This window comes from Xanthomonas sp. WCS2018Noco2-27, from assembly GCF_031843525.1.
Classification (GTDB): Bacteria; Pseudomonadota; Gammaproteobacteria; order Xanthomonadales; family Xanthomonadaceae; genus Xanthomonas.
Genome location: NZ_JAVTIK010000003.1, coordinates 57672 through 288357, shown reverse-complemented (window position 1 = coordinate 288357; position 230686 = coordinate 57672). Strand labels below are relative to the sequence as shown.

General features: G+C 62.0%; 217 protein-coding genes, 6 tRNA genes, 3 other RNA genes and 7 pseudogenes (1 of these 233 running past the window's edge). 89 read left to right on the top strand and 144 right to left on the bottom strand.

All coding sequences use genetic code 11. The annotated features are described in order from the left end of the window. The 7 genes from RQH86_RS08915 to RQH86_RS08885 all read right to left on the bottom strand — a co-directional run. Positions 1–93, bottom strand: partial view of a Xaa-Pro peptidase family protein gene (locus RQH86_RS08915; RefSeq protein WP_311240443.1) — the start only. Its footprint begins 1107 nt before the window's first position; the window shows 93 of its 1200 coding nt (coding positions 1–93); its start codon is at positions 91–93; its stop codon lies beyond the left edge, outside the window. After that, complete coding sequence (locus tag RQH86_RS08910) at positions 90–1685, bottom strand: aldehyde dehydrogenase family protein (protein ID WP_311240442.1); 1596 nt, start codon at positions 1683–1685, stop codon at positions 90–92. Before RQH86_RS08910 ends, RQH86_RS08915 begins: the two co-directional genes overlap by 4 nt. A gap of 191 nt (positions 1686–1876) precedes the next feature. Beyond that, a complete protein-coding gene (locus tag RQH86_RS08905) occupies positions 1877–2785 on the bottom strand; it encodes a dihydrodipicolinate synthase family protein (protein ID WP_311240441.1) in 909 nt (302 codons plus the stop codon). Next, positions 2782–4095, bottom strand: coding sequence for an FAD/NAD(P)-binding oxidoreductase (locus tag RQH86_RS08900; protein ID WP_311240440.1), 1314 nt, complete (start codon positions 4093–4095; stop codon positions 2782–2784). Before RQH86_RS08900 ends, RQH86_RS08905 begins: the two co-directional genes overlap by 4 nt. Next, entirely contained in the window at positions 4088–4333 is a 246-nt protein-coding gene (locus RQH86_RS08895) for a 2Fe-2S iron-sulfur cluster-binding protein (RefSeq protein WP_311240439.1), read from the bottom strand. Before RQH86_RS08895 ends, RQH86_RS08900 begins: the two co-directional genes overlap by 8 nt. Further along, a complete protein-coding gene (locus tag RQH86_RS08890) occupies positions 4330–5559 on the bottom strand; it encodes an FAD-dependent oxidoreductase (RefSeq protein ID WP_311240438.1) in 1230 nt (409 codons plus the stop codon). Before RQH86_RS08890 ends, RQH86_RS08895 begins: the two co-directional genes overlap by 4 nt. Next, positions 5559–6497: a proline racemase family protein gene (locus RQH86_RS08885; protein ID WP_311240437.1), complete on the bottom strand. Its 939-nt coding sequence runs from the start codon at positions 6495–6497 to the stop codon at positions 5559–5561. Before RQH86_RS08885 ends, RQH86_RS08890 begins: the two co-directional genes overlap by 1 nt. 160 nt (positions 6498–6657) lie before the next feature. Between RQH86_RS08885 and RQH86_RS08880 the strand changes: the two genes are divergently transcribed. The 10 genes and pseudogenes from RQH86_RS08880 to RQH86_RS08835 all read left to right on the top strand — a co-directional run bounded on the left by RQH86_RS08880 (position 6658) and on the right by RQH86_RS08835 (position 12956). Next, positions 6658–7374 carry an AraC family transcriptional regulator gene (locus tag RQH86_RS08880; RefSeq protein ID WP_082473564.1) on the top strand — a complete coding sequence of 239 codons (717 nt, stop codon included), beginning with the start codon at positions 6658–6660 and terminating at the stop codon, positions 7372–7374. Positions 7375–7559: 185 nt separating this feature from the next. Then, positions 7560–9209 carry a signal recognition particle-docking protein FtsY gene (ftsY, locus tag RQH86_RS08875; protein WP_311240436.1) on the top strand — a complete coding sequence of 550 codons (1650 nt, stop codon included), beginning with the start codon at positions 7560–7562 and terminating at the stop codon, positions 9207–9209. 64 nt (positions 9210–9273) lie between these two features. Then, positions 9274–9474, top strand: coding sequence for a hypothetical protein (locus RQH86_RS08870; RefSeq protein ID WP_311240435.1), 201 nt, complete (start codon positions 9274–9276; stop codon positions 9472–9474). Between the two features lie 84 nt (positions 9475–9558). Further along, positions 9559–10632: an A/G-specific adenine glycosylase gene (gene mutY / locus RQH86_RS08865; RefSeq protein WP_311240434.1), complete on the top strand. Its 1074-nt coding sequence runs from the start codon at positions 9559–9561 to the stop codon at positions 10630–10632. A gap of 21 nt (positions 10633–10653) precedes the next feature. Next, positions 10654–10932, top strand: coding sequence for an oxidative damage protection protein (locus tag RQH86_RS08860; protein ID WP_055851591.1), 279 nt, complete (start codon positions 10654–10656; stop codon positions 10930–10932). Between the two features lie 120 nt (positions 10933–11052). Continuing rightward, positions 11053–11328: pseudogene (locus tag RQH86_RS08855) on the top strand (DUF3658 domain-containing protein). Positions 11329–11440: 112 nt separating this feature from the next. Continuing rightward, a non-coding RNA gene (locus tag RQH86_RS08850) (sX9 sRNA) lies at positions 11441–11516 on the top strand. A 210-nt stretch (positions 11517–11726) separates the two neighbouring features. After that, positions 11727–12083 (top strand): metalloregulator ArsR/SmtB family transcription factor, encoded by a 357-nt coding sequence (locus RQH86_RS08845; protein WP_311240433.1) that lies wholly within the window; start codon positions 11727–11729, stop codon positions 12081–12083. 1 nt (position 12084) lies between these two features. Next, the gene (locus RQH86_RS08840) at positions 12085–12525 is read left to right on the top strand and encodes a YeeE/YedE family protein (protein WP_311240432.1); all 441 of its coding nucleotides are present in this window, start codon (positions 12085–12087) and stop codon (positions 12523–12525) included. Next, positions 12522–12956 (top strand): DUF6691 family protein, encoded by a 435-nt coding sequence (locus RQH86_RS08835; protein WP_311240431.1) that lies wholly within the window; start codon positions 12522–12524, stop codon positions 12954–12956. Before RQH86_RS08840 ends, RQH86_RS08835 begins: the two co-directional genes overlap by 4 nt. 232 nt (positions 12957–13188) lie before the next feature. Here RQH86_RS08835 and RQH86_RS08830 read toward each other — a convergent pair whose 3' ends face one another. Beyond that, positions 13189–14811 (bottom strand): hybrid sensor histidine kinase/response regulator, encoded by a 1623-nt coding sequence (locus RQH86_RS08830; protein ID WP_311240430.1) that lies wholly within the window; start codon positions 14809–14811, stop codon positions 13189–13191. A 325-nt stretch (positions 14812–15136) separates the two neighbouring features. On the opposite strand from RQH86_RS08830, the gene RQH86_RS08825 reads away from it, so the two are divergent. Then, complete coding sequence (locus RQH86_RS08825) at positions 15137–15811, top strand: methyltransferase domain-containing protein (RefSeq protein ID WP_311240429.1); 675 nt, start codon at positions 15137–15139, stop codon at positions 15809–15811. A gap of 13 nt (positions 15812–15824) precedes the next feature. Here RQH86_RS08825 and RQH86_RS08820 read toward each other — a convergent pair whose 3' ends face one another. After that, positions 15825–16388: a hypothetical protein gene (locus RQH86_RS08820; protein WP_311240444.1), complete on the bottom strand. Its 564-nt coding sequence runs from the start codon at positions 16386–16388 to the stop codon at positions 15825–15827. Between the two features lie 367 nt (positions 16389–16755). Here RQH86_RS08820 and RQH86_RS08815 point away from each other — a divergent pair, with 367 nt between their 5' ends. After that, positions 16756–18264 carry a S41 family peptidase gene (locus RQH86_RS08815; protein ID WP_311240428.1) on the top strand — a complete coding sequence of 503 codons (1509 nt, stop codon included), beginning with the start codon at positions 16756–16758 and terminating at the stop codon, positions 18262–18264. Between the two features lie 604 nt (positions 18265–18868). Here the strand turns inward: RQH86_RS08815 and RQH86_RS08810 are convergent. Next, positions 18869–19168 (bottom strand): hypothetical protein, encoded by a 300-nt coding sequence (locus RQH86_RS08810; protein ID WP_311240427.1) that lies wholly within the window; start codon positions 19166–19168, stop codon positions 18869–18871. Positions 19169–19441: 273 nt separating this feature from the next. Then, a tRNA-Phe gene (locus RQH86_RS08805) sits at positions 19442–19517 on the bottom strand. 180 nt (positions 19518–19697) lie between these two features. Here RQH86_RS08805 and RQH86_RS08800 point away from each other — a divergent pair. The 5 genes from RQH86_RS08800 (at position 19698) to dxs (ending at position 26474) form a co-directional block, all read left to right on the top strand. Continuing rightward, entirely contained in the window at positions 19698–20234 is a 537-nt protein-coding gene (locus tag RQH86_RS08800) for a lipocalin family protein (RefSeq protein ID WP_115528325.1), read from the top strand. A gap of 154 nt (positions 20235–20388) precedes the next feature. Continuing rightward, positions 20389–20862: an LEA type 2 family protein gene (locus tag RQH86_RS08795; protein WP_055851566.1), complete on the top strand. Its 474-nt coding sequence runs from the start codon at positions 20389–20391 to the stop codon at positions 20860–20862. A gap of 37 nt (positions 20863–20899) precedes the next feature. Beyond that, the gene (locus tag RQH86_RS08790; RefSeq protein ID WP_311240426.1) at positions 20900–22693 is read left to right on the top strand and encodes an acyl-CoA dehydrogenase C-terminal domain-containing protein; all 1794 of its coding nucleotides are present in this window, start codon (positions 20900–20902) and stop codon (positions 22691–22693) included. Positions 22694–23395: 702 nt separating this feature from the next. Next, on the top strand, positions 23396–24052 hold the full coding sequence (locus RQH86_RS08785) for an HNH endonuclease (protein ID WP_115513283.1): 657 nt from the start codon (positions 23396–23398) through the stop codon (positions 24050–24052). A 505-nt stretch (positions 24053–24557) separates the two neighbouring features. Continuing rightward, complete coding sequence (gene dxs / locus RQH86_RS08780; RefSeq protein WP_055851556.1) at positions 24558–26474, top strand: 1-deoxy-D-xylulose-5-phosphate synthase; 1917 nt, start codon at positions 24558–24560, stop codon at positions 26472–26474. Between the two features lie 396 nt (positions 26475–26870). Here dxs and RQH86_RS08775 read toward each other — a convergent pair whose 3' ends face one another. From RQH86_RS08775 to thrS, 29 genes are all read right to left on the bottom strand, one after another. Continuing rightward, the gene (locus RQH86_RS08775; RefSeq protein ID WP_311240508.1) at positions 26871–28157 is read right to left on the bottom strand and encodes a glycosyltransferase; all 1287 of its coding nucleotides are present in this window, start codon (positions 28155–28157) and stop codon (positions 26871–26873) included. Then, entirely contained in the window at positions 28147–28815 is a 669-nt protein-coding gene (locus tag RQH86_RS08770) for a hypothetical protein (RefSeq protein WP_311240509.1), read from the bottom strand. The genes RQH86_RS08775 and RQH86_RS08770 overlap by 11 nt, the downstream gene beginning before the upstream one ends. Further along, on the bottom strand, positions 28736–29890 hold the full coding sequence (locus RQH86_RS08765) for a glycosyltransferase (protein ID WP_311240510.1): 1155 nt from the start codon (positions 29888–29890) through the stop codon (positions 28736–28738). Before RQH86_RS08765 ends, RQH86_RS08770 begins: the two co-directional genes overlap by 80 nt. After that, positions 29881–30840: an NAD(P)-dependent oxidoreductase gene (locus tag RQH86_RS08760; RefSeq protein WP_311240511.1), complete on the bottom strand. Its 960-nt coding sequence runs from the start codon at positions 30838–30840 to the stop codon at positions 29881–29883. Before RQH86_RS08760 ends, RQH86_RS08765 begins: the two co-directional genes overlap by 10 nt. Then, on the bottom strand, positions 30837–31685 hold the full coding sequence (locus RQH86_RS08755; RefSeq protein ID WP_311240512.1) for an MBL fold metallo-hydrolase: 849 nt from the start codon (positions 31683–31685) through the stop codon (positions 30837–30839). Before RQH86_RS08755 ends, RQH86_RS08760 begins: the two co-directional genes overlap by 4 nt. After that, on the bottom strand, positions 31685–32716 hold the full coding sequence (locus tag RQH86_RS08750; protein WP_311240513.1) for a 3-oxoacyl-[acyl-carrier-protein] synthase III C-terminal domain-containing protein: 1032 nt from the start codon (positions 32714–32716) through the stop codon (positions 31685–31687). The genes RQH86_RS08755 and RQH86_RS08750 overlap by 1 nt, the downstream gene beginning before the upstream one ends. Positions 32717–32928: 212 nt before the next feature. Further along, complete coding sequence (locus tag RQH86_RS08745) at positions 32929–33942, bottom strand: TraB/GumN family protein (RefSeq protein WP_311240518.1); 1014 nt, start codon at positions 33940–33942, stop codon at positions 32929–32931. 105 nt (positions 33943–34047) lie between these two features. Continuing rightward, positions 34048–34509, bottom strand: coding sequence for a cupin domain-containing protein (locus RQH86_RS08740; RefSeq protein ID WP_115528102.1), 462 nt, complete (start codon positions 34507–34509; stop codon positions 34048–34050). A 35-nt stretch (positions 34510–34544) separates the two neighbouring features. Then, positions 34545–35339 (bottom strand): WecB/TagA/CpsF family glycosyltransferase, encoded by a 795-nt coding sequence (locus RQH86_RS08735; RefSeq protein WP_311240514.1) that lies wholly within the window; start codon positions 35337–35339, stop codon positions 34545–34547. A 4-nt stretch (positions 35340–35343) separates the two neighbouring features. Further along, positions 35344–36138 (bottom strand): polysaccharide pyruvyl transferase family protein, encoded by a 795-nt coding sequence (locus RQH86_RS08730; protein ID WP_055851527.1) that lies wholly within the window; start codon positions 36136–36138, stop codon positions 35344–35346. A 41-nt stretch (positions 36139–36179) separates the two neighbouring features. Further along, positions 36180–37385, bottom strand: coding sequence for a glycosyltransferase (locus RQH86_RS08725; protein WP_055851524.1), 1206 nt, complete (start codon positions 37383–37385; stop codon positions 36180–36182). Between the two features lie 64 nt (positions 37386–37449). Further along, entirely contained in the window at positions 37450–38955 is a 1506-nt protein-coding gene (locus RQH86_RS08720; protein WP_311240515.1) for a lipopolysaccharide biosynthesis protein, read from the bottom strand. Then, a complete protein-coding gene (locus tag RQH86_RS08715) occupies positions 38952–40001 on the bottom strand; it encodes a glycosyltransferase (protein WP_115528105.1) in 1050 nt (349 codons plus the stop codon). Before RQH86_RS08715 ends, RQH86_RS08720 begins: the two co-directional genes overlap by 4 nt. Beyond that, on the bottom strand, positions 39998–41140 hold the full coding sequence (locus RQH86_RS08710; protein ID WP_115528106.1) for a glycosyltransferase family 4 protein: 1143 nt from the start codon (positions 41138–41140) through the stop codon (positions 39998–40000). Before RQH86_RS08710 ends, RQH86_RS08715 begins: the two co-directional genes overlap by 4 nt. Before the next feature lie 67 nt (positions 41141–41207). Beyond that, positions 41208–42245: an acyltransferase family protein gene (locus RQH86_RS08705; RefSeq protein ID WP_311240519.1), complete on the bottom strand. Its 1038-nt coding sequence runs from the start codon at positions 42243–42245 to the stop codon at positions 41208–41210. A 64-nt stretch (positions 42246–42309) separates the two neighbouring features. Then, on the bottom strand, positions 42310–43395 hold the full coding sequence (locus tag RQH86_RS08700) for an acyltransferase family protein (RefSeq protein WP_311240516.1): 1086 nt from the start codon (positions 43393–43395) through the stop codon (positions 42310–42312). Beyond that, positions 43392–44681: a polysaccharide biosynthesis protein GumE gene (locus RQH86_RS08695; RefSeq protein WP_311260574.1), complete on the bottom strand. Its 1290-nt coding sequence runs from the start codon at positions 44679–44681 to the stop codon at positions 43392–43394. Before RQH86_RS08695 ends, RQH86_RS08700 begins: the two co-directional genes overlap by 4 nt. A gap of 94 nt (positions 44682–44775) precedes the next feature. Next, complete coding sequence (locus RQH86_RS08690) at positions 44776–46230, bottom strand: undecaprenyl-phosphate glucose phosphotransferase (protein ID WP_055851505.1); 1455 nt, start codon at positions 46228–46230, stop codon at positions 44776–44778. Positions 46231–46474: 244 nt separating this feature from the next. Continuing rightward, a complete protein-coding gene (locus tag RQH86_RS08685) occupies positions 46475–47914 on the bottom strand; it encodes a GumC family protein (RefSeq protein ID WP_311240296.1) in 1440 nt (479 codons plus the stop codon). Further along, positions 47896–48594 (bottom strand): polysaccharide biosynthesis/export family protein, encoded by a 699-nt coding sequence (locus RQH86_RS08680; RefSeq protein ID WP_055851503.1) that lies wholly within the window; start codon positions 48592–48594, stop codon positions 47896–47898. The genes RQH86_RS08685 and RQH86_RS08680 overlap by 19 nt, the downstream gene beginning before the upstream one ends. 472 nt (positions 48595–49066) lie before the next feature. Beyond that, positions 49067–49143: transfer RNA gene (locus RQH86_RS08675), tRNA-Pro, on the bottom strand. 61 nt (positions 49144–49204) lie between these two features. Continuing rightward, the gene (locus RQH86_RS08670) at positions 49205–49561 is read right to left on the bottom strand and encodes a MerR family transcriptional regulator (protein WP_005995911.1); all 357 of its coding nucleotides are present in this window, start codon (positions 49559–49561) and stop codon (positions 49205–49207) included. After that, the gene (locus RQH86_RS08665) at positions 49542–49841 is read right to left on the bottom strand and encodes an integration host factor subunit alpha (protein WP_002811076.1); all 300 of its coding nucleotides are present in this window, start codon (positions 49839–49841) and stop codon (positions 49542–49544) included. Before RQH86_RS08665 ends, RQH86_RS08670 begins: the two co-directional genes overlap by 20 nt. A gap of 21 nt (positions 49842–49862) precedes the next feature. Continuing rightward, a complete protein-coding gene (gene pheT / locus RQH86_RS08660; RefSeq protein ID WP_311240297.1) occupies positions 49863–52241 on the bottom strand; it encodes a phenylalanine--tRNA ligase subunit beta in 2379 nt (792 codons plus the stop codon). Positions 52242–52370: 129 nt separating this feature from the next. Continuing rightward, positions 52371–53366, bottom strand: coding sequence for a phenylalanine--tRNA ligase subunit alpha (pheS, locus tag RQH86_RS08655; protein ID WP_055851500.1), 996 nt, complete (start codon positions 53364–53366; stop codon positions 52371–52373). A 289-nt stretch (positions 53367–53655) separates the two neighbouring features. Next, complete coding sequence (rplT, locus tag RQH86_RS08650; protein WP_006449140.1) at positions 53656–54015, bottom strand: 50S ribosomal protein L20; 360 nt, start codon at positions 54013–54015, stop codon at positions 53656–53658. 10 nt (positions 54016–54025) lie between these two features. Continuing rightward, complete coding sequence (rpmI, locus tag RQH86_RS08645) at positions 54026–54223, bottom strand: 50S ribosomal protein L35 (RefSeq protein WP_006449141.1); 198 nt, start codon at positions 54221–54223, stop codon at positions 54026–54028. Between the two features lie 249 nt (positions 54224–54472). Continuing rightward, the gene (infC, locus tag RQH86_RS08640; protein ID WP_074052463.1) at positions 54473–55000 is read right to left on the bottom strand and encodes a translation initiation factor IF-3; all 528 of its coding nucleotides are present in this window, start codon (positions 54998–55000) and stop codon (positions 54473–54475) included. Between the two features lie 63 nt (positions 55001–55063). Beyond that, complete coding sequence (gene thrS, locus RQH86_RS08635) at positions 55064–56968, bottom strand: threonine--tRNA ligase (protein WP_055851497.1); 1905 nt, start codon at positions 56966–56968, stop codon at positions 55064–55066. Positions 56969–57294: 326 nt separating this feature from the next. Between thrS and RQH86_RS08630 the strand changes: the two genes are divergently transcribed. Beyond that, positions 57295–58419 carry a LacI family DNA-binding transcriptional regulator gene (locus tag RQH86_RS08630; protein ID WP_311240298.1) on the top strand — a complete coding sequence of 375 codons (1125 nt, stop codon included), beginning with the start codon at positions 57295–57297 and terminating at the stop codon, positions 58417–58419. A 178-nt stretch (positions 58420–58597) separates the two neighbouring features. Here RQH86_RS08630 and RQH86_RS08625 read toward each other — a convergent pair whose 3' ends face one another. Genes RQH86_RS08625 through RQH86_RS08615 form a run of 3 tightly spaced genes read right to left on the bottom strand, consistent with a single transcriptional unit; the run spans position 58598 to position 63932 of the window. Next, positions 58598–60271 carry an alpha-amylase family glycosyl hydrolase gene (locus RQH86_RS08625; protein ID WP_311240299.1) on the bottom strand — a complete coding sequence of 558 codons (1674 nt, stop codon included), beginning with the start codon at positions 60269–60271 and terminating at the stop codon, positions 58598–58600. Next, positions 60271–61749 carry an MFS transporter gene (locus RQH86_RS08620; protein ID WP_115562390.1) on the bottom strand — a complete coding sequence of 493 codons (1479 nt, stop codon included), beginning with the start codon at positions 61747–61749 and terminating at the stop codon, positions 60271–60273. The genes RQH86_RS08625 and RQH86_RS08620 overlap by 1 nt, the downstream gene beginning before the upstream one ends. Then, the gene (locus tag RQH86_RS08615; RefSeq protein ID WP_311240300.1) at positions 61746–63932 is read right to left on the bottom strand and encodes a Six-hairpin glycosidase-like protein; all 2187 of its coding nucleotides are present in this window, start codon (positions 63930–63932) and stop codon (positions 61746–61748) included. Before RQH86_RS08615 ends, RQH86_RS08620 begins: the two co-directional genes overlap by 4 nt. Before the next feature lie 241 nt (positions 63933–64173). Here RQH86_RS08615 and RQH86_RS08610 point away from each other — a divergent pair, with 241 nt between their 5' ends. Both RQH86_RS08610 and RQH86_RS08605 read left to right on the top strand, forming a co-directional pair. Continuing rightward, positions 64174–66255, top strand: coding sequence for a glycoside hydrolase family 97 protein (locus RQH86_RS08610; RefSeq protein WP_311240301.1), 2082 nt, complete (start codon positions 64174–64176; stop codon positions 66253–66255). Positions 66256–66566: 311 nt separating this feature from the next. After that, the gene (locus RQH86_RS08605; protein WP_161963909.1) at positions 66567–69341 is read left to right on the top strand and encodes a TonB-dependent receptor; all 2775 of its coding nucleotides are present in this window, start codon (positions 66567–66569) and stop codon (positions 69339–69341) included. Between the two features lie 795 nt (positions 69342–70136). On the opposite strand, the gene RQH86_RS08600 is transcribed toward RQH86_RS08605, so the two are convergent. The 25 genes and pseudogenes from RQH86_RS08600 to uvrB all read right to left on the bottom strand — a co-directional run bounded on the left by RQH86_RS08600 (position 70137) and on the right by uvrB (position 95875). Further along, positions 70137–71753 carry an alpha-amylase family glycosyl hydrolase gene (locus tag RQH86_RS08600; RefSeq protein ID WP_311240302.1) on the bottom strand — a complete coding sequence of 539 codons (1617 nt, stop codon included), beginning with the start codon at positions 71751–71753 and terminating at the stop codon, positions 70137–70139. A gap of 191 nt (positions 71754–71944) precedes the next feature. Next, positions 71945–72342, bottom strand: a pseudogene (locus RQH86_RS08595) (type VI secretion protein); the annotation flags it as partial. Between the two features lie 35 nt (positions 72343–72377). Continuing rightward, the gene (locus RQH86_RS08590) at positions 72378–73673 is read right to left on the bottom strand and encodes a peptidoglycan-binding protein (protein ID WP_311240303.1); all 1296 of its coding nucleotides are present in this window, start codon (positions 73671–73673) and stop codon (positions 72378–72380) included. Between the two features lie 117 nt (positions 73674–73790). Beyond that, positions 73791–74564: a hypothetical protein gene (locus RQH86_RS08585; RefSeq protein WP_311240304.1), complete on the bottom strand. Its 774-nt coding sequence runs from the start codon at positions 74562–74564 to the stop codon at positions 73791–73793. A 215-nt stretch (positions 74565–74779) separates the two neighbouring features. Beyond that, on the bottom strand, positions 74780–75487 hold the full coding sequence (locus RQH86_RS08580; RefSeq protein WP_311260571.1) for a type IV secretion system protein: 708 nt from the start codon (positions 75485–75487) through the stop codon (positions 74780–74782). Positions 75488–75718: 231 nt separating this feature from the next. Beyond that, positions 75719–76216, bottom strand: coding sequence for a DUF4189 domain-containing protein (locus RQH86_RS08575; RefSeq protein ID WP_161556503.1), 498 nt, complete (start codon positions 76214–76216; stop codon positions 75719–75721). A 1-nt stretch (position 76217) separates the two neighbouring features. Continuing rightward, positions 76218–76727 (bottom strand): type IV secretion system protein, encoded by a 510-nt coding sequence (locus RQH86_RS08570; RefSeq protein ID WP_311260573.1) that lies wholly within the window; start codon positions 76725–76727, stop codon positions 76218–76220. A gap of 737 nt (positions 76728–77464) precedes the next feature. After that, positions 77465–78325: a type IV secretion system protein gene (locus RQH86_RS08565; RefSeq protein ID WP_311260726.1), complete on the bottom strand. Its 861-nt coding sequence runs from the start codon at positions 78323–78325 to the stop codon at positions 77465–77467. 231 nt (positions 78326–78556) lie between these two features. Continuing rightward, positions 78557–79054, bottom strand: coding sequence for a DUF4189 domain-containing protein (locus RQH86_RS08560; protein ID WP_161556503.1), 498 nt, complete (start codon positions 79052–79054; stop codon positions 78557–78559). Between the two features lies 1 nt (position 79055). Then, positions 79056–79565, bottom strand: coding sequence for a type IV secretion system protein (locus RQH86_RS08555; RefSeq protein ID WP_311260573.1), 510 nt, complete (start codon positions 79563–79565; stop codon positions 79056–79058). Positions 79566–80302: 737 nt separating this feature from the next. After that, on the bottom strand, positions 80303–81466 hold the full coding sequence (locus RQH86_RS08550) for a type IV secretion system protein (protein ID WP_311260572.1): 1164 nt from the start codon (positions 81464–81466) through the stop codon (positions 80303–80305). A 70-nt stretch (positions 81467–81536) separates the two neighbouring features. Further along, the gene (locus tag RQH86_RS08545) at positions 81537–82388 is read right to left on the bottom strand and encodes a hypothetical protein (RefSeq protein ID WP_153066257.1); all 852 of its coding nucleotides are present in this window, start codon (positions 82386–82388) and stop codon (positions 81537–81539) included. A gap of 29 nt (positions 82389–82417) precedes the next feature. Next, on the bottom strand, positions 82418–84856 hold the full coding sequence (locus RQH86_RS08540) for a VirB4 family type IV secretion/conjugal transfer ATPase (RefSeq protein WP_115528334.1): 2439 nt from the start codon (positions 84854–84856) through the stop codon (positions 82418–82420). 80 nt (positions 84857–84936) lie between these two features. Then, the gene (locus tag RQH86_RS08535; RefSeq protein ID WP_311238407.1) at positions 84937–85245 is read right to left on the bottom strand and encodes a VirB3 family type IV secretion system protein; all 309 of its coding nucleotides are present in this window, start codon (positions 85243–85245) and stop codon (positions 84937–84939) included. Next, on the bottom strand, positions 85238–85630 hold the full coding sequence (locus tag RQH86_RS08530; RefSeq protein WP_311238406.1) for a TrbC/VirB2 family protein: 393 nt from the start codon (positions 85628–85630) through the stop codon (positions 85238–85240). Before RQH86_RS08530 ends, RQH86_RS08535 begins: the two co-directional genes overlap by 8 nt. Before the next feature lie 70 nt (positions 85631–85700). Next, a complete protein-coding gene (locus tag RQH86_RS08525) occupies positions 85701–86627 on the bottom strand; it encodes a transglycosylase SLT domain-containing protein (RefSeq protein WP_311238404.1) in 927 nt (308 codons plus the stop codon). Positions 86628–86668: 41 nt separating this feature from the next. Continuing rightward, the gene (gene virB11, locus RQH86_RS08520) at positions 86669–87700 is read right to left on the bottom strand and encodes a P-type DNA transfer ATPase VirB11 (RefSeq protein ID WP_115005812.1); all 1032 of its coding nucleotides are present in this window, start codon (positions 87698–87700) and stop codon (positions 86669–86671) included. 12 nt (positions 87701–87712) lie between these two features. Continuing rightward, positions 87713–88984, bottom strand: coding sequence for a TrbI/VirB10 family protein (locus tag RQH86_RS08515; RefSeq protein WP_311238403.1), 1272 nt, complete (start codon positions 88982–88984; stop codon positions 87713–87715). After that, positions 88981–89754: a TrbG/VirB9 family P-type conjugative transfer protein gene (locus RQH86_RS08510; RefSeq protein WP_115528339.1), complete on the bottom strand. Its 774-nt coding sequence runs from the start codon at positions 89752–89754 to the stop codon at positions 88981–88983. The genes RQH86_RS08515 and RQH86_RS08510 overlap by 4 nt, the downstream gene beginning before the upstream one ends. Continuing rightward, complete coding sequence (locus RQH86_RS08505; protein WP_115528340.1) at positions 89751–90674, bottom strand: type IV secretion system protein; 924 nt, start codon at positions 90672–90674, stop codon at positions 89751–89753. The genes RQH86_RS08510 and RQH86_RS08505 overlap by 4 nt, the downstream gene beginning before the upstream one ends. Positions 90675–90739: 65 nt before the next feature. Next, positions 90740–91168, bottom strand: a complete 429-nt coding sequence (locus tag RQH86_RS08500; protein ID WP_238155968.1) for a hypothetical protein — start codon at positions 91166–91168, stop codon at positions 90740–90742. A gap of 561 nt (positions 91169–91729) precedes the next feature. Further along, positions 91730–92632, bottom strand: a pseudogene (locus RQH86_RS08495) (type IV secretory system conjugative DNA transfer family protein); the annotation flags it as partial. A gap of 198 nt (positions 92633–92830) precedes the next feature. Then, positions 92831–93073, bottom strand: a complete 243-nt coding sequence (locus RQH86_RS08490; protein ID WP_115529095.1) for a hypothetical protein — start codon at positions 93071–93073, stop codon at positions 92831–92833. A gap of 609 nt (positions 93074–93682) precedes the next feature. Then, positions 93683–93757: transfer RNA gene (locus RQH86_RS08485), tRNA-Val, on the bottom strand. A gap of 96 nt (positions 93758–93853) precedes the next feature. Next, complete coding sequence (gene uvrB / locus RQH86_RS08480) at positions 93854–95875, bottom strand: excinuclease ABC subunit UvrB (protein ID WP_115528341.1); 2022 nt, start codon at positions 95873–95875, stop codon at positions 93854–93856. Between the two features lie 140 nt (positions 95876–96015). Here uvrB and RQH86_RS08475 point away from each other — a divergent pair, with 140 nt between their 5' ends. After that, the gene (locus RQH86_RS08475; protein ID WP_115529096.1) at positions 96016–96558 is read left to right on the top strand and encodes a GspH/FimT family pseudopilin; all 543 of its coding nucleotides are present in this window, start codon (positions 96016–96018) and stop codon (positions 96556–96558) included. A gap of 228 nt (positions 96559–96786) precedes the next feature. Here RQH86_RS08475 and RQH86_RS08470 read toward each other — a convergent pair whose 3' ends face one another. Further along, a complete protein-coding gene (locus RQH86_RS08470) occupies positions 96787–97107 on the bottom strand; it encodes a hypothetical protein (RefSeq protein ID WP_311238402.1) in 321 nt (106 codons plus the stop codon). Beyond that, positions 97104–97277 (bottom strand): hypothetical protein, encoded by a 174-nt coding sequence (locus RQH86_RS08465; protein ID WP_311238401.1) that lies wholly within the window; start codon positions 97275–97277, stop codon positions 97104–97106. Before RQH86_RS08465 ends, RQH86_RS08470 begins: the two co-directional genes overlap by 4 nt. A 720-nt stretch (positions 97278–97997) precedes the next feature. On the opposite strand from RQH86_RS08465, the gene RQH86_RS08460 reads away from it, so the two are divergent. Genes RQH86_RS08460 through RQH86_RS08445 form a run of 4 tightly spaced genes read left to right on the top strand, consistent with a single transcriptional unit; the run spans position 97998 to position 100853 of the window. Then, the gene (locus tag RQH86_RS08460) at positions 97998–98336 is read left to right on the top strand and encodes a metalloregulator ArsR/SmtB family transcription factor (RefSeq protein ID WP_311238400.1); all 339 of its coding nucleotides are present in this window, start codon (positions 97998–98000) and stop codon (positions 98334–98336) included. Positions 98337–98394: 58 nt separating this feature from the next. Continuing rightward, the gene (gene arsC, locus RQH86_RS08455; RefSeq protein WP_343237794.1) at positions 98395–98808 is read left to right on the top strand and encodes an arsenate reductase (glutaredoxin); all 414 of its coding nucleotides are present in this window, start codon (positions 98395–98397) and stop codon (positions 98806–98808) included. After that, entirely contained in the window at positions 98805–99530 is a 726-nt protein-coding gene (gene arsH / locus RQH86_RS08450; RefSeq protein ID WP_311238398.1) for an arsenical resistance protein ArsH, read from the top strand. Before arsC ends, arsH begins: the two co-directional genes overlap by 4 nt. Positions 99531–99548: 18 nt before the next feature. Next, positions 99549–100853 (top strand): arsenic transporter, encoded by a 1305-nt coding sequence (locus tag RQH86_RS08445; RefSeq protein WP_055821148.1) that lies wholly within the window; start codon positions 99549–99551, stop codon positions 100851–100853. Positions 100854–100940: 87 nt separating this feature from the next. On the opposite strand, the gene RQH86_RS08440 is transcribed toward RQH86_RS08445, so the two are convergent. From RQH86_RS08440 to RQH86_RS08425, 4 genes are read right to left on the bottom strand one after another with little or no spacing between them, the layout of a single operon-like run. Then, positions 100941–101651: a site-specific DNA-methyltransferase gene (locus RQH86_RS08440; protein ID WP_055821145.1), complete on the bottom strand. Its 711-nt coding sequence runs from the start codon at positions 101649–101651 to the stop codon at positions 100941–100943. Beyond that, entirely contained in the window at positions 101569–101814 is a 246-nt protein-coding gene (locus RQH86_RS08435; protein ID WP_081020787.1) for a Com family DNA-binding transcriptional regulator, read from the bottom strand. Before RQH86_RS08435 ends, RQH86_RS08440 begins: the two co-directional genes overlap by 83 nt. Before the next feature lie 25 nt (positions 101815–101839). Continuing rightward, a complete protein-coding gene (locus RQH86_RS08430; protein ID WP_311238397.1) occupies positions 101840–102862 on the bottom strand; it encodes a phage portal protein in 1023 nt (340 codons plus the stop codon). Beyond that, entirely contained in the window at positions 102862–104625 is a 1764-nt protein-coding gene (locus RQH86_RS08425; RefSeq protein ID WP_311238415.1) for a terminase ATPase subunit family protein, read from the bottom strand. The genes RQH86_RS08430 and RQH86_RS08425 overlap by 1 nt, the downstream gene beginning before the upstream one ends. A gap of 142 nt (positions 104626–104767) precedes the next feature. Here RQH86_RS08425 and RQH86_RS08420 point away from each other — a divergent pair, with 142 nt between their 5' ends. The 26 genes from RQH86_RS08420 to RQH86_RS08295 all read left to right on the top strand — a co-directional run bounded on the left by RQH86_RS08420 (position 104768) and on the right by RQH86_RS08295 (position 123606). Then, complete coding sequence (locus RQH86_RS08420) at positions 104768–105610, top strand: GPO family capsid scaffolding protein (protein ID WP_311238396.1); 843 nt, start codon at positions 104768–104770, stop codon at positions 105608–105610. 51 nt (positions 105611–105661) lie between these two features. After that, a complete protein-coding gene (locus RQH86_RS08415) occupies positions 105662–106678 on the top strand; it encodes a phage major capsid protein, P2 family (protein WP_029996353.1) in 1017 nt (338 codons plus the stop codon). Between the two features lie 3 nt (positions 106679–106681). Then, the gene (gene gpM / locus RQH86_RS08410) at positions 106682–107401 is read left to right on the top strand and encodes a phage terminase small subunit (RefSeq protein WP_311238395.1); all 720 of its coding nucleotides are present in this window, start codon (positions 106682–106684) and stop codon (positions 107399–107401) included. A 98-nt stretch (positions 107402–107499) separates the two neighbouring features. After that, entirely contained in the window at positions 107500–107967 is a 468-nt protein-coding gene (locus tag RQH86_RS08405) for a head completion/stabilization protein (protein WP_311238394.1), read from the top strand. Beyond that, positions 107967–108176, top strand: a complete 210-nt coding sequence (locus RQH86_RS08400; protein WP_005917735.1) for a tail protein X — start codon at positions 107967–107969, stop codon at positions 108174–108176. The genes RQH86_RS08405 and RQH86_RS08400 overlap by 1 nt, the downstream gene beginning before the upstream one ends. Before the next feature lie 4 nt (positions 108177–108180). After that, positions 108181–108537: a phage holin family protein gene (locus tag RQH86_RS08395; protein WP_005929454.1), complete on the top strand. Its 357-nt coding sequence runs from the start codon at positions 108181–108183 to the stop codon at positions 108535–108537. Next, positions 108530–108805: a phage holin family protein gene (locus RQH86_RS08390; RefSeq protein WP_057672105.1), complete on the top strand. Its 276-nt coding sequence runs from the start codon at positions 108530–108532 to the stop codon at positions 108803–108805. Before RQH86_RS08395 ends, RQH86_RS08390 begins: the two co-directional genes overlap by 8 nt. Further along, positions 108805–109443, top strand: a complete 639-nt coding sequence (locus RQH86_RS08385; protein WP_311238393.1) for a glycoside hydrolase family 19 protein — start codon at positions 108805–108807, stop codon at positions 109441–109443. Before RQH86_RS08390 ends, RQH86_RS08385 begins: the two co-directional genes overlap by 1 nt. Continuing rightward, complete coding sequence (locus RQH86_RS08380; protein WP_311238392.1) at positions 109443–109931, top strand: hypothetical protein; 489 nt, start codon at positions 109443–109445, stop codon at positions 109929–109931. Before RQH86_RS08385 ends, RQH86_RS08380 begins: the two co-directional genes overlap by 1 nt. After that, positions 109928–110347 (top strand): phage tail protein, encoded by a 420-nt coding sequence (locus RQH86_RS08375; protein WP_311238391.1) that lies wholly within the window; start codon positions 109928–109930, stop codon positions 110345–110347. The genes RQH86_RS08380 and RQH86_RS08375 overlap by 4 nt, the downstream gene beginning before the upstream one ends. Beyond that, positions 110335–110784, top strand: coding sequence for a phage virion morphogenesis protein (locus RQH86_RS08370; protein WP_311238390.1), 450 nt, complete (start codon positions 110335–110337; stop codon positions 110782–110784). Before RQH86_RS08375 ends, RQH86_RS08370 begins: the two co-directional genes overlap by 13 nt. A gap of 17 nt (positions 110785–110801) precedes the next feature. Continuing rightward, on the top strand, positions 110802–111908 hold the full coding sequence (locus tag RQH86_RS08365) for a hypothetical protein (RefSeq protein ID WP_311238389.1): 1107 nt from the start codon (positions 110802–110804) through the stop codon (positions 111906–111908). A gap of 84 nt (positions 111909–111992) precedes the next feature. Then, entirely contained in the window at positions 111993–112883 is an 891-nt protein-coding gene (locus RQH86_RS08360) for a baseplate J/gp47 family protein (protein WP_311238388.1), read from the top strand. Continuing rightward, entirely contained in the window at positions 112876–113421 is a 546-nt protein-coding gene (locus tag RQH86_RS08355) for a phage tail protein I (RefSeq protein WP_311238387.1), read from the top strand. Before RQH86_RS08360 ends, RQH86_RS08355 begins: the two co-directional genes overlap by 8 nt. 9 nt (positions 113422–113430) lie before the next feature. After that, positions 113431–114936: a phage tail protein gene (locus tag RQH86_RS08350; RefSeq protein WP_311238386.1), complete on the top strand. Its 1506-nt coding sequence runs from the start codon at positions 113431–113433 to the stop codon at positions 114934–114936. Between the two features lie 9 nt (positions 114937–114945). Continuing rightward, complete coding sequence (locus tag RQH86_RS08345) at positions 114946–115524, top strand: phage tail protein (protein WP_311238385.1); 579 nt, start codon at positions 114946–114948, stop codon at positions 115522–115524. A 60-nt stretch (positions 115525–115584) separates the two neighbouring features. Continuing rightward, positions 115585–116148, top strand: a complete 564-nt coding sequence (locus tag RQH86_RS08340; RefSeq protein WP_311238384.1) for a phage baseplate assembly protein V — start codon at positions 115585–115587, stop codon at positions 116146–116148. Beyond that, the gene (locus RQH86_RS08335; RefSeq protein ID WP_311238383.1) at positions 116145–116504 is read left to right on the top strand and encodes a GPW/gp25 family protein; all 360 of its coding nucleotides are present in this window, start codon (positions 116145–116147) and stop codon (positions 116502–116504) included. The genes RQH86_RS08340 and RQH86_RS08335 overlap by 4 nt, the downstream gene beginning before the upstream one ends. An 11-nt stretch (positions 116505–116515) precedes the next feature. After that, positions 116516–117682, top strand: a complete 1167-nt coding sequence (locus RQH86_RS08330; protein ID WP_311238382.1) for a phage tail sheath protein — start codon at positions 116516–116518, stop codon at positions 117680–117682. Between the two features lie 30 nt (positions 117683–117712). After that, a complete protein-coding gene (locus tag RQH86_RS08325; protein ID WP_311238381.1) occupies positions 117713–118222 on the top strand; it encodes a phage major tail tube protein in 510 nt (169 codons plus the stop codon). Between the two features lie 45 nt (positions 118223–118267). Further along, entirely contained in the window at positions 118268–118570 is a 303-nt protein-coding gene (locus RQH86_RS08320) for a phage tail assembly protein (protein ID WP_011038109.1), read from the top strand. An 8-nt stretch (positions 118571–118578) separates the two neighbouring features. Beyond that, positions 118579–118692 (top strand): GpE family phage tail protein, encoded by a 114-nt coding sequence (locus RQH86_RS08315; protein ID WP_005922203.1) that lies wholly within the window; start codon positions 118579–118581, stop codon positions 118690–118692. Positions 118693–118721: 29 nt separating this feature from the next. Continuing rightward, on the top strand, positions 118722–121592 hold the full coding sequence (locus tag RQH86_RS08310) for a phage tail tape measure protein (RefSeq protein WP_311238380.1): 2871 nt from the start codon (positions 118722–118724) through the stop codon (positions 121590–121592). 12 nt (positions 121593–121604) lie between these two features. Further along, positions 121605–122006 (top strand): phage tail protein, encoded by a 402-nt coding sequence (locus RQH86_RS08305; RefSeq protein WP_311238379.1) that lies wholly within the window; start codon positions 121605–121607, stop codon positions 122004–122006. After that, the gene (locus RQH86_RS08300; RefSeq protein ID WP_311238378.1) at positions 122003–122989 is read left to right on the top strand and encodes a phage late control D family protein; all 987 of its coding nucleotides are present in this window, start codon (positions 122003–122005) and stop codon (positions 122987–122989) included. Before RQH86_RS08305 ends, RQH86_RS08300 begins: the two co-directional genes overlap by 4 nt. A 41-nt stretch (positions 122990–123030) precedes the next feature. After that, positions 123031–123606 (top strand): hypothetical protein, encoded by a 576-nt coding sequence (locus RQH86_RS08295; protein ID WP_311238377.1) that lies wholly within the window; start codon positions 123031–123033, stop codon positions 123604–123606. A gap of 303 nt (positions 123607–123909) precedes the next feature. Here RQH86_RS08295 and RQH86_RS08290 read toward each other — a convergent pair whose 3' ends face one another. After that, positions 123910–124347, bottom strand: a complete 438-nt coding sequence (locus RQH86_RS08290; protein WP_311238376.1) for a helix-turn-helix domain-containing protein — start codon at positions 124345–124347, stop codon at positions 123910–123912. 70 nt (positions 124348–124417) lie between these two features. Between RQH86_RS08290 and RQH86_RS08285 the strand changes: the two genes are divergently transcribed. The 16 genes and pseudogenes from RQH86_RS08285 (at position 124418) to RQH86_RS08210 (ending at position 132397) form a co-directional block, all read left to right on the top strand. Beyond that, the gene (locus tag RQH86_RS08285) at positions 124418–124675 is read left to right on the top strand and encodes a DNA-binding protein (protein ID WP_057672068.1); all 258 of its coding nucleotides are present in this window, start codon (positions 124418–124420) and stop codon (positions 124673–124675) included. 2 nt (positions 124676–124677) lie between these two features. Beyond that, a pseudogene (locus RQH86_RS08280) lies at positions 124678–124821 on the top strand (ogr/Delta-like zinc finger family protein); the annotation flags it as partial. Between the two features lie 36 nt (positions 124822–124857). Beyond that, positions 124858–124998, top strand: a complete 141-nt coding sequence (locus tag RQH86_RS08275; RefSeq protein ID WP_311238414.1) for a hypothetical protein — start codon at positions 124858–124860, stop codon at positions 124996–124998. A gap of 10 nt (positions 124999–125008) precedes the next feature. Continuing rightward, on the top strand, positions 125009–125287 hold the full coding sequence (locus RQH86_RS08270) for a hypothetical protein (protein ID WP_311238375.1): 279 nt from the start codon (positions 125009–125011) through the stop codon (positions 125285–125287). Continuing rightward, complete coding sequence (locus RQH86_RS08265; protein ID WP_311238374.1) at positions 125284–125496, top strand: hypothetical protein; 213 nt, start codon at positions 125284–125286, stop codon at positions 125494–125496. Before RQH86_RS08270 ends, RQH86_RS08265 begins: the two co-directional genes overlap by 4 nt. 9 nt (positions 125497–125505) lie before the next feature. Continuing rightward, positions 125506–128202: a toprim domain-containing protein gene (locus RQH86_RS08260; protein ID WP_311238373.1), complete on the top strand. Its 2697-nt coding sequence runs from the start codon at positions 125506–125508 to the stop codon at positions 128200–128202. Positions 128203–128525: 323 nt separating this feature from the next. Next, entirely contained in the window at positions 128526–128744 is a 219-nt protein-coding gene (locus RQH86_RS08255) for a hypothetical protein (RefSeq protein ID WP_311238372.1), read from the top strand. Continuing rightward, positions 128741–129028, top strand: coding sequence for a hypothetical protein (locus tag RQH86_RS08250; RefSeq protein ID WP_184351969.1), 288 nt, complete (start codon positions 128741–128743; stop codon positions 129026–129028). Before RQH86_RS08255 ends, RQH86_RS08250 begins: the two co-directional genes overlap by 4 nt. Beyond that, complete coding sequence (locus tag RQH86_RS08245) at positions 129028–129300, top strand: hypothetical protein (RefSeq protein ID WP_057672057.1); 273 nt, start codon at positions 129028–129030, stop codon at positions 129298–129300. The genes RQH86_RS08250 and RQH86_RS08245 overlap by 1 nt, the downstream gene beginning before the upstream one ends. Before the next feature lie 79 nt (positions 129301–129379). Beyond that, entirely contained in the window at positions 129380–129805 is a 426-nt protein-coding gene (locus RQH86_RS08240) for a hypothetical protein (RefSeq protein ID WP_311238371.1), read from the top strand. Beyond that, positions 129798–129980, top strand: coding sequence for a hypothetical protein (locus RQH86_RS08235; protein ID WP_168960011.1), 183 nt, complete (start codon positions 129798–129800; stop codon positions 129978–129980). Before RQH86_RS08240 ends, RQH86_RS08235 begins: the two co-directional genes overlap by 8 nt. After that, the gene (locus RQH86_RS08230; RefSeq protein ID WP_192012371.1) at positions 129973–130245 is read left to right on the top strand and encodes a hypothetical protein; all 273 of its coding nucleotides are present in this window, start codon (positions 129973–129975) and stop codon (positions 130243–130245) included. Before RQH86_RS08235 ends, RQH86_RS08230 begins: the two co-directional genes overlap by 8 nt. Then, positions 130242–130466, top strand: coding sequence for a hypothetical protein (locus RQH86_RS08225; protein ID WP_180315900.1), 225 nt, complete (start codon positions 130242–130244; stop codon positions 130464–130466). Before RQH86_RS08230 ends, RQH86_RS08225 begins: the two co-directional genes overlap by 4 nt. 265 nt (positions 130467–130731) lie before the next feature. Further along, positions 130732–130941, top strand: coding sequence for a hypothetical protein (locus RQH86_RS08220; protein ID WP_057672049.1), 210 nt, complete (start codon positions 130732–130734; stop codon positions 130939–130941). After that, entirely contained in the window at positions 130938–131156 is a 219-nt protein-coding gene (locus RQH86_RS08215; protein WP_180315899.1) for a hypothetical protein, read from the top strand. The genes RQH86_RS08220 and RQH86_RS08215 overlap by 4 nt, the downstream gene beginning before the upstream one ends. Next, positions 131156–132397, top strand: coding sequence for an integrase (locus RQH86_RS08210; protein ID WP_311238370.1), 1242 nt, complete (start codon positions 131156–131158; stop codon positions 132395–132397). The genes RQH86_RS08215 and RQH86_RS08210 overlap by 1 nt, the downstream gene beginning before the upstream one ends. A 77-nt stretch (positions 132398–132474) precedes the next feature. Here the strand turns inward: RQH86_RS08210 and RQH86_RS08205 are convergent. From RQH86_RS08205 to grxD, 16 genes and pseudogenes are all read right to left on the bottom strand, one after another. Then, positions 132475–132551: transfer RNA gene (locus tag RQH86_RS08205), tRNA-Asn, on the bottom strand. 70 nt (positions 132552–132621) lie between these two features. Then, entirely contained in the window at positions 132622–133062 is a 441-nt protein-coding gene (locus tag RQH86_RS08200; protein ID WP_115528382.1) for a type IV pilin protein, read from the bottom strand. Further along, on the bottom strand, positions 133059–136841 hold the full coding sequence (locus tag RQH86_RS08195; protein WP_311238369.1) for a PilC/PilY family type IV pilus protein: 3783 nt from the start codon (positions 136839–136841) through the stop codon (positions 133059–133061). Before RQH86_RS08195 ends, RQH86_RS08200 begins: the two co-directional genes overlap by 4 nt. Positions 136842–136850: 9 nt before the next feature. After that, complete coding sequence (locus RQH86_RS08190) at positions 136851–137378, bottom strand: PilX N-terminal domain-containing pilus assembly protein (RefSeq protein ID WP_311238368.1); 528 nt, start codon at positions 137376–137378, stop codon at positions 136851–136853. Continuing rightward, positions 137368–138507 (bottom strand): PilW family protein, encoded by a 1140-nt coding sequence (locus RQH86_RS08185; RefSeq protein WP_311238367.1) that lies wholly within the window; start codon positions 138505–138507, stop codon positions 137368–137370. The genes RQH86_RS08190 and RQH86_RS08185 overlap by 11 nt, the downstream gene beginning before the upstream one ends. Then, on the bottom strand, positions 138504–138977 hold the full coding sequence (pilV, locus tag RQH86_RS08180; RefSeq protein ID WP_311238366.1) for a type IV pilus modification protein PilV: 474 nt from the start codon (positions 138975–138977) through the stop codon (positions 138504–138506). Before pilV ends, RQH86_RS08185 begins: the two co-directional genes overlap by 4 nt. Beyond that, positions 138974–139543 carry a GspH/FimT family pseudopilin gene (locus RQH86_RS08175; RefSeq protein ID WP_115528387.1) on the bottom strand — a complete coding sequence of 190 codons (570 nt, stop codon included), beginning with the start codon at positions 139541–139543 and terminating at the stop codon, positions 138974–138976. The genes pilV and RQH86_RS08175 overlap by 4 nt, the downstream gene beginning before the upstream one ends. An 88-nt stretch (positions 139544–139631) precedes the next feature. Continuing rightward, on the bottom strand, positions 139632–141017 hold the full coding sequence (ppnN, locus tag RQH86_RS08170; RefSeq protein ID WP_311238365.1) for a nucleotide 5'-monophosphate nucleosidase PpnN: 1386 nt from the start codon (positions 141015–141017) through the stop codon (positions 139632–139634). A 103-nt stretch (positions 141018–141120) separates the two neighbouring features. Next, on the bottom strand, positions 141121–144378 hold the full coding sequence (locus RQH86_RS08165) for a carboxypeptidase regulatory-like domain-containing protein (RefSeq protein WP_115528388.1): 3258 nt from the start codon (positions 144376–144378) through the stop codon (positions 141121–141123). 390 nt (positions 144379–144768) lie between these two features. After that, a pseudogene (locus RQH86_RS08160) lies at positions 144769–146135 on the bottom strand (IS5 family transposase). A gap of 114 nt (positions 146136–146249) precedes the next feature. After that, positions 146250–147040: pseudogene (locus RQH86_RS08155) on the bottom strand (transposase); the annotation flags it as partial. 268 nt (positions 147041–147308) lie between these two features. Then, positions 147309–148226 (bottom strand): hypothetical protein, encoded by a 918-nt coding sequence (locus RQH86_RS08150; RefSeq protein ID WP_311238364.1) that lies wholly within the window; start codon positions 148224–148226, stop codon positions 147309–147311. A gap of 664 nt (positions 148227–148890) precedes the next feature. After that, a complete protein-coding gene (locus RQH86_RS08145) occupies positions 148891–149610 on the bottom strand; it encodes a Fic family protein (protein ID WP_115528390.1) in 720 nt (239 codons plus the stop codon). 293 nt (positions 149611–149903) lie between these two features. Beyond that, positions 149904–150503, bottom strand: a complete 600-nt coding sequence (locus RQH86_RS08140) for a YhgN family NAAT transporter (RefSeq protein WP_005996031.1) — start codon at positions 150501–150503, stop codon at positions 149904–149906. Beyond that, entirely contained in the window at positions 150500–151243 is a 744-nt protein-coding gene (locus RQH86_RS08135) for an SDR family NAD(P)-dependent oxidoreductase (protein WP_311238363.1), read from the bottom strand. The genes RQH86_RS08140 and RQH86_RS08135 overlap by 4 nt, the downstream gene beginning before the upstream one ends. Beyond that, positions 151240–151560, bottom strand: a complete 321-nt coding sequence (gene grxD, locus RQH86_RS08130; RefSeq protein WP_055850119.1) for a Grx4 family monothiol glutaredoxin — start codon at positions 151558–151560, stop codon at positions 151240–151242. The genes RQH86_RS08135 and grxD overlap by 4 nt, the downstream gene beginning before the upstream one ends. 121 nt (positions 151561–151681) lie before the next feature. Here grxD and RQH86_RS08125 point away from each other — a divergent pair, with 121 nt between their 5' ends. Continuing rightward, the gene (locus RQH86_RS08125) at positions 151682–152260 is read left to right on the top strand and encodes a Fe-Mn family superoxide dismutase (protein ID WP_115554113.1); all 579 of its coding nucleotides are present in this window, start codon (positions 151682–151684) and stop codon (positions 152258–152260) included. Between the two features lie 132 nt (positions 152261–152392). Here the strand turns inward: RQH86_RS08125 and RQH86_RS08120 are convergent, their stop codons facing one another. Beyond that, the gene (locus RQH86_RS08120; protein WP_311238362.1) at positions 152393–153544 is read right to left on the bottom strand and encodes a 5-(carboxyamino)imidazole ribonucleotide synthase; all 1152 of its coding nucleotides are present in this window, start codon (positions 153542–153544) and stop codon (positions 152393–152395) included. Next, entirely contained in the window at positions 153541–154044 is a 504-nt protein-coding gene (gene purE, locus RQH86_RS08115; protein ID WP_115528394.1) for a 5-(carboxyamino)imidazole ribonucleotide mutase, read from the bottom strand. Before purE ends, RQH86_RS08120 begins: the two co-directional genes overlap by 4 nt. A 58-nt stretch (positions 154045–154102) precedes the next feature. On the opposite strand from purE, the gene RQH86_RS08110 reads away from it, so the two are divergent. The 3 genes from RQH86_RS08110 (at position 154103) to RQH86_RS08100 (ending at position 156366) form a co-directional block, all read left to right on the top strand. Continuing rightward, positions 154103–154372, top strand: coding sequence for a Trm112 family protein (locus RQH86_RS08110; protein WP_055850108.1), 270 nt, complete (start codon positions 154103–154105; stop codon positions 154370–154372). Continuing rightward, on the top strand, positions 154369–155250 hold the full coding sequence (nadC, locus tag RQH86_RS08105) for a carboxylating nicotinate-nucleotide diphosphorylase (RefSeq protein ID WP_311238361.1): 882 nt from the start codon (positions 154369–154371) through the stop codon (positions 155248–155250). Before RQH86_RS08110 ends, nadC begins: the two co-directional genes overlap by 4 nt. Before the next feature lie 63 nt (positions 155251–155313). Beyond that, positions 155314–156366 (top strand): DUF2272 domain-containing protein, encoded by a 1053-nt coding sequence (locus RQH86_RS08100; protein ID WP_311238360.1) that lies wholly within the window; start codon positions 155314–155316, stop codon positions 156364–156366. Positions 156367–157052: 686 nt separating this feature from the next. On the opposite strand, the gene pnp is transcribed toward RQH86_RS08100, so the two are convergent. The 25 genes from pnp to tpiA form a co-directional block, all read right to left on the bottom strand. Further along, complete coding sequence (gene pnp, locus RQH86_RS08095; protein ID WP_055850102.1) at positions 157053–159167, bottom strand: polyribonucleotide nucleotidyltransferase; 2115 nt, start codon at positions 159165–159167, stop codon at positions 157053–157055. 168 nt (positions 159168–159335) lie between these two features. Next, on the bottom strand, positions 159336–159596 hold the full coding sequence (gene rpsO / locus RQH86_RS08090; RefSeq protein ID WP_055850100.1) for a 30S ribosomal protein S15: 261 nt from the start codon (positions 159594–159596) through the stop codon (positions 159336–159338). A 156-nt stretch (positions 159597–159752) separates the two neighbouring features. Beyond that, positions 159753–160679, bottom strand: coding sequence for a tRNA pseudouridine(55) synthase TruB (truB, locus tag RQH86_RS08085; protein ID WP_311238359.1), 927 nt, complete (start codon positions 160677–160679; stop codon positions 159753–159755). Between the two features lie 81 nt (positions 160680–160760). Beyond that, positions 160761–161153 (bottom strand): 30S ribosome-binding factor RbfA, encoded by a 393-nt coding sequence (rbfA, locus tag RQH86_RS08080; RefSeq protein WP_311238358.1) that lies wholly within the window; start codon positions 161151–161153, stop codon positions 160761–160763. Between the two features lie 141 nt (positions 161154–161294). Next, positions 161295–164006: a translation initiation factor IF-2 gene (infB, locus tag RQH86_RS08075; RefSeq protein WP_311238357.1), complete on the bottom strand. Its 2712-nt coding sequence runs from the start codon at positions 164004–164006 to the stop codon at positions 161295–161297. Between the two features lie 95 nt (positions 164007–164101). Beyond that, positions 164102–165613, bottom strand: coding sequence for a transcription termination factor NusA (gene nusA, locus RQH86_RS08070; protein ID WP_055850094.1), 1512 nt, complete (start codon positions 165611–165613; stop codon positions 164102–164104). Positions 165614–165617: 4 nt separating this feature from the next. After that, positions 165618–166208 (bottom strand): ribosome maturation factor RimP, encoded by a 591-nt coding sequence (rimP, locus tag RQH86_RS08065; protein ID WP_055850092.1) that lies wholly within the window; start codon positions 166206–166208, stop codon positions 165618–165620. Positions 166209–166419: 211 nt separating this feature from the next. Further along, positions 166420–166496: transfer RNA gene (locus tag RQH86_RS08060), tRNA-Met, on the bottom strand. 205 nt (positions 166497–166701) lie between these two features. Next, complete coding sequence (gene nuoN, locus RQH86_RS08055) at positions 166702–168162, bottom strand: NADH-quinone oxidoreductase subunit NuoN (RefSeq protein WP_055850423.1); 1461 nt, start codon at positions 168160–168162, stop codon at positions 166702–166704. A 36-nt stretch (positions 168163–168198) separates the two neighbouring features. Next, on the bottom strand, positions 168199–169701 hold the full coding sequence (locus RQH86_RS08050) for an NADH-quinone oxidoreductase subunit M (protein WP_055850090.1): 1503 nt from the start codon (positions 169699–169701) through the stop codon (positions 168199–168201). A 20-nt stretch (positions 169702–169721) separates the two neighbouring features. Beyond that, positions 169722–171896 carry an NADH-quinone oxidoreductase subunit L gene (gene nuoL / locus RQH86_RS08045; RefSeq protein ID WP_311238356.1) on the bottom strand — a complete coding sequence of 725 codons (2175 nt, stop codon included), beginning with the start codon at positions 171894–171896 and terminating at the stop codon, positions 169722–169724. Positions 171897–171903: 7 nt separating this feature from the next. Then, the gene (gene nuoK, locus RQH86_RS08040) at positions 171904–172209 is read right to left on the bottom strand and encodes an NADH-quinone oxidoreductase subunit NuoK (RefSeq protein ID WP_006450557.1); all 306 of its coding nucleotides are present in this window, start codon (positions 172207–172209) and stop codon (positions 171904–171906) included. After that, the gene (locus RQH86_RS08035) at positions 172206–172868 is read right to left on the bottom strand and encodes an NADH-quinone oxidoreductase subunit J (RefSeq protein ID WP_193552493.1); all 663 of its coding nucleotides are present in this window, start codon (positions 172866–172868) and stop codon (positions 172206–172208) included. Before RQH86_RS08035 ends, nuoK begins: the two co-directional genes overlap by 4 nt. A gap of 4 nt (positions 172869–172872) precedes the next feature. Then, the gene (nuoI, locus tag RQH86_RS08030) at positions 172873–173361 is read right to left on the bottom strand and encodes an NADH-quinone oxidoreductase subunit NuoI (protein WP_055850086.1); all 489 of its coding nucleotides are present in this window, start codon (positions 173359–173361) and stop codon (positions 172873–172875) included. A gap of 3 nt (positions 173362–173364) precedes the next feature. Beyond that, on the bottom strand, positions 173365–174456 hold the full coding sequence (gene nuoH, locus RQH86_RS08025; protein WP_055850084.1) for an NADH-quinone oxidoreductase subunit NuoH: 1092 nt from the start codon (positions 174454–174456) through the stop codon (positions 173365–173367). After that, a complete protein-coding gene (gene nuoG / locus RQH86_RS08020) occupies positions 174453–176687 on the bottom strand; it encodes an NADH-quinone oxidoreductase subunit NuoG (RefSeq protein WP_311238355.1) in 2235 nt (744 codons plus the stop codon). Before nuoG ends, nuoH begins: the two co-directional genes overlap by 4 nt. Beyond that, complete coding sequence (nuoF, locus tag RQH86_RS08015) at positions 176684–178018, bottom strand: NADH-quinone oxidoreductase subunit NuoF (RefSeq protein WP_055850080.1); 1335 nt, start codon at positions 178016–178018, stop codon at positions 176684–176686. The genes nuoG and nuoF overlap by 4 nt, the downstream gene beginning before the upstream one ends. Before the next feature lie 3 nt (positions 178019–178021). Continuing rightward, positions 178022–178549, bottom strand: a complete 528-nt coding sequence (nuoE, locus tag RQH86_RS08010; protein ID WP_005991372.1) for an NADH-quinone oxidoreductase subunit NuoE — start codon at positions 178547–178549, stop codon at positions 178022–178024. Beyond that, entirely contained in the window at positions 178546–179853 is a 1308-nt protein-coding gene (locus tag RQH86_RS08005) for an NADH-quinone oxidoreductase subunit D (protein ID WP_115513331.1), read from the bottom strand. The genes nuoE and RQH86_RS08005 overlap by 4 nt, the downstream gene beginning before the upstream one ends. Then, positions 179850–180602, bottom strand: a complete 753-nt coding sequence (locus tag RQH86_RS08000; protein ID WP_115528405.1) for an NADH-quinone oxidoreductase subunit C — start codon at positions 180600–180602, stop codon at positions 179850–179852. Before RQH86_RS08000 ends, RQH86_RS08005 begins: the two co-directional genes overlap by 4 nt. A 36-nt stretch (positions 180603–180638) precedes the next feature. Then, entirely contained in the window at positions 180639–181193 is a 555-nt protein-coding gene (locus tag RQH86_RS07995) for an NADH-quinone oxidoreductase subunit B (protein WP_039420570.1), read from the bottom strand. Beyond that, on the bottom strand, positions 181184–181540 hold the full coding sequence (locus tag RQH86_RS07990; protein WP_005991364.1) for an NADH-quinone oxidoreductase subunit A: 357 nt from the start codon (positions 181538–181540) through the stop codon (positions 181184–181186). The genes RQH86_RS07995 and RQH86_RS07990 overlap by 10 nt, the downstream gene beginning before the upstream one ends. Before the next feature lie 105 nt (positions 181541–181645). Further along, positions 181646–181730 (bottom strand) — tRNA-Leu (locus RQH86_RS07985). 49 nt (positions 181731–181779) lie between these two features. Further along, positions 181780–182253: a preprotein translocase subunit SecG gene (gene secG, locus RQH86_RS07980; RefSeq protein ID WP_055850073.1), complete on the bottom strand. Its 474-nt coding sequence runs from the start codon at positions 182251–182253 to the stop codon at positions 181780–181782. Between the two features lie 33 nt (positions 182254–182286). After that, positions 182287–183042: a triose-phosphate isomerase gene (gene tpiA / locus RQH86_RS07975; RefSeq protein WP_055850072.1), complete on the bottom strand. Its 756-nt coding sequence runs from the start codon at positions 183040–183042 to the stop codon at positions 182287–182289. A gap of 112 nt (positions 183043–183154) precedes the next feature. Between tpiA and RQH86_RS07970 the strand changes: the two genes are divergently transcribed. Then, on the top strand, positions 183155–183955 hold the full coding sequence (locus RQH86_RS07970) for an SDR family NAD(P)-dependent oxidoreductase (protein WP_311238354.1): 801 nt from the start codon (positions 183155–183157) through the stop codon (positions 183953–183955). Positions 183956–184038: 83 nt separating this feature from the next. Further along, positions 184039–185433, top strand: coding sequence for a hypothetical protein (locus tag RQH86_RS07965; protein WP_311238353.1), 1395 nt, complete (start codon positions 184039–184041; stop codon positions 185431–185433). 56 nt (positions 185434–185489) lie between these two features. Here RQH86_RS07965 and RQH86_RS07960 read toward each other — a convergent pair whose 3' ends face one another. From RQH86_RS07960 to trpB, 10 genes are all read right to left on the bottom strand, one after another. Further along, positions 185490–185915 (bottom strand): group 1 truncated hemoglobin, encoded by a 426-nt coding sequence (locus RQH86_RS07960; RefSeq protein ID WP_115513335.1) that lies wholly within the window; start codon positions 185913–185915, stop codon positions 185490–185492. Next, a complete protein-coding gene (locus tag RQH86_RS07955) occupies positions 185915–186733 on the bottom strand; it encodes a DUF3034 family protein (protein ID WP_311238413.1) in 819 nt (272 codons plus the stop codon). Before RQH86_RS07955 ends, RQH86_RS07960 begins: the two co-directional genes overlap by 1 nt. Before the next feature lie 50 nt (positions 186734–186783). Next, positions 186784–189150 (bottom strand): EAL domain-containing protein, encoded by a 2367-nt coding sequence (locus RQH86_RS07950; protein WP_311238352.1) that lies wholly within the window; start codon positions 189148–189150, stop codon positions 186784–186786. Beyond that, positions 189147–189830 (bottom strand): methylamine utilization protein, encoded by a 684-nt coding sequence (locus RQH86_RS07945; RefSeq protein WP_311238412.1) that lies wholly within the window; start codon positions 189828–189830, stop codon positions 189147–189149. The genes RQH86_RS07950 and RQH86_RS07945 overlap by 4 nt, the downstream gene beginning before the upstream one ends. A 257-nt stretch (positions 189831–190087) precedes the next feature. Then, positions 190088–191026 carry a 2-oxoglutarate and iron-dependent oxygenase domain-containing protein gene (locus RQH86_RS07940; RefSeq protein ID WP_055850060.1) on the bottom strand — a complete coding sequence of 313 codons (939 nt, stop codon included), beginning with the start codon at positions 191024–191026 and terminating at the stop codon, positions 190088–190090. A 123-nt stretch (positions 191027–191149) separates the two neighbouring features. After that, positions 191150–192499 carry a phosphoglucosamine mutase gene (glmM, locus tag RQH86_RS07935; RefSeq protein ID WP_311238351.1) on the bottom strand — a complete coding sequence of 450 codons (1350 nt, stop codon included), beginning with the start codon at positions 192497–192499 and terminating at the stop codon, positions 191150–191152. 76 nt (positions 192500–192575) lie between these two features. Beyond that, positions 192576–193460, bottom strand: coding sequence for an acetyl-CoA carboxylase, carboxyltransferase subunit beta (accD, locus tag RQH86_RS07930; RefSeq protein WP_104615893.1), 885 nt, complete (start codon positions 193458–193460; stop codon positions 192576–192578). A gap of 293 nt (positions 193461–193753) precedes the next feature. After that, a complete protein-coding gene (gene trpA, locus RQH86_RS07925; protein WP_115554129.1) occupies positions 193754–194575 on the bottom strand; it encodes a tryptophan synthase subunit alpha in 822 nt (273 codons plus the stop codon). Continuing rightward, on the bottom strand, positions 194572–195090 hold the full coding sequence (locus RQH86_RS07920) for a hypothetical protein (RefSeq protein WP_311238350.1): 519 nt from the start codon (positions 195088–195090) through the stop codon (positions 194572–194574). The genes trpA and RQH86_RS07920 overlap by 4 nt, the downstream gene beginning before the upstream one ends. Beyond that, positions 195087–196304, bottom strand: coding sequence for a tryptophan synthase subunit beta (trpB, locus tag RQH86_RS07915; protein WP_055850419.1), 1218 nt, complete (start codon positions 196302–196304; stop codon positions 195087–195089). Before trpB ends, RQH86_RS07920 begins: the two co-directional genes overlap by 4 nt. A gap of 107 nt (positions 196305–196411) precedes the next feature. Between trpB and RQH86_RS07910 the strand changes: the two genes are divergently transcribed. Continuing rightward, the gene (locus RQH86_RS07910) at positions 196412–197338 is read left to right on the top strand and encodes a LysR family transcriptional regulator (RefSeq protein ID WP_311238349.1); all 927 of its coding nucleotides are present in this window, start codon (positions 196412–196414) and stop codon (positions 197336–197338) included. Between the two features lie 401 nt (positions 197339–197739). On the opposite strand, the gene RQH86_RS07905 is transcribed toward RQH86_RS07910, so the two are convergent. The 9 genes from RQH86_RS07905 to prmB form a co-directional block, all read right to left on the bottom strand. Then, positions 197740–198408, bottom strand: a complete 669-nt coding sequence (locus tag RQH86_RS07905) for a phosphoribosylanthranilate isomerase (RefSeq protein WP_055850047.1) — start codon at positions 198406–198408, stop codon at positions 197740–197742. Further along, a complete protein-coding gene (gene truA, locus RQH86_RS07900; protein ID WP_055850044.1) occupies positions 198405–199178 on the bottom strand; it encodes a tRNA pseudouridine(38-40) synthase TruA in 774 nt (257 codons plus the stop codon). Before truA ends, RQH86_RS07905 begins: the two co-directional genes overlap by 4 nt. Before the next feature lie 191 nt (positions 199179–199369). Next, positions 199370–199741 (bottom strand): VOC family protein, encoded by a 372-nt coding sequence (locus RQH86_RS07895; protein WP_193552494.1) that lies wholly within the window; start codon positions 199739–199741, stop codon positions 199370–199372. Positions 199742–199749: 8 nt separating this feature from the next. Then, positions 199750–201720 carry a FimV/HubP family polar landmark protein gene (locus RQH86_RS07890; RefSeq protein ID WP_311238348.1) on the bottom strand — a complete coding sequence of 657 codons (1971 nt, stop codon included), beginning with the start codon at positions 201718–201720 and terminating at the stop codon, positions 199750–199752. 737 nt (positions 201721–202457) lie between these two features. After that, positions 202458–203483: an aspartate-semialdehyde dehydrogenase gene (locus tag RQH86_RS07885; protein WP_115513345.1), complete on the bottom strand. Its 1026-nt coding sequence runs from the start codon at positions 203481–203483 to the stop codon at positions 202458–202460. 84 nt (positions 203484–203567) lie between these two features. Further along, positions 203568–204626, bottom strand: a complete 1059-nt coding sequence (locus tag RQH86_RS07880; RefSeq protein WP_311238347.1) for a D-glycerate dehydrogenase — start codon at positions 204624–204626, stop codon at positions 203568–203570. Further along, positions 204619–205722, bottom strand: coding sequence for a chorismate synthase (gene aroC, locus RQH86_RS07875; protein ID WP_311238346.1), 1104 nt, complete (start codon positions 205720–205722; stop codon positions 204619–204621). The genes RQH86_RS07880 and aroC overlap by 8 nt, the downstream gene beginning before the upstream one ends. Further along, entirely contained in the window at positions 205712–206200 is a 489-nt protein-coding gene (locus RQH86_RS07870; RefSeq protein WP_311238345.1) for a hypothetical protein, read from the bottom strand. The genes aroC and RQH86_RS07870 overlap by 11 nt, the downstream gene beginning before the upstream one ends. After that, complete coding sequence (gene prmB, locus RQH86_RS07865) at positions 206190–207116, bottom strand: 50S ribosomal protein L3 N(5)-glutamine methyltransferase (protein WP_115513348.1); 927 nt, start codon at positions 207114–207116, stop codon at positions 206190–206192. The genes RQH86_RS07870 and prmB overlap by 11 nt, the downstream gene beginning before the upstream one ends. An 80-nt stretch (positions 207117–207196) precedes the next feature. On the opposite strand from prmB, the gene RQH86_RS07860 reads away from it, so the two are divergent. The 4 genes from RQH86_RS07860 to RQH86_RS07845 all read left to right on the top strand — a co-directional run bounded on the left by RQH86_RS07860 (position 207197) and on the right by RQH86_RS07845 (position 210139). Then, positions 207197–207847: an SCO family protein gene (locus tag RQH86_RS07860; RefSeq protein WP_115513349.1), complete on the top strand. Its 651-nt coding sequence runs from the start codon at positions 207197–207199 to the stop codon at positions 207845–207847. After that, positions 207844–208692 carry an archaetidylserine decarboxylase gene (gene asd / locus RQH86_RS07855; protein ID WP_311238344.1) on the top strand — a complete coding sequence of 283 codons (849 nt, stop codon included), beginning with the start codon at positions 207844–207846 and terminating at the stop codon, positions 208690–208692. The genes RQH86_RS07860 and asd overlap by 4 nt, the downstream gene beginning before the upstream one ends. A 325-nt stretch (positions 208693–209017) precedes the next feature. Beyond that, positions 209018–210001 (top strand): hypothetical protein, encoded by a 984-nt coding sequence (locus tag RQH86_RS07850; protein WP_311238343.1) that lies wholly within the window; start codon positions 209018–209020, stop codon positions 209999–210001. A gap of 61 nt (positions 210002–210062) precedes the next feature. Further along, positions 210063–210139, top strand: a non-coding RNA gene (locus RQH86_RS07845) — sX9 sRNA. 39 nt (positions 210140–210178) lie between these two features. Here RQH86_RS07845 and RQH86_RS07840 read toward each other — a convergent pair. After that, complete coding sequence (locus RQH86_RS07840) at positions 210179–211759, bottom strand: transglycosylase SLT domain-containing protein (protein ID WP_115513352.1); 1581 nt, start codon at positions 211757–211759, stop codon at positions 210179–210181. A 283-nt stretch (positions 211760–212042) separates the two neighbouring features. On the opposite strand from RQH86_RS07840, the gene RQH86_RS07835 reads away from it, so the two are divergent. Further along, entirely contained in the window at positions 212043–213548 is a 1506-nt protein-coding gene (locus RQH86_RS07835) for a helicase HerA-like domain-containing protein (protein ID WP_311238342.1), read from the top strand. Between the two features lie 23 nt (positions 213549–213571). Beyond that, positions 213572–214093 carry a hypothetical protein gene (locus tag RQH86_RS07830; protein ID WP_311238341.1) on the top strand — a complete coding sequence of 174 codons (522 nt, stop codon included), beginning with the start codon at positions 213572–213574 and terminating at the stop codon, positions 214091–214093. A 200-nt stretch (positions 214094–214293) separates the two neighbouring features. Here RQH86_RS07830 and nudK read toward each other — a convergent pair whose 3' ends face one another. Continuing rightward, positions 214294–214893 carry a GDP-mannose pyrophosphatase NudK gene (nudK, locus tag RQH86_RS07825; protein WP_115529103.1) on the bottom strand — a complete coding sequence of 200 codons (600 nt, stop codon included), beginning with the start codon at positions 214891–214893 and terminating at the stop codon, positions 214294–214296. 432 nt (positions 214894–215325) lie between these two features. Here nudK and RQH86_RS07820 point away from each other — a divergent pair, with 432 nt between their 5' ends. Further along, positions 215326–216600: a hypothetical protein gene (locus tag RQH86_RS07820; protein ID WP_311238340.1), complete on the top strand. Its 1275-nt coding sequence runs from the start codon at positions 215326–215328 to the stop codon at positions 216598–216600. A gap of 60 nt (positions 216601–216660) precedes the next feature. Continuing rightward, positions 216661–216731, top strand: a non-coding RNA gene (locus tag RQH86_RS07815) — sX9 sRNA. A gap of 256 nt (positions 216732–216987) precedes the next feature. Here the strand turns inward: RQH86_RS07815 and RQH86_RS07810 are convergent. Next, on the bottom strand, positions 216988–218454 hold the full coding sequence (locus RQH86_RS07810; protein WP_311238339.1) for a rhomboid family intramembrane serine protease: 1467 nt from the start codon (positions 218452–218454) through the stop codon (positions 216988–216990). A gap of 112 nt (positions 218455–218566) precedes the next feature. Between RQH86_RS07810 and greB the strand changes: the two genes are divergently transcribed. Continuing rightward, entirely contained in the window at positions 218567–219073 is a 507-nt protein-coding gene (gene greB / locus RQH86_RS07805; RefSeq protein ID WP_055850016.1) for a transcription elongation factor GreB, read from the top strand. A gap of 282 nt (positions 219074–219355) precedes the next feature. Here the strand turns inward: greB and rimO are convergent, their stop codons facing one another. After that, positions 219356–220729, bottom strand: a complete 1374-nt coding sequence (rimO, locus tag RQH86_RS07800; protein WP_055850014.1) for a 30S ribosomal protein S12 methylthiotransferase RimO — start codon at positions 220727–220729, stop codon at positions 219356–219358. A 183-nt stretch (positions 220730–220912) separates the two neighbouring features. Here rimO and RQH86_RS07795 point away from each other — a divergent pair, with 183 nt between their 5' ends. From RQH86_RS07795 to RQH86_RS07780, 4 genes are all read left to right on the top strand, one after another. Further along, a complete protein-coding gene (locus RQH86_RS07795; RefSeq protein WP_055850012.1) occupies positions 220913–221575 on the top strand; it encodes a dienelactone hydrolase family protein in 663 nt (220 codons plus the stop codon). Continuing rightward, positions 221572–222009 (top strand): HIT family protein, encoded by a 438-nt coding sequence (locus tag RQH86_RS07790; protein ID WP_311238338.1) that lies wholly within the window; start codon positions 221572–221574, stop codon positions 222007–222009. The genes RQH86_RS07795 and RQH86_RS07790 overlap by 4 nt, the downstream gene beginning before the upstream one ends. A gap of 28 nt (positions 222010–222037) precedes the next feature. Beyond that, the gene (locus RQH86_RS07785) at positions 222038–222205 is read left to right on the top strand and encodes a DUF5668 domain-containing protein (protein WP_005994260.1); all 168 of its coding nucleotides are present in this window, start codon (positions 222038–222040) and stop codon (positions 222203–222205) included. Between the two features lie 395 nt (positions 222206–222600). Continuing rightward, complete coding sequence (locus RQH86_RS07780; protein WP_311238337.1) at positions 222601–222786, top strand: DUF5668 domain-containing protein; 186 nt, start codon at positions 222601–222603, stop codon at positions 222784–222786. A 161-nt stretch (positions 222787–222947) separates the two neighbouring features. Here the strand turns inward: RQH86_RS07780 and dcd are convergent, their stop codons facing one another. Together dcd and apbC are read right to left on the bottom strand one after the other, a co-directional pair. After that, the gene (dcd, locus tag RQH86_RS07775) at positions 222948–223517 is read right to left on the bottom strand and encodes a dCTP deaminase (protein WP_055850006.1); all 570 of its coding nucleotides are present in this window, start codon (positions 223515–223517) and stop codon (positions 222948–222950) included. 96 nt (positions 223518–223613) lie between these two features. Further along, the gene (gene apbC / locus RQH86_RS07770) at positions 223614–224465 is read right to left on the bottom strand and encodes an iron-sulfur cluster carrier protein ApbC (RefSeq protein WP_055850004.1); all 852 of its coding nucleotides are present in this window, start codon (positions 224463–224465) and stop codon (positions 223614–223616) included. 384 nt (positions 224466–224849) lie between these two features. On the opposite strand from apbC, the pseudogene RQH86_RS07765 reads away from it, so the two are divergent. Together RQH86_RS07765 and RQH86_RS07760 are read left to right on the top strand one after the other, a co-directional pair. Further along, positions 224850–225206, top strand: a pseudogene (locus tag RQH86_RS07765) (TonB-dependent receptor); the annotation flags it as partial. Positions 225207–225579: 373 nt separating this feature from the next. Then, the gene (locus tag RQH86_RS07760) at positions 225580–228663 is read left to right on the top strand and encodes a TonB-dependent receptor (RefSeq protein ID WP_311238336.1); all 3084 of its coding nucleotides are present in this window, start codon (positions 225580–225582) and stop codon (positions 228661–228663) included. Between the two features lie 103 nt (positions 228664–228766). Here RQH86_RS07760 and RQH86_RS07755 read toward each other — a convergent pair whose 3' ends face one another. Beyond that, positions 228767–230362 carry an NAD(P)/FAD-dependent oxidoreductase gene (locus tag RQH86_RS07755; RefSeq protein ID WP_311238335.1) on the bottom strand — a complete coding sequence of 532 codons (1596 nt, stop codon included), beginning with the start codon at positions 230360–230362 and terminating at the stop codon, positions 228767–228769. Positions 230363–230686 lie beyond the last annotated feature (324 nt).

Sequence of the window (230686 nt, the reverse complement as noted above, 5' to 3'; positions counted from 1 at the left end):
CTCGTCTGCGGCGATCGGCGCGGCGCGCTGCGCCCAGGGCGCCAGTTGTGCGCGCGCCTGTTCCAGCGACAGACCGCCGATCTGCGTGCTCATGTGCCCGCTCCCAGATCGGCGGTGCTCCACTGCCCATCGACCAGACGCGCGACACCGCCCGGATTGTGCTGGCGCAGTTCCGGCGGCAGCAAGGCATCAGGCACGGCGTCGTAACTGTGCAAAGCGGCAAAGCGGCGAATCGCGCCTGGCATGCCCACCGCGGTGAAGCCCGGATGTCCGGTACTCGGGAACGGGCCGCCGTGGTTTTGCGCGGCGCTGACCGCCACGCCGGTCGGCATCTTGCTGTTGATCAACCGGCCCACCCGCGCACGCAGCACCGGTGCGATGGCCTGCCATGCCGCATCGTCGCTGCCATCGACAGCGCGATACAACGTGCCGGTCAGGTTGCCTTCGAATGCGGCGGCCAGTTGCGTCATCTGCGCACTGTCCTGCGCACGCACCAGCAGACTCACCGGGCCGAATGCCTCGGTCTGCAGCGCATGCGGGTTGGCGAGAAATGCCGATGCCTCCACGCTCAGCAAGGTCGGCGCATAACGGTAGCCGTCCTCACCGGTGTGGCCGCCCGCCAGCACCGCGGCGCCGGCAGCGCGCAAGCTCGCCACCCCACGTTGCACGCCATCGACCCCTGCAGCCGAGAACAGCACCATCGGCATGGCCGCGTCGAAATGCGCCTTGGTGGCCGCAACGAATGCATCGCCCGCCGCGCCGTGCGGCACCACCACCACACCGGGATTGGTGCAGAACTGGCCACTGCCCAAGGTGCACGAGGCAAAAAATTCCTGCGCCAGCGCATCGCCGCGCTCGGCCAGCGCGCCCGGCAACAGAAACACCGGGTTGACGCTGGACAGCTCGGCATAGAACGGCACGCCGGCCGCATCGGCCGCGGCCTTCAACGCCAGCCCGCCCGCGCGGCTACCGGTAAACCCGATCGCGCCCAGGCGCGTATCGCCGGCCAACCGCACGCCGACGGTGTTGTCGAAGTGATACAGCAACTGCACCGCCGCCGCCGGCAAACCAGCGCCCACCAGTGCCTGATGCGCGAGTTGCGCCATGCGCTGGCTGGTGGCCGGATGCAGCGGGTGCGCCTTGGCGATTACCGGGTTGCGCGCAGCAATGGCGGAGGCGAAATCGCTGCCGGCAATCGCGTTGAACGCGAACGGGAAATTGTTGGGGCCAAACACCAGCACCGGCTTGCCCAGGGGCGCCAGATGCGAGCGCAGATCGGCGGCGCTATCGATGATGGGGTTGGTCCAGCTGTAGCTGCGCACCGCGTTTGCGGCCTGGCGCAACTGGCCGCTGGTGCGCGGCAGCTCATTGCCACGCAAACGCGTGGGCGCCGGCAATGCGGTTTCTGCATGCGCGAGTGCGACCAGGGTGTCGGCGTCAGCATCCAGCGCATCGGCGTATGCGTCCAGAAATGCGGCAATCCGCTCGGCCGGCGCGGCAGCCAGCTCGGCGGCGACCGCGTGCGCGGCGCTCAGCGCGGTTTCGATATCGTCTGCACTGCTGACCGGAAACAGTGGCCCGATCGCCTCGCCCGTGGCGGGGTTGGCGGCGCGGAAACTGCCCGTCGCCGCGTGACTGGGCTGCCATTGGCCGGCCAGCAGAATGGGTTGGATCGTCTCGTTCATTGCGGCACCTTCAATTGCATGGAATCGACCTGTGCGCAGCGTGCAGCAGCGGCCGACCAAGGGGCCGATGCGGATGCCGTATCAAACGCGACATCCGCATCGATCAGCACACGTCGCTGCGCACACGGCGACGTGATTGCGCAACACGCTGACAGATCGGCGTGTTGCGCAGCGTCACGGTGCCCGCGTCATCAGGACAGCTTAGGTGCGGTGGCAATCGCATGATCGATCACCTTCAGCGCCGCATCGCGCTCGGCGCCTGCCACGGCCAGCCGTGGCGCACGCACATGCTCGCTCCCCAGGCCGACCTTTGCCTGCACCAGTTTGATCAGCTGCACGAAGGTGGGCACGGTATCCAGGCGCAGCAGCGGCAAGAACCAGTTGTACAACTCCTTGGCAGCCGGATAACCGCCATCGCGCGCCAGCTCGAACAGGCGCACCGATTCCTTCGGATAGGCATTGACCAGGCCGGCGATCCAGCCCTTGGCGCCCATGCTCAAGCCTTCGACGATGGCATCGTCCATGCCCACCAGCAGCGCCAGGCGATCGCCCAGCAATTCCTGCAGCGCGGCGAAGCGACGCACGTCGCCGGAAGATTCCTTCACTGCCTGCAGGTTGGGGAATTCGGCGGCCAGTTCGGCGATCTGCGCCGGGCCGAAATCGGTCTTGTAGGCCACCGGATTGTTGTACAGGATCACCGGCAGATCGGTCGCGCCAATCACCGCACGCACATGCGCGCCCATCTCGCGCCAGTCAGTGGAATAGACATACGGCGGCAGCACCATCAGGCCGCCACATCCGATCTCCTTGGCCGCCTTGGCCAGCGCCACCGCTTCGCCGGTCGCCAGGCTGGCGATGCCCGGCACCACCGGCACGCGGCCGTTCAAGGCAGTGACCAGGGTGCGCAGAACCGCCAGTTTGTCGTCCACGCTCAAGGTGGCCGCTTCGCCCAACGAGCCCAGCGGCACAATCGCGGTGCAGCCGGCATCCACCAGCTGATTGGCGTGCTTGCCGAGGAAGTCGTGATCGATCTCACCGGAGGCGGTGAACGGGGTGGTGATGGCCGGCAACACGCCGTGCCAGAACGCAGCAATGCTCATGGATGATTCCCTTGCGAGTCGGAAGTGAACGAGTCGGCCAGCGCCGCGAGGCGGACCGGGAACAACGGCGGCCGGCGGCCGGCGTCGGTGGAAAGATCGGGCGGGCAACGGCCCAGTTCGGCCAGTGCGCTGCCGCAGATGCGGCCCTGGCAGGCGCCCATACCGCAGCGCGAGGCCAGCTTGGCGTCGCGTGCATCGTCGAAGTTGTCCAGCGCGCCCAGTGGCACGTCTTCGCAGCGGCAGACCAGCGTGTCTGGTTGCGCCAGCGTGCGGATGCGTGGATGTAGTGCGAATTGCTGTTGCAACAGCTGCGCAAACGCGCGTGCGGCCCGCCGACGCGGCTGCAGCTGCAGTGCGTGATCGGGTGCGCCGGCAGCCATATGCCCGGCCATCGCACCTTCGACCAACGCACAATCGCGTCCGCCGATGCCGCAGGCTTCGCCGGCCGCGAAGATCTGCACGACGCTGGTGCGCAGCAAGGCATCGACCTGGATCTGTCGATGCGCGCCACAGGGTTCCAGCTGGCAACCCAGCAACTGCGCCAGCTCGGTATTGGGTACCAGGCCGTAGCCCACGGCGAGTTGGTCGCAAGCCACGCGGGTGCGACCACGCGGGCCATCGAGCTCCACTTCGCGCAGCTGCGTATCGCCATACGCGGCCACGACGACGCTGCCGGCGCGATAGGCGACGCGATGCAATTGCAGCCGCAGCGCCACCGCCTGTGCGGCCTTGCCCGGCCAGCGCCATAACTGCGCGGCGAAGGTGCGCAACGCTGCAGCACTGGTCTGTTCGTGGATGCCGAGCACCTGCGCGCCATGGCGCTGCAAGGTGGCCGCACTGGCCAGTAGCAACGGCCCGCTGCCGGCCACCAGTACGCGCTTGCCGCGCACCGGCCAGCCTTGTTTGGCCAGCGCCTGCGCCGCGCCTGCGCCGGTGACGCCGGGCAAGGTCCAGCCCGGAAACGGCAACAGCAATTCGCGCGCGCCAGTGGCCAGTACCAGCGCGGCGTAATGCAGTTGCAGCGTGCCGTCCGGACCATCGGCCAACAACCAGCCCGGCTGGGCCAGCAAGATCTGCGTGCGCGTCAGCAGGCTGATTGCGGCATTGCCCTGCACCTGCCGCAACAGCGCGCGCGCATCGGCCGGCGCACCGTGGTGCACGTCGCTGCGCCACACCTGCCCGCCCGCACGCGGCTGCATGTCCACTACGCCCACCCGTGCGCCATGGCCAGCGGCTGCCTGCGCGGCAGCCAGTCCGGCCGGGCCGGCACCGATCACCAGCACATCGAAATGCAGCACGCGCTCAGCCATCGGTGCGCACCTGCATGCCTTCTTGCGCAGCCACCAGGCATGCGCGTTGCTGCGCAATGCCGTCGATGCGCACGCGGCATTCGAAACACACGCCCATGCCGCATAACGGTGCCCGCGGCTGGCCACTGCTGGACTGGCGAAATTGCAGCGTGGCCTGCGCCACCGCTGCCGCCACGCTGGCGCCGGCCGGCACGTCCACCGGTTGCGCATCCACATACAGGCGAACCGTGGCGCTCATGCTGCGGCGCCCTGCACTGCGCGCGCCGGTGCGTACGGCGCCGGGTCGATGGCCGGCGTGCGCCCGAGCAGGCTGTCCACGATCACCCGTGCACTCCCCAGCGCCGTGGTGACCCCCAGCCCTTCATGCCCCGCTGCCACCCACACATCGGCTCGGCCGGGCACCGCCCCAAGATACGGGCGCCCGTCCGGGGTGGCCGGACGCAAGCCGGTCCATACCCGGATCGCCTGCAGCTCGCGCAACACCGGCAGATACGCAAATGCCCGCTGCAACATCCGTTGCAGCACCGGCATCGACAGCGCGCGGTCGTTTTCGCCGAACTGCCGCGACGAGCCGATCAGAATCTGCCCGGTCGGCCGCGGCTGCACATTGAAGGCCACGCTGATGTCGTCGGCGCCATGCGCCGAATCGGCATAACCCAACTCCAGCAGTTGATGCCGAATCAAACCAGGGTGTCGGTCGGTGATGACCAGATGGCCCTTGCGCGGACGCAGCGCCAGCTCGGGCAGCAACTGCGGCAGGGCGACGCCACTGGCGACCAGTACCGGCCCGGACAGCAGCTGGCCATCGTCCAGACGCACGCCCTGCGTTTGCAATTGCGTTACCTGACGGCCGGCAAACAACTGCGCACCGGCCTTGCAGGCCAGGCTCACCAGGTGCCGCGCCACCCGCGGCGGATACACCACCGCTTCATTGGGCACCCGCATGCCGCCGGCCAGCCCAGGCACCAGCTGCGGTTCCAGGGCATACAGCTGTTGCGCATCGATGGCTTCTGCGTGCAGATCGGCCGCTGCCAGCCGCGCGATCTTGGCCGGCACCGCCGCCAGTTCGCGCGCATCGCGGGCCACCCACAGCGTGCCGCAGCGACTGAACTCGGCCTCGCTCAATTGCGCGAAGCGTTCCCACAAGCGCAGCGAATACGCCGATAACGCCAGCTCGGCCGGGTCGTCGTCCATCGCCACCAGGTGCCCCATCGCCGCTGCGGTCGAACCACCGCCGATCGGCCCTGGCTCGATGATCGCCACCCGCAAGCCCTCGGCTGCCGCAGCTTCCGCACAGGCGGCACCAACGATGCCGGCACCGATCACGATCAGGTCGTAGCTACGCCGCGTGGAGGCGGCAGATGGGCTGACATCCCCATTGGCTTCGCCATGCAGCAACGCTGCAGCCGAACCGCTCGACGGCGCAGCCAACGCAGCATCCGGCGCGAGCGGCGACACCTGCATCAGGCCACGATGCCCCAGGCGAACGGATCGGCCGGATCGATGATCAACTGCGACCGCGCGGTGATGAACGCCTGCCCGCTGATGCGCGGCGCAATGCCGCGCCCGCTCAGGCGATAACTGCCCTCGAACGCGCTGCCCAGAATGCCTTGCTGCACCCAGCGCTCGCCTTCGCCCAGCTTGCCGTCTGCGGCCAGGCAGGCCAGCTTGGCGCTGGTGCCGGTGCCGCACGGCGAGCGGTCATAGGCCAGCCCGGGGCACAGCACGAAGTTGCGCGCCACGCCGCTGCCATCGGGGGCGGCGCCATTGACTTCGATATGGTCGATGTCACCACCCGCCTCACCAGTAATCTCGGCCGCTTCCAGCGCCAGCCGGATCGCTTCGGTGTAGGCGGTGAGCTCGCGCTGATGCGCCAGATCGAGCGCGTACGGCGCCTGCTCGGTGATGAAAAACCAGTTGCCGCCCCAGGCCACATCGCCACGCACCCGGCCATGGCCCGGCACGTCCACTTCCACACCGGCGGCGGCGCGATAACTCTCGACGTTGTCCACCGACACCGTGCCGTCTTCGGAAAGTTCCACTCCCACGGTGCCGACCGGGGTTTCGATGCGGTGCTGGCCGGGCGCAATACGCCCCAGCTCGGCCAGCGTGCGTACCACCCCGATGGTGCCGTGGCCGCACATACCCAGATAGCCGACGTTATTGAAGAAGATCACCCCAGTGCAGGCGGCAGGGTCGCGCGCCGGCAACAGCAGCGCGCCCACCATGGTGTCCGAACCGCGCGGCTCGCAGGCGATCGCACTGCGCCAGTGGTCGAAGTCCTGGCGGAAGCGCTCGCGGCACTGCGCCAGGTCGCCATCGCCCAGATCGGGGAAGCCGGCCAGGACCACGCGGGTGGGTTCGCCGGCGGTATGGGAGTCGATGACGTCGATGGTGTGCATGGCTCATGCTCCCATTGCCGGCCCTTCGACGACTAGCGTTCAATGCGAAGTGAAAATGCGGAAATCTGCACAATCGCCAACCTGATTAACAGCCATGCGTTTACGCTAGGATCAAGCATGGGTTGCACCACCGTGCAGCCGTCAAATCGTGACCGCTATCATGACCCTGATGGACCTCAACCTTCCCGCGCTGGAAATGCAGACGCTGTTCGATGCACTGCCGGACGTGGTGTTCTTCATCAAGGACAGCGAGGGCCGCTACACCCATTGCAACCTCACCCTGGTGCGCCGGCTCGGGCGCAAGCTGCGCAGCGAGATCATCGGCCGTTCGCCGTTGGAAGTGTTTCCGTTGCCGCTGGGCGGCAGTTACATGATGCAGGACCGTCGCGTGCTGCTGGGCGAGCTGATCGACAACCAGCTCGAAGTGCATCTGTATCCCAACCGCTTGCCCGGCTGGTGCCTGACCTTCAAACGCCCGCTGTGCGAGGCAAACGAAGTGATTGGTGTAGTGGGAATTTCGCGCGATCTGGGTCAGCCCGATAGCCGGCATTCGGCCTACGAGCGCCTGAGCCAGGTGATGGAGCACATGCAGGCCAACTTCGGCGACAACCTGCGCGTGCAGGCGCTGGCCGATCTGGCCGGGCTCTCGGTGGCGCAGCTGGAGCGGCACTTCCGTCGCGTGTTCCAGGTCACCCCGCAGCAGCTGCTGACCAAGCTGCGCATCGAATCGGCCATGCGCCTGCTGTACGGCGACGACAGCATCGCCAGCATCGGCCAACGCTGCGGATTTGCCGACCAGAGCGCATTCGCCCGCCAGTTCAAGGCCACCGTCGGCATGACCCCGCGCGATTACCGCGCGCTCAAGGGCCAGTTGTAAAAGCGCCGGTTGCAGGCTGTAATCGGGTGCTGACACACAGCTGGCACAAATGCAGAATTCGGCAGGATTGAGCGCCCCGCCGCAGCGCATTTTGGTCCCCTTGAAACAGGGCGGCGCTGAAGGGCGCGTCAAGGTGAGTCGGGACCCGGATGATAGAATTCCGGGTTTCCCCTACTGCGTTGCCAATGGCCAGCTTTTTCCGCCGCAACAAGCCCACCACGCCCGACAGCTCGCGGACCTCGCGCTATAGCCTGGAAGAACTGGCAGCCGCATTCCCCACCGCGCCATCGGCCGCGACGCCCGCATCGCCGGTCGAGGCCATGCCGCCTGCGCAGTCCGGCACAGTGCTCGCCGCCGCGGCGCCTGTCGCGCCTGCACCGATCGCCGAAACCACCGCGCCAGCGACACCGGCTGAGGCGCTTGCACGCGATATCGTCGCCCGCACCGGCCAGGCGCAGAGCATTGCCGCTGTGCCGAGCGCGCCCGCCGCGCCCACACCTCCTGTGCCGTCTGCCCTGCAGGCGTTGCCGGACCCGGCACCGGCCACCGCGCCCGCCGCGCCGACCCCGGTGGTAGTGGTGCCTGTCGTTGTGCAGCCGCAGTCTGCACCAACGCCGCCTGTCGCTGCCCCGGCGCAACCTGCGACGCTGTCGCCGAGTTCCACACCCTCGGTCTCAGCACCGGTTGTTGCGGCTCCTGTTGTTGCGACACCCGCTGCCGCCCCGCCGGTCGCGGCGCCGCCCGTGGCCGTGCTGCCTGCCGCAATACCCAGCGCATCCACGCCGCCTGCCGCAGCTCCTGCTGCAAGCGCCACACCGCTGGTGACCGCACCGGTCATCGTCAGCAGCCCGGCGCCAGCGACGCAGGACGCCGACAGCATCGTCGGCCAGCACGACGCACTGCCTGCCGCACCGGCCGGCAAGCCGGGTTGGCGCGAGCGGCTGCGCAACAGCACCTTCGCACGCAGCTTCGGCGGCCTGTTTTCGCGCAACCCCAAGCTCGATGACGATCTGCTCGACGAGATCGAAACCGCGCTGATCACCGCCGATGTCGGCATCGGCGCCACCACCGCCTTGATCGAAGGCCTGCGCAAGCGCATGAAGTCGCGCGAATTCGCCGATGCACAGGCCATGTTCAAGGCCCTGCGCGCCGACCTCATCGCGTTGCTGCAGCCGGTTTCCAAACCGCTGGTGATCGACCGTTCGGTCAAACCGTTCGTGGTGCTCACCGTCGGCGTCAATGGCGTTGGCAAGACCACCACCATCGGCAAGCTCGCCAAGCGCTTCAAGGACGAAGGCAACAGCCTGATGCTGGCCGCCGGCGACACCTTTCGCGCTGCCGCCGTGGCGCAGTTGCAGGCCTGGGGCGATCGCAATGGCGTGGCGGTGATCGCGCAGGGGCAAAACGCCGATGCCGCCTCGGTGGCATTCGACGCCCTGCAGGCCGCCAAGGCACGCGGCACCGATGTCTTGATCGCCGACACCGCCGGACGCCTGCACACCCAGACCGGCCTGATGAACGAGCTCGGCAAGATCCGCCGCGTACTCGGCAAGATCGACGCCGCTGCGCCGCACGAAGTACTGATGGTGATCGACGGCACTACCGGCCAGAACGCCATCTCACAGCTGCGTCAGTTCCATGCGGCAGTTGGCGTCACCGGCCTGGTCGTGACCAAGCTCGATGGCACCGCCAAGGGCGGCGTGGTGTTCGCGCTGGCGCGCGAGTTCAATATTCCGATCCGTTTTGCCGGCATCGGCGAACGCCCGGAAGATCTGCGGGTGTTCGACCCGGTCGCCTTCGTCGACGCACTGTTGCCGGAAGCGCTGGGCAGCTGAGTTGGAAGACCCCTGCCCGCATCTGCGAGCACTGTGCGCACAGGCACTGCAGGCAGGTTGCACTGTGCAGCAGGTGTCGCACGGCTGGTCGCGCGCCAAACAGGTGCTGGAGTTCGCCCAGACCTTGCCTGCGACGTTACGCGCACAAGCCCGCGTCGATGCACCGGTGGTTGCTTACCATGCACCAGCAGAACCGCACTGGCCTGGCGATGAAGGCTTCTTCTGCGAGCAATGCCTGGTCGGACTTGCGTTTCCGCTGCAGTGATCGGGCCCCACCACAGCGTACGGTCGTCCCGGTGTCCGTGCTGACACCATTGCCGTTCATCGCCTCCCTTTGCCAGCAGACCTCATGCCCGCAGATCTCGCCGCTTCATCCGCTGACGCTTTCGTCGCCCCGTTGTTGCACTGGTTCGACGGCCACGGGCGCCACGATCTGCCCTGGCAACATCCACGCGCGCCGTATCGCGTGTGGCTGTCGGAAATCATGTTGCAGCAGACCCAGGTTGCGGTGGTCATTCCGTACTTCCAGAAGTTTGTTGCACGTTTTCCGACCCTTGCCGATCTGGCAGCAGCCGACAACGACACGGTCATGGCGCACTGGGCCGGGCTGGGCTACTACGCACGGGCGCGCAATCTGCATGCCGCCGCCAAACAGTGCGTCGCCTTGCACGCTGGCGAGTTGCCGCGCGACTTCGATGCATTGCTCGCGCTGCCCGGCATCGGCCGCAGCACCGCCGGTGCGATCCTGAGCCAGGCATGGAACGACCGCTTTCCCATCATGGATGGCAACGTCAAACGCGTCATGACGCGCTTCCATGGCATTGCCGGCTACCCCGGCCTGCCGGCGGTCGAAAAGCAGCTATGGCAGCTGGCGACAACGCATGTTGCGCAGGTCCCCGACGGCCGCCTGGCCGACTACACGCAGGCGCAGATGGACTTCGGCGCCACGCTGTGCACGCGTGCCAAGCCGGCCTGTGTGTTGTGCCCGTTGCAGGATGCCTGCGTTGCCCGCCGCGAGGGTCTGGTGGAGGCGCTGCCCACGCCCAAACCGGGCAAGGTGCTGCCCGAGCGCGAAGCGACCGCCCTGCTGCTGGAAAACGCACACGGCGAGATCCTGCTGCAGCGCCGCCCGCCCACCGGCATCTGGGCCTCGCTGTGGACGCTGCCGCAGGCCGAGACCGACAGCGGCATGCGCGCCTGGTTCGCCACGCATCTGGATGGCGACTACGAACGCGCCAACGAGATGGCGCCAATCGTGCACACCTTCAGCCATTACCGCCTGCATCTGCAGCCGTTGCGCTTGCGCAAGGTCGCACTGCGCGCGGCGGTGCGCGACAATGACGATCTGCGTTGGGTCGCCCGCGCCGATCTCGGCTCGCTGGGCTTGCCGGCGCCGATCCGCAAGTTGCTCGACACGCTTTAAGCACGCCTCAAAGGAATTCGCATGTCCCGCACCGTGTTCTGCCAGTACCAGCAATGCGACACCGACGGCCTGGATTTTGTGCCGTATCCCGGCGAACTCGGCCAGCGCATCTTCGCGCAGATCGGCAAGACCGCGTGGCAGGCGTGGCTGGCGCACCAGACCATGCTGATCAACGAAAACCGGCTCTCGCCGCGCGACCCAAAGCATCGCGCCTTTCTCGAAACCGAGCTGCAGAAGTTCCTGTTCGAGCGCAATGCCGACAAGCCCGAAGGGTATGTGGCGCCGCTTGGCGAGGAGTAGTTGGTTCCGAGATTGGGAATTTGGGATTGGAGATCGGCAGTGATGTCGGCAGTCGATCGCCGGAATGCGTGATCACGCATCCTGCGGCGATGCTCCGGACGTCTACAGCGGTGATTCGCGATGACACGCACTGGCCCATCCGGCGTTGAGCTGCACGCAATCGATGCCTTTGTCACCGACGCTATCGACGCGCAGTGGCAAAAGGTCGCGATGATCATTGCCAGAGCGCTCACTGACGCGCAGTTGAAATTGGCCGACGTCGAGGACGCGGCCGACCACGTTGCGTAGCGCATTGCCCACCTTGTCCGCAGCGGTCGGCTTGAGGCTGCGGGCGATGTCACCGACTGGCGACAGAGCGAGGTGCGCCTTGCTGCGCATTCGCCGTACGCACGCTGAGGCGTCCGCGTTAGGCAATGCGTTGTGCAGCGCGCTGCTTCAGGTATCCAAGAGTAGCTAGCAGCACGCCTGCGCTCACCGCCAAGCGGGCACACCCAGTGCGCGATGCGGCATGTCCCACGCGTCCACCGCAGCTCCTGCGCGTCGTCCACACCGACCTGACGACTGCCCGCGATGTTTTGCGAGCCGCTCAAAATCCCAAGACGAGGTGCCGCAAAGGTCGCTCGCCCCTGGCGCCGCGCGCGTGCCAACCGGCGGTGTAGGCGCGGCCTGCGTGCATTGCCGGCCGCTGCTGGTCCGGCACCTAGGGGTTTCGGGACTCTGGAACACGGCCTGCGACGCCGTTAGACCTTCACACTCTATTGCCAGACATTCTATTTTTACGTAGATTGTCAGACATGCCGACCCACGCCACGCCCGCACTGCCACGCTTCCGCGCCGATCCAGACAGCATGCAGCGCCTACGTGCGTCGGCTGGGCGCGCCTGCACCTTGCTCAAGGCCATGGCCAACGAAGATCGCCTGTTGTTGCTCTGCCAACTGGCCCAGGGCGAACGCAATGTCGGCGAGCTGCACGCGGCCACTGCCATCGTGCAGCCCACGCTTTCGCAGCAATTGGGCGTGTTGCGCGACGAAGGCCTGGTCAGTACCCGTCGCGAGGGCAAATACATCTACTACCACCTCGCCAGCACCGACGTGCTGGCGGTGATGCAGGCCCTGTATGCCAGCGTCTGCGGCGCCGCGGAGCCAAACTGACATGGCCGTGGACTGGAGCAACTTCACCCCGCTCAGTGCGTTGGCCGGCGGCGGCTTGATCGGCCTTGCTGCTGCGTGGTTGATGCTATTCGAAGGACGCATCGCCGGGGTCAGCGGCATCGTCGGCGGCCTGCTGCAACGCCAGAACCGCAGCGAACGCAGCTGGCGCGGCGCCTTCGTGGTCGGGTTGCTGAGTGCCGTGCCGCTGTGGGCCATCGTGCGGCCACTGCCTTCCATGCAGCCGCAGGCGGCATGGTGGCTGTTGCTCGGCGCAGGTTTGTTGGTGGGGTTCGGTGCGCGTCTTGGCGGCGGCTGTACCAGCGGGCACGGGGTGTGCGGCATCGCCCGTGGCGCCCGCCGCTCACTGGTCGCCACCGCAGTGTTCATGGGCATGGCAATCGCCACGCATGCCTTGCTCGCCACGTTGCGGGGCGTTTGGTGAATCGGGTTGTCAGCAGCGCGATCGCCGGGCTGATCTTCGGGATCGGTCTGCTGCTCTCAGGCATGGCCAATCCGGACAAGGTGCTGGGCTTTCTCGATGTCGCCGGTCGTTGGGACCCATCGCTTGCGCTGGTGATGCTCGGCGCCATCGGTGTCGCGGCACCTGCGTTCTGGTGGGCGCGTCGGCGTGGTCGAACACTGCGCGGGGCATCGCTGCAGTTGCCCGCCCAGCGGCAGATCGACACTTCACTGCTGTGGGGCAGCGCGCTGTTTGGCATCGGCTGGGGACTGGTCGGGCTCTGCCCGGCGCCCGCACTGCTCGGCGCGGCTGCATTACAGCCGTCCAGCCTGGTGTTCGTGCTGGCGATGCTGATCGGCATGCGCCTGCACCTGCTCTATCAACGGCACGCCAAGCCTGATCTGCAACGCTGATCGCACCGCTCGCCGCTGTGGCTGTATCGCCTGCCATTCGCGGTGCAAAGCACTGCCCGCGCTTGCATGCATTCGCGCCCGCGATCCAAGGCACGCTTATTGACGTCTGCGCAGTTTTCACGGTGACGCTGCTGGAGCATCGCGGCCTTCAAGCAGCAGCCAATCGGCAATCCCAACCGCGCATCGGTGACGCTACCGCGGAACGGCAGCGCCACTTGATACGACAACGCGCTCAGCCCACGCCAGTCGGCCCATCCAGCAACATGCGGATGCGTTTGAGCAATTCCTTCTGGGTGTACGGCTTGTTGACCACGTCGAATTCTGCGCCGCCGACATCGGTGCGCTGAATGCTGGCATCGGCATAGCCGGTGGTGAGCAGCACCTTGATCTTGGGCAACATGCGGCGCGCTTCGCGTGCGAGCACAACACCGTTCATGCCACCGGGCATGATCAGATCGGTAAACAGCGCATCCACATCCGGGTGCTGTTCCAGCAACTCGATCGCCTCGCGCCCGCTCGAGGCGGACAGAATGCGATAGCCGGCATTTTCCAGGAACATTTTGGCCACCACCGCCACGTCCTGCTTGTCTTCCACCACCAGGATGGTCTCGTTGCCGCCTTTGTCGATGGCACGGCTCTTGACTGACTGCAGGTCGTTCTCGAACTCGCTGGATGCCGGGAAATACAGCCGCACCGTGGTGCCTTCGCCGACTTCGCTGTAGATGCGCACCGTGCCGCCGGACTGTTTGACGAAGCCGTACACCGTCGACAACCCCAGCCCCGTGCCCTGCCCCTCTTCCTTGGTGGTGAAAAATGGCTCCATGACGCGACTGGCCACGTCAGGCGGCATGCCCGCACCGGTGTCGCTGACAGCGATGCTCACATAGCGGCCCGGCGCCAACTGGTGATACATGGCAAGATCGTGGCTGGTGACCTCCACGTTCTGGGTCTGCACGGTCACTTCTTTGCGCTCGGACTGCGCCATCGCATCCCGCGCATTGATCAGCACGTTCAACAAAGCCACTTCGGCCTGCGTGGTGTCGATCTGGCAATTCCACAGCCCGTCTTCGAGCGACTGCCGCAGGGTGATGCCGCCACCCAGCGCGCGCTCGGCCATGTTGTTCATGCCCGACACCAGCCCATTGAGATTGACCACCCGGCCGCGCAGTTTCTGCTTGCGCGAAAACGCCAGCAATTGCTGGGTCAACATGGCTGCCTTGGTCGCTGCAGTCGCGGCATGTTCGGCACTGAAGGCGATGCGCTCGGCGTTGGCGCCCGCTTTGGATGCCATCATCTGGATCACTTCCAGATGCCCGGACATCACCTGCAGCAGGTTGTTGAAATCGTGCGCGATGCCGCCGGTCAACTGCCCCAGCGCTTCCATCTTCTGCGCCTGGCGCAAGGCGTCCTCGGCGTCGCGGCGACGGCTCACGTCCAGCTGCGAGCCGAAGAAATACACCAGGTTGCCCTTGTCGTCGAACACCGGCGAGACGAACAATGCGTTCCAGAACGACGAACCATCCTTGCGGTAATTCAGCACCTCGGTGGCGAGTTCGCGGCGGTGCTGGATGGATTCGCGCACGTCCTGCACGCTGGCCGGATCGGTCTCCGGGCCCTGCAGAAAACGGCAGTTATTGCCGATGATCTCCTCGGCCGAATACCCGGTCATTTCCAGGAACGCCCGGTTGGCGAACACGATCGGATTGTCAGGCAAATGCGGGTCGGTGACCGTCATCGGCATCCGCGTGGTTTCCACGGCGGCAAAAAAGATATCCGAGCGATGCTTCTCTACAGGCAGGCTGCCAGATTCGCTGATATGAGGCGCCCGTAGCTCTCCGTGACGGGTATCGTTCAAGTGATGGTCTCCGCGGGGCCATTCCCGAGGGCATAGTTTAGTTGGGAGCAGTGAGCTAATCCCTCACATCGATGAGCCTTTCCGGTACGGCTGCGCTCGTCGATGCAACCAAATGCAGTGGCCCTGCGTAGGCGGGCATCACGGGCAACGCAGCCGCTGAACGCAGCACGCCGGTGTCGGCCAAGACGGGCACGCGCCCACGCTGTTTTGCCGTAGCATGCCCTTGCAGTTTGCAGCTCTTGCGCCGTCGTCCCGCCGTGTCGGTTGCGTCGCGCGCGCCTACTCCCACGCCGGCGCGCACGCCTGGCGATCATGCGACGTCACCATGCCGGGCTATCAGACCCAGATTCACGAGTTGACCTTCGGGCAGCAGACTTACGTCATCCGCGCATTGGCGGACAAACAACAATTTGCAGATCCCGACGACGCTGCCGCCGACGCCGGCATTTCTTCGGCGCAGTGGAGCCTGTTCGGCCAGGTGTGGCCGGCAGGACAGTTGCTGGCCGAAGCGATGGCCACGCGCCCGGTGGAAGGCAAGCGCATTCTGGAACTCGGCTGCGGCCTGGGCCTGGCGAGTCTGGTGTTGCGCAAACGCGGCGCCGATGTGGTGGCCAGCGATCATCACCCACTGGCAGAAGTGTTTCTGGCGTACAACGCAGCGCTCAACGCGCTGGAATCGGTGCCGTATCGCCGGCTAGATTGGGACGCGGGCGCAGCGAACATGGGCCAGTTCGACATGATCATCGCCAGCGACGTGCTCTACGAAACCCGCCACGCCACCATGCTGGCCAAGTTGATCCCGGGGCTGGCCAAGCCGTCCTGCGAGATCGTGATCAGCGACCCAGGCCGCGGCAATGCCAACGCGCTCTCGCGCATGCTGGCAGATATCGGGTTCTCGCTGATCGCCGGCGAACGCCAGGCGTCGGCGCAGGTAGCCAAGGCGCCGCGGCTGTTCGTCTATCGCCGCAACATGGACAACTGGTGGCCGTCAGACGCGTGAGGGCACCGCACCGTCACGGCGCAGGCGTGTAGTCGGACAACAGCACCGGCTTGCGCGGATCGGCTTTGATCTCCTTGTGCTCGCTCAGGCGCAGCGCATCGGCGTCGGGCGTGTCGTCGGTATTCAATTCCCAGGCTTCGATCACGCGCTTGTGGAACAGAAATGCACGGCGTGTGCGTTCGTAGCGGAAGGTGATGTAGTCGGTCCAATGCTGCCCGCACGACACGCCGTTCTGCACGGTAAAAAATCTGCCTGTCGCCACCAACCCATCTTCCGCATCCAGGAAGGGATCGCACTGCCCGCCCTCGTCGGCCTTGAAGATCACCCGCGTGTTGCGCCCCGCCTCCACGAAGCCGCTAGCGGTCGCCACCAGCACCAGCAACGTGCGCGGCGGCGCTGCGCGATCGCCAGAGCGCGTTGCATCTTCGGTCGCGGCGCGTAAGGCAACCACGTAGTCCTGTTGCCCATCGCCAGTCAGATCCGCACTGGCCACAGCAATGACCGACTGCCCGGCAGGCACGAATTTGGCAGCACCTGCGGGCAGCGTGGCGGCGCCAGCTGGCAGCGCTATTGCCATTGCCATTGCCGCCGTCCACCACCAGCATCGCGTTGTCATGGCCGCTCCCTGATCTGGTCTGCATCGAGCGCGCAAGCATAGCCGGCAATCCTTGCAGCCGCGCGATGGCATGCGGTGCGAGCACACGCTCGATGTCGATGCCGACCTCGATACCGCGCAGGACCAGACAGTCACGCGTACCTACCACGCCACCGACGGCCACAATTCCCGTACGACAGCGCTCAGCCGCATTCTTGCAAGACGTTGCTGCCTGGATGCCTCCGACATCGCGCGCCAGAGGTCACGGTGCCGGATAGCACCCCTCCACCACGCATCAGCGCCTTATCATCGACGCAGGCGAAGCCGGGCTGCAGGCGCGCAAACGGGTTTGACCTCCCCCGGCAGCAGCCGTGCACCGCACTTCAGGAACTCCATGAAACGACTCATCGCCTGTCTCGCACTCTCGACATGCTTGCTTTGCAACGCAGCGTCGGCCGAAGAACTCGATGCGTATCTGCGTGCCCACTACCCGTCGTTGAAGTACGTCGAGCGCTACCGCGCCACGCATCCCGAAGATGTGCAGGGCAGCGCTGACGCATGGGCGGCGAGTGCCAGACTTGCGCCAGAAACGACAGCCAGCGATGTTTCGCGACGGCTTGTCGGCCTCGCGGATCAGCACGTCGCGCTCACCGGGGCGAAGGCCGGCAAGACAGAGACCTTGGGCGTTCTGTTCAGAACCTCAAGCAATGGTCAGATGATCGTATGGCGCATCCTCGATGCGCGCATCACCGGCCTTGCGCAAGGCGACAAGGTGCTGCAAATCGACGGAACACCCACGTCGGCGTGGCTGAAAAACGCAGCAGGGCTGACGTTCGGCGGCAACACGCGCGCGCGACAAGCGGAAGCTGCGCTGTCGCTCGCACTCGGCACGCCGGCGGCGCATCAGGTGGCCGGTGCCGGCAAGGCAGTTACCCTGCGCGTGCAGAGGTCCGCGCAGGCGCCGCGCCAGGTCGCACTGCCCTATCAGCCCATGACCCAGGAGCTGGCGCGCACGCTGGCATCCGCAGTCGACGCGCCTGATCTGCCCGAGGTTGTGCAGGTCGGAAGCACCCGGGTGGGAAGCATTCGCCTGGGTGCGTTTGCGCCGCAGTACAACGCTACGTTCACTGCGGCGGCGGAAGCCAGGGAGGCTGCAACTGCAGAGACAAACGACCCGGACGCGCCCATGTTGGCGGGCTTTTGTGCAGTGACCCGGGAGTTGATCGGTCGCTACGATGCCATTGCAGCGCGCTCGGATGTCATGCTCATCGACTTGCGCGGCAACATGGGTGGATTCGCACGCGAAGTGCGCGGATTCGCCTGGGCACTCACCGGACGCAAGCCAGTGAAGACCTACGAGATGAGCGCGTCGGGAACGCCGGGAATCGTGCGCCTGGAAGCGCTGCAGGACGATGCCAGCTGCGGCAGCGTCGCGTCGCACCAGCCGCTTCTTGTGCTGGTGGATGCAGGCACCCGATCGGCCGGCGAATTGCTGGCCACCTACCTGTGGGCCAGCGGCGCCACGATCATGGGCGAGCGCACCATCGGTGCCGGCGGCGGCCGGGATTCGCAAAGCGAGGGTGTTGCGTTGGGCGATTCCGGATATCGCGCGCTTGTCAGCGAAAATTTATACATCTTCGATCCGACGGAAACCCTGCGCGCTGGCGAGATGGACGAAGCCACGCTCGTCGATCGCGTGGCGGCAGACGGTTTTCACCCAAGCCGAACACATCCCTTCGCAACCCAGTCCATCGGTGTGGTGCCAGATGTGCCGCTTGCGATCGATGCGGCGGACTTGAGCGATGGCGGCCATGGTCTATTACGGCGCGGCCTGGTGGCCGCCGGAGTCACCAAGTGATTTCCTGCCTCTTCCATACACGCCGGTAAGCACATAACCGCTGATGGCGATGATGCGGCGTTGAATCGATCGCGGGAGGCAGCCAGTGAACTGGCTGCAGCAACGCAAACCTTGATGCTCCACCGGCGGCTACGATGCCCAACGACTGCCAACGCTTCGCTGTCTGCGTTCTTGACGACGTCCTGGCGACACTGGGATCGCGTACAAGCACGCGGGTGTGTTGCACAGGAGACAGGCATAAGCGCACGCACCCATCAATCAGCGGCCACATAACTTGAAGCCGAATGCATGCCGTCGCCATTACAAAGAACGTCAGCGCGCGGCGCTTCAGTATCTCGAACAGACGGCGTGGTCACTTCCGAGACGGTTGCACTAAAGCAACACGCCGCGCACCTGACCCAGTTTCATGTGCTGCGGCAGTGGTATTACCCGGGCAGCACCGCCTCACTGGAGGCCGCACGAACCTGTAAGGCGGCGCCCGTCGAATTCGACCGCGATAGCTACCTGATTCTGCGCAAAGGGCTGAAAACGCATCTTCGTTGCGTTGCGTGGCGCTGCTCTAGCTGGCAGCCACGCGACGAGGCGCTACAGGTATTGGGCAGGATCAACCCGTGCCGGTTGACGGCGCGTTGGTGACCTCCATGTCGCAAGCGCGGTACTCCTTCGGATCGAGAAAATCCGCCAGACAGGACCCCACCCGCAACGCCTGCTCGCGCGCATCGCCGCGATAGTCGCCCTCGCCCGCCGCTTCGATGGTGGCGATCGGTGCCGCACGGTCGCGGTGATAGACGAATGCGGTCGACCGCCACAGCGTCTCGCCGGGCGCCTGACTTTCCATCGTCTCCACGCGGAATTCACCGCAATACCCATGGATCAAGGTGCGTCGAAGTGTCTTGTGCGTCATGCGCGAAGTATCGCCACACCGAGTTGAAGGTGACGTGGAAAAAATTCGCCGACAGCCGGCAAGAGACCAACGCAACACCGCTGCACTAGGCGCAGAAAGACGTCAACAACCCATGCCGATATTCGCTCGCAAAGCGCCGGAGCAGTTGGCGACCGACACAGCAAGACGGAAGACCGTTGGCACGTGGTGCACTCAGGATCACATCGAAGGGAAGGCGTTTGGGTCGCCAGCAGCGCGAAGGAACAACCCACTTGCGCTGCGAGACTGAAGAAATGGTGGCCGAGGACGGAATCGAACCGCCGACACGGGGATTTTCAATCCCCTGCTCTACCAACTGAGCTACTCGGCCACTAACCCAACACTGCTGCCAGCGTTGCGAGGACGCGCATCATAGCGAGCAGCCGCAGTTTGGGCAAGCGTTGTGACGAACTTTGTTGCAGCGCTGCGTGGGACGCCACGTTTCTTGCGCCGGTTCACGCCGCGCGGCGGGGGCGATGGCCTAGCCTGCGCGCGTCAACCGGAGATCGTCATGCGCCTGCCCCGCCTGCTGTTGTCGTTGCTCGTCCTGCTGCCACTGACTGCGGTTGCGCAACAACCGGTGCGTGCAGTGGCGCAGCTGGATATCTCGCGCTATGCCGGGCAATGGCATGAAATCGCGCACCTGCCGGTGTCGTTCCAGAAGAAGTGCCGCAGCGACATCACCGCCAGCTACACCTTGCGCGACGACGGCCTGATCGGCGTGCGCAATGGTTGCCGTACCGCTGATGGCAGCCTGACCCAGGCCGACGGCGTAGCCAAGCCGGTCGACGGCCACGCCGGACAATTGCAGGTGCGCTTTGCGCCCGAATGGTTGAGCTGGTTGCCGCTGGTATGGGCAGACTATTGGGTGATCGCGCTCGACCCGGACTATCAATGGGCGGTGGTCGGCGAGCCGGATCGCAAATACCTGTGGATCCTGTCGCGCTCGCCACAGATGCCGCGCGCGCAGTTCGAGCAGCTCAAGGTGCAGGCCACGCAGATGGGCTACGACCTGTCGCCACTGATCGTTGCCGCGCCATTGCTGTGAGCTGGCTTGCTATGAGCTGGCTTGCTATGAGCTGGCTTGCTGTGAGCTGGCGCGCCGGCTGACCAGCAGCGCAGCGTCCACGCCGGCCGCAAGGCAGCGTCCGTACTGCGTAGTATTCTTGGCGCCGCCTTACACCCGCCAAGGACCCACTTACATGCGCGCCTATCGCCTTCTGATCGTGTCGCTGGCCTGCGGCCTGCTGCTGAGCGCCTGCGGTGGCGCGGTCCGCCGCGTGTCCGAGCCGGCGGCCAGCATCCAGCAGCTGACCGTGCGTGCCGACGGCTCCTGGTCGGTGGATCTGCGCCTGCAGAACTACAGCAGCATCCCGATGCAGTTTGAGCGCGTGGCGCTGGAAATTTCCGCCAGCGACCAAGTCGCAGGCAAGCTCGACCAAACCGTGGGGATCTCGATCGGCCCGGAGACCGCCGACGTGGTGACCGTCACCCTGCAGCCAACGTCATTGGGCCGCATCACCGTGGCCGATGTGCTCGCCGGCGGCCGCTCGCTGCCGTACTCGCTCAAGGGCACGGTGTGGGCAACCCCGCAGGACAAGAAACAACGCGAGTTCGCGGTCGAATCGCGCAACACGCTCAGCCCGGCCCCCGGCCTCAACGGCGTGCTGCGCTGACGCGCACGCCTCCCGCATCCGCTTCGAAGGATCCCGCATGAGCAGCTACAACGCCCCACTGACCGATTTCCGCTTCGCCCTGCACGACGTGCTTGGTGCGGAAGCCTTGTTCGCCCGGCTCGGCTATGGCGACGCCAGCGCCGACATCATCGACGCGGTGCTCGAAGAAGCCGGCCGCTTTACTACCCAGGTGCTGGCGCCGCTCAACAGCGTCGGCGATGAAATCGGCTGCGCGTTCGACAAGAGCACCCATGCGGTCACCACCCCGCCCGGCTTTCGCGCGGCCTACGACCAGTTCGTGGCAGGCGGCTGGAACGGCCTGACTGCCGAGCCGGAGTTCGGTGGCCAGGGCATGCCGCACACCCTGGGCGTGCCGCTGAGCGAAATGATCAACTCGGCCAACCTGGCCTGGGGCAACTTCCCGCTGCTCTCGCACGGCGCTACCGAGGCGCTGCGCCAGCATGGCGAAGCCTGGCAGCAGGAGGTGTTCCTCAAGCCGCTGATCGACGGCCGCTGGACCGGCACAATGTGCCTGACCGAGCCGCATTGCGGCACCGACCTGGGCCTGCTCAAGACCCGCGCCGAGCCCAATGCTGACGGCAGCTACGCCATCACCGGCACCAAGATCTTCATCACCGCCGGCGAGCACGATCTCACCGACAACATCGTGCACCTGGTGCTGGCCAAACTGCCCGACGCCCCGCCCGGTGCCAAGGGCATCTCGCTGTTCGTCACCCCCAAGTTCAAGGTGGACCGCGACGGCACCGTGGGCGAGCGTAATGCGCTGCATTGCGGCTCGATCGAACACAAGATGGGCATCAAAGGGTCGGTGACCTGCGTGATGAACTTCGAAGGCGCGCAGGGCTATCTCGTCGGCCAGCCGCACAAGGGCCTGCAGGCCATGTTTACGATGATGAACACTGCGCGCCTGAGCGTGGGCCTGCAAGGCATCGGCCTGTCCGAGCGCGCCTATCAGAACGCCCTGCGCTACACCCGCGAGCGCCTGCAGTCGCGCGCGCTCAGTGGCGCCAAATTCCCCGACAAGTCGGCCGACCCGATCATCGTGCACCCGGACGTGCGCCGCATGCTGCTGACCATCAAGTCGCTGACCGAAGGCAGCCGCCTGCTGGCGCTGCATGCGGCCAGCCTGGTCGATGTGTCGCACCGTGGCGGCAGCGACCAGGAACGCGCCGATGCCGAGACCCTGGTGAGCTTCCTCACCCCGATCTCCAAGGCCTGCCAGACCGAATGGTCGATCGAAAATACGTACCACGCGCTGCAGTGCTTCGGCGGCCACGGCTACATCCGCGAATACGGCATGGAGCAGCTGGCCCGCGACGCGCGCATCACCACCATCTACGAAGGCACCACCGGCATCCAGGCGCTGGATTTGATCGGCCGCAAGACCGCCGCCAGCCAGGCCGCCGGGCTCAAGTTGTTCCTGGCCGATGTGGAAACCTTCGCCAATGCGCAGGAAGGCAATGCCGCACTGGCCGAGTTCATCAAGCCCTTGCGCGACAAGTGCAGCGAGTGGGCCATGCTGACCCGCGATGTACTGGACCGCGCCGCACGTGATCCGGACGAACTGGGCGCCGCCAGCTACGACTATCTGTTTTATTCCGGCTACGTGGTGCTGGCGTATTGGTGGGCACGCAGCGTTGCGGCGGCCGATGCGTCCGCACACAGCGACGCTTTCAAGCGTGCCAAGCGTGAGACTGCGCGGTTCTACTTCGCCCGCATCCTGCCGCGCACATTGACCCACGCCGCCACCATTCGCAGCGGTGCCGCCCCGCTGATGACGCTGGAAGCGGAGCTGTTCGGCGAAGCCTGAGCAGCCACGCCGCATCGCGGGCTGCCGCTGTCGTAGGAGCGGACCTGGCCGCGATGAGGCGGGACCGACCGACAAGACGTCGCGCCCAGGTGCGCTCCTACGGGTAACCATCGCGGGATTCTGCCGCTGTCGTAGGAGCGGACCTGGCCGCGACGAGGCGATACCGATCGACAAGACGTCGCGCCCGGGTGCGCTCCTACGGGTAAACAGCGCGGGATTCTGCCGCTGTCGTAGGAGCGGACCTGGCCGCGATGAGGCGGTACCGATCGACAAGACGTCGCGCCCGGGTGCGCTCCTACGGGTAACCATCGCGGGATTCTGCCGCTGTCGTAGGAGCGGACCTGGCCGCGACGAGGCGGTACCGATCAGCAAGGCGTCGCGCCCAGGTGCGCTCCTACGGGTAAACAGCGCGGGATTCCGCTGCTGTCGTAGGAGCGGACCTGGCCGCGATGAGGCGGTACCGATCGACAAGACGTCGCGCCCGGGTGCGCTCCTACGGGTAAACAGCGCGGGATTCCGCTGCTGTCGTAGGAGCAGACCTGGCCGCGACGAGGTAGTACCGATTGATTTCAGGTCGGCTCCGCCGCGAGAGAGCGTTGCAGACACGCCGGCACACCGTGAGTCATTCGTTGCAAGACACGCGCCAAGGCCGTTCGCTGCGATACACAAACTGTCAACGATCGGGTATAAGCTGTTTTCCCGATGGAGACAGACACGCACGTTCGTGATGTGATCGTCCCCGGAGGCATCCTTGCCCCGGTCGCGGGCAGCGCTGTCGCTGCGATCCAGCAACTTCCCACCTTGCGCCTGCTCTCCCTCGACGCACACGGCCGCGTGCTGGACTGGATCAACTGGCAAGATGCGGCCTGCCTGTATGCCCGCGGTGCGGTGTCCTGGACGCTGGGCGAGCCGTGCATGCAGATCCATGGCGGCATTTCGCGGCTGACCGGCGAGCGCAGCACGCTGGAGCTGCACCCGATCATCGCTGCGCGCGGCCACGCCCGCTCGCGTGCGCTGGACCCCACCCCGACCTTGAGCAACACCGCGCTGTTCGCACGCGATTCGCAGCTGTGCATGTACTGCGGCCAGCACTTCAGCCGCCCGCATCTGACCCGCGATCACGTCATGCCGGTCTCCAAGGGCGGGCGCGACAGCTGGGAGAACGTGGTCACCGCCTGCTTCCAGTGCAACTCGCGCAAGGCCAACCGCACGCCACAGCAGGCGCACATGCCGCTGCTGGCGGTGCCGTATCGGCCGAGTTGGATCGAGCATCTGATCCTGTCCAACCGCAACATCCTGTCCGATCAGATGGCCTTCCTGCGCGCGCAATTGCCCAAGCGTTCGAAGCTGTCGCTGTAAGGCTGCTGGGTGCGAGCACCCGCGACGACGCGCTGAACGACGCCCGCAATGCCAGCCGCGGCAGCTGATGGCAGCGTGATCGGGAAATCGGCTTGCGTGCCGGTAACGACGGTGGTCATCCATCAAAGACTCGCCTGACCCGGCTTGCTTTTCAGTCCACGCTGCGTTGCCTTCGCGGATTACGGCACACGGCTGGAGCCGCAGCTCCGACCGACAGCGCGCGCCCGCAACTGCCCACCCAAACAGCGCGCGACACACCAATAGCGGCACCCACAAAGGCCGCGATGCGCCGCCTGCTTAGTGATTAATGCGAGGTGCGAGGTGCGATAAATGCCACCACACCCCGCCTCCCGGGTGCGGCAGATTGCCGCAGGCGCCAGCAAGGGCCGCACACCCCAGCAGCGACGGCGCGCCGGACCATCACCACCCGCTGACAGCTGAACCGGTTTGCTTGCCGGGCCTTCGCATGGGGAGGACAATATGGCTTCAGAACATTGACACGACGATGATCGATTCAACCCGCTATCCGCGCCTGTCGCGCATCCAGACCCCCGACGATCTGCGTAGCTTCGACGAGACCGAGCTCACGGCGATCGCGGAAGAACTGCGTTCCTACCTCATCGAGTCGGTGGGCAAGAGCGGCGGGCACTTCGCGGCCGGCCTGGGCGTGATCGAACTCACCGTCGCCCTGCACTACCTGTATCAGACCCCGGTCGATCAGCTGGTGTGGGACGTGGGGCATCAGACCTACCCGCACAAGATCCTCACCGGCCGTCGCGACCAGATTCATACGGTTAAGCAGAAGGACGGCGTGGCGCCGTTTCCCAAGCGCGAAGAAAGCATCTACGACACCTTCGGTGTGGGCCATTCGTCCACCTCGATCTCTGCCGCGCTCGGCATGGCGATCGCGGCGCAGCGCAATGGCGACGACCGCAAAGTCGTGGCGGTGATCGGCGATGGCGCGATGACCGCTGGCATGGTCTACGAGGCGCTCAACCACGCCGGTGGCATGAACCCGGAACCGAACCTGCTGGTGATCCTCAACGACAACCGCATGTCGATCTCCGAAGCGGTGGGCGGGCTGACCAAGATGCTGGGCCGCGCCAGCGGCAGCCGCACGCTCAACGCCATCCGCGAAGGCGGCAAGAAGATCCTCGGCGACAAGAAGAACAACCCGACTGCGCGCTTCGTGCGGCGCTGGGAAGAGCACTGGAAAGGCATGTTCGTGCCGTCCACGCTGTTCGAAGAAATGGGCTTCCATTACACCGGCCCGATCGATGGCCACGACCTGCCCAGCCTGGTCGGCGCGCTGAAGACCCTGAAGACGCTCAAGGGCCCGCAGTTGCTGCATGTCATCACCACCAAGGGCAAGGGCTACGAGCTGGCCGAAGGCGACCAGATCGGCTACCACGCGGTCGGCCCGTTCGATCCAAGCAAGGGTCTGGTGGCCAAGACCGGTGCCAAGAAGCCGACCTATACAGATGTCTTCAGCGACTGGGTCTGCGACATGGCCGCCGCCGAGCCGAAGCTGCTGGTGATCACCCCGGCGATGCGCGAAGGCTCGGGCCTGGTGCGTTTCAGCAAGGAATATCCGCAGCGCTACTTCGATGTCGCGATCGCCGAGCAGCACGCGGTGACGCTGGCCGCCGGCATGGCGACTCAGGGCGCCAAGCCCGTGGTGGCGATCTACTCCACCTTCCTGCAGCGCGGTTACGACCAATTGGTGCACGACGTGGCGGTCCAGCAGCTGGATGTGCTGTTCGCGATCGATCGCGGCGGCGTGGTCGGCCCCGATGGCGCCACGCATGCCGGAAACCTGGATCTGAGTTTCCTGCGCTGCGTGCCGTACATGGTGGTGATGGCACCGGCCGACGAAGCCGAGTGCCGCCAGATGCTGAGTACCGGCGTGCGTTACGAAGGCCCGGCGGCGGTGCGCTACCCGCGCGGCACCGGCCCCGGCGTGGCGCTGGACGCATCGCTGGCTACGTTGCCGATCGGCAAGGCGCAGTTGCGACACAGCGGCACGCGCATCGCGCTGCTGGGCTTCGGCGTGACCGTGGAAGCAGCAGAAGCAGTCGGCCGCGAACTGGGGCTGACCGTGGTCAACATGCGCTTCGTCAAACCGCTCGACAAGGCGATGCTGCTGGAGCTGGCCAAGACCCACGACGGCTTCGTCACCATCGAAGACAACGTCGTCGCCGGTGGCGCCGGCTCGGGCGTGGCCGAACTGCTCAATGCCGAAGCCATCACCATGCCCATGCTGCACCTGGGCCTGCCGGACAGCTTCCAGCACCACGCCAGCCGCGAAGACCTGCTGGCCGAAGCCTGCATCGACCAGGCCGGCATCCGCGCCGCGGTGCTCAAGCGTTGGCCGCAGCTGATGGCCAGCAGCACACCACCGCGAAACGCCGCGGCGGGTTAAGCACTGCGCTGCGCTATCCACACGACTGGGTTCGCCGGTCGTGTGGATACTTTGATAGTTGCGATTTCAGGTGACCCGTTTGTGCGCGACCTGCTCGCTGATTTTGGCCGAACGACGATTGCTCGCATCAGTGTGTTAGCCACGCCAAGGCGCGCGATGCGTTCTGTGTGTGCTGTGTCCAGCGTGCGATGGATGATCTCGATGCGACGCCTGCGCGACGACGGATATATCGCCCCGGTTCGCTATGCAGGCGCAAGGCCGCTTGCAGACCCTGCGCGACTCGATCACCGGCATCCGCAGCGACAGCGCTGAGGCTTACGCATTAAAGGAAGCATCGCTTTCATCAGCAGCTGCACCACTGCGCAGTGCACCTGCAAGATCAACGCACGCGATGCATCACACCTGGGCTGCAGTGCCGTCGATGCCGTCGTCGCTCGGCACAGTTCCCGTCTGCGCGAAGGTCTCCACCAGCCGCACGATGCGCGCTTGCGCCGCGATCTGCTGCAACTCCGTCTGCAAACGCAGCACGCCCGCGAGCGGACCGGCAGCCGCCAGCGCCGCGCCCAGCACCTGCGGCAATGCACTCAGCTCGCGCAGCCACGTTGCGGCACCTGCCACCTGCAGACGCGCAGCGTGATCGAACTGGTCGTAGTCCAGCGGATACACGATCGACGGCAATCCCGCGGCCAGGCAGGCATACAAAATGCCGGCACCACCGTGGTGCACGACCAGATCGTAGCGATGCAGATGCTGCGCGTAATCCACATACGGCAGGCGCCGATAACTGCCCTGCGCATGCTGGTGCGGCGCGGTTGTATCGCCATCGCTGAAGTGAAAGATCACCTCGGGAAACTGCGGCGCCAGCGCGCGCAGCACGCCATCCATGCGCTGCTTGACCCATTGCAGATGCGTGCCCAACGTGATCAGCACATGGCGATGACCAGGGACGAATTCGGGAGCCGCCACGGTCGATGGCGGCGTGCACAACTGCGGCCCGACAAAGCGCAGCGCCGCCGGCCAGCGCTGCGCGAATTCGAACGACGGCAGCCCCAACGCCAGAATGCACTGCGGCGAATACACCGCCTCACTGCGATCGCTGCGGTAGAGCGCCAGCAAGCCGCAGGCACGCATCTGGTGCCGATAGCAGGCATGCAAGCTGCGCTTGAATCCGCGCGTAAGCCGCCGCGCCAACCCATGCCAGACACGCTGACGCATGCTGGTTGCAGGCAGCAACCCACCAAAATAGGCGGGCGGGCCATCATGGGTTTCGATCACGCAGGGCGACGGCATGCTGGTCCACCACGCAATCCCCATGGCCTGCGCTGTCAGCCCGGCGCTGGGCAGGGTGAAATCGACGATCACCAGATCCGGCCGTCGCTCGCTCCAGCGCTGCTGCAATGCAGTGCCCACACCTGCCATCAGGCCGAGCGCATCGTGCAGCTGTCGGCGTAGACGCAACGGGTGATGTCCCACGGCGTGTGGCGGGTTGGCGATCTGCATCAAGACGCGATCGGCCTGCGCGTCCAGCACGCTTGCCGCGTACACCCCGCAGGCAGCGATACGCGCCTGCGCCGCCGGCGTGCTGATGACGTGGACGTCGTGCCGGGCCGCGAGCTGACGCGCAATGGCCAGAATCGGATGCAGATGGCCGCTATAAGGCGGCGCGATCAGATCAATCCGCATCTGCGCCGCTTTGCACATGCTGCTCGACCTCGGCAACAAAGGCCTGGCAGCTGGCAAGCACCGCTGCATCGCGCAAATAATCCATATGACCGCAGGCCGGCGTCAGCTCAACCGCACCATCGAACAGCGCGCGCGAGATCCGATCGCCCTGCCCTTGCACTACGCGCACGTGACCGAATGCAGCAGGCGTCCGACAGACCGGGCCGTACGCAAACACGGCCAGCCGCGCACGTAGCGCGTGCGGCAACTGCAGTGCGGTCAGCAACTGCAGCCCGCAACTGCCGGCCAGCAGCACCGTCATCGGCATCTGCTGCAGCAGTGCACTGACCCTCGCGCGATCAGCCTCTGCAACGCGACCGGCACGCGCCTGCAGATAGTGGCGCGCGTTGGACAGACTCGCACGCCATAGCGGCGTGCGCCGGTGTGGAGCACTGTCCGGCCAGTACGGGTAATTGCACGCGATCAGTCGTCGGCGCGCGCCTTGCAGCGCGTGCAGAAATTCGTGTTGTTCTGCACTCAAGGCGCAACGTGCCGGGTCGCTTTGCCCGGTCAGGAAGGCGATCTGCAGCAGCGCGGCGTCACTCCGCACGAAAGCACCCGTTCGACAACACACGGTATCGGCGGGTGCGCCAGCGAATGGTACGCACCAATGCGGCATGCAGCAGATGCAGCGGTTGCAGACACTCGGCGCAGAGCGATAACAGCGGGCGATGGCGCATCGCACCGGTCGTACGCCATTGCACAGCGCAGAGCAGCACTGCGCGCAGCAATAACGTGACGACCACGCCTACCCCCACCGGCCACGAAGGCCACACGCAGGCGCCGATCAACATGGCAACCAGCAACAACGGCGGCAAGCCCTGCAAGATGCCGATGGCGCTACGCGTGCGCGCACGTTGTTGCCGAAGCAGGATCAAGGCGAACAACATCCAGCGATGCATCTGCCGCGCGTAGCTGTGCAGATCCGGCATCGCGGTGCGCATCGCCACCGGCGCAGTGGATTGCCACAGCCGCCCACCGCGTGCGCGGACCAGCGTGGCAACCGCCAAATCGTCGGTCAGTTGCTCCAGCAACGTGGCAAAACCGCCCCAGGCACGCAGTTGCGCCGTGCGCGCGGCGTAGCACATGCCGTTGATGGTCAACGGCGCCGCGAATGGCAGCCAGCCCAGATAGGTAAGCACGGCATTGTTGTTGACGAACTGCGACAGCAGGCGGCCTGCCAAGGTGTCGTTGTCGCAGTAATACGGCAACGCAGTCACCACGTCGGCGTCGCTCAGATCCTGCAATAGCTGCACCAGCGCGGCTTCGCTCAGCTGCGCATCGTCGTCCAGGATCAGGCAGATCGGCGCATGCACCTGGGCAAGGGCGTACTCGAGCTTCCACGCCTTGGGATTGATGCTGGCCGGCGCCGCAGGCACCAGCATCCGGGTAATGCGCACCTGCGGATACTGCATGATCAGCGCATCTGCGACCGTGTTTCCCGCCGCATCGTCCGCGTCCAGCAACCAATAGAACTGCGCATGCGGCAGCGCCTGCAGATTGGCCGCCAGCACACTCTGCAAATGCGCGTCACCGCCCAGAATCGGCTGCAGGATCGCCACCTCTGCCTGGGTACCGGCAAGACCGCGTGCTGGCCGTGCGCGCGCGTCACGCATGACCCACAGCGCCGCGCCCGCCTTCACCACCAGCAGGCTCAGATACAGCGCGGCCAATGCGAGCACGGCTACACCCACTGCGCCGCCTGCCAGCGCACGAAGGCCTCGATACCCTCCTCCACGCCCACGCTGGGCGCCCCCAGATCGGCAAGCATGCGTTGCGGATTGAAGGTCTTGGAGTAGGCAAACGCACCGACGCCGAACCGCGTGATCGGCGGCTCGCCGCGCAACCGCAGCACGCGATAAAGACCTTCCACCACGCTGGCCATACGCAGCGCGGTGCCGATGCGCACTTCGCGTTGCGGCAACGGCAGTTGCAGGCGCGCCAGCACATCCAGCACCGTTTGCTGCAGATCCACCGGCTGCGCGTTGGTGAGGTTGTAGGCGCGCTGCAGCTGCGGTGCCGTGGCCGCGCGGTAGAGGTAGTCGCAGAGCGTGTCGATATAGATCAGATCGCCGATCACCGGCTGGGTCTGGCCGACAAAGCGCGGCAACGCGCCCTTGCGCGCAGCGGCAATCACGCGTGGGAACAGCACCGTGTCGCCCGGTCCGAATACCGCGCGCGGGCGCAACACCGATGCCTGCCCCGGATAGCGCTCCAGCAAGGTTTCGCCGAGGTATTTGGTGTGGGCGTACGTGTTGACGAAGTGCGGGCCGATGGGGCTGTCTTCATCCAGATCGTATTGATGCGCCTCGCGGTAAAACACCGAGCTGGAGGACACGTACAGCAAGCGTGGGCAGCCGTTGCGCATGCAGAAATCGATGACATTGGCGGTGGCCTGCACGTTGTGCAGTTGGAACTGCGCGCGACTCCCCCACGGGGATGCCAGTGCCGCCGCGTGGATCACCACGTCCGGCTGCCAGTCCAGCGAAAACGGTTGGCTCAGATCGATGCGGTGATAGTTGGGTAATTCGCTGGCACGACGCCCGATGCCGTGAATCTCCACATCGGGTTGTCCCTGGAAACGGCGCATGAAGGAGCCGCCGACAAAACCGGATGCGCCGGTCACGAGAATGCGCAGGCTCATCGCCACTCCGGTTGGTAACGGTCAAGACTGGGTTGGCAGTGCGAGGGCAGGATCGCCAACTCAGGATGCGCCTGCGACAACCCATGCAACTGCTGCACGGTGCGCTGGAAAGCGCTCCAGTCGTGCATCAGCAAACGCGTGGGCCACGCCGGCCACTGCAATGTTGCCCAGGTGGCCGACGACCACACCGCATCTGCGCAGAGCAATACCTCGCGATCATGCTGGTCGCGTAGCCACAGGCCCATTTGCCCGGGTACGTGGCCGGGCAGCGGCACGGCAAGCACGCTGCCGTCTTCGAACAGATCGTATGCCGTGCCCAGGCCCTTCCAGGCGCCGCTCAGCTCGCGCTGCGGCGCCTGCTCGGCAAACTGCAAGCGTTGATCGAAATCCTCCGGCAGTAGCTGCGGCAGCAAGGCACGACGCAATCCCCCCAGGCGCGAGCAACTGCGCAGCTGCTGGTAGTCCGCACGCAGACAGAGGAAGCGTGCGTTCGGCAGATCGCGCAAACCGCCTACGTGGTCGGCATGAAAATGCGAAATCAGGCACCAGGCAATATCGTCCAACTGCACGTCGCGCCGTGCCAGCTGCGCGCGCAGGGTTTCGTGCGTGGGCAAGGTCACCGGGGTGGTCCAGCGATACAGACGCTCCGGCCAGGGATCGGTGGCCTGGAAAAAATGCGTGGCGTAGCCGGTGTCGTAGAGCATCGCCCCGCGCTGCGGATGCCGGATCAACACACTCAACGCGGGAAATTCCACCGCATGCCAATGGCCGTCCGCACGCACCATGCGCTCGCAATGCCGGCAGTGGCCGACGCGCAACAGCTCGAGAGAAACGCGCACGCGCATCAGTAGCGCAACACCATGCCGCCGATCGCCAGACCGGCGCCGGTGCCGAGTAGCGCGAACACGTCGCCACGCTGCAATTGCCCATCGACGCAGGCGTGATGCAAGGCATGCGGAAGCGAAGCGGCCACCTGGTTGCCGGTGGCGTGCAGGATGCGCACGACCTGATCGCTGCGTAGCCCCAGCGCGCGCACCACGTGATCCAGGCCACCACCGGAGGCCTGATGCGGCACCAGGTAACGCAGTTGCGCCGCGGTGATGCCGGCATCGTGCAACAACTGTTCCCAGAATGCCGGCAGATGCCGCGCCGCAAAGCGGTAGGCGCTGCGCCCATCCATCCAGAATGCGCGCGACGCATCGGGCGCGCTGTCTTGGTCATGCGGTGCGCGGGTACCGCCCCCGCGAATGCGGCATACATCTGCGCCGCTGCCGTAACTGGACAGGCGACTGGACAGCAAGGCAGAGCTATCGTCAGCGCTGCTACGCCCGACCACCACGGCCGCAGCGCCATCGCCGAACAGACCGGCGGTGGCCGGTACTGCCTCGTCCAGACCGGCCGATGCCACTTCGCTGGAGACGATCAGCACGCGTTGGTAGCGGCCCAGCGCCAGCGCATTGGCGGCCATGTCCAGCGCAACCACAAAGCTCAGGCAGGTTGCATTGACATCGAAGGCAGGGATGCCGGAATCGCCCAGCCCCAATGCGCGCTGGATCAACACCGCCTGGCAGGGGATGGGCTGCTCCATCACGCTGCAGGCAGAGATCAGGCAATCGATCTGGCTGCTGTCGATGCCCGCGTTGGCCAATGCCTGCTGCGCGGCGGCGGCCCCCATCGACGATGCGGTCTCGCCCTCGCCGACGTAATGGCGCGTGGCGACACCCAGGCGCGCAAAGGTGGTGCCGGCCGGCAACTGCCAGCGCGCGTCCAGCGCGTGCGAAGTGACTTCCCTGGCCGGGAGGTGGCGCCCGGTACCGAGGATGCGCAGCGGCAGTGCGTTCAACGCGGAGCTCTCAGTGAACAAGGCGCGCAGCATACCGTGGCTGGCGGGGCTGGCCTAACCCAAGGTGACAGCGATGAAGCGGCGATGCGCACGAACGAACGATGACCGAAACAGCGGTCGCTCGACTGCCGCCCGGCGGCGGCTGATGAGCCGGTGCACTGCTACCAGCGCCGCACGTCGCAATCACTGATTGCCCCCTCGCCCGCCGGCAGCTCTACGACGAGCTCATGCGCGATGGCGGTCGCTCAAGGCGCCTCTACCTCGTACCCCAGCGCCTGCAATCGCGCCAGATAGCCGTCCGGCGTGGTCATGCGGCTGATCGGCAGTACCGCGAAGGTGCTGCGATTGCGTTGCAGCGCGGTGGTGGCGATGCCGAGCCAATGTTCGCGCATGCGCCGCTCCAGATCGTCGATGCCGCGTTTTCTGGCGGCGCCGGAGCTGGCCATCGCGCTCATGCAGGCCGCTTGCGGATCTTCGCGCGGCAATTGACGCAAGGCCTCGATATCGCCCACCGACCAGGCGTTGGCACGCTCGACCATGGTCGGCAGATCGCGCTCCACCGTCACCAGGATGCTGCGAAAGCAGGCGGTGTCGTCCATGCCGCCGGCACGGAACTCCTTGAGCGCCTGACGCGGGTCCTTGATCTTGTAGTCCAGCGCGGTTGGCGTGGGCTTGATGCCTGCGCGCTTGGCGGCGCGTTCCACCACCGACCAGATCACCGGCGAACGGGCCAGGCCGGAGCGCTTGATCGCCGCCTGATACAACTCGCCGGCCGCCAGCATCGGGCGTTTGCGCTCCACGCCACGATCGCTGCCGATGTAGCGCGCCTTGGCCACAGTCCAGCGCGCATAGAGATCGGCAGGCAACACATCGCGCAGTTCGCGGTCGTCTTCGTTCTTCATCGCCTTCATCGCCGATGGCAGCAAGGTCAGCTTGCCGAAGAAGCCCATGTCTGCATCGACCTGCACGGTTGGCGCCATCAGTACCTGCTGGGACTGGCCGATGATGGTTTCCACCTCGGCCGACTGCCATTGCAGCCGTTTCGGCAATGGCGACAAGGTGCCGAGGATCCACAACACGTGATCGCCCTTGCTGACCTTCCACAAGCCCGGGCCGGGCTGCACGCCGCGCACCACCATCGCCTCCAGGTCGACCACCGGCGGTGGCGCGGCCGCTGTTTGAGCCGCGGTCTCGCTGGCCGTCGCCAGCATCGATGCCAGCATCAAGCCGGCGCCCCATAACGTTGCCCTGTATCGCATCACATGTCGCCCCTGTTTGAGGCGGACAGTACGCCAAGCCCGCACGCGCCGCGTTAGGGAAGCGTTCGGCCGCACGCGGCGCCGCGATCGATCAGCCGCGATCGATCAGCGGGGAGCGCGTGTTGCCAGGTGGGTAGCCAATGGCGAGGTGGCGTCGAGCAGCGCAAATCCCTCCCACACGAATCCCGGCGACACCGTGCAACCCACCAGGGTGAAGTCGCCCAGCGAACGTGCCGCCTGCCACTGCCCTGCGGGAACCACCTGCATCGGTTCGCCACGGTCGGCGGCGTCCAGAATCAAGCGCTGCAGCTGCCCGCTGGCCTCGTCGTAAATCAGCAATTCCAGCGCATCGCCTTGTTGCCAATGCCAGCTTTCCTCGGCATCGACGCGGTGCCAGGCACTGCATTCGCCGGCAGCGAGCAAAAAACGGATCGCGGTCAGCGCAGGGCGGAGCCGGCCGTTGTCGCTGACCTGACGCTCGGAGGCATACACGCGGCGAAAGTGCCCGCCTTCCGGATGCGGCGACAGGTCGAGCGAGCGGATCAGGGCGGCGGCAGTCGGATGCATGCGTGCATGCTAAGCCCAGACGCCGCCGCCATGCATCAGGGCAGGTGCTTGCCCGCGCGCAGACAGGTACGGAAGAACACCAGCAGGTCCCAGCTATAGCGCTTGAGCAGACGGCGCGGCTCGTGGAGCAACCGGTACATCCATTCCAGATGCAGACGCTGCACCCAATCGGGCGCACGCTTGGCGGTGCCGGACAGAAAGTCGAGCAGCGCACCGACGCCGAACACCAGCGGCACATGCAGCGCCTGGCTGTGATCGAGAATCCAGCGCTCCTGCAGCGGATTTCCGAACGCGACCAGCAGCACATCGGCACCGGAACGGTTGATGCGCTCGGCCAGACCTTCGCCCGCCGCGGCAAATTCGCCGTAGCCATCGCACATGCCGACCACCTGCTGGCCCAACCTATCGGTCAAGGTCGCCGCCGCAGTCTTGCCCACGCCAGGGCGTCCACCCAACAGGAAAAACTTGAGCGGTTGCGCAGCCTCGCGACACAGATACGGAATCAGATCGGTGCCATTGAGGTTGCCGGCAAAGCGGCGGCCATGAATCAGCCGCGCCGCCAGATCCATCCCGATGCCGTCGTTGACGATCCGCACGCTGGGCTCACGCATGCGCATCCGTAGCGCCTGGCACTGCACCACAAAATTGGTGTTGGCGAAGAACACACGGCGTGGCTGTCGCGCGGCCACTGCATGAAACAGATCCAGCGCGAATGCCTCCTGCGTGGTGGACAACACCGGAAACCCGCCCAGTGGAATCACCACGCCCGGCGGCGTGGCGACGGCGGCAACGGTCGTTGTGTCACTGTCCACACGCTGGCCCTGCATCATCGAATCACCAAAGGTCGTAGGGGAATGCAGCCAGCAAACCGGCCTGCAGTTTTTCCAGATCGAACGCGCCGTTGCCGCCCAGTTTCAGACACTCTTCGACGTTGTTGCCCGAGTGCCACTGCGTGCGTCCGGTGCCGTAGTAGTAATCGTCATACTTGAAGCGGTCTTCGCCATTGCCCCAGTCCAGATACACCGCCGGAATGCCATAGGCTTCAGCAAGAATCAGGCCGTGCAGCGAACTGCTGACCACCAGCTCGGCACCCAGCAGCTGGCTCATGAACGTTGCCGGCTTGACGTTGGGAAACACCAGGTGGTCTGCGTACGCGCTGTACTTTTCGACCGGCTCGTTGAAATGCGGAACGATCGCAAACGGACGCTTTTCCACCGCGCCCAATGCCTCGGCCGGGAAGAACATCGGGGTCAGCAAACCCGGGTCGCCATAGACTTCCGGCACCGCGATGCCACGGTCCAGTAGAAATTGACGGGTCTTGGGCCCGCGCACTGCACGCACGTCGAGCGTGCTGAAGGTATTGCGCTCGGCCGGAATCTTGCCGTTGATGCCGCTGCCCCAGACGGTGTCGCCGTCTTTGGCAAAATGCAGCACTGAGCCGATCGCGATGAGCTTCTTGCTGAGATCGCGCTTCTCGATCAGGGTCTTGTCTTGCAAGGAGAGCGCGCAGGACACAATCACCTTGGACAGGTGATCCCCCATGTTGACGCCAGCGTTTTTCGGCTGCCACCAGAACAATGCGCGACGTTCTGCGTGTTCTATCCACTTCTGCAGCAAAGCGTTGGCCATAAAGAAGGGTCTCCTGTCTCAAACGGGTGAGGTGCGCTGCATCAATGCGAGAGCGCGGCCTCCGAGGAAGCACGCGCGGCGGCGCCGGTGTGCTGCGGATACAAACGGGTTTCCGGATACGCGGCTGGATCCAGCACACGGTCGGTGGTGTCGGACCAGTTCAAACATTGGCGGTAACGTACATGCGGCGCGTCCAGCGCCTGCCCGATTGCAGCGACGATCGAATCGGCATTGCCGGGCGTGTAGCCAAAGCGCGACTGCTGGTACGGCCCGACCACCGCATTCGGACACACCGCGGGCAAGCCGAAAAAGTCGTACTGCAACAGCTTCATCGAGCTATCGGCCAGGTACACCGGCACCTGCTCCGACGCATACGGCGCGATGCCGAACCGCGCGTGCTTGATGTAGCCGATCGTCTCGACGTGCTTCATTTCACCATAAACGACGACGTTATCGCCATAGCCCGGGTGGCGGCCCATGCCCGACCCGATCACATGAAACGTGACCTGCGGAAACGCCTTGCTGGCAACGACGAAGAATTCCGGGTCGAACAACATCGACCCTACCGCCACCGCGTGGATTCCTTCGCCGTACGGCGATGGGTCGCCCAGCTGATCCAGGTTGTGATCCACACCATGCCCGACGTGATAGACGTTATCGCGGCTTGCAACTTCTTCGGCCATGGCCGGCGACACCAGCGCGATGACGTCCAGGGTGGGCGCAACCCGGTCGAACTCGCGTTCGATATAGGAGGCGACGTTGATGGTGCTCAATCCATCGGAGGCGCGATACACCAGCTTGGCGGTCGGATTGATGCGCTTGGCGAGCTCGATAAAGGCCACGGCAATGCCGCTTTCGAACACGATGACATCTGCCTCGCGCATCCAGTCCAGCAACTGCTTCGGCGGATGTGCGGCATACCAGCGGAACATCGCATCTTCCACAGACTGCAGCCACGCCCTGCGCGTATTGAACGGATGCACCGTGGTGCGCCAGAGATAGCACTCCACACCCTTGTGCGACACCACGGTATTGGCGGTGTCATCCAGCGGCAGCCGCATATCGCCCTTCATCCGCGACAGCCGGCTGTAACGCAGCGAGAAAAATCGCGTCGTCCCACGCAGCGCGAGCTGATCGGTGATGAAGTGGATGTTGGCGCGGCGTGGCGTACGGTAATCGTGTGCGGACAAGACCAGATAGCAAGGCCGGCGAATACCGGAAGCAGCGGCGGCGGGTGTGTCGCTCATGGGCCGTGTCCTATGAATGAGTGGGAGAAAGCATGCCCGAATGCAGGCGAAGACGGTGTCGATCTCATCGACGTGCCTTGGCCTGACTCAGCAACTTGCGGATGTTGACGATGGAGATCACGTCGCGACGGAACGACGGCCAGATACCCAGCATCAGCAGGCACACTGCAGCCATCGCCGCTGCGCCTGCGGCCAATTGCTGCCATAGCGGGCCGCCAACGGTGATCGAGACGTAATACGCGCAGCCGCCGGCAACGCCATACGCCACCATCGCGCGTACCGCGTTGGTGAACAGCACGCCCACCGGCGTATCGGAAACCTTGCCGACCCAGATCAGCGACATCGGCCAGGTCACCAGCAGCCCGAACGAGTAGCCGACCGCGACCCCCATCGCGCCCCAACGCGAACCGACGAAGATGCAGGCGATCAACACGATGCGGCTGACCAGCGAGAACAGCAACTGCTCGCGCATCAAACCGCGCGCCAGGAACACCCAATATGTAGCGTAGGACGCGGTCTGGAAAATACCGCCCAGTGCGAGCACCTGGAACAACGGCACTGCCTCGCGCCATTGTTCGCCAAGCACCAGCACGATCAACGGCATCGCCACCGCACAGGCGAACGAGAACAGCGCCACGATCAGGTGCACCATCACCGTCTGCCCACGCAGCAGGAATGCACTGAAACGCTCGCGGTCGTCCTGCAACTGCGACAGCACCGGCAACGCCACGCTGGTCGCCGGTGCGTTGATCTGGTTCAACGGCATCATCAACAGCTGAAACGCGCGGTTGTACAGACCCAACGCATCGGGCCCGGTGCGCCAGCCGATGATCACCTGCCCCACATTGCGGCTGGCATAGCCCAGCAACTGCGCGGCCATCAGGTTCCAGCCGAAATTCATGAAATCGCGCATCGGCGCGTCGCGTCGATAGCCACCGGGCAGCCAACGTGCGCAGCTGCCCGCGATCACCAGGTTGACCACCGCCTGCACCACCTGCTGTACCACCAATGCCCAGTAGCCCCAGCCCAGCAGCGCAGCGGCAACGGCCGCGCCCAACCCCAGCACTTGCGAGCCCACATCGCTCAGCGCCACCTGCCCGAAGCGCAACCCACGGCTCAGATGCGCGCGGTATTGCGTGGTCATGCCGTTGATCAGGAACGTCACCGCAAGCGCTTGCGAGATCGTGACCAGCGCCGGCTCTTTGTAGAAATTGGCGATCACATGCGCCGAGGCGAACACCACCACCGACAGCACCAGGCCGATACCGCTATTGATCCAGAACAGGTTGTCGCGTTGTTCGCGGCTGACGTGTTTGGCCTGCACGGCGGCCGCCGACAAGCCGAAATCGCGCAGGATCTCGGCTGCACCGACAATCGCGGTGACCATCGCCATCAACCCATAGTCGTAGGGTGTCAGCAACCGCGCCAGCAGGATGATGCCGCCGAACTGCACGACCATCTTGGCCGACTGGCCCAGCATGGTCACCGCCGCGCCGCCGGCAGCACGCGAGCCCAGGCTGCGTTGCGGCGGCGGTGTGGGAGAAGACGTCGTGGGGGTTTCTGCGGTCACAGCGCGGCGTCTCCATCCTTGCCCAGCGCTTCGAGGTAGGTGCGGTAATGCAGCTGCCCGATGCGCGGCCAATCGCGTTGCGACAGATCCGGTGCCGGCCCGCGCGGTGCGGCGCGCACCGTATCCAACATGCCGGTCAACAGCGCCGCATCGAACTCGCCTTCGTACAGAAACACCCAGCCCGGCCCCACTTCTTCGGCAATCGCCGCATTGGATTCGCTCCACGGCGCCAGCACCGGGCGCGCCAACGACAATGCGAGCAGCAACGTGCCCGAGTTATGCATCTGTCGGTACGGCAACACCACCAGCTCGGCCTCGCTGACCTCGCGTGCCAGCACCGGCTCTTCGACATAGGCGAGTAATGCGCTGATGCGCGGATCCTGCGCACTGGCTTCTTCCACCAGTGTGCGCATCTGCGGCGTGGCCGGGTTACCGACGATGCGTAGATTCACGCGTGGGTCGCTGACCTCGCGCACGACCTCCAGCAGCGTTTCCACGCCCTTGTACGGACGAATCAGACCGAAGTGCAGCAACCGCCCTGGCACCGTGGTGCCTTGCGGCATCGTCGCAAACCAGTCGCGGTAGTGGCCATGCAGGATGGTGTCGGTAAACGGCGGGCGCACCGGCGTGGTGGCATTGATGCGGATCCAGCGGCGCGTCAGACGATCGGTCCAGCGCAACAGGCTACGTTCGCGCCAACCACGATCTTCGTGCGGAGCCAGGTTGTGCAAGGTGCGCACCACCGGCGTACCGGTGACCTGCAACTTCAGCAGCAACAACGCCGCGCAAAGCTGCTTGGCCAGCGTACCCACGGCACTGGGATGGCGCAGCAGGTATTCGGGCCAATGCAGATGCAGCACGTCGTAGTGCGACAGCAAGGCATCGCGCATCGAAAAGAAGCGCGGCTGCACTGCATCGGGCAACGCGTCGTAGAGCTGGGTCAGATACGGGTTGGTGCTGGCATTGGGTTTTTCGGTGGAGAACAGCACCGTGACCTGCGGCTTGGCCGCCGCACGTGTCATTGATGCAGATGCAAGCGCGCTCATCGCGGCGTCTCCTGCGGGCGCGGCGTGCCCAGCGCAGTGTGGTACTCGTCGATGTAGCGCCCCACCACATGCTTCCAGTCGTAGCGGCTCACATAGGCCATCGATGCCGCACGACGCGTTGCGAAGTCGCCATCGGCCGTGAGTGCGAGCGCCTGCACCTGATCGGCCGCCGCTTCGATCCTGTCGCGGTTGACGATCACGCCCTGCCCCGACTCGCTGGCCAGCCGCACGAACGGCGGAATATCGCTGAGGATGGGAATCAGGCCCGCGCTCATCGCCTCGACCGCGGCAATGCCAAACCCTTCGTGGCGCGACAGGCAGACGAAGAACTGCGCCTGCTGCATCAAGGCGCGCAGCTGTTCCTGCGACGGCGACATGCTCAGCTGCACCTTATCCTGCAACCCGCGCTCGGCAATCGCCTTGCGCAAGTCGGCTTCATTCAGATCGTATTCGCGGCCGGCGATGATCAGCTGCCAGTGCGGATCGCGCGCAAGCATCGCCTTCAGCAGCTCCAGCGTTTCGATCAGCCCCTTGTTGACCGACCAGCGCCCGAAATACAGCATCGTCCGACCCGGAGTGGCCGCACCCTGCCCCGCATATTTCTCCACGTCCACGCCGTTTTCGATCACCCGCAAGCGTGCCGGCGACACCACCTTGGCAAATAGATCGCCATCGTTTTCGCTGGTTGCGATCACCCGCGAATACGCCAACGCCGAGGTGCGCGTGAGTGTCTGGAACCACAGCTGCTTCATCCGCGACGCATACGCGGTATGGAAGAACCCACCGTGTGTGGACACCACCATCGGCTTGCCGTGCAGCAGTTTGGTCACTGCCAGATAGTCGTAGAAAAAATCGATTCCGTGCAGATGCACCACATCGGCGGACCCAATCGCACCAAGTACCGATGGCGCCAACGGATAGCGCGACGAACCACGATAGCCAATCCGGCGGATCGGCAAACCTTGATAGGTTTCCTGTGGCGCAAGCTGCGCACCTGGGTCGGTGAACACGCGATCCAGTGTCACTACTTCCACCGTGTCGGCGCTGTTGGCCTGATGCTGGCGGGCAACATTGAGAACGACTTCTTCCATGCCCCCGATCGAGGGGTGGAATTGGCGGACGACATGCACCACTTTCATTACGCCAATCTCCTGTGCCAGTGACGCGCACGCATGTGCCGCGACAGCTGATGATTCTTGAAATTCGTCATTGACTCTTCAACCCCAACATCCATGGCGCAGCACGCACCAGCACCGCGCGCATCGGCACCGCGCAGGCGATCGCGAATGCGCTGAGCACCATCGCCCACGCCGGCGTACCAATGAGCCCGCGATCGATGACCCCGGTGCGCGCAACCACACTGGTGACCACCAGGAACACCAGCGTATGCGTGCACAGAATCAACAAGGTGTTAGTGCCGATCCACTGCACCCACTGCCAGTGCCGGACGAAATACGCGACGCATAGCGTCATCGCAGTCCCCAACAGACTCACCAGCAGGAACAGTGCAGCCGATTGCCCGAACAGCAGGTTGTTCACGTCCACCTGCCCGTTCGCTCCGGCCAGCAGCCACCATGCCGTTGCGACGACCGGCAGCGCCAACGCCCACACCCATGCCGGAAGCGCGCGCAGCGCATCGGCAAAACGCGACAGCCAGCCACCCACCGCGATGAAGAACAAGGCGATCGGCAACACGTCCAACGCGAGTGGCAAGCGCAGCTGCAACGAAGGAAACCATCCCGCCCATGCCAGTGCGATCGGCAAGCTGAGCGCCGCTACCACCGTCGTGCTCAAACGTGCACGCAATGCAATGTAGGTCAGCGTTGTGACAAACAACGCCGGCAAGAACCACAACGCCGGCAGCACGTAGAGGCGCGTGCCGTTGGCCCAGAACACGCCAAGGAAAGGGTCCCACCACGCCCGTGCGCCCGGCTGCTGGAACGCATGATTGAGCACGGCCGTCAGCAGCCACAGGCTATATGCCACCAGGAAGAACGCCAGGTACGGGACCAACAACGTCCGCGCCAGCTTTTTCACCGTCGACACATTCAACCCGCGACGTCCGAAGCGCTCGCCGACCCAGCCGGAAAGCACAAAAAACAACGGCACATGGAAGCTGTAGGCGAACAGTTTGTAGGCAGGCGGCATGCCGCTCGCGTGCCCCAGCACCACCAGCACGATGGCCAGCGCCTTTGCCGCATCGATCTGCCAATCGCGGGCCAGCGCCGGCGCGCGACCGGGCATTGGCACGGTTTTGTCGTGTCCGGCTTGCGGGGGATACGGAGCAGTCGTCATGCCGCGGCGCCGGTCATGCCGCCACCGTGCGCGCACCCAAGGCCCAGGGAGCAAAACGCATCAACAACCAGCGCATGGGTACGCACGCGACCAGCGCGAACACCGTCACGAAGACCGCCCAACCCAGGCCCGGCCGCCCTGCACCGAATCCGCCCGCCACCGCGGCAACACCGGACAGCACGAAGAACACCAGCATATGCGTGCACAGGATCAGCAAGGTATTGCGGCCGATCCACTGTACCCAGCTCCAGCTCTGCACCAGCCGCGCCGCACAGATCACCATCAACGATCCCAGCACCGCACTGAGCAGGAATACGGCATGGTCGCGGCCGAAGCCGAGCATGTTGACGTCGATACGCCCGTTACGTTGCGCCAGCCACGCCACCGCAAGCGCCAATGCAACGGTCACCAGCGCACTGACCGGCAGCGAAGTCGGTAGACGCGGCGACACGTAAATCAACAGCGCGCCCAGCGCGTAGAAGCACAACGACACCGGTAGCACATCGAGCCCGAAAAAAAGCCGCACTCCCTGCGCCGGGAACCAGTTCATCCAGAACCACGCCAGCACCAATCCCGCCGCCGCAATCGCCAGCGGCGGCAGCAAGCGGCGCAGCAATACGTAGCTCACCACAGTGACCAGCATCACCGGCAAAAACCACAGCGGCGGCTGCACATACAGATCCGGACCGATCCCGGTAAACAGCGACACGATCGGCTCCCACCACGGGTGACTTCCCCAGCGCGCGGCCTTCTCACCGATATTGCGGGTCAGCAGCCAGTACGCGTAGCCCAACAGATAGAACGTGACATACGGCAGTAGCAGACTGCGCGCCTGCTTGGTGATCGTCTGCGCCATGCTGGTGGTACGCGACGCATAGCCAGCGGCCAACCAGCCAGACACCAAAAAGAACAGCGGCACGTGGAAGCTGTAGGCAAACAAGGTCATGTCATGCGGCACGCCCTTGGCATGGCAGAACACCACCAGCAAGATCGCGATGGCCTTGGCCGCATCGATCCGCGGATCGCGGGCCTTCCCGCCGGCTGCGATCCGCACGCCGGAATCAGACGCGACCGACGACGACGCTGCGGCCGAACTCATCGCCCCGCTCCCGCAGGCAATGGCAACTGCGCGCCATCAACCGTTGGATCATCCTTGATCGAAGCAGCGGAGACCGCCGACGCAGACCAGGTCGGACGCATATGCCACAGGCAGCCGCACACGAACCACCACAGCGCCGAGGTCTTGATCGAAAAGTAGCCGTTGGACACCAGCAGACTCAGCGCAAAAGCGAAGATGGCCAGGTTCTTGAACAGCTGGCCTTCCTTGCTCGGCATCAGCAGCAGGAACGAATACGACAACAGGAACGCCAGCACCCCGACGATCGACTGCGACGCGATGAAGTACGAAATGCCGCTGTCGAAGTAACGGTAGGCCTGCGCAAAATCCAGCCCCAGCCAGGACTCGAACGACAGGTTGTTCATCGAGTAAACGGTGAAAAATATCCGGCCCATGGTGGTGTCCTGGTAGGCCGTGATCCCGGTGATCCACACCAGCAGCCACGCACTCATGATCACCAGCAAGAACACCAGAAACGCCAATCGCTGATCCAGGCGTTTCAATAGCGGCGTCAGCAACACCATCAGCACGCAGGTGCCCGCCGCCAATCGTCCATCCGAGGCGACGATCATGAAACCGATCAACCCCACCGACAAGACCAGCGCCGCCGGCCGCATCCAACGCCAGAACACCAGCACGATGGCGGTAAAGAAGCAGATGTAGTTGCCCATCGTCACCGGCTCGATGAACATCGAGGAGGCGCGCGGGAGATTGGAACCTGGCAGGAAGTTGCGTTCGCCCGGCCGCGTGGCGCTGACGAACAAATTGCTGTCTTCGTTCCAGAACCCTTCGGCGCTCATGCCACGCGCGTTGACGAAGAAGCTCTTCGGATTGACCAGGTCGCCGTAGGCCCTCGGCATTGCCAGCTCAAACGCGGCAACCAGCGAGACGATGATGGTCATGCGGATGAACAACTTGGGCACCGAGCCGGTATAGGCAGAGCCCAGCACCACAAACGCGAACACCACCAGGGCATCGCGAAAGAATTTCGGATCGATCTGCCAGTTCACCAGGAACCGCACGAACATCAGCAGCACGATCAATCCAAGCCCGCTGATGATCAGCGCAATGCGTTTACGGCTCAGCGAGCCCAGGCCCAGCAGGAAGCAGGCCGCGTAGATCATGAACTCGACAGCGTAGGTGATCACCGGACGCACGGTGAACACGTTCGCGTTGATCAGCGCCAGCACCAGGTTGTAGCCCACGCCGACCAGCAGCGTCAGTTCGATCAGCAGGTTATGCCAGCGAACGCGGGTTTCCTCGCTCATTCGGATCAGCATGCACACGCCTGCTTGAGAGGGGCGGCTGCACTGCAGCCGCCCGCGACGCCTGACGCGCCAGGTCGCACGCTCCCCGCCATCATCAGTACGCGGTCTTCTGTCCGAACACGCGCACTGCAGTCAGCACGATGATGCGGATATCCAGCCACAGCGACCAACGACGGATGTAGTCCAGGTCGTACTGGATACGCTTCTTCATCGTCCGCAGCTCCGGGGTTTCGCCACGGAAGCCATTGACCTGCGCCCAACCGGTGATGCCCGGCTTGACGTAATGACGCTGCATGTAATGGTTGATCAGCTTTTCGTAGTGCGTGTTGTGCTGCGCGGCGTGCGGGCGCGGGCCCACGATCGACATGCTGCCACCCAGCACATTGAAGATCTGCGGCAACTCATCCAGGCTGCTGCGCCGCAGGAACGCACCGAAACGGGTGATGCGGGTGTCGTTCTTGGTCGCCTGCTGGATGGTGGTGCCATGATCGTCATGCACGCGCATCGAGCGGAACTTGAACATGTAGAACTCGCGACCGCCCAGACCGTGACGACGCTGGCGGAAGAACACCGGACCCGGCGAGCTCATCTTGACGCCGACGGCAATCGCAGCCATCAGCGGCCACAGGCCCATCAGCGCGATCACGGCCAGGATCTTGTCCTGCAGCGCCTTGGCAACCACGAAGTAATTATCGCGATCGACACCGCCCTGACGCAGGTTGATCACCGGCGTGTTGCCGATCTGCTCACCGGACTGGTTCAACAGACCGAAGTCGAACAAATCCGGCACCAGCTTCACGTTGATCGGATAACGGTCCAGACGCTGCAGCAGCTGCTTGATATGGTCGCGCTCGCCCAGCGGCAGCGAAATCCACACCTGCTCGACCTGATTTTCCTTCAGGTAATCGATCAGTGCATCCGGTTCGCCCAGGCACGGCAGCGACTGGCGCTGCTCGGTCACGGCGATGTCGTACGGCGTACGGAAGTAACCGACCAGGTTCATCCCGACCCACGGATTGCGGCTCAGGTAATGATTGATCTTCATCACCGGATGGCGCAGACCGACGACCACCACGCGCTGGACGTCAACGCCCTGCGCACGCAGGTGGTTCAGGAAGCCGCGCAACAAGGTGCGTGCCGCCACCAGCGACGCCAGGCCGCCAACGAACCACAGACCGATCCAGCCGCGCGAGACCTGCTCTCCAACCTGCACGATCAGCGCATGCACCGCAAACAGCGCAAACACGCCGCCGAAGGCACCGCCCAGCACCATCAGCTCGCTCAACAATCCGCGGCCGCGCCAGCTGCGATACAGCGGAAACAGCGCAAAGCAGATTACCGAATACAACAGCGTGGTGGCGATTGCGACCCGATACGGCGCTGCCGGGACCCAGGAGCCGAACACGATGCGGTATGCGATCAGGCCCGACACGACCACCATGGTCAGGTCGAACACACGCAGCACCAGATCGGCTGCCGCCGAGTACTTGGACAACAATCGCGGCGAGGATGTGGTGTACGTCGCGCTACTCAAGTCTGCCAAAAGCATGGGGATGTCCTCCAAACTCGATACGGCGCATGCGGGGGAACATACGAATCGCACGCGAGCTTTCAATCATCTCCGTCGAGCGATCACCGCGGTAATACCTACCGACCCCAGATCACTCGACAGCCCTTTGTTTCAACAGAGACAAACTTTCAAAACGAGGGAGCCCGAAACATACGGGATCCGACTTTTTCTACGCTGAATCGGTTGTCACTTTAATTAACCACTGTTTTGCAACATCACGATGTCAGTTCAATCGTGTTTCCGGCCCGGTGCCCCGCAGGAAGTAACGCACAAGCGCCACAGCCAACCCAAGGAATACGCCAAAGATGAAGCCTAACGCGAGGTTCAATTTGAGTTTCGGCGAAGTCTTCGACGTAGGCACATCTGCAGTGTCGACGATGGTCACGTTGTTGGCGCCGACATTGCTCGCCACACCGATTTCCTTGTAGCGCTGCAGGAGCGCATCGTAGAGCTGACGGTTGGTATCGACGTCGCGCTTGAGCATGTTGTAGCGGATGCTGCGGCTCTGCAGGTCGAGTTCGTTGGTGCGCAGACCGGCAATGCGTTCGTTGAGCAATTGCTCCTGATGCACGGACGCGTCGTAGGTCGCCTTGAGCGACTGGCGAACGTTGACGACCTCACCATTGATCTGACGGCGCGACTCTTCGATCTGCGCTTTCAGGCGCTGCATTTCCGGGTAATCCGGCTTGAAGGTCGACAGCTTCTGCTGATACTCGCTGGTCAAACGCACCTGCTCCCCGCGCAAGGTCTGGATCAGCGGGCTGCTCAACACCTGCGGCAACGACATCGCATCGCCGGTGGCGGCCTGACGCCAGGCGGCCTCGGCCTTGATGCGCGCATCCTGCGCCGACGCCAGCAACGCATTGAGGTCGGTCAGGTTCTGCGCCGGCAACGACGGCTTGTCGTCGCCTACGGAGACGATCTGCTCATCGGTCGAGTACGCAACCAGCGTTTTTTCCGAGTCTTCCACCTTGTCGCGCAACTGCTCCAGGCGCTCGGCAAGAAACTTGGTCGCAAACGAAGACGCCTTCATGCGGCGCTCCTGCGTGCTCACGATGAACACCTTCGGATAGGTGTTGGCAATCTTCGCCGCAAGCACCGGGTCCGGCGAATCGTAATTGACGTAGACCAGGCGCGAATTGAGGATCGGCTCGACCACCAGGCCTGCCAGCAAGGTGTCGGTGAGGCTGCGCTCGATGATCGCCTGACGCGAGTCCACCGACTTGCCCGCTTCCGGATTCTTGGCGGCTGCCTTTTCCAGTGCATCTTCGACTTGCTGCTTGAACGCCGGCTCCTGATCGAGCTTGGCTTCGCGAATCACCGCACGTGCCAGCGAACGGCTCTGCAGCAGCTGGTACTGGGTCTGGTAGAAGTCGCGATCCTGCGGAGACTCGACCGGCATCAGGTTGTCGACGTTCACCACGTTGAGCGAATCGCGCTCGATCTGCAGCGTACTGGTGGCGCGATACTTTTCCGGCATCAGGAAGGTGATCACCAGCGCCAGCAGCACGGCGGCGATCGTGATCAGGATGATCAGCCAGCGCTGCGACACCAGAGCACGCCAGTAGTCGAGCAAGCTGACGTCGGCCAGTTCGAGATGCCCATGACGCTGCGACGGCGAGGAAGGATTGTCGGAATTCATACTCATCGGTAAGCGCGCCACACCATCACTAAGGGGGTCAGTTCCAGCATGGTGCGCAACCAGACGCGCGCATCCGAGCGATACACCACGACGATGTCGCCACCGTAGATTTCAGGGTCCGGATTGGCGCCCTTCTCGATCTCGGTCAGGTCGAAACGCGCGATCATTTTCTGCCCGTTGACCATGCGGAACACGATGACATTGCCGCGGCTTGCCACAGTGCTGACGCCCTTGGCCTGCGCCACGGCCTGTTGCAGCGTCAGATTGGCACCGATCACCGGGTAGATGCCGGGCTCGGTGACGGCGCCGGTCACGGTCACGCGACGGCCATTGGATTCCTGCACGAACACCGACACCTGCGGATTCTGCAGGTAGCCGCCGCGGTAACGATCGGCGACCAGCTTCTCCAGCTCGCCGACACCCATGCCGGCGGCGTTGACGTCGCCGATCAGCGGCAGCGAGATGTGGCCGTTCTGATCGATGCGGACCTGCCGTTCCAGATCGTCGACCTGAAATACCTTGACCAGCAACAGGTCGCCTGGGGAGAGTCGATACTCGGGCTGCACCGCGGACATCGCCAGCGGATCGGGAAGCGGCAATGACGACGCCATGTTCTTCCCGGTGCTGCAAGCACCCAGGGCCATCGAGCAGATCAACGCCAGGCTGAGGCCTTGGCAGAATCGTCCGATCAGTTTCTTCATGCGTATGGCTGGCTGCCTCGGTTGGGTGGGACAGGAGCTCGCGCAGCATTCAACCGGCCAACGCGCCAGCACGAACGTACGACAGAGAAATTCATCCCAGAAACATCGGGATCACGAAAAGGTACAGCGTGTTGCACTGCACTATGGCACAGAACGATCGCATCGCAAGGCATGACACGCCATTTTTTTGACGGCGTTGGCCTATTGATTCAAGTTCGTCGTGGTCGCGTTAAAAAACCGTGATCCACGTTCTAATCTCAAGCTAATGATTTGGAACGTTTCCGGACACTTAGCATCGTTCCGTGACCCAAGTCCATAGCGAACTGGACCGAAATAAACGGGCGCTCGTGTCCGGTTCATGCTGCACTGCGATATGCCGATCTACATAGTGAGCGACCGCTGCAGGGACACAAAAATGCAATGTTGCGACGCAACAAAAAAGCCCATGTCGGAAGGACATGGGCTCGATGTTTGGTCGGGGTAGCCGGATTTGAACCGACGACCACTAGTCCCCCAGACTAGTGCGCTACCAGGCTGCGCTATACCCCGAAGATGCTGCATCCCGTCGCGAGGACGGCCTGCGATTATAGCGGCTTTGCGACACGTTTTCCTAGCGGCGAAGCAGCTGCAGGACTTCTTCCAGTTCCATGCGCACCTGCTTGATGATCTGGTTGCTCAGCGCCGACTCGCTTTTAGCGCCATCGCCTTCCAGCCGCAGACGCGCGCCGCCGATGGTGTAGCCCTGCTCGTAGAGCAGGCCGCGGATCTGCCGGACCATCAGCACATCGTGGCGCTGGTAGTAACGGCGGTTGCCGCGTCGCTTGACCGGCTCCAGGCTCGGAAATTCCGTTTCCCAGTACCGCAACACATGCGGCTTGACGTCGCACAGCTCGCTGACCTCACCAATGGTGAAATAGCGCTTGGCCGGAATCGGCGGTAGTTCGCGATTACTGCCCGGATCCAGCATAAGCCTCCACCCGTTCCTTGAGCTTTTGGCCAGGGCGGAAGGTCACCACCGTCCGGGCCGAGATCGGAATTTCCTCACCGGTCTTTGGATTGCGACCGGGCCGTTGATTCTTGCGCCGCAAATCGAAGTTGCCGAAACCCGACAGCTTCACCTGACGACCCTGCTCCAGCGCATCGCGTAGCACGTCGAAAAACGCGTCGACAAATTCCTTCGCCTCGCGCTTGTTCAGACCAACCTCGTCGAACAGACGTTCGGCCATCTCCGCTTTCGTCAATGCCATGCCAATCCCCTGGTTACCGCCTCAACTCCGGATCCGGGCGCGGTGCTCGCGCTCGATCACGGCCACCACATCGGTAACGACCGCATCCACGTCCCGGTCGGTGAGAGTGCGCGAGTTATCCTGCAAAATCAAGCCCATAGCCAGACTCTTGAAACCTGGCTCGACCCCCTGCCCGACGTACCGGTCGAACAGCTGCACCTCGCGCAGCAACGGGCCGACCGCGGTCTGCACGCTGGCCGACAACGCCGCCCAACTCACCTCGTCCGGCACCAGGAAGGCCAGATCGCGGCGCACCGACGGGAACCGCGACAGCTCCCCGGCGCGCGGCAAGGCGCGCTGCACCAGCGGCGCCAGCTGCAGTTCGAACGCGATCACATCGACGTCGATTTCCAACGCCTTGGTCAGGCGCGGATGCACCTGGCCGATCCAGCCGATGCACACGCCATCGCGATAGATATCGGCCGACCGACCCGGATGCCCGAACGGCTGGGCGGAGGGCTGAAACTCCAGCACCGCGCCGCTGGCCGCTGCCAGCGCGATCAGGTCGCCCTTCACATCATGAAAATCCACCTTGCGTGCGGGCTCGCCCCATTGCAACGCAAGCGCATCGCCACACACCGCGGCGGCGACATGCTGGGATTCCTGCGGGGCAGCGCCCGCCTGTGCGGAAGCCGCAAACACCTTGCCCAGCTCGAACAGCCGCACCCGCCCGGCCTGACGGGCAGCATTGCGGCCCAGTGTCGCGACCAGGCCCGGCAGCAAGCGCGGACGCATGATGGCCAGCTCGGCACTGAGCGGATTGGCCAGCGGCACCAGGCCGTCAGTCAACTGCCAACGCTGCAGCAACGCCGCATCGACGAACGCGTAATTGATGGTCTCCTGCAGCTCGCGCGCCACCAGCTGGCGGCGCACCGTCAGCTCGTCGAGCTGGGTTTCACTGGGCATCGCGATCCGGCTGGCACCGCCCGGCAGCGTGGTCGGCACGCGATCGTAGCCGTGGATGCGCGCCAGCTCTTCGATCAGGTCTTCTTCGATGGCGATATCGAACCGACGGCTCGGCGCAACCACCTGCCAGCCTTCGGAAACCGCATCGAGCTGCATGCCGAGCGCACTCAGAATGCGCACGACATCCGCGTCGTCGATGTGGATGCCGAGCACGCGCGCGATGCGTGCGCGACGCAGCAGAATGCGCGCGGGCTGCGGCAGATGCTCCGGCAGTTGCGCATGCACCACCGGGCCCGGCGTACCGCCTGCCAGTTCCAGCACCAGGCGTGTGGCTACTTCGATCGCCTGCGGCGGCAACGCCGGATCCACGCCGCGCTCGAAGCGATGGCCCGCATCGGTATGCAGGCCGAACTTGCGGCCACGGCCCATGATCGCGGCCGGATCGAAATACGCCGACTCCAGGAATACGTTGCGCGTTTTGTCGGTGACGCGCGTGTCCAGCCCGCCCATCAACCCTGCCAGCGCCACCGGGCGGCCGGCATCGGTGATGGTCAGGAAACTGTCGTCCAGCGTGACCTCACGCCCATCCAGCAGCGCCAGCTGCTCGCCACTGCGCGAACGACGCACCCCGATCGGCCCCTGCAAGGTATCCAGATCGAAGGCATGCATCGGCTGACCGAGCTCCAGCATCACGTACTGGGTGATATCCACCAGCAGCGAAACCGGACGCACGCCGCTGCGACGCAGACGCTCGGCCAGCCACACCGGCGTCTTCGCCAACGGGTCGATGCCTTCGATCACACGCCCGCAATAGCGCGGCGCCTCCTTGCCGGCATTCAATTCCACCGCAAGCGTCCGCGTGGACACCGGCGGCACCGCAACGGCGTCGAAGGCCACCACTTCGCTGGCGCATGCTGCAGCCACGTCGAACGCGATGCCACGCACGCTGAAACAGTCGGCGCGATTGGGGGTGAGCTTGATTTCGATGCTGGCATCCGGCAAGCCCAGATACTCCGCAAGGGCTTGACCCACCGGCGCATCGTCCGGCAACTCGAACAGGCCGGACGCATCGCTATCCAGGCCCAGCTCTTTGGCCGAGCACAACATGCCGTTGGACGGTACGCCACGCAGCTTCGCAGCCTTGATGGTCAGCTCGCCGATCTGCGCGCCGACCAGCGCCAACGGCGCCACCAGGCCGGCACGCGCATTGGGCGCACCACACACGATCTGCAGCAACTCGCCCTGCCCCGCATCGACACTGCACACCTGCAGGCGATCGGCTTCCGGATGACGCATGGCCTCGACGATGCGCGCCACCACCACCTGACCAAGCGCCTCACCCAACGGCGTGACGTCTTCGACTTCCAGACCGATCGCCGTCAGCGTGGCGGCCAGTTCCTCGCGCGAGGCCTGGATCGGAACGTGGCTACGCAGCCAATTTTCAGAGAATTTCATGGAGAGCCGGGAATGGAGAATAGGGAATCGGGAATCGCAACAGCGGGAGGTCTTCGGAGATTTGGAAGGTGGGCTAGGAGCGCGCTTGGCTGCTCCGATTCTCCACTCCCGATTCCCGATTCCCGGCCGTCAAGCAAACTGCCTGAGAAAGCGCACGTCGTTTTCGAAAAACGCGCGCAGGTCGTTGACGCCGTAGCGCAGCATCGCAAAACGCTCCACGCCCAGACCGAACGCAAAGCCGGTGTAGCGCTCCGGGTCGATGCCGACGCTGCGCAACACATTCGGGTGCACCATGCCGCAACCCAGCACTTCCAACCAACGGGTGCTGCCGTCGGGCTGCTGCCAGGCGATGTCTACCTCGGCACCCGGCTCCACGAACGGGAAATAGCTGGGGCGAAACCGCATTTCGAAATCGCGCTCGAAGAACGCGCGCACGAACTCGGACAAGGTGCCCTTGAGATCGGCGAAATTCGAATGCTCGTCCACCAGCAGGCCTTCGACCTGATGGAACATCGGCGAGTGGGTCTGATCCGAATCGGAGCGATACACCTTGCCGGCCGCAATCATGCGCAGCGGTGGTTTGTGCGCATCCATGTAGCGCACCTGCACACCGGAGGTATGCGTGCGCAGCAGACGACCGTCGCCGAAATAGAACGTGTCGTGCATCGCGCGCGCCGGATGATGCGGCGGGAAGTTCAGTGCTTCGAAATTGTGCCAGTCGTCCTCGATTTCCGGACCATCGGACAACTCGTACCCCAGCCGCGCAAAAATCTCGACAATGCGCTCGAGCGTGCGCGTCACCGGATGCAGGCCGCCGCGCTCGCCACGCCGGCCCGGCAGAGTGACATCGATGCGCTCGCCGGCAAGACGTGCATCCAGCGCAGCGGTTTCCAGGGTCGTTTTGCGCTCCGACAACGCTGCGCTCAGCGTATCTCGGGTTTGGTTGATCGCCTCGCCCGCAGCCTTGCGCTGCTCGGCCGGCAGCGTGCCGAGCTGCTTGAGCTGGGCGGTGATACTGCCACTCTTGCCCAGCAAGGCGACCCGCAAGGCTTCCAGTTGGTCCGGTGTCTGCGCGGCGGCGACATCGGCCAGCGCGCGCTCGGTCAGGGATTGAATCTCACTCATTGCACTCGCGCCTCAACTACTCAGCCGAACGGTGTTTCCGGATGCACCGGAATGCATGACCACTCACTTGCTACCAGCCCCTTGCATCAATCGAAGCCGGCAGCCCAAAACGCAAAAGGGGAAGGACTCGCGCCCTTCCCCCTGCATATCTGCGTTCCCTCGCCGGCATCTGCACACGCATGTGCCGATGTCGCGATGACCTACCCCTTTAGAAGTCCGCACATGGATGTGCGGGCTCTTGCGAGGGACTCGCACCTACTCTGTGCGGGCTCTTGCGAGGGACTCGCACTTATGCCGCCAGCGCGCCCTTTGCCTTCTCGGCCAGCGCGGCAAAGCCGGCGGCGTCATGCACGGCGATATCAGCCAGCACCTTGCGGTCCAGGGTGATGCCAGCCTTGAGCATGCCATTCATGAAACGGCTGTAGCTCAGACCATTGATGCGGGCAGCCGCATTGATGCGGGTGATCCAAAGCGCACGGAACACGCGCTTCTTCTGCTTACGGCCAATGTAGGCGTACTGCTGTGCCTTGATGACCGCCTGCTTTGCAACGCGGAAAACCTTACGACGGGCGTTGTAGTAGCCCTTCGCCAGATTCAGAATTTTCTTGTGGCGGCGGCGCGCCTGCACACCACGCTTTACTCGTGCCATGGTTCAGTCCTCAGAGATAGGGAAGCATACGATCGAGACGGCCTGCGTCCTCGGGACGGACGTGGTTCGTCTGCCGCAAGTTGCGCTTCCGCTTGGTCGCTTTCTTCGTGAGGATGTGGCTACGGTTTGCGTGGCCGCACTTGTACTTGCCGGAGGCGGTCTTGCGGAAACGCTTGGCCGCCGCCCGGTTGGTCTTGATCTTGGGCATTGCAATGTCCTTGATGGTGTTTTGTCACTGACACGGGCGGCAGTCTTGCGACCACGCTTTCCATCCTTGCCCTTGCCTGCTTGTAAGTCCTTGATCGAACACGATCGGGACAGGTCCTGTGCCGCTTGCGCGGCTCCCGGCAAAACCGGGCCGCGCAGTCTACCCGTTGCCGGGAATTCTTGCAAATCGACGGATTCGCCGCCTTGACGAACCCCGTCGGGGCCCGTCGGGGCCCGTCGCGGCGCGGAATCAAATCTTCTTCTTAGGCGCGATCATCATGACCATCTGACGCCCTTCCAGGCGCGGACGGGACTCGATGACGATGTCTTCGCCCAAGTCGGCCTCGATGCGTGCCGCCATCTCGCGACCCAGTTCCTGGTGGCTCATTTCGCGGCCACGGAAACGGATGTTGACCTTGACCTTGTCACCCTCTTCCAGGAAGCGACGCATGTTGCGCAGCTTGATCTGGTAGTCGCCCTCGTCCGTGACCGGACGGAACTTGAGTTCCTTGATCTCGACCTGCTTGGTCTTCTTCTTGGCCTCGTTGGCCTTTTTCTGCTGCTCGAACTTGAACTTGCCGAAATCCATGATCTTGCAGACCGGCGGATCGGCCTGCGGCTGGATTTCGACCAGATCCAGGCCTTCTTCCTCGGCCTTGGCGAGCGCTTCGTCGCGCGACAACACGCCGACCATCTCACCGTCACTGCCGATCACGCGGACGCGCGGCACACGGATTTCTTGGTTCTTGCGGTTCTGTTTGTTGTCAGGGGTACTGATATTGCAATCTCCCAGGGGAATCGAACCGGCGCATCCGGATCATCCAGACCGGCCGGGGTTGGCTCACGCTGCCTGCTCTGCCTGCAGGCGTTCGATGAAGGCAGAGACCGTCATGGTCCCGAGGTCCTCCCCCGAACGCGTCCGCACGGCAACTGCGCCATTTTCCTTCTCGCGGTCACCGACGACGAGCAGGTACGGCACGCGTTGCAGCGTATGCTCGCGAATCTTATAACCGATCTTCTCATTACGCAAATCGGCGTTGACACGGAAGCCTTGATTTGCAAGGGTTTTCCGAACCGAGTCCACATATTCGGCCTGAGCGTCGGTGATATTGGCGACAACGACCTGGACCGGGGCGAGCCAGGACGGGAACGCGCCGGCGTGATGCTCGATCAAAATGCCGATAAAACGCTCCATCGAACCGACGATGGCCCGGTGCAGCATCACCGGATGCTTTTTCTGGCTGTGCTCGTCCACGTACTCGGCGCCGAGGCGGCCCGGCATCATGAAATCGACCTGCATCGTGCCCAGCTGCCAGGTGCGGCCGATGGCGTCCTTGAGGTGGTATTCGATCTTGGGGCCGTAGAAGGCGCCCTCGCCCGGCAGTTCCTGCCACTCCACTCCGCACACGCCCAGCGCGCTGCGTAGCGCGGCTTCGGCCTTGTCCCAGGTGATGTCGTCGCCCAGGCGCTTTTCCGGGCGCAATGCGATTTTGATCTCGATGTCGTCGAAGCCGAACGCGGTGTAGACCGCCAGTGCCTGCTGATGGAAGGCGGTGACTTCGGCTTCGATCTGCGATTCCAGGCAGAACACGTGGCCGTCGTCCTGGGTGAACCCGCGCACGCGCAGGATGCCGTGCAGCGCGCCGGAGGGCTCGTTGCGGTGGCAGGCGCCGAATTCGCCGTAACGGATCGGCAGGTCGCGGTAGCTGTGCAGGCCCTGGTTGAACACCTGCACGTGGCCGGGACAGTTCATCGGCTTGACCGCGTAGGTGCGCTTCTCCGACTCGGTGAAGAACATCGCGTCCTGGTAGTTGTCCCAGTGGCCGGACTTCTGCCACAGCGATACGTCCAGGATCTGCGGGCAGCGCACTTCGCCGTAGCCGCTGTCGCGGTAGACCTTGCGCATGTATTGCTCGACCACCTGCCACAGCGACCAGCCCTTGGGGTGCCAGAACACCAGGCCGGGGGCTTCTTCCTGCAGATGGAACAAGTCCTGCGCCTTGCCGATGCGGCGATGGTCGCGCTTATCGGCTTCTTCCATGCGCAGGATGTAGGCGTCGAGCTGCTTCTTGTCGGCCCAGGCGGTGCCGTAGATGCGCTGCAACTGCTCGTTCTTGGCATCGCCGCGCCAGTAGGCGCCGGAAATGCGGGTGAGCTTGAAGGCCTTGAGGAAGCGCGTATTGGGCACATGCGGGCCGCGGCACATGTCCACGTATTCCTGGTGGTAGTACAGACCCATCGCGGTGATGTCGTCGGACATGTCCTCGATCAGGCGCAGCTTGTACTCCTCGCCGCGCTGGGCGAACACCTCGATCACTTCCGCGCGCGGGGTGACCTTCTTGATCACCTCGTAATCCTGCGCGATCAGTTCCTGCATGCGCTGCTCGATCGCCGCCATGTCGTCTGGCGTGAACGGGCGCTCGCTGTAGATGTCGTAATAGAAGCCTTCGGCGATGACCGGGCCGATCACCATCTTGACGTCCGGGTACAGCTGCTTGACCGCATGCCCCACCAGATGCGCGCACGAGTGGCGGATGATCTCCACGCCTTCGGCATCCTTGGCGGTGATGATGCGCAGGCTGGCGTCATGGTCGATGACGTCGCTGGCATCGACCAGCTGGCCGTCCACCTGGCCGGCGATGGTGGCCTTGGCCAGCCCGGCGCCGATCGACTGGGCGACCTGCATCACCGAGACGGGGGATTCGAATTCGCGGCGGCTGCCGTCGGGGAGCGTGATGTTGATCATGGGCAAGAATGAGGTCTGGGCTGGCTGCAGCGGTGAGCTGCCATGAGAGATCTGCCCACTGCTGGACAGGCTCGGAAAGAACGTACGAGAGACGCTGCGCGGGACAACGGCACGCGGGCGCTGACTGCGCTGGGGCCGGTCCGGATCAAAGGTGGGCGGTGATAGTGCTCATGTCGCACGCTGGGCCGGCGCGGAGCGCGGGCCACCTTCTCGCAAGGGGTCTTGGGCGTGAATGGTAAACCAATCAGGCGGCCACTGGGCAGTGCGGCACGCCGCTGCCGGGCGCGTGGCATGATGCCGGCCACTTGTCCTGTCCGTTGCCGACCATGACCATCAAGGGTAAAGCCACCTCGCTGGATATCGCCTACCTGGCCGGTGTGTCGCAGCCGACCGTCTCGCGCGCGTTGCGCGGCAGCCCGATGGTCAACGAGGAAACGCGCAAGCGGATTCTGCGTATCGCGCACGAGCTGAACTACAAGGTCGACAAGAACGCCTCCTCGCTACGGCTGCGCAACGCCGGCACGCTGGCGCTGCTGTTCTTCGAAGACCCCACCGCCGACGATTCGCTGATCAACCCGTTCTTCCACTCGATGCTGGGCTCGATCACGCGCGCCTGCGCGCTGCAGGGTTATGACCTGCTGGTGTCGTTCCAGCAGCTGTCCAAGGACTGGCAGGCCGATTACGAAGACAGCAACAAGGCCGACGGCATTATTTTGCTGGGCTATGGCGATTATCAGGAATCGCGCCAGCGGCTGCAGTTGCTGGTGGAGCAAGGCACGCACTTCGTGCGCTGGGGCGCGGCATTGCCGGGCCAGCCGGGCATTTCCATCGGCAGCGACAATTATCAGGGCGGGCTGGACATCACCGAGCACCTGTTGGCGCAGGGGTGCCGACGCATTGCGTTTCTTGGCCACGCGTCCAATCACTACCCCGAATTCGAAGAGCGCTACCGGGGCCACGTCGCGGCGCTGGCGCAGCAGGATCTGGTCGCCGATGCCGCGCTGCAGTTCGATGCGATCACCACCGAATCGTCGGGCCATGCGGCATGCCTGGCGCTGCTGGAGAGCGGCAAGGCGTTCGATGCGGTGTGTGCGGCCAGCGACCTGATTGCGATCGGTGCGATGCGCGCGTTGCGCGAACGCGGTTTACGCGTGCCGCAGGACGTGGCGATCAGCGGCTTCGACGATATCGCGCTGGCCGCATCGGTTGCGCCGGCCCTGTCCACCGTGCAACAGGACACCAAGCAGGCCGGCGCGTTGTTGGTGGAAAGCCTGGTCGCGCTGATCCGTGGCGAAGCGGCGCAGAGCCGCACGATCCCGGTGCGGCTGGCAGTACGCGATTCCTCGCGTAGCAGCGGGTTACAGCCACCGCTGGGCTGGTCGCCGGCCGCGGCGGCGGAAACCGGCGATGGCGGGCGTGGGCGAGCCGCTGATGTGCCTGGGACGCGTTGAGGAATCGGGATTCGGGATTCGGGATTCGGGAATCGGGAATCGGGAATCGGGAATCGGGAATCGCTAGAGCATGCACGACGGGCTGCAATAGTGGCTGCAGACCATTGATGCCTCGTAGGAGCGCACCTGGGCGCGACGAGGCGTTACCGATCAGGTCCCATCGCGCCCGCGCGCGCTCCTATCTGTTGCGGGCGTCGCGGACGGCTTGATCGGCCATCTGGGCATCGAGTTGCTTGCGTAATGCAGGGTCGGTGATCGGCGCATCCGAGAGCAAGACACGCACACCGTGCGCTGGCACCTGCGTCGCCAACTGACCTTGCACCTCTAGCGTTTCACCACTCATCGCATCACGCCACGTGCCCGGCTGCAGAAAGCGCGTCACTTCGATGTTTGCGGCCGCATCGCCCTTGTTGAGCAACACCAGGGCGGTCTGGCTGATTCCTGCATGCTGATAGACGCGAAAGAATGCCGCCTGGTTGCCGCGCAACATTACGTCGACCTGCACGCCGCGCTGCAGCGCGGGCGTCTCACGGCGCACGCGGGCGATCTGTTTCAGCGGGCCGAAGATCGGGCTTTGCGGTGCTGCTTTAATGCGCTCGACGCCGAAGTAATTGCGATTGCCCGCATGCTCCGCCCGCCCACGCATGAAGCCGATTTCCGAGCCGTAATAAATCACCGGGATGCCGCGCGCGGTGAACAGCCAGTTGTGCGCATCGATAAAGCCGGTGTCGCTGGCATCCAGACGCGCCATGTCGTGGTTGTCGTAAAAGCTCATCAGCTCGTACGGGTTCGCATACGGCCCCTGACCCAGAAACAACGGTTTGGCGAGCTGTTCGAAACCCTCTTGCGTGTGGCCGAAGACTGCCGACAGCTGCTGCTTCAACGGGAAATCCAGCACGCTCACACCGGCGTTGCGTGCCCAGGTGTGGCCGGCAATCTTGTCGGCGTTGTAATCGAACGCCTCGCCAAACATGAAAAATCCCGGCTGTTTTTCGCGGATGCGCGCAACGAAGGCATGCCAGAAGCGGTCCGGCATCCAGCCGATGGTGTCGATACGGAATGCATCGGCACCCTGCTCCATCCATTGCAGATACGCATCGGCCAGGTAATCGAGCACCGCCGGGTTGTTCTCGTTGAGGTCGGACAATTCCGCCAGACCGCCACCGGTGTTGTAGAAGGCGTGCAATGGGTTGTGCTGCGGATCCAGCTGCGCCGGCGGCAGATTCTGGTGATCGGCAACCAAGCGACCACTGGCATCGTAGAGCTTGCCGAAACCGGGCTGCGCCACCGGCATGGTGTAGGCCGGCGAGCCGTGATTACCCACGATATCCAGCACCACCTTCAGCTTGTTGGCGTGCATGGCGCGGGTGAAGCCGGCAAAGTCCAGTCCCGGACTGGGGAGATGCTCGTCCAGCCTGTAGAAGTTGACGCCCCAGTAACCGTGATAACCGGTCTTGCCGTGGTCGCTGAGCGTGCTACCGCAGGTGATCGGCTTGCCGCCGGTAAATGCCTGGTCCGGGTTGTCGACGATCGGCGTGATCCACACCGCACCGAAACCCAGGTCGCGAATGTAGTCGGCCTGTTCGACGATGCCTTTGAAATCGCCGCCGAGGTAGCCGATGTTGTCGTCGCTGCCATCGGCGCACGGGGTGGGCACATCGAAGGTGCGCTGCGCACCGCCCTGCTCGCGCTGATCGTTGCCGGTATCGCCGTTGACGAAGCGATCGGTGACCACGAAATACACCGCATCGGCGGCCAACGGCTCCAGGGTGCCGTAATACTCCCTGGAAGCAGGCGCGGCGAGCGCCACGCCCGCATACATCGTCAATGCCAGATAGATCGCACTACGCATCACTGCCCTCCCGAGGCGACGGGGACCCGCACCACGCATACGCCTGCAATCAACAGGCTGAGCCCGCCAATGGCCAATGCATAGATTGGCTGGCCGCCCAACCAGACGCGGAGCACAAAGCCCAGCGCGCTGGCAGCGACCAACTGCGGAATCACGATAAAGAAATTGAAGATGCCCATGTACACGCCCATCTTGGCGGCGGGCACGCTGTCGGACAGCAAGGCGTATGGCAGCGACAGAATCGATGCCCAGGCAAAACCGACGCCCAGCATGGACAGCAGCAACCATTGCGGGTCACGAATCACCAACATCGACAGCAAGCCCGCAGCGCCCAGCCACAGGTTGCACAGGTGGCTCCAGCGCAAGCCAATCGCACGCACCAGCAAAGGAATGATCAACGCTGCCAGCGCTGCAAATCCGTTGTAGGCGCCAAACAGCACACCCACCCAGTTCGCACCATCGTTGTAGGCTGCCGAGACCGTATCGGTCGCGCCGAAGTGCACCTGCGTCACCGCTGCGGTGGTGTAGATCCACATCGCAAACAGCGCAAACCACGAGAAAAACTGCACCCAGGCCAAACGTCGCATGGTCATCGGCATGCTGCGCAAGTCCTGCACAATGACGACCAGCATGCTGGTGCCCGGCAGTACACGCGTCAACGCGAGCAACGCGCCATAGGCGATGCACAGGCCGGCCAGCACATACAGCATGCGATCGCCGTGCTGCCAGGCGATGGCCGCAGCTAGCAACACGCCAGCAACGCACCATGCTGCACTTGATGCCTGCGACGGCAGCGCACCGCTGCCCATTTGCGTTGCAGCGGGCGGGTGCGCATCGTCGAAGCTCGCCAGCTGCGCGGGACTGTATTCGCGGGTGCGTAGCACGGTCCATGCGATCGACAGGAACAACACCGCCGCACCCAGGTAGAACGCGTAGCGCACGCTGTCGGGCAGTTGCCCTGGCGGTGCGGTATTGGCTACGCCCCAGCGCGTGAGCAGCCACGGCAGAAAGCTCGCCACGATCGCACCAACACCGATGAAGAAGCTTTGCATTGCATAGCCGGTGGGCCGCTGCGCGGGTGGCAGCTGGTCGCCCACCAGTGCGCGGAATGGCTCCATCGAAATATTGATCGATGCATCCAGCACCCACAGCGTGCCGGCAGCAATCCACAGCACTGGCGCGTTCGGCATCACCAACAGCGCCAGCGTGGTAAACACCGCGCCCACCATGAAATACGGGCGCCGACGGCCCCAGGGCGTCCAGGTGCGATCGGACAGATACCCGATGATGGGCTGCACGATCAGCCCGGTGAGCGGTGCAGCGATCCACAATCCCGGTACATCGTCGACCTGCGCGCCCAGGGTCTGGAAGATGCGGCTGGCATTGGCGTTCTGCAGCGCGAACCCGAACTGGATGCCGAGAAAGCCGAAGCACATGTTCCAGATCTGCCAGAAGCTCAGGCGGGGTTTGGCGGTCATTGCGCTGTCTCCATGATGGCTGCCGGCCCCACGATCAACGCGCTGATCTGCGCCGTGTTGACCACTCCATCGCGACCACCACGGCCGCCGTTGTACTGCGCAAAGTGCTTCAACGCGCTCATATTGAAACCATCGTCCAGCCGAAACGCACAGGCCTGCCCCGCTACCACATCGAAAGTCGCCTGCGTGGAGACCTGCTCGCCCACGCTATGCGGCATCACGATGACATGCGATTGCGCAGCTTTTCCTGGGCATTCCAGCACCAGCTGCTTCACTGCGGCAGTGACGCCGGTATTGATCGGCCCATTGTCGTTGCGATAGCGCAGCGACACGCGATGCTGGCCGCTATGCGACGGCTCCCATGCCCAGGCGTGGCTGCCGCGCAGTTCCTGCGCCGGACCAAGCGTCAACGAAGGACTGTGCAGCGATTCAAGATCTGCCACACGCCGGGTCAGGCTGAGCACATGCAACACACCGTCATCGGCAAGATCCCAATGTTCACTGGCGTCCAACGCACGGCCATCCATGTACAGCGTCGCGCCAGCGGGAATGGCGATGCGGTGACCGCTGCCCCGCCGTTGCGCAACCGGCATCGCTGGCGTTTGCGGTGCAAACACCTGCACCGGCTGCGGCGGCGCAGCCAGATCGGCCGTGCGACCGACCAACTGCACCTGCGTGGTCTGGCCCTGCTGGGTGACACGGCCGGCCACCAGTAAGTCGCCCTCTTCGTTTGTCGGACGCAACAACACGTACCGACGTGTGCCCTGCTCCAGCAGGATCCGCTCGCGGTCGCCGAACAGCAGCGGCAGCAGGCTGCGCGGCAATTTCGGGGCAACGCTGCCATCGGCAGACACACCGAACACGCCGTCCAGCACCGCAGAAAGATAGCCGGCTACCGACCACAGCTGACGCGGCGAATTCACCACCGGGCCACTGCGCACGCCATCTTCCACATGCACGGCCAGGCTCTGCATCTCGTAGTTTTCCATGTTGGAGCCGGCCAGCGCGCTACCGCGCATCAGCGATTGCAGCTCCAATGCAATGCGCGGCGCATCGTCCAGCGCACGCGCCGCGCGCAAGGCATAGGCACTGACGAATGGCCAGATGGCGCGATTGTGATAAATCGGCTGCGCCGCTTCCTGCGGCCACACCACCGGGCTGCCTCCGGCAACCATCGGATAATTGCGCAGCGCGGTGCGTGCGCGCTCTGCGGGGAACACATCGGCCAGCACGCCCAACGACACGCCCAGCAGATCGACCTTGGCATAGCGCACCGGATGCGCCGCCGTGCCGAGATAACTCACATACTGGCTGCTGCCTGCATCCCAGAAGCGTGCATCGATGGTCTGACGCAATGCATCGGCCCACTGTGCGTAGTCGGCAGCGCGTGCGTCGCCATGCTGGCGTGCCAGCTGCTCGGCCAGACGCAACGCCTGGTAATGCAACACGTTGGTCGATAGTGCGAACGACTCGGCGATGAAGGCAACGTTCTCTCGCGTCCAGTCCGGATAGGTTTGCTCGCGCCAATCCAGAAACGAGGTTTCGCCACGGTAGAGGCCGATCTGCGCATCGAATACCGCATCGCGGTCCTGCGCGATCGTCCCCTGCAGCGCCTGCCAGACCTCCTCAGCAAACTGTGTGTCGTCCAGCAATCCACGTGCGGCCAAAAACCACACCACGCGGTCGCTACTGATCGGCCAGCTGCCACCGGAGCCGGTGTCCTGCGCCACGAACACGCCAGGGGTCTTCCCGTCGCGTGCGGCCGACAGCTTGAAGCGCAATGCATTGCGTGTGCGCTGCGGTTCCAGCCGCGCCAACGCCAGATCGGCGGCGAAACTGACATCGCGCGTCCACACATATGGCCAGCGTTCGCCGGTCTCGAAGCAGTTGCACGGCACCGGCTTACCGGCGTTGAAGGCCGGATCGCGGATCGCATCGACCCGGTCGTCGGCCATCTCCTGCTGCGCCAACGCAAACAAGGCGTCGAACATCGGGCTGGCGGTGTGCGTGCGCATCGGCTGCGCGGCAATGCGGCGCTCGCCCTGCGGCCAGCGCAACACAAAGCTCCCATCGTCCAGCGCATGCGCGTACGCGCGGCGCCCCTGAAATTCCAACTCGTCGGCCAATACCGGCGAGCTTGCCGCAACGCCGAGCGTTGCAGCCATGCAGATCATCTTCAGCATCGAAGCGGCAAGACGGCTTGTGCCGTCGGCCTTCCTCCCTCGTTGCACGCGTTGTGGTGCGCGGCACAGGCGTGCCACGGTCGCGGACCCTCCCAGGTGCCGTACGCCATGGTAGACGCGCACCCTGCCCTGACGCATCACTGCATACGTATTCATGGCGGCAACGAGCGCACAGCACGGCGCTTGCACGGTGTGCCGCTGCATAGTCGCCGCTTCTGCAACGGTCGCCTTGGGAGGGGATATGCCGCTGTCTTTACGTCGAGCACGCTCGACATTCGGCGCCGCCTGGATCGCGCGGCTGCTGGTTCTGACCTGCCTCGGCAGTCTTGCCGCGATGGCGCACGCCGAGGTCACCACCATCGACGTGGCGTCGCCCGGCAAGGTCTTGCAAGTGAGTCTGGACCTGGATGGCGGCACGCCGTACTACCGTGTGCAGCGGCTGGGACAGCCGGTCATACAGCGCTCACGGCTGGGCTTTACCTTGCGCGACGGCCGCCTGGACCGTGGGCTGGTGGTGCGTTCGCAGTCACGCCAGAGCCATGACGACACCTGGGAGCAACCCTGGGGCGAAACACGCCTGGTGCGCAATCATTACAACGAACTACGCGTCAGCCTGGCCGAACGCGACGGTGCGCAACGCAGCTTCGAGGTGATCTTTCGCGTTTACGACGACGGCGTGGGATTTCGCTACCACTTCCCGCAGCAAGCCGGATTGCGTGAAGCGATCATCGACGAGGAAGTCACTGAGTTCGCCATCGCACAACCGGCTGAAGCATGGTGGATTCCCGCAGGCGAGCCGATCCACTACGAGTATCTGTATCGGCGCACGCCGTTGAATCAGGTCGCACTGGCGCATACGCCACTGACGCTGCGCACCGACAGCGGGCTGCACATTGCGCTGCACGAAGCGGCGTTGGTGGACTACGCCGGCATGTGGCTACGCCGCACCGACGACCAGCGCCTGCGCGCGCAGTTGTCGCCGGCCGCCGAAGGCTGGAAGGTGCGCCGCAGCCTGCCGTTCGATACGCCGTGGCGCACGCTGCAGATCGCCGATCAGGCCACCGGCCTGGTGGAATCCAACCTGATCCTCAACCTCAACGAACCCAATGCGCTGGGCGCGGTGGACTGGGTCAAACCTTCCAAATATGTCGGTGTGTGGTGGTCAATGCATCTCAACCAACAGACCTGGGCCACCGGACCCAAACATGCGGCCACCACCGCCACGACCAAGCGCTATATCGACTTTGCCGCCGCACATGGATTTCGCGGCGTGCTGGTCGAAGGCTGGAATCCGGGCTGGGACGGCGAATGGTTCGGCAACGGCGGTAGCTTCGATTTCACAAAATCCACGCCGGATTTCGACCTGCCCGCACTGAGCACGTACGCCGCAGCCAAAGGCGTGCATTTGATCGGCCATCATGAAACGGGATGCGCAGTGGACCATTACGAAGACCAGATCGCCGAGGCGATGGACCTGTACGCACGCTTCGGCGTGGACTCGGTAAAGACCGGCTATGTCTGCGACGACGGTCAGGTGGAGCGACGCAACCCTGCGGGCGGTGCACCGTTGCGCGAGTGGCACGATGGCCAATGGATGGCGCGCCATCATCTGCGTGTGGTGCGCGAGGCGGCCGAGCGGCACATCGCGGTCAATGCACATGAGCCGATCAAGGACACCGGCCTGCGCCGCACCTATCCCAACTGGATCTCGCGCGAAGGCGCGCGCGGAATGGAATACAACGCCTGGGGCCAGCCGCCCAATCCGCCGGAACACGAGGTCAACCTGGTGTTTACGCGCCTACTTGCCGGGCCGATGGATTACACACCGGGCATCGTCAGCCTGAAGGGCCGCAACGGCCAGGCCATTCCCAGCACGCTGGCGCGGCAGCTCGCACTGTATGTGACGCTGTATAGCCCGATCCAGATGGCCGCCGATCTGCCTGAGCATTATCTGCAGCATCGCGACGCGTTCCGCTTCATCGAAGACGTGGCGGTGGACTGGGACCAGACCCGCGCATTGAATGGCGAAGTGGGCGACTACGTGACCATCGCGCGCAAGGATCGGCATAGCCGCGAATGGTTCCTGGGCAGCATCACCGACGAACACGGCCGCCTGCTGCAGGTGCCGCTGGGTTTTCTCGAACCCGGCGTGCGCTACACCGCCCAGATTTACCGCGATGGCGACGGCGCCGATTACCTGAGCAACCCGTTCGCCTTTGTGCGCGAAGAGCGCCAGGTCGGCAGCAGCGACACCCTCGAACTGCGCCTGGCCCCTGGTGGCGGACAGGCGATCCGCTTCGTCCCGATGGATGACAAGCGTTGAGTGATGCATCGCAGCACGCTGCGGTGCCGCCGACGCCAGTGAGTGCATCTCACCACCGCGCCCCATCGCCACAGGTCGTGCATCGCGCCCATGCGTGATCGGCAGCAGCGGCTTCGTGCGCTGGATGCCTTGCGTGGAATCGATTTCATTGCGGTTGTGCGGGTTGAATACGTATGCAGCACCCGTTTGCATGCGGGTGCGGTGTCTACCATACGTTGCAGTCGTGACGTCCGTCCGGGCGTGCGACGCATGACATCCAGGCGTCTGCCGGATCAAAAAATCAAAGAACAACATGTACCTGGGAGGGGAAAATGTTGAAGCACAAGCGCTCTGCGCTGAGTATCGCCCTGGCCGTTGCCATGGCACCGACGCTGGCTGCTGCGCAGTCGGCAACGCCTGCACAAGCCACCACCACCGAACAAACCGCATCCAATCAACAGAACGGCGCAGTCACCGAGTTGGACAAGGTGCAGGTCACCGGCCTGCGGCGCGCGATCGAAGGTGCCATCTCGGTCAAGCGCGACTCCACCTCGATCGTGGAAGCCATTTCGGCCGAAGACATCGGCCGCCTGCCCGACGTCAGCATCGCCGAATCGCTCGCGCGCCTGCCTGGCCTGGCCGCGCAGCGGGTGGCAGGTCGCGCGCAGGTCATCAGCGTACGCGGCCTGTCGCCGGACTTCTCCACCACCCTGCTCAATGGCCGCGAAGTGGTCAGCACCGGCGATAACCGCAGCGTGGAATTCGACCAGTATCCGTCCGAGCTGGTCAGCGGCGTCACCGTCTACAAGACCCCTGACGCTGGTTTGGTGGGCCAGGGCCTGTCGGGCACCGTCGACATGCAGACCGCGCGCCCGCTGAGCTACAACGAGCGGGTGATCGCCATCGGTGGCCGCTATCAGCGCAACTCGCTGGGCAAGGCTGCCAACGTCGACCCTTACGGCAACCGCTTCAACGTCAGCTACATCGATCAGTTCGCCGATCGCACCATCGGCCTGACCATCGGCTACGCCCACACCGACATGCCGATCCAGGAAAACCAGGTGGGCCTGTACGAGCCGTGGCAGCAGGTCAACGCACAGCGTCAACGCCCTGGCGTGGCCGACGGCGTGTATTTCTCCGACGGCATCAAGGCACTGCGCCGCACCGGCAACCAAAAGCGCGATGGCGTCATGGCCACGCTGCAATATCGCCCGTCCAACGCCTGGACCAGCACGCTCGACGCCTTCCACACCAAGGCCGAGCAGATCGACACGGCCAACCAGTTCGAGCTCAACCTCAGCAACTACAACGGCGGCTACACGCCGGGCCTAAACATCACCGACGTGCGCGTCAACGACAACAACAGCTTCATCGGCGGCACCGCCAGCGGCGTCTACCCGCTGGTGCGCGGCATGTACAACAAGCGCGAAGACAAGATCGAAGCGTTCGGCTGGAACAACGAAATCACCGCCGGCGCGGTCAAGATCATCGCCGACCTGAACTACTCCAAGGCCACTCGCGACGAATTGAACCTGGAGAACAATCTCCAGCGTGCCCCCATGCCACAGTTGGACACCGTTGGCGTGTCGGTCGTCGGCAACGGCTTCTCGCAACTGGCGCCGGGCATGAATTATTCCGATCCGGGTGAGCTGTTCCTCACCAACACCATCTACGGCTCCGGTTACGGCAAGGTGCCGCGTGTGGAAGACGTGCTCAAGGGCGCACGCCTGCAGGCCAGCTTCCCGATGCCCGAAGCGCTGAGCTGGTTCTCGGATCTGGATGTCGGCGTCAACTACGCCAACCGCGAAAAGCAGAAGACCCAGCCCGAAGGCAACATCACGCTAGGCGCGCAGGGCGAGGCCACGGTAGCAGCGGATCTCCAATACGCACCGGTCAATCTCGGCTTTGCCGGTCTCGGCTCCCTGCCCGCGTGGAATGTGCCGGCCGCGGTCTCGCGCTACATGCTGTTCAACCCCAGCGACGATGCCTCGTTCCTGGTGTCCAAGGCCTGGACGGTCGAAGAGAAGATCACCACCGCCTGGCTGCGCGCCAACATCGATACCGAATGGGGCGAGGTCGGTGTGCGCGGCAATATCGGCGTGCAGTTGCAGAGCGCCGATCAATCCTCGCAGGCAAATTACTGGGATGCCTCGCAGCCGCCTGGCAGCGAAGTGCGGCCCATCGACGATGGCAAGAAGTATCGCGACTGGCTGCCCAGCTTGAACCTGGCTTTCCAGTTCCCGTACGAGCAGACGCTGCGCTTTGCGATGGCCAAGCAGGTCGCGCGCCCACGCGTGGACCAACTGCGTGCCTCGCTGGAGTTTGGCGTGGATACCTCGACCGGCCGGCCCGGCGCCAGCGGCGGCAACCCGATGCTCGACCCATGGCGCGCGAACGCTATCGACCTCTCGTACGAAAAATATTTCGCCGAGCGCGCCTATGTCGCGGCTGCCTTCTTCTACAAGGACCTGAAGAGCTACATCTACACCCAGAGCCGCGACAACTACGATTTCTCCGCACTGGTCGCCGGCTACGTGCCGCCACCGGGCTCGGCACCGGTGCTCACCACAGGCACCTTCAGTGCACCGTTCAACGGCAAGGGCGGCACGCTACGCGGCGTCGAACTCACTGCCTCGCTGCCGCTGGATCTGCTGTTCGCCCCGCTGGAAGGCTTCGGCATCCAGGCCAGCGCCACCTTCAACGACAGCGACGTCAAGATCCGCGACCCGGAAAGCGCCTCCAGCGTCGGTGATGGTGAAATCAGCCTGCCCGGCTTGTCCGAGCGCGTCTACAACCTCACCGCGTATTACGAGCACAAGGGCTTCGAAGCACGCGTCAGCCAGCGTCGCCGCTCGGATTTCATCGGCGAGATCGGCAACTTCAACGGCAACCGCACCCTGCGCTACGTCGTCGGCGAAAACATCACCGACGCGCAGATCAGCTACAACTTCGCCGAAGGCAGCACCCTCGATGGCCTCACCCTGCTACTGCAAGCCAGCAACCTCAGCAACTCGCCGTACCGCACCTACGCAGAAACCAAGGACCGCCCGCTCGAATACATCGAATGGGGCCGCACCTTTGTGCTGGGCGTGAACTACAAGTTCTGAGTGGCTGGTATCACCACGTTCTGGAGACAAGACGCCTGAGTCGCTTCCGAAACGTCGGGGCGCGTCATACCCCTAGTTCGCCTTCCACAGCGGAAGGCGAACGACACGCTCGATACCACAGCGACCAAGCGTTGCAGGAAGATAGGCCCCTCTCCCATCGGGAGAGGGGTTGGGGTGAGGCTAAGGCTCCTTCCCTTCCCTAAAGCCCAGGCATCAATGCTACAAAATCGATACTACTTTCGACGAAGTAAGCTCCGATCAAAGCAAGAAACGTATAGCGCCAAACGACATTTCCATTGCGCCCCTGCATAAAAAAGACCCGCCGACATCAAGCCGGCGGGTCTTCTTTTGATATCTTCACCACGAAGTCCAACCTAACGAGATCGCGCAAGACAACTTGCAGCACATCCTTTCCTGCTACAGGCCACAAGCCACAGGTCCTAAGTTACGCGGTATAAGACCGACTTTCGAGCTGCACGCCGCGCATATGCGCTTAGCGACGCACTCGCAAAGGCAGCAGGCTGCTTAAAAAAGCCTTGCAGCGAGTCGCCGCTAGCTACAACACCGCATGCTAGCCAAGCCAGCTAACAGATCGTAAGACGCATCAAAATTCATCCGTTCCTGATGACACCCTGCCACTCACTAGTGAGAAGGCATGCAACGCCAGGGCTTATCAACGATCCAGTACGCGAGACGATCAGCCTGCTAAAAAGAACGGAGCGACATCGCAAAAAATGCCGCACCGTTCTTCAAAGCCATCTCAAGCTCACGAATGGAAGTTGCAGCTAGTCGTACTCAGCCACGACCTATCGCAGCAACAACCGCATGCCCGGCCAACCTGATCTGACCGCCCTCGATCGCCCCACGCTCAACACCAGGCACATCGATCTGCTCCCACTCGCCGGCAGGCGATGCCAGGTCGGCAGGTTCGCCAGACAGATTGAATGCCAACAGCACGACCTGACCAGCATGCTCGCGCCGGAACATCAGCACAGGCTCGGCCGTGTCGTAGAAAGCGATGGATCCCTCGCGCAACGCCGGTATTTCCTTACGCCAGGCAAGAAACGCACGTACTGCGCTTAACACAGAATGCGCATTGTCCTGCTGCACACTCACCGCAGCGGCACGATGTGGTTCCGCCAGCGGCAACCACGGCTTGCCGCTGGTGAATCCAGCAGATGGCGCGTCGGTCCATGGCATCGGCGTACGGCAGCCATCGCGGCCCTTGAAGGTCGGCCAGAACGTAATGCCATACGGGTCCTGCAGGTCCTCGAATGCCACGTCCGCTTCGCCCAGGCCTAGCTCCTCGCCCTGATACAGGCAGATCGACCCACGCAGCGAACACAGCAGCGCCACCACCATCCGCGCAAACGCCGGTGATGCATGCTCGCCGCCCCAACGCGTTACCGCACGCACCACATCGTGGTTGGAAATCGCCCAGCACGGCCACCCCTCCAACATGGTGGCCTCGAGCCGGCTCACCGTCTCGCGGATATACGCGGCGCTATAGTCCTGCACCAAGAGCTCGAAGCTGTAGCCCATATGCAAGCGGCCCTGGGCGGTGTACTCGGCGGTGGTCGCCAGCGAATCCTCAGACGATATCTCGCCCAGGCTCACCGCGTTCGGGTAGCGATCCAGCAGCGCACGCAAGCGCTCAAGGAACCCAAGGTTCTCCGGCTGCGTATTGTTGAAGTAGTGGTACTGATACGCGTACGGATTGTCCGCACTGAAGCCGCGCCCTACTCGCTTGTCCGCTGGCTTGGCCGGGTTGTCGCGCAGCTGCACATCATGGAAACAGAAGTTGATCGCATCCAGCCGGAAGCCATCCACGCCCCGATCCAGCCAGAAACGCACGTTGTCCAAGGTCGCCTGCTGCACCTCCGCACTGTGGAAATTCAGGTCAGGCTGGTCCACCAGGAAGTTGTGCAGGTAGTACTGCTCGCGCCGCGGCTCCCACTGCCACGCCACGCCACCGAACAATGACAACCAGTTATTCGGCGGAGTCCCATCCTCGCGCGGGTCGGCCCACACGTACCAATCGGCCTTCGGATTGGTCCTGTCCTGACGGCTCTCCTGGAACCACGCATGCGCGATCGACGTATGGCTCAGCACCTGGTCGATCATCACTTTCAAGCCAAGCCCATGCGCCTTGTCGAGCAAGCGATCAAAATCGTCCAGCGTCCCGAACAAGGGATCCACCGCGCGATAGTCTGCGATGTCGTAACCAAAATCGGCCATCGGCGACTTGAAGAACGGCGAGATCCAGATCGCATCCACCCCCAACCCGGCGATGTAGTCCAGCTTGGCGATTATGCCGGGCAAATCACCGACCCCATCGCCATTGGAATCGAGAAAACTGCGCGGATAGATCTGATAGATGACGGCCCCGCGCCACCATGGTGTCTGCGACATGTACGCCCCTCCCGGGCCAATGCGGGCGCCAGAAAAGACGCCCAATCAAGAGCACAAGCGTAGCGGCGCAACAGACGCAGAGCGTATCCGTGCATACGTATTCAATAGACAAGTCCACCTCAACCAAAGCTGGTACAGCGAATCAACGGAGTTCACGCATGCCGCCACGATGCTCGCCTCACCGCCACGTGCTTGATTTGGTCAAGACCGGACATCGCCACCTGCAGCATCATCAGGCTCTTGTCGTTCGCCTCGTCGGGGCTATCGGAGTCGCCGATCACCGTCCTGGTGATCGAATGGCTGCCCCCCGTCATGCAAGGTCCAATAGAGCTACGACGCCCCTTGGCCATGCTCGTGGCCAGGCCGATGACCAATGCTACGCGCAACAGTCCCATCGCCGCCTCGCGCGCGACTGCCCGGATGCAAGACGGTAGCCCTGAATCAAGATCCACAGCATCAGCACCGTCAGCGCCCCTCCTCCTACCCACGCAGTCGTCCGCTGCAACAAATTCCAATGAAAAATCGCGATCTCGTCGTGCTGGTCGTTGGAAGTAGAGCCAAGGCGGACATTCCTGACCGCCTTGGCGATTTATCAAATCGCTGAAGCGCAACGACCACTAATACCTATATGGACATCGAACGGGCGGCAGTCTCCTGGGACTGCACCTGCGTCGCCTGGGGCTGGTTCTCTTCAGCTACCTGTCGGGTGCTGTGCTCCAATGGTTGCGCCTCCGCTTGCGTGCGATCTACGAAAACACGGCGCATCGCCGGATCGGTCATCTCGCCCTGCACTGCAAAGAAACCGTCACCGCTCTTAGTAGGCAACACATGATCGATACGTTGGAGACCGCTGACCTTGGACTCGAACACGATCTGGCCAGCTGCCTGCTCAAGCTCTTTGCGGTTGGCGAAACCGCCACGCTCGCCCAGTGCTTCCAACTTGCTGACCGCACCGCTGTACATCGCGTTATCTGGATGACGAGGGTCTGACAGCAGGGGGCCAGATGCTGCCTGTGCCGGCGCAGCAGGAGCGGACGGCTGCTCGGCTTGCTTGGCCGTTTGCTGCGACAGCGCCTGACCCAAAGCCGCCTGCGTCTGGTTGCCCACCACACCATCTACCTGCAAACCACGCTCGCGTTGGAATTGCTCGACGGCGTATTTGGTGTTGCCACCGAAGTCGCCGTCTGCCTGCAGCGGCTTGCCATCGCGACCGGTTGCGCCAAGCTGGGCAAGCTGGCCTTGCAGATGCTTCACTTGCTCGCCGCGCTCGCCTTTTTCGAGTTTGCCGTCGTGCGATTTTGCGGTGTGATGGGAGGCTGAAGTGGGCGCTGCGCTGGCTTTGAGATCGACACCATCGCGCTTGACGCTCTCAATCAAATCAGGAACACGACGCTCCCAACTTTCCGCGTGCTTTTGGCAGTCTTTGGCTGCTTCAATACTCCAAGGTTTGCTAGGCGTAACACCATTTACTACACGCCGGGCGTTATAGACGTCGTGGCTATCGGCATCAATGTACCGATCAAGAGGCTTACCGGTAAACAAGCCATCGCGCATACCAACAACCAATACCTTTGCGGCAATTTCCGGGTCCTTCGCCATATCTGGATTACGGACCATTTCGCCATTTAGGCCCAGCAACTTGTCAAACTTCGCATAATTATAGTCGTGCGTGAGATGGACGTAGCCACGACCGTAAAATTCTTCGCCGCCGCTGTATCCAAGCTTGCGCGCTTGGCTACGCCCAAAATCTTCTTCAGGTGCCTGAAAATTACGCGTCTCATGCTGGGCCGTCGCCAACATGTACGATATTTGCTTTGGATCGGTCACACCGTTCTCAAGAGCAGTTTTGACGATCAACCTAACAGAAGATTCCCGATCCACACCAAAGCCCTCGGTGCTCCGACCACGTCCATCACTCATAGTATTCTCCGTACGTGCATGTCATACGTGCATGTCATTAGAATTTGTTGTTGCATCATAGGCATTGCAGACCCGAAGATGCGTTGCATGTACTAGCTACAAATTACCACACACTTCCTAGTTGGACACCTCGTTCATTTCACCATCTTGAAGCCGCTCGATCTTTTTCTTCGGATTGGCGGGATCACTCGTGTCTTCGGTTAATCGCTCTATGAGCACCGCTTCGTTATTATTAAGCTCATAGGTATCGAAGACGTGGATACAACATCCATCACCAGAAGTAGAAGTCAGCACATTTCCTTTCACGGAGAATAGGCCGTTGGCCATTACCGTAATATCGGATAGCGACTGATTGAAGACAAGGCGTCTATGCACAGAATCGAAAAGATAGACGCTGTAAGAGGGGCCACCATAACTACCCTCTTTTCCAGACCACACCACAACATCTTCGTGTCCATCGCCATTGATATCGGCCAGAATGATTGAGTGACGGTTTTTCTTGTAAGTGTCATCTAGCGGACCATGATAGAACGTGGAATTGCTATCCAAGTACAACGCCTCAGGCTCCAGAGAAATTGACTTGACTCCTGGAAACGCCACCTCTACAACCGGCGAGCGATTACATAGCATGATCCCAGGACTATCTTCGGTGCAGCCCTGCGCGTTAATTGAAATAGCAATATCACTGATTTTTACGTTTATCTCGCCTTGGCTGTTGAGTTTAGCATTGACGGCAGATGGCATCTTCAAATCCTTTTGCATCGCGGCTACAGGTTTCTTTTCAACTAGATTCTCAGCGGGTGCTTCTACTGAGTCAGTGCCCCCAGAAGGAGCATGACCAGGGCTACACGCCACGAGCGAAATGACGCATATGAAAAAAATCGAACTCACCAAGATCTCTAATGATGCACGTGGCCAGGCCATAAAAATCCCAATAATTAATTAAGCACTGCTTGAACACAAGATATGAGCAACCGAAGTATCCAACCTTGCATGAACCATCACTACTCTTTTCGCATTTTTTCACCAAACTTACAGTACACCTTTCTTTGGTAGAGACTTGAAAATATTCTGAATATTGTGGTACCGCAAAAGCAACTCATTGTCTACAATAAAAAAGATAGACCCGAAAATCCACTGGTCCCTTCAAAGCATCCGCCAGCAAATGTAGCGGCGCCAATCTGCGAGTACGCCATGAAGCTGCCCAGCGTGCCCTGGAAGAAGAAAGCAGCCATCGGCGGAGTCGTCAGGATCAGGAGCGTCAACAATACGCCCATCCCGCCCGTTTGCATGGCCTGGCTTGTAATGCCGTTCGTGAAATCCATGTCGAGCACCATGCCAAGCCCCTTAACCGCCCAGAGCGATCCGGCCACCTTGACAACCATCTTCATGCAGATCGACACCATGGCAGCCAGCACGCCCATCGAGAACATCGTGCCGATCCCGTAGAGCAGCCACTTCTGGAACAGCTGCTTGGTCTGTTCGAAGAGCAGGCACAGGATGAACAGCGGACCAAAGCCGACGAACATCGCAATAGCCACCTGGTACAGCAACAACATGGCAGCAGCCTTCAGCGCCGGACCACCGGTGCCGATACCTGTCATCCACATCGCGGTGGCTTTTTCCCCTTGCAGTCCCTTGTCATCCACCACCTGTAGGGAATCGATCGTGGTCAGCGCAACTTGCATCCAGGCCAGGCTTTGGTCGATCTGCTCCTCCGCCGTTTCATCCTCGTTGCCGGTGATCAGGCCCCTGATTTCCTGAGGAACGTCCACCGCCAGAAACTGATGCAGCTCCTGGCCAAACATATCCATCGAAGATGGCCACCGTTCCACATCAGCGCACTGCGCGAGTAACCAGCATTTGCCATCGAGTCATGGCTTTTGCTCAAAACGTCAAGCAAACGCTAAGAGACTATCAGCAAAGGCAGTGAGCTAGACCAAGGCTTACACAGCCGGCTTCAGCAACTCACATTACTGCCAACACTAGATCTTAGAACCAACCCTAAAAAACGGCGAACCCAATACAAACACCCTTCATTGCCACTAACGATAACTCCGGAACTCGGACTGACTGCATTCCGAATAAGTTATTTTACAATCCGAGCTACCACATTTTTCTAAAGCACCTTTCTCTGCCAGCCTTGTGGTGCTCTCTGTATAAGTTATTGAAAGATTAACTTGATAAGAAGATGCCTGGGCAACACAGGCATTTTTGTAAACTAAAGTAACCTTACATCCCTCACCACCCGCCTTCTTGCAAAATTTTAAAGCAGTCGAGCGAGCCGAATTTTTGGAACTTTCCTTTGCCGAAACACCCAAAATCGAGCTATCTGCACTTCGCGCCAAGGCACCCCATTTAGTTTTCCACTCCCCGCTCGCTTGTGGCGAAGCGCCTTCTGCTGTATTCATCGGAGCACATCCGGAGACACCCTGCCCCCCTATTGGATAGTAACCAGCGGGGCAGGAGCCTTCAGCGGAAGCTGAAAATGCACAGAAAAAACCAAGAAAAATCATTGAGCGAAAAGTATTCTTGATGATCATGTTATTCCTCACCGCTTCTTCGCGAAGAGCGTGCATTTGGCTGTTGCTCTGAGTAGCTGTTGGCTCCAGAAACACGAGCATCTGGTCTACTTCTAGACTCGCCGTCGCCAGAGCTACCACTCGGCTGAGCAGGCACATCCGATCCCGGCGCCTGCCCCTGCGGCCCAGGCGATCCGCCGGCCGAGGCCGCACCGCCAATCTGCGAGTACGCCATGAAGATGCCCAGCGTGCCCTGGAAGAAGAAAGCAGCCATCGGCGGAGTCGTCAGGATCAGGAGCGTCAACAATACGCCCATCCCGCCCGTTTGCATGGCCTGGCTTGTGATGCCGTTCGTGAAGTCCATCTCCAGCACCATGCCCAGCCCCTTGACCGCCCAGAGCGATCCGGCCACCTTGACAACCATCTTCATGCAGATCGACACCATGGCAGCCAGCACGTCCATCGAGAACATCGTGCCGATCCCGTAGAGCAGCCACTTCTGGAACAGCTGCTTGGTCTGATCGAAAAGAATGCGAGGGTAAACAACATCCTAAAACCAAGAGAATCACAACTGCAGCTCACTAGAGCGCCTGAAGCCCGTCCTCTTGCAACCTTTCGACATTTCTGGAAAGCGTCTTCTTTGGATTCCGTCTTGAAGAAAAGCGATCACTCCATTGCCTTCGACATAGACCAGTTACAATACGACGCCTACCACAATCAAACCCAGAGAGACCATTCAAAAACTCTTAAACACTGGCTCTGAGCAAACAGAATAGACTAATTTACAAGAGTTACCCGATTTCTTTTTACAGGAACTATCAGAGTTACGCTGAGCGGCCTCCAAATTAGGCCCACTCTCAATCGCGTAGACACCCCCTCCAATCACTTGCGACATGCCAATACAAGCATTTCTAAACGTATATTTAATTGCGCACGCCTGTGAACTGCCGGTACAGGCATCTATAGCAGACTTTGAGGCGTCACGCTTGCTCAACTTGCCCGACGAGGTTCCCATGGTACCGTCTGGTGACATAGCGAACGCCCCCCAGGTTTTTATCCACTTACCGGTCGCCCTCGGTGCCGCATCTGAGCCTGAACCACCTTGTGGTATAGGAGCGCAACCTGCAGCGCCTTGACCTCCAATTGGATAATATCCCGGAGGGCAATTACCCTCGGCCGGTGATTCAAAAGATAAAAAAATCAAAAAAAATAGTAGTGCAATTCTAGTCATGATTACATCCTAAGGCACGAGTCGTTCAAGTTAAATTTTCAGCCACGAGAGCGACTGGTACCATTTGACGTTGGTGCTTGGGCCATCATGCCAGAAGAAGCGTTGGACCCTGAGTGCGCACCTGAATTAGGTGAAGCAACTCGCACTTCTGGTGCCGAAGAAGAAGCCGAAGATCCATTATCTTTAGTAGGACTAGGCGGAGTGTACGACCCCGGCGCCTGCCCCTGCGGCCCAGGCGATCCGCCGCCGCCAGTTGCACCGCCAATCTGCGAGTACGCCATGAAGCTGCCCAGCGTGCCCTGGAAGAAGAAAGCAGCCATCGGCGGAGTCGTCAGGATCAGGAGCGTCAACAATACGCCCATCCCGCCCGTTTGCATGGCCTGGCTTGTAATGCCGTTCGTGAAATCCATGTCGAGCACCATGCCAAGCCCCTTAACCGCCCAGAGCGATCCGGCCACCTTGACAACCATCTTCATGCAGATCGACACCATGGCAGCCAGCACGCCCATCGAGAACATCGTGCCGATCCCGTAGAGCAGCCACTTCTGGAACAGCTGCTTGGTCTGTTCGAAGAGCAGGCACAGGATGAACAGCGGACCAAAGCCGACGAACATCGCAATAGCCACCTGGTACAGCAACAACATGGCAGCAGCCTTCAGCGCCGGACCACCGGTGCCGATACCTGTCATCCACATCGCGGTGGCTTTTTCCCCTTGCAGTCCCTTGTCATCCACCACCTGTAGGGAATCGATCGTGGTCAGCGCAACTTGCATCCAGGCCAGGCTTTGGTCGATCTGCTCCTCCGCCGTTTCATCCTCGTTGCCGGTGATCAGGCCCCTGATTTCCTGAGGAACGTCCACCGCCAGAAACTGATGCAGCTCCTGGCCAAACATATCCATCGAAGATGGCCACCGTTCCACATCAGCGCACTGCGCGAGTAACCAGCATTTGCCATCGAGTCATGGCTTTTGCTCAAAACGTCAAGCAAACGCTAAGAGACTATCAGCAAAGGCAGTGAGCTAGACCAAGGCTTACACAGCCGGCTTCAGCAACTCACATTACTGCCAACACTAGATCTTAGAACCAACCCTAAAAAACGGCGAACCCAATACAAACACCCTTCATTGCCACTAACGATAACTCCGGAACTCGGACTGACTGCATTCCGAATAAGTTATTTTACAATCCGAGCTACCACATTTTTCTAAAGCACCTTTCTCTGCCAGCCTTGTGGTGCTCTCTGTATAAGTTATTGAAAGATTAACTTGATAAGAAGATGCCTGGGCAACACAGGCATTTTTGTAAACTAAAGTAACCTTACATCCCTCACCACCCGCCTTCTTGCAAAATTTTAAAGCAGTCGAGCGAGCCGAATTTTTGGAACTTTCCTTTGCCGAAACACCCAAAATCGAGCTATCTGCACTTCGCGCCAAGGCACCCCATTTAGTTTTCCACTCCCCGCTCGCTTGTGGCGAAGCGCCTTCTGCTGTATTCATCGGAGCACATCCGGAGACACCCTGCCCCCCTATTGGATAGTAACCAGCGGGGCAGGAGCCTTCAGCGGAAGCTGAAAATGCACAGAAAAAACCAAGAAAAATCATTGAGCGAAAAGTATTCTTGATGATCATGTTATTCCTCACCGCTTCTTCGCGAAGAGCGTGCATTTGGCTGTTGCTCTGAGTAGCTGTTGGCTCCAGAAACACGAGCATCTGGTCTACTTCTAGACTCGCCGTCGCCAGAGCTACCACTCGGCTGAGCAGGCACATCCGATCCCGGCGCCTGCCCCTGCGGCCCAGGCGATCCGCCGGCCGAGGCCGCACCGCCAATCTGCGAGTACGCCATGAAGATGCCCAGCGTGCCCTGGAAGAAGAAAGCAGCCATCGGCGGAGTCGTCAGGATCAGGAGCGTCAACAATACGCCCATCCCGCCCGTTTGCATGGCCTGGCTTGTGATGCCGTTCGTGAAGTCCATCTCCAGCACCATGCCCAGCCCCTTGACCGCCCAGAGCGATCCGGCCACCTTGACAACCATCTTCATGCAGATCGACACCATGGCAGCCAGCACGTCCATCGAGAACATCGTGCCGATCCCGTAGAGCAGCCACTTCTGGAACAGCTGCTTGGTCTGATCGAAAAGAATGCGAGGGTAAACAACATCCTAAAACCAAGAGAATCACAACTGCAGCTCACTAGAGCGCCTGAAGCCCGTCCTCTTGCAACCTTTCGACATTTCTGGAAAGCGTCTTCTTTGGATTCCGTCTTGAAGAAAAGCGATCACTCCATTGCCTTCGACATAGACCAGTTACAATACGACGCCTACCACAATCAAACCCAGAGAGACCATTCAAAAACTCTTAAACACTGGCTCTGAGCAAACAGAATAGACTAATTTACAAGAGTTACCCGATTTCTTTTTACAGGAACTATCAGAGTTACGCTGAGCGGCCTCCAAATTAGGCCCACTCTCAATCGCGTAGACACCCCCTCCAATCACTTGCGACATGCCAATACAAGCATTTCTAAACGTATATTTAATTGCGCACGCCTGTGAACTGCCGGTACAGGCATCTATAGCAGACTTTGAGGCGTCACGCTTGCTCAACTTGCCCGACGAGGTTCCCATGGTACCGTCTGGTGACATAGCGAACGCCCCCCAGGTTTTTATCCACTTACCGGTCGCCCTCGGTGCCGCATCTGAGCCTGAACCACCTTGTGGTATAGGAGCGCAACCTGCAGCGCCTTGACCTCCAATTGGATAATATCCCGGAGGGCAATTACCCTCGGCCGGTGATTCAAAAGATAAAAAAATCAAAAAAAATAGTAGTGCAATTCTAGTCATGATTACATCCTAAGGCACGAGTCGTTCAAGTTAAATTTTCAGCCACGAGAGCGACTGGTACCATTTGACGTTGGTGCTTGGGCCATCATGCCAGAAGAAGCGTTGGACCCTGAGTGCGCACCTGAATTAGGTGAAGCAACTCGCACTTCTGGTGCCGAAGAAGAAGCCGAAGATCCATTATCTTTAGTAGGACTAGGCGGAGTGTACGACCCCGGCGCCTGCCCCTGCGGCCCAGGCGATCCGCCGCCGCCAGTTGCACCGCCAATCTGCGAGTACGCCATGAAGCTGCCCAGCGTGCCCTGGAAGAAGAAAGCAGCCATCGGCGGAGTCGTCAGGATCAGGAGCGTCAACAATACGCCCATCCCGCCCGTTTGCATGGCCTGGCTTGTGATGCCATTCGTGAAATCCATATCCAGCACCATGCCCAGCCCCTTGACCGCCCAGAGCGATCCGGCCACCTTGACAACCATCTTCATGCAGATCGACACCATGGCAGCCAGCACGCCCATCGAGAACATCGTGCCGATCCCGTAGAGCAGCCACTTCTGGAACAGCTGCTTGGTCTGTTCGAAGAGCAGGCACAGGATGAACAGCGGACCAAAGCCGACGAACATCGCAATAGCCACCTGGTACAGCAACAACATGGCGGCAGCCGTCAGCGCCGGACCACCGGTGCCGATACCTGTCATCCACATCGCGGTGGCTTTTTCCTCTTGCAGTCCCTTGTCATCCACCACCTGTAGGGAATCGATCGTGGTCAGCGCAACTTGCATCCAGGCCAGGCTTTGGTCGATCTGCTCCTCCGCCGTTTCATCCTCGTTGCCGGTGATCAGGCCCGTGATTTCCTGAGGAACGTCCACCGCCAGAAACTGATGCAGATCCTGGCCAAACATCCCCATTGAGGAGGCGACCATGACCACGAGCGCGCCGCGCGCCATACCAGTGACCAAAGCCATCATAGAGTCCCGGCTCTTGCCCGTGATGATGAGGTAGCCCTGCAACAGGATCCATAACGTCATCAATGTCAAAGCGATTCCGCCGACCCAGACCATCAGGCGACGCATCGTCTCAAGGCCGAAATTATAAATTTCGATCCGGAGATACTCGATGATGGCCTGGAAGAAGAAAAAATCTCCTATCGAGCCACTGTCGGCCACACGCATCGTGGGCAGCCAACCGGAAACTGTACTAGCGATGTCCATAACCATGAGACACGTTCCTTAATTCCAACGATGCCGAAGCGAAAGCTTCGGCCAAATTCCCGATAGACTTTTACTTGGTTTGCTCGTTTTTCAACGCAGCACGTAACGCCAGATTCTTCACAACGGTCCCCAGCAGCACCTCTTTTCCCTTGAGTGCCTGCTTCGCTAACGATTTCTGCTTGTCCTCCATCAGAACGATGTAGGTCTCATACGCTTGATTTCGAGAGGTCCACGTTGACATCTGGATATCCATCGAATTCGACAACACCTTGAGCTTATACATCGCTTGCGCCATCTGCCCAGGCGTTCTGTTGCCGATATTACCCCTGGCAATGATGTCCAACTCACGCTGAAACGCGGGCATTGTCGTCTCCAGAAAGTCGATAGAATCGTTGTATCGCTTATTCTTCAACATCTGGATAAACGCGCAAGTCTTCTTCTGCTGTTTGTCGATCCCCTCCGTGTTGAGGGTTTCCTGGACCTTACTGAGTACGATCTCCTTCAACCCAGACACGCTGAAAATGCTTGGGGCCTCGCCCCCACAGCGCTCACGCACCATGAAATCTTCGTCTACCTTTACCAACTTGACCCCGCCAGGAAGCAAGGACTGATACGTACTCAGGTCAATGAGTGCCATCGCCGCATCATACTGCTGCTTCCAACGCTGCGCCGTATCGATAAAATTTTGAATTTCTTTCGCATAATGTGCATTATCTTTTGCGAACTGTGCGTAAGACTGTATTTCTTGGAGGAAGTTTTCTACGAAATTCGTTGGATCGAAGAAAACTAGAGCCTGACTATTGAGAGAGATCGTGCAGCCGACAGCCAGGACCAATGCACGCAGCTTGCCTTTCAGCTTTATCGATTTGCGACCAGACCCACTTTGAACAGTCATCTTCTCTCTCCAGCTTCCCTTATTCATTGAGCACAGCTCCTTAGACACAACTGACACTAGGCCGCGGCAACTTGCCGCTTACTACGAGACCCTTTGCGCTTTTCATAGAAATTTTCCAACCAATCTTCAGGCGACAACTCACTGATATGAATACCCCGCTTCGAAGCGGCATCCTGAATTACGCGATGCATGACCTCAATATTATCAGTCGACGCAGAGATTACCGACAGCGCATCATCCATACCGCGCAGATTAAGCTGACATACGCTCGATGCATGCCCCTGCTTTACCAAGAAGCAGCGCGACCGCTCGTCCAACGCAGTGACAACCTGGAATTCTGCATCGGTCAGTTTCAGACCTTCGATGTAGTCTTCCCTGCTTGCATTCGGATTGGGTAGCAGGATCAGCGTGGCGGTCTGCTCGATCAGGGCCGCAGCGATGTCGCTCTTCAATGCATCTTCGGGGCTTTGCGTGGCAAAGATACCCATACCGTTTTGTTTACGAATGGTCTTCTGCTTGTTCTTGGCAAATTCCTTCAGGCCACCTTCGCCGTCCAGGATCTTCCAGAACTCATCCATTACATAAATGAGCGGCCGCCCATCGATTAGGGACTCAAGCTTATGCAGCAGATAATTGATGACCGGTACGCGAACTTCCGGGTTATCGATCACGTCGGTGTAATCGAAGCCGATAATGTTCGCGCGACTCAGGTCGACCGTATCAACCGGATTGTCGAACACCCAACCGAGCGAATTGCCCGACGTCCAGCGCCGCATACGCGCATACAAGCCGTCATCCCCCATGTTGGGGAGGCTCTTTTGAAAATTGCTCATGCTACGCAGGTGCATTGGCGTATCGAGCATGTTCTCGACCGCCCGGTAGATATCCTCTTCCTCGCGCGAGGTGTACTCACGCTTGCCAGCCAGCACCTTGATCAGGTCTGCCAGAAACTGGACGTTCTCTTCCGAGCGCTCGCACTGGAACGGGTTGAACCCGGTAGGCTGACCGTTCTCGAGTGCAAGATAATTTCCACCGCAGGCGCGCACGAAGATTTCAGCACCACGATCCTTGTCGAAGAAGAAGATCGTCGGCGACGGCTCGTATTTCTGCACCTGACTCAACAGGAAGTTGATCAGCGCCGTCTTACCAGTACCCGACTTGCCGATCACCATCGTATTGGCGATCGCCTTTTCCCCCAGCGAGTTCTCCGAAGGATGGGTCGCGTGGAAATTGAAATAATACGGCTGGCCGTTGGTGGTCTGCAGCGTCGTGACGCAGTCTCCCCACGGATTATTATGCTGTTTGCCGGTCGCAAAGTTATGCAGCGGCGACAAGCCAAGGAAGTTCAGCGAACTGATGTTGGCTAGTCGCGTCCTGTAGCGCCAGTTACCAGGCAGCTGGGAATAGAAGGACGACGCAATTGCGATGTCTTCCTTGGCAGAAACAAAACTTGCATTGGATAGCTCGGCGCGGGTCGACGCGATATTCTGCGACAGGCGTTCCTGGCTATCCGCATAGATGGCTACCAGAAAGTGATATTCGCCAAGCACAAAGTTGCCTGACGACAGTTGATCCATTGCCTGATCCAGCTCCACGATCTGACTGACGGCCTTGTCACCGGAGGAAATCATCATGCCCTTGGTACGATCCAGTACTTTCAAGGCATCCTGCCGCCCCATTGGGCTGAAGGAATGGGTGATCACATACTCAAAGTCGAGATATTTCAGGCCATTGAGGATGCCGGGGAAGGTGGCCTCAGCGTACTCCTTGATATTGAGGATGGCCCCGAAGTGGTTGCCTCCGTTCGGCGTCGTCACCAGGAAGTCGCCCGTCTTCGGCGAAAACGTGTGCCGACTGACCGGCAGATAATCTCTGATCGGCGCAGCTAGCACCGGAACCGGCTCATCGATCCGGTTGATCAGATAGCCAAAGAACTCAAGCGCCTCGGAAAAGACGACCCCATTCTTTGCCTCGTACATGCCAAGGCGATAAGGAGAGTAGTCGCGAATCACGGCTTCAACGTTGCCGGCCATTTCCATCAACTTGGCAACTGCCTGATTCTGCTCTGCCTGCAACTTCTCGACATTGGTCGACTTTTCCACGAAACGCTTGCCCGCCACCACTGGGCGGTAAATCATGGTCAGATACAGCTCGTTCTGCATGATCCGCTGCGCCGAGAGCATTTCAAAATACTCATCCGACAGTTCTTGATTAAAGCGTTGCCGAAAGGAACTCTTGCTTTTGAGGCGACGCTTGCGGCGCACATCGTGAACCCAGAATGCAACGTTCACGAAATCAGGGGCGCGCAGAGTCTGCAGCAGACGGTTGAAAGTGTTGTGCTTGTGTTCCAGATCCCAGTCTTCACGGCCCACGAAGGGCAGCCCTTCCAAGTGCCATGTAATCAGGAAATCGCCGCCCGTGGTCTTGATGACCGCAGGTGCAACATGGGATGACAACGTAATGAAGTCACCAATTGGCGCATCTGGACTGAACATGCTCTATTCCATTGAAAACACGTAACTAGGGACGTTCCATGCAACGAACCGGCAGACCAGCTGCCGGTTCGTTGCTTACTTCAATCTTTCGGCGCGGGTGTTCGGCGATAGTTGTTAGGCGAAAACACCCAGTTCCCGGAGTGATTGCCAACATTCCTGACCTTCAACTGAAATTGGACCTTCAGCCCGAGCATCCGGAAAATCATCTCATCACGGCGAGCCATCTGTCGGAGGACAAATATCTCCAGAGGAATGGCCGTCATGACCCACATCCTAGTGTAGAGGGACAGCAAGAACGTCCCCCCCACGATTATGAAGAACGGCAGGTACGGAACGCCCATGAACATTGCCGGGCGCGTGCAACCTCTAAAGACGGCGTTCTTATGCATTCATGTACTGGCTGAGGTGCGTCACCATCGCGGAGCACTTCTCGCCATCCTCGCCGATCAACATCGTCGCAATCTGCCCGGCAGCACCGATGAAAACACCGCCGATCAGGATGGGCGCAACGTCGCCGATACGTTTGTGGGCAAATGCGATCTGGTACCCCGAGAAAATCACGGCGATAGTCACAACTGCAATCGACGCCATACTGAGCAGGCCATTGATGTCTTCGAAGAAGCTACAGACTCTTTTGTCCGTGCCGCCGTACGAGGTACCGCCGTTTGTCGCCAGCGCAGCACCCGAAGCAAACAGGGCAACCGACGCGACGGCATAAGCAATGGTCTTGAGCGTACGACGTGCATTTGCGATGTCTTGGTTATTCAACTTCACTGTCAATCTCCTTGATGATGGTCTAGCGACAACTACTGGCTGGCACTGCCGGCCGTTGGGGTTGCAATCGTCAAAAAACGAATGCGGTATCTACACTTGGTACGGTAGGCAACGCGGGGGGATTTGCCTGACCGGCGGGGCGCGCGACGTTCGCCTTTTCTCCCCAGGGACGCAGCATCACCGGGCCCGACGGGTTGGTCGCACCACTTGCGGACTCGCGCTGCATTTCAGCCATTGACTCAGCTTCCGCATCCCCTTGGCTTGGACCGCCGCGCTTGGTCAGCGCACCGGCAACAACGTTGGCAAGCGCCGCATCGGCCGTCCTGACCAACGCTCCACGGGCGTAGTCGGAAACGCTCGCAGGCGCGATCACAAGTGCTGGATCACCGTTACGCTGAGGTACCAATTGTGCCCTTTGTGCCATTCCCTGCACCCTCTCACCTGTGTCCTGGGCTACGATTCTACGCTCTATTTGTACGTTCTGAGGGACCGTTGCCTGACGTGGCGCCGGCGCCCGCCCGGTGCTTACAACGGGGATGGGCGCGACAGCTTCAGCGCCTCGCTGGCCTTGAATGGATGCGTAGATTTTTTGCACATAGCCATGTCGATACCCGGTGACGAAGTTCCCCGAGTAGTAGCAGCTGAACGATTTACCCCAGTCATTTCCGGAGCGTGAATAGCATTCAGCCAGAATTTTCGAGCCCGCCTGGAGGTTGGAGCACTGGTGAAATGCTTTCTCGTAGGAGCCGAGACCGTACTTGGCCAGGTTGTACCGGTTTACCTGAGCCAGACCAACGGAAAAGTTGTAGCCCTTTTCCTCGAGCATTTTGGCCGTTGCCAGTGCCTCCCCCATGTTCGTCGGTTGACGCGCGAGCTTTCCGCCCACGACGCCAATCGCGTACGGGTTGCTGGAAGACTCAACGTTCACCACATGCTGCATGACAGACATGGGGACCGCCATGTCTGAACACGCAGCCATTTCAAGTCCAGGAAGCATGATTCACCTCATCTCCTTAAAGTTACAGCCATCACCTGACATCAACTGAAGGCGCGCTCAGGATTGAAGTCGATGCCTGTGATGTAACGGCGGCCAGCATGCGCCTTGATGTGCACCACCACGTCAATCGTCATCATCAGCAAGCGCTTGATGATCGCAAATTCCAGGCCTGAGCCCTCGTTGGAAGCCTTGACCATCAGCGCCAACTGATCCCATGTCTGTTCCGGACTGCCGGCATGGCAACTTGTGATCGAACCGGGGTGACCAGATGCGCAATTGCGGATGAAGTAAAACGCCTCATCGCCCCGTAACTCGGCAAGAATGATTCGGTCCGGCTTCATGCGCAGACACGCTTCCATGCAGCTCTTGGCCGACACATTGCTTGCACTCTGCCCACCCTTCGAATAAAGCAGATGAACGGTGTTTTGCTGTGTCAGGAACAGTTCCCTGGCGTCTTCGATCGTGACGAGGCGCTCGTTCTCGGGAATATGGTGGACCAGCGACTTCATGAACGTGGTCTTGCCGCTACCTGTTGCACCGGAAACAACAATATTCTTCTTGTAAAGAACGGCGCGCCTGAAGAATTCAGCGTAATTGCGGGTGTGCCGCAGCTCCAGCAGCTCGCGATCCTGCTCGGTCAGGCTGTGGCCCGTCTCAAGGATCTGGTCGAAGAATCCATCCTCCTGATACTGCGCCAGCGTCTTCATGTGCTTGGACGGAAGACGGATGGTAATCGACACTTTGCCCGCATCGCATGCCGGCGGGATCACAAATTGAGCACGCTGCCCTGTGGGGAACGTCAATGAAACCACAGGGTCAGCATCGGTGATTCGCTGCCCCGTGTTGCTTTCATTGACAACCGCGGTGCAGAACTGCCGAGCGCGCTCGAAGGTCAGACTCGGCACCTCAACTCGCTGCCAACCAGACGCCGTTTCAAGATAGAGCTCTCCTGGACGGTTGATGCAGATTTCCGTCACTTCCTTGGAGGTCATGTACTCATGAATTCCCAGCACCTCGTACTGGTAGCGCAGAAACTCACTCGATACGTCAGCAATCTTGGACTCGGCGTCCATCACATCTACCTGTCAGCGGCGCCGCGCAAGCACGGCAGTAAAATCAACATCTTTCGCCACGTACACATTCACCACGACACCCTGGTTGATCGTGACCGTAGGCGGTCGACGCATGTTTTCATTGAGCGCCTCACCTGCAAGGCGCTCCATGGTGCGTGCGGTGGAACTTTCGTAGGGCTGCTGAATCGCCAGACCATTGCCGGTGATCGTCGTCGTCTCGGGGCCACTTTCGGCCGCCGCATACTTGAAGATGTCAGCCAGCATACTGATCATCAGCGCGGACGTGATGCGACTGCCCCAGTGCGCACTGTACTGACCCGGATGTCCTGCACCGCCCAACTGATCGACACCCGGGCTGGACATCGCAACATCGATTCCATTCGGTGTGGTGATGCGATCCCAGATGACAGAAACGCGCTTGCCACTCGGACCACCACCATAGCTGCCATAAATCTTGGAACCCTTAGGCAAAAGCAGACTACGTCCATTGATGGAATAAACCGGCTCCGTCAACAGACACGACGTGAAGCCAGGCACGTCAGTGATAATGCGTGTCTCAAGTACGCATCTCAGGTATGTACCTCTGACCAGGAGCGCGTCTGGATGGTTGATGAAACTGGCACTTGAGACATCATCCACGTCGGGGCCGCGCTTGGGTCCGTTACTTGCCGGAACCGGCTCGCCACCCGGCATCCGCGACATCAACTGACGGTACACATCGTCCGACGACTGCGACGACTGCGACGGCTCACCTGAACCAGAATCAGCTCCCGCGCTCTGCCCCCCTGACCCCATTCCGGTGGATGCCATGCGACGTTCGAGCAGCGTAGGACCACGATCACGTGCTTGCGCGTCGGGCATCGACTGAAAGTTGACCTGCTGAGGCGGTGAGCTGGGAAGCTCGGGCACCACATCGATCGCTTCCGGCTCGCGGGTCTGCTGGACCGGCTCTTGGTCGCGCTGCAGGCTGGGAATCGTCGGAGTAGCGGTACGTGCTACCTGCGTTTCCTTCTTTGGCGCCTCTTCGTCATCGCGCGACTTACGAAGCACCAAAAAGCCCATCAAGACAAGCAACGCTACGATACCGGCCAGGAACACCAGCGCCTTCCTGTTCAACCGCTGATCTTCGGCGCTTCGTAAGGTCGGCGCGGCAGCATCCAGATTTGGGGCATCGCCCTGCGCACGGTTGTAGTAGGGGTTAGAACCCAGCGCTTCCTCGTGAGTACCAGCAGCCGCATCGGCCTGCTCACGACCTTGGTCGTTGTTAGAAGTATTTGGACTCATTTCTTTGCATTCCTTCGCAGCCCGACCACGTTATCACCGTGACGGATGACCAGATAAGGGTAGGTCCCATGCACGACCAACGTATTCCCTTCGACAGTAGTGTTCACCACGAAGTCTTCGCCGTGCTCCTGCTCACGACCAAACACTGCCGGAAAGCTACCGGTCTGGAACTCAGGAGACGGATTCAACTTCAAGTAGGTGAAGCGACCATCGTCATATGCACTGACTGGTATGAGCCAAGCTTTTTTCTTGCTTCGCGTTGAATAGGAGTAATCGAAATAATACTGACGATCCTTTGCCAGCTCACTACTCAGCAGCGGCTTGACTTCTTCTTCCACCGCTTTTTGTGCGACCGCGAACTGCGTGTCGCCAGGATAGGTGAATGCGATTTTATATTGCACACCCTCGCGACGCGCCTGCTCGAGCTGGCGCCAATCGGTCGCAACAACTTTCAACTCGAAGATATAAGAATTCAACTCCGTACGAATCATCAGATTCGTATCCACGTCGACATTCTTTGGCTTCAAATAGAAGACATTGCCGCGGCGAGTCAATTCCCAGCCACTACTGAATCCGGTGCTGTAGTCAAGAATCTTTTCGTTTGGACTCAATTCGATCTGCGTCGTAATGCCCAAACCGGTCCGGACCTGATAGATCTGATCTGGTTTGTAGTCGTAATAATCCACCGCCTGTGCCTGCACGGCGACCGGCGATGCGGCAAATGCAACAAGGAGGGCTAATGCAAGCCCATATTTACGTCCACTACTCATCGGTTGCTTGCTCCCTCAGCAGTTCCAATGGAAATCGGTTCGGCCATCTCTGGCTGCACTGTTCGAGTCGCACCAGATCCGATCGCAGGCATTTGCTCTGCCGCGTCGGCAGGAACCTCTGCAGGATCCGCTGGCGCCGCCTGGTCTGCCGGCGCTGCAATTGCTTCGGCATCATCCGTCGGCACAGGCACACCCTTCGAATAATCGGTATCAGCCCGATAATCAGACACCTGGAAACCTAACGGATTAAGCACTCTGTCCTGCTCGGAGAACGCTACATCATTGCGATAGGTAAAACGCATGGTGATGATTCGGCTATCCATGTACTTACTGGTACCGGTCCGCTTATCGAACAAATTTCGTTGAATACGAACCGACGCACCACTGAATCCGCCATCTGAGCGCGCCTCAAGTGGGGTCAAGCTGAGGATCTTGACCCGAATGGCTTTCTCCCGACCGTACATGACGAACGGATTGGCGGGATTGGCCCTTGCATAAAGCTGTCGGTAGGCGGCAGCAACGGGATCCGAAGACATCAAAAAGACCAGATCCCAGTCCCTCAGTCCCATTAGCTGTGAGTCATAAGACTCACGTGCCAGCACATATTGAGCAACATTGCTGCGATTGACTGCCTCGTTCGTGGTGATTGTTTCACCCTGGAAGGTCCCAGTCAGGCGAGCAACGGTTGCAGTACCGGTATAGGCGTCGGCCATCACCAAGAAAGGAATTTTTTCCTTCAGGGGAAGAATGTAAAAATAGCCGCCCGCCAGCACAATCGATAGCGCCACCGAACAACCCGCGACCATCCACGCACGCCGCTCGCTCTTGCGAGCCATGTCGGCTACAGTGATTTCATAACTGACGGCCTTGGCGACAGACTGCTCCACCTTGGCCCCCGCAGCTTCCTTCTTACGGAACATGGGTTATCCGTTGATTACCAAATGCTATCGTCAGGCCAGCCCCCATGCGGAGGCGGCGAAATAATTTACTGATTTATTGCAGTCCCGGCAGCGGAGTTCGCCGCGGGCTGCACAATGATCTTGTTTCCTGCGACCGAGACCGATACGCCCTGTGCCGCATACACAGAGCTCAGGCTAGCCGCCGCCTCGCTCACATTCGTGCTTGCGATTTCGGACACTGCGCCATACAGCGTGTAGTCCGACAGGATCTTGTAGTCCAGCTCCATGCTGGAGTCCTTGGCCCAGCGCTCCAGCATCGCCTTCAACGTCCCGTCCATTGGCGTTGCCTGGTAGACATAGGACTTGTAAAGCGGAATTTCCATAGTCGTCTTGGCAAACCGGTTCACAGGCTTCCAGCGTCCACCGAAGTCTGGAGCAGCCTTGGTCGCGCAAGCGCTGAGCAAAATGACCGCACCCGAGATCACACATAATTTCAAGAACTGCGCTTGCCTCACGCTACATCTCCATGGCGGGAGTGACGGCTTTCGCCAGAGTGGATCAGATCAGCCACTGGCCTGACATGACCCCAGAAGTGTTTTGCGAAACGCACACGCCGAAGGCTGGACGCAACAGGTCCAAGCCCCGAAGAAACCGTGGCGAAAAATGTCAGCTGCATAGAAAAATCATCGAAACGTTCCTTGTTGGAAACCCCGACAGCGTCGCTCCGACCCCGTCTCAGCCAAGTGTCAAATTTGCCCCTGTAAATCTGCACTGACAGAGGCGCCACGTCAAGCATTAGTTAAAATTTCAGCAAAGCGTGCTGCGCCTGAACCATTAAAGTGACCTGCATCACAAATAGAATGAGTGGCTCTCGCTTTTGCCACCCGACCACCCGCGACGTGAAATTTCTACAGCCTTAACAAGTGATCTTGTCAAGCACAATGGGACGAAAAAATTCCTCGCTACCGGTGCATATCGGTAGTCGTGCCCATCATCCCTAGGTCGTGTAGCCCCTTCAATACACGCTACCGTTCCTACAGTTGATGCTCCATGCCTTTCCTTTTTGCGTGTCGGCCACGGGCGTTGAAGTTGATATGACTGAAGAGCAGGCCGATCATGCGGCATCCAGCGATCTTGTTTGGCTGGATGCCGCATCCATCACAGGCTTGATCAACGCTTCAGACGGCTCTTCTGGGGTTTCGATGAGCGGGAAGATCTCATCCACTGACAGCATGTTGGCAAATGCGGATCTGGGGTTGCTGCTACGGAACCCTTGCTCGGGCAGCGACTTCAGTTGTGTCTTGAGGTAAGTACGTCGCCGGACGACAGGCGATAGCTCATACACAGCGTGGGCGCGCCTGCCCTGGCGTGAAAGCCAAGCGAGAGCTTCTCGTAACGGCTCTCGAACAGATGCAGAGCAAATCCCACTAACGCATTGCGCGCTTGGCTGACAAAGGTTGCCTGTTCGCCCATTACATCCCGAAAGGGCTCTGCCGCGATGCCCATCAGGTCCAACACGCGGAATGGGGGGACGTTCGACACGTTAGGCCAGGGGATTCCGGCGATGGGTAAGCCGATCTTCCGCGAACAGATTGAAGAGAAGGACCTCACGGTCTGGCTGGCGCGCCAACCTGTAATCAGATCGGCTTTCCCCTCGCTTGATGTCGAGCAAAACGGTCGATTCCTGGCAGTCAAGCAGGTTCGGGATGACGACACCCACACCCTTGCCTGAGCGCATGGCGCAGCGAGGATCACGACTTGCTGCCAGCTCAAGCGCACCGACTTGCCGTTGAATTTACCGACGATGATGCCGTGTCCGCTTGACTTGGAGGACCCGTGCTTGGCGAGATCGGCGGCCCCAGTGAAGCGTGGATCGCCTTGCAGTGGATGCCCTGGGCTTTAGCAATGCCGGTGCCGGTGCCGGTGCCCCAAACTAGCGCCGGAAAACTGAAACCCCAGGCACCTAGCATTCTGGACTTTGCCGAATGGTGACAACTTGCCACAACGCCCTGGATTGGTCGGCGCCCAAGCTTTAGAGGCTTGAAGCGAGCACCAGCAGTAGCACGGTCATGTACACGGACAGCACACATATCCAGCGAACAACGCCATGGCAGCAAGTGCAATAAATTCAACTTTAAACATGCGCACCGCCTTTAGACGTGCGTGTGGACGTCAGTCTACCGACGGACCAAGGTCTTGTGGTCACCCAGTTCTGCCCTGCGCTCCCGGCTCTCACTCTCGACGAGCGAGTCGATCCACACATTGGCTTGATCCAAGGACAGATCCGGCGTTATTCGCGCGCCCGCATCCGTCACGACCGCATATGCAACCACCTCATCAGGTGCGTACACCTGGTCGCGCGTAATCGCCACGATACGATACCCTCCCTTGGCAAGCACGGTGTACTGATACTCATCCATTACCAGCGTCCTTTTCATAAGCGCAAAGTCGATGCTAAAACAAGACGCGTGACGGACAAAGCGGTTTCGGCCGAGGGCTCGTGACAGCGCAAGTCGAGCTGTGCCGCCTCAAAACCTGAGTTAGTGAACTTGCTGCTGCCCCTCTGCCGGTGCAGCAGCAGACAAACACGCCTTGGCTGACGGTCTCATGCTTGCAATAGTGGACACTCATCACGCGCGCCAAGGTATTTAGTGGTATCGGAAGCCGACGGCCTGCGCCGCGGCATCAGGCATGTTTGCGTGGCAAAAGCTGGGTTGCACGGCCAGTAACCGGTCCGCACCAGTGACTTTCCGATGCCGTCGCCACCTCGTCCTCGTCAAGCCATGTGGTACAACCGCGCGGGATTGCGGGACTCGCTAGAGCATTGCGCAATTGTCAAGATCGCCAAATGCACGACTTTCGATCAGATGTGCCTCGTCGAGTCGAACAAGAAGCTGGAGTTGCTCAAGGGGACTTGATTAGAGGCGCGCCGAAGCTGAAGCAGCTTCTGAATATGTCACCCTCAGGTCAGGAGCAGATATCCCTGCCGATCATGTAACCACTCAAGCCCTTGCTTTCTGGACTTGAAGTGGTGGGCGGTACAGGGTTCGAACCTGTGACCCCTACCATGTCAAGGTAGTGCTCTACCGCTGAGCTAACCGCCCGAATCCTGCGTCAGCATTGCGCTGTGCAGGGCGCGCATTCTAGCGCAGGGTTTTGCCGACCACAAGCCCTCCCTGCGATTCGCCTGTCACTCCGCCCTACCCCAGGCTTGCCGCCTTCAACTTCTGGATCTGGTCGCGAATCTGCGCCGCTGCCTCGAACTCCAGATCCTTGGCGTGCTGATACATCTTTTGCTCCAGGCTCTTGAGCTTGCCGGCAATTTCCGCAGGCTTCATCGCACGATAGTCGGGCGTCTCTTCGGCAACCTGGCGCGACTTCGACCGCCCCTTGCCGGCACGTTTTTCGGCCGCATCCTCGCGCGCGCCCTCCATGATGTCGGAGATCGGGCGCGCCACCGACTTCGGCGTGATGCCGTGTTCGAGGTTGTACTCCACTTGTTTCTCGCGGCGACGGTCGGTCTCGTCGATCGCGGCCTTCATCGAGCGAGTCATCTTGTCGGCATACAGAATCGCCTTGCCGCGCAGATTACGTGCGGCACGACCGATGGTCTGGATCAACGAGCCGGTCGACCGCAGGAAGCCTTCCTTGTCCGCATCCAGAATCGCCACCAATGACACTTCCGGCATATCCAGACCTTCGCGCAGAAGATTGATGCCGACCAGCACATCGAACTTGCCCAGGCGCAGATCGCGAATGATCTCCACGCGCTCGACCGTATCGATATCCGAGTGCAGATAGCGCACGCGAATGCCGTGCTCACTCAGGTACTCGGTCAGGTTCTCAGCCATGCGCTTGGTCAGCGTCGTGACCAACACGCGATCGCCGAGCTTGATGCGCTCGTGCACTTCGGACATCAGGTCGTCGACCTGTGTGCCGACCGGACGTATCTCCACGATCGGATCGATCAACCCCGTGGGACGCACCACCAGCTCGGTGATTTCGCCGGCAGACTCGCGCAACTCGTAAGGACCAGGCGTCGCGGACACGTAGATGCTGCGCGGCGAACGCGCCTCCCACTCTTCGAAGCGTAACGGCCGGTTGTCGAGCGCCGACGGCAGGCGGAAGCCGAACTCCACCAACGTTTCCTTGCGCGAACGGTCGCCCTTGTACATCGCACCGATCTGCGGAATGGTCACGTGCGACTCATCGATCACCAGTAGCGCATCCGGTGGAAGGTAGTCGAATAGCGTCGGCGGCGGCTCGCCTGGCGCCTTGCCGGTGAGATGCCGCGAGTAGTTCTCGATGCCGTTGCAAAAGCCCACTTCGGCCATCATTTCCAGATCGAACTGGGTGCGTTGCGCCAGACGCTGTGCTTCGACCAATTTGTTCTGCGAATACAACTGCTCCAGCCGCTCCTTCAATTCTTCCTTGATCGTGTCGACCGCACTGAGCGTGCGCTCACGCGTGGTGGCGTAATGCGTCTTGGGATACACGGTGTAACGCTGCAGCTTGCGCAGGGTTTCGCCGGTCAAGGGATCGAACAAAGTGAGCTGCTCGATGTCGCCGTCGAACAATTCGATGCGCAAGGCTTCGGTGTCCGACTCCGCCGGGAACACATCCAGCACCTCGCCACGCACACGGAACGCGCCGCGTGTGAGCTCGAATTCGTTGCGGGTGTACTGCAGATCGGTGAGATGGCGGATCAACTGACGCTGATCGATATGCTCGCCCACCGACAGGATCAGACGCAGCGACAGATAGTCCTCCGGCGCGCCCAGGCCGTAGATCGCCGATACCGTGGCAACTACCAGCGAATCGCGCCGCGACAGCAAGGTCTTCGTCGCCGATAGACGCATCTGCTCAATGTGCTCGTTGATCGAACTGTCCTTCTCGATGAAGGTATCCGACGACGGCACGTAGGCTTCGGGCTGGTAGTAGTCGTAGTAGCTGACGAAGTATTCGACGGCATTGTTCGGGAAGAACGACTTGAACTCGCCATACAGCTGCGCCGCCAGCGTCTTGTTCGGCGCCATCACCAAGGTGGGCTTTTGCACCTGCTGCACGACATTGGCGATGGTGTAGGTCTTGCCCGAACCGGTCACCCCCAGCAGGGTCTGCTTGGCCAGGCCGGCCTCGAAGTTGGCCACCAACTTGTCGATGGCCGCCGGCTGGTCGCCGGCCGGGGAGTACGGGGATACGAGCTCAAAACGGTCGGTCATGGAGCGAATCTCGGGGGAAGGCTGCACGAAATATCGGAGGTCAGTGTCAGGAAAAGTCTGACGCATGCATGAGTGAAGCAGGCGTTACCTGGCCGCCGGTCAACGTTGAGACTGCTCGCTCGACCCTAAGGAGAGGCGCGATGCGGGCAGTGACTCATTCGAGCGCGAGAGGGTACACCGCAGTCCAGTTGCTGATCGTGATGGCGGTCATCGGCATCGGTGCAGCCATAGGGTTGCCAAGCGTCAAAAGCCTAATCGAGTGGCAGCGAGCAACCACGCTTGTGCACTTGCTGACGGCGCATCTTGCGATGGCCAGAGGCCTCGCCGTGAGCCAAAGCGCGCCTGTCAGCATTTGCCCGTCTGCAGACGGCACGCGTTGCCACACAGATCGCGACTGGAGCCGCGGATGGATCCTCTTCAAGGATCCAGATCACGGCGGGCAGCCGCTAAGTGCCGCATCCGTGATCAGAGTGGAGCACACCTCCGCCACCGGCGGCATCAACATCACCAGTACAGCTGGACGATCAATCGTCCGCTTCCTCCCGAATGGCCGCAGCAGCGGGACAAACGTCACCATCAGTCTCTGCAGCAACGCTCGGCGACTCGCCGACGTCGTGGTCAACAACTCTGGAAGAGCCCGCACCGTGCGCTATACCACCCTTGCCAGCTGTGCGGGCCGATAAGCAAGCAAACAAAAAGCCGCGACATGTCGCGGCTTTTTGAACATCTTGGCGCCCGAAGTTGGACTCGAACCAACGACCCCCTGATTAACAGTTAGCGCTACTGAGCTTACGAATCAGCACCTTGCGTCACTTATTTTTCCCGGCGGCCGACGCCGGAGGCCTAGTGCGCGCTTAGGCGTCCTGCCAATTTTCCCGATCCTTGCGGTCACCGACCTCGCCCTAGATGGCTCAGGAACGCACCCTTTGAGCGGTCACCTCAGCTCGGATCCTGGCCTCGTGGCGCACGGCCCACATTACGGTGCCACGTCGCCCCTGGTCGAAGCTACTGCACTCACGCTGGACAAAGGGCGCGAACGGTTTGCCAGGCGGCGCCGGCCTTTGGCGCTCCAACAGCACGTACCACTCGCCAGTGAGTCTCTGCACCAACCTGGCCACCTCTTCACCCTCGAAGAAAAGCGCCGTCAGTGGCCCCTTCGCGCCCTGCCACGGCTTGTCCCAGCGGAAACCAGGCGGCAGCACAAGCTCATCGTCGGCATCGATCGCACTCATGCGGCGGCCACCCATAAATAGAAAGCGTGTTGCTGGCCGTTGTGCTTGCTGACCGACTGGCGGCCGCGCTCGAGCATGGCTACGGCCTGGTCTTCCAGCCGCCAGTTCTTACCGCCGGCCGCGTTGACGGGATGGAGGTGTGGCAGCAGGGCGTTGCGGGTCAGTGACACTGCGGAGGATCCGGTGTTAGCGAGAGGCTGTGGCAACCCACTCTAGTGCGCCCTAGTCTCAATTTTTCAGATGACCACCGGGAAGAGGTAATTTAGGTAACCCGCACAGAAGTAATGAAATTTAACCAATAAATTCAATGACATAAGGAAATTTTCCAAAGGTAATTAAAGGGTAATTTCTAGGTAACTGCATTACCTTTTTGCAAGGTAATCCAGCCCATCAAAAAACCCCTTATGAATCAATGACATTACTTTTCCAGGCTTCAGGAATTACCTCAGATTACCCCCTGAGGTAACCTCATATTTTTCTTGCAAATCAGCCGCTTATTTAGTCTTGAACCCATCGAATTACCCGGTTACCTCTTTCCGATGGTCGTCTCGAAATTCTGGAAACTGGGCGGCGGTCGATTTGTCCCCTCCCAAGGCGCCGAAAGCGGGCATGCCGTGCAGGGATCCGCAGGCACTAGCGAGTTGTCAAAACCGGCACGAGCGTCAACAGCTGTGCGCACGACCAAGCCCCGCAGGGCTGCAGAAAAACAGGGGCATGAAGCCCGCAGGCGTGGCGGGGCGACGATTGCGCGCGCCGGCTGGCGGCCGCAGCGGGAGGGCCAAAGCCGCCCGCTGGAGCCGCTATCGCCACTTAGGCCGATATGCGGCACCTACCGCCTCGCAAATTGCACTAACTAGAGCACTCTGCAACTATCCTTGTAGAATTGCGTCATGAAAGATGATTCCGCTGTTGCAGCCCTCTCTGCTCTCGCACACACCGACCGGCTGGTCGCATTCCGAATGCTTGTTCGCGCCGGCCCTGACGGCATGCCGTCGGGGGAGATTGCCGAGCGGCTTTCGATTCCTCCAACACGTATGAGCTTTCATCTCGCGACGCTGGAGCGTGCTCGCCTGCTGCGCTCTTGGCGCGACGGGCGACGTGTCCTGTATGCGGCGAGCTACGAGGACATGCGCCAGCTGCTTGCATTTCTCACCGAGGACTGCTGCTCCGGGAACCCGGAGATCTGCGGTGTTGCCTTGACTCCTTGTGCGTCAGAAACCTGCGCATGAGCCGTCCTCAGCCCTTAACGCCCGTCGCACTGACCTGGCCTAGCTCAAGGAAATAACTGTGATGCTGACGATCTACCACAACCCTGCCTGCGGCACGTCCCGGAACACGTTGGAGATGATCCGCCAATCTGGCGAGGATCCTGAGGTCATCGAATATCTGCAGACCCCGCCGACGCGCGAGAAACTGGTCGAGCTAATTGTCGCGATGGGCATCGCACCTCGCGACCTTTTACGTCAGAAGGGAACGCCGTATGCAGAGTTGGGCTTGGACAATCCCGCCCTCACTGACGCACAGTTGGTGGACGCGATGATTGCGCACCCCATCCTCATCAACCGTCCCATCGTCGTTTCCGATCGGGGCGTTGCGCTGTGCCGGCCATCCGAGAAGGTGCTCGCGCTGCTGGCCAACCCGGTCGCGTCCTTCACGAAAGAAGACGGCGAAGCGGTGACAACAGGCGGAGCGTCAAAGTGATGGATCGCGTTGCCATAGATCTACCGGGTATCGACCCGACACAGCTCACCCGAATCGACGTCGACGCACTGGCCGCGCCCGGCGACCCCAGACATCCGCCCCGCATCCTGGTTCTGTATGGCTCGTTGCGTGAGCGCTCCTATTCGCGGCTGCTGGCAGAGGAAACTGGTCGCCTGCTGGGCTGGTACGGCTGCGACGTACGCATATTCGATCCGCACGAGTTGCCACTGCCCGACGGGGCCGCTCCAGATCATCCGAAGGTGAGTGAGTTGCGCGAACTCGCCTATTGGTCAGAAGGCATGGTTTGGGTCAGCCCGGAGCGCCATGGTGCGATGACCGGGATCATGAAAGCGCAGATCGATTGGATTCCGCTTGCCGACGGTGCCAAGCGCCCGACACAGGGCAAGACGCTGGCAGTAATGCAGGTTTCCGGTGGTTCGCAAAGCTTCAACGCCGTGAACCAGCTGCGCGTGCTCGGCCGGTGGATGCGCATGCTTACGATCCCGAACCAGTCGTCCGTTGCCAAGGCGTTTCAGGAGTTCGATGAGGCCGGGCGTATGAAGCCGTCCGCCTACTATCAGCGCGTCATCGACGTTTGCGAGGAACTGGTGAAATTCACCTGGCTTGTGCGTGGCCGCTCGGCGTATCTGACCGATCGCTATTCCGAGCGAGTTGAAAACGCCGAAGAATTGTCCAAGCGCGTAAATCAGCGCTCCATCTGACCCACTGCGGAGCGCTGCATGCTTGCCCTCGCGATTTTCATCGTCACCCTTGTTTTCGTCATCTGGCAACCGCGCGGGATTGGCATAGGCTGGTCGGCCCTCGCCGGTGCCGCAGTCGCGTTGGCTACCGGCGTCGTCGGGTGGAACGACGTCGGCACCGTGTGGGGAATCGTCTGGGATGCGACCTTTACCTTCGTCGCCCTCATCATCATCTCGCTCATCTTGGACGCAGCTGGCTTCTTTGCCTGGGCAGCACTGCACGTAGCTCGATGGGGTGGCGGCAATGGTCGGAAACTGTTTCCGCTCATCGTTCTGCTAGGCGCCGCGATCGCGGCGGTGTTTGCCAACGACGGCGCGGCCCTTTTGCTGACGCCCATTGTTCTCGCCATTCTGCTGCGCTTGAATTTCCCACCCGCCGGCGCGCTCGCGTTCACGGTGGCATGTGGTTTCATCGCTGACACAGCAAGCCTGCCGCTCGTTGTCTCGAATCTAGTCAACATCGTCACGGCGAACTTCTTTGACGTGTCATTCGGACGCTATGCAACAGTCATGGTGCCGGTGAATCTAGTGTCGGTCGTGGCGACATTGATCGTGCTGTGGCTCTGGTTCCGGCGCGACATTCCTCGCACATATCCGGTCAACGATCTCGAAGCGCCGGGTGAGGCGATACGCGACACGGCGGTCTTCCGTGCTGCCTTGCCGCTGCTCGCTTTGCTCCTCGTGGCGTATTTCGTGACCGGGCCGCTTGGTGTACCCATCGCTCTGGTGACGGGCGCGGCCGCGCTAGTACTGATGGCAATTGCTGGCCGCTGGGCGACGGGCGGCAGAGGCGCCACGATGCAGCTGACGAAGATCCTGCGCGAAGCGCCCTGGCAGATCGTGCTGTTTTCGGTTGGCATGTATCTGGTGGTCTACGGACTCGGCAATGCTTGGCTAACCAAAGCGGCAAGTGCGGTCCTTGAGTGGCTGGCGGCGCAAGGAAGCTTTGTGGCCACGATCGGCACCGGCTTCGCAGTGGCGGGACTCGCCTCGATCATGAACAACATGCCGGCAACGCTGGTGGGCGCGCTCGCCATCGATGGGGCCAACGTTCCCGCTGCTACCCGCGAACTGATGATCTATGCCAACGTCGTGGGCAATGATTTGGGTCCTAAGCTCACCCCGATCGGCTCACTCGCGACGCTTCTATGGCTGCATGTACTAGCCGGAAAGGGCCAACGAATCACGTGGGGCCAATACATGAAGGTGGGGCTGATACTGACGCCGCCCGTCCTGTTGGTCACCCTCGTCGCACTTTGGATCTGGCTGCCGCTATCGCGATGATGCTCTTGGCGGTTGGTTGAACTGGCGCGCGACAGGTTGATGACTTAGCAACGAAAACGGGGCTAAGAATTCTCAGCCCCGTGAGTTTTACAGAGAGGCTAACCGCTCGGACGCATTGCCCACATAGTGGCTAGTCATCTCCACACCGGTCCAGCCGTATCCCTCAAGCTCGGCCGCCACCAGTGTCGTGCCGCTGCCGGCGAAGGGGTCTAGGATTCGTCCGCCTGCCTCGCAGATCTTGACCAGCTGCCGCATCAAGTCGGTCGGCTTGCCGGTCAGATGATGCTTATCAGCCTTGCGCACCGACTCACGGATAACACCTGGCAGCACAGGCGCGCGGCGATCCAGCGGCATGTTGCCCTTGCTGCCCCACACGATGTATTCGGCCTGGTTGCGGAAGCGCCCCAGCTGCGGCCGCACGCCTTCGGTCTTGTCCCAGACAGTGATGCCCCGCCAAGTAAAGCCAGCGATCTGCAGCGCGTCGGTGGTCAGCGGCAGCTGTCGCCAGTCGGTGAACAGCAGCACCGGTGCGCCGTCCTTGAGCACGCGCGCGCACTCGGACAACCACAGGTGCATCCACTTCAGGTGCGAGCGCTGATCGCGTTCGTCGCCGACAAAGTCGGCATGCAGTTGCGCGCCGCCGCCCTGGACGTACTTTGCCGAGGGTGGCTTAGCTCGCGCGGCGGCGTGCAGCCCGCCACTGGCATACGGCGGATCAGTGATCAGCGCGTCGAACGAATTCGCTTCGAGCGTGGGAAGGATGGTCAGGGCGTCGCCCTGGAGCAGTTGGTTTTTCATGGTGAGAGCCTTCTTGGATTCGCTCGCGGCGATCGGAGGTGAGGCTCTCGGCCTTCAGGTGATTGAGCGTGCCGCAACGCGGGCACTTGATCTGGATTTCATCGAAGGCGCCGGCCTTGCACAGCAGGCGGGCGCATTCGCCACAACGGAGGTTCTTGAGCATTGCGTGGTCTTGCGGTGGGAAAGGATTACGCGGCCGCTGGCGGCGCGTACGGGGTGAACGAGATCACCTCATCGCCCACCCAGTCGTTGATCTTCAGCATGCGCGCCTGCAGCGGTTCCAGCTCATTGGCTGCCCAGACGGCAGCTGCCTCGCGGATGGACCCGAAACCGCCAGCGTTCTGCGGCACGATGCCCATGAGTTGCGGCGGGATACGCAGCGCGGCCAGCATGTCGTCGCGGGTGATGCCCTTGATACCGCTGAACTCATCCTTGGCCGCCACTTCGCTGACCGGGATCAGCTTGAGCCCGTCCTTGTTGCCGCCAGGCGAGTACAGGAACAGATTGCGGAAATTGCCCGGTCCCTTGGCGCCCTTCATGGCGTTGCGCAGCGCGTCGACGTCCTCCTGACTCTGCTGTGGGTCGGTCAGATAGAGGATGAAACCGGCGTGCGAGCCGTTGTTGTAGTACTTGCGACGGAACAGCGTGGCCGACTCGTTGAGCAGCGCCGATTGCATTGCCGGCATCCACTCAGGCAGGCCGTAGAGTTCTTGATCGACATCGGCTTCGCGCAGCTGGAACACGCTACCCGGCTCGAACACGTGCTCGTCGTGCCAGGTGCGCACTTGGAAGTAGTCACCCTCGGTGATGCCGCGCCGCATGTACTTGGACAAGGGCGCGGCCAGTGACAGCGCACCGCCCATGCGATTGCGGCGGCGCTCAAGGTAGCCATTGCCCAGCGTGATCCAGTCCAGTGACAGCTGCTCGAAGGCCTCGCGCGTCAGCAGACGGTGCGGCTTGAAGGTACGCGCCAGCATGTTGCGCTTGAAGATCAGCCCCGACTGCAGGAACGGGTTGCTGCGTGTGGTCTTGGACAGGCCATCCAGTGCCACCGGCGGCTCATACCAACGCCCGTTCTGCCAGCACTCCAGATAGTCCAGCACGCCGCGCCCATCGAGCACCGGCGTCGGGTCGCCAAAGGTGAAAGCCTCGGTGCGTGCGGGCACGGCTGGCGCTGCAGACGCAGTGGCGGGCAGCTGGTCGGTCAACATCAAGAGATCTCCATGAAGCCGGAGTTGCGCGCGGTGCGCCCTTCCAGCGGTTCGTTCTGCAGCGCGTGGAACAGTGCCCACGCCAGGTCCGCGTGGCCGGTCTCTTCCGAGCGGCCGGCGGTGAAGGTGGACTGGCGGCCGCTGGCCGTCATGGTCTTGCGGATAGCCATCAACGACTGGGCCACGTCGGTCCAGCCGGCGTCGAACTCCAGCCGGCCGTTGTGGATCACGTCGAACGCCTTGAGCACCAGGCGCGTTTTGACCTCGGGCGAGTAGCTGAAGGTGACCAGATTCGGGAAGAACTGCTTCACCAGCTGCGCCACGCCGCTGCCCATGCCGGTGGTGTCGATGCCGATGTAGGTCACCCAGTAGCGGCGCGTGATGCGCTCGATCTCGGCCGCCTGCTTGGCAAAATCCATGCCCCGGAACTGGATGCGCTCCAGTAGCCGAAACTTGCCGCCAGGCTGCTGCGGTGGCGCCAGCACGACCAGGCCGGCGGTGTCGCCCGTCTCGGCCGGGTCGTAGCCGATCCACACGGCGCGATCGCCGTAGGGGCGCGCGGCGAACGGTTTGTAGTCCTGGCCCCACTCGACCCAGCTGTCGACCATGCACGGCTGCAGCATCGCCAGCGGGAAGATGCTGGCGCCGTCGTCAACGAAGTCGCACATCAACAGGTTGGCGAACGCGTCCGGGCTGTATTCCTCGCGCAGCTCGTCGATATCGAACAGGTCGCAGCCACGGCGCTGGGCGTCGAGGATGTTGACGATCTGCCGCCAGGCGCGGTCCTGGCAGCGGCGACCGCCGGCCAGCGCGTCGTGCGAGACATCGATCTGGATCCGCTGCGCCGCCGGCTTGCCCTTGTTGCGGCGCTCGCCGGTCCAAAACGTGTAGGCCTCGTGGGCCATGCTCGATGGTGTGCTGAAGTAGGTCTTGCGCCACTTCTTGTGCATCGCCATGCCGCTGGCGACCTTGTTCAATTCGTTGAACCCGTAGGTCCAGAAGAATTCGTCGAAGTAGAAATTGCCGTGGTAGCCCTGGGCGGTGCGTGCATTGGTCCCGAGGAAGAACAGCTCGGCGCCGTTGGGGAACACGATGCTGTCGCCGCCGGAGAGCGTCTCGTCGATGGTCTCGCGCACGAACTGCTGCATGTAGCCACGGAACAGGTGCGCCTGCGCCTTGGAGGCGCTCAAGAAAATCTGATTGCGCCCGGTGGTGAGCGCATCGATCAGCGCTTCGCGAGCGAAGTAAAACGTTGCACCGATCTGGCGCGACTTGAGGATGATGCGGGTGCGCTCGTTGCCGGCCCGGTACCAATCGCGCTGGTAGTCGAAGCAGCCGTCGACGAACGCGGTGGTCAGCTGCTCGACCTGTTCTTCAGTGAAGTCGTTGCGCTTGGGTTTTTTCTTTGGCGCAGCGTTGCGATTGGCGACAGCCGGATTCAGATCGGCTTCGTTGCCGCCGCCTTGGTAGCGCTGGATGCGCGCCTGGCGCTCCAACTGCCGATGCAGCAGATCAATTTCCTTGAAATCGCCGCCGGACTTTTCCGGCTTCATAATCAGCACAACCAAGCGCGCTTCGAGTGCGCCACCGATGCGCTCAACGTTGTCTGCGCGATCCCACTCGTCACGCGACTTCCAGCTGTGTACAGTCTTCTCGTTCTCGCCGATGGCCTGCGCAATTTCGGTCACGCGCCATCCCATCCAGTACAGGAACTTGGCCTGTCTGCGGGTGTCCATCGGGAGCTGGGTGGCAACGCTTTGCATGCCGACCAGGGTGCGGCCCACCTCTTAATCCCGACAGTTCAACGACGCGTAATCGCCTGGTTTACACGGTGATTACGTTGCTGCGTTGTGCGTCGCGTTTGACCATGGGTCATCGCAAACGCATCCAGCGCAAAGGACACCCATGTCGGCCAAGGCCAAGAAGTTCCGTTCCAACTGGTTCCGCGTGGCCGTCGAAGGCGCCACCACCGATGGCCGCACGATCCAACGCAGCTGGATCGACGACATGGCCGCCACCTACAACCGTGAGACCTACAACGCCCGCATCTGGATCGAGCACATGCGCAGCCTGCTGCCGGACTCGCCGTTCCGTGCGTATGGCGATGTCACTGCAGTGAAAGCCGAAGAGGTCGAGATCGATGGCACCAAGCGCCTGGCGCTGTTTGCCCAGATCGAGCCGACCGCCGACCTGATCACCATCAACAAGTCCAAGCAGAAGCTCTACACCAGCATCGAGGTGCAGGAGAAATTCGCCAACACCGGCAAGGCGTATCTCGTCGGCCTGGCGGTCACCGACTCGCCGGCCAGCCTGGGCACCTCCATGCTCAGCTTCGCCAGCCAGAACCCCGAGGCCAACCCGTTGGCCGATCGCAAGCAGTCACCGGGCAACCTGTTCACCGTCGCCGAGGAAACCGCGCTGGAATTTAGCGAAGTCGGCGAAGGCCCGGTCGCCAATCTGCTCAGCCGGATCCGCACCGCGCTCAAGAGCGAGGACGCCACCAGCATCACCGCCGAGCAGTTCGCAGAGCTTGGCGAAGGCGTCGAAGAGATCGCCGAGCACGTGCGCGGCCAGGACGAACGCTTCAACCGCCTGCAGGCCGAACACGCCGAGCAGAAGACCAAGCACGAGCAGCTGGCAAACGACCTGGCGCAGCTGCGCGAGTCGCTGTCGCAGCAGCCGGATCCGGCACAGCCCGCACGCCCGGTGGTCACCGGCGGCGGCGCGGCCGTGCTGACCGACTGCTGATCCCACACCACCACACGCACACGCCGCCAGCGCCCCACCTTCGGAGCTTTCATGCAAAACGCCACTCGCCTGCAGTTCAACCAATTCGCCGAGCAGATCGCCAAGCTCAACGGCATCACCTCCGCGTTCCACTCGTTCGCCGTCGATCCGACCGTGCAGCAGAAGCTAGAAACGCGCATGCAGGAATCCAGCGAGTTCCTGTCCAAGATCAACATCATCCCGGTGGACGAACTGTCCGGCCAAAAGGTGGGCATCGGCGTCACCGGCAGCATTGCGAGCCGCACCGACACCGGTGCCGGCAAGACCCGCACCCCGCGCAACGTCGCTGCGCTCGACAAGAACGAGTACGTCGCCAAGAAGACCGACTTCGACACCGCGATTCCGTATGCGTTGCTCGATGCCTGGGCCAAATTCCCGGACTTCCAGGCGCGCCTGCGTGATGCCATCGTCAAGCGTCAGGCACTGGATCGCTTGCAGATCGGCTTCAACGGCACGCACGCCGCTGCCGACACCGACCGCGCTGCGTTCCCGCTGCTGGAAGACGTCAACATCGGCTGGCTACAGCAGTACCGCACCAACGCTGCCCAACGCGTGCTGGCAAGCGGCAAGACGGCCGGCAAGATGGTCATCGGCGCCGGTGATGGCGCGGACTACCGCAACCTCGACGCGCTGGTGTTCGATGTGGTGAGCAACCTGCTGGATCCGTGGCACCGCAAGGATCCGAGCCTGGTGGTGGTGCTCGGCCGCGACCTGATGCACGACAAGTACTTTCCGATGGTCAACAAGGACCAGGCGGCCAGCGAGAAGATCGCCACCGACCTGATCTTGAGCCAGCGCCGCGTTGGCGGCCTGCAGGTGGCCGAGGTGCCGTACTTGCCGGATGGCGCGTTGATGGTCACTTCGCTGGCGAACCTGTCGATCTACTACCAGACCGGCGGCCGTCGTCGTTACATCCAGGAAGTGCCGGCACGCGATCGCATCGAGAACTACGAGTCCTCCAACGATGCCTACGTGGTCGAGGACTACGGCCTGGGCTGCGTGGTCGAGCACATCGAGATCGAGGCTTAAGTCATGGCCGACAGTCCCGCCAAGCGTCACCACAGCCGCGTGCTCGCCGAGCTGGAGGCCGCCCAGCGCGCACCGCACCAGCTGATGGCCGGTGCAACGGCCTACGAGCAGCACATGGCGCAACTGCAGAGCGATCGCCTGCGGCTGAAGCAGATCCAGTCCACGCAAGGCAAGGCGGCGCTCAAGGTGCAGCTGCTGCCGACCTACGTGCCGTATCTGGCCGGCGTGCTGGCCGGCGGCCAGGGCGCGCAGGACGAGATCGTCATGACGTGCATGGTCTGGCGCATTGATGCCGGCGACTATACCGGCGCGTTGGAGCTGGGCGCCTATGTGCTCAAGCACGGCCTGCAGATGCCCGACCGCTTCTCCCGCACGGTGGGCTGCGTGCTGGCCGAAGAGATCGCCGAGGCGGCGCTGTCTGCGCAGAAGACCGGCCAGGCATTCGATGCGGCCGTGCTGGCAGACACCGCGACGCTGACCGCTGAGCAAGACATGCCCGATGAGGTGCGCGCCAAGCTGCACCTGGCACTGGCACGCGCATCGCTGGCGGGCGTCACCGATGAGACGCCTGCCGACCAGGCGCAGCCCATCGCCGCTGCCGCCGTCGCCGACCTGCAGCGCGCCATCGCACTGCACGGCAGCTGCGGCGGCAAGAAGGATCTGGAGCGTGCCGAGCGCCTCTTGAAGAAGTTCAGCGTTGAGCCTGCGGGCACCAACGCATAACCGAGCGTCCCCGCAACCCTCGCCGGCTCGGGGCTGATCCACAGCACTCCATCGCTGCGGTGACGCCCCGACCACCGGCGATCTCTTCCGAGCCATCCATGAGCGGATTCACTGCCATCGGCACCACCAGCGCCACGCCTGATGCGATCGCCAATGCGCCGTTCTGGCCGGCGATCGCACCGGCGACTGTGCGAGCGAGCATGCGCTTGGATGGCACCGTGACCGATGCGCGTCTGCGCCACGCCCTCATCGCCGCCATGCTGGCGGTCAACGATGAGTTGCAGACATGGGCGCAGACGCAGCAGGCGGCTGGCTACGCGGTGTTGACCGATGTGCCCAGCACCACTGTCGATGGCCTCTCGCGCCGCGTACAGCTGTACCTACGCGCCGTCGCGTGTGCCACCGCTGTCGAGGTGGCAGAGCGTTACCGCAGCTTCGACGCCACTGACAGCGCCAACCAGCGCGCCGATGACCTGTCACCGAGCATCACCGAGCTACGCCGCGACCAGCGCTGGGCCGTGCGCGATCTGCAGAACCTGCCGCGCAGCACGGTGGAGCTCATCTGATGCGCGTGCATGCCATGCAAGGCGACACCGTCGACCTGCTGTGCTGGCGCCACCTGGGCAGCACGGCCGGCCTGGTCGAGCGCACCTATCTCCTCAATCCCGGCCTGGCCGAACTGGGCGCCGTGCTACCGCATGGCACGCCGGTGGAGTTGCCCGAGGTAACCACCACCACAGCGGCGATGACGCCGCTTGTGCAGCTATGGGACTGATCTGATGACCGAACCCACCTCCGTATCGAGCGGCTTTTTGATCGCCACCGGTGTGGGCCTTGCCTCCGTGCTGCCTGGCATCGACGGCGATGCACTGATCGGCGCCTTCGCGGGCGGCGCGCTGTTCGTGGTGTCCGCCGCCAAGCAACCGCTGCTGGCGCGATTGATTTACTTCCCGGTGAGCGTGATCGCCGGCTACCAACTAGCGCCGGAAATCCTGCGCTGGTTGCCGATCAAGTCCAGCGGCGTGGCCGCCTTCGCTAGCGCGGCGTGCGCGATCACCGTCACGCTGGGGCTGATCGAAAAGAGCAAGTCCTTCGACTTTTCCTTCCTACGTCGTGGAGGTCCGCCCAGTGCATAGCCTGGTCACCGTCCTGACGTTGATGGCCTCGCTCGCCATCTGCGTCCGCCTGCTTACCTACCACCGCCCGGTCGATGCGCGCCATCGACGCGGCGCCGGCTGGTGCGCGTGGTTGCTGATCGCCAGCACCGGCGGCCAGGCGTTGCACATCCTGCTGGCCGGCGCCGGCTCGCAAGTCAGTCCATGGCACCTGGGCACGTTGATCGTGCTGGCGGTGCTCACCTACCGCGCCCAGGGCAATGTGGCGCGCATCCTGAAGGTCGATTGATGTTCACCGATACCCAGCTCGCCTCGATCATGCAGTGTTCGCCGCAACGCGCACAGCGCTGGCATGGGCCACTGCTCGCCGCCGCCAACCGCTTTGGCATCACCACCAAGCGCCGCGCCGCGCACTGGCTCGGCCAGGTCGGGCACGAAAGTCTGAGCCTGTCGCGGATGGAAGAAGGCCTGACCTACACCACCAGCGCTCGGCTGCTGGAAGTGTTTGGCGCGCGCATCACACCGGCCCAGGCGCCCAAGTTCCTACGCAACCCGGAGGGCCTGGCCAACTTCGTCTACGCCGACCGCCTGGGCAACGGCAACGCCGCCAGCGGCGACGGTCACCGCTACCGGGGCCGTGGCCCGATGCAGCACACCTTCCGGGGCAACTACCGCCGTATAGGTGTGCTGATCGGACTGCCGGTGGAAGAGCAGCCGGATCTGCTGCTGCAGATCGAGCCAAGCGCACTGGGTGCGGCGGCGTACTGGCAAGACAACGGCCTCAACGTGCTGGCCGATGCCGGCGACGTGCTTGGCCTGGGCCGCAAGATCAACCTGGGCAACGTGCGCGCCAAGCGCTTGCCGGAAGGCCACAGCGATCGCGTCACGCGCACGCAGCGCGCCCTGCAGATCCTGGGCGTGAGCTGATGGTCACGCGCCTGATCATCCTGCTGGTGCTGATTGCAGTGCTCGTCGGTGGCTGCGTGTGGCAGGAGCAGCGCGTCAGCACCGCACAACGCGAACGCAAGCAAGCGCTAGACGCAAAAGCTGCAGCCATCGCCGAACGCGACAGTGCAAGGGCTTCCACAAAAACCGTTGTCGAGTACGTCGATCGCGTGCAGATCGTGCGCGAGGCCGGCGCCACCATCACCCGCGAGATCCCGATCTATGTCACCCAGAAAGCAGACGCTGCTTGCGCTATCCCTGCTGGCTTTGTGCGGCTGCACGACGCCGCCGCCTCGGGCAACCCTGCCGGGCCGCCCGCCGGAGATCCTGATGCGCCGGCCGCCGGCATTACGCTCTCTGGCATTGCCGGTACCGTCGCCGACAACTACACCAGCTGCCACGCCACCGCCGCGCAACTGAGCGCGCTGCAGGACTGGATCGATCTGCACGTGCCGGAGCCGGCGCCATGATCAAGCCCGCCAGCCTGCGCGCGCATCTGGTCGCAGCATTGCCGGATCTGGCACGCGATGCCGACCGGCTGCTGGTGTTTATCGACGCCGGTAGCCTGGTCAGCACTTTCCAGCCGGGACTGTCGTTCGAGTACCAGTACACGCTCAATCTGATCTTGACCGACTACGCCGGCCACCCGGACAGCGTGATGCTGCCGCTGCTGGAATGGGTGCAGGTCAATCAGTCCGAGCTGCTGTCCAATCCCGCGCGCCGTGGCGACATCGCCTTCGAGGCTGACATCCTCGCCAACGATGCGGTGGATCTGTCGATCAAGTTGCCGCTGACCGAGCGTGTGGTCGTGACCGCGAAGGATGGCGGCGGCTACGACATCACCCATGCACCCGAGCCACAGATCGATCCCACATGGATGAGCTGACCGCGCTGGAGAACTGGGCCGCGCCGTTGCTGGCGCGCATGCAGCCCGGTGAGCGGCGCAGCCTGGCGCGCAAGATCGGAACGGAGCTGAGGCGCTCGCAAAGCCAGCGCATCGGCAAGCAGCAGGCACCCGATGGCACACCGTACGCACCGCGAAAGCAGCAGCTGCGGCAGAAGGCCGGGCGCGTCAAACGCGCGAAGATGTTTGCCAAGCTGCGGCAGGCCAAATACTTCAAGGTCAGTGCGGGTCCTAACGCTGTGAGCGTTGGGTTTATGGGCCGGGTAGCACAGATTGCACGCGTACACCAAGATGGCTTAACCGAGCGGGTGCGGCCTGGCGGCCCAACGGCACGCTACGAAAAGCGTGTTTTGCTGGGATTAGACTCCCGCGACAGGCACCAGCTCAAAAAGCTTATGCTTGATCACATGACGAACTAGATTAGAGCGACGGAGCAATGCGAGACGCAGCGCCAGAAGACAAGATATTAGGAGCCCTTCAAGGGACCGGCTTTATTCTTGAGCATGAAACCGCACAAGCTTTTCAGAAAAAGAAATGGAGCACCATAAGCGGAAGGTTCTACCTGGATGACGTTGACGGTCGTGCTCGCGAATTAGATTTAATTGCCTACAAAGTAAAAAGCAGCCAAGACCTAGATGTTTCCACAGTGATTCTGGTGAGCTGCAAGAAAGACGCAAAGAATACCGTGGCATTTTTGAGTAGAAGCCGACCAAAGGTTGACCCGAATGCTGATTGGGAGCCTGTCCACATATGGACGAAATCAGAGCCACTGAAATCGCACCTAGCAGATGGGGCCTGGAAAGATAACTACCTCAACTCCAATCCGAAAGTTAAAGAAAGCATCCTAAGTCCAAAGCGAGACATTTTTGCATTCCAGCTAGTCAGTGAGAATGGGACGCCACAAAATGACAAACCAATATTCGACTCAATAACATCGCTGATGAAGGCGATGGATCATGAGATAAGTCAATTAAACTATAAAGGAAAGAAAAACAAAAGACTTTATCAATTCATTCTTTGCACCATCTTCGATGCTCCAATGGTCGACGCACAGTTCGAATATGTGCCTACAAAAGTTGTCAAGCTAAGCCGCCTCATCTATTTCTCAAGATACATCGTAAATAAAATCGACAGCTCCGCACTCGTTCACTTCGTCCGCGCTGACAGAACTGATAAGTTCATTGACGATTTGGACGTACTACATAAGCACAACGCGGAATTTTTTCAAGCCAAAGTCGAAGATGCATATAAAGCAATTACAACCTCTAAAGAGATTAGAAAATACTTCGCAACTCGATTCTCCTGGGATATAAGGTGGAAATTGAATGGGCGATTGCGAAATCTTGGAAGAAAAGGTGTGCATGTATCGAAGATCGGCATCTCATACTATCAGGAAGCTTTGAGGATAGAGGTCGATATATCCGAAAACGACGCCAAGTTACTCGACGCTGATCTCGAGGCTCGCGAAGAACTTGCAGAAATACTCCTTGAAAAAATGCGTTACAAGGGCCCATTCACCATAGAGGAAGACATCCCATTTTGATGTAATATTTCTCTCTACAAAGTAGCGCACTACTAAGTGCAGCCGCGCTGCGAAAATATAGGAGCCAAGAAATGGCAGGCTTCTATGGCGTCCTTTACTGCAGTCGATCTATCAAAACTCAACGCCCCAGACCTAATTGAGCCGCTGGACTTCGAGACGATATTCGCCGAAGCGGTAGCCCAATTCCGTCGGCTACTGCCCGAGTTTTCGGCGCTCATCGAAGCTGACCCGGTCTACAAGCTCCTGCAATTGTTCGCGGCACGCGAGCTGCTGATACGCCAGCGCGCCAACGACAAGGCACAGCAGACCATGCTGGCCTTTGCCACCGGCACCAACCTCGATCACCTGGGCGCGTTGTTTGGCGTCGCGCGCCTGGTACTGGATCCGGGGCAGCCGGGGAACGGCATTGCACCGACCTATGAGTCGGACGTGGACTTCCGCCGCCGCATCCAGCTGGCGCCCGAGGGCTTCAGCGTTGCCGGCCCCGAGGGCGCCTACATCTATCACGCGCTCAGCGCGGCGGCAGATGTCATGGACGCCAGCGCCACCAGCCCCGCGCCTGGGCAAGTGCTGGTCACCGTGCAATCGCGCACCGGCGATGGCACCGCGCCGCAGGCACTGCTCGATCAAGTGGCCGCCATGCTCACCGATGACGACGTGCGGCCCATGACAGACGAAGTCGCGGTGCAGAGCGCGCAGATCGTTCCCTACGCCATCCGTGGGCGCGTCTACACCTACGCTGGCCCCGACTCGGCAGTGGTCATGCGCGAGGCGCTGCGCAGCCTGCAGACCTATCTTGCCGAGGCGCACCGGATCGGCCGGGACGTACCGGAATCGGCGATCAAGGCCAAGCTGTTCGCTGACGGCGTGCAGCGCGTCGAGTTGGACTCGCCTGCAGCCGACATCCGGATCAGCCGCACGCAAGCCGCGTACTGCGCATCGATCGACATCGTGCACGCCGGCATCGATGAGTAATTCTCCGCTGCCGCCCAATGCCACGCCGATGGAACGCGCCCTGGCGGCCGTCACCGAGCGCCTGGAAGCGATCCCGCTGCCGTATCCAGATCTGTGGAATCCGGACACCTGCCCGGCCGGCCATCTGCCATGGCTTGCATGGACGCTATCGGTGGATGACTGGAAGGCCGACTGGAGCGATGCGGTTAAGCGCTCACGCCTGCGTAGCGCTATGGCTATCCAGCGCCGCAAGGGCACGGCCAACAGCGTCCGCATGGTGGTCGAGTCGTTCGGCGGCGCGGTGGCCATCCGCGAGTGGTGGCAGACCGAGCCGCGCGGCCAGCCGCACACCTTCGAGCTGGCGCTGACGTTGACCGGTGCCGATGGACAGAGCGCCAGTGCCCGGTTCGTCGAGGAAGTCATCGCCGAGGTCGAGCGCACCAAGCCCGTGCGTTCGCATTTCACCTTCACCCAAGGATTCCAGGCCGAAGCCCGACTCAACGTCGTGGCACGCGGCAGAACCACTTTGTTCCTGCGCCTGCAGGGCGAGGCGAGCTAGAGAGCACACATGCCCGGACTCAAACTCAAGATCACTACGGCCGGCCGCCAAGCCCTGGTCAATGCCAAGCAGACCGGCACACAGGCGGTGACCATCGCCGCAGTCGGATTGACCAGCGCAGCGTTCGTGGCCGATGCCGAGCTCAAGGCGCTACCGTCCGAAATCAAGCGCCTGACCACTATCGGTGGTTCGGTGACGGCCAAGGACACGATGCACGTGTCGGTGCGCGACGAATCCAACGCCGTCTACAGCTGTTACGGCTTCGGCCTGTACCTGGCCGATGGCACGCTGTTTGCTGCCTACGGCCAACCCGCGTTGCTGGTGGAGAAGTCTGGCGCCGCCTCTGTGCTGCTGGCGATCGACGTGGTGCTGGCCGATGTGGACACCGCGCAGATCACCTTCGGAGACACCAACTTCACCGATCCAGCGGCGACGGTGGACGTGCCGGGTGTGGTGCGCTTGTCCACCGACGCGCAAGCAATCGAAGGGCTGGACAAAGAGCGGGCGCTGTCGCCGGCCAACCTGATTGCCGTATTGAATGCGCGCCTAGGCGATGCTGCGCCCACTGACTTCATCAAAGGGCTACTGGCCCGACCCACTGCAGCAGCGGCACGCAACATGCTCGGCCTTCGCTCTGCGGCGACGTTTCATGTTGGCCCTGGCAATGGCTTGGATGCTGATCTCTTGGATGGACAGGAGGGCGCGTGGTATCGCGACTTCCGCAATCTGCAGAACGTGCCAAGCTCGTTCTTGCTGCCAGGCCAGATCGTGATTATGGCCTCGCTCTTTCCGCCTGCAGGTCTACTGCTATGCGATGGCACGGCAGTCTCACGCACGAAGTATTCGGCGTTGTTTGCGGCGATCGGTACCGTCTACGGTGCCGGGGATAGCAGCACCACGTTCAACCTACCGTTGATGCGTGAAGGCACCACGGTCACCCACACCAATTCCTCACAGTTTGTCGGCGTCCACAGCAACGGCCAGGTGATCAGCCATACGCACGGCGCCAGTGCGACCGCTGTCGGCGACCATGCGCACTACACCGCACTCGGCGCAGCCGGCATCCACGCACATGGTGCCAGCGTCAACCCGGCCGGCGATCACGCGCACGGTGCTTGGACGGATGCGCAGGGCTACCACGCGCACGGCGGTAGCACTAGCGCCTCAGGGGACCACCAACATCCAGGCGTGATTCCCTCCAATGCCATCAACGGCTATGGCATCTACCGCGAGCGGGACAATGATGCATCGCCCTCGGATGGCTGGACCGGTGCCGGTGGCAACCACGCCCACAGCATCGGAACTGATGCCACCGGTAATCACACCCACAACATTGGCATGAACGGCTCAGGCAACCACACCCACGGGGTCGGCATCGCCGAGGGTGGCAATCACGTGCACGTGGTGGATCACCGTGGCGCTGGCGCCCACAACCATGCCATCACCGTCAACGCTGCCGGCGGCGCAGACAACTTGCCTGCCGGTCTCCGCATGACCTACTGCATCGCCTACTGAGGATTGACCATGACCAACCCGCTGCCACGCACCAGCACTGCATACGCTTACGACGCCACCACCGGTGAATACACCGGCCCGGTGACTGTCTATCTCTCCGAGTTGGAGGGACGCTACCCGCTGCCTCCCAACACGGTTGCCACCGCACCGGCGCCGCCTGCAGGGCTGTATCAGCGGCACCGCCTGTCGCCAACGTCTGCAAGCTGGGAGCTGGTGCCGGACTATCGCGGCGTGATGCTCTACAGCACCGACACCGCCACGCCAGTCGCCAACACGCTTGCCTTGGGCGATGCACTGCCGCAGGGTTACACCACCTCGCAGCCAATCGCGTTTCTCCCCGGCGACTACCGACGCAACGTCTGGGACGATGCACGCGCGAGTTGGCGTGCAGATCCGGACTACAGCGCTGCACTGGTGTGGGAGAAGGCCACCGGCGCGATCGCACCGCGCCTGGCCGCCGGCGTCGCGTTGCCGGGACAGCTGACCACCGTGGCCGCACCGGTTTCGATCGACGGCACAGTGGTGTGGGACGAAGCGACGCAGGCATGGTTTGTGCAGCCCAAGCCGTCTGAAGAAGCGGCTGTGTAGCCCACTGCTTTACGCACCAATTGCAGTGCGCAAGACCGTGCAGCCACTGACCATGGCTGCATGGGCAACGCATCCTCCGCACTGAGTAACGCCATTCGCCTCGGCACCGTCGCCGAGGTGAATCTCGCCACCGCGCGATGCCGCGTGCAGGTCGGCGAGATGTTGACCGACTATCTGCCCTGGGTGGTCACACTGGCTGGCACCACCATCATCTGGTCGGCGCCGACGATTGGCGAACAGGTGGTGGTGCTATCGCCGGCTGGCGACCTGGCCGATGGCGTGGTGCTACGGGGCCTGTACTCCGACCAATTCGCAGCGCCTGCCGCGTCCGACACGCTCCACGTGCTGCGCTTTGCCGATGGCGCGCAGATCCACTACGACACCGACGCGCATGCGCTGCAGGCGACGTTGCCCAGCGGCGGGACCGCGACCATCACCGCCGATGGCGGCATCACGCTCAACGGCCCGCTGACGGTCAACGGCGAAACGATGCTCAATGGTGATGCCACCATCACCGGTACCGCGACGGCAACCACCGACGTGCTCGGCGGCGGGATCAGCCTCAAGAATCACAAGACCACCGGCGTGACCGCCGGCAGCGCACTCAGCGGTGGTCCGCAGTGATCGGCGTCGATGCCACCACTGGGCATGTGATCGAGGGCGAGCAGCACCTGGCCCAATCGATCGCCTGCATCCTCACCACACCCATCGGCACACGCGAGCAGCGCCGCGACTTTGGCTCGCTGCTGCCCGAGCTGATCGACCAGCCGTTCAACGGCGCCACCCGCACGCTGCTCTACGGCGCCACCGCCACCGCGTTGATGCGCTGGGAGCCGCGCCTGCGCCTGACCCGCGTCGACCTTGTCGTCGGTGATGCGCCTGGCAGCTTCGTGCTGACCATCGAAGGCGAACGCACCGACGTTGCTCCTGCCAATGCGCGCTCGCGCATGACCATTCCGCTCCGCTTCCGCTCGTCCTGATCGAGGAACCTATGTCCACTGCCTACCACCACGGCGTTCGCGTCATCGAAGTCAGCGCGGGCACGCGCACCATCCGCACCGTCTCCACTGCTGTCGTCGGCCTGGTCGCCACGGCCGCCGATGCGGACGAGACCATCTTCCCGCTCAACAAGCCGGTGCTGATCACCGATGTGCTTGGTGCGGTCGCCAGCGCCGGCACCCAGGGCACCTTGCGCGCCACGCTGCAGGGCATTGCCGACCAGACCAACCCGGTGACCATCGTCGTGCGTGTGGCCGATGGCGAAGATGCGGCCAAGACATCGACCAACGTCATCGGCGAGGCCAAGTCCAGCGGCTATACCGGCTTGTATGCGCTGCTCGCCGCGCAAGCGCAGCTGGGCGTGCGCCCGCGCATCCTGGGCGCGCCGGGCCTGGACACGCTGCCGGTGGCCAAGGCATTGGCGACCATCGCCAAGAAGCTGCGCGCCATGGCGTATGCGCGGCCTGTCGCAGACACCGTGGCCGAGGCGGTCACCTACCGTGGGCAGTTCAGCGATCGCGAGTTGATGCTGATCTGGCCGGACTTCCTGGCTTTCGACACCGCTACCAGCACCACGACGGCGGCATATGCCACTGCGCGTGCGCTCGGCCTGCGTGCCAAGATCGACACCGAACAGGGCTGGCACAAGAGCCTGTCCAACGTGCCCGTGGCTGGCGTCACCGGCATCTCCAAGGATGTGCATTGGGATCTGCAGGATCCGGCCACCGATGCCGGCATCCTCAACGAGGGCGACATCACCACGCTGGTGACGTTCAACGGCCAGCGCTTCTGGGGATCGCGCACGTGCGCGGAGGACAACATGTTCGCCTTCGAGACGGCCACGCGCACCGCGCAGATCCTGGCCGACACCATCGCCGAAGGCGTGGCGTTCTACGTCGACAAACCGATGCACCCCTCGCTGGTCAGGGATCTGATCGAAACGATCAACGCCAAGTTCCGCGACCTGAAGTCGTCGGGCTACTTGATCGATGCCAACGCCTGGTACGACGGCATGGTCAACAGCGCCACCACGCTCGCCGATGGCGCGCTGCGCATCGATTACGACTACACGCCGGTGCCACCGCTGGAGAACTTGCAGCTGTACAAGAAGATCACCACCAGCTACCTGGCCGACTTCGCCGAACGCGTCAACGCGTAACGCACCCGCCTCAGATTCCCGGAGAACCCCATGGCTTTGCCCAAGAAACTCAAAGCGCTCAACCTGTTCAACGACGGTGAGAGCTATCTCGGCCAGGTGGTCGAAGTGAAGCTGCCCACGCTGTCCCGCAAGATGGAGGAGTATCGCGGCGGCGGTATGAATGGCCCGGTCGACATCGACTTCGGCCAGGAGAAGATCGAGCTCGAATGGAAGTGCGGCGGCCTGATGCGCAGCGTACTGAATCAGTACGGCGCCACCACGCACAACGCCGTGCAGCTGCGCTTTGCCGGCGCCTACCAGCGCGACGATTCCACCGAGGTGGATGCGGTGGAAATTGTTGTGCGCGGCCGTCACAAGGAGATTGATCCCGGTACCGGCAAGTCCGGCGATGACACCGAGTTTTCGGTCAAGACGTCGGCCAGCTACTACAAGCTGAGTATCAACGGCGTGCCCGTAATCGAGATCGATTTGATGAACATGATCGAGATCGTCAACGGCGTGGATCTGCTTGCCCCTCACCGCCGCGCCATCGGTGCCTGACCCTTCCGGCCTGGCGCCGCCGGGCCTCCGCCTTGAGACCTTCCGATGACCCCGACCTTTTCCCCAGCCATTCCCCTCGACCAGCCCATCACGCGCGGCGAGCAGACCATCACCGACCTCAAGGTCCGCAAGCCCGGCGCAGGCGAACTGCGCGGCCTCAAGCTCACCGACGTGCTGCAGCTGGATGTCACCGCGCTGGCAACACTGCTGCCTCGCATTTCCTCGCCCACGCTGACCACCGCCGACGTCAATGCGATGGATCCGGCCGACCTGCTGGCGGTAGGCCAGGAGGTGCAGGTTTTTTTCTTGCCGAAGGCCCAGAGGGAAGCGGATTTCCCGACTGCGTAGAGGATGCGATGGCCGACATCGCGGCCATCTTCCACTGGCCGCCGTCTGAAATGGACGGCTGGTCGCTGCACGAACTCACGGCGTGGCGCGAGCGTGCCCGCCTACGAAGCGGAGCCGAATGATGCCCCACCCAACGAACGAGGCCGCCTAAATGGCGGCCTCCGACAATCTGCGCCTGCAGGTCATCCTGGCCGCCGTCGATCGCGCCACCGGCCCGTTCCGGCGTGTGCTCAATGGAAGCCGTGGCGTTGCCACCGCACTGCGCAATCAGCGCGACGCGCTGCGTCAACTCAACAGCCAGCACCGCGACATCGGCGCCTATCGCGAACAGGTGGCGTTGGCACAGCGTGCCAAGACCGCGCTCGATGCGCAGCGGCAATCGGTGCGCACGCTTGCCCAGCAGATCAAAGCCACCGGCACGCCCACCGCCGCCACGAATGCCGAGTTCGAACGCGCCGTGCGCACTGCACGCGAACTCAAGACCGCGCACGGCGCGCAGGAGGCAGGCCTGCAGCGCCTGCGTGGTCGTTTGGAAACGGCCGGAATCAGCACACGCGAGCTGGTCACGCACGAGCGGCGCCTGCGCACTGAGATCGAAAGCACCAACACCGCCATGCGCGCCCAGCAGCAGCGCTTGGCGGCGATCGATGCTGCACAGCGTCGCAGCGCCCGCATCCAGAACGCCGGCCTGCAGGCGAGCGCCTACGGCGCCGGCATGGCGTTCGCCGGCCAGCGCGCACTGGGTGCTACCGCGCTGCCGATCAGCGATGCGATGGAGTTCGAGTCCGCGATGGCCGATGTGCGCAAGGTCGTGGACTTCAAGACGCCGCAGCAGTTCTTGCAGATGGGCCGCGATGTCGAGAACCTCTCGATGCGGTTGCCGATGCTGCCGGCCGAGATTGCCAAGATCGTCGCGGCCGCCGGCCAGGCGGCCATCCCGCGCCAGGAGCTGGTCCGCTTCGCCGAGGACGCGGCGAAGATGGGCGTGGCCTTCGACAGCAGCGCCGAGGACGCCGGCCAGACCATGGCGACCTGGCGCACGGCGTTTCGCATGGGCCAGGCCGAGGTCGTCGTGCTGGCCGACAAGATCAACTACCTCGGCAACACCGGCCCGGCCAGCGTCAACAAGATCAGCGCGGTGGTGAACCGCATTGGTGCCCTGGGCGAAGTCGCCGGCCTGCAGAGCGGGCCACTGGCCGCACTGGGCGCCACCGTCGCCGGCATGGGCATCGAGTCGGAAGTCTCGGCCACCGGCATCAAGAACATGCTGCTCACCCTGGCGTCCGGCGAGTCGGCCACCAAGAGCCAGCGCGAGGCCTTCGATAAGCTGGGCATCAAGGCCACCGCCATGGCTGAGGTAATGCAGAAGGACGCAGGCGGGGCGATCATGTCGGTGCTGCAGAAGCTGCGCGCACTGCCCAAGGCCGAGCAGGCCGCGACGATGACGCAGCTGTTCGGCCGCGAGTCGATCGGTGCGATCGCGCCGTTGCTGACCAATCTGGAACTGCTGCAGGGCAACTTCGCCAAGGTGGCCGATGCGCAGCGCTACGGCGGCTCGATGTCGGCCGAGTACGCCTCGCGGGTGGCCACCTCGGCCAACTCGCTGCAGCTGCTGAAGAACACCGCCGTGGTGGTGTCGCAATCGATCGGCCAGACCCTGCTGCCGCAGTTCAAGCAACTGACCGAGCGCACCGCTGCGGTGGTCGGCCAGGTCACAACGTGGATCCGCGCCAATCCGGTGCTGGTGAGTGCGATCGCCAAGGTGGCAATCGGCGGCGCGGCGTTGCTCACCATCCTGGGCGGGCTGCTGGTCGCCGGTGGTGTAGCCGCAATGGCGTTCTCGCAGATCCACGGCGCCGTGGCGCTGCTGTCGGGCGGTGGCGGCTTTGGTGCGCTGCTGCGGCAGGGACTGGCGTTCGGCGGCCGCGTGCTGCCCATGCTCGCCAACGGCGCGCGCCTGCTGCTGCCGCTGCTCGGCGGCATTAGCCTGCCGGTGCTGGCGATCGGCGCGGCCGTCGCGGCGGTGGCGCTGCTGGTGTGGAAGTACTGGGGGCCGATCAAGGCGTTCGCCATCGGCGTGTGGCAAGGCATCGTCGATGTCGCCGCGCCGGTCCTCGCCGAGTTGAAGACCGCACTCGCGCCACTGGCGCCTGTGTGGGACACCGTGGCCGCTGCGATGGGCCAGGCCTGGGGGTGGGTCAAGCAGCTGCTGACGCCGTTCGAGGCCACCACCGCGCAGTTGCACGGTGCAACTCAAGCCGGTCGCGGCTTCGGACAGATCATTGGCGCGATGCTGGTCACGCAGCTGCAGCTGGCCGTCAAGGCGATCGGCTGGCTGGTGCAGGCGTTTATGTTCGTGTTGCCGGTGATCAAGCAGATCCTCGGCGGCGTGTGGCAAACCGTCCAGGGCACGTGGTCGCTGATCGTGGGCGTGTTCACCGGCAACGGCGATCGCATCCGCCAAGGGCTGTTGCAGCTGTGGGCCGGCATCAACCTGCAGCTGGCCAACTGGCCGGCCCGGATGCTGCAGGCCGGCGCCGACATGATCAGCGGCCTTGTCCAGGGCATCCGCTCCAAGCTCGGCGCCGCCAGTAACGCGATCGCCAGCGTCGGCACCGGTGTGGTCGATCGCTTCAAGGGCCTGCTGGGCATCCACAGCCCCTCGCGCGTGTTCGCTCAACTGGGCGACTTCACCATGCAGGGCCTCACCGTAGGTCTGCAGCGCGGCCAGGGCGCGCCTGTGCAGGCCGTCATGGCGCTTGGCAACCGGATGCGAGCGGTGGGCGCTGGCTTGGCATTGGCGACGGCCACAGCGCCCGTGGCAGCGATCGATAGCCGCGCGCCGCTGTCGGCCCCTGCGCGCGCCGCCAGCGCACCTGCAGGCGGCAACAGCTACGTCATCCACGTCCATGCCGCACCGGGCATGGATGCGACCGCACTGGCGCGCGAAGTCGCCCGCCAACTTGAAGAGCGCGACCGGCGCACGGCGGCCACGCGCCGCTCCAGCCTGCGTGACGACTGAGGATCACCCCCGATGATGATGTCCTACGGCACGTTTGTGTTTGCCCTCGATAGCGCTGCGTATCTGCAGCTGCAGCGGCAGATGAGTTGGCGCCACCCCACCAGCGAGCGCGTCGGTGCGCGAGCGGCCAGCCAGTTCCTGGGTCCAGGCGATGAAACGATCGAGCTATCAGGCCTGATCGCGCCGGACTTGACCGGCTCGCGTGGATCGCTGACCACGCTGCGCAGACTCGCAGCCGCCGGCGAGCCGCTGCCGCTGGTCGATGGCACGGGCTGGGTGTATGGGCCGTATGTGCTGCTGTCGGTCAACGAGACGGCCTCGCTGTTCTTCCCCGATGGAACACCGCGCCGTGTCGAGTTCCAACTGAGCCTGCGCCGCACCGACGACGTCGCGCCCGAGGCGACCGCCACATGAGCTACCCCATTCCGCAATGGCGCGTGCTGCTCGATGGCACAGACCTCACCGAGCGCATCGCACCGCGCTTGCTCGATCTCACCCTCACCGAATGCCGTGGCGGCGAAGCCGACCAACTGGATCTGCGCATCCACGACCACGACGGCAAGATGGCGCTGCCCAAACGCGGCGTGCGCCTAGCTGTGGCGCTGGGCTGGAAAGCCACCGGCCTGGTCGACAAAGGCACCTTCATCGTGGACGAGGTGGAGTACAGCGGCGCGCCCGACATCATCACCGTGCGCGCGCGTAGTGCGGATCTGACTGCAGACATGCGCACGCGGCGCGAGCGCAGCTGGCACAACACCACGTTGGGCGCCGTGCTCAATACCCTGGCCGGCGAGCATGGACTGACCCCGCGCGTGGCGGAGGCGCTGGCACGCACTAAGTTGCCCCATCTCGACCAGGCCAACGAGAGCGATATGAATCTGCTCACGCGCCTGGGCCAGCGCTTCGATGCGGTCGCCACGGTCAAGGCAGGAGCATTGGTGTTTGCGCCGATCGGCGCCGGCACCACAGCGACCGGCAAACCGCTGCCGACTGTCACCCTGACGCGGCGCGAAGGCGACCAACACCGTTACTCCGTTGCCGACCGCGATGCCTACACCGGCGTGCGCGCGTACTGGGTGGACAAAGGCAAGGCACGGCGGCAGTCGGTGCTGGTCGGCAAAGACGACAACGCCAAGCGCCTGCGCGAGTCGTATGCCGATGAGGCAACGGCACGCCAGCATGCGCATGCGGAGCTGGAGCGGGTGAAACGCGGCGTGGCGAAGTTCGAGTACACGTTGGCTCTCGGCCGGGCGGATGTCTTTCCCGAGCTGCGGGTGACGTTTAGCGGTTTAAAGCCTGAGATCGATACGCAACGCTGGCTTATCGGAGAGACACTGCACACTATTGGGGGCGACGGATTCAAGACATCGCTCAAGCTTGAAAGCGTGCTCGACTAGCAATCTCTAACTTCTAAACTTTACATGAGGTACATCCACATATGCTCACGCAATCTGCGCGCCTTTCCCAGGCACTCAGCGACGCCTCGAAAAACGCACAGAACGCGATAGATGCATCACTTAGTCCTAGCTATTCCGATACTCCGCTCGATGAGAAGGAAGCATGGGCTATGGCAGCAATACTCCACCTGGATATGACTCGATTAATAGTCGCAATTGAACAGTGTTCAGAGCCATTGGCAAAGCTGCTTATGATCTCAGACGCGGTATCAAAACTTTTTGAAGCCTACACTTGGTACACGAAGCATGGATCGCCAGCACTACAAGTTATTGCAGGCCGCCGAAGATCTGGAAAATTTGCAGCACAAGCTGAAATCGGAAGAATGCTAAAGCACCACAAAATAGATAAAGTAAAAAATTATCAGCCCTACAGGAACAAAATTAGCCATCATTATGATGGCGAATTTTTGCTGTATTTGGATAAAATAGGGAAAGAAAAAGCAGAGGATTTTTACCTAATCCTGACATCTTTCCTGCTCTTTTCCAAAGATTGGGCAAATCTAACCAGATCGCTAATCCAGGAGCCTAAAGCGGATACAAGGCACGCTGCAACCTAATTATTTAGAGCACCAAGACAGGCGTAAAACAGAAAAATCCTATTTTGAATTCAGACTTTACCTACTGCAGATTGGTAATCTTCGAGTCAATCTATGATCGGATGTCAGGTCATCTCGCGCTGCCAGGAGGGCGGCGAATGGATCGCAAGGAGCTACGCACCGACATCTTGAAAGCCGCCGGTCAGACACCGGCGGCTTTTTTTTTACCTAGTATGCCTTGCGATTTTCAGCCTCTAAACGTCTGCCGGTCGCTGCCGATAACGCACTCTTTTGCGAGGACCAGCTGTCCTATGTTTAGCTTGATCAGGACTTCTTTTTTTTGCGTCCGCCAACGTTGATCTGCATGTTGCTCTGATCGATCGATGCGGTGGTAGAAATCACGGAGCCGATTTCGTTGTTGTTGAACGATAAGACAGGGCCGGGGCTAGCCTTGGAAGACGAGGCATCGCTCAACAAGCCCAATGCAGCAAGCGCAGCGTTGCGAGCAGCCGGTGACGCGTCTTTGAACGCAGACAGCAGAAGCCTGTCGGCGGGATCCAACTGGGCCCTTTGTCCAGAAAGCACGTACATGACATCAACGCCACGATCTAGCGCGGCCAGTAGATACGCTCCGCCGGGCAGGTTGATGTCTTTCTCAAAGTTCAATTGCGCGTAGCGCGTGAGGCCGAGTTGCACTGCCATCTCGTCCTGCGTCAGGCCAAGCCGCTTGCGCTCATCCTTCAGGCGTTTCCCTACGGTCATTCAGGCATTTCCTTACTTGACAATGTTGAGTTAAGTCCACAAAATTCCCAAAAGTAAACGGAACCGCCACATGCCCCGTAAGAGTCAAATGCAGCAGTTCACGCCCCGCAGCCCGGAACAGGCGCGACAGTGGCTTGAAGCAAATGGCATCACGGTCTCGGCATTCGCCAGGCAGAACGGCGTGGATCGGTCGGTCGTACATGACCTGCTCCGTGGCCGTTCTCAAGGCAAATATGGCGAGTCCCACAAGGCGGCAATCGCTTTGGGTCTCAAGGCACCACCCAATAGTGCCACACAAATCCCAACCGCCAAAAGCTCAAGGGGGTGAGCATGTTCGGTCGGAAAAAAATCGTTTTTCGCTGCGAAGCATGTAGCGCAAGGCTCATCAAAAGAACCAGTTTTCTCGCACATAAGTTCCTGCGGCATGACTCCTACGTGTGCGAGAACCCGATGTGTGGTGCTACTTACACGGGCCACTCGGAGTTAACAGGTATCGCCAGTCCCAGCGGCGTGCCCACCTCACACAGCGAGCTTCCACCGACACCGGCGTATGAGCGCGCCCAAGCGCTGCAGGCCTACCGCGAATCGCTAGGCGACCGCCAGCTGGATCTGATTCCCGTAGGCGGCGAGCCGTTCTTCCCTCACATCTGAGGCACCCCTAATGCGAAAGACCCTTGATTGGGCGGCTTTGCCGCCCACGGCGAAGCTTTGCCTGGAAGTCGCGCTAGTTCATGGCGGCCTGTTGAAAACCGAGCACGGTTACATCGGCCGCAATGCGCCTGTGCAGACCGCGCAGCGCTTCGGTGCGGTCGTGGTGGCCACTCTCATGCGCGAAGGACTTGCAACGTCTGACAGCGCCAATGAGCGCCTTGTCGTGCTGACCGATGCCGCCGCCGTTTTGTTCCATCTCCAACACGCAAACACTGAGGTCGGCTCGTGATGCACGCCAATAGCTGGTTCACCGCACAGGAGCCGCGATTCGTTGATGCGGCCAGCAATGTGCCGCAGCGCATCGCGCCGCACGCAAAGCACGAAGAGGCACGCCTGCTCGCAGCCGCCGTTGACGCACACCGCCGTGCCGGCGGCGCTTATGTCGTGATCGACAACGCTACAGCTTCGCTCGCGCCTCGGCGCCGGCTCGGCGTCTAAGGAAGTTCGATGCAAGAGGATCTGCGGCAACAGGTGCTGTCCCGACTAGAACGGGATTACGGACTCAAGCACCGGAGCGGTACCGAGTACATGCGCGGCGGCAAATGTCCGTCGTGCAGCAAGAAAGAGCTCTACACCAACCATCTCAAACCATGGGTCGTGAAGTGCGGCCGCCAATCCAAGTGCGGGCGCGAGCTTCACGTCAAGGATCTGTACGACGACCTGTTCGACGACTGGTCCAAGCGCTTCCAGCCAACGCCTGCGGCTCCCAATGCTGCGGCCGACGCCTACCTGCAGTTCTCGCGTGGTTTCGACCTGGCGCCGCTGAAAGGTCTCTACACCCAGGAGAGCCATTACGATCGCAAGATCAGCGCCGGCACCGCGACGGTGCGTTTCCCGCTGATCAAGGGAGGCTGGTGGGAGCGGCTGATCGATCGCCCGCACCGCTTCGGCAAGCAGAAGGCGCGCTTTGCGCCAGGCCAGAGCTATGCGGGTGTGTGGTGGGCGGCGCCTGCCGCGCTGACAGCCATGCAGACGGCGCGCGAGGTGTGGATCGTAGAGGGCATCTTTGATGCGATCGCGCTCCTGCAGCACGGCGTGTGCGCGGTATCGGCCATGTCTTCCAACGCATTCCCAGAGGAATCGCTGCGCGAGCTGTGCAAGGCACGCATGGCCGATCTTCCGACGCTTGTGTGGGCACTGGACAACGAGCCAGGCGCCCGTGCGTACACGCACAAGCACATCAAGCGTGCAGCAGCGTTGGGCTTCGACTCGCGGGCAGCGCAGATCGTCCAGCGCGATAGCAAGAAGACCGACTGGAACGACCTGCATCTGCGCGCTATCGCGTCCGATGATCCCAAGCAGTGGGACAACGACGTCAAGGAAGCCCGCTACCAGGGCGACCTGCTTGTGGCCCGCTCGGCAGTGGACAAAGGCCTGCTGATGTTCGAGCACGACGGCCGCAACGACTTCTGGCTGGAGTACCGCTCACGCCTGTATTGGTTCGATTTCGATACGCAGCGCTTCGACAAGCTGCGCAAGGAGAAGCTGGGCGACATCGATGCCGACGACGGCGACGAGGTCGCGGCCGAGGATCTGAAGAAGATTAAGCGCGCCGCGTGCTCCGTCCAGAAGATCGCCAACTGCTACCCCGAGGCGCTGTACTTCCAACGCCAGGAAGTCACGGATGAGAGCTGGTACTACTTCCGCGTCGATTTTCCGCACGACGGCCCTAGCGTAAAGGGCACCTTTACCGGTGGTCATGTCTCCAGCGCGTCCGAGTTCAAAAAGCGTCTCATCTCGCTGGCCGCCGGCGCCATGTTCACCGGCACCGGCCACCAGTTGGACCGCCTGATCGAGGAGCAAACCGAGGCGATCAAGACGGTGGACGCCATCGACTTCGTGGGCTACAGCAAGGATCACCGCGCCTATTTGCTCGGCGACATGGCCGTGCGCGACGGCGAGCTGGTGACGGCCAACGAGGAGGACTATTTCGAGTTCGACAAGCTGCGTCTTAAGACCACGCAGAAATCCATCCGTTTGGAGATCCAGCGCGACACCGAGGCGTTCCGCGTGGATTGGCTACCGTGGCTGTGGCAGTGCTTCGGCACGCACGGCATGGTCGCCATGACGTTCTGGTTTGGCTCGTTGTTCGCCGAGCAGATCCGCGCCGGGCACAAGAGCTTTCCTTTCCTTGAAGCCACTGGTGAAGCCGGCGCCGGCAAGACCACGCTGCTGACGTTCCTGTGGAAGCTGCTGGGCCGATCGGACTACGAGGGCTTCGACCCGGCCAAGTCGTCCAAGGCCGGCCGTGCGCGCGCCATGGGTCAGGTGTCCGGTATGCCCGTCGTCCTGCTGGAAGCCGATCGAAGCGAGCCAGACAAAGCGCATTCCAAGACGTTTGAGTGGGATGAGCTGAAGGACTTCTTCGGCGGCGGCACGCTGGCAACGCGTGGCGTGCGCAATGGCGGCAACGAGACCTACGAGCCGCCGTTTCGCGGCACGATCGTGATCACCCAGAACGCCGCTGTGGACGCTAGCGAAGCAATCCTGACGCGTATCGTCAAGCTGCATTTCAAGCGGCCGCAGGTCACCACCGAAAGCCGTATCGCGGCCGACAACCTCAATGCACTGCAGGTCGAAGAAGTCAGCCACTTCCTCGTGCGTGCCATCCGCCAGGAGCGCGCAATCCTCGATCTGTTCGCTGAGCGGGTGAAGGTGTTTGAGGCCAAGCTTCGCGCTCAACAGGATCTGCGCCTGGAGCGTGTCATCAAGAACCACGCGCAGATGCTGGCGCTATTCGACTGTCTGCGCCTGGTTGTCGCTCTACCTGACGACATGGTCGAGCAGACGCGGCTTGCGTTGTTGGACATGGCGCTGGAACGACAAAAGGCGATCAGCGCAGACCACGCGATGGTCAACGAATTCTGGGAGGTCTACGAATACCTCGAAGCCACCGGCCACGGCAAAGCTGTGGTCAACCACAGCCGCGACGCGCAGCGAATTGCGATCAACCTCAATCACTTCGCTGCGCGTGCTTCGCAGTTCAGTCAGCCAGTACCCGATCTCAAGGTGCTACGTGCGCTGCTCGGTGACTCGCGCCGGCACAAGTTCATGGCCGCAAACGTGGCCGTCAACAGCGCCGTCCTCAAGGACGATCTGACCGGTGTCGGCACCACCGTGAAGTGCTGGGTGTTCCAGAAATGAGCGCGCTCGCACATGTGGGAAATTTTGAGAAATTTTCGTTGACTTCCACCCAGCAGCGGAGCAACTATTACCGCGTCGCCGCAAAATCGGCGACCGGGATTGGCGTCCCGTACTTACACGGCGCAACAGCGCCCATCGATCGATGCTCGGCGCTTTTTTCTCGCCCGGCGTTCGCTCGGGCGCGTGCCTGCCAGTTCTATGGCGGGCGGTGCGTGGGGGCCGCAAGGCCCGCCGGTTCCGTGTATCCGGTACGCCAACCCGCACCGTCCGCCACCCCGATTGGCGTCGGGGCGGCGGATTTCTGTCAAAGCACGGAGTTCCGCATGTCCTACGACGCTCAAGAAGCGCCGGCTAATGCCGCGCGCCAGATCGCCCATTACTTCGGCCTGATTGCCGACACCCTCGACTGGAATCACACCGCCTGGCTCGCCCTGCAGGCGAAGCTGCAGGCCATGGGCAAAGCGCCCGAGGCGCTGACGTTGGCCGATGTCGAGGCCGCCATTTCCAGCATGAATGCCGACCTTGCCGAGGTGCGCCAGTGAGCCGCCGCGACCTACACAAGGCACTGCGCGTCGCTCCTGGCGTCTACCTGCTCCTGCAGATCCGGGCGACCGACGTGCTGGCAGAGCTGTACGCCGACGGTCTGCATGACAGCCCACCGGTGATGTTCGCCTGCAGCGCGATCGATGAGCCGAGCGCGTTGTTTCTTGTCGATGACGGCACTGGCCTGGTCATCGGCTCATTGCACGTGGTGATGCCGGAAGCTGAGGCCGCTGCCCTGCAGGAATGGGTGATAGAGCGAATGCCTGCATTGGAGGTGGCTTGATGGACGCCACTCATCCGAACACACAGCTGCCGGAGGACGCTGATTTCTCGATCAGCGAAGAGGAACAATTCCGACTCTGGCGCGCGTATCACGCGGCGGCATTGCTTGCCGCGCTGACCAACGACATCGCGATCGAGGCAGGCATCAATCACGACGGACCGGCGGCAGTGGCGGAGTACATCCGCCACGAACTGCTTGATGTCCTCGGCGGCGCGCAGCGCCTGCGCGAGCTTGATCCCAGCATTTCGCCATCTGGCGCCGACCTGATCTAACCCCCGCAACAGCGGGCCGGCGGGCGGTGCTGTAACACCGCCCCAAGGCCCTCCACCAACGCAACTCAGGAGAGTCGATATGCAACAGCAAACTGGAACACGTCCAGCCACGGCAACACGTCTGCTGGCTTTGGGCACCGGACCCGGCCCGGAGGCTACCACGCCGATCGTTGACGCCTACGACCGCAGCATGGGCGACTGCTCAGCGACCATCACCATGCACGTCACGCATGGTGCGGTCGTGGTCACTGCCACCCTGAACATGGGACCGCTTCGCGAGGCTCGCCAAACGTGGGAGCGGCGGCGTGGCACTGGCACCGGCTGGAAACTCATCGACGGGCCTCGCCTGTGGACGACGGCAGAAGACCGCATTAGCACCGAGTTGGCTGAGTTTATGGACGGCCTGGATTTCCCATTTGACGTCGCCAACATGCTGCCGCGCAGGCCAACTGCGGCTGCAGCTGCAGCAGTCGCACAGGCCGCACGGGAGGTGGCCCATGGTTGAGTTGCTCGCTCTGGTGGTGGTCCTGGCGCCGGCCGCCGGCGGCGCGCTGGTCTACAAGCTGTGGACGTCGCGCCGTCCGCGCCTCACCCAGACCGGCCTGGCCGTTGGACAGGTGCCGCAGCGCCTGCGGCGCCGTGCTCGCATGGCTGTGCGGCGGGAGGCTGCACATGGCTGAGTCCGTCATCCTTCTCGGCCCGCAAGGCAGCGCCAAATCTCTCAACGCCGAGGCTCTCTGTCAGAAACTCGGCCTGCAGGAGGTCATCGAGCTGGACGAAATGTTGTTCACGTTTCGCGCTGATCGCCTGGAGTCTTCCGGGCAACTGATCCTGACCTGCGACGAGCAGCAGGCGCGCACCTGGTCGGTGCGCTGGGGCCTGCGCCTCATGCGTGTCGAGGAAGCACGCGCCCAGCTCGGCGCCGCGTGGAGGACGCAGCCATGAACCTGCAGCGCACGATCGAGGTTGCTCGCACCGCCGCGCGTATGGGAGGGCCTGGCCCCTTGTCCACCGGGGAGGCACTGACCGCCGCTCTGGTGCTGAATCGCCACGATTGGCTGGCCGAGATGGACTACACCATCGCCGAGGCGCTAGACCGGATCGACACCGACACAGTGCAGCATCTGCGGGATGCCGAACGCGCATTGCGCCGGGAGGTACCGTGACGCAACGTCAGGTCGACCATGACAGTCCTCTGCCGGCCTGCACGAACGGACACGTGGCTCGCCACATGCTTGACGCCCGCCGCCCCGAGGCGGGCGGCGGGCACTTCATCGAGTGCGTGTGTGGACGCACGCAGAAGCATCGCAGTTACGAGCTGGCCATGACCGAGTGGCGCCGAGCTCATCGGATCCGCGCACCGCGTCAGCCCCGTCACTGCGCGCCAAACGTCGTGCAGCTTGGCCTGCGCTTCACTGGCACACGGCAGCGATGATCGATGGCGCAAATATGGAAGCGTTTCGCAGGGCTTGCGAGGCGCGCCACTGGCTACGGCAGGGCTACATGGATGCGGCCAAGGTGCGAGAGCTACGGCTTCGCATTGCCACTCAGCGCGGCTATGCCGCTGCTGATTTGCTCGTGGAGGAAATGCGCGAGCAATGGCGGCGCAGGCGGGAGTGGATCGAGGGGCAAGGCGCGTGAGCAATCCGGTGATTACGTTCGAGGATCTGCGTCGCCTCTGCGCGCCGGTCGGTCCTGCTCCTCGTGCATCGACAGTAGTGCGGTGGGCGCGCGAGCAGGGAATTCTCTACAGGTACGACGGAAGGGGCGGAATCTGGACAACCCTGGACGCGCTCAACGCCGCGTTGGGGCTGGCCCAGAACGCTGCTGAGCTACACAACAAGGAGCTGATCTGATGGGACGCGGCAGGAAGCGCAAGTTCAACCCGGATATCCCCAAGCACATCGACCAAGACGCCCTCCCAAAGGGCGTCTACTGGGCCGACGGGCGCTGGTACATCATCGAACCACATCCCGAGGGCGGTCCTACGAGGAAGCGCACCATTGCCTACGTGGATGCGAGGCTTTCCGACCTCCACGCAGCCAGGGAGGCGTCCCGTGGTGCCGGTCTGGTCGGCTCCCTGCAGTACCTTGCCAACGCGTTCAAGCTCTCCACTGAGTACCGCGACCTGTCTCGCAGCACCCGCGATGACTACGATCGCCATGCAGAGGTGGCCTGCGGCTACGTGCTGAAGGACGGCAGTCTTTTTGGGAGCCTGCAGGTGGACCGTCTGTCCGTTCCACTGGTGCAGCGCCTGGTCGAAGCGCTCGCCAAGGGGCGGGAAGCAAGCGCTGTACAGCCCGCGTTGCTGGCCCGTCCGTCCACGGCCAATCACACGCTGCGTTATCTGCACCGACTGTTTGCCTGGGGCATACGAATCGGCCATTGCAAGACCAACCCGGCCAGCGGCGTGCGCGGTGCGAAAGAGCGCGCGGATGCCAAGATGCCGGATCCGCAATCGTTCACGGCGGTGCTTGAGTTCGCCAAGTCACGCGCTGCATTGCCGCTGCACACAAAGGGAGCGGTCCCGCCATACATGCCGGCGGTGATGGTGCTGGCCTACAACGCACGTCTGCGCGGTGTCGAGGTGACCGACCTGACGGACGCGGACGCGCTCCAACAGGGAGTGCGCTGTACGCGCCGCAAGGGTTCTCGCGACAACATCACCGCCTGGAACGACGATCTGCGGTGGGCATGGATCTGGCTGCGGGACTACCGTGCTCAACGAATCCATGCACACAAACGACCGGTTCCCCTGCGCCCCGAGCAACGCGGCCTGTTGGTCACCCAGACCGGCACGCGCTTGGCGCGATCAACATTGAAAACGGCTTGGCAGCGCTTGATCACGGCAGCGATCGAGGCCGGCGTGATCGAGGAAGAAGCGCGCTTCACCCTGCATGGCCTCAAGCATCGCGGCATCACTGACACACGCGGTACGCGAGCGCACAAGCAAGATGCTGCAGGCCACATCACGCCGCAGATGACGCACCGCTACGATCACGAGTTACAGGTGATAGCGCCACCAACTTTGCCCACTGATGAGTCGTCGGCAGAAGCGTTAGCGTTCGTTGACCTGGTCAAGCCCTCAGAGTCGTGAGGGCTGCGAATTTTCCCGGTAATTTTCCCGGTACAACAAAAAAGGGCTTGCGATTTCTCGCAAGCCCTTGATGTTTTTGGCGCCCGAAGTTGGACTCGAACCAACGACCCCCTGATTAACAGTCAAGTGCTCTAACCGGCTGAGCTATTCGGGCGGGGGAGCCGAATTGTACAGAGAACTCACAGTCTATGACAAGTCTTTTTTCAAACACCTACTCACATGACTCACCAACAGTCAGCCAAAGTTCCACCACTAGCAGACTTCACGCCAGCTTGATTCAGCGAAAGCGTCCCACATTTGTCTTTCGCCTGATCTCCCTGAGGTGTAGCAGAAAGCGAAAAAGTGGTCGCGGTCGGTGGACTCGCGAGGGAAAGCAGATACCGGGCGCTCCCCCCCTCCTTTGGCGACTGGGTGAAGCCACCGCCAGTACTGAGCGAAAAGTTGGAAAAAGTGCTATTCGCGGTATGGAACCGTTCCGCTAGATGTCCCAGTTCAACCAGATCAGCTTTGGCTTGGGCACGACGAGATTTCCTAGCATAGTCAACATACGATGGGTAGGCCACCGCTGCCAGTATTGCCACTATCGCCACAGTAACCATCAACTCAATAAGCGAAAAACCGTCCGGTCTCCTCCGGCAATCAGATCTGCATGAAGAGTTGGTCATTTGACTTGCCTCCAAGATTGGCGCCCACAAGCACGAGCCATGAACAGAGGTTTTGATCCGGAGACCTGAACGACCATCGAGCACTGCCCAGCTAGAGCATTGGCCAAGTCAGTGCTTGAAGCGTCCGATGCAAGTGGGCTGCGTCTGGGGGTAGTCATTACTGCAACGTCCTTCACTGGAGCTGATCCATCGGTTTTGAGAGCGACCGCACCCGTACTGGCCGAATACGAATCTCCTGCAAGAGAGCCAACCCTGACACCGGAAAGTTGTGCTGCACCCGACATTGCATTAAGTCCGTACAACCAGTTAGTGCCACCAGGCAGACAACCGTCCGTCGACCCAGGCTGGAATGTAGGGAAAAAAACTATGCCATTTTCTATTGCGGGGTTACCCACAAATCGCTCACCCTTTCCGGATAAATCAAGGTACCAACCAGAACCTCCCGTCGGAATCGCAAGCGTTGTCGTTGTGCGGCTATCAGACGAAGTAGAAACTGTTTTTTGCTGAAGAAGGTCAGATCGTTGAATTGTACTCACAGAACCGCGATCAAGTACCGCGTAAAGCGTCTGTGGGGAAGTATCAGATGCATCGGTACGGAAAGAAAACCCACCAGTACCGAAAAACAGCATGACGCCTCCTCCCGCGCCCGAAGATGCTCGGATACCACCGAGAATCGTCTGCCGAATACCTTGAGCGTCTTTAGCGACAAATAAAGGCAAAGTTAGCGTTGTAGCTGTCTCTGGAGTCGCTGGATTTGAGGAGAGGCTTCGCAGGTCGAACTTCCATATCGCGCCAAGCTGATCGGCTGCATAAACGGTGTCGGCGTAGCCATCACGCCCACTAGTCGTAGCCGTAGAGCCCGAGAACCTGTCCAACACCACAACATTACCTAAACCATTAGCCGTGTTAACCCCAGATTCAAGTGCAGGAAGTAGGTTTACACTGCCACTTAGAATGTCAACTACAAACAACACAGCTCTACCATTAGCGCTTCCATAGCCATTCCCAAAAATCGCTTTCCACCTAACAGTGCCGGCAGAGCTTCTTACAGGAACAATAATAGGCTGACCTAAAACATTACCGATATTTTTCGCAATAGATGCATTCGAGCTTGAATCACTTATCTCCCATAGCCTGCTCGAAGCTGAAAAAGAGGAAGGATTTGTAACATTGAAAGCAAAAACACTTTTTCCACCCGCTCCAGATGATCCTACGAGCGCGGTAGACCAGCTATCTACACCAGATGCAACGTCCGAAACTGTGATCGGGCCATCTACATAGTAGCGATGCTGAAAGTACTGATTGTTTTTATCCGCCGCATTATAGGGAAAAAGCAAGTTCCCCATGTGACCGAGTGCCGTTTGTGGGATGTACGCGAATTGCTCAACGCCAGTCTTTGCATTGAAACCATGCAGCATTCCGTCATTAGCGCCGACATAAACCATGCTGCGACCCGCAGCGGCCTTTGATTTTAAATAAGCAGCATAATTATAAGGGTCGAATTTATTAGAGGCAGCGTCGTACATCGAGCGATAGCCGAAATCATCAGTTGAAGCCTCAATCACAGGCGCAGAGTTAACAATGTCTCCCAGCCTAGTCGTGCGCTTACGCAGCGGAGTAGTGCTGGAAGTCTCTAATGCCTGACTTCCACGAAGATAATCTATAGCCTGCGAGATATTCACTTTCAATCGCGTAGTGATCAAAGCGTCCGTACAAGTGGACATACCCGAAGTCGTATTACTACACAAATCTGCCAACTTCACGTTTGTCGAGTTGAAGGCCACCATCCCGGCAGACGTACCAAAAAAAACGTTCCTCGACGAAAACTGGGGAATCAACGCACTTGCTTCCCAGATGTCGCTATAGCCGATGTTCCCCGTCGAATTAGAGGATGAAACTTGCTGGGCGGTCAGCTTACCGTACCAATCGGTACCATTATTTAATGGCTCATAGAAAGGAACAACTGTAAAAGAACCCGCACCTACTCTAGAGCCAGTGAGAGCGATACTACCGGATGGGGTCGCACCTGCCGCAACATTGGAAAGTATTCGACGCATGGCAGCAGTTACTTCATCAGGCGTTTTAGCATTAACAAATTCACCACGTGAATTAATCGTAGCATGCCATAACTCATCGATGACAGTTCCGTCATCTACAAGACTCGGGTCTGGAAGAAGATTCCAGTTCGGCGGAGTTGCATAAGGGTCAGCAGTCGCCCCGGCATTTACTTCATAAATGCGCCCTTGAGCACCTAGAGTAATCCCATAAAAATTCATATGTAGATCCGTCTCACAATCAAGACGCTTCCAGTCTGGGCTGGTAGACGCCAGCGTTGAGCAAGCATCCGGCGCCTTGACCCTACCAGCAGCGAATACGCCACCAGTGCGTAACGGCACTGCAGAGCCACCGTAATATTTGGCGGCAATATCTGCGATCGTCCCAGAATAACTATCGGCAAACGGTGCTATACCATCCACTCCGTCCTCATTCCCGACTGCAGAATCATCGCTACTATTTGTGTATCCATCTGTGAATAGCATCCCTGCATTCTTTTGACACGAAAGCTGTACTGGCGCGCCAGCATCTGTGCGCCTGAACTGCTCACCTAGGTAGCCTGCTGCAGAACGATTAGGGGTCCCTCCCTTTAAGGACAAAGTATTTATCGCGGAGTATAAACTAGGGCGATCGCCAGGCATTTGGTACATAACAACATCCACAGTACGCGGCGCGTTAATAGTAAAGTAGCCGATTCGCATATTATTAACATTGGCTAAAGACTGCGTCATCGAACCAATCATTGCCAATGTTCGATTTCGATGATACTGAAACCAGTTTGCAAAGTTCTTAATGGCTGCGTTGTAATCATCGCCACTCTCGTAATTTTCCAACTTGATTTGATATCGCCTCAAATTACAATTTGGACCACAAGCATTCAGCGCCAGAGGACGATTTATATCAGCTGATTTGTAACCAGCAGGCGCCGCGTTAGCAGCCGGAAGGTAAAATGTAGCAGGAAAATAATCAAATGAGTAAGCCGCATTTCCTATCGGATTCCCAGACGGATCATTATCTCCATTATTATTTCGACCACTCGTCCCGTTAAAAGTGCGCGAAACAGTAGTCCACGCACCATTGAACCTGTACCGCACCCCTGTGCCCGTCAAGTTTGGAATAATCGTGTTTCTAGGAATATAAAAACTTTCGGTTGTCGATGCGCGATTCGATGTGAGATCGTACGTCACGCCATAAGGAACTGCCATTTCAGGCCTTGGATCGGCACGAGTTGCAGATGGCACTGCATCATCCCATAGCGTGTTATCTGCCTTACGCCACGGCGAGTAGAGCGTAGCCGGATCGAAATAGGTCTTATTGTAAGAAGGCGACCTTGCAAATCCAAATTGGTCGATTGGAGGCATCGCATCCCCCCCATAAGCCTTATCGAAATCGGCATGCGGAAAAAGATAAATAAGACCACCAAGATTAATGCTACAATTATCGGCACCTGCGTAAAAAACACCCGAGCCAGAAAAAAAACTTCTAGAGCACGAGTTCCAGCGCAGATTCAAGTCACCAATACTCGTCAACATTTCAAACCCCATCGAGTTCGAATCATCGACGGCCATGATGAATGCTGCTTGGGCGGGGCTTTGAGTATTCATAGGCGCCTGCGCGAGCTCACCCTGACCCTGCGCTGAAAAAGCCGCATATATGCCGTAAGTAAAAAGCGCAGCAGCAGCAATTAAAGCGACAAACTTCAGATTATTTTGACGGGCTAGCATATATATATCTCAAGGACGAAATATTGTATCAACAGCGGCATCAGCAGCATCACTGTCAACCCCATCTGCATTGTAGGCAGTAACTTGATAAACAGGATTAGGGTCCTCATTGACTGCTTCACCCATACCAAGACTGGAATTACCTGAGATACATGGACCCAATAACCTGACATTTTTATTTGGGCCAATATTCGGCTTCAACCCCATTGCCCAGCCAGTGGCATCGAATGCCTGGTCGCATACTTTGATGTCGCTTATGGCATCACAGCCTCCGACATTAGTCCGATTGACTAGATTCTCGACTCCGCACTCAGTGGAGCGAGCGAGCCGTTCAGCATTTTGAAATGCGATATTTGTGGAGCGATAGTTAAATGCCATACGCTCTTGCAGACTAGTAACTTGAATTCCAGCAATGCCAATTAACGCAAGAAGAATCAGCATTATCAATGCCACATAGAGCACTGCCCCAGACTGCCTGTACTTTAGCTGCGCACTTCGCTTCGAATTTAGCCTATCGATGACCAGCTTAGTTTCCATAAAGGCGATTCCTCAATGCAACAGTTGTCTCGTAAACCCCTCTCACCCGACCATCAAAGGTAGTTGGCGGAGCAAACTGCACACCAAGCACGCGCGGTCGGTTCGAGGCTGCTGGTGCAGTAGCAGCAGCATTCTCTGGGCTTCTCATAAGCAAACCGACTTGAACACCACCGACTCTCCTCCATTGCGCCGCCGACTCGGCAAGCGTGGCCGCCGTATTTTGGACATCAATATATCCGCTAGGAGGGTTCAAGGTGAGATCGGAAACCCGGTCCTGCCCATATATAAACTGGAGGCTTTCAACACCCTCTACAAGTTCTTCATTCGTGTATCCAGCGCCATTATATCGAGCCCTGTACAACGAGGGTTCCCCACCAGCGCCCTTGCCGACGTAATAAACCAAAGACTCGGCACGATATAAACTGGTTTGCCCAGTCGGCTGCCCGGTGTAGCGATCAATGGCTTTGGCAACTGTCACCTCTCCAGCAGAGGCAGCAGTAGCGGAAGCCTGGAATACATCGGCATAGCTACAATCTGCAACACCGAAAAGTTGAGGATTAGCAACACCATCTTGTGTAAAAGCAACCCAACGCGCGGCAGGGACTGTAAGCTTGGTGGTACTACCGCTAGTTACGATTGTATTTACGGGCGCCCCCTGAGGCGAAAGGAAACGTAGAACGACTATGTCACTTCCTGCCAACGGGGAAAGAGCAGAGATAGAGCTTGGCAACCCAGGGGACCACCCAGCGGTCGGCGCACCGAGTGTTACTGAATCAGACGGCGCAGTACCATTGGCTTCATACCCTTGAATCGAAACTTTAAAATTTAACGCTTGATCAGCATTACTCGGAAAATTTGACTGAAGTGCATCCGCACTCTGCAAGTGAGATTGATCACTAACACAGCCGAAATGCCCAGCCATGCGTATATCTCGCTGCAGATAATCAATCGCAAAGCGCGCATTCTCTTGCGTGCGAGCAAGTCCCTCCGAGAGACGATAAGCGGCTTTAGATGCAGCAAAGACCTGCACAATGCCTAGCATAAGAACCAAGCCTATGACCAGCGCGATCATTAGTTCGATAAGCGAAACACCACGCATGCGCAAGCCAAATGATAGATGTTCATTCATAACTTAGTACTCACACTAAACTCCGTCGCATCCCCGCCGCGATCGCTCCAATTTAACTGAACAGTGGCGACACCGTCGCTCAACGTTACCGCTGAAGAGGCGTCATCACCAAGCACTTTCACCACATCGCACTTCCACAAAGCGGTCATTTTCGCTACGTCTACGGTTCCCGTTGCTGGAACGCAGCTTACTGAACTAATTGCACCACTTGAAAAACTAGCTTGACTAGGGAAACTAGCAGCACTTAAGCGATTGACTCGCATTTGATCAAGCAGTTCAGTAGCCAAATTAGTTGCCTGAGTACGAATCGCCGCACTTTTTGACATACGAACGCTGGTTGTCTGCAAGAGGGCAAAGCCGAGTAGTCCAATAGCAAGAATAAGCACCGCAACCAGCACCTCAATGAGGGAAAAGCCTCTCTGGCGCTGCTGCAGAGTGTAATCTCTTGAATAAGAAAATGGTTTACTCATATACAGTTACTCTTAGATGTCCTGACCTGTCCGGTTGGACCGATAGTGAGGGTACGTGCCAACTCAGCTTCACCAGCCTTACAGGTACTGGGCTGAATAAGCAGCACCTGGCTACCTGATAGCGGAACTCCGCCTGCGCCTACGCCCCCAACACGCCCGCGTCTATCCAAGATAAAGCTACCGGGAGGATTTCCTTTAAAAACTACAGCCCCCTTCCCCTGGACATAACGAAGAGCTGCTTCAGAGCCATCCATGGATCCATTTGCATTATCGTCGCGCCAAATAAGCAAACCATTATCCCAAGTGCCGCCACAGCTAGTGCCATTAGTTGAAGGACATATGCCCGCTCCACTGTTAGTACGTACAGCCTCGCTACGTCCGAAAGAAAATGCGGCAATTACTTCGTTTGAAGCGGTCGCAATCTGGTTGGACTGGATAACACTCTTAAAATTAGGAAAAGCAATAGCCGCCAGTACGCCAATCACAACGACGGCAACAAGCAACTCAAGCATTGTGAAACCGCGTTGCCGTAGATACATCAATACGCTCCCCAGCGTTGAGTCCACATAGTGTTTCCTTCCGGGAGAAGACACAATCCCCAGGAAGATGAACGGTCCAACTGGGGGGATGAACGCTCCCCCCGCTTCATTCGCCCTAAGTCACCACCCGATAACAAGGCCGGTAGTCCCCCGAGATCTTCATCCGGCGCTGCTCGACGAAGCCGCGCAGTAGTTCGTCCAGGGCCTGCATGATGTCTGGGTCGCCGTGGATCTCGAAGGGGCCGAACTCTTCGATGCGGCGCATGCCGTCTTCCTTGACGTTGCCGGCGACGATGCCGGAGAAAGCACGGCGCAGGTCGGCGGCCAGTTCGGGTGCCGGGCGGCCGTGGTGCAGGTCCAGGGCGGCCATGGCTTCGTGGCTGGGGACGAAGGGCTGCTGGTACTCGAGCGGGATGTGCACCGACCAGCTGAAGTAGTACGAGTCCTTCTGGTCCTTGCGATGCGCGCGCACTTCGTGGATGCCTTCCGCCATGCGGCGCGCAACGGCGACCGGGTCGCCGACGATGATCTCGTAGCGCGACGCTGCCGCATCGCCGAGGGTGAGGCGGATGAAGCGGTCGATCTGCTCGAAGTACGGCGCGGCGATGGTCGGCCCGGTCAGGATCAGCGGGAATGGTAGGTCCGCGTTTTCTTCGCGCAGCAGAATGCCGAGCAAATACAGGATTTCTTCGGCAGTGCCGACGCCGCCCGGAAACACCAGAATGCCGTGACCGATACGAACGAAGGCCTCAAGGCGCTTCTCGATGTCCGGCATGATCACCAGGTGGTTGACGATCGGATTCGGCGATTCGGCCGCGATGATGCCAGGCTCGGTTACGCCGATGTAGCGCGTGTGGTGCTTGCGCTGTTTGGCGTGTGCGATGGTGGCGCCCTTCATCGGGCCCTTCATTGCGCCCGGGCCGCAGCCGGTGCAGATGTCCAGCCCGCGCAGGCCTAGCTCGTAGCCCACCTGCTTGGTATAGAGATATTCGTCGCGCGAGATGGAATGCCCGCCCCAGCACACGACCAGATTCGGGTCGGACGGCTGCAGGATGCGCGCATTGCGCAACTGGCCGAACACCGCATTGGTGATGCCCTCGCTGGTGTCCAAATCACCGCGTTGCGCTTCCAGCTCGATGGCCATGTAGGCCAGATCGCGCACGACGGCAAACAGCAGCTCGGCGACGCCGCGGATGATCTCGCCATCGACGAACGCCATTGCCGGCGCATTATTCAGGTCGATGCGGATACCGCGATCCTGCTGGTTCACCTGGATGTCGAAATCCGGGTACAGATCGCGCGCGGCGCGCGGGTCGTCGGAAGCGCTGCCGCTGGTCAGCACCGCCAGCGCGCAACGGCGCAGCAGCTCGTGCATGCCGCCGCTGGATGCATCGCGCAACCGGGCCACTTCCGCCTTGGACAACACGTCCAGGCCACCACGCGGATAAATCCGCGCATCCACCACCGGCAGCGCCCGTGCCGCCGTACTGCTGAGTTCCATAGCTTGCTCCTGTTGTCTCTCAAGGACTTTAACGTACTCACCCGCCCAAAAGAAAACGGCCGGGAAGACCCGGCCGTTTTCGCTGCTTACGTCACCCGCTGTATTAGAACTTGTACTTCAACGTTACCTGCATCGACCAACGCGACACGCCGGTGTTGCCCTTGTCGTTGTTGTTCTCCTGCACCGTCGGTTCGTCGGTGGTACCGGTGAAGTTGTAGATGTACTTGCCAGTTGTAGGATCGATGCCGGCATAGCTCGCAACTCGGGCGGTGGAGTTGAAGCCGTAATCCTCGATGCGCCCCCACTTCTTATTGAGGAGGTTGCCGACATTCATGACGTCCAGCGCAAGCTCGGTCTTGTGCCCTTCGAACAAGCCGGGCAGCTCCTGACTGACGTGCAGATCGAAGCTATTGACCCACTTGGTACGGAATTCGTTCGCGGGCGCAATTTGACCCTTGTAAGCAGCCAACTCGGGATTTTTTGCCAACCAATCAAAGAAGCGCTGCTCCATTGCGGCTCCACCCACCCATTGGACGTCGCCAGGTCCATTCGGTACGTAGAACAGGTCGTTGAAGTAGCCGGCCCCAGAGGTAGAGGCAGCGTCGCCGTTCAAGTCGTTGTAATAGATGTAGCTAAACGGCCGACCCGAACGACCTTCGTAGAACAACCCCACGCTGGTGTTGTACTTGCCGAAGAACGCCTTCTTCCAATTGATCGAACCAGTGATGCGGTCCTTGATCGCATAGCGCGAATCATAGGCCACGTTTTCATTGGCAGTGCCGATCAAGGTACTGCCCCAGTTAGACGTGTTCTGCGAACTGGTCAGAGGACTGACTTCGGTGGACTCTGTGTAGGTGTAGGCCAGCGACCAACCCCAAGTTCCCGTGAGCGGCTTATTTAGGCCAACTGTGAACTGGGTACCGTCGCCTTTGTCAGTATTACGCATGAGCATCACATCGCCCATGTCGTTTGGACGATTGGCCTTGCCGCTTACGACTTGACCACCACCCAGGTTCTGGCCGTTCTGTACGGAAGTATTGGTACCAGTCGAAGGTCGGTAACCCGCTGCGTTCCAGTACAGTTCGCGACCATCCTGACCAATCCGGGTCGCCGCAACGCCCGCCTGGTTGTACAGGTCCAGACGCTCAAAGTAGATCGCGTTATTGACCTTGGTGTACAGAACCTCAGCCGAGGCGACGATGCCATACCAAGGCAACTCGTGGTCGAAGGCGAGATTGGTCTTCCACACCGATGGCAGCTTGAGATCGGGCGCGGCGATATCCACGTTCTGGCGAGCGCCAGCACCAGCGGTCGGGATGTACGGCGGATTGGTGTTCTGGGTAAAGATACCAACCGGATTGTTGACCGTGTACTCGGTGTAGTTCAGGCCGGTGTTCTGGTACACCCCTGCCAGCCACACATTCGGTGCGGCACCGCCAAACAGACCTAGGCCGCCGCGCAGCTGTGTAGGACGATCGCTATCGAACGTGTAGTTGAACCCGAAGCGCGGCTGCAACAGCTTGTCGTCAGGCAGCTGAGTATTATCGTAGCCATACAGCGACATGATGCGCGGGTTATACAGACGCTGATCGCTAAAGTCAGGCATGTCGATGCGCACGCCGCCCTGCACGGTCAAATTATTATTGACCGCCCAGCTATCCTGAATGAACAAGCCAGTATTCTTCAGCGTGTACTCGGCTGGAATGTCGTCGTAGCTGCCGCCGGGACGCGGTGCGCGTACGATGTACTGGTTGACACGACCTGCCGCAAAGTCGTTTAGGTTGTTGAACAAATATGCGCCGTTGAGATTACGGCCGAAGTAGTTGAGCAGATCATTTTTGGAATAATCGAAGCCAAACTTGACAGTATGGTCACCAACATACCAGGTCCCGGCACCGAAGGCGCTCAACTCCTTGCTCTCGACTGCATTGACGTGCGAGTTCTGCTCGGTACCGAAATAGAGCGAATTATTCGCGGTGCCGCCAAAGCCACGCACCTGGATTTGCGGCAAAGTCGAATTCGGCTCGCGGACTGCAGAGTACTCTTTGTGCGAAAGCTTGAATTCGGTCGAGAAGTTCTCGGACCAGTCACTGAACAGCTCTCCCATCCAGGATTCATAGGTCTTTGGCTGCTGGTACCAAAAACTACTCAGCGAGACAGCGCTGTTGCTGATCTGGGGGAAGCGGACTACGTTTTGCTCAAGCTTGTTGTAACGCACAGCTGCACGATGATTGTCGCTGATGTTCCAGTCAATCTTCAGCGCATATTCTTCGACCTCAGTCTTATTGGCAGGCTGACTCAGCGAACCCGCATCGAAGCCATAGCCAGTCGCGATCTGCTGCGCACGGGCAATATCGGCATCGGTGATGCTGCCTCTGCCATACGGAGAATCAGTCAAGCTGATACCCGGCGCTGAACGCTCCATCTTTTCGTAGTTGGCAAAGAAGAACAGCTTGTCCTTGACAATCGGCCCACCCAAGGTCATGCCGTAGGTCTTTTCATCATCGAAGCCGTTGAAGCGAACGCCTTCCAGCTCCTTGCGGACCATGTCCTTGTCGCGATACGCGTAATAGACGGTGCCGCCAAAGTTATTGGTACCCGACTTGGTTACTGCATTGATGACTGCGCCGGTACCGCCAGAAATAGTGGTGTCGTAATTGGCGACATCGATATTGATTTCCTGGATGGCATCCATCGACACCGGCTGACGCTCGGTCGGCAGGTTATTGGACTCCAAACCAAATGGATCGCCTGCGCCAATGCCATCGATACGAATGGCGTTGTAGCGCGTGTTTTGACCACCCACCGAAATTGCGCCATCGGCTTTGCTGACTTGCGAAATACGCGGATCGAGGCGGATGTAATCTTGGATGTTGCGATTAACCGACGGCAACGAATCGATGGTCTCGCGAGACACATTGGTGCCGGTACCCATCTTGTAAGCACTAAACAGCTCCGAGCCACCCGCGACAGCCATGACCTGCACAGCTTCGAGATTGGTAGCGGCGATGTCACCTGCCAAATCCGCGTTGACTGTATTGACCTGATTGAGGTTGAGGTACACGCCCTCTTCGGTCTTGGTGCCTTCACCCGACTTGGTGATGGTGATCGTGTACGGCCCACCCACACGCAGGCCGCGCGCGTTGTAGCGTCCGCTGGCATCGGTGGTGGCGCGGCTGACGGTACCCGATTCGACGTGGGTGATCGTGACTTCGGCATTCGGCACCGGCTGACCGCCGCTGCTGATGACCAGGCCAGCGACGCCGGCGGAGGTGCTCTGGGCAAATACGGGCGCAGCGGCGAGTGCGGCAACGAGACCAAGGGTGAGCTTGGACATGCGGAGACAACGGGGGTGGGTCATTTCGGTAGCCTCGATACAGGTTGGGCAGTGACAAAAAGGCGCAGGCAGCCCAACCGTTCCCGGGGGTGGGCTGCCGATGATCTGGGGTCCCTTGCCGCGCGGCTGGTTGCTGCCGCAACGGTTAACAGCAGATTAACACGCTAAGGCCTGATTGTGACGGTAACGTGACAAAGTTCGCGCACTGCAACATGAACTTCGTATTGGATGCTAGAAGTTGCGTAGACAAACTCTGACAAAAGTGCAACTCACGTCGAAAGAGAGCTCCAGCCATCCTAGGTCCGGCCGCTGCCCCGTGTTCCGTGGGACCTTAATATGCCGAACTTTTCTGCAGTCGATCTACGGAGTCGTCCTTAAAAATCCTCCTGATTAGTTGCCCCTGAAAAATTCTTTTCAGCAAGCACAGGTTGTGCTCGGCGTTACTGGCGAGGGAACCGACGACGATAAAGCCGCCTGGAACCAGGCGCGTAAAGGCGCGATGAACTGCATCAGCCAGCGCAGGTTGTAGCCGGCGGCCGCGCCGTGGGCAACGAGGGCATCGCCCTGGGCGCCCTTGAGCCAGCACCGATCCAGCCGATGCTCCTGCTTCAAATGTCCAATCACCGGTTCCACCGCCTGACGCCGTTTGATCCAGCGCCATTGCCGTCGTGTCAGCGACTTGGCCTTACCTCGGTGCAGGATCTGCACCCCCGCGACCTCTCTTGCGCGGTAGCCCAAGTCCACGATCGCCATCGTCGGCACCGTCCCGGTGTCCTGCATCAGCGTGCGGGCCTGTTCAAGCTGCTCGGCCAGCGTATCGCCGTCATAGGGATTTCCCGGGAAGCTACGCGCGCCCACGATCAGGCCCTTGGTGCCCGCCACCGCAATACCCACCTTCGCCCCGAACTCATAGGGCCTGCGGGCCTTGCCCTTGCCGATGCATTCGGCTTCCGGCGCGTGCAACGCGTACAGCTTCTGCTTGTCTTTGGGGCGTTGGCGCCAGATGCGCTCGGCCCGCCCCAGCCAGGTCTGCAGCGTCTGCTGCACGGCCGCGTCCAGTCCATCCAGCTTGCGTCCAATGTCCCGAATCACCCGGCCCAGCACCGTGCGCTTCCGGCGAAGCATCCGTCGCATCCGCTTGAACTGCTTGGCATGGGCGTAGCGGCCGGCCTGCCGACTCAGTCCTGGTCCTTCGCGCTCGTAGCTCTGCCGCAGCTTCATCCCGTACCGCTTGCACCGCATGACCAGATTGCGGCGCGCCACCTCCAGCAAGCGGCTGTCGGTGGGATGGGCGATGGCCTTCTCCTGCACCGTGCTGTCCACGATCACCCGCGATAGCTCGCGCCCATCCACCGCCTTCATCGCCTTGGCCGCGCTGATCGTCTGGGCCAACAGCTCTTCCATGCCCGCCTCGCCCAGACGCTGGCGCCAGCGCGTGAGCGAGCTGGGATCCCACGGCAGGATCGTCTGGAGGAACACCTCGCCGGTGAAGAACTGCCAATACGGGTTCTCCAGCCAGCGCTCGCACACCGCCTCGTCAGACAAATCGTAGGCATGCTTGGGGTAGAGCAGCCCGGCCATCAGCCGGATCGGCAGCGCTGAGCGGCCGCCGCGCACAGGATCGGCAGGCAAACGTGAGGCCAGGGCCTGTTCCAGTGCCGATCAAGGCATCTTCCCGGTCAAGCGTGCCAGTGGATGGCGCAGGTCGATCTGGTTCTCCAGACGCGAGCGGAACAGGTCTTGGACAGGTGGGCTTCGGTAGCAGGACGGCGCAGGCGCATGGCGGAAAAATTGCAAAGAATCTGCAAGCAGTCTTGCAAAAAGTGGCGGTGCGTGCACGCCTGTTCCAGACGCGAGAACCTGATGAATCAACGAGTTGAGGGGTTCTTCAGGAGCCACGAATTACCAGGAAAACTGCGCGCGCCCACGATCAATCCCTTGCACGCACTCACCGCAATGCCTACGTTGACGCCAAATGCGTACGGTTGTCGCGCCTTGCCCTAGCCGATGCATTCCACTTCCGGGGCGTGCAGGGCGTAGAGCTTTTGCTTGTCTTTCGAGCGTTGCGTTGGCAGCCATTGTGCGCGTTCCAGCCAGACTGCGATGCGCTCACGCACGCTGCATTCCAGCTGGTCCTGTTTGCGCTGCAGATCGCGCACCACCAGCCCCAACACCGTGCGTTCACGCCGCAGCACGTGCTGCATGCGTTTGAACTAGGTCTGCCGCAGCGCGATGCCATGCCGCTTAGCCAGCAGCACCATCTTCTTGCGTGCCACCTACAGCAGGCGACTGCCGGTTGGATACGCGATCGCCTTCTCCTGCAACGTGGTGTCCACGATCACACGCGACAATGCGCGCGCATCCACCGCCTTCATCGCATGCGCGGCATTGATGGTGTGCGCCCGCACCCCTTCCACCCTGCCTCATCCAGGCGACACTGCCGCCAGCGCATCAACGAATTCGGATCGCACGGCAAGCGCGTCTGGAACACCACGCCACCGCTGAAGAACTGTCAAGAAGGATTCTCCAGCCAGCGCTCGCAGACCGCTTCGTCCGACAGGTCATAAGCGTGTTTGAGGTACAGCAGCGCGGCGATCAGCCGTACCGGCAGTTCGGGACGACCGCCGCCGGCTGGCTTGGCCGGAAAATGCGGCAAAAGCGCCTGCTCCAACGTGGCCCGCGGCATGCCAGCGGTACCTTCACCCAGATGGCTAGTGATCCGACATTGACTGAGGGTCATTGCATATGGTCATAGACGACTACTCGCGCACCTCACTGGCAACAGGATGAGCATCAGACAGCGCGGAGTCCTTAATTGAAAAAACGTAGCGCTACCGCCCACCAGGGGTCTGGAGCAGCGGCTGAGACTGACAACGGCTAAACCTACCGTTCAAAGAACTTAGCCAGCGGCGCGCCTAAGACTGGGCGCGCGCTAGCTACAGCCCAACTCTCACTCAAGGAGAGCCACAGATTTCAGTTGCGCTAGCAGACTCTGCAGGCTTCACATAGATTAAGGGCTTCCACTTTGCGAAAAGTCCTGTGGCTTCGGCTATTTCCGCGGCAGTTGACCTAAGACGAAGAGTATCGAGCCGCTCATGGATCTTGCTCGCTCGCACATCAACCTCGGTTGGCAATCCAGCCATTATGCGTTCGTAAATTGCTAACGAACGTGCAGCGCTTTTCCCAACTACCTGCCCCAAAAGGCTCTGCCGAGCTTTAGCTTCTCCCCAAGGGTAGTATGCATCTGCCAAACTCAAGGCGACGGTTGCATCACCATTTGCTGCAGCCCTTAAAGCAAGCCGTTCAGCACTCTGCTTGAAAGCAGAGAGCTCATCCAGACTTGCAATAGTGTCATTTAAGCGAAAAGGTCGCCCTGTGACATAAAACCTTGCACTGGGGGAGTCTCCCATTTCCGCGGCTTTTCGCCAGTAAGAAATAATCTCGTTTGGAGAAAGATTCGGAATTCCATTACATTCCAACACAGATTTAGCACCGATGGGTGAGGCGCCGGATGCGACAAAACCCTTTCCTTGCATGGAAGGGATATCGCTATCACCAGCTTCCCTCACATTTCGGCATTTCGTCAGAAGTTCAGCAATCTTGCAGGCCGCCTCTTCATTCCCTTCTTCCGCGGAGCGCAGCATAACCGAAGCACGATATGGGAGTGAGGCAATTGATCCTCCCCCTCCCCCATTCTGTACACTAGCAACATTCTTAGCTGCCACATGTCCTATAGGGTCTTGCTCGACGAACTGCAAAGCTGCTGTTGAAGGCTTATTTTCGACTGCAACCCTGCTAAAGAAAAAATAAAACGCTACCAAAGCGATCAACACTGCCAAAATTATGGAAACTCGCTTATAAATTACGCTCACTTTACGTCCTGAGATATTGGAAATCCTAAGAGGCGATAGGTGAATACCTAACGCCTCAATGTGAGGCATTTACTTGCTATGCCGGCGGACTACTAGGTATCTCACACTCATCTGGCTTAAAGTAACTATTCGGGGTCCAATTCCCCCCCAACAATTCAAGATCTGTGGCACTCCCATCAACTGATGGCCACAACGGAGGATTTGTCCAATTGCCCGAGTAGGTCTGCGAAGATCCGTCATCGTATATTACTTGAATTCCATCCAAACCAAAGAGCCAAAGATACAACTGTCCTTCATAAGGTTGATTAAAGTATTGCCTAGCCTGCCACCTAGCGTTTTCAAGTCTGACTTCACGAGGTGATGAGCAAACTGCAGGTACTGGATTTCCCGCTTGCCGAGGCATATAGTTATAACGGTATGGAGAGGGCTCGCCCGGATCACAATTACAGGGGAAATTCGGGTCCTCAACCTTTGGCGGCTCGCAAGAGTATGTCTCCCAAGGTCCACAGGACGCCTTTGCGTCATCAGATAAAGCAATTCCTCCGAGCAATAGAACTACCCCAATTGCCATTTTCAAATGCACTTGATGCATAAAGCCTCCTTACTTAGCGGTAATTGCATTTTAACGTTGCGCACAGATGAACTGCCGATGCTAGGCAGCTATCTAATCGCCCTGGTCATGAGGCGCCAAAGCCGAAGCGGCGCCACCATCGAAACCTATTATCAGCGCCTGCTCTATAAATGAAATTAAATGTCCAGGCGAATTGATACGAGCCATATACATAGCCTTTATAAATTCAACCTTGTACCGTTCTATGTAAGCCAGGACCAACACTGCCCTTTTCTCAGTTTCCATCCCCCTTCTGCGCGATAGACTTAGAAGGCTCACCCGAGACATTCGTCCATTACCGTCGCAAAAGGGATGTACGTGCAAAAAAAAGAACAGAAAAAAAGCAAACATGGAGAAATCGTTCTCCATGCTGTCGCAGGCATGCATTAGCCATTCAATATCCGGTTTGACGTCATACTCAGCAGCCATAAAACTCATCGGCTGATTGATTGCCATGCCGACAACGACCGAAGACTTTCTAAATCGAGCGCGCGCCGTACCAATTATAAGACAGTGCGTAGAAAGAATCTCTTTTGTGGACAGCTTACCAATTTCGCGAACCAATTTTTCAAGAAGGTCAGCAGAGCTATTCGCCGCCCTAGACATACGCAAGGATTCTGGGATGCGGCTTACCACGCTTGCTGCAACAAAGTTCAGCGCGCGATCCACGTCATCTGAACTCGGCACCGTAAATATTGAACCTTCTGAGACTTCAAAAGCCTTGATCGCGGCCCGCGAAGGCCGAAATATTTCAGGGAGACAGACGAATTCCATATCGTTCACAGTCCATGGTTGGACACAACCATAAGAGAAGCTGCGAGCGAAGTCAATCTACAGAACAACATTATTTCATTAGCGACATATTTAACTAAGCTAATACTTCAAATTAACTTTAGAGCATAACGCAACTCATTCCTACGTTGCCTTCCTAAACTTGCCATAGACAAGCCTGGCAGCTAACGCAATAGGTGCACGCATTGAAGGCAACTCAACAGCATCCTTCAGATGCACGCTAGGTACTAAAGGCTGGCTGAGCTGGTAAACATGGATATAACAATATAGAAATTTCAAATCGAAACCGGCAGCTTGAAGTACGTCCCCAACCCGTCCAGGAACATCTGCACCGAAATCGCGACCAGCAGCATGCCCATCAGCCGCTCGATTGCGGTCAGTGCACGGTGGCCGAGCAATTTGTACAGCAATGGTGCCGATGCCAGGATCGTGGAAGCGCCGATCCAGGCGATCATCAGCGCCAGGCTCCAGTCCCAAAGACGCGTGGGTTCGTTGCTGCCCATCAGCATCACCGCGGCCATACCGGACGGGCCGGCCACCAGCGGGATGGCCAACGGCACAATGAAGGGCTCGCCATCAGGGATCTCGCCCATCAGGCCTTCCGGGCGCGGGAAGATCATGCGGATGCCGATCAAAAACAGCACGATGCCGCCGGCGATCGCTACCGATTCCTGACGTAGATGCATCAGTTCCAGCGCGTATTTGCCGCCCCACAAGAACGCCATCAGCACACACAGCGCGATCAGCAGCTCGCGTGCGAGCACGAAGCGCTGACGCTTCGGCGGCAACGGTTTGAGCACGCTGAGAAAGACCGGGATGTTGCCCAGCGGGTCCAGGATCAGGAACAGCAGCAACGCTGCCGACAGAATGGTCATGTGGAAGGGCTCCAGATCGCACCGCGGTGCGGGGCACCTGCCATGGACAACAGGGTGACGCAGGCGGACGCGTAACGGGCAGGATCGGCCGCCTCGCTGTCTTCCTGATGGGTAAAGGCGCGCGCGCGCAACGCAGTACGCATGGGACCAGGTTGCAAGCCATGGACACGCACCGGACCGGCTGCAGTTTCATGATGCAGGCTGGCGATCACGCCGAGCTGTGCGTGCTGGGCGGCGCCGTATGCGCCCCAGTACGCCTGCCCGACGCGTACGGCATCGTCGACGACGAAGACCACGGCCGCGTCGTCCTGCTCCCGCAAAAGCGGCAGGCAGGCCTGGGTCAGCCAAGCGCGTGCGGTGAGGTTGACGTGGATGCTGCGTGCGAAGTCCGCAGGTGCCGCAAGTTCGGCGGGCGTCAGCCCACCGAACTCGGCCGCGCAATGCAGCAGGCCGTGGACGCCGCCCAATTCGGACTGCAGCCGTTCCGCCAGCGCTGCGTAATCCTCCGGGGTCGCCCCGGCCAGGTCGAGCGGGTACAGCAACGGCTCCGGCCCTAGCGTGGCGACGACATCGTAGACGCGCTCCAGCGGGCGCAGCTTGCGCCCCAGCAGCACCACGGTCGCCCCTGCGGATGCGCATGCCTGTGCGGCAGCGGTGCCCAGCCCGCCGGCCGCGCCGGTGATCAGCACGACCCGCCCGGTCAGTGATGGCGATAGAGGCTGGCCCTGCACTGCAGTCACGGCTGGTACGCTTCGGTGACGATGCGCTTGAGCTCGCCGGCTTCAAACAGTTCCAGCGTGATGTCGCACCCGCCGATCAACTCGCCATGAATGAACAACTGCGGGAAGGTCGGCCAGTTGGAATAGCGCGGCAGATTGGCGCGCACTTCGGGTTCTTCCAGCACGTTGACCGTGCGCACCTGGTCTGCGCCAGCGGCGATCAACGCCTGCACTGCGCGACTGGAAAACCCGCACATCGGAAACTGCGGGGTGCCTTTCATGAACAACACGATCGGGTGTTGTTCGACTTCGGCCTGGATCCGTTCCATCACCGGCATTGGACTCTCCTGACTGGGAGCGGCAGGCCCGACCGCCGGGTCGGATAGACTTCCGCAAAGGCGCGCATTGTAAGCCTTCAGCGCGACCTGTCGCCGCACTCCCTTCGCTGCCATTGCCATCATGCCGATCGAACACGTTGCACTGCCCTACTCCCGCGCCGCTCTGGAGCCGCATCTCTCGTCCGCGACCCTGGAGGCGCACCACGGCGTCTGTCATCGCGGCGAGGTCGAACGGCTCAATACGCGCATCGAAGGCAGCGAGTTTGCCGAGCTGACGCTGGAAGAGATCATCGCGCAGGCGCAGGGCACGCTGTTTCATCTGGCCGCGCAGGTGTGGAACCACAATTTCTATTGGCAATGCCTGCGGCCACGCGGCGGCGGCGAGCCGCTTGGCAAGCTCGCCGACAGCATCGGCACATCCTTCGGCGATTTCGTGCACTTCAAGCAGGAATTCAATCGGGTCGCCTTGAGTAGCTTCGGCTCGGGCTGGGTATGGCTGGTGCAGCGTCCGGACGGCACATTGGCCGTTGTCGCCACGCCCAATGCATCCACCCCGCTGACCGGGCCGGACACGCCGTTATTGGCGTGCGACCTCTGGGAACATGCGTACTACCTGGATTACCAGCAAGACCGTGCGCAGTACCTGGAGGCATTCTGGAAGCTGATCAACTGGGATTTTGTCGCCAGCCGCTTGAACTAGCAGGCGCGTCTCGTTAGCAACGGATCGCTCGCAGATGCACCCGACTGCGCGCGCTCAATCGAAGCGCACGCAGTCGGCACCACAACCCTCGCGATACCGCACTGCTGCATCGCGACCTCTCGGGATTGACACTCAGCCTTCGCGCAGGCGCGCAATCACCGGTTCAACGTGCGCGTTGCGCTGCAGTGCCATGCCGGCCTCGACCAGCGCCTGTACCAGCATCTGCGGCGTATCGGCACGCAGCGTTGCGTGGCCCACCTTGCGACCATCGCGCGACTGTTTGCCGTAGTCGTGCCAATGCCCGCCGGGAACTGCCAGAAATGCTGCGGCGTCCGGCATCGCACCCAACCAGTTGAGCATGCAGGCATGGCCGCGCATCGCGGTGCTGCCCAACGGCAACCCGAGCACAGCGCGCAGGTGATTTTCGAACTGCGAGGTTTCTGCGCCTTCGATGGTCCAGTGGCCGGAATTGTGCACGCGCGGGGCGATTTCGTTGGCGAGCAGTTCGCCGTCCCGCACGAACAATTCCAGTGCGAACACGCCCACGTAGTCCAGCCTGTCGGCAATCGCGCGTGCATGCGCGTCCGCTGTCGCCTGCAATGTCGCGTCCACGCTGGCGGGCGCAAGACTGGCTGCCAGCACGCCATCGACATGCCAGTTTTCGGTCAAAGGCCATGCACGGAATTCACCATCGCGGCCCCGCACCGCCACCACGCTGACTTCGCGTTGAAATGGCACGAACGCTTCAAGAATCAGCCCGACCTTGGCTGCCTGTGCACCCAGCGCAGCCCATGCCGCATCGGCATCGGCATCGGCAAGCGTCTTGATGCGGAACTGGCCCTTGCCGTCGTAACCGAAGCGGCGCGTCTTGAGGACGCACGGCGCACCGATACGCGCCAATGCAGCATCAAGCCCGGCGCGGTCGTCGATGGCAGCAAACTCCGGCACCGGAATACCGAGTTCGCGGAACAAGGTTTTTTCGCTCAGCCGGTCCTGCGCCACCGCCAAGGCATCCGGGCGCGGAAACACCGGCACCTGCGCGGCAAGTTGCTGCGCGCTGGCCGCGGGCACGTTCTCGAAATCAAAGGTGGTCACATCCACCTGCGCGGCGAACGCAGCGAGCGCGGCAGCATCGTCGAACGCGCCCACCTGCAGCGGCGCCACCTGCCCTGCGCAGGCATCGGCTGCCGGGTCGAACACTGCAAACCGCAGCCCAAGCGGCGCGCCGGCCAGCACCAGCATGCGTGCCAACTGGCCGCCTCCCAGAATGCCGACGGTGGTCATTGGCGCGGGTCGTCGCTGGTCATCACATCATCGGTCTGCTTGGCACGGAACTGCGCCAGTGCCTCACCAATCAGTGGCTGCTCCGGCGCCAGCATCGCAGCCGCGAACAATGCCGCATTGGCAGCGCCGGCATTGCCGATCGCAAACGTGGCCACCGGGATGCCCGCCGGCATCTGCACGATCGACAGCAGTGAATCCATGCCGTTGAGCGCCTTGGACTGCACTGGCACGCCCAGCACCGGCACCGCCGTCTTGGCCGCCAGCATGCCCGGCAGGTGCGCCGCACCGCCGGCACCGGCAATGATCGCGCGCAACCCACGCTCGCCCGCCTGCTCGGCGTAGGTGAACAGCACATCGGGCGTGCGGTGCGCCGACACCACCTTGACTTCGTACGGCACGCCCAGCGCATCGAGCTTCTGAGCTGCGTGTTGCATGGTCTCCCAATCCGAACGGGAGCCCATCACGATGCCGACCAGCGGCGCGGAGTGGTTGGAGGTCATGGCCCTGCCCTGCGGTAAAGACGTATTCTAGCCAATCTCCACGCAAGACAAGACTTCGATGGATCGCAAACTGCTCGACCTGCTGTGCTCGCCCGACACCCGCCAGCCACTCTCGCTACTGGACGGCAAAGGCCTGGAAGCACTCAACACCGCCATCGCCGCCGGAAACCTGCAGCGCGCCGACGGTACCGCGCAAAGCCAGCCGCTGCGCGAGGCCTTGATCACCCGCGACCGCAAGCAGATCTTCCGCGTCGACGACGGCATTCCGGTACTGCTGGCCGAAGAAGCCATCGGCACCGCCCAGATCACCGACTTTCCCGACAAGTGAATTCGTCCGTGCGCACCGTGCCGGAGGCGCCGCCCGCCGCGTTGGTCGACGCCGATGTGGCGCGCGCGCTGGCCGAAGACATCGGTACTGGCGATGTAACTGCGGCATTGCTTCCCGATCAAGCCGACAGTGCGTATCTGTTGTGCAAGCAGGATGCGGTGATTGCCGGCCGGCCCTGGTTCGATGCCACGCATCGCGCGCTCGACCCGCAGGTACGCATCGACTGGCACGTGCACGAAGGCCAGCACGTCAGCGCTGGCACGGTGCTGGCCACCCTGCAAGGTCGCAGCCGCAGCCTGGTTAGTGCCGAACGTACCTCGCTCAACTTTCTGCAGACGCTTTCGGCCACGGCTACCACCACCGCGGCGTATGTGGCCGCAGTCGCCGGCACCGGCGCCCGCATCCTGGACACGCGCAAGACGCTGCCGGGCCTGCGCATGGCGCAGAAATACGCAGTGCGCTGCGGCGGCGGCGACAATCACCGCATCGGCCTGTTCGACACGGTGATGCTCAAGGAAAATCACATCCGCGCCGCCGGCTCGTTGAGCGCAGCCGTGCAGGCCGCACGTGCCCAGCAACCGCAGCTACCGCTGGTGGTCGAGGTGGAAACGCTGGCGCAGCTGCGCGAGGCACTGCAGGTGGGCTGCACGCGCATCCTCATCGACGACTTTGATCCGGTGATGCGTCGCGATGCCGTGCGTATCGTCGCCGCGTTGCCGGTGGATCAGCGTATCCCGCTGGAAGTCTCCGGCAGCGTCGACCTGGCCGGCATCCGCGCAATTGCGCAGGACGGCGTGGATTGCATTTCCATCGGCGGGCTCACCAAGCATGTGCAGGCGGTGGATCTGTCGCTCAAACTCGGCCCGGCCCCGCGCTGATTTCACGCGTGCGCGCAGGCTGCTCTGTCAGCCTGCTGTGATTGATTTCGTGCAGGATGTTCGATGACCGTAAGACCCTGGCCGTGGATGTGCCTGCTGCTTGCAGGATTGGGTGGCAGCGCTGCGGCTGCGGAAGTGTGCGATATGCCACCGCGCTTCGGCACCAGCCCTGCAGCCATCGCCATCGTGCGCACGGCCTGCAATGAGCATCGTCTATGGCAGCACCCGTTTATCGACACCAAAGGCCGGCTTGCCAGCCTGGGCGTGACCGAGGCCGAATCCGGCTATCTCGCCGACCATGGCGTCGTGGCCTGGCAACGCGTCGCAGGCTATTGGCGCGATAGCGGCACGCTTGCCTCGATGGGCGGACGTCCCGGCGCATCGAGCTGCGCCGCATTGGACGGCACCCGCTACACCGCCAGCGACTGTCGCGCGTTCCTGATCGACAACCCGTGGTCGGCCGCTTTCATTTCATGGGTGATGACGCAAGCGAGACTGAGCGGATTTCATCGCTCCGCACGCCATCTGGATTACATCCGCAGCGCGTACAACGACGGCGCCACCGGCCCGTACCAGTTCACCGACCCTGCGGTGGAAAAACCCGCACCCGGCGATCTGCTATGCCTGCTGCGTGGGCGCAACGTTGCACTAGGCTACGCGGGTTTGAAGGCCGCGTTGGGCGGTAGCGCACCGATGCCATGGCAATCGCATTGCGATGTGGTGGTGGCCGCCAATGTAGGTGGCGATCGCACGCTGTATCTGATTGGCGGCAACGTGTTCAACACCGTCATGATGCGCAAGATGCCGCTGGACCGCGCCGGCCGCGTGGTATTGCCGACGCCGCAGTCCGACAGCGCGCAAGATCAGAATGAAGACAGCCTTGGCGTCGCCAGCGAATGCACGCCGGCACACGAAGAATTGTGCGACTTCAACCGACGCGACTGGGCGGCGCTACTGAAGCTGCGTCCTGACGCGGCAATGCTGGCGCCACCACCAACCGAGCCACTGCCTGCGCCCACCGCACCGCCTGCCGAGCAGACGATGCCTCCAGGTTTCCCACGCGTGGTGCCGCCGCGCCCGGAAACGCAGCCGGCGCCGACGCAGCAGCCTGGGTGAGGAAAGATTTAAAGCCCCTCTCCCGGCAGGCTGGTTGAGGTGAGGATGTGGGGGCGAAGCCCTAGTGCTGCCTCAACTGCACCTGGCTGCGCACGTACCCTCATCCGCCCCTTCGGGGCACCTTCTCCCGAGGGGAGAAGTATCGGACGCATGGCGCCACGCTCTAGCCCCTCTCCCTGCGGGAGAGAGGTTGGCGTGAGGGTACGAGGCGAAGCCATGGCGCTACCTCAACTACACCAGACTGCGCACGTACCCTCATCCGCCCCTTCGGGGCACCTTCTCGCGAGGGGAGAAGGAACAGACACGTGGCGCCACGCTCTAGCCCTTCTCCTTGCGGGAGAGAGGTTGAGGTGAGGGTACGGGGCGAAGCCCTAGTGCTGCCTCAACTGCACCGGGCTGCGCACGTACCCTCATCCGCCCCTTCGGGGCACCTTCTCCCGAGGGGAGAAGTATCAGACGCATGGCACCACGCTCTAGCCCCTCTCCCTGTGGGAGAGAGGTTGGCGTGAGAGTACGAAGCGAAGCCATGGTGCTGTCTCAACTACACCGGGCTTCGCACGCACCCTCATCCGCCCCTTCGGGGCACTTTCTCCCGTTAGGAGAAGGAACACGGCATGGGCTATTCCGAACCGACAACGAAAAAGCGGGCCGAAGCCCGCTTTTCGTGACGCATCAACCAGCGGCGATTACTCGGCCGACGGCGGAACGCCCTCGCCTTCTTCCACTGCCTTGATCGACAGACGGATACGGCCCTGCTTGTCCACTTCCAGCACCTTGACGCGGACCAGATCGCCTTCCTTCAGCTTGTCGCCGACCTTCTCCACGCGCTCGCTGGAAATCTGCGAGACGTGCACCAGGCCGTCCTTGCCCGGCAGGATGGTGACGAACGCACCGAAGTCCATGATCTTGGCGACCTTGCCTTCGTAGATGCGGCCCGGCTCCACGTCCGAGGTGATCTGCTCGATGCGCGACTTCGCAGCTTGCGCGGCGATGGCGTTGACCGAGGCAATGATGATCGTGCCATCGTCCTGGATGTCGATCTGCGTACCGGTTTCCTTGGTGATCGCCTGGATGGTCGAACCACCCTTGCCGATCACTTCGCGGATCTTGTCCGGGTGGATCTTGATGGTCAGCAGACGCGGCGCGTAGTCGCTCAGTTCCAGACGCGGGGTGGTCAGTGCATGCGCCATCTCGCCGAGGATGTGCAGACGGCCAGCCTTGGCCTGCTGCAATGCCTGCTTCATGATTTCTTCGGTGATGCCTTCGATCTTGATGTCCATCTGCAGCGCGGACACACCTTCGGCAGTACCGGCCACCTTGAAGTCCATGTCGCCCAGGTGATCTTCGTCACCCAGGATGTCCGACAGCACCACGAAGCGGTCGTTTTCCTTGACCAGGCCCATGGCGATACCTGCGACCGGCGCCTTGATCGGCACACCGGCGTCCATCAGCGCCAGCGAGCTGCCGCAGACCGATGCCATCGATGAGGAACCATTGGACTCGGTGATTTCCGAGACCACGCGGATGGTGTACGGGAATTCTTCCAGGCTCGGCATCACGGCGAGCACGCCGCGCTTGGCCAGACGGCCGTGACCGATTTCGCGACGCTTCGGCGCACCGAAACGACCGCACTCGCCCACCGAATACGGAGGGAAGTTGTAATGGAACAGGAAGTTTTCCTTGTACTCGCCGCTGACCGCGTCGATCACCTGGCCATCGCGTGCAGTGCCCAGCGTGGTGACCACGATCGCCTGCGTCTCGCCGCGGGTGAACAGCGCCGAGCCGTGGGTACGCGGCAACACGCCAGCCTGCACAGCGATCGGACGCACGGTATCCAGCGCACGACCATCGATACGCACCTTGGTGTCGAGCACCGAGTCGCGCATGGTGTGGTATTCCAGCTCGCCGAATTCCTTCGACAGCTCAGCGGTGTTCCAGCCCTCGGAGGCGACGCGGCCGGCCAACGACTCCAGCACGTCCTTCTTGATCGCCGAGATGGCGTCGCGACGCTGCAGCTTGTCGCGCACCTGGAAGGCGCTCGCCAGCTGCGTGCCGACGGCTTCCTTCAGCGCGTTGATCAGCGCGGTGTTCTTGGCAGGCGCAACCCAGGTGCTGGGCTTGGTGCCGGCTTCGACGGTCAGCTCGTTGATCGCGTTGATGACTTTCTGCAGTTCGCGATGACCGAAGGTCACTGCGCCCAGCATCACTTCTTCGGACAGCAGCTCGGCTTCCGACTCGACCATCAGCACCGCATTGGCGGTACCGGCAACCACCAGCTCCAGCTGCGAATCCTTCAGCTCGGCGATGGTCGGGTTGAGGATGTACTCACCGTTCTTGTAGCCCACCTTGGCGGCGCCGATCGGGCCGTTGAAGGGGGTACCGGCCAGCGACAGTGCAGCCGATGCGCCGATCAGCGCGGCGATGTCGCCGTCGATGTCCGGGTTCATCGACATCACGGTCGCGATGATCTGTACTTCGTTCTTGTAGTCCTCCGGGAACAGCGGACGGATCGGACGGTCGATCAGGCGCGAGATCAACGTTTCCTTCTCGGTCGCACGTCCTTCGCGCTTGAAGAAGCCGCCCGGGATGCGGCCGCCGGCATAGAACTTCTCCTGATAATCGACCGTCAGGGGGAAGAAGTCCTGCCCTTCGCGCGCGGTTTTTGCGGCGACGGCGGTGACCAGCAGTACGGTGTCGTCCATCTTGACGATGACGGCACCGCTCGCCTGGCGAGCGACTTCGCCCGTCTCCAGGGTGACGGTGTGCTTGCCGTACTGGAAGGTTTTGGTGATTTTTGCCACGGAGGTTTTTTCCTTAGGTGTAACTGTCTTCGTTGGACCGTCGTCGACCCATGCCGAGAACGGGCGGCCGGGAGGCTCCGGCCCATAAACTTGATGGTGCGATGACGCGTTTGCGAACGACCAAAACAAAACCGCGGCGCATCGCTGCACCGCGGTGGTAGGACTCGATTAGCGGCGCAGGCCGAGCTTCTCGATCAACGACTTATAACGCTCGTTGTCCTTCTTCTTCAGGTAGTCGAGCAGGCTGCGGCGACGGTTGACCATCTGCAGCAGACCGCGACGGCTGTGGTGATCCTTCTTGTGGGTCTTGAAGTGACCGCTCAGCAGCTCGATGCGTGCGGTCAGCAGAGCGACCTGCACTTCCGGCGAACCGGTGTCCTGGGCGCTGCGCTTGTTGTCTTCAATAACTTTCTGGGTGTCAACAGACATGATGTTTTCTCGATAGATGCGTGGTCGACAGAAACGTGCATGACGCACCGTCGGACTCGCCGTTTGCTAGGGATAAGCGCGCTTGGCGCTGAGGTGCCCCGATCGGGGCCGCGAAATTGTACCGTTGCACGGCGCCGGGAACAAGTTGACTAAACCTTAACAACTCGGACTTCCGTTCAGTCCATTGAACAGGCGCTGCGGCGACAGCCTGCCGTCAGCGTCAACAAGGCCAAGGCCTGACGGGCTTCCATCGGGATCGAATACCGCGACCTGGCCGGTCGGAAATGCAGGATCGCGCAGCCGCTGCCCCATCCGGAAGCGGGTCGCATGGGCCTGGTCGAGGGTTATCTGCGCAAAATCGGCTAGCCCAGCCTGGATCGGCAGCAGCAGATCTTCGGCCCGCGTGCCTGATTCCAATGCCGCGCTCAACGCCTCCAGGGTCATCATCTGTGGCGACCGGAACGGTTCTACCCAGAGCCGGCGCAACGAGGCGATATGCGCCCCGCAACCGAGCGCTTCGCCCAGATCGCGGGCCAGGCTGCGGATGTAAGTGCCGGAGCCACAGGTCACGCGCAACTGCAGACGCGGCGCGTGGTAACTGATCAGTTCGATCGCATGCACCTCGACCTCGCGCACCGGCGCCTCGATCACGTCGCCCCGGCGTGCCTTGGCATACAGCGGCTCGCCGCCCTGCTTCAGCGCGGAATAGATCGGGGCCTGCTGCTGGATGCGGCCAATCAACGGCGCCAAAGCTGCGCGTAACGCGTCTTCGGTCAGCGCAGGCACCGCACGCTCGCGCAGCGGTTCACCGTCGGCATCGTCGGTATCGGTGGTGACGCCCAGCACCACCTCGGCGTCGTACGCCTTGGCCGAGCCGAGCAGCAAGCCGGCGATCTTGGTCGCCTCGCCCAGGCACAACGGCAGCAAGCCGGTGGCTAGCGGATCCAGACTGCCGGTGTGGCCGCCTTTCTCGGCTCGCAACAGACGGCGCGCGGCCTGCAGTGCGTTGTTGGAACTGAGCCCGGCCGGTTTATCCAGCAACAGGATGCCGTGCAGCGGGCGATAGACGATGCGGGGTTTCAAAAGATCGGTGCTCGAATCGGGCGCTGTGCGCGTCCGCAGGAATCCAGGGGGCGCGGCAATCTTGCCCCGCCGACACAGCGCTTAGCGCTGATCAGCGTCTTCATCGCTGGACGTGGCCTGCGGACCGACATCGTCCAGGTCACGCAGCAGGTTATCGATACGCTCGCCACGATCGACCGAGTCGTCGTAGTGAAAGTGCAGCTCGGGCACGTGACGCAGCTTCATCGCGCGCGCCAGCTGCGTGCGCAGCTGCCCGGCAATTTCCTTGAGTCCCTTGACCGCTTCAGCCGAACGCTCCTGCTGCAACGCGGTGACGAACACCTTGGCGTGCGCCAGATCGCGGCTGATTTCGACATCGGAAACGCTGACCGACGGCAAGCCGTGGTCGCGCACGGCCGCGTGCACGATCGTGCCGAGGTCGCGACGCACCTGCGCAGAAACGCGATCGGTGCGATGGAATGATTTGGTTGGCATGGTCGTGGACCTGGTTGATTCGGAGGGCCAGATGGCACCGAAGCCAAAAACGAACGCGGGCGGCCATGCCGCCCTCGCCTTGCAGAACTTGCGTACACCATCGTCTGTGTGGAAGACCGGGACCGCAGGCCCCGGCAGCCATTACAGCGTGCGGGCAACCTCGATACGCTCGAAGCACTCGATCTGATCGCCGGGCTTGACGTCGTTGTAAGCCTTCACGCCGATACCGCACTCGGTACCGTTGCGCACTTCGTCGACGTTTTCCTTGAAGCGACGCAGCGATTCCAGCTCGCCCTCGAACACCACGACGCTGTCGCGGAGCACGCGGATCGGCTTGCTGCGCTTCACCACGCCTTCGATGATCATGCAGCCTGCAACCGCACCGAACTTCGAGCTGCGGAACACGTCGCGGACCTGCGCAATACCGATGATCTCTTCGCGGATTTCCACGCCGAGCAGCCCGGACGCCACCTGCTTCACCTGATCGATCACGTCATAGATGATCGAGAAGTAACGCAGATCGATACCGTTGGACTCGACGATCTTGCGCGCCGATGCATCCGCACGCACGTTGAAGCCGATCATCGTGGCCTTGGACGCCGCTGCCGAATTCGCATCCGACTCGGTGATGCCGCCCACACCGGAATGGATCACGTTGATGCGGATGTCGTCGTTGGACAACGCCACCAGCGACTGCTTAAGCGCTTCCACCGAACCCTGCACGTCGGCCTTGATCACCAGGTTCAACACCTGCTGGCCTTCGCCCTTGCCCATCTGGGCCAGGATGTCTTCCATGCGGTTGGTTGCCGAGGCGACCAGGCGCGATTCGCGGCGCTTGGTTTCGCGCTGCTGTGCCACGTCCTTGGCCAGACGCTCGTCGTCGACGACCACGAAGTCATCGCCAGCTTCCGGCACGCCGGACAGGCCGAGCACCTGCACCGGAATCGACGGGCCCGCCGAGGCTGGCTGATGGCCGGTTTCGTCGAACAGCGCACGCACGCGGCCGTACTGAATGCCGCACACCAGGTAGTCGCCACGCTTCAGCGCGCCCTGCTGCACCAGCACCGTTGCGACCGGGCCACGGCCCTTGTCCAGCGAGGATTCGATCACGGTACCGCTGGCGCGGCCATCGGCCACTGCCTTGAGTTCCAGCACTTCGGCCTGCAGCGAAATCGCATCCAGCAGCGTATCCACACCGGTACCGACCTTGGCCGACACTTCGATGAACTGGGTATCGCCGCCGAAATCTTCGGCAACCACGTTTTCGGCCAGCAATTCGTTCTTGACCCGCAGCGGATCCGCGCCGGCCTTGTCGATCTTGTTGACCGCCACGATCAACGGCACGCCTGCCGCCCTGGCATGCGCCACCGCTTCCTTGGTCTGCGGCATGACGCCGTCGTCAGCCGCAACCACCAGCACCACGATGTCGGTGATCTTGGCGCCGCGCGCACGCATCGAGGTAAACGCGGCATGGCCGGGCGTATCCAGGAAGCTGATGACGCCACGGCCGGTTTCGACGTGGTACGCACCGATATGCTGAGTGATGCCACCAGCTTCGCCGGAAGCGATCTTGGTGCGACGGATGTAGTCCAGCAGCGAGGTCTTGCCGTGATCGACGTGACCCATGATGGTCACGACCGGCGGACGCGAGGTGGTCTCGCCCTGCGCGTCTTCGGAATGCGCCAGCAGCGCATCTTCGAAGTCGGCATTGTCCGCACGCACTGCCTTGTGGCCGAGTTCTTCGGTCACCAGTGCAGCGGTGTCGTGATCGATGCTCTGGGTAATGGTCGCCATGACGCCCATCTTGAACAGCGCCTTGACCACGTCGCCGCCCTTGAGCGCGAGTTTCTGCGCCAGATCGGCCACGGTGATGGTCTCGCCGATCGCCACTTCACGCACCACCGGTGCAGTCGGACGCTCGAACCCGTGCGGGCCGCTGTTGCTCTGGTTGCTACCACGACCGCCATCATTGCCGCGACGCGACGACGACGAACCCGGACGACCGGTCGGCTTGCCACGCACATTGGAACGACGCGCGCGATCGGCGGCCGACAGATGCAGCTGACCAGCAAAGCGCTTGGTCGCATCATCGTCTTCGACGCCAGCCACCATGACGTGCGAACCGCGCGTCTTGTGCTTGGCTGCGTTATTGCGATCATCCGGACGTGCCGGCGTCGCCGGACGCGAAGCGGGCGACGCGCCAGCCGGACGGGCCGGACGCGGTGCCGAAGACGGCGAAGATGGTGCACGCGCAGCAGGCGCCGAAGACGGCGCCGGCGCAGCGGCAACCGGGGCCGGCGCACTGGCAGCCGCAGCGGCTTCCTCGGCAGCCTTGCGCTCGGCTTCTACACGGTCTTTTGCGGCCTGCTCTTCGTCGCGCTTGCGCTGAATCGCTTCATCGCGCACACGGTCGCTTTCGGCCAGAGCCTGCTGCTCGTCGAGATTGCGCTGACGCGATGCAGCGAGCTTGGCCAGGATGTCGGCACGCTCTTCGTCCGGCGTCATCGGCACAGCACGGCCGCCGACTTCGTTCTCGGATTTGACGTACGTCCGCTTCTGGCGCACTTCCACGTTGACCGTGGTCTTGGTGCGACCGGCGCTGACCGTGACTTCCTGCAGCTTGCGCCGATTCAGCGTGATCTTCTTGGCTGCTTCGCTTGCCGCTTCGGCAGGTGCATCGGACTTACCGTGCGTGCGACGCAGGAAGCCAAGCAGTTTCATCTTCTCGGTGCTGGTCACGACCTGGTCGGGACCGCTGAACTTCATTCCGGCCTCGGCCAGTTGAACCAGCAGTTTATCGACCGGCGTGTTGACCAGTTCGGCAAGCTTGCGGATGGTGGTTTGCTGCGACATTCGGATCCTATGATCTGGTTGGCGCCCCCTCGCCCAGAGCAAGGGAAACGCTGATTCTAAGCCCTGATGGGGTCAGGGCGCGGTTCATTGCCGGCTCATTCGCCGCGCTCCAAACGGGCGATCTCCTCGGCGCGGGCCGCCAGGATCAGCGCCGAGGCGCGCTCCTGGGTCATGCCCTCGATTCCGAAGTCGACGATCTCGTCCGCTGCCAGGTCGGACAAGTCCTCGCTGGTACGCACGCCGTGCTCGGCCAGAGCAAAGGCCGTTTCCTCGTCCATCCCCTCAAGCGCCAGCAGGTCCTCGGTGGGCTGAGTTCCTTCCAGGCCTTCTTCCTCGGCCAGCGCGGCGTTGAGCAGCGCATCGCGGGCACGGGCACGCAGTTCTTCGACGATGTCTTCGTCGAAGCCTTCCACCGCCAGCAGTTCGCCGACTGGCACGTAGGCGATTTCTTCGACCGTGTTGAAGCCTTCGGACACCAGGATCGCGGAGATTTCTTCGTCCACCTCCAGGCGATCCATAAACAGCTGGCGCGCCGATGCCTGTTCAGCCTCGGACTTTGCAGCCACCTGGTCGGCAGTCATCACGTTGAGCTGCCAACCGGTCAGGCGGCTGGCCAGACGCACGTTCTGGCCGCCCTTGCCGATCGCCTGCGCCAGGCGGTCTTCCGCCACGGCCAGGTCCATCGAGTGCTTGTCTTCATCGACGATGATCGACTGCACTTCAGCAGGCGCCATCGCGTTGATCACGAAGTTGGCCGGGTTCTCGTTCCACAACACGATGTCCACGCGCTCGCCATTGAGCTCGTTGGACACTGCCTGCACGCGCGAGCCGCGCATACCGATACAGGCACCGATCGGATCGGTACGCGTGTCGTGCGCAATCACCGCAATCTTGGCGCGGTCGCCAGGATCACGTGCGCAGGCCTTGATCTCGACCAGACCCTGACCGACTTCCGGCACTTCGAGCTTGAACAGCTCGATCATGAATTCCGGCGCAGCGCGGCTGATGAACAGCTGCGGGCCACGCGGTTCGGAACGCACTTCGGCCAGGTAGCCGCGTACGCGGTCGCCCGGGCGCAGCACGTCGCGCGGAATGCCCTTGTCCTTCGGAATGAAGGCTTCGGCATTGCCGCCCAGATCGACAAAGATATTGCCGCGCTCGGCACGCTTGACCACACCGGTGATCAACTCGCCGACGCGATCCTTCCATGCGTCCACAACCTGCTGACGCTCGGCTTCGCGCACACGCTGCACGATCACCTGCTTGGCAGCCTGCGCGGCGATGCGGCCGAAATCCGGGTTTTCGATCTGTTCTTCGATGTAGTCGCCCACATCCACGCCATCAGCTTCGTCGATGGCATCCATCAGACGCACCTGGCGATCCGGCGATTCCATCACCACATCGTCGGCGACCACTTCCCAACGACGGTAGGTTTCGTAGTTACCGTCCTTGTGGTCGATGGTCACGCGTGCCAGCACGTCCTGGTCGGGATAGCGCTTCTTCGCTGCGGAAGCCAACGCGGCCTCGATCGCATCGAAGATCACTTCGCGCGGCACGCCCTTTTCGTTGGCCACCGCATCCACTACCAGCAAAAGTTCCTTGCTCATTTAGTCACTCCGCGCGCGGCTTGCCAGCCGCCGACTCGTTGGATGGTTTCTTCTTGTCGTGCCCGGGTTTTTTCGGGCCGGGCTTATTCGGTTTTTGCGGCGCCAGGCCCAAGGCAACCCAATCCGGCAGGATGCGCGCCTTGTCGATGTTGTCGAAGCCGATCTGGACGTCCTTGCCATCGACCGAAAACACTACGGCCTCGGACTCAGACTCGGTACGCAGGATCTGACCCTGAAAACGGCGCCGACCATCCTGCGCAAGCTTCAACACGATCTTTGCGGACTCGCCGGCATGGCGCGCGAACTGTTCGAGGGTGAACAAGGGACGGTCCACACCCGGCGATGACACTTCCAGGGTGTAGTTGCCACTGATCGGGTCTTCGACGTCGAGCTGGGCCGACACTTCACGGCTCACGCGCTCGCAGTCGTCGACGTTGATCACACGCTCGGGCTGTTCGGCCAGCGGCACATCGATGTAAAGGCGCAACGTGGCGCCACCTGGCGCGGGGAGATACTCCACGCCCAGCAGTTCCAAGCCCAGGGACTCAACCGTTGGACTCAGCAGATTCGCGATTTCGGTCGCTTTTTCGCTCACAGACTGCCCTGATCAAATGATTGCCAGTAGAACCCCGGCAACCGGCAGCAAACTTTCCGGTTCCGGAAAAAACAAGGGGCCCGATGGGCCCCTTGCGTGAAAAAAGCCCGACCTCTCAGGGTCGGCGCAAAGACGGGAACATGCGTCTTTGCGATCCAAGAACATGAACTGCTGCCCTAAGGCAAACCGCATTAAAGCAGCAATTCAAACTTGGTAGCGGGGGCAGGATTTGAACCTGCGACCTTCGGGTTATGAGCCCGACGAGCTGCCAGACTGCTCCACCCCGCAGCAGAAGCGGAATTATGAAGAACTTGAGCGGCAATTGCAAGCCCTAAGTTTTTCATCTGTTGAACACTTTGGCGAGTGTCCAACGTCGCGGCAAATGATAACCGCAATGCAACAAAAACGAAACACCAATCACAACTTTATTTCAGATCCGCGCCATACACCTGCAGCAAACGCCGCTGCGTCAGCGTCGCGCGCGTCTACCCGCTTACGCAAGACCAGCAAACGCGCGCTGGCACCACACCATGATCGGGCTCCAGGCCAGACCCAGCGCCAGCAATGCGAGTGCGTTGACGCCCAGCACTGTGCCCAGGACGCGATCGTTGTTGGCGGGCAACGGCTCACCAACCGGTTCGTCGAAGTACATGACCTTGATGACACGCAGGTAGTAGTACGCACCAATCACCGCGCACAGCACACCTACCAGCGCCAGCCACAGCATGTCGCCCTTCACCGCCGCGCCCAGCACGGCGAGCTTGGTCCAGAAGCCGAGGAACGGCGGAATGCCCGCCAGCGAAGCCATGATGCACAGCACCAGGCCAGCCATCCACGGGTTACGCGCGTTGAGCCCCTTGAAGTCGTCGATGTTCTCCGCTTCAAAGCCGTTGCGCGACAACGCGATGATCGCGCCGAACGAAGCGGTCGACATGATGGTGTAGCTCACCGCATAGAACATCGCAGCCGCATAGCCTTCTTCGCCGCCACCGGCCACGCCCATCAGCAGGAAGCCGATGTGCGACACCGTCGAATACGCAAGCATGCGCTTGAGATTGCTCTGCGCGATGGCCATCAGGTTACCGATGACCAACGACAGTGCCGACAGCCCGCCAATCAGCAGATGCCACTGCGGCGACAACGGACCCATACCCACTTCCAGCAGGCGGTAGGCCATGCCGAATGCAGCCAACTTCGGTGCCGAACTGATAAACAGCGCGATCGGTGCCGGTGCGCCCTGATAGACGTCGGGCAGCCACATATGGAACGGCGCGGCGCCCAGCTTGAATGCAACGCCAGCGATCATGAAGATGGTGCCGGTCAGCAGCAGTGTGCGCTCACCCGAGCCGTCGATCGCGTCATGGATGCCCGCCAGGCTCAAGGTGCCGGTAGCGCCATAGACCAGCGACATGCCGTACAGCAGCAGACCCGACGCCAACGAACCCAGCACGAAATACTTCATCGCCGCTTCGGTGGCCAGGCCGTTGTCGCGATTGGATGCGACCAGCGCGTACGAACACAGCGCCAGCAGTTCCAGTCCCAGATAGACCATCAGCAGACTGCCTGCCGAGGCCAGCAGCATCATGCCGGCGGTGGCGAACAACACCAACACCGGGATTTCGCCCTGATAGAGATTGCGCTCGCGCAGGTAGGTCCAGCCATACACCAGGCTCAACCCGCTGACGAGCACGATCACCGTCTTCATGACATCCGCAGCGGTATCGCGCACGAACATGCCATTGAAAATGTCGCCCTGCCCGCCTGTGCCGGTTGCCAACAACGCAAACACCACGGCCAGAACAGCGATAGAGAACAAGTGGGTCCAGACCTTGTTCCGCTGGCTCATGAACAGGTCGAGCATCAGCAGTGCGAAGGCGCCGCCGATCAGCACCAGCTCCGGAACAAGCGGAGCCAGGTCAGCGGTGGTCAACGGCGCGAGCGTTGGCGTGGTCATCATCAAATCCTGAAAATCGGTACGTACGGCAAGCAGTTACAGCTTGGTCGCGGCAATCTGGGTAGCCAGCTTGGCGATCGATGGTTCCATCAGATCGGTCAGCGGCTTCGGATACAGGCCCAGGGCCAGCACGCCAGCAGCGAACACCCCCAGCACGAAGGCCTCGCGGCCATTGATGTCCTTCAGCTCGGCCACATGCGCGTTGGCCACTTCGCCGAAGAACACGCGCTTGTAGAGCCACAGCGTGTAGGCGGCAGTGATCACCAGCGTGGTGGCGGCAGCGAAGGCAACCAACGGATGCTTCTGGAAGCTGGCCAGGATCACCATGAACTCACCGACGAAACCGCTGGTACCCGGCAGACCGGCATTGGCCATGAAGAACAACATCGCAAAGGTGGCGAACCACGGCATCACATTGACCACGCCGCCGTAATCGGCGATGCGACGCGTGTGCATGCGGTCGTACAACACACCGATGCAGGAGAACATGGCGCCAGACACGAAGCCGTGCGAAATCATCTGCACCATCGCGCCTTGCAAGCCGAGACGTGCAGCGTCGGTGCTGCCGTACTCACGCACCAGCGTGAAGGCAATGAAGGTACCCAGGGTGACGAAGCCCATGTGCGCGATGGACGAGTACGCCACCAGCTTCTTCATGTCTTCCTGCACCAATGCCACCAGACCGACGTAGACCACCGCGATCAGCGACAACGCTATGACCAACCAGGCGAACTCGTGACTGGCATCCGGCACGATCGGCAGGTTGAACCGCAGGAAACCGTAGCCGCCGATCTTCAGGGCGATCGCAGCGAGGATCACCGAACCGGCGGTCGGCGCTTCGACGTGCGCATCGGGAAGCCAGGTGTGCACCGGGAACATCGGCACCTTGACCGCGAAGGCGATCAAGAACGCGAAGAAGATCCAGGTCTGCTCCTTGGCGGTCAGCTGCAGCGCGTACAGGTCGGCGAGTTGGAAACTGCCGCCCTTCAGATACAGGTACACCAGACCCACCAGCATCAGCACCGAGCCGAGGAAGGTGTAGAGGAAGAACTTCATCGCCGCATAGATACGTCGCGGACCACCCCAGACACCGATGATCAGGAACATCGGGATCAGCATGGCTTCGAAGAAGACATAGAACAGCATCGCGTCGGTGGCAGCGAAGATACCGACGGTGACGCCTTCCAGAATCAGGAACGCGGCGACGTACTGATTGACGCGCTTGTCGATCGAGCGCCAGGCGCCGATCAGCGCCAGCACCGTCACCAATGTGGTGAGCACGATCAACGCGACCGCGATGCCATCCACGCCCAGGTTGTAGCCGATGTTGTAAGCCGGAATCCAGGCATGCAGTTCGATGAACTGCATCGCGTCATTGGCGGTGTCGTAGCCCAACAGCGGCAGACTCAGCACAAAGGTCGCCACCGCCACCGCCAAGGACGCCCAGCGGGCAGTCTCGGCGTTGCGCAACGCAAGGATCAGGGCGCCACCGATAATCGGCAGCCAGATCAAGATAGACAGTAAAGGCCAGTTCGACACGTTTTCTTATTCCGTACAGGTCAACGCCAGAAATGCATCAGTACCGCCAACAAGGCGATCAAACCGATGATCATTGCGAAGGCGTAGTGATAGAGGAAACCGGATTGCGTGCGACGCAGCAGATTTGCAGCCAGGTCGATCAGTCGGGCAGAACCATTGACGACCACGCCGTCGACCACATGGGTGTCGATTGCGCGTGACGCCTTGCCAAGGACAACACCGCCACCGGCGAAGCCATTGATCCACAGCTTGTCGAAGCCGTATTTGTTTTCCAGCAACCACACGATCGGCGCGAACGCCTTGCGGGACTTGGTCGCGAGGTCGGGCTTCCACAGATAGAACAGCGCGGCGAGCAACAGACCGGCGACCGTCAGGAAGAACGGCGCCGCCATCATGCCGTGCAACGCGAACGCGACCGGGCCATGGAATTCTTCGGCCAGCGCACCAACGGTATCGCGCGCCGGATCGTAGAAGTCGACGATGCCGGTGAAGAACGACACGGCCTGCCCCTTGAGCGCGTGCGCCGCGTGGTGGCCCTGCCAATCGGTACCGAACAACATCGGGCCGATGGTGAAGAAACCGATCGCCACCGACGGAATCGCCAGCAGGATCAGCGGCAACGTCACCACCCACTTGGACTCGTGCGGCTCGTGAACACCGTGGTGCCCATGACCGTGATCGTCGTGGCCATGGCTGCCATGCGCATGTGCATCGTGCGCGTGGCTGTCGTGGGCATGCACCTGCGCTTCGGCATCGGTGTGCGCGCTGTCGTGATGTGCATGCGCGTCGTGCGCATGAGCATCGCGAAAACGCTCCTTGCCGTGGAAGGTCAGGAACAGCAAACGAAAGCTGTAGAAGCTGGTAACCAGCACGCCGCCGAGCACGGACCAATAGCCGTAAGTCGCGATCCAGCTATGCGATTCGTGCGCGTGGTGCGCAGCGGCTTCGATGATGGTGTCCTTCGAGTAGAAACCCGAGAAGAACGGCGTACCGACCAGTGCCAGCGTACCGATCACGCTGGTCCAGTAGGTCACCTTCATGTACTTGCGCAGGCCGCCCATCTTGCGCATGTCCTGCTCGTGGTGCATGCCGATGATGACCGAGCCCGCCGCCAGGAACAGCAGCGCCTTGAAGAAGGCATGCGTCATCAGGTGGAACACGGCGGCCGAATAGGCCGACACGCCCAGCGCCACAGTCATGTAACCGAGCTGGGACAGCGTCGAGTACGCGACCACGCGCTTGATGTCGTTCTGCACGATGCCGATCAGGCCGGTGAAAAAGGCCGTGGTCGCACCGATGAACAGGATGAAGTTGAGCGCGGTTTCCGACAACTCGAAGAGTGGCGACATGCGCGCCACCATGAAGATGCCGGCGGTGACCATGGTCGCAGCATGGATCAGTGCCGAGATCGGGGTCGGGCCTTCCATCGAGTCAGGCAGCCACACATGCAGCGGCACCTGCGCCGACTTGCCCATCGCGCCGATGAACAGGCAGATGCAGATCAGCGTCATCACGCTCCATTCGTGGCCCGCGAACAACTGCACCTTGGCGTTGGCCATGGTGGTCGCGTTGGCAAACACGGTGGAGTAATCCAACGAGCCGAACCACAACAGCACGCCGGCGATGCCGAGAATGAAACCGAAGTCGCCCACGCGGTTGACCAGGAACGCCTTCATGTTGGCGAACACGGCAGTCGGGCGCTTGAACCAGAAGCCGATCAGCAGGTACGACACCAGACCCACCGCTTCCCAGCCGAAGAACAGCTGCAGGAAGTTGTTGCTCATCACCAGCGTCAGCATGGAGAAGGTGAACAACGAGATGTAGCTGAAGAAGCGCTGGTAGCCGGGATCTTCTTCCATGTAGCCGATGGTGTAGATGTGCACCAGCAGCGACACGAAGGTCACCACTACCATCATCATCGCGGTCAGGCGGTCGACCATGAAGCCGACATGCGCGGAGTAATTACCGACGTCGAAGAAGGTGTACAGGTTCTGGTTGAACGGGCTGGCGCCCTGCTCCACCAATTGATACAGCGTCAGGCACGACAGCACGCAGCTGACCGCCACGCCGAAGATGGTGACGTATTGCGCGCCCTTGCGCCCTACCTGGCGACCGAACAGGCCGGCGATGATGCTGCCGATCAGCGGTGCAAGCACCACCGCAATCAACAGACTCTTGGAGAGAGTGATTTCCATCTACAGGTCAGCCCTTCAACGTATCGACTTCGGCCACATTGATCGTGCGGCGCGTGCGGAACAGAGTCACCAGGATCGCAAGGCCGATAGCGGCCTCCGCGGCGGCAACGGTCAGGATGAAGAACACGAACAACTGACCGGCGGGGTCGCCCAGCTCGCGCGAAAACGCAATGAAGTTGACGTTGACCGACAGCAGCATCAACTCGATCGACATCAGCAACACGATGACGTTCTTGCGGTTGAGGAAGATGCCGGCCAGGGAGATGCAGAACAGCACCGCGCCCAGTCCAAGCAGGTGGCCCAAGGTAATCAAGACTTCGCCTCCTGTCCGTCGGCCGCATCGACGCGCGGCGCAACCTGTGCTGGCTTTTCGACTGCCATCTTGACGATGCGCAGACGGTCGCCCGCCTTCACGCGGGATTGCTCGCTGGCGTTCTGGAGCTTGATGCCGGTGCGCTTACGCAAGGTCAGCATCACTGCGGCCACCACGGCCACAGTCAGAATCACGGCGGCAAATTCGAACGGCAGCAGGAACTCGGTGTACAGGCTCTTGGCCAGCCAGGTCAGGTTAGAACTGTCGGCGGCTTGCGCTGCGGCGTTGTCGGCCGGGAACGGCGTGGCAGTGCGCGCCTTGACCCCGATCAAGGTGACCATCTGCGCCAGCATCGCCACCGCAACGATCACGCCCAGCGGCATGTATTTGACCCAACCCTCGCGCAGCCGACTGGTGTCGATGTCCAGCATCATCACCACGAACAGGAACAGCACCATCACTGCGCCGACGTAGACCAGCACCAGCGTGACGCCGAGGAACTCGGCACCGACCAGCAACCAGATACACGCCATCGAGAAGAAGGTGAGGATCAGGCACAACACGGCATACACCGGGTTACGCACGCTGATCACCGCACCGGCGGACACCACCGCGACTGCGGAGAAGGCGTAAAAAGCAATAGAGACCCAGTCCATCATGACCTCAACGGAAGGCGGCATCGGCAGCGCGACGCTCGGCGATCTCGGCTTCTAGCCGGTCTCCGATCGCCAGCAACTGCGGCTTGTTGACAATATTCTCGCCACGCTTCTCGAAGTGGTACTCGAGGATGTGCGTCTCGACGATCGAGTCCACCGGGCAGCTTTCTTCGCAGAAGCCGCAGAAGATGCACTTGAACAAGTCGATGTCGTAACGCGTGGTACGGCGCGAGCCGTCCTCGCGCTTGGCCGAGTCGATGGTGATCGCCAGCGCCGGGCACACCGCTTCGCACAGCTTGCAGGCAATGCAACGTTCTTCGCCATTGGGATAGCGACGCAGCGCATGCAGGCCACGGAAACGCGGCGACTGCGGAAACTTCTCCATCGGATACAGCACGGTGTACTTGGGCTTGAACGTGTACTTAAACGTCAGCCACAAGCCTGCGAGCAGTTCGAGCAGCAGCAGGCTCTTGAAGTAATGGGTGATCTTGTTCATCGGTTACACGCCCTTCTGGATCACGCCGTAAAACACCATCAACGCCGTCACTGCGATCCACACGATCGTGAGCGGAATGAACACCTTCCAACCCAGACGCATGATCTGGTCGTAGCGGTAGCGCGGGAAGCTGGCACGGAACCAGATGTAAGCGCTGGCGAAGAAGAACACCTTCATCAGCAGCCACGGCCAACCGCCCTTCCACACCCAGTCGATCCACGGCGAGATATCTGCGGTGACCCAGCCCTGGATCGGGCTCAGCCAGCCACCGAGGAAGAAGATCGAGATCAGAAAGCTGACCAGGATCATGTTGGCGTATTCGGCCAGGAAGAACAGCGCGAACGCACCGCCCGAGTATTCCACCATGTGGCCGGCGACGATTTCCGATTCGCCTTCCACCACGTCGAACGGCGCGCGGTTGGTTTCGGCAACACCGGAGACCCAGTACACGATGAACAACGGGAACAGCGGAATCAGGAACCAGTCGAAGAAACCCGAGTTACCACCCTGCGCCAACACGATCTGGCTCAGGTTGACGCTGCCCGAGGCGATCATGACGCCGACCAGCGCAAACCCCATCGCAATTTCGTAGCTGACCACCTGCGCGGCCGAGCGCATCGCGCCCAGGAACGCGTATTTGGAGTTGGATGCCCAGCCCGCGAGGATGATGCCGTACACGCCCAGCGAGGTCATCGCCAGCAAATACAGCAAACCGACATTGGCGTTGGACAGCACCAGCTGCGCATCGAACGGCACCACCGACCACGCCGCGAATGCAGGCGCCAGCGTCAACAGCGGCGCAATGATGAACATCGCCTTGTGCGAGCTGCTGGGCTGCAGGATCTCCTTGAACAGGAGTTTGAACACGTCGGCGAAGGCCTGGAAGATGCCCATGCCCACGTACATGGGCCCGTGACGCACGTGCATCCAACCGATCAGCTTGCGCTCCCAGACCACGTAAAAGGCCACCGAGACGATTACCGGCACGGCGATCAACAGGATCTTCAACACGGTCCACAGCAGGATGCCGCCATCGCCCAGCCCAAGAAACCACTGGTGCAAAGGGTCGACCACGTTCAACAGCAATTCGTTCATGCAGCCACCACCGTTACGCGACCGGCACCAAGCGGCGCGGTTGCGCCATGGCCGGATTCGATCCACACCGTGCCCGGTGCAACACGCTTGTCCAGCACCACCGGCAACGTCGCCTTACCCGCGTCGGTGCCAACCTTGACCATCTGGCCATCGGCGATCTGCAGCTGCGCAGCCTGTTCGGGGTGCATCGCCACGCACGGCGCGATATTGAGCGGATGCGACTGCAGCGCAGCGGCGCGACGTACCACCGCATCGGTGCGGTAGATCGCAGCGGTCGCAGCGACCTCCAGCCCGTCGCTTGCCACCTGCGGCTGTGCCGAGGCCACCGGACGCACGCTGCGGTTCTGCATCTCGGCACGCAGGCCGACCAGATCGATGAACTCGAAACCGGCCAGACCCAGCTCGCCACCCAGCGCACGCAGCACACGCCAGCCTTCGCGTGCTTCGACCGGCAAGCGGCCTGCGGCACGTGCCGTCTGCACGCGACCGTCGAGATTGGTCAACGAGGCATCGATTTCCGGCAATGCACCGATCGGCAGAATCACGTCAGCCACATCGCGCGTTGAAGCGCAGGCGAACTGACTGAAGGCAACGACCTTGGCACCGGCCAGCGCGCTGCGTGCAGCAGCGGCGTCGGCAAAATCCAGGCCCGGCTCGATGCCGTACAGCACGTACGCCTGACGCGGCTGCGCCAGCATGCCGGCCACATCACGCGTGGTGGGCAACACACCTTGCGACACCAGACCCACGGCGTTCGCGCCCTGCGGGATACGGCACAGCGAAGCGCCCGTTGCGGCAGCAAAGTCGCGTGCAGCAGCACGCAGTACCGCAGCCTGCGGATGATTTTCAGCCAGTGCACCAACCACGATCACGGCGCGCGTTGCGCCCTTGACCGCATCGCGTAGCGCGGCGTCGTCAAGTGCGCTTGCCAGCTGCGACGGCGCGACCACGGCGCGGCTCGCCTGCGTGAATGCGAAATCGAAATCGACCGGGTTGACCGAATGGATTTGCGTGCGGTTCTGGATGTGCGCCTTGCGCAGACGTGCATGCAGCAACGGCAGCTCGTGACGCACGTTGGTGCCGAACAGCACCACCACATCGGCCTGCTCGATCTCGGCCAGCGGCGTTGCAAAGGCTTCGGCAACCGCAGCGTCGGAGAAATCCCGATTGAGCAGACGGTGATCCAGATTGCCGCTGCCGAGGCCTTCGGCCAGACGTGCCAGCAGCGCACCTTCCTCGTTCGAGGTGGACGGATGCACCAGCACGCCAAGCTGATCGCCGGCATTGTCACGCAGGATCTGGGTCGCAGCGGCCAGACCTTCGGTCCAGCTCACTTCGGTCCACTCGCCGTTGACCTTCTTCAGCGGCTTGCCCGCGCGGTCTTCGGCGTACAGACCCTGATGCGAGTAACGGTCGCGATCGGACAGCCAGCATTCGTTGACTGCTTCGTTCTCGCGCGGCACGGTGCGCAGCACTTCGCCACGACGCACATGCAGGAACAGGTTCGAGCCCATCGCATCGTGGTAACCCAGCGATTCGCGCGCCATCAATTCCCACGGACGTGCACGGAACTGGAACACCTTGTTGGTCAGCGCGCCCACCGGGCAGACGTCGATGACGTTGCCGGAAATTTCGGTGGTCAGCGGCTTGCCGTCGTAGGTGCCGATCTGCAGGTTTTCACCGCGGTACATGCCACCCAGCTCGTAGGTGCCGGCGATGTCTGCAGTGAAGCGCACGCAGCGGGTGCACTGGATGCAACGAGTCATTTCGGTGGCGACCAGCGGACCGATATCCTCGTCCGGCACCACGCGCTTGCGCTCGTCGAAGCGGCTCACCGACCGGCCGTAGCCGAGCGAGACGTCCTGCAACTCGCACTCGCCGCCCTGATCGCAGATCGGGCAGTCCAGCGGGTGGTTGATCAGCAAAAATTCCATCACGCTGCGCTGGTACTTCAGCGCCTTTTCGCTACGCGTGGCGATCTTCATGCCATCCATCACCGGCGTGGCGCAGGCAGGCGACGGCTTGGGCGACTTTTCGACATCCACCAGACACATGCGGCAGTTGGCGGCGATCGGCAGCTTCTCGTGATAGCAGAAGCGCGGGATCGGAATGCCGGCTTTGTCGGCGGCCTGGATGATCATCGAGCCCTTCGGCACGACCAGACTCTGCCCGTCGATTTCGACGGTGACATGATCCGGCGGCACGTTCGGGTTCACTGGTTGGGCGCTCATGCGGCCACTCCGACGTGCGTGTCGACGATCGAACGACCGTTGACGATGTAGTACTCGAACTCGTCCCAGAACTGGCGCAGGAAGCCTTGAATCGGCCACGCTGCCGCTTCACCGAACGCGCAGATGGTGTGCCCTTCGATCTGACCGGCCACGGTACGCAGCTGGTGCAGGTCTTCCATCGTGGCCTTGCCGGCGACTATGCGCTCCAGCACGCGGTGCATCCAGCCGGTGCCTTCGCGGCACGGGGTGCACTGGCCACACGATTCCTTGTGGAAGAACTGCGAGATGCGGCAGGCAAAACGCACGCAGCACACGCTGTCGTCCAGCACTACGATGGCGCCCGATCCCAGACCGGTACCCAGCGCACGCAAGGTGTCGTAATCCATCTGCAGACCGGCAACCTGATCGGCCTTCAGCACCGGCATCGACACGCCGCCAGGCACCACACCCTTGAGGGTGCGGCCCGGACGCAAGCCACCGGCCATTTCCAGCAGTTCGTCGAAGGTGGTGCCGAGCGGCACTTCAAAATTGCCGCCCTTCTGCACGCAGCCGGACACCGAGAAAATCTTCGGGCCGCCGTTCTTGGTCTTGCTCAACCCGAGGAACCACTCCGGGCCGTTGCGAATGATCGCCGGCACCGACGCATAGGTCTCGGTGTTGTTGATGGTGGTCGGCTTGCCGTACAGGCCGAAGTTCGCCGGGAACGGCGGCTTGTAACGCGGCTGGCCCTTCTTGCCTTCCAGCGATTCCATCAGTGCGGTCTCTTCGCCGCAGATGTACGCGCCAGCACCCAGCGCACCGTAGATATCGATATCCACGCCGCTGCCAAGAATGTTCTTGCCCAGCCAGCCGTTCGCATACGCATCGGCCAGCGCCAGTTCGAAGTTTTCGAACGGCTCGTGGTGAAACTCGCCACGCAGGTAGTTGTAGCCCACCGTCGAGCCGGTGGCGTAGCAGGCGATCGCCATGCCCTCCACCACCGAATGCGGGTTGTACCGCAGGATGTCGCGGTCTTTGCAGGTCCCCGGCTCGGATTCGTCCGAGTTGCACAGGATGTACTTCTGCATCGTGCCCTTGGGCATGAACGACCACTTCAGACCGGTCGGAAAACCGGCGCCGCCGCGGCCACGCAGATTGGACGCCTTGACCATTTCGATGACGTCGGCCGGCGCGATCTTTTCTTCCAGGATCTTGCGCAACGCGGCGTAGCCACCGGTCTTGAGGTAGCTCTCGTACGACCACGGAGTGTCGTAATGCAGGGTCGTGTAAACGACCTGATGCGGCAACGGCGCCGGACCGACCGGACCTGTAGGTGCGTGATGATGTGCCATGTCTTATTCCAGCCCGTCCAGCAGCGCGTCGACCTTCTCTTTCGTCAGGTGCTCATGGTAATGGCCGTTGATGACCATCATCGGCGCTGCAGAGCAGGCCGCCAGGCACTCTTCTTCGCGCTTGAGGTAGACGCGGCCATCGGCCGTCGACTGCCCCAGCTTGCAACCCAGTTTCTTCTCGGCATGCGCCAGCAGATCTTCGGCGCCGTTGAGCCAGCAGCTGATGTTGGTGCAGAACGCCACGTTGTGGCGGCCGACCTTCTCGGTCTCGAACATCGAGTAGAAGCTGGCCACCTCATACGCCCACACCGGCGGCAGTTCCAGATACTTGGCCACGCCAACGATCAACTCGTCGGTCAGCCAGCCCTGGTTCTGCTCCTGCGCCGCGTGCAAGCCCTGCAGCACCGCCGAACGCTTGCGATCGGGCGGAAACTTGGCCAGCCAATGATCGATGTGCGCACGCGTTTTATCGCTCAGCACCACCTGCGGATCGACGTCGCGCGCCGCTTCGAAATTACCCGTCGCCTTCATCGGTCAACCTCACCGAAAACCAAATCGTAAGTACCGATCATCGCCACGACGTCGGCCAGCAAATAACCACGCACCACCGCATCCATCGACGACAGATGCGCAAAGCCGGGCGCGCGCAGATGCAGGCGGAACGGCTTGTTGGCGCCATCGGACATCAGGTAGCAACCGAACTCGCCCTTGGGCGCTTCGACCGCGCAATAGGTCTCGCCGGCCGGCACGCAGTAGCCTTCACTGAACAGCTTGAAATGATGGATCAGCGCTTCCATGTCGTCTTTCATGCCTTCGCGGCTTGGCGGAGCGACCTTGAAATTGGTGACCATGACCGGGCCAGGATTGGCCTTCAGCCACTTCACGCATTGCTTGATGATGCGGTTGGATTCGCGCATCTCGGCCACGCGGACCAGATAGCGGTCGTAGCAGTCGCCGTTGGTGCCGACCGGGATATCGAAATCCACCGCGTCGTACTTGGCATACGGCTGCTTCTTGCGCAGATCCCACTCGATCCCCGAACCACGCAGCATCGGACCGGTCATGCCCCAGGCACGCGCCAGATCCGGGCTGATGATGCCGACGTCGACAGTACGCTGCTTCCAGATGCGGTTATCGGTCAGCAGCGTTTCGTATTCGTCCACGCGCGACGGGAAGGTATCGGTGAAATCCTCGAGGAAATCCAGCATCGTGCCTTCGCGAGCAGCGTTGCGCTTCTTCAGCGCCCCACCCTTGTGCCAGCGCGATTCCTTGTACTTGGGCATGAAATCGGGCAGATCGCGGTACACGCCACCCGGGCGGTAGTAGGCCGCGTGCATGCGCGCGCCGCTGACCGCCTCGTACACGTCCATCAATTCTTCGCGCTCGCGGAACGCGTACAACATCACCGCCATCGCACCCAGATCGAGTGCGTTGGAACCGACCCACATCAGGTGGTTCTTGATACGGGTGATCTCGTCGAACATGGTGCGGATGTACTGCGCACGCTCCGGCGCTTCGATGCCCATCAGGGACTCGATCGCGCGCACGTAGGCGTGCTCGTTGCACATCATCGACACGTAATCCAGGCGATCCATGTACGGAACCGACTGGTTGAACGGCTTGGACTCGGCCAGCTTCTCGGTGCCACGGTGCAGCAGGCCGATATGCGGATCGGCACGCACCACGGTCTCGCCGTCCATTTCCAGGATCAGACGCAGCACGCCGTGCGCCGCAGGATGCTGCGGGCCGAAGTTCATCGTGTAATTGCGGATTTCCTGCTTGCTTTCGACAGGATTGCTCGCGAAGGCATCGGTTGCCTGGCGGAACTCACTCACTTGGCGGTCTCCGACTTGCCCACTTCACCGGCGGCAGTCTCATAACGGGCATCGTCGCGAATCACGCGCGGCACACCAACGCGCGGCTCGACCGAGGTAACCGGTTCGTACACGACGCGCTTGCGCTCTTCGTCGTAACGCACTTCGACGTTACCGATCAGCGGGAAATCCTTGCGGAACGGGTGGCCGACGAATCCATAGTCGGTCAGGATGCGGCGCAGGTCCGGGTGACCATCGAACACGATGCCAAACAGGTCGAATGCTTCGCGCTCGAACCAGTTCACGCCCGGCCAGATATCGGTCACCGACGCCACCACCGGCACCTGCTCGTCGGGTGCGTAGCAACGCACGCGCAAACGCTGGTTGTGCTGGTAGGAAATCAGCTGGGCAACGACCGCAAAACGCTGCTTGGGCATGTGCTGCGCGTGCGCGCCGGTGGAGCCTTCCTGGCTGGGAAACTCACCCCAACCGAAACGCCCGATGCCCTTGCCTTCGACGCCACGACTGAAGCCCTGCGAGGACACGTCGGCGGTATCCCACTCGTCGCTGCCATAACCCAGGTAGTCGACGCCGCACAGGTCGCTGAGCTGCTCGAAAGCGAGCTCGTCGCGCAGCGCCAGACAGGTGGCGTGCCAATCGGCCGCGGCGACTTCCAGCGTGACTTCGCCGCGCGGCAATGCCACGGCGATCTGGGCACCGGCGAAACGTGCCGCAAGTCGGTCAGTGAAGGAGGATGCTTGCTCTGCCATGGGGGCTTGGCTGCTCTCGGTAGGAGAAGACGGGTATCAGCGCGCGATCGTCTGGGTACGCCAGATCTTCTTCTGCAGCTGCAAGATGCCGTAGACCAGCGCCTCGGCGGTCGGCGGGCAGCCCGGGACATAGATGTCCACCGGCACGATGCGATCGCAACCGCGCACCACCGAATACGAATAGTGATAGTAGCCGCCGCCGTTGGCGCAGCTGCCCATCGAGATGACCCACTTCGGGTCCGGCATCTGGTCGTAGACCTTGCGCAGCGCCGGGGCCATCTTGTTGACCAAAGTACCGGCGACGATCATCACGTCGGACTGGCGCGGCGACGGGCGAAACACCACGCCGTACCGATCCAGGTCCAGACGCGAGGCGCCAGCGTGCATCATTTCGACCGCACAGCAGGCCAGACCGAAGGTCATCGGCCACATCGAGCCGGTCCGCGCCCAGTTCAACAGCGCGTCGACGCTGGTGGTCACGTAGCCCTTCTCGAGCAGCGGGTTTTCGCCGTCCGGGCGCAGGATGTCTTCCACCCGGCCTTCCGGCATCGGGTTGGTCATCAGACGATCCAGGGTCTGAATCACTCCCATTCCAGCGCTCCCTTCTTCCACACGTAGATAAAGCCGAGGAACAACATGCCGACAAACAGACCCATGGTGACCAGCGAACGTGCGCCGATCTCCATGAACACCTGCGTCCACGGCACGATGAAGATAATTTCCAGGTCAAACACGATGAACTGGATCGCGATGAGGTAGTAGCGCACATCGAACTTCATGCGCGCGTCTTCGAATGCCTCGAAGCCACACTCGTACGGCGAAAGCTTGCGCGCGTCCGGGCTGCGCGGAGCGAGGAACCGACCAATCAGCATCAGCACGATGCCGATGCCAGTGGCGACGATCAGAAACAGCAGACTCGGCAAATATTCGGCCAGCACAGCGATTCTCTCTTGCCTCTGCCCGCACGCGCCGCGTGCCGGCATGGGGTATAGGCAGACCCTGCGCGCGACGTGTCGCAATGCACAGGAACTGCAGCCAAACAATGGTGCCCAAGAGGGGACTCGAACCCCTACGACCTAAGTCGCTACCACCTCAAGGTAGTGCGTCTACCAATTCCGCCACCTGGGCATACGTTGCGCCGCTGGGCATCCCAGTGCGCAGCGTATTGTAACCGGCTTCAGCGTTTTTGTGCTGGTTCTGAAGCGTTTTCTTCGCTGGCCGCTGGCGCCGACGGCGCAGGTGCGGACTGCACTGGCGCAGCAGCGGGTGCGGCGGCAGGAGCAGGCTGCGACGGAGCGGTCGGTACCGCACCGGCGGCGGGCGCCTGCGGCAACGGCTGGGTCAACTCACCGGCTGCAGCCGGCGCCGGGGTGGCGGACTGCGACATCACACCCAGGTTCTGATCGGTCGGACGGGCACCGTGGGTGGCATACCACGCCATGAACAGACTGATGCTGAAAAACACCACCGCCAGCCACTTGGTCGACTTGGACAGGAAGTTCGACGCACCCTGCGAACCGAACACCGTGCCCGAGGCGCCGGCACCGAAGCCGGAACCGGCTGCCGCACCCGCACCACGCTGCATCAGGATCAGCGCAATCATCGCCAGCGCGACCAGCACGTAGACCACATTGAGGATCAACATCAGCATTTCGAAATCCGTCCCCGGACAAAACTTAATGGGTTAACAAGCGGCCGCCGCACGCGCGATGGCCAGGAAATCTTCGGCCACCAAGGAGGCGCCTCCGACAAGCCCACCATCGACATCGGGCTGCGCGAACAGCTCGCTGGCGTTGTCGGGCTTGACACTGCCCCCGTACAGGATGGGCAGAGAGTCGGCAATTCTAGCATCCGCCTTCGCGACTTCGCCACGCAGGAAGGCGTGCACGGCCTGCGCCTGCTCCGGGCTGGCAGTCCGCCCGGTCCCAATGGCCCAGATCGGCTCATAGGCCAGCACCGCGCGGGCAAAGCCCTCGCTGCCGACCAATGCCAGTACCGGCTCGAGCTGGGCACGTAGGATTGCCTCAGTCTGACCGGCTTCACGCTGCTCCAGCGACTCGCCCACGCACAGCACCGGGATCAAGCCGGCGTGGATGGCGGCGGCAAACTTATGCGCCACCAACTCGCTACTCTCCTGGTGGTACTGACGGCGCTCGGAGTGACCGACCAGGCCGTAGTCGGCCCCGACATCCACCAGCATCGTGGCCGAGACCTCGCCGGTGTAGGCGCCCTTCTCGTTACTACTGACGTCCTGGGCTCCAAAGGACAGGTGATGTGCCTCGAAATCCTCGATCAGGTCGCCGAGGTAAGGCAGTGGCGGCAGGATGACGACATCGACACCCTCCAGGGGCATGTGCGCAGCGACCTGGGCCACCAATTCGGTGGCGAAAGCGCGGCTGCCATGCAGCTTCCAATTTCCAGCAACGATCTTTCGACGCATCAGGCGCAGGTTCCTGAGTGGAAGACAGGCGACAGAATAGCCCATGCCCTGTCGGCAACCGGCACACTTCTGTCCGCCACATGTCCCACCCCTCGTCCAACAGGAACCTGCCATGTCCGTTTCACCTGTCTTTGCGCTGGTCACCGGCGCCTCCAGCGGGATCGGCCGCGAGATTGCGCGGGCGTACGCCAAACGGGGCGTGCCGTTGATCCTGACCGCACGCCGGGTGGACCGACTACAGGCGCTGGCCGCCGAACTGGGCACGCAGGTACGTGTAGAGGTGCTGCCGGCCGACCTGGCCGACCCTGCGGCGGCCGAGGCGCTGGTGACGCAGATCCAGCGCAATGGCTGGACGGTAGGCACGCTGGTCAACAACGCCGGCTACGGCGTGCCGGGCCGCTACCTGCACAACGACTGGGCCACGCATGCGCGCTTTCTGCAGGTGATGATCGGCGCCGTGTGCGAGCTGACCTGGCGGCTGTTGCCGATGATCCGCGCCAGTGGCCAGGGCCGCATTCTCAACGTCGCGTCATTTGCCGCACTCACGCCAAGCGCCGATGGGCAAACGCTGTATGCGGCCAGCAAGAGCTTCATGCTGCGCTTCAGCGAGTCGCTGGCGCTGGAAAACGCCGATTGCGCGGTCAAGGTGTGTGCGCTGTGCCCGGGCTTTGCGTGGTCGGAATTCCACGATGTCACCGGCACCCGCGAGGCGATGTCCACCCTCCCCGGCTGGGCCTGGCTGCAGGCCGACGCAGTTGCCGAGTACGGCATCGCCGCCTTGGAGCATGGCCAGGTGCTGGCAGTGCCAGGCTGGCGCTATCGGCTGGTCAATGCCGCACTGCGCCTGCTGCCGCATTCGGTTGCGCTGCGACTGATGGCGCGCGGCTCGCATCGGGTAAGGCCGCTGGATTGAGAACAGGCAAGTCTTCAACTAACAGACACTAAAATGCATTGGGGTCGGCACACGTCACGACCATCAAGGATGCGGACAAGATAATGACCAAGCTGGAAACAAGACCCGTGCTTACACCACCGGCGCTCAACGACGATGCAAGGCTGCTTCCATTTCTTGCTGCTGTCGCTATCTTCCTCACAATCCAACTGGTCATCAATGCCAAGGACTTTACAGGTGACGCTGGCGCTTACTGGGCAATAAGCTCAGCCATTCTTGAGGGCACCTTCCCGCAAACAATCCGGGGTTATGCGTATCCACTTCTATTGACTCCCTTCAGGCTTGTCTTTGACCACTCACAGACTGCCGGGCTTTTTTTTCTAAAAGCAGGGCAATCCATCGGGTACGGCTACGCATTCTCTATTCTGATCCCAAACCTTTACCGATCGATGTTCGGCGGAAAATTAACGACAGTCAGACGAATCATCCCATCGCTTCTGACGGCAGTCGTTTTTCCAGGCCTTGTTTCTTACCCCCTGAGTGATGCGCCATCCCTCGGCTTGATGGCACTTTCTTTACACTTGGCGATCAGCTCAATCAGATCGAAATCGTTCGCAGGACTCCTGCTTACCGGGATAATCTGCTATTTCACATATAATGTGAGAACCATCTACCTATTTTCATTCATCAGCCTAGCCATCGTTGTTACATGTTTTTTTGCCAAAGATATTCAACGCAAGGCTCTTGCACTAACCTTCTTTCTGCTGGGCTCGCTAATCGGCGCGCTGCCACAGATGGCGATCAACTATAAACACCATGCACTCGCATCGCCATTGGTGGTAACCGATGTCCGTGGCGCATCGCTTTTTGCCAGGCAGCTGACATGGGGCATGGTCGTCGATAGATACGAAACGTTCATTGACTCAGACACACAACAAGCAATACCAACCTTCTACGCAAACGATCGCGGCGCCGCAGTACTCGAGAAAAACGGCGGGTTCGCTGAAAATCAATCTTTCACGAAAATCTTCGCGATGATGACGGATAACCCCATCACGTTCGCTGAAATCTATTTGCGCCACACAGCATCAGCACTGGATGCAAGAGATGGCGAGATTTATACAAGACAACCTTCTTCCGAAAAAAATGTTAAGTCACTCATTTTTCTAGTTATCGTCACCTTCGGAATTACTCAACTGGGAAAGGCGATCCTCTCCACATCCCAGGAGCCCAGACGCACCAAAGCCTTATACGCACTGACTTTGATAGCACCATGCATCGCCATCGTCCCCGGCGCAATTGAAACGCGATTCTTTCTACCTTTGTATTGCATGTCTTATTGCGCACTAGCATTTCAAAGAATCAACAGCAAAACGCTCGCCCTCCAGATGGTCTTGACTGCAATACTGACGGCAGGCATCTATTGCTTTGTTGCCGATTCAGTAGAAAATCCGATTCACGCCCGACCGGAGTCATACATCCCAGCCGCACCAAATTAGATTCCTTAAAGTCAATGCCTGCCGCAGCATTCAGTCGCAAGCTCAACAAGCGGAGCTCAGTGATTGACGATCTCGCCGTGCATGGCGGCCAGCCGTGCCAACAGGCGATTCTGGGTGCGGCGCGGGATCTTTTGTTGATCCATTGCCCAGTTGAGATCTTCGACCAAGGCGTTGAAATCGCCCTCGCGAATGGCCAGATGCGCATGCGCCTGTTGCATCGATTTGGCGGTATCCGGGCACGGGCCATCGGCGACATGGCAGAACTTCTGCACCAGGCGCGCGTTGAGCATGACGATGTTGACCCGCGCGAATTTGTCGACGATGCGTTGATCGTCAGCAATGCGCGACAACATGGTTTCCACCAGCGCCTCGATGCCGGCCTGGCCACCAAGTTCGTCGTACAGCGTTTGAGGCGGCTGCGTGGTGGCGCAAGCACTCAGGCTCAACACACATAGCAGGGACCACCGCAGCCATCGATTCATCAGAACGCTACCTGCAAGGAGAGATACGGGCCGCGCTGGTTGGTCAGCGTGGCGATGTCGCCAAGATCGGCCCAGGCTGCGGTCAACGAGACATGCTTGCTGGGGAACCAGGCAACAAAACCGTCGGCCCAGGCCTGTTCGCGCGCAAAACCCAGATTGTCCGGTTTGCCGCGATATTCCACACCAACCACCCACGACGGCGACAGCACGACCGCAGCACTGGCCTCAGCGACCAGTCGATAGCTGTTGCGCCGATCGCCACCGAAGCCGAGCAAACCGGCCTGATTGGCGCGGGTCGCGCGCAGCGTGCCGTTGAGCAGTAATTGATAACCGCCAGCGCCCTGCAACAGCAGCCTGCTGGCACTGACATACACATCGGTGCCGTGGTCGTCACGTGCACCGATGGCCAGTGGCAGCGTGCCGTCGCGCAGACGCTTGTACTGCACGCCGACGCTGACTTGCGGGGCGCGCCCGTAGACCAGATCACCGTACACGCGCAGCTTGGCGCCGAAAACATCCTGGCCGAGCGCGTTCCACGGCAGCGCCAGGCGATCCTGCAAGGTGCCCAGGTCCAGGCGCTGGCGCGCAAGCGACAGTTCCAGGCGGTTGCCGACCGTCAGCGCCGCGCCTTGTACATCGAGCCGGTAATCGCCGCTGTCCACATGCGTGGCGAACAGCACGGTACCGAGCTCGTCGCGCGTGCCATACCCCGACAACGTAGCCCACGGCACGATGCCGCCACCGCTGCTGCCTTCGATCATCGACACGCCGCCGGTAGCGAGCAGGCGCCCGTCGCCGGCGACCGCAAACGCTGGCATGAGCGCAACACCGCACACTGCAGAGGCGAGCGCAGCGCGGAAACGATGCTTCATCGTTGCGCTCCCATCTGCGAGGGCGAGGTCATTCCAAGTTGGCGCATGCACCACGCCACGAAGGGGGCTTGCTCCAGCGGTGGCGCGTAGAGATAGCCCTGCACCATGTCGCAGCCATAGCCGCGCAACAGACCGAGCGCAGTGGTGTTCTCGACGCCTTCGGCGATTACGCTCAGGCCCAGGTTATGCCCCAGATCGATCGTGCTGCGCACGATGAACGCATCATCGGTGCCTTCGGCCAGCTGCATGACGAAGCTCTTGTCGATCTTCAATTCGTTCACCGGCATGCGCTTGAGTTGAGCCAACGAGGAATAGCCGGTGCCGAAGTCGTCGATGGACAGACGCACGCCGACGCTACGCAGTTGATGCAGCATGTGCAGTGCGGATTCGACATCGCGCATCAAGGCGCTTTCGGTCAGTTCCAGCGTGACCGACTGCGCCGGCACCGCATGCCGTTCCAGCCGCGCACGCACGTAATCGGGCAAGCCTGGATCGGAGAGATCCAGTGCCGACAGATTGATCGCCATGCCAAGCTCCAGCCCTTGCGTGCGCCAGTGCGCCTGACAGCGCAGCGCCTCGTCCAGCACGAAGCGGGTCAATGGATGGATGACACCCGAATGCTCGGCCAGCGGAATGAACTCGTCGGGCCCGATCGGACCCAGCGTCGGGTGATGCCAACGCACCAGCACTTCGACCTGTTCGACGCGATCGCTGCGCAGGCAGATCTTGGGTTGGAAGCGCAAGGTCAACTCGTTATCGCCGATAGCCTGGCGCAGATCGCCGGTGAGGCGCAGCCGTCGCAGATGCTGTTCGTCCTGCCCCATGCGATAGACGCTGGCACCGATGGTGGCGGCATCGTCCACCTGCCGTCGCGCGATGTCGGCACGGCGTAACAAGGTGTCCGGGTCTGCGCCATGCTCGGGAATCAGGGCGATGCCGATGCTGGCTTCGAGCTGGATACGTGCCTGCGGCAACACCAATGGGCGACGCAGTTGCAGCAGCAGGCGTTGTGCATCCTGCTGCACGGTGGTCGCATCGGCATGCGCCACGATCACCATGAACTCATCGCTGCCCAGCCGCCCGACCAGGTTCGGTTCCTGCACCACCTCTGCAAGCCTGCGGCCGGCCTCGACCAGCACCTGGTCGGCGAAATCATGACCAAGGCTGTCGTTGAGTTCCTTGAAACGCTCCAGATCCAGGATCAATACCGCCGCCGTTCCGCCGGAGGCGACTGTCTGCGCGGTCACGTCTTTCAGTCGTTCGAGCAACCAGACCCGATTGGGCAGCCCGGTCAATGCGTCGTGCCGCGCCTGATGCAGAATGTGTTGCTCGCGGCTGGCGATCTGATGCTGCATGCGCCCAAAGCTATCGGCCAGTTCGGCGAGCTCGCGACCCGGCGGAACTTCCACCGCTGTCTGATAATCGCCGCGCTGGATGCGTCGTGCCGCCTGCACCAGTTGCGCGACCGGTTTGCTGACACTGCGTGCCAGAACGATCGCCACGCACAAGGCTGCAGCGGTCGCCAAACCTGCCAGCAGCAGGATGCGCAACTTGAGGGTGCGATAGGGCGCGACCGCGCGATCGAGCGAGGCCTGCAAGGCCACCCGCACGTGGCTGTCGCCCTGGAGCGATTGCAGTTTGACCAGGTAGCGTGATTCGCCCAGGTTGAGCGGAATCGCTTCCGTCTGCGTGTGCTCGGCGGCAGGCAACTGTTGCGCAAACTCGCGACGCGCTGCCGGCTCCAGGGTGGATGCCAGCACGCGCACCGGTGGGCCATCGGTAAAGAACGTGGCATCCAGTCCGGTCGTGCTGCGGAAGTCCTGCGCCAGGCCGTCGCCGGATTCGTTGCCGATGGCGATCCAGCCAACGCGGCTGGGCGCCAGCACCTGCACCACGGCCAGGCGCACGATATGTTGATCCAGGGCAACCACGCCGACTGCGCGCCCATCGCGCTGCGCCTGCTGCAACAGCGCCTGCACCGCACGCAATTGTTCGGCCTGCGGAAGGTCGGCCAACCCGGTCAAAAATTCGCCATCCGGCGAGAGCAGCACGGCGGTCTGCGCAGACATGCGCGCGGCATGGTTGCGCAGCGCCGACTGCATGGTGGGCACATCGCCGCTGGCCACCGCGGCACGAAACCCGAAGTCGTCTGCCAGTACCGAGGCCGATTGCAACAATTGCTCATCACGGCGCAGATTGATGCGCTGCCACACGCGTTCGCCGATCTGCAGTTCTTCGCCCAATTGCGCCTTGACGCTGCGCTCGGTGGCCAGCTGCACGGCGATGAAGGTCAACGCCTGCGTGGCCAGCACGACCAGCACCAGCAGAGCCGCGATGCGCGTGTGCAGGCGCATCGCCCTCATGGGTGCGGCTTCTTGGGATCGGCACTGCGGAACTTGTCCTGCAGCGCGCGCATGCGCTCGTCCGGCGGCGCCACCGCCGGAGCGGCGCCAGTGGTCTGCAAGGTGACCTTGCGTTGCACTGCGTCGCGCGTAATCACCAGAGGCTCGCCCACCGCAGCGCCCTTGATGCGTGGATGCCACACGCGCAGCGTGTAGGTTCCTGCCGGGGCATCGAGTTGTACGCGACCATCGCTACCGGTCTTGCCGAAATACGGCGTCTCCAGCACCACGATATAGCCCAGCATCCAGTCATGGATGTTGCAGCCCACCGTAACCAGACCGGCCTGATCGAACCGCACCGGTGCAGCGGTGGTGCCCTGAAACAGCGGCAATTCGAAGCGTTTGGCGGGCGAGAACGAATACACCTGGTGACGGATCTGATCGTTGTTCGGAAACCGTACTGAGGTACCAGTACGCACCGCCAAGACCGCCGGCACGAATTGCGAATTGACCTGATCCATCTCCAGCATCTTGCCCGCGCTGGCTGCAGCGGGCCGCGGCAGTTCCAGACTGACCACCGCATCGACCAGGACACCGTTGGCATCGGTCACGGTCACGCTCACCGGCGTTGCTGCAGCCGGTGCCATCGCGCCAGACAGCGCCAGCAACGACATCGCACCTAATTGTTTGAACCACGGCATCCGCATGCGCCCCTACCTCGTGCAATCGGCAGCGGGCGCCAGGCGAATCCGACGTCGCGCTAGCGATCAGACTGAGTTATCGGCGCGGGTGAACGCAAGCTTTAACCAGACACGAGCGGAATTTTATGAATAGAAGTGTGGCACCTGTCATGGCGCATGTTGCGGACGCATCCATTCGCTGCGTGGATTATCGGCCACGCATTGCGCACCTGGCGCAGAAAAAACCAACAGCGCCAACAATAGACCTCTCTGTCGAGTTACTTCAGCTTGATCTCGCGCAGGCGCTCTTCCAGAAACCCGTGTGCGGTGATCGGCTCAAGGTAGCGGCTGGGGTTGTCTGCACTGATGCACGAGGGCAGCACGTCGATCAAAAAGTCCGGATTCGGATGCAGGAAGAACGGCACCGAATAGCGTGGCTTGCGCGCCGCTTCGCCCGGCGGGTTCACCACGCGGTGAATCGTGGACGGATAAACATGGTTGGTCAGACGCTGCAGCATGTCGCCGATATTGACCACGATGGTGTCGGCGTCAGCGGTGAACGGCACCCACTCGCCGTCGTTAGAACGCACTTCCAGACCGGCCGCGCTCGCACCGACCAGCAAGGTGATGAAGTTGATGTCGCCATGCGCACCGGCGCGCACATTGGGAATGTCGTCGCTGGTGATCGGCGGGTAATGGATCGGGCGCAGGATCGAATTGCCGTTGTTGGTCTTGTCGACGAAATAGTCCTGCGGCAGGCCGATGTGCAGCGCCAGTGCTGCGAGCACGCGCGAGCCCAGCTGGTCGAGCTGCTGATACAGCTGGTAGCCGCGCTCACGGAATCCGGGGACTTCTTCCGGCCACAGGTTCGGCGCCATCACCTCGCGGTACGGCGAATCGTCCGGAATCTCGCGGCCGATGTGCCAGAACTCCTTCAGATCGAAGTGCTTGGAGTCCTTGGCGGTTTCCACACCAAACGCGGTATAGCCACGTGCGCCGCCACTGCCCGGCACGTGGTAGCGGCGCTTGACCTCTTCGGGCAAGGCGAAGAATGCCTTGAACACGTCGTAGGCCGCGTCGATCTCGGTCTGCGCGATGCCGTGATTGCGGATGCCGGCAAAGCCCCATTGGCGATAGGCCGCACCGAGCTCGGCGACGAAAGCGTCGCGATCGGTATCGAAACGGGTGATGTCCAGGGTGGGGATGCGCGCGCTCATACGGATATCTGCAGTCGAAGTCGAAAAGTCGGGAGGACGCCTGCCGCTCAGGACAGCAGGCGATACAACACATAGAACGTTGCGGCCTTGGCGAAGACCACGCAAACGCCAATGATCAGCGACTCACGCCGCGTCACGCACCGCTCCGGAGAGCCGGTCGAGCGTGTCCTGCATCAGGCCGGCGTCGTCGGCTTCCACGGTCACGCGCACCACAGGCTCGGTGCCGGACGGACGCAGGAACGCACGTCCGCGGCCCTGCACGGCGGCTTGCGCCTGCTGCAGCGCCTGCTGCACGCCGGGCGCTTCGACGATGGCCTTGGCCGCGCCGCCCTCCAGACGCACATTCACGGTCTTTTGCGGCACCTTGGCCAGGCCGCTCAGCGCTTCGCGAAGGCTGTACCCATCACGGCCCAGCGCTTCGAGCACCTGCAGTGCGCTGACGATGCCGTCGCCGGTGCTGGCGCGGTCCAGGCACAGCAAATGGCCGGAGGTCTCTCCGCCCAGCGTGCCGCCGCCTTCGACCAGCGCCTGATGCACGTAGCGGTCGCCCACCTTTGCGCGCTGGAACGGAATCCGCAGCGCGGCCAGTGCCGGCTCCAGGCCGTAATTGGTCATCAAGGTGCCGACCACGGTGCCGGTGAGCCGGCCGCTGGTCTGCCACGAGCGCGCCAGGAGATACAGCAGATCGTCGCCATCAACCGGGTTGCCCTGGTCGTCGGCCATCAGCACGCGATCGCCATCGCCATCGAAGGCGATGCCCAGATGCGCGCCGCTCTCGCGCACCTTGGCGGCAAGATTGTCGATATGCGTCGAGCCGACGCCATCGTTGATGTTAAGCCCGTCCGGCGCCGCACCGATCACCACCACATCGGCACCCAGCTCGCGGAACAGCATCGGCGCGATGTGATACGTGGCACCGTGCGCGCAATCCAGCACCATTTTCAGGCCCTGCAGGGTGAAGCCGCGCGCCACGCTGGCCTTGCAGAATTCGATGTAACGCCCGATCGCATCGCGGGTGCGAATCGCCTTGCCCAGGCGCTCGGATTCCACGGTGTGGAACGGCTCGTCCAACGCGGCTTCGATCGCCGCTTCGGTGGCGTCATCGAGCTTTTCGCCCTCGGCGGAGAAGAACTTGATGCCGTTGTCGTAATGCGGGTTGTGCGAAGCGCTGATGACCACGCCGGCATCGGCGCGCAAGGTGCTGGTCAAGAACGCGATGGCGGGCGTCGGCATCGGGCCGATCATCTGCACATCGGCGCCTGCAGCGACCAGGCCGGCTTCGAGCGCCGCTTCGAACATGTAGCCGGAAATACGGGTGTCCTTGCCGATCAACACCAGCGGACGCTTGCTGCGCCCTTGCGTCAGCACGCGGCCGAGCGCATTGCCCAGACGCAGCACGAAATCGGCAGAAATGACGCCCTGCCCGACCCGACCGCGGATGCCGTCGGTGCCGAAGTATTTGCGGGCGCTCACAGGGCAGCCACCCGGTAGCGCGCGCCGTTCGCGAACGTTCGGGCGCAGATCCTCAGCCCTGCCGTCATCACAACCCTCACGCCACCGCCTCCTGCGGACGCGCCTGACGCATCATCATCGCGGTCAGGTCGGCGATGCGGTCGCGCATCTCGCGACGGTCGCAGATCTGGTCGATGGCGCCGTGATCGAGCAGGAATTCCGAACGCTGGAAGCCTTCCGGCAACGTTTCGCGCACAGTCTGTTCGATCACGCGCGGGCCGGCGAAGCCGATCAATGCATGCGGTTCTGCGATGTTGATATCGCCGAGCATCGCGAACGACGCCGACACGCCACCGGTGGTGGGATGGGTCAGCACCGAGATGTACGGCAAGCCGGCTTCGCGCAGGCGACCGAGCGCTGCGGAGGTCTTGGCCATCTGCATCAGCGAAAACAGACCTTCCTGCATGCGCGCGCCGCCGCTGGCGGAGAAGCACACGAACGGGCAGCCCACTTCCAGTGCCACTTCGGCCGCACGCGCAAAGCGCTCGCCGACCACCGAGCCCATCGAGCCGCCCATGAAGGGAAAATCGAAGGCGGCGGCGACCAGCGGGTTGCCCTTGAGGGTGCCGCGCATGGCGATCAGCGCGTCGTACTCGCCGCTGGCCTTTTGACTGGCCTTGATGCGTTCGCCGTAGCGCTTCTGGTCCTTGAACTTGAGCACGTCGACCGGACTCAGCTGGGCAGCGATTTCGGTGGTCGCGGTTTCCGGGTCGAACAGCGAGTTCAGGCGCGCGCGCGCGCGAATGGCCATGTGGTGGTCACACTTCGGACACACCTCCAGGTTCTCCTCAAGCTCCGGGCCGTACAGCGCGCTGCCGCAGTTGCTGCACTTTTCCCACAGACCCTCGGGAACGCTGCGCTTCTTGGCCGGGGTGTTCTCGGTGCGGATGCCGGAGGGCATCAATTTGCTGAGCCAACTCATGCGTTTATGACAATCCATGCAGGGCGGCGATGCGGGCCGCAGAGGGGCGACAGTCTAACGCAGCGCCCCAGGCTGGTGCAGCGCGTGGGGTAGTGGCGGATGGCCGGGGTTCTGGCGGGGCTTGCTGGAGATGGCTGTTGGGCGCCGCGCTGCGGGCTGGTATTTGAGGCAACGTCCGCTAACACAGCCTCGCACCGCTTGACGTCTACCCTCCCCTTCCCACAGGAGAAGGACTAACGCCGCACCGCCTTTCCCACGCAGGGAGCGCTAACCGGGCCTGCTGCGCAGGTGCCTCACTGCGCCTGATCCAGCGCCTGCCGCAGCGGGGCCAGGAAGGCTTCGGCGCATTCGCGGGCGCTGCGCACATCCTCGGCTTCGGCCAGGGCCGCGACCAGCGCGCTGCCGACCACGACACCATCGGCATCGACCGCCATCGCGGCGGCGCTGGCAGCATCCTTGATGCCGAATCCTGCCACCACTGGTGCGCCGGCGCGCTGGCGCAACTGGCGCAAGCGATCACTGGCCGCGTGGGTATCGAGCAGGTTCGACGCGCCGGTCACGCCGGCAAAGCTGACGTAGTACAGATAGCCCTGCGCGGTGCTGCACAGCATGTCCAGGCGCTGCTCGCTGGTAGTCGGCGAGGCCAGCGCGATCAGCGCCAGCCCGACCTCGGTGAAGATCTCGCGGGTTTCTGCCGCTTCTTCGGGAGGCAGATCGACCAGCAGCACGCCGTCCACACCGGCAGCGACGGCGGCTTCGGCGAAGCGGCGTGTGCCGTGAATCTCGATCGGGTTGAGGTAGCCCATCAGCACCACCGGGGTGGTGGCGTCTTCGCGGCGGAATTCGTGCACCGCTTCCAGCACGTAGGCCAGGCCGGCGCCACGCCCCAGCGCGCGCTCGGAGCTGCGCTGGATGGTGGGGCCATCGGCCATTGGGTCGGAGAACGGCACGCCCAGTTCGATCACGTCGGCACCGGCGCGCACCAGCGCGTGCATCACCGGCACGGTGGCTTCCAGCGATGGGTCGCCGGCGGTGATGAAGGGAATCAGCGCCTTGCGGCCGGCCTGACGCAGGGCGTCAAAACGCGCAGCGATACGGTCTGGCGCACGGCTCATGCGCAGCCCTCCACCAGTTGCACGGCGTCCCAGCTTCCCCAATACATCGATGTCACAGTGCCTTCTCCGGTTTCATAGCGAACGGCGAACCCGCCTTGCGGGTCGCGCCACGTCAAATAAAGAGCGTTGCCGCCATCGCGGCCGTACTTATGCGGTTGGACGCTGTAGCCCGATGGCAGGCGCGCACGCGCGTCCGCCTCGCTGTCGCCAACGCGGATACCGAACGGGCCCACCGGGCCGGAGTCGGTAACGTCGAAACGGACGATGCGATCGGCTTCGACCATCATCGCCACGCCGTTGGGTAACAGCCCGGCTTCCACATAGCCGCAATGTCCCAGCGGCCCCGCGTTGAGCGGCGCCCAGCGCGCACGTGGCTCCAGCTCACTGAAGCGCTGGCCAACACGTACCTCACCGCTGCGGTCCAGCATGGGGGCAGATGCCGCAGCACAGGCCAGCGCAGACATGCACAGCAGTGCCACACCACCGCCCAGCGTGCGCATCTGCGCTGCGATCACAGCACCATGCCCTCGCGCGCGGCGATGGTGTGCACGTCCTTGTCGCCACGCCCGGACAGGTTGCACAGGATCAGCGCGTCCTTGGGCATCTCGCGCGCCAGCTTGATCGACTGCGCCACTGCGTGGCTGGATTCCAGCGCCGCAAGAATGCCCTCGGTGTGCGCCAGCAGATGGAAGGCCGCCATCGCCTCGTCGTCGGTGATGCCCTGATACACGGCACGACCACTGTCGGACAGGAACGCGTGCTCGGGGCCGACGCCGGGGTAATCCAGGCCCGCGGAGATCGAATGGGTTTCAGTGATCTGGCCGTCGTCGTCGCAGATCACGTAGGTGCGGTTGCCGTGCAGCACGCCGGGGCGTCCGGCAGCGATGGACGCGGCATGGCGGCCGGTGGCGATGCCGTCGCCGGCGGCTTCGGCGCCGTAGATCTTGACGCCCGGATCGTTGAGGAACGCGTGGAACAACCCGATGGCATTGCTGCCGCCACCGACGCAGGCGCTGATCGCATCCGGCAGGCGGCCATAGTCCTGCAGCATCTGCTCGCGTGCTTCGCGACCCACGATCGCGTTGAAGTCGCGCACCATGCGCGGATACGGGTCCGGGCCGGCCACCGTGCCGATGATGTAGAAGGTGTCGCGCACATTGGTGACCCAGTCGCGCATCGCTTCGTTAAGCGCATCCTTGAGCGTGGCCGAGCCGGAGGTCACCGGAACCACCTTCGCGCCCAGCAGCTGCATCCGGTAGACGTTGATCTTCTGCCGTTCGATGTCGGTGGCGCCCATGTAGACCACGCACTCCAGGCCCAGCCGTGCCGCCACCGTGGCACTGGCCACGCCATGCTGGCCGGCGCCGGTCTCGGCGATGATCCGGGTCTTGCCCATGCGGCTGGCCAACAGGGCCTGGCCGATGGTGTTGTTGATCTTGTGCGCGCCGGTATGGTTCAGGTCTTCGCGCTTGAGCAGGATTTGCGCCCCGCCCACTTCGCGACTGAGCCGCTCGGCGTGATAGATCGGGCTGGGCCGGCCGACGTAGTGTTTGAGGTCCTTGTCGTATTCGGCGATGAACGCCGGGTCCTGACGCGCCTGATCGTAGGCGGCAGAGAGTTCCTGCAGCGGGCCGATCAAGGTTTCGGCGACAAACCGGCCACCGAACTTGCCGAAGTGGCCGGCAGCGTCGGGATAGGCGTAAAAGTCACTGATGGGCTGGGCCGACATGGAGATCCTCTGCAGCGATGCGGTCATACGCGAAGCCGTCACCTTACCGCAGCCAGGCAATGCGATAAATCGATAAGATTGCCGCAACCTGTGATCTGGACTCACACATGAGCACCGTGCTTCCACCGCTGGCGGCGTTGCGCGCCTTCGAGGCCGCCGCACGCCTGCAAAGCGTCAGCCGCGCCGCGCAGGAACTGCACGTCACCCATGGCGCCATCAGCCGCCACGTCCGTTCGCTGGAACAGGCGCTGGGCGCGGCGTTGTTCGCCCGCCAGGGCCGCGGCCTGGTGCTGACGGCTGCCGGCGCCCGCCTGCGCGATGCCACCGGCGAAGGCTTCGCGCTGATCGCCGATACCTGGGCTGCGTTGCAACGCCCGGCCAGCGAGGCACCGCTGGTGCTGGGCTGCTCGGGCAGCCTGCTGGCACGCTGGGTGATTCCGCGGCTCGGCCTGCTGCAGCGCGACCTGCCCGACCTGCGCCTGCACCTATCGGCCAACGAACAACCGCCCGGCCCGGATCTGGACGGCCTGGACGCCGCCTTGCTGCTGGACACCCCGCCGTGGCCCGGCGAATGGCAGGTGCACGAGCTGGGCGTGGAATGGATCGGCCCGGTGCTGAGTCCGCAGCTGGCAAGCGCGTTGCAGATCGACGGAAAACCTCCGGCCGCCCTGCGCGACCACCGCCTGCTGCACACACGCTCGCGACCGCAAGCCTGGCCGGAATGGGCACAGGCGCATGGCGTGGCGCCCGACGCGCTGCGCTTCGGCACCGAATTCGAGCATCTGGTGTATCTGCTGGAAGCTGCCGCCGCCGGCCTGGGCATCGCAATCGCCCCGCATCCACTGGTTGCCGCAGATCTGGCGGCCGGCCGGCTGTTGGCACCGTGGGGATTCACCGCCACGCGCGGGCGCTGGGTGCTGTGCGCCGCCAGGCGCAATCCGGACCCACGCATCGAACGCCTTGCCGCCTGGTTAGGCGAGGCATTGTCCAAGGATCAGTTCACGCCAACGACGCCGAATACGGGTGGAGCCTGAGCTTCCATCGCGAAATCGCCTCGCCAAGCAGCGCTCAAGCGCGGCTGACAGACCGTAACAAGCAGTCGTTGGGATGGGCGTGGCTGGCACGCTTGGAACCGGAGGGCATGCGTACTCGATGCCACAACGAGCAGCGGCCGCGCCCGCCGACGGTGAGCGCAGCAGCTTTGTCAGCTGCACTGAAGGCGACTGCGCGCGTTACAAGATGAGCGCAGCGGCTCAAGGGATTTGCAGGGTTCAAAGAGTCTGGGCAAACGGCTAGGTGTCGAATGAACAAATGACTGGGTGCGACCGCTCACCATTAACAAACACGAGCCACAAGCAGCCGTCCACAACCAATCACGCCACCGCAGCAAACCCGCCCTTACCAATCCCCAATCCCAACTCACCACTCCCGAAACTCACGACATCTCGTGGCAATCGGCCCGCCGCACTTCTTCCACGAACTTGCGCATCTTGTGGCCGTCCTTGATGCCAGGCGCCAGCTCCACGCCACTGGACACATCTACGCCCCACGGCAACGTCGCCACGATCGCGTCGAACACATTGTCGGCAGTGATGCCGCCGGCAAGCAGAAACGGGCGATGCAGCCCGGTGGGTAGGCGCGACCAATCGAAGGTCTTGCCGGTGCCACCGCCTGCGCCAGGCGCATGGCTGTCGAACAGGAAACCGGCCGAATTGGGAAAGGCCAACTGCAAGGTACGTGCGTTGGCGTCCTCGCCGTTCACCCCGGCGCTGCCCATCGGCACTGCCTTGAGGTAGGGCAGATTGAAGCTGCGGCAGAACGCGTCGTCTTCCTCGCCGTGGAACTGCAGCAGGGTCGGCCGCACGGTGCGCACCACTTCGCGGACTTCTTCCTTGGAGTTGTTGCGGAACAGGGCCACCACATCGACCATCGGCGCGGTGGCCTGGCGCATCGCGCGCGCTTCGGCCGGCGCCACGCGGCGCGGGCTGCCGTGCGCGAAGATGAAACCCACCGCGTCCACACCCAGCTCCCCGGCCAGTCGGATGTCTCCGGCGCGGGTCATGCCACAGAACTTGATACGGGTGCGGTACAGCGATCGATTCATTGGGTCACCTCGGCAGGCAGATGCCACTCTGCAGGATACAGAGGCCCGATAAACACCAGGCCTTGTGGCGGCGCTGTTGGCCCGGCAACCGTGCGGTCGCGCCCGGCGAGCAACGTCGCGATCCAGTCGGTCGGTTGCTCGCCGGTTCCGATCAAAATCAGCGAGCCAACAATATTCCGCACCATGTGATGAAGGAATGCATTGGCCTGGACCTGCACCTCCACCACCTCGCCGATGCGCTGCACGGTAATGGCCTGCAGGTTGCGGCGCGCATGCAGGGCCTGACATTGCACGCTGCGGAACGCGCTGAAGTCGTTTTCGCCCAACAGCGCCTGCGCGGCGGCATGCATGGCATCGGCATCGAGCGGCCGACGCTCCCAGCTCAGCGTCTGTCGATACAGCGCCGGACGGATCTGACGATTCAGCAGGCGGTAGCGATAACGGCGCGCACGCGCGGAAAAACGCGCATGAAAATCGTCGGCGGCCGGCACGCACCATCGCACCGCGATCGACGGCGGCAGCCGCGCGGTGGTGCCCAGCATCCAGCCACGCAGTTCGCGCCGCGCGTCGCTGTCGAAATGCACCACCTGGCATTCGCCATGGACGCCGGCATCGGTGCGCCCCGCGCACACCACCTGGATCGGCGCGTCGGCGACCGACGACAACGCCGCCTGCACGCTGGCCTGCACACTCGGCCCACCGTGCTCGCCCAACTGCTGCCAGCCCTGAAACTCGCTGCCGTCGTACTCCACGCCCAGCGCGTAACGCATCGGTACCTGCCTGTTGATTGAATCGGTGAGGCGTCTGCATCACATGTTGCGAACCGCTAAGCGCGCAGTCGAGCAGTGACGCCGACAGCGCGCGACGGATGCTGCCGGTGCATGGTACATCCCGGCCACTCGCCCACAGCGTTTGCCGGCGACCCGCCGTCGTCGTCGGCTTGCGTCATCGACAGCTGGCGTCAAGCCGCGGCGCGCTCGGACCAGACCGCCAGCGTGCTGCCGCCGGGCTCGCGGAAATGAAACCGGCTGCCACCGGGAAAGCCGAACACCGGCTTGACGATCTCGCCGCCTGCCGCGCGCACGCGCTCCAGCATCGGTGCCAGGTCGTCGGCATACAGCACCACCAACGGGCCACCTTCTGCCGGCGCGGGCACCGTGGTGCGATAAAAGCCCCCGTCCAGACGGCCGTCGTTGAAGGCCAGGTAGTCCGGGCCATAGGCCTGAAACTGCCAACCGAACACGGTCTCGAAGAAGGCTCGGCTGGCGTCGGGATCGATGGAGGCAAACTCCACGTAATCGATCCGCCGCTCGCGCACCGTGACGCTATCCATGGCCGGACTCACGTCAGCCGTTCCAGCAACTGGGCCGCTTCGGCGCGGGTGGCGTCGTCGCCGGTGGCGGCGACTTCGAGCAACAGACCGCGTGCGGTGTCCTTGTCGCCCAGGTCCATGTAGGCCACCGCCAATTCCAGGCGATCGCGCCCGGCCGAGGCGAATTCCCTGTTGCTCACCGCATTGGGCGTCCCCACCGGGACGGCCGGGGCCTGCTCGACATCGTCGGGATGTTGCAGCATGTGATTGAAGTCGAAGCCGTCCTGGACAGAGGCAGCCTCTGGCGCCGGTGGGCGCTCACCAAGGGCGTACTCCGGTTCGATCTGCGGCGACGACACATCAGAGTCCTGAGCAACCTCAGGTTCCTGATAGGTCGCTTCGGGCTCCGCCACCGGCGCCGGCGGGGATGCGCGCAGCGCACGCCATTCGTCGCTGTTGATCACTGGAGCCACAGCCACCGGTTCGGACAGCAGCGGTTCGCGACGCAACACGTCCGACAGCGGCGTTTGCGCATCATGGGCGCGCTCGTCTTCGCGCAGGTTGGCCTGTTCGAATTCGGTTTCGTGCAGCACATCGTGCTCGCTGGGCTCGGTGGCCTGCGGGCCGTCCTGCTGCTCGGTGGTCTCCACTGAAGCCAGGGGCGGTGCGAAGTCGAACTGGCGGCGCGGCAACGGCGGCAGCGGCGAGGGTTTGCGGCGACGCGCCGCCAGCCATGCGACCACGGCCGCCACGATAAACACCAGACCTCCGATCAACCACAGCGGAAAGCCGCCGCCTTGCGGGGTGGCCTGCGGCGCATCGGCCAGACGCTTCTGCGCGGCCGCCAGGTCGGTGTCCTTCATGGCGATCAAGGCTTGCTGTTGCTGCTTGAGCTTTTCCAGATCGGCCACGCGCGAGCGCAGGTCCTGCAGCTCAGCATCGCGGGTAGCGATGTCTTCCTTGGCCTGTTGCAACTGTTGGTTGGCCGCCATCTCGCCCTCGCCTTCGGCACTGGTGCCGGACGTGGCGCCGGCGGTATTGGTCTGACTCGCCACTGCCGGGGCGATTTCGAGCCGCGCGCCGGCACCGGCCGCGGTGGATGCCGCCGGTGCGGCAGGGGCAGGCGTCGCTGCAGCAGCGGCACCGGCATCGGCCGGCTGCGGAATGGCCGAGCGCGCCTGCCGCCACTGGGCAGCCTGCTCGCGCACCATCACCGCCGCTTCGGCCGCACCGACCTGCGCCAGCGCGTCTTCTTGCGGAGTGCGCAACACGGCGCCCTGTTTCAAGCGATTGATGTTGCCGTTGACGAAAGCGTCCGGATTGGTCCGCAGCAACGCCAGCATGGTCTGATCCAGCGAATGTCCGCTCGAGCGTGCCAGGCCCGCTGCAATTTCCGACAAGGTCTGGCCCGAGCGCACAGCCGGCAATGCATCGCCGGTCTGCGTGGCGGCGGGCGCGGTTGCGGCCGCGCGCCTTGGCGCAGCTGCAGCGCCAGCGTCCCGGTCAGTGCGCTCCACCGCCGGAGCCGCCGCCGGCTCGCGTGCAATCGTGTTGCTGGCGCCGGCACGCGGCGCGTCGATGGCCGGTTCGGCAATCGCGGCAGCGGTGTTGGGCGCATCGACCAACGCAGCATATTCGCGCACCAGACGGCCCTGGCTCCACTCCACTTCGATCAAAAAATTGATCGCTGGCTGGTCCACCGGCTGACTGCTGGTCACGCGGATCACCGCACGCCCGCGCGCATCCTGCGCAAATTGGAACTGCAGGCTGCTGACCAGACCCTGCGGCCGCTCTAGACCGACGCGCGCAAAGGTGGTTGCCGATGCCAGCGCCACACGTGCGTTGTCGAGCTCGCCCGGCTCGTTGGAAATGACCGGAATCTCGGCCACCAACGGTTGCCCGGGTTTTGACAGCACCCGGATATCGCCCAAGCCCAACGCCATGGCGGCGCCGCTGCACGCCATCAGCAGCAACGCACCTATCCCTTGTATCGGACGCATCGCGCCCCTGCCCCTATGTTTCATGGACATCAATATAGCCGCTGAATGAGCGAAAAAGTCGTTCGTGCCTCGCGCATGCGCCGCACTTGCGATGCCGCAATGCGACATCGGTGCAGATGCGCAGCTGCCGATCGTGAATCGGTAGGCCGATCAACCCATCACATAAGAAGGTAGAAGACCTGCTGCGGCTGCTGCGGGGGGTGCGTAGAGCGCAGCAGCTTCTACTGCTGCCTTGATCGATATCGGCTTGTGCAGAGATCGATCGCGGCCGGACCTTTGCGAGCTGGGCCAACCGGGGCTTCATTCGAAAGCGCAGTGCAGTGCAGTGCGATCAGTCTTCGCCGCCAATGCATGTCACATGCGAGCGCCTTCTTACGACAAGCACTTTCTTACCCCGACACTAGGTCGTCAAAAGCTTCAACCCACCAGCTCTTGTAGGAGCGCACCTGGGCGCGATGAGGCGCCACAGGGACAGCCCTCGCGCTCAGGCGCGCTCCTACACGGCAGGTGGATCGACTTTCATTTGTGACCAGACCAGTCTCAGGTGCGTTGCTTCGAAGGTAGCTGCAGGGAATGCATGCCCCATAGAAGTGCCCCTCTACGCAGGACACTTCGTTACCAACACGCTAGCTCGTTGACGGCAAAAACCCACTGGCTCGTGCAGGAGCGCACCTGGGCGCGAGGACGCGTCATGGGGACAGCCCTCGCGCTCAGGCGCGCTCCTACATGGCAGTGGATCAACCTTCCTGCGCGACCAGTTCGGCCAGCTGCACGGCGTTGAGTGCGGCGCCCTTGCGGATATTGTCGGAGACGATCCACAGATTGAGACCACGCGGGTGCGATAAGTCCTCACGAATACGGCCGACGAACACCGCATCCTTGCCCGAAGCATGCGTCACCGGCGTCGGGTAGCCGCCCGCCTTGTGCTCGTCCACCACTTCCACGCCCGGCGAGGCTTCCAGCAGCGCGCGCGCGGCTTCGACGGTGATCTTTTCGCGGGTCTCGATGGCGACCGCTTCGGAGTGGCCGAAAAACACCGGCACGCGTACCGCGGTGGGATTCACCTGGATGCTCTCGTCGCCCAGGATCTTGCGGGTCTCCCAGACCAGCTTCATCTCTTCCTTGGTGTAACCGTTGTCCTGGAAGTCGTCGATGTGCGGGATCAGATTGAAAGCGATCTGCACCGGGAAGCGCTGCGGGTCGATTTGCTGAAAGCTCAACAGCTCGCTGGTCTGCTTGCCCAGTTCTTCCATCGCCGAGCGGCCGCCGCCGGACACCGACTGGTAGGTCGCCACGTTGATGCGCTCGATGCCGTACTTGCGGTGAATCGGGCCCAGCGCCACCAGCATCTGCATGGTCGAGCAATTGGGATTGGCGATGATGCCGCGCGGGCGCTGCTTGAGCGCTTCGGGATTGACTTCCGACACCACCAGCGGCACGTCGTCGTCGTAGCGGAACGCGGAGGAATTATCGATCACCACCGCGCCGGCAGCGGCGAACTTGGGGCCGTATTCCTTGGACACGCTGCCGCCTGCGGAGAACAGCGCGATGTCCACGCCGGTCGGGTCGAAGTCGGCCAGATCCAGCACGTCGACCTTGCCGCCATTGAACTCGACCTGCCCACCGGCCGAGCGCGCCGAGGCCAGCGCGTACAAGTTGGCGACCGGAAAGTTGCGCTCGGCCAGGATGCTCAGCATGGTTTCGCCGACAGCGCCGGTGGCGCCCACGACCGCGACATTGAAACGACGGTTTTCGTTGCTCATGAGAATGTCTTTATCGAAAGAGTGAAGAGGGGAACGCGCTGCGCGTGGGTTCGGGGAACCTCCAACGCTGGCTGTGGAGGTTCCCTATCGTTTGGTCGCGCCGGTTTTGCTGGCGTCCACGATCGTACCGCCGCGTTTGGCGGCTGCGATCGCATCGGCATTGAGCGCGCTCGGCGGATGCCCGGCGTTGGGACCATGGCCGAGCGCGGCAATCAGGTTGTCCACCGCCAGCTGCACCATGGCACGGCGCGTGGCCAGGCTGGCGCTGCCGATATGCGGGGTAAGCACCACGTTGTGTAGCGCCAGCAGTTCCGGGCGCACCGCGGGCTCACCTTCATAGACATCCAGACCGGCACCGGCAAGACGCCCATTGGCCAACGCATCGGCCAACGCGAGCTCATCGACGATGCCGCCGCGCGCGATGTTCACCAGCGTGGCGGTGGGCCGCATCTTGGCCAGCGCGGCAGCGTCGATGATGTGGTGCGACTGCTTGCCGTAAGGCAGCACCAGCACCAGGTGATCGGACTGCGCCAGCAAGCTGTCGAGGTCGACGTAGTGCGCGTTGAGGTCCTGCTCGGTCTGCGCCGGCAACCGGCTGCGGTTGTGATACAGCACGCGCATGCCGAAGCCGTGCGCGCCGCGGCGTGCGATGCCCTGCCCGATCCGGCCCATGCCCAGGATACCGAGCGTGCTGCCGTGGATATCGGCACCGAGCATGGTCTTGAACGACCACTGCCCCCACTGCCCGTCGCGCAACCAGCGCTCGGCCTCGGTGATACGGCGCGCGGTGGCCATCAACAACGCAAAGCCCAGGTCGGCGGTGGTTTCGGTCAACACGTCGGGCGTATTGCTGGCCAGGATGCCGGCCGCGCTCAGCGCGTCGATATCCAGATTGTTGTAGCCCACACCAACATTGGCGATGGCGCGCAGCTGCGGGGCCGATGCGATTTCGGCCGCGCCCACGCGCTCGTTGAGCGTGATCAGTGCGCCATCGACGCCGGCCAGGTGCGCGGCCAGCTGCTGCGACGAATACGCGGTGACGCCCGCAGTGGTGGTCAGCGCAAAATGCGCGCTCAGCTGTTCGACAACGTCGTCGAACAGCGGCTGGCTGACCCAGACCTTGGGGCGTGTCGTTTCAGACATCAATCTGACCGGGGATGCGTGGCGAGATCTCGCCGACATCACCGCATTGCGCGCGATGACGCAGCGCCTGATCCATCAGCACCAAGGCCATCATCGCTTCGGCGATCGGAGTGGCGCGGATGCCCACGCATGGGTCGTGCCGACCGGTGGTGATCACATCCACGACCGTGCCGTCTGCGTCCACGGTCGCACCGGGCAGGCGCAGGCTGGACGTCGGCTTGAGCACCATCGACGCGGTCACCGCCTGGCCGGTGGAAATGCCGCCCAGAATGCCGCCGGCGTGATTGCTGAGAAAGCCTTCCGGGGTGATCAGGTCGCGGTGTTCGGTGCCCTTTTGCGCGGCACTGGCAAACCCATCGCCGATCTCCACGCCCTTGACTGCATTGATGCTCATCATCGCGGCAGCCAGCTCGGCATCGAGCTTGCCGTAGATCGGCTCGCCCCAGCCTGGCGGCACGCCGCCGGCCACCACGTCCACGCGCGCACCGACCGAATCGCCGGACTTGCGCAGCGCGTCCATATAGGTTTCCAGCTCCGGCACCTGCTCGGCGTGCGGCCAGAAGAACGGGTTGTCTTCGACCGCATTCCAGTCGAAACCGGTCGGGCGGATCTCGCCCAGCTGCGACAGATACCCGCGTACCAGCACGCCGTAGCGCTGCTGGAGCCACTTTTTGGCGATGACGCCCGCGGCCACGCGCATGGTGGTTTCGCGCGCAGACGAGCGCCCGCCGCCGCGTGGGTCGCGGATGCCGTATTTCTGCCAGTAGCTGTAGTCCGCATGGCCGGGACGGAACTGCTGGGCGATGTTGCTGTAGTCCTTGCTGCGCTGATCGGTGTTGCGGATCAGCAGCCCGATCGGCGTGCCGGTGGTGCGGCCTTCGTACACGCCGGACAGGATCTCGATCTCGTCGGCTTCGCGGCGTGCCGAAGTATGCCGGCTCTTGCCGCTGGCACGGCGTTGCAAGTCCAGGGTGAACTCTTCCGGCGCCAGTTCCAGGCCCGGAGGGCAGCCATCGACAACGCAGCCGATCGCCGGCCCATGCGATTCGCCGAAGGTGGTGACCGTCAACAGGCGGCCGAAACTGTTACTGCCCATAACGGCATCCTCTCAACATTGCAGCAGGTGGCAGCGCGCGCACGATGCGCGGCAGATGCCGTGCCGCCAACAGCATCGGTGCCACGGCCAACACACTGCCGACCACCACCAGAAACAGGTCCAGCGCGAATCGCCCACTGAGCAGCCACTCGGCGAGCAGATACAGCGCCGTGCCGACCCCACCCAGCAAGCCAAGCGCCACGCCCACGCTGCGGCGCCGATGCGCACGCAATGCCGCATCCGAGCTGGCCGCCACGATCCAGGCCGATACCAGGCCGAAGAACGCGATCGACCCGAAGCCGATCTGCGCTGCGACGCTCCACCAGCCCTGCGCGGTCGGACCGCCGTACATCGGGTCAAACAGCTGCAATACCACGTCGACCAAAGCGAACGGAATGGCCGCCCCGAAGACGGACACCGGCACCAGCAGCACGATATCGATCAGCTGCGGACGGGATACGGGCGCCTTAGCGCGCACCGGCCAACTCGGTGATGCGCGCGCTATGCGCGATCAACTCGCGGCATTCCACCGCAAAGATGCCCATCTGCCCAACCTTGAACTCCACCCAGGCCAGGTCCACTTCCGGCAGCAGCTTGATCAGATGCTGCTCGGACTCGCCTACCTCGCAGATCAACAGGCCGTCTTCGCTCAGGTGCTGCGGCGCATCGCGCAGGATCTTCAGCACCAGGTCCAGGCCATCGTCGCCGGCACGCAAGCCCAGCTCCGGCTCGTAGGAATACTCCTGCGGCAGCGCGTCGGTCTCGTCGTTGGTGACGTACGGCGGATTGGTGACGATCAGATCGTACTGACGGCCCGCCAGCCCGGTGAACAGGTCGGACGTGAGCAAGCTGACGTTGTCGGCATGCAGGCGCGCTTTGTTTTCAGCGGCCAGCGCCAGCGCGTCGTCGCTGATGTCCACGCCATCCACCTCCCAATGCGGGTTGTAGTGGCCCATGGCGATGGCGATGCAGCCCGAGCCGGTGCACAGGTCCAGCGCGCGGGTGACTTCGCGACCGCCCAGCCAGGGTTCGAAGCCGGCTTCGATCAATTCGGCGATCGGCGAGCGTGGCACCAGGGCGCGTGCGTCGCTCTTGAAACTCAGGCCGGCAAACCAGGCTTCGCCGGTCAGATAGGCCGCCGGCACGCGTTCGGTGATGCGGCGCTCGAACAGGCCCAGAACTCGTTCTTTTTCGTCACGCAGCAGACGCGCCTGCCCATACGCCGGGCCCAGGTCGTGCGGCAGATGCAGGCTGTGCAGCACCAGCTGGGTGGCTTCGTCCAGCGCGTTGTCGTAGCTGTGACCGAAGGTGAGACCGGCTTCGTTGAAACGGCTGGTGCCGTAGCGGATCAGGTCGATGATGGTGTGCAGTTCGTCGGCCGCGGCGGCAGTCATGGCAACAACTTAAAAGGAATCGGCCCACGATTATAGAGGTCGGATCGGTATCATGAGCGTCCGTTGCACTGGAAACCGCCATGTTCAATCGCAATACCGGCATCGTGCTACTGGTGGCGCTGGCCGCCGGTCTTGGGTTGTTGCTGGGCCAGAAGTTCTTCGGCGGGACGCCCCGCTCGCCCTGGCCGCCCACCCAGACCATCACTTTTTACCCGCAGCCGCGCCCCTTGCCGCAGTTCAGCCTGCGCCAGTCCGATGGCACCCAGCTGGTGTCTGGCGAACTGAAAGGGCATTGGACGCTGGTGTTTTTGGGTTTCACCTTCTGCCCGGATGTCTGCCCGACCACGCTGACCGATCTGGCGGTGGCGCAGCAGCAGTGGGAAAGCATCCCCGACGGGCTGCGCCCGCGCGTGTTGTTCGTGTCGGTGGATCCGCAGCGCGACCCGCCTGCGCGGCTGGGTGAGTACGCCCACGCCTTTCACAAGGACACGCTGGCGGCCACCGCAGACGTGCCGGCGCTGGAACGCTTTGCCACCGCGCTGGGCTTGGTATTCCAGAAGGTGCCGGGCAAGAACTTCGATCAGAACCCCAACGACTACAGCATGGATCACTCGGCTGGCATCGCCGTGCTCGACCCGCAAGGCCGCCTGACCGGCCTGATCCGTCCGCCGCTCGACCCCAAGGCGATTGCCGCCGACCTCCAACAGCTGACCAAGGTAACCGCTCCGTGAGTTTCGTCACTTCCCTGACCTACGTGCTGCCGCATCGGTTGCTGTCCTCCATGGCACGCGCGCTGGCGTACTCGGACACGCCTTCGACCAAGCAATGGTTGATCGACACGGTGACGCGCAAGTTCGGGGTAGACCTGAGCGAAGCGCAGGAACCGGACCCGCGCGCGTACCCCACCTTCAATGCGTTCTTTACCCGCGCTTTGAAGCCGGGCGCACGCGTGCCCGATGCCGACCCGGCAACCGTATTGATGCCGGCCGATGGCCGTATCAGCCAGCTCGGCCCGATCGAGAACGGGCGTATTTTCCAGGCCAAGGGCCAGTCCTTCACCGCAGCCGAATTGCTCGGCGACGCGGCAGCGGCGGCGCCGTTCAACGACGGCCTGTTCGCGACGGTGTATCTGTCGCCCAAGGACTACCACCGCGTCCACATGCCGTGGACCGGCACCCTGCGCGAAACCGTGCATGTGCCCGGCCGCCTGTTCAGCGTGGGCCCGGATGCGGTGCGCAACGTGCCGCGGTTGTTCGCCCGCAACGAGCGCCTGGTGTGCCACTTCGACACCGAGTTCGGCCCGATGGCCTCGGTGATGGTGGGCGCGCTGCTGGTATCTGGCGTGGAAACGGTGTGGAGCGGCGTGGAAATCCCACGCTACGGCGACCGCATCACGCGCAAGGATTACCGTGGCAAGGGAATCGTCTTGGAGCGCTTTGCGGAGATGGCGCGCTTCAATTACGGCTCGACGGTGATCGTGCTGCTGCCGCCGGGTGTGGCCAAGCTCGATGGCGCACTTGCTGCTGAAACGTCGGTGCGTCTTGGGCAGGCACTGGCACGTCGCCAGGTGGGTTGACGCGGGGCGAAGCGGCCAGCATTCGGATGCTGCATTTGATTGAGGCGCGGCTCGACGCTGATCGTGTTGCTGCCCCTTGGCGTGGCCACGCTTGCCGGTGGATTGGCTGTAGAAACGTCGGTGCGGCTGGGGGCAGGCGCTGGTGGCCTGGGCCGCAGCGACGCGGCCGGTCGCGTTGTTGTTGGTTGTTGGTTGTTGGTTGTCGTTACTCGTCACCTCATTCTTTCAAAGCACGTTGCATCGCTGGAAACAGCCAGCGCACGCTGCACCCGCTCTTTCACCTGCACTTCCAGCCGCCGGATATCGGCGGTTTTCAGGATCTTCGATGACAACACGGATGTTGCGCTGGCCGCTGGCGATTGCGCTGCTCACGGCAGTGACCGGCTGCGGCCACAAGAGCGAGCAACAACAGTTGGACGATCTGCGCGGTGGCCTGCAATACCGGGGCTACCGGCACTTCAGCGAACAGGGCTTACCGATCGCATTTGCGGCGTATCAGCGTGGCGGTGCCCTGCTGGAGACCCCACCCGCGCCGTTGACCACCGACGACATCTGCATGCTGCACGCGATGCTGTCCTACACGGCGCTATCGGCGAACAAACTGCTGCCGGCGATCGCCGAGGCCGACCTGCTGGAGCGCGATTGCGCTCCCCAGGGGCGCGTGATCGCCACCGCATTGCGCTCGGTGGCCTACGAACGCAAGCAATGGCCGCAACTGGCGCAACAGTCCAGCGACAGCCTGTGGAAAAACAGCGCCGATCCGGAAGGCGACTTCGCCACATTGGTGATGTTGCATGTGGTGATGGCCTATGCCGCGATGCAGGACAAGCGCTGGGAAAACGTGGTGCTGCATGTCGATGCGATTGCGCTGGCGGTGCGTGCACCGTGGCTGGGCGAACTGGCACGCGCCGGGCTGGACCTGGCCGAGCACCGTTATCTGGCTGGCTTACGCCGTCTGAAACGGCTCAGCGAAAATCCAGGCGTACCGCCGGAGGTGCGCGCCGAACTGCAGACCTTGATCCTGCATGTGGAAGCCGAGAGCGGCGACCTGGATTCCAATCTGGTCATCGCCCGCATCCTCAGCCGTTTCATGTGGCAGGCGATCAAGCAGAACGGCTCACCGGTGATGCAGCAGGCGATGCAGTTTGCAGAGCAGCAGGCGCAGCGCTTTGGTCCCGAGGCGTTGCGCCAGAGCTGGCGTGCGCGGTGGACGCAATGGTGGGACGGCCTCAAGGCACGCTGGAGCGAGGACAGCGGCTTGCCGCCCTCCTCGCAGGCAGGTACGGCACCAGCTGCGCCGCCGGCTTAAACACCGCTGACAAAACGACTGCGCTCACCGCCAGGCGGGCGCAGCCGGTACTCGGTGCGGCATGGACCACGCGTGCACGTCGTTCCTGAGCGTCCCGTCGATACCCAACTGACGACTGCTCGCTACATTTTTTCAACCGCTCCAAGTGCTGCAATCTGCGATCGCAGCACCTCACACTCAGCGGTCGCAGCCTGCCAGCTTGATGCTCTGCCCTGGCTTTAACGCATAGGCCGGTGCCTTCAGGCCATTGGCCTTGGCCAGTTCCTTGATCTCGCACTGGTACTTCTGCGCCACGCGGCCGAGCGTGTCGCCCTTGGCGATGGTGTAGCTGCGCGCCTGCTTTGCCTTCGGTTTGGTGACCGCCGGCTGGCCGGTGGCCACGGTGGTCGGCACGCCAGCCATCGGACTGACATCGCCCACCGCCACCGTCGGCGTGTACTCGGTTGCGCTGCTGCGCACGATGGCGCTGTTGAGATCGGCTGTGATCAAGGTGCGCGCCAGGTCCGCACGCGGACCGTTCACGCAGTAACGCGTGTAAAGGCTGGCGATGCGGTTGGTGGCGTTGATGACGGTGCCGGCCGGAATCCAGCCATCGGGTTCATAGCGCGGGTTGAGGTTGCGCAGTGCGCGCATATAGCCCTCGCGGACGCCCATGCCGCCCAGGCAAATCGTCAACTCATAGATCGTGGTGGACTTGGCGAGCTTGAGCGTGGCCGGCTGCGCGTCGAGCTTGGGGAAATCGACGCCGTACTGGCGCGGGTGCAGGAAGATCCACGCCGCCGCGATCACCATCGGCACGTAGTCCTTGGTTTCGGCCGGGAACTGGTTGTAGACGTCCTGCTCCCAGAATCCACGCCCGCCGGTCTGCGAAAACACCCGTGCAGCACGGCCTTCGCCACCGTTATAGGCAGCCAGCGCCAGCTCGATACTGCGATTGAGCCCGGCCATGCGCTCGTTGAGATAGGCGGCGCTGGCTTCGGCGGCGCTGCGTGCATCAAAGCGCGTGTCGAAACCGCTGCCGTCCGGGCCCAGCCCGAAACGCCGCCCGGTGGCCGGCATGAACTGCATCAGCCCGGCCGCACCGGCGCGCGAATTGGCGTGCACCTTGCCGTTCGATTCCTTGGCCATGATGCCGAACAGCAGCGCCTCGGGCAGGCCGCGTTTCTGCCATTCCGGCCACATCACGCCGCGCAGATTGCTGTAGTTGTCGTAGCTGGTCATCAACGCCGGGCGCATATCGGTCAGCCAGCGGCGGATGCCGGCCTGCACGGCCGGGTTGTACTGCACCATCTTGTCGAACTCGTGGCGCTGGTCGTTGAGCAGGGTGGCCGCACGCGCCGCTTCGGGCACGCCATTGGCGGCCGGGCCGAGATGATCCGGGTCGGCCTGCAGCAGGGTGTCGTCGTCTTCCGGGTCTTCGGCGGCAGGCGCTTCGGCATCGGCACGCGCCTTGAGCAGGCGCTTATAGGTAGCCAGCTGATTGGCAACCAGACAGCCGCGCTGCTTGATGCAGGCGTCGATGACATCCTCCATGTCCTCCAGTGCGGCGTCGCCTTCGGCGGTGCCCTTGGGGTCGGAGTTGTTCACCAGCACCAGCGCATCGCGGTAGCGCTTTTCGGCCGCAGCCATGCGTGTATCGAGCACGGCAGCCTTCTCCGTGTCGCGCTTGGAGATGGCGTGGGCGGCGGGGACGACAGACATCAGCGCCACCACAGCCAGGACAGGCCATGGGCGCAAACCAAAATGAGCGAGCGGCATCGGAGACAGTGCAGCGGAAAGGCAGGCAGGGTAGCCGCCGGGACGACACCGGGGCAAGGCAACGCCGCCGGCAGGTCAGTGGCGCGTTAGCTTGGCGCGCCTGCCCGATCCATTGAAAACGGGCGAAGCCGGTTGTCTGGCAGCGGCGAGCACGGTGTCGACCTTGCTGGAGACAGGCGCCGGCTCACCGCACAGCCTGACCGCCAGAACCCATACGTCGCCCGCCGATTTGTGCGGCAACGTTGCCCGCTAGAATCCGGTCTTTCCTCACCAGATCTGCCCAATGGCCTCGTTCCTGCTCGGCAAAGGCGTCACCGACGATATCCCGGTCGTGCTCGAAGGCCGCTTCGGCAACCGCCATGGTCTGGTGGCCGGCGCCACCGGCACCGGCAAGACCGTGACCCTGATGACCCTGGCCGAAGGCTTCTCGCGCTTGGGGGTACCGGTGTTCCTGGCCGATGTGAAAGGCGACGTGGCCGGCCTGGCCGTGGCCGGCGACGGCGCGCCCGGCGTGCTGCAGCGCGCCACGGATGTAGGCATCGCCGATTACGCACCGGCCGCCAGCCCGGTGGTGTTCTGGGACCTGTACGGGCAGCTCGGCCACCCGGTGCGCACCACGGTGAGCGAAATGGGCCCCACCCTGCTCGCCCGCATCCTGGAACTCAACGACACCCAATCCGGCGTGCTGGACATCGTCTTCAAGCTAGCCGACGACCGCGGCCTGTTGCTGCTGGATCTGGACGATCTGCGTGCCCTGCTCGCGCTGGTGGTGGAAGAACGCAAGGAGCTATCCACCAGTTACGGGTTGGTCTCGGCGCAATCGGTGGCCGCGATCCAGCGCGCGCTGCTGCGGCTGTCGCAGGACGGCGGCGAGCAGTTCTTCGGCGAACCGGCGCTGGAACTGGCCGAGCTGATGCGCGTTGCGCCAGACGGACGCGGAGTAATCGGCGTCCTGGCGGCCAACCAGTTGGTGCTCAAGCCGCGGCTGTATTCGACCTTCCTGCTATGGCTGCTGTCGGAATTGTTCGAAGGCCTGCCGGAAGTGGGCGATCTGGACCAGCCCAAGCTGGTGTTCGTCTTCGACGAGGCGCATTTGCTGTTCGAGGACGCGCCTGCGGCGCTGGTGCAGCGCATCGAGCAGGTGGTGCGATTGATCCGCTCCAAGGGCGTGGGCATCTATTTCTGCTCGCAGTTTCCCGATGACATTCCCGACAACATTCTTGGCCAGCTCGGCAACCGCGTGCAGCATGCGCTGCGCGCCTACACGCCGCGCGACCAGAAAGCGGTCAAGACCGCGGCGCAGACCTTCGTGGCAAATCCCAAGCTCGATGTGGCCACCGCCATCTCCAGCCTGGGCACCGGCGAGGCGCTGGTGTCGCCACTGCAGGGCAAGGGCGTGCCCGCGCCGGTGCAGCAAACCCTGATCGCCCCGCCGCGCTGCCGCATGGGCGCCATCAGCGCACCCGAACGCGCGCAGGTACGCGCGGCCAGCCCGGTGGGCACGCGCTACGACACCGCGATCAACCGCGAATCGGCAGCCGAGCTGTTGGCACGCCGCGTGGAACAGGTCGCCGCGCAGACCGCCGCCCCGCCCGCCCGCACCCGCGAGGAGGAGGAAACCCAGGACAGCGGTTTCGGAAAAGCGGTCAAGGACGCGGTGTTCGGCACAGGCCGCCGCCAGGGCATGTTGGAAACGATGGCCAAACAGACATCGCGCACTATCGGCAGCAAGATCGGGCAGCAGATCGTGCGCGGGATTTTCGGCAGTATTTTTGGTGGGAAGCGTTGAACCCAAACAAATGAGGAAGCACCATGAGCAAGGATGCAAAGAAGACCCTGCTGGCCTGCACGATTGCCCTCGTGCTTGTCGTCATCAGCACGGCCTCAGCAGAACAGAAAGATCGGAGTGACCTTTGGTCTCTAAAGCGGCAGCAGGTACTGACCGGCACCTACACAGGGCAACTCACCTCCTACACGCAAGACTGCCAGACTGTCCGCGCAGAGCTTTTTCTTTCGATGCCGACTCCCAGCAGAAACATGCAGCGTTACACGTTAAAAACCACCTGCATCGCTGGCAACCAACTGAACCTCCCTCCCCGCAAGATTACCGGTGCCTGGGACATGGACGAGGGGAGCGGTAGCTGTCTGGTGCTCAACTTCATCGATGTAGACGATCCGATGGTAGGACCGAACATCTACGGGTTTGCCGTCGAAGAGGATCCTCTCCCCTCGGACCACAAGCACCCCATTTACATCCTCGCTCAAGACGGCCATAACTGCCACAGCGGCAGATCTCCGGAATACGACGACAAGGTGCTAAGAAGGGTGCGCTGACAACGGCACGCCTTTTTGCGCGAAGGACTGTGGCGAGTAAAGACCAGTAATTTAATGGGTTGGCTCTCTACAACAGCTCTACTTCTACGGACTACGAGCACTGCTGCGCAAGACTCGCAATTTCGCGGTCGTCGTAAGACGATGACGCGACACCTTCGCCGTCTAGCCACGCCAGTACTCTGAGGAAGCTTATTTTCAGGTTAATTCAGCACGCCATGCAATTTGGCGTACTGCAGCAACATGATGGTCTTGGCGTCGGCGATCTCGCCGGACGCGATCATCGCCAGCGCAGCGTCGAGCGACAGTTCCAGCACCTCGATCTCTTCGCCGTCTTCTTCCACGCCGCCACCGTCGCTCACCTTGTCGCCGTCGAAGTATTCGCCGACGAAGAAGTACAGGCGTTCGGTGACCGAGCCCGGGCTCATGAAGGCCTCGAATACCTTGCGCACGTTGTCGATGCGGTAGCCGGTTTCTTCTTCGGTTTCTTTGCGGATGCAGGTCAGCGCATCGTCATGGTCGAGCAAGCCGGCGCAGGCTTCGATCAGCATGCCATCCGGGTTGCCATTGAGCAGCGTCGGCAGGCGGAATTGCCGGGTCAGCATCACCGTCTGCCTGGCGCGGCTGTAGAGCAAGATGGTGGCGCCATTGCCACGGTCATACGCCTCGCGCGACACCGTCTGCCAGCGGCCGTCCTTGCGCTGGAAGTCGAAGGTGACCTTGCGCAGCACATACCAGTTGTCGGACAACACATCGATGCTGCGAATGCGAACCTGCGGGGTGTCGGCGACAGATGGATTCAAGCAGAACTCCTTGCGATAGGGGGAATGACTGCGCCACCGCGATTACACGTCAGCGCGTGCCGCCTGCAGCAACGTCGCCACATGGCCGGCAGCCGACCGGTAGCGAACCATAGGTTCCACGCAGAAGTCCATTGCGCGGCCGATGGTTCCTGATGTTCGATGGCTCGCCCGTCGCAATGCGTTCAATCGTTGTAAGCCAGCTACGTGCCGGCGGCACCATCGGCGCTTTTTTGCAGCTGACCATGCAGGACCCACCTACGCCGCCTGCCCACGCCACGATATCCACGGCGCCAGGCAGCGCAGCCGCAGGATTGCGTGCGGCAGGCAGCGGATCCCACCCAGCCCGACGTCACCGGGCAGCCGCGCTAGCACAATTGCACCCAGCTGCGCATCGCCGCACAATCCCGGCACATCACACGCTTGGGGAGCGTCATGGAAGACCGTTTTCGCGCGCACAGGGTTGCCGCGCAGGCTGTACCTGCACCGTTTTGGACCCGCATCCCGGCGATCGCCACTTATCCGCTGCGCGGCTCGGCGCTGTATGCGCTGATCGCACTGACGCTGTGCAGCGCGCTGCTGGTCCTGCCGGGCATCCTCAAACTGGTGGTCATGGGCGTGCTGGGCATGGCGACCTACACCTATGCCTTCGATATCCTGCGCCACACCGCAGATGGCCAGCCCGATGCGCCGAAGCTCGGCTACAACAGCTTCGACAGCGCGGTGCTGCGTCTGATCCTGCTGGCCTTTGCACTGGGCATCGTGATCGGCGTCGCCGCCGCGCTTGCAGGTAAATTCGGGCTGACCATCGCCTATCTGGGCACAATGCTGTTGTTGCCCGGCATGCTGATCTCGCTCGCCATCGATGGCAGCCTGCGCCGCGCGCTCAACCCGGCGGTGTCGATCGACATGGCGCTGCGGATCGGCTGGCCGTATCTGGCTGCCTACGGCCTGCTTTATGTGATCCAGGGCAGCGGTACGGCAGCGGTCTTCGTCGCACTGAAATATCTGCCGCCGCTGGTACGCGAGGCGACGGTGATGATGACCTCGATCTGGACCCTGTTCGCCAGTTTTCATCTGCTGGGGTATCTGGTGTACCAGTACCACGAAGCGCTGGGCTACGTCCCCAGCGGCGGGGATGTGCACGAACGCGCCGACCCGGATCAGCGCCTGCTCGACGAGGCCGAACAGTACGTGCGCGACGGTCATTCCGACGAGGCGTTCCAAGCCTTGCGTGGCGCGGTACGCTCGCGCGCAGTGAGCCTGGCAGTGCACGAGTTGTATCAACGCCTGCTGCGTCAGCACCATCGCAACGACGAGCTGCGCGAGCACACCCGGCAGTACATCAACCGCTTGCTGCAGGAGAAGCAGGAGCGCCGCGCGCTTGCGTTGCAGCGCGAAGCCCTGGACAGCGACCCCGCGTTTACCCCGCTGCTCCCGGAACAGGCCACGTTGCTGGCCGAGCGCGCCAAGATGGCCGGGCAGTTTCAGCTTGCGACCGATGGGCTGCTGGCCGCCATCGCAGGCTGGCCACGCGATCCGATGCTGCCGAGCTGGTCGCTGGATGCCGGGCTGATGCTGGCCGAGCGTTTCGGCCGCGATGAGCAGGCGCGCGTCATCCTGCAAAGCGCCTTGGAGCATTGCGACGATGCCGCACAACGCGCAAAGCTGGACGCGGCGTTACGGGCGGTTGCGATCCAACCGGCGTAGCGCATCTAACAAAACGACTGCGCTCACCGCCAGGCGCGCGCAGCCGGTGTGCGGTGCGGCATGGACCACTCGTACGCCCTCTCCGCGCAGTCCACACCCACCTGACGACTACTGGCTACATTCTGTTAGCCGCTCTTGGCAGTCCAACACACATCGCCGCAGCCGGACGGTGGCGGCCAGCCCTCAAAACCGGTTTGACCCACCTCATAAAGCGCCTGCATAGCCGAAAGTGCGCGCGCTCGGCTCTCAGAACGGCATGTAGTGAGTACTGAGCGCACCATCCAATCGTACCGACGACCGCTCGCTGGGCTCGGCTGGCCGCTGCTGATACGGCTTTAAAACGCCTGCCACCGATACCTCCGAAATCCACTCGAACACGCAGCTGCGTCAACCGTTCTCAAGCAGGAAACGCGCTTTGACCGCCTGCCCCTGCTCCGGAAATTGATCGCGCACCAGCTGCAACACCCGCGTGCGCTGTTCGCCGGCCTGCAGTTCGCCGTGCCGCAACGCCAGCACAAACCACTGTTGGGCCAGTTCGGCGCGTGGCGCCTCGATGTCGCACTCCTTCAACAAACGCTCGGCATCGGCCAGCAACCCGGTACGCAGGCACGCGCCGACCAGGGCCATGCGTGCCGGTAGCGCAACGGCGATCGTGTCCTTGCTCAGTTCTGCTGCCACGCCTAGCTGGACGCGCGTCTGCTGTGCGTTATGGCTGGGCAGGTGCAACAGCGTCTGTGCATGGCGCACGGCGTCCTGCGTGCGGCCGGCGTTGCGGGCCACGCGGTAACGGGCCAGCGCAACGTCCGGGCTGTGTGGCGTCTCGCTGGCAAGCTCGGCGAGCAGCCGCTCGGCTTCAAGGTTCTCCATGCGACCCAGATGGCGCTGCGCACGCTCCCAGCGGTCGTCCACCTGTGCGGCAGAATCCTCGTCCATGAAGGCCGGGCGGGTTTGCCGCACCGCCACCAACAACGCACCGAGCAGCGCACCGCTGACCAAGCCGCCGGCATGCGCTTCGAAGGCGACACCGCCGTTATCGCTGCCCAGCAGGCTGTACAACTCCCAGCCCAGCCACAGTGGCAGCAGCAGAATCGCCGGCCCACGCACGTAGTTGAAGACCACAAAAAACCAGTAGAAAAACCGCACCCGACGGCGGCCCCACACCACGCAGAACGCCCCCATCAATGCGGCGATCGCACCGGACGCGCCCAGCCCGCCGCCGGGCTCGCCCCAGCGCCACCACAGACTCGCTGCGCTGGCCCCAAACCCGCCCAGTAGATAAAGCAGCAGAAACCAGCCGCTGCCGATCGCCCCTTCCAGCAAGGTGCCCAGCGCCAGCAGAAACACCATGTTGCCGAGCAAATGATCGAAGTCGCCATGCAAGAAGGTGGCCGTCAGCATCCGCGCCGGCGACCACTCCGAACTGCGTTGCAGATGACGCAGCGTGAACACGCTGGACAGGCGGGCATCGTAAGGCGCACGTAGACCGCGCCATTCGCGCATCTGCTCCTCGTCCTTAAACAACGCGCCGCCGCGCAACGCCTGCGCAAAGGCGACATCGTGCAGCGTCAGATGGGCCAGATACGCGATGCGCTGCGGCGCCGGCACGCTGTCCAGCTTGCCCTGCCGCGCGGTGCGCAGTTTGGCGTCGGTAGTCTGCGCCAGGTAGCGTGCGTGGGCCTGCGCTTCCAGTGTGCCCAGCCCCGACGCGACGTAGTAATGCACGGCGTTTTCGACCAGCGCATCGTCCTTGCGCTGATAGCCTACATAGACAACGACATTGATCAGCACCAGCAGCAGCGTCACCCACGGAATGTTTTGGCGCGACCAGGGTTTGTGCAGCGGCATGAGCAACATGACAACGTCCGTGTCCGAGAATGGCGCAAAGCTTCGCCGGGCGGCGGCAGATGCGCAAGCCGTCCATGCGCGCTAGCATCGCGGCCCCGCTGTCCGACACCCCAAGCCCGACATGAGCCGCTGGCGCCCGCCCGCCGAAAAGAGCACTGCGTTGATCACGCCCGAAGGTCACACCCGTCTGAAGGTCGAACTAGAAGATCTGTGGCGGGTGCGGCGACCCGAGGTGGTGCGCGCCCTGGCCGCGGCTGCCGCCGAGGGCGATCGATCGGAAAATGCCGAGTACACCTATCGCAAGAAGCAGCTGGGCGAAATCGACCGGCGTGTGCGCTATCTCAGCAAACGCCTGGAAGCGTTGCGCGTGGTGGATACCGCGCCCACCGACCCGCACGCGGTGTTTTTTGGCGCGCAGGTGGAGCTGGAAGATGCCGATAGCGGCGAGCTGTTGCGCTATCGCATCGTCGGTCCGGACGAAACCGATGCCGGCCTGGGCTGGATCAGCATCGATTCGCCGCTGGCGCGCGCGCTGCTGAAAAAGCGTGTGGACGATGAGTTCGAGGCGCAACTGCCGGCCGGGAAGCACACCTTTGTGGTGGTGTCGGTGGATTACGGCAGTCAGTAAGCAGGTGACGCAGGCGGCTGAGCTGTAAAGGCGCCTTTGCGCGATGGTGTTATCGGCAAGAAGCAGCGCGCGCTGACGTGAGCGACACCCTGCTGGGCGATGCGCTCGGCGCGGAGCCATGCGCAGGCAACTGATGCGATCGGCTGCGCTATACGGGCGCAGCGTGCGCGGTTGGCTTGTTCGGGAACAGCCCTGTCGCGCTCTGGCGCGCTCCTACGATAGGCCTGTGACGGCTTGGTGTCGCACGTTGCTATTGCGCAACGTGCGCCGGCTTGCGGCCGGTTACACCATCTGCAGGTTCAGCGCGCGCCCCTGCTGGGCAGCGCCGGTGGGCGGCAATGCGTCGCCGAACAAATCGTGTTCATCGCTGTCGGTGATTTCCACATCGATCAGGTCGCCGACCTTCAGCCCAAGCTCGCCGCCGTTCTGGATATGCACCAGGCCGTCGATCTCCGGCGCGTCCGCGCGCGAACGGGCTACGGCGATGTCGTCTTCGATCAGATCGACCAGGCATTGCTGCACGCTGCCGATCTTGGCTTCCAGCCGCATGGCAGAAATCTCCGCCTGCTTGGCCATGAAGCGCGCCAGGCGCTCCTGCTTCACCTCTTCCGGCACCGGATCGGGCAGCGCATTGGCACTGGCGCCGTCCACCGGCGAGTAGGCGAATGCACCGACACGGTCCAGCTGCGCCTGATCCAGAAACTCCAGCAGCGATTCGAACTCGGCCTCGGTCTCGCCGGGGAAGCCGACGATGAAGGTCGAGCGCACCGTGATCTCCGGGCACATCGCCTTCCAGCGCTGCACGCGCTCGAGGGTTTTTTCCACCGCACCGGGCCGCTTCATCAGCTTGAGGATGCGCGGGCTGGCGTGCTGGAACGGGATGTCCAGATACGGCAGCAGCTTGCCTTCGGCCATCAGCGGAATCACATCGTCCACGTGCGGATACGGATACACGTAATGCAGGCGCGTCCACACGCCCAGCTCCGACAAGCCTTCGCACAGCGCCTTCATGCGGGTCTGGTACATGCGATCGCGCCACGGGCGCTCGGCGTATTTCAGGTCCACGCCATAGGCCGAGGTGTCCTGCGACACCACCAGCAACTCTTTGACCCCGCCGCGCACCAGCCGCTCGGCTTCGCGCAGCACCTCGTCCACCGGGCGCGAGGCCAGATCGCCACGCATCGAGGGAATGATGCAGAAGCTGCAACGGTGGTTACAGCCTTCGGAAATCTTCAAATACGCGTAATGGCGCGGGGTCAGCTTGATGCCGTAGTCCGGCACCAGATCCACAAACGGGTCGTGACGCGGCGGCAAGGCGGCATGCACCGCTTCCATTACGCTCTGGTAGTCCTGCGGGCCGGACACCGCCAGCACCTGCGGGTAGGCCGCGCGGATCTGCTCGGGGCGCTTGCCCAGGCAGCCGGTGACGATCACCTTGCCGTTGGCGTTCATCGCCTCACCGATCGCATCCAGCGATTCGGTCACCGCCGAATCGATGAAGCCGCAGGTATTGACCACCACCACGTCGGCCGCGTCGTAGCTGGGCACGATGTCGTAGCCCTCCACGCGCAGCTGGGTGAGGATGCGTTCGGAATCGACGAGCGCCTTCGGGCAGCCAAGGCTGACGAAGCCGACTTTGGGGTTCAGCTGGGACATGGAAGCAGGAGCCTGGGAAGTGGAGCGGCCTGGGGCCTGGGCAAGGCCGATTATAGCGGCGTGCGGGCAACGCTCTGAACCGCAAAGACGCGCCAGCCCGGCCGGCTTTGCGAAACCCTCACTTTTCACCACGCCGGTCCGGTCGATAATGCGCGCCTCCCTCGCTGCACATCAGGAATTCCCATGGGTCACTGGACCACGCTCGACACCCCCGACGGCCAGGTTGCCGCCTGGCACGCTACCCCCGCCTCCAGCCCGCGCGGCGGCCTGGTGGTGATCCAGGAAATCTTCGGCGTCAACGAACATATCCGCGCGGTCGCCGACGACTACGCTGCACGCGGCTATGAAGTGCTGGCGCCGGCCTTCTTCGATCTGGAAGAAAAGGACGTGCAACTGCCGTACGACCAGCCCAGCGTGCAACGCGGCCTGGCCCTGGCCAACGCGGTGGGCCTGGAACGCGCAGTGGAGGTGGTCAAATCCGCCGCCACCTTGCTGACCCGCGCCGGCAAGGTGGGCACGGTGGGGTATTGCTGGGGCGGCTCGGTGGCGCTGCTGTCGGCCATCCGCCTGGGCCTGCCCTCGGTGAGCTATTACGGCGGCCGCAACACCCAGCTGCTGGACGAAACGCCCAAGGCGCCGGTGATGTTCCACTTCGGCGAACAGGACGCCAGCATCCCGCCGGAAGCGATTCAGGCGCACCGCGAAAAACTACCGCAGATGGAAACCTTCGTGTATCCCACCGGCCACGCCTTCAACCGCAGCATCGACCCCAACCACTACGACGCCGACAGCGCCGAGCGTGCGCTCGAACGCACCCTGGGCTTCTTCGAGGCGCATCTGGGATGAGCGCACCGGCATCGAGCGCCCCTGCGGCAAGCGACTTCGAGCTGGATGCGCGGCTGGCGGCCGACAGCGTGTTCGTCGCCGACGGGCCGCTGTCGCAGGTGCGCTTGATGGACGACACCCGCTTCCCCTGGCTGGTGCTGGTGCCGCGGGTGGCCGATGTCAGCGAGTGGATCGATCTGGATGGTGGCCAGCAGCGCCTATTGCTGGCCGAGATCAACCAGCTCTCGCAGTTGCTGCGCGTGGAACCTGCCGTGACCAAGCTCAATATCGGGGCGCTGGGCAATATCGTGCGGCAGCTGCACGTGCACCTGGTCGGCCGTCATCCCGGCGATGCGGCCTGGCCGGGGCCGGTCTGGGGCAGCGGCCAAGCACAGCGGTTCGCCGCCGACGCCTTACAGGAGCGTGTCGCGGCATGGGCGCAGCGGCTACGATAGGCGCCCGTTCGCCAAGCTGCCCTCTCGCATGAAATCCAATGTCGTCGCCGCGCTGATCCTGATCCTTGTGGGCCTGCTGTTTCTGGCCAACAACCTGGGCTGGACCAATCTCAGTCTGGGCAAGCTGATCGCCACCTGGTGGCCGGCCGCGCTGGTGGCCTGCGGCATCGGCATGTTGTTCGGGCGTGGCAAGTAGGTGGGGCTGGGATTGGGGAGTTGGGATTCGGGAGTCGTCACAGCGGTGTCTCGGCGCCGCTAGCTCGCGTAGCAGTTCAGCCGCAATGCCCCCTTCTCCCCTCGGGAGAAGGTGCCCCGAAGGGGCGGATGAGGGTACGCGCGAAGCCTAGTGCATTCGATGAAGCGTTCTGATCCAGCACCATTTTCTGATCCAACACCATTTTCCGATGTTGCAGCGACCATGACCATCGCGTCCGTCGTCGTTACCGCGCGCGCCCTGATGACAACTCACGATCAACGCGCACCCGGCAGCAGCGCGACATGACGACTGTCACCCGCAACTGTTGACTTCCGGCACCTGATTGGCGGGGCCATCGCGCGCAGCATGGCCTCACACCCAACGAGGACGCCGCCATGCATTACCGACTGACTTCCGGCCTGTTTTTGATCGTCATGGGCGGGATGTTCCTGCTCAACAATCTTGGCCTGAGCCGCATCGACCTGGGCGACGTGATTGCGGCGTGGTGGCCGTTGATGATCATCTGGGCCGGCGTCTACCAGCTGATGCGTCGCCGCAAACCGGTGCTGGCAACCGACTGAGCTGCGGGCCAGAAGCGCTGGCGATAGCGACCTCGCACGCTATGTGCAATGCAGGCGCGCGACGCATCCCGTGCACCGCACACCCTTGATATGGCCTCAGCGCGTCACGGCCCTGCTGCCGCCGGCTGCAGACGCGCTTGCGTCGACACCCATGCAGCGCATCACGTACGCGGCAAGGTCACACCGGTCTGGCCCTGGTACTTGCCACCGCGGTCCTTGTACGAGGTTTCGCACACTTCGTCGGATTGGAAAAACAACATCTGCGCCACGCCTTCGTTGGCATAGATGCGCGCCGGCAGCGGCGTGGTGTTGCTGAATTCCAGGGTCACGTGGCCTTCCCACTCCGGCTCCAGCGGGGTGACGTTGACGATGATGCCGCAGCGCGCGTAGGTGCTCTTGCCCAGGCACACCACCAACGTATCGCGCGGGATGCGGAAATATTCCACCGTGCGTGCCAGCGCAAAACTGTTCGGCGGGATGATGCAGACATCCGATTCGACATCGACAAAGCTGCCTGGGTCGAAATGCTTGGGGTCGACAATGGTCGAGTTGATGTTGGTGAAAATCTTGAACTCGCGCGAGCAACGCACGTCGTAGCCGTAGCTGGAAGTGCCGAAGCTGACGATGCGCTGGCCTGCTGCGTCGTGCTTGATCTGGCCGGGCTCGAACGGCTCGATCATCGCGTGCTGCTCGGCCATGCGCTTGATCCAGCGGTCGCTCTTGATGCTCATGCGGTGTTCCTTGAAGACGGTAGGCGGCAGGCCGGTCGGCCCGCGCGAAAGACGGCAAAGTCTAGCAGCGGCCGGCACCAGAGGCCGGCCGGCGGATTACAGCAGCGAGGCGGAAATCGGAATACTGGCGCGCGGACGCTTGCCCAACTCTTCCGACAGCCGCCTGGCTGCCGCCAGGTAGGCCTGCGCGGCAGCAGAGTCCGGCGCGGCGATCACGATTGGCTGGCCGGCATCGCCCTGCTCGCGGATCGCAATCGCCAACGGCAACGACCCCAGCAACGGCACGCCGTACTGCGCCGCCATGCGCTCGCCGCCGCCTTCGCCGAACAGATGCTCGCGATGGCCGCAGTTGCTGCAGGTATGCACCGCCATGTTCTCGATGATGCCCAACACCGGCACCTCGACCTTTTCGAACATCTTCAGCGCCTTGCGCGCATCCAGCGTGGCGATGTCCTGCGGCGTGGTCACGATCACCGCGCCGGCCACCGGAATCTTCTGCGACAGGGTCAGCTGGATATCGCCGGTGCCGGGCGGCAGATCGATCAGCAAGTAATCCAGGTCGTCCCACAGCGTGTCGTTGAACAGCTGGGTCAGGGCCGAGGTGGCCATCGGCCCGCGCCAGATCATCGGCGTGTCCTGATCGACCAACAGGCCGATCGACATCGCCTCGATCCCGAACGCACGCAATGGCTCGATCGACTTATTGTCCGGGCTGTCGGGTTTGCCGCTCAACCCCAGCATCGCCGGCACGCTCGGCCCGTAGATATCCGCGTCCAGCACGCCGACGCGCGCGCCCTGCTGCCGCAGCGCCAACGCCAGATTCACCGCGGTGGTGGACTTGCCCACCCCGCCCTTGCCCGACCCCACCGCAATGACATTGCGGATGCGTGGATGCGGCGCCAGCGCGCCCTGCACCGCGTGCGCGGCGATCCTGCGTTCGCCGCTCATGCCTGGCTGCCTGCTGCGTCGCCGGTCACTGCGCGCGCATTGTTGTCCAACATCGTTGCCATTACCTGTCCCGTTTCGTCGTGTGCGGTCGCGAGGACCAACGCCCAGCGCGCGCCGCGAATGGCGCTCAGTTTACCGGCTCGTGCTGGTTGCATTCGCTGCGAAGTACGCAGAGGCGGCTGGAGTGCTCGCCAAATATCGACCAATTCACAATTATGAACAGGCGGAAGTTAAGAACGTCCGTTGAAGGAATTCAATTCATTCAACCCGCGCCCAGTAAGCGCAGCTTTAGCGTCACGGCTCAACAACGAATCCGCAAGCGTCTGTCGAGTCGTCTCTCCGACGATATCGCTCGAGCGCCACCCTGTTGGCCACGCACCGGGCGAACACGAACAGTACGTCACCGACCCGCGCTGGCGCGCGCAGTTCCAGACCAAGTACAACTGGAACGAATGGCGCGCCTCGTGGGACATGAACTATGTGGACGGCAACCTGCGTGTGACCCCGGAGAGCTACAACAGCAACCCGGGTTCGGCCAGCCCGATCAAGAACGGCTCGTACACGTATCACAACTTCCAGTTCGGCTATCAATTCCCCGGCTCGAAGATCGACGTCTACCTCGGCATCGACAATGCCTTCGACAAGGATCCGCCGCGCAACTACTTCGGCTCGGATTTCAACTCGGCGTTGTACGACAACGTCGGCCGGTTCTTCTACCTGGGGACGACGGTGCGGTTTTGACCGGAAGTGACATGTAGGAAAAAGCCCCGCTTGTCGGGGCTTTTTTTTGGCGGCGACGTGGCGAGCTGGAGCGCGACGTGTCTCCCAAGGGACCGATTCCCGCGCTGTGGTCGCGCTTGCTTCGCGCCGCCCAGCTTATCTGTATCGAATGTAACTACCGAAACCCGCTTGTTGTTGAGGTTGTTTCTTTGCATGTGTCGCACGGCTTGAATGTGTGCCGAATTCCTCACTTCGGATGCGGATCCCGCCTATTTCATTAATAAATCGTTTCAACTGCTTGCGCTGCAAAGCAGACATTCATTACGTTCGGGTTAAGGCCATCTGACTCCCCGATGACCGTCCCTTATCCGCACTCCCAGTTGAAAGGTCAGGAATGAGCAATCAGTTTCGTCGCCAAGTCCTCAAGCGCACCGCTCTCGCCGTCGTGCTCGGTGCTTGCCTAACCAACGGCGCGGTCTACGCGCAGAGCACCACCGGCAGCATCTACGGCAGCGCCCCCTCCGAAGCCGGCAGCACGATCGTCGTGCAGAGCGACACCGGCCTGAGCCGCACCATCACCATCGACGCAAACGGCCGCTACAACCTCGGCTCGCTGCCGGTTGGCGCCTACACCGTCACCCTGAAGCGCGGCGACCAGGTCGTCGATACCCGCAAGAATGTGCAGCTGCGCGTCGGCTCGGGCACCGAAGTGTCGTTTGCAGGCGCTAGCGCCGCAGGCAACGCCGATGCGACCACGCTTGGCGCGATCACGGTGACTGCGGCTAATGCACCGAAGATCGATGTCAGTTCGACCAGTTCGCGCTCGGTGATCACCTCAGAACAGCTGGCCACCCTGCCGCTGGGACGCAGCGCAGAAGCGATTGCGTTGTTGGCGCCGGGTGCGGTGTCCGGCGCTGGTGCATTCAATAACGGCTCGCGTTCTGTCGTGTCGTTCGGCGGCTCCGGCGTCACCGAAAATGCGTACTACATCAACGGCTTCAATGTCAGCAATCCACTCAGCAACTTGGGTGGCGTCAGCCTTCCCTATGGCGCCATCGACCAGCAGGAAACCTACACGGGCGGCTACAGCGCAAAGTACGGTCGCTCGACTGGCGGCGTGATCAATCAGTTGGGCAAGCGCGGTACGAATGAATGGCACTTCGGCGTGCAAACAGTTTGGGAGCCGGATTCGCTGGCCAGTTCACGTGGCGATGTTTGGTATCCAAACAGGGCTCTTCCTGATGGATACGAATACGACACCCCTGACCAACCCGGAACCCTGTATCGCGCTGGCAAGGACAATAAGCAGACTCGCACTGTCTATAGCGCGTATGCAGGCGGCCCCCTGATCGAAGACCGGCTCTTCATCTTCGTGGCCGGTGAAACGGAAAAGGTCGACGGTGTAGGAACGAATGCAAGCAATGCGAGCATTCAAGCGCGCAATAATTACGAATATAGCACTCCAAAGTTTTACGGAAAGCTGGACTGGAATATCAACGACAGTAATATCCTGGAATACACGCGCGTTCAGAACACTGATCGCCGCAGCGGCTACTACACCTCCTTCGATTATGACGGCGAAGTGAGTGGTGAGCGCACTGGAACCTTTCCTGACACATTCAAGATCAAAGATAGTTATGACATCGTCAAGTACACAAGTTACTTGACTGACGATCTGACCTTGAACGCTACTTGGGGACGCAGCACGCAGCATAATCAGCAATTCAACCCGGCTGTTTCTGACCTGCCATTCCTGGGCAGCGTCACCAGCCAGAATCCCGCATTTAACGGCGGCACGCCGATCCGCAACAATCAAACGACCAACCGCGCGAAGGCCGACGATCCGATTAACAAGACGCGCAGCCTGCGTCTGGAGCTCAACTATCGATTGGGCGATCACGACATCACCGCAGGCGTTGACAACATGTACTTCAACGCTTATGACGAAGGCGTACGTACCACAGGCCCCGGCTACCAATGGATCTATGGACGTGCTCTGACAGAGCAGACACCAGTGCGTCCCGGGCTTGGAGTCGGCCCGGCCGGACCTGGCTCAAACGGCTTTTACGCCCAACAGCGCATTTTCACGACCACCACAAGCATGGCCGTGGAGCAAAAAGCGTATTACTTGGAAGATCGCTGGCAAGTCAACGATAACTGGCTGGTGACGCTGGGTATCCGCAATGATCAGTTCACCAACTTCAACAGCGATCACGTCGCTTACGTAGATAGCGGTGACCAGTGGGCTCCGCGTGTGGGAGCGAGCTGGGATGTGTTTGGTGATTCATCGTTGAAGATATTCGCCAATCTCGGCCGTTACTATCTGGCACTTCCTAATAGTGTGGCCATCCGTGGCGCATCGGCTTCGACCTACACCGATCAATACTTCACCTATACTGGCATCGACGCCAACGGCGAACCAACTGGCTTGACGCCGTTCGGGCCTGGCCCGGTATCGGCCAATGGCGAATTTGGTCAAGCACCCAACCCAGGGGCATTTGCTCCAAGCGATTTGAAGTCGCAGTACCAGGACGAGTTGATTCTCGGCTTTGAAAAGACCATTGGCGAAAGCTGGAACTCCGGCGCTAAGGTAACTTATCGGAAGCTGGAAGCTGCAATCGACGACGTCTGCGACATGCACAACGATGACTACACTGCACGTGGCGACTTGAAGCTCGCGTCACAAGGAATCGACCCCAGGACCATCGATATCCCTTATTGCGTAATTTTCAATCCGGGTAAGACAAACACCTACAATCTCGCAAATCTCGACGGCTCGGGTTTCACCCAGCTGCAGATGTCCCAATCGGACTGGGGCTTCACTGACAAGGCCAAGCGTAGTTACGTTGCGGTTGACCTTTTCTTGGAACACCCGTTTGATGAGAAATGGTATGGCCGCATTGATTACACTTGGTCGCGCAGCTATGGCAATACCGAAGGCCAAGTCAAGTCCGACATCGGCCAATCTGACGTTTCCAAAACGCAGGACTGGGATGCTGCGGCACTGATGTATTACGCGGGCGGTAGTCTGGCGAACGATCGTCGCCATCAACTGAAAGCGTTCGGCGCCTACCAGATCACGCCAGAATGGATGGCGTCAGCCACCCTGCGTGTTATGTCAGGCACCCCCGTTTCTTGCCTTGGCTATTTCAATGACCCAGAAAATCCGGATCCGATCAGCTATGGATCCGCGTATCACTATTGCGGCGGCCAGCCCTCGCGACCTGGTGATGCCGGCCGGACCCCCTGGATTAAGAACATGGACTTGGGTGTGACATATCGCCCCTCGTTCGCCGATCATAAACTGGCCGTTGGCTTGCAAGTGTTCAACGTGTTCAATGATCGTTCGGTCACGCGCATCGATGGTGTTTATGAGACCGATCCCGGTCTAGTTTCAAACACATATGGCATCGGCCTGGAAAACTATAGCTACAACACGCCACGATACTTTCGCCTGTCGGCCTCTTACGACTTCTAACCGCGTAAGTGTCCCGGAGCACCATGTGGTGCTCCGGGATAAGTTAAATATCTCAAAGGCTCCGATTTCCGGAGCCTTTTTTCTTGCAGCCTTACCCAGGATCTCACCCCCCCAAAATCACCCGCGCAGCATTATGTCCAGGCGCCCCTGTCACACCGCCACCAGGGTGGGTTCCCGCGCCGCAGAGATATAAACCCGGCACTGCGCCGCGATAGGCGCCCTGCCCCAGCATCGGGCGTGCGCTGAACAGTTGGTTGAGGCTGAGCGCGCCGTGGAAGATGTCGCCGCCGACCAGGCCAAAGATACGCTCCAGGTCCAGTGGACTCAGCACCTGGCGGCCCAGGACCGATGCAGTGAATCCCGGTGCGTAGCGCTCCACGGTGGCGATCATCAGATCGGCGACTTCGTCACGATGGTCGTCCCAGTGGCGGCCATCTGGCAATGTGGGTGCCACGTGCTGACAGAACAGGCTGGCCACATGCTGGCCGGGCGGTGCCAGCGAGTCGTCCAGCGTGCTGGGTATCAGCAATTCGACCACCGGTTCGCGCGACCATCCCAAGGCGCGTGCGTCCTGCCAGGCGTGGTCCATGTAGTCCAGATTCGGCGCCAGGATGATGCCGGCAGTGAGATGGTCGCCGGCGCCGGGCAATGCAGTGAAATCGGGAAGACGCGACAGTGCAACATTCATGCGGAACGTGCCGGATCCGCAGCGGTAATGGACGATGCGTTCGCGCGTGGCCTCTGGTACGTCCTCGGCTCGCATCAAACGCTGGTAGAGCAACTTCGGGTTGACGTTTGCAACCACGGCACGCGCGCGCAGCGTTTCGCCATCGACCGTCACCACGCCCACCGCATGCCCCTGCTCCACCAACACCTGATCCACCGCACAGCCGGTGCGAATCTGCGCGCCGTATTCGCGCGCACTGGCGGCCATCGCCTGGGTGATGGCGCCCATGCCGCCGATCGCGTGGCCCCAGGCGCCTTTGACGCCGTTGCTTTGCCCGAACACATGATGCAACAACACGTACGCCGTGCCTGGTGTGTACGGGCTGGCGTAATTGCCGACGATGCCGTCGAAGCCGAATAACGCCTTGATCGGTGCGCTTTCGAACCAGCGATCCAGATACTCGGCGGCCGAAATCGTAAATAGATCAAGCAGGTCTTGTCGCAACGCAAGCGTTAAGTCCTGCAGCTGCAGCCCCACTTTGCCCACGCGCCACAGCTGCGGCAACGCCTGCAACCATCCGCCGTCGGTCACATTCGGCGGCGCCTGCAATGCCAATGCGCGCAACACGTCGGCCAATCGTTCCAGGTGCGCTTCGTACGCTGGCAGTGCAGCTGCATCGCGCACGGAGAACTTGGCGATTTCTTCAGCGGTGCACCCCGCGCCAGCCAGCAGATACTCGCCATTGGGTTGCGGCAAGAAATTATTCATGCGGCGCGCAACCACGCGCAACCCATGCCGTTCCAACGCAAGATCGGCGATGACCTTGGGCTGCAACAACGACACGGTGTAGGACGCGACCGAGTTGCGGAACCCCGGGTGGAATTCTTCGGTAACAGCTGCGCCGCCAACGACGTCGCGCGCTTCCAGTACCAGCACCCGTTTGCCGGCCTGGGCCAAATACGCAGCACATACCAGGCCATTATGGCCGGCGCCGATGATCAAAGCGTCCAACGGTTGGGAAGCGGTAGGCATGCAGCCGTATATAGCACCGCTTGCGCAGCCGGACCATTCGAGCAATGGCGGCTGCCTCGATCGCTATGCGCTGTCCGCTCACCTCCATAGACATCGACGACCAGGCCAAGCGACCACGAGTGTGGTCCGGAGCCGCGGCGCGTGGAACGCGACAGCACCGGACTGCCGCTAGGTGCAGTCCCATGCGCGCGCAGCGGCACGCAAGCGCACCCCGAACCCGCGTTTCTACACACCCCGCATCCATGACCTTCGACACCATGCCTGTCGGCTGGCGAGGCGTAGAGTGCCGGCCACAGCCCCGTGACGGGGCTTCCCAATCGACTG

Bases quoted from the DNA above. Each gene is read 5' to 3' on its own strand.
- RQH86_RS08740 (WP_115528102.1), bottom strand. From the start codon at position 34,509: ATGCATCCGACTGCCGCCGCCCTGATCCGCTCGCTCGACCTGTCGCCG.
- infB (WP_311238357.1), bottom strand. From the start codon at position 164,006: ATGTCGCAGCAAACCACCATCCGCAAGCTTGCCGAACTGGTCAACACG.
- accD (WP_104615893.1), bottom strand. From the start codon at position 193,460: ATGAGTTGGCTCAGCAAATTGATGCCCTCCGGCATCCGCACCGAGAAC.
- tpiA (WP_055850072.1), bottom strand. From the start codon at position 183,042: ATGCGTCGAAAGATCGTTGCTGGAAATTGGAAGCTGCATGGCAGCCGC.
- trpB (WP_055850419.1), bottom strand. From the start codon at position 196,304: ATGTCGGCCCAGCCCATCAGTGACTTTTACGCCTATCCCGACGCTGCC.
- RQH86_RS07955 (WP_311238413.1), bottom strand. From the start codon at position 186,733: ATGCCAGCGTTTGCGGTCGCCGGCGACGGGCGCCTGCTCGCTACCGGC.
- RQH86_RS08890 (WP_311240438.1), bottom strand. From the start codon at position 5,559: ATGCAGGTGTCGCCGCTCGCGCCGGATGCTGCGTTGGCTGCGCCGTCG.
- RQH86_RS08255 (WP_311238372.1), top strand. From the start codon at position 128,526: ATGTCCTACGACGCTCAAGAAGCGCCGGCTAATGCCGCGCGCCAGATC.
- RQH86_RS08110 (WP_055850108.1), top strand. From the start codon at position 154,103: ATGGATCGCAAACTGCTCGACCTGCTGTGCTCGCCCGACACCCGCCAG.
- RQH86_RS08220 (WP_057672049.1), top strand. From the start codon at position 130,732: ATGATCGATGGCGCAAATATGGAAGCGTTTCGCAGGGCTTGCGAGGCG.
- secG (WP_055850073.1), bottom strand. From the start codon at position 182,253: ATGCTGATGTTGATCCTCAATGTGGTCTACGTGCTGGTCGCGCTGGCG.
- RQH86_RS08880 (WP_082473564.1), top strand. From the start codon at position 6,658: ATGACCCTGATGGACCTCAACCTTCCCGCGCTGGAAATGCAGACGCTG.
- RQH86_RS08735 (WP_311240514.1), bottom strand. From the start codon at position 35,339: ATGATGCAGGGCCAGCGTGTGGACAGTGACACAACGACCGTTGCCGCC.
- RQH86_RS08360 (WP_311238388.1), top strand. From the start codon at position 111,993: ATGGCGTCCTTTACTGCAGTCGATCTATCAAAACTCAACGCCCCAGAC.
- RQH86_RS07820 (WP_311238340.1), top strand. From the start codon at position 215,326: ATGGAAGACCGTTTTCGCGCGCACAGGGTTGCCGCGCAGGCTGTACCT.
- RQH86_RS07795 (WP_055850012.1), top strand. From the start codon at position 220,913: ATGGGTCACTGGACCACGCTCGACACCCCCGACGGCCAGGTTGCCGCC.
- RQH86_RS08300 (WP_311238378.1), top strand. From the start codon at position 122,003: ATGAGCTACCCCATTCCGCAATGGCGCGTGCTGCTCGATGGCACAGAC.
- RQH86_RS07890 (WP_311238348.1), bottom strand. From the start codon at position 201,720: ATGCGTCCGATACAAGGGATAGGTGCGTTGCTGCTGATGGCGTGCAGC.
- RQH86_RS08270 (WP_311238375.1), top strand. From the start codon at position 125,009: ATGCGAAAGACCCTTGATTGGGCGGCTTTGCCGCCCACGGCGAAGCTT.
- RQH86_RS08510 (WP_115528339.1), bottom strand. From the start codon at position 89,754: ATGAGTAGTGGACGTAAATATGGGCTTGCATTAGCCCTCCTTGTTGCA.
- RQH86_RS08680 (WP_055851503.1), bottom strand. From the start codon at position 48,594: ATGAAGAAACTGATCGGACGATTCTGCCAAGGCCTCAGCCTGGCGTTG.
- RQH86_RS07940 (WP_055850060.1), bottom strand. From the start codon at position 191,026: ATGAGCGCGCGCATCCCCACCCTGGACATCACCCGTTTCGATACCGAT.
- RQH86_RS08550 (WP_311260572.1), bottom strand. From the start codon at position 81,466: ATGGACATCGCTAGTACAGTTTCCGGTTGGCTGCCCACGATGCGTGTG.
- pheT (WP_311240297.1), bottom strand. From the start codon at position 52,241: ATGAAATTCTCTGAAAATTGGCTGCGTAGCCACGTTCCGATCCAGGCC.
- RQH86_RS07960 (WP_115513335.1), bottom strand. From the start codon at position 185,915: ATGAATCGATGGCTGCGGTGGTCCCTGCTATGTGTGTTGAGCCTGAGT.
- RQH86_RS08380 (WP_311238392.1), top strand. From the start codon at position 109,443: ATGGTCACGCGCCTGATCATCCTGCTGGTGCTGATTGCAGTGCTCGTC.
- RQH86_RS07830 (WP_311238341.1), top strand. From the start codon at position 213,572: ATGAGCAAGGATGCAAAGAAGACCCTGCTGGCCTGCACGATTGCCCTC.
- RQH86_RS08565 (WP_311260726.1), bottom strand. From the start codon at position 78,325: ATGGATATGTTTGGCCAGGAGCTGCATCAGTTTCTGGCGGTGGACGTT.
- RQH86_RS07950 (WP_311238352.1), bottom strand. From the start codon at position 189,150: ATGAGGGCGATGCGCCTGCACACGCGCATCGCGGCTCTGCTGGTGCTG.
- RQH86_RS07995 (WP_039420570.1), bottom strand. From the start codon at position 181,193: ATGGGAGTGATTCAGACCCTGGATCGTCTGATGACCAACCCGATGCCG.
- RQH86_RS08630 (WP_311240298.1), top strand. From the start codon at position 57,295: ATGACCATCAAGGGTAAAGCCACCTCGCTGGATATCGCCTACCTGGCC.
- RQH86_RS08725 (WP_055851524.1), bottom strand. From the start codon at position 37,385: ATGAGCGACACACCCGCCGCCGCTGCTTCCGGTATTCGCCGGCCTTGC.
- RQH86_RS08825 (WP_311240429.1), top strand. From the start codon at position 15,137: ATGCCGGGCTATCAGACCCAGATTCACGAGTTGACCTTCGGGCAGCAG.
- RQH86_RS08260 (WP_311238373.1), top strand. From the start codon at position 125,506: ATGCAAGAGGATCTGCGGCAACAGGTGCTGTCCCGACTAGAACGGGAT.
- RQH86_RS08000 (WP_115528405.1), bottom strand. From the start codon at position 180,602: ATGGCAGAGCAAGCATCCTCCTTCACTGACCGACTTGCGGCACGTTTC.
- ftsY (WP_311240436.1), top strand. From the start codon at position 7,560: ATGGCCAGCTTTTTCCGCCGCAACAAGCCCACCACGCCCGACAGCTCG.
- nuoG (WP_311238355.1), bottom strand. From the start codon at position 176,687: ATGAGCGCCCAACCAGTGAACCCGAACGTGCCGCCGGATCATGTCACC.
- RQH86_RS08240 (WP_311238371.1), top strand. From the start codon at position 129,380: ATGCAACAGCAAACTGGAACACGTCCAGCCACGGCAACACGTCTGCTG.
- RQH86_RS08165 (WP_115528388.1), bottom strand. From the start codon at position 144,378: ATGACCCACCCCCGTTGTCTCCGCATGTCCAAGCTCACCCTTGGTCTC.
- RQH86_RS08460 (WP_311238400.1), top strand. From the start codon at position 97,998: ATGAAAGATGATTCCGCTGTTGCAGCCCTCTCTGCTCTCGCACACACC.
- pilV (WP_311238366.1), bottom strand. From the start codon at position 138,977: ATGAGTAAACCATTTTCTTATTCAAGAGATTACACTCTGCAGCAGCGC.
- RQH86_RS08785 (WP_115513283.1), top strand. From the start codon at position 23,396: ATGGAGACAGACACGCACGTTCGTGATGTGATCGTCCCCGGAGGCATC.
- RQH86_RS08245 (WP_057672057.1), top strand. From the start codon at position 129,028: ATGGACGCCACTCATCCGAACACACAGCTGCCGGAGGACGCTGATTTC.
- RQH86_RS08885 (WP_311240437.1), bottom strand. From the start codon at position 6,497: ATGCACACCATCGACGTCATCGACTCCCATACCGCCGGCGAACCCACC.
- RQH86_RS08730 (WP_055851527.1), bottom strand. From the start codon at position 36,138: ATGGCCAACGCTTTGCTGCAGAAGTGGATAGAACACGCAGAACGTCGC.
- RQH86_RS08035 (WP_193552493.1), bottom strand. From the start codon at position 172,868: ATGATGGACTGGGTCTCTATTGCTTTTTACGCCTTCTCCGCAGTCGCG.
- RQH86_RS07945 (WP_311238412.1), bottom strand. From the start codon at position 189,830: ATGCCGTGGTTCAAACAATTAGGTGCGATGTCGTTGCTGGCGCTGTCT.
- RQH86_RS08430 (WP_311238397.1), bottom strand. From the start codon at position 102,862: ATGTTGACCGACCAGCTGCCCGCCACTGCGTCTGCAGCGCCAGCCGTG.
- RQH86_RS08590 (WP_311240303.1), bottom strand. From the start codon at position 73,673: ATGAGTGATGGACGTGGTCGGAGCACCGAGGGCTTTGGTGTGGATCGG.
- ppnN (WP_311238365.1), bottom strand. From the start codon at position 141,017: ATGGAACTCAGCAGTACGGCGGCACGGGCGCTGCCGGTGGTGGATGCG.
- RQH86_RS08190 (WP_311238368.1), bottom strand. From the start codon at position 137,378: ATGGAAACTAAGCTGGTCATCGATAGGCTAAATTCGAAGCGAAGTGCG.
- RQH86_RS08340 (WP_311238384.1), top strand. From the start codon at position 115,585: ATGGGCAACGCATCCTCCGCACTGAGTAACGCCATTCGCCTCGGCACC.
- RQH86_RS08810 (WP_311240427.1), bottom strand. From the start codon at position 19,168: ATGACGCACAAGACACTTCGACGCACCTTGATCCATGGGTATTGCGGT.
- RQH86_RS08490 (WP_115529095.1), bottom strand. From the start codon at position 93,073: ATGGATGAGTATCAGTACACCGTGCTTGCCAAGGGAGGGTATCGTATC.
- RQH86_RS08795 (WP_055851566.1), top strand. From the start codon at position 20,389: ATGCGCGCCTATCGCCTTCTGATCGTGTCGCTGGCCTGCGGCCTGCTG.
- RQH86_RS08475 (WP_115529096.1), top strand. From the start codon at position 96,016: ATGCGGGCAGTGACTCATTCGAGCGCGAGAGGGTACACCGCAGTCCAG.
- RQH86_RS08905 (WP_311240441.1), bottom strand. From the start codon at position 2,785: ATGAGCATTGCTGCGTTCTGGCACGGCGTGTTGCCGGCCATCACCACC.
- rimO (WP_055850014.1), bottom strand. From the start codon at position 220,729: ATGTCCCAGCTGAACCCCAAAGTCGGCTTCGTCAGCCTTGGCTGCCCG.
- RQH86_RS08710 (WP_115528106.1), bottom strand. From the start codon at position 41,140: ATGAAAGTGGTGCATGTCGTCCGCCAATTCCACCCCTCGATCGGGGGC.
- RQH86_RS08560 (WP_161556503.1), bottom strand. From the start codon at position 79,054: ATGATCATCAAGAATACTTTTCGCTCAATGATTTTTCTTGGTTTTTTC.
- truA (WP_055850044.1), bottom strand. From the start codon at position 199,178: ATGCGTTACGCGCTGGGCGTGGAGTACGACGGCAGCGAGTTTCAGGGC.
- RQH86_RS08315 (WP_005922203.1), top strand. From the start codon at position 118,579: ATGGCCGACATCGCGGCCATCTTCCACTGGCCGCCGTCTGAAATGGAC.
- RQH86_RS08185 (WP_311238367.1), bottom strand. From the start codon at position 138,507: ATGAATGAACATCTATCATTTGGCTTGCGCATGCGTGGTGTTTCGCTT.
- RQH86_RS08145 (WP_115528390.1), bottom strand. From the start codon at position 149,610: ATGGAATTCGTCTGTCTCCCTGAAATATTTCGGCCTTCGCGGGCCGCG.
- RQH86_RS08575 (WP_161556503.1), bottom strand. From the start codon at position 76,216: ATGATCATCAAGAATACTTTTCGCTCAATGATTTTTCTTGGTTTTTTC.
- RQH86_RS08900 (WP_311240440.1), bottom strand. From the start codon at position 4,095: ATGGCTGAGCGCGTGCTGCATTTCGATGTGCTGGTGATCGGTGCCGGC.
- nuoL (WP_311238356.1), bottom strand. From the start codon at position 171,896: ATGGAAATCACTCTCTCCAAGAGTCTGTTGATTGCGGTGGTGCTTGCA.
- apbC (WP_055850004.1), bottom strand. From the start codon at position 224,465: ATGAGCGGCGAACGCAGGATCGCCGCGCACGCGGTGCAGGGCGCGCTG.
- RQH86_RS08325 (WP_311238381.1), top strand. From the start codon at position 117,713: ATGGCTTTGCCCAAGAAACTCAAAGCGCTCAACCTGTTCAACGACGGT.
- RQH86_RS08365 (WP_311238389.1), top strand. From the start codon at position 110,802: ATGCGAGACGCAGCGCCAGAAGACAAGATATTAGGAGCCCTTCAAGGG.
- RQH86_RS08285 (WP_057672068.1), top strand. From the start codon at position 124,418: ATGCCCCGTAAGAGTCAAATGCAGCAGTTCACGCCCCGCAGCCCGGAA.
- rplT (WP_006449140.1), bottom strand. From the start codon at position 54,015: ATGGCACGAGTAAAGCGTGGTGTGCAGGCGCGCCGCCGCCACAAGAAA.
- RQH86_RS08800 (WP_115528325.1), top strand. From the start codon at position 19,698: ATGCGCCTGCCCCGCCTGCTGTTGTCGTTGCTCGTCCTGCTGCCACTG.
- RQH86_RS08440 (WP_055821145.1), bottom strand. From the start codon at position 101,651: ATGAAAAACCAACTGCTCCAGGGCGACGCCCTGACCATCCTTCCCACG.
- RQH86_RS07850 (WP_311238343.1), top strand. From the start codon at position 209,018: ATGACAACACGGATGTTGCGCTGGCCGCTGGCGATTGCGCTGCTCACG.
- RQH86_RS08295 (WP_311238377.1), top strand. From the start codon at position 123,031: ATGCTCACGCAATCTGCGCGCCTTTCCCAGGCACTCAGCGACGCCTCG.
- RQH86_RS07760 (WP_311238336.1), top strand. From the start codon at position 225,580: ATGAGCAATCAGTTTCGTCGCCAAGTCCTCAAGCGCACCGCTCTCGCC.
- RQH86_RS08140 (WP_005996031.1), bottom strand. From the start codon at position 150,503: ATGACCATTCTGTCGGCAGCGTTGCTGCTGTTCCTGATCCTGGACCCG.
- RQH86_RS08375 (WP_311238391.1), top strand. From the start codon at position 109,928: ATGATCAAGCCCGCCAGCCTGCGCGCGCATCTGGTCGCAGCATTGCCG.
- RQH86_RS08605 (WP_161963909.1), top strand. From the start codon at position 66,567: ATGTTGAAGCACAAGCGCTCTGCGCTGAGTATCGCCCTGGCCGTTGCC.
- RQH86_RS07785 (WP_005994260.1), top strand. From the start codon at position 222,038: ATGAAATCCAATGTCGTCGCCGCGCTGATCCTGATCCTTGTGGGCCTG.
- nuoH (WP_055850084.1), bottom strand. From the start codon at position 174,456: ATGAACGAATTGCTGTTGAACGTGGTCGACCCTTTGCACCAGTGGTTT.
- RQH86_RS08695 (WP_311260574.1), bottom strand. From the start codon at position 44,681: ATGAGCGAGGAAACCCGCGTTCGCTGGCATAACCTGCTGATCGAACTG.
- RQH86_RS08350 (WP_311238386.1), top strand. From the start codon at position 113,431: ATGCCCGGACTCAAACTCAAGATCACTACGGCCGGCCGCCAAGCCCTG.
- RQH86_RS07970 (WP_311238354.1), top strand. From the start codon at position 183,155: ATGTCCGTTTCACCTGTCTTTGCGCTGGTCACCGGCGCCTCCAGCGGG.
- RQH86_RS08330 (WP_311238382.1), top strand. From the start codon at position 116,516: ATGTCCACTGCCTACCACCACGGCGTTCGCGTCATCGAAGTCAGCGCG.
- RQH86_RS08820 (WP_311240444.1), bottom strand. From the start codon at position 16,388: ATGGCAATAGCGCTGCCAGCTGGCGCCGCCACGCTGCCCGCAGGTGCT.
- RQH86_RS08405 (WP_311238394.1), top strand. From the start codon at position 107,500: ATGAGCGGATTCACTGCCATCGGCACCACCAGCGCCACGCCTGATGCG.
- RQH86_RS07810 (WP_311238339.1), bottom strand. From the start codon at position 218,454: ATGTTGCTCATGCCGCTGCACAAACCCTGGTCGCGCCAAAACATTCCG.
- RQH86_RS08715 (WP_115528105.1), bottom strand. From the start codon at position 40,001: ATGAGCGCGCTTGCATCTGCATCAATGACACGTGCGGCGGCCAAGCCG.
- RQH86_RS08505 (WP_115528340.1), bottom strand. From the start codon at position 90,674: ATGTTCCGTAAGAAGGAAGCTGCGGGGGCCAAGGTGGAGCAGTCTGTC.
- greB (WP_055850016.1), top strand. From the start codon at position 218,567: ATGAGCCGCTGGCGCCCGCCCGCCGAAAAGAGCACTGCGTTGATCACG.
- rpmI (WP_006449141.1), bottom strand. From the start codon at position 54,223: ATGCCCAAGATCAAGACCAACCGGGCGGCGGCCAAGCGTTTCCGCAAG.
- prmB (WP_115513348.1), bottom strand. From the start codon at position 207,116: ATGACTGCCGCCGCGGCCGACGAACTGCACACCATCATCGACCTGATC.
- nusA (WP_055850094.1), bottom strand. From the start codon at position 165,613: ATGAGCAAGGAACTTTTGCTGGTAGTGGATGCGGTGGCCAACGAAAAG.
- RQH86_RS07895 (WP_193552494.1), bottom strand. From the start codon at position 199,741: ATGGATAGCGTCACGGTGCGCGAGCGGCGGATCGATTACGTGGAGTTT.
- RQH86_RS08210 (WP_311238370.1), top strand. From the start codon at position 131,156: ATGGGACGCGGCAGGAAGCGCAAGTTCAACCCGGATATCCCCAAGCAC.
- thrS (WP_055851497.1), bottom strand. From the start codon at position 56,968: ATGATCAACATCACGCTCCCCGACGGCAGCCGCCGCGAATTCGAATCC.
- RQH86_RS08425 (WP_311238415.1), bottom strand. From the start codon at position 104,625: ATGCAAAGCGTTGCCACCCAGCTCCCGATGGACACCCGCAGACAGGCC.
- RQH86_RS08620 (WP_115562390.1), bottom strand. From the start codon at position 61,749: ATGACCGCCAAACCCCGCCTGAGCTTCTGGCAGATCTGGAACATGTGC.
- RQH86_RS07780 (WP_311238337.1), top strand. From the start codon at position 222,601: ATGCATTACCGACTGACTTCCGGCCTGTTTTTGATCGTCATGGGCGGG.
- RQH86_RS08305 (WP_311238379.1), top strand. From the start codon at position 121,605: ATGATGATGTCCTACGGCACGTTTGTGTTTGCCCTCGATAGCGCTGCG.
- RQH86_RS08545 (WP_153066257.1), bottom strand. From the start codon at position 82,388: ATGAATAAGGGAAGCTGGAGAGAGAAGATGACTGTTCAAAGTGGGTCT.
- RQH86_RS07840 (WP_115513352.1), bottom strand. From the start codon at position 211,759: ATGCCGCTCGCTCATTTTGGTTTGCGCCCATGGCCTGTCCTGGCTGTG.
- RQH86_RS08370 (WP_311238390.1), top strand. From the start codon at position 110,335: ATGGATGAGCTGACCGCGCTGGAGAACTGGGCCGCGCCGTTGCTGGCG.
- RQH86_RS08435 (WP_081020787.1), bottom strand. From the start codon at position 101,814: ATGCTCAAGAACCTCCGTTGTGGCGAATGCGCCCGCCTGCTGTGCAAG.
- RQH86_RS08665 (WP_002811076.1), bottom strand. From the start codon at position 49,841: ATGGCATTGACGAAAGCGGAGATGGCCGAACGTCTGTTCGACGAGGTT.
- RQH86_RS07910 (WP_311238349.1), top strand. From the start codon at position 196,412: ATGAGCACCGTGCTTCCACCGCTGGCGGCGTTGCGCGCCTTCGAGGCC.
- RQH86_RS08615 (WP_311240300.1), bottom strand. From the start codon at position 63,932: ATGCTGAAGATGATCTGCATGGCTGCAACGCTCGGCGTTGCGGCAAGC.
- nuoF (WP_055850080.1), bottom strand. From the start codon at position 178,018: ATGGCACATCATCACGCACCTACAGGTCCGGTCGGTCCGGCGCCGTTG.
- RQH86_RS08420 (WP_311238396.1), top strand. From the start codon at position 104,768: ATGTCGGCCAAGGCCAAGAAGTTCCGTTCCAACTGGTTCCGCGTGGCC.
- RQH86_RS08540 (WP_115528334.1), bottom strand. From the start codon at position 84,856: ATGTTCAGTCCAGATGCGCCAATTGGTGACTTCATTACGTTGTCATCC.
- RQH86_RS08770 (WP_311240509.1), bottom strand. From the start codon at position 28,815: ATGCCGCATTGGTGCGTACCATTCGCTGGCGCACCCGCCGATACCGTG.
- RQH86_RS08745 (WP_311240518.1), bottom strand. From the start codon at position 33,942: ATGCGATACAGGGCAACGTTATGGGGCGCCGGCTTGATGCTGGCATCG.
- RQH86_RS08910 (WP_311240442.1), bottom strand. From the start codon at position 1,685: ATGAACGAGACGATCCAACCCATTCTGCTGGCCGGCCAATGGCAGCCC.
- RQH86_RS08755 (WP_311240512.1), bottom strand. From the start codon at position 31,685: ATGCGCGTGCGCGTTTCTCTCGAGCTGTTGCGCGTCGGCCACTGCCGG.
- nuoE (WP_005991372.1), bottom strand. From the start codon at position 178,549: ATGAAGGCGACGGGTAATTTCGAAGCGGCGCGCGACGTCGATCCGCAG.
- RQH86_RS07905 (WP_055850047.1), bottom strand. From the start codon at position 198,408: ATGAATCGATCGCTGTACCGCACCCGTATCAAGTTCTGTGGCATGACC.
- RQH86_RS08290 (WP_311238376.1), bottom strand. From the start codon at position 124,347: ATGACCGTAGGGAAACGCCTGAAGGATGAGCGCAAGCGGCTTGGCCTG.
- RQH86_RS08345 (WP_311238385.1), top strand. From the start codon at position 114,946: ATGACCAACCCGCTGCCACGCACCAGCACTGCATACGCTTACGACGCC.
- RQH86_RS08700 (WP_311240516.1), bottom strand. From the start codon at position 43,395: ATGAGTTCGGCCGCAGCGTCGTCGTCGGTCGCGTCTGATTCCGGCGTG.
- RQH86_RS08470 (WP_311238402.1), bottom strand. From the start codon at position 97,107: ATGAGTGCGATCGATGCCGACGATGAGCTTGTGCTGCCGCCTGGTTTC.
- RQH86_RS08415 (WP_029996353.1), top strand. From the start codon at position 105,662: ATGCAAAACGCCACTCGCCTGCAGTTCAACCAATTCGCCGAGCAGATC.
- dxs (WP_055851556.1), top strand. From the start codon at position 24,558: ATGATCGATTCAACCCGCTATCCGCGCCTGTCGCGCATCCAGACCCCC.
- RQH86_RS08895 (WP_311240439.1), bottom strand. From the start codon at position 4,333: ATGAGCGCCACGGTTCGCCTGTATGTGGATGCGCAACCGGTGGACGTG.
- RQH86_RS08525 (WP_311238404.1), bottom strand. From the start codon at position 86,627: ATGCTTCCTGGACTTGAAATGGCTGCGTGTTCAGACATGGCGGTCCCC.
- RQH86_RS08230 (WP_192012371.1), top strand. From the start codon at position 129,973: ATGGCTGAGTCCGTCATCCTTCTCGGCCCGCAAGGCAGCGCCAAATCT.
- gpM (WP_311238395.1), top strand. From the start codon at position 106,682: ATGGCCGACAGTCCCGCCAAGCGTCACCACAGCCGCGTGCTCGCCGAG.
- RQH86_RS08690 (WP_055851505.1), bottom strand. From the start codon at position 46,230: ATGCTTTTGGCAGACTTGAGTAGCGCGACGTACACCACATCCTCGCCG.
- RQH86_RS08100 (WP_311238360.1), top strand. From the start codon at position 155,314: ATGACCGTAAGACCCTGGCCGTGGATGTGCCTGCTGCTTGCAGGATTG.
- RQH86_RS08580 (WP_311260571.1), bottom strand. From the start codon at position 75,487: ATGGATATGTTTGGCCAGGAGCTGCATCAGTTTCTGGCGGTGGACGTT.
- RQH86_RS08750 (WP_311240513.1), bottom strand. From the start codon at position 32,716: ATGCTGCGCGCCTTGTTCACTGAGAGCTCCGCGTTGAACGCACTGCCG.
- RQH86_RS08860 (WP_055851591.1), top strand. From the start codon at position 10,654: ATGTCCCGCACCGTGTTCTGCCAGTACCAGCAATGCGACACCGACGGC.
- dcd (WP_055850006.1), bottom strand. From the start codon at position 223,517: ATGAGCATCAAGAGCGACCGCTGGATCAAGCGCATGGCCGAGCAGCAC.
- RQH86_RS08845 (WP_311240433.1), top strand. From the start codon at position 11,727: ATGCCGACCCACGCCACGCCCGCACTGCCACGCTTCCGCGCCGATCCA.
- RQH86_RS07880 (WP_311238347.1), bottom strand. From the start codon at position 204,626: ATGTCTGAAACGACACGCCCCAAGGTCTGGGTCAGCCAGCCGCTGTTC.
- RQH86_RS07860 (WP_115513349.1), top strand. From the start codon at position 207,197: ATGTTCAATCGCAATACCGGCATCGTGCTACTGGTGGCGCTGGCCGCC.
- RQH86_RS08200 (WP_115528382.1), bottom strand. From the start codon at position 133,062: ATGACCAACTCTTCATGCAGATCTGATTGCCGGAGGAGACCGGACGGT.
- purE (WP_115528394.1), bottom strand. From the start codon at position 154,044: ATGACCTCCAACCACTCCGCGCCGCTGGTCGGCATCGTGATGGGCTCC.
- RQH86_RS08445 (WP_055821148.1), top strand. From the start codon at position 99,549: ATGCTTGCCCTCGCGATTTTCATCGTCACCCTTGTTTTCGTCATCTGG.
- rpsO (WP_055850100.1), bottom strand. From the start codon at position 159,596: ATGTCTGTTGACACCCAGAAAGTTATTGAAGACAACAAGCGCAGCGCC.
- RQH86_RS08775 (WP_311240508.1), bottom strand. From the start codon at position 28,157: ATGCGGATTGATCTGATCGCGCCGCCTTATAGCGGCCATCTGCATCCG.
- RQH86_RS08515 (WP_311238403.1), bottom strand. From the start codon at position 88,984: ATGAGTCCAAATACTTCTAACAACGACCAAGGTCGTGAGCAGGCCGAT.
- RQH86_RS08705 (WP_311240519.1), bottom strand. From the start codon at position 42,245: ATGCCCGGTCGCGCGCCGGCGCTGGCCCGCGATTGGCAGATCGATGCG.
- virB11 (WP_115005812.1), bottom strand. From the start codon at position 87,700: ATGGACGCCGAGTCCAAGATTGCTGACGTATCGAGTGAGTTTCTGCGC.
- RQH86_RS08625 (WP_311240299.1), bottom strand. From the start codon at position 60,271: ATGCGTAGTGCGATCTATCTGGCATTGACGATGTATGCGGGCGTGGCG.
- RQH86_RS07965 (WP_311238353.1), top strand. From the start codon at position 184,039: ATGACCAAGCTGGAAACAAGACCCGTGCTTACACCACCGGCGCTCAAC.
- nuoN (WP_055850423.1), bottom strand. From the start codon at position 168,162: ATGACCACGCCAACGCTCGCGCCGTTGACCACCGCTGACCTGGCTCCG.
- RQH86_RS08395 (WP_005929454.1), top strand. From the start codon at position 108,181: ATGACCGAACCCACCTCCGTATCGAGCGGCTTTTTGATCGCCACCGGT.
- RQH86_RS07755 (WP_311238335.1), bottom strand. From the start codon at position 230,362: ATGCCTACCGCTTCCCAACCGTTGGACGCTTTGATCATCGGCGCCGGC.
- rbfA (WP_311238358.1), bottom strand. From the start codon at position 161,153: ATGCCAACCAAATCATTCCATCGCACCGATCGCGTTTCTGCGCAGGTG.
- RQH86_RS08225 (WP_180315900.1), top strand. From the start codon at position 130,242: ATGAACCTGCAGCGCACGATCGAGGTTGCTCGCACCGCCGCGCGTATG.
- RQH86_RS08790 (WP_311240426.1), top strand. From the start codon at position 20,900: ATGAGCAGCTACAACGCCCCACTGACCGATTTCCGCTTCGCCCTGCAC.
- RQH86_RS08355 (WP_311238387.1), top strand. From the start codon at position 112,876: ATGAGTAATTCTCCGCTGCCGCCCAATGCCACGCCGATGGAACGCGCC.
- RQH86_RS08320 (WP_011038109.1), top strand. From the start codon at position 118,268: ATGACCCCGACCTTTTCCCCAGCCATTCCCCTCGACCAGCCCATCACG.
- aroC (WP_311238346.1), bottom strand. From the start codon at position 205,722: ATGGGCAGTAACAGTTTCGGCCGCCTGTTGACGGTCACCACCTTCGGC.
- RQH86_RS08120 (WP_311238362.1), bottom strand. From the start codon at position 153,544: ATGACCACCGTCGGCATTCTGGGAGGCGGCCAGTTGGCACGCATGCTG.
- RQH86_RS08385 (WP_311238393.1), top strand. From the start codon at position 108,805: ATGTTCACCGATACCCAGCTCGCCTCGATCATGCAGTGTTCGCCGCAA.
- grxD (WP_055850119.1), bottom strand. From the start codon at position 151,560: ATGCCGGTGATGGAACGGATCCAGGCCGAAGTCGAACAACACCCGATC.
- RQH86_RS08670 (WP_005995911.1), bottom strand. From the start codon at position 49,561: ATGCTGGATCCGGGCAGTAATCGCGAACTACCGCCGATTCCGGCCAAG.
- uvrB (WP_115528341.1), bottom strand. From the start codon at position 95,875: ATGACCGACCGTTTTGAGCTCGTATCCCCGTACTCCCCGGCCGGCGAC.
- RQH86_RS08610 (WP_311240301.1), top strand. From the start codon at position 64,174: ATGCCGCTGTCTTTACGTCGAGCACGCTCGACATTCGGCGCCGCCTGG.
- mutY (WP_311240434.1), top strand. From the start codon at position 9,559: ATGCCCGCAGATCTCGCCGCTTCATCCGCTGACGCTTTCGTCGCCCCG.
- pheS (WP_055851500.1), bottom strand. From the start codon at position 53,366: ATGAGTGAGATTCAATCCCTGACCGAGCGCGCGCTGGCCGATGTCGCC.
- RQH86_RS08310 (WP_311238380.1), top strand. From the start codon at position 118,722: ATGGCGGCCTCCGACAATCTGCGCCTGCAGGTCATCCTGGCCGCCGTC.
- RQH86_RS08600 (WP_311240302.1), bottom strand. From the start codon at position 71,753: ATGTCGCAGACACCATGGTGGCGCGGGGCCGTCATCTATCAGATCTAT.
- RQH86_RS07790 (WP_311238338.1), top strand. From the start codon at position 221,572: ATGAGCGCACCGGCATCGAGCGCCCCTGCGGCAAGCGACTTCGAGCTG.
- RQH86_RS07835 (WP_311238342.1), top strand. From the start codon at position 212,043: ATGGCCTCGTTCCTGCTCGGCAAAGGCGTCACCGACGATATCCCGGTC.
- RQH86_RS08535 (WP_311238407.1), bottom strand. From the start codon at position 85,245: ATGCATAAGAACGCCGTCTTTAGAGGTTGCACGCGCCCGGCAATGTTC.
- RQH86_RS08400 (WP_005917735.1), top strand. From the start codon at position 107,967: ATGCGCGTGCATGCCATGCAAGGCGACACCGTCGACCTGCTGTGCTGG.
- RQH86_RS08760 (WP_311240511.1), bottom strand. From the start codon at position 30,840: ATGAGCCTGCGCATTCTCGTGACCGGCGCATCCGGTTTTGTCGGCGGC.
- RQH86_RS08125 (WP_115554113.1), top strand. From the start codon at position 151,682: ATGCCGATCGAACACGTTGCACTGCCCTACTCCCGCGCCGCTCTGGAG.
- RQH86_RS07885 (WP_115513345.1), bottom strand. From the start codon at position 203,483: ATGAGCAACGAAAACCGTCGTTTCAATGTCGCGGTCGTGGGCGCCACC.
- trpA (WP_115554129.1), bottom strand. From the start codon at position 194,575: ATGAGCCGTGCGCCAGACCGTATCGCTGCGCGTTTTGACGCCCTGCGT.
- RQH86_RS08235 (WP_168960011.1), top strand. From the start codon at position 129,798: ATGGTTGAGTTGCTCGCTCTGGTGGTGGTCCTGGCGCCGGCCGCCGGC.
- RQH86_RS08195 (WP_311238369.1), bottom strand. From the start codon at position 136,841: ATGCTAGCCCGTCAAAATAATCTGAAGTTTGTCGCTTTAATTGCTGCT.
- RQH86_RS08840 (WP_311240432.1), top strand. From the start codon at position 12,085: ATGGCCGTGGACTGGAGCAACTTCACCCCGCTCAGTGCGTTGGCCGGC.
- nuoI (WP_055850086.1), bottom strand. From the start codon at position 173,361: ATGAACAAGATCACCCATTACTTCAAGAGCCTGCTGCTGCTCGAACTG.